Below are 230,686 nucleotides of genomic sequence, written 5' to 3' on the forward strand. Positions count from 1 at the left end.
GTGTTCAATTGATTGAATCAAACTATATTGATTAAGATTTGTTTTATTTTTCGTGGGATTTACCTAATTGTACTGTACGTAAGTGCACTCCTAGTGCTCTTGCTATCTTCCTTTGTTCCATCTTCTCTTCAAAGAGTTTATATATAAGTTCTATCTGCTCTTGTGTTAATCGTTTATATGGTCTGTATTTTCTTTCACTCTCTTTTACTGCCATGATAAAATCCTTCTTTATGAATTTTATCTTTTTAAGCAATTTCTGTTCTAATTAGTCAGTGCCTAAAAAGCATATGTGCTTTTTTTAAGCAAAACTTATGTATAATTTCGGGTTCCTTTCTCTTTGTAATGTCAGAATTGACACTATATTCAGATCCGAAAGGGAAACAAAAGCCTAGAATTAGGCAATACCAAGAGGAGATCATACTATATGAGACACTACGAAAACCTAGTAATCGTAAAACCTACTTTTACTGCAGAAGAAATCCAGGCCAGCGTCAAAGCAGTTGAAGAAGTTATTACTTCAAACGGTGGAGAAATTGCAGCGACAAACGCTATGGGAATGAGAAAATTAGCATACCCAATTGAAAAAAACGAACGTGGTTACTACTATGTAATCTACTACTCAGTAGCACCTGCTGCAATCGCTGAAATTGAAAGACGTTTCCGTATCAACGAAGACCTTTTAAGATTTATAACGATCAAATATGATTCAAACCGTGAAATAAAAGCATGGAATGAACTCGTAAAAAAAGCAAACAAAGCATCTGAAGCTCCAAAAGCAGAAGAAGCTCCTGCAACTGAGACTCCTGTAGCTGAAGCACAAGCAGAAGAAGCTCCAAAAGCAGAAGAAGCTCCAAAAGCAGAAGAAGCTCCAAAAGCAGAAGAAGCAACAGAAGCTCCGGCAACAGAAGCAGCAGCTGAGTAATAGCATTCGCTATAAAATGAAGGAAAACTTATGTTCAATAAAATAATTTTAGTTGGTAACTTGACACGCGATATCGAGCTTAGATACTCTCAAGGGGGAATGGGAATTGCAAAGACTGCAATTGCTACAAGCCGTAAATTCACCAGTAATGGAGAAAAGAAAGAGGAAGTCTGTTTTGTAGATATCACATTCTTTGGAAGAAGTGCCGAAGTTGCAAACCAATACCTCAGAAAAGGAAGTAAGATTCTTGTCGAGGGAAGATTAAACTTTGAACAGTGGGTTGACCAAAATGGACAAAAAAGATCGAAACATTCTGTTATTGTAGAAACTATGCAAATGCTTGATTCCAAAGGTGACAACCAAGGTGGCGGTTATAATGCACCGGCACAAAACAGTGGATATAACGCACCAGCTCAGGGAGAACCGCAAGGGTATCAACAGCCGCCTGCGCAACAACAGCAGCAAAGTTACCAGGCACCACAGCAGCAAAATAGTTACAATAACAATCAAGCAGCGTCCCAGAGTCGTGAAATGCCAAGTAGCAACTCTATTCCTGAAATTGATATAGATGAAGATGAAATTCCGTTTTAGAAAAAAATAGATACAAAGGGTATACCATGTCAGAAAAAAGAAAATACAAAAAAAGATATTGTAAATACTGTGAAGCAAAAGTTGACTTCATGGATTACAAAGAAGTAGCAAGTTTACGTTTTTCATTATCAGAAAGATACAAAATTATGCCACGTCGTTTAACAGGAAACTGTAAACGTCACCAAGATATGATTACTGTAGTAATCAAACGTGCTCGTGCAGCAGCTTTAGTTCCTTATACTGTAAGCCGTAAGCAAGTTGTAACTGCGCCATTTGAAAACCTGAAATAGGTTTTCTGGTGCTTTTGCACCACATCATCCCCTAAACTTTTCCGACAAACACCACTTAGGAATATTTATTGCTACAGTTTATCTAAAAAAGCAGTCCTATGAAACTAACTTTACTTATTTTACTACTATTTTATAATTTTTTGCTTCATGCAAAAACATCTGATGATTTTGCACTCATTATTCATAAACCTTTTCAGTCAGGCTTAGTTGATATCACCCAAAATTACGATGGAACCTTAAGTGTTCTTGGTTTTACATATGATTTCAAAAAGCAAGGTTTGCATGCCAACAAAACATATAATGATCCTTTTGCATACCTGCAGAGCCTTTCAAATAAATACGGTGCCAAAATAAACCTTATCAGAGTGAATGACAAAGCACAAATCATACAGTCAAAAATCATTCCTCTTACACAATTTGCAAAACCGGCCTCCTTTGTAAAAACACCCACAAATGGATATATTATAGGTGGATACACAATGGGTGGTTCACAACTCTTGGTATTACTCGATGCTGCTTTGCATCTACAGCGATCAGTCTCCTTTGGGACTAAAAATAATAATACAATACATAAACTTGTTGCCTTAAAAGACGGCGAAGTATTAGCAATAGGCACCTCTTTTACTTCCAGGTCAACACAAGACAATATGTTCCAAACCGGTTTGGGCAACGATGATGTATGTATAAGCAGGTTTGACAAAGATGCAAATCTGCTGTGGACGAAAAAATACGGCACACAGTATGATGATCAGGGAATAGATGCTGCAGAAGCCGATGACGGTTCAATAATAGTTCTCAGCACAACACATACAAAAATGAAAACAGCTGTGAACATCTCAAGATTAACCCAGAACGGCGATAACATATGGCTCAAAGAGATTCCGGGCAATGGCTTCAATGAACCTGTAAGTTTACTCAGACTGAAAGATCAAAATTTTGTCATATCTTTAGTCAAAACAGATGCCATGCACAAAAAGCAAATACGCCTTGTAAAGTTTGACATCTATAAAAACATCTTGATTGACAGTGAAATCAGTACAACATACTCAAGCCAAATCAACGATCTCAGGGAGTTCAGTGACGGCACATTGATTGGCGTTGGCTTTGTTCAAGACACTTCCAACACTGATGGTCTGGCAATGATAATAAGTAAAAATCTGAAACTTTTAAAACAGGAACATTACGGAGGACAAAATTATGATGTTTTTAACAAAGCTGTCATTTTAGCAAACTCCCAGATAGGTGTAGCCGGTATACATACAGACGAAAATTCCAATGAAAACAATATGTGGATTCTCAAGCTCAACAAGGATGCTACAATTGCTCAGATTGCAATAGACACACTGGATTTCTACACGCAGCTGCGTCAGTTGTTTCAAAAAGAAATAGAGACTAAAAAAGTTATCATAAAAAAAGATTTAACTATTGAATTTGCTGCTAAAAATCTTTATTTTAAGGCAGGAGAGTACAAACTTGACAAACAGCAAAAAAAGTTTTTTAGAGAATTTTTTACAAAACTGGTGAATTTTTTATACACACATAGAATGCAGGTAAAAACTTTAGAGATCAACGGACATACTTCCAGCGAGTGGGAAAACAGTACTTTTTCAGAGAGATTTTTAAACAATGAGGATCTCTCTATGAAACGCTCCTATGAAGCGTTCAGGTCCCTCTTCTTGGTGCAGGATCCCACAAAACAAAAATATTTAACGCATATTTTAAAGGGGAGTGGTCTTAACTACAGAAATAGGATTATAAGTGATCACAGAGAGAATAAAGAAAAATCAAGAAGAGTCAGTTTAAAAATCATTTTAAACAAGCACTCTCGTCATTAACCACAGGTCGGGACTTCACCGTCTGCTGCATATTTCCAAACAAAATCATAAAGATTTTTTACATCTTTTTCTTTCATTTTCTTGATTTTTTTCACGCCATGAGGACAAATTTTCATCCATTCTTCTTGAAGTTTTCCAGACTCTTTTAAAGAAGTCCAACCTTTACGGTCATGTTTTATCGCAAATACAGCTCCATTTTTCAGTCCGTCTTTCTTACAGATCTTCAGCTTTTTTAAATAAAATCTTTGCCCCTTGCTTGCATCAGCTGTTGCACTTGTTGTAAAAACTGACCCGGCCACTGCAGCAGCTAATAATAATGAAGTCATTTTTTTCATTTACTTTCCTTTACATGTTATAACATTGTGATATGTTACTAGCATCTTCATAAATTATAGATTAATCTATACTCTAAAACTGAGCCTGGTTTTATCCTGAATTAACTTTTTATAGAGCTTGAATTTTGCTTTTTCCAACTCTTCATCAGTATATGCGAACTCTTTTTTAATTCTCCCTTGAGCAATCCCTGCCGTGTCCATTGCAAAAAGTTTCAGCTCTTTTTTTGTCAATTTTGCCTTGAGTGCCGCATAAAGCTCTTTGTCATCTTCTATCAGGTCTACAGTATCAAGTTTACAAAACTCTGCAAGTTTTTCTCTAAAACTGTTGTCATCATGATACTGTCTCCACACTGTACTCTCTAGCATTGTATTTCCTTTAATATTTGTGTTAAATCTTTTGTTTCTATTATTATATTTGCTTCACGTTTTAAAATGTCTCTTGCGCAAAAAGCAATCCGAGTCCCTGCATGGGCAAACATTGAAAGGTCATTTGCACCGTCACCGCAAACCAATGTCTCTTCTTCGTTGATACCCAAAATATTTTGAAGTCTTACCAACATATCTCCCTTTGAGAAATTAAACATCATGTCGCCACCGACAAGTCCGGTAAGCTTTCCGTTCTTTACATGTAAAGCATTGGAAAAATCAGCATCATATCCTAAAATATCTTTTGCATATGAAGTAGCTGTTCTGAAACCGCCACTGAAACAGACAACCTTCATTCCTCTGTTTTTCAACTCTGCTATTGTCTCACGTGCTCCTGGCATATAAGGTAAATTGTGGGCTATTTTTTCAACAACTGTATAATCCAGCCCTTTTAAGAGCCCTACTCTTTGTTGCAAGGACTCAAAAAAATCAAGTCTTCCGCTCATGGCCTCTTCTGTGATACGCGCAACCTCTTCGCCTATCCCGAGTTCCTCCGCAAAAAAATCAATTGTTTCACCGTCCATTAATGTAGAATCAAAGTCAAATACTGCAAGTTTTAGCATAAATTTTCTCTCTTTTGTATATAATATCGCAATTATAGCGAATTAGGATTTTTTTTGTTTGACACACTGATACATAAATTAAAAAACGACAGATATATTACTCTCGAAACTACACCCGGACATTCGGCAACTTTTACACCGACCATAGACAAAATAGAAACACTCGGGCTTGCAGATTTAGTCGATGGATTTTCCACAACAGACAACCCTTTGGCAAAACTCAAGTACAATGCTCTTTTTGCCGCCAAACTGCTTCAGGAAAGATTTAAAAAACCGGTCATAGCGACCATGAGCATGAGAGACAGAAACAAAATTGCGCTGCAGTCTGATCTTTTAGGTGCAAATGAATTTGACATCAGAGCGATTTTAGCACTCACAGGGGACCCTGCCACCATCTCTGACCAACCCAATACAAAAGGTGTTTTTGAAGGTGACAGCTCTTTACTCCTGGACATCATTGCTGCTTTAAACTCCGGTATGGATTATGCAGCAAAACCTTTTAATGTTACACCAAAGCAGATACATCCCTTTGCAGTTGTCAACTCCTATGCAAAAAACCCAAAAACACTCCAAAAAAAGATGCAAAAGAAAATCAAACACGGAGCAGTAGGCATCATAACACAACCGGTATATGATGTTGAAAATGCAAAACAGCTTTTGGAACTCAAAGAAAAAGCAAACAAAGAGTGTTGCCGTGAAAATAAAAACGCAGAACTTATTTTGGGAGTTTTTCCTATCACGAAGCTGCGCACTGCACAGTTTTTGTCATCCCATGTACCGGGAATCAACGTCCCTCCCTGCTGGATAGACAAACTCCGAGAGGCCAATACAAAAGGTGCAGAGGAGGAGTATAAAGTGGGATTTGAGCTTAGTAAAAAACTCTTTGAAGAGCTCAAACAACTCCATCCGAAAATTCACCTGATGACAGCGAACCAGTTTCAAATAGCCAAAGATATATTAGTATAAGGATAAAAATGATTGATTTAAAACTATTACAAAAAGATTTTGACGGTATAAGCAAAAAACTGATGCGCAAAGGCGTTGATGCAAAGCTTTTGGAAAAAGTGAAAATAAAATTTGAAGAACTCAAAGAAGCAAAAGCCCACTTTGAAACCCTTCAGGCTGCGCAAAATGCTATGAGCAAAGAGTTCGGTGTCTACAAACGTGAAGGCAAAGATGTCTCAGAGCTGAAGAAAAAAGTTGACGAAAATAAAATCCGTATTGCTGATGCTTTGGAAGTGCAACGCCTTCGTCAAGAAGAACTCGAAGCGCTTGCAATGGCTATACCCAATATACCTGATGATGATGTGCCAGACGGTAAAGATGAAGATGACAATGTCGAAATAAAAAAAGTGCTCACACCAAGGGAGTTTTCATTTACCCCAAAAGAGCACTGGGAACTGGCAGAACAAAACGGCTGGATAGACTTTGAACGCGGTGTCAAACTGGCAACTTCACGCTTTTCTGTCAGCTTTGGCATGGGTGCAAGACTTGAACGAGCACTTATAAACTTTATGCTTGACTTTAACCGTGAACGCGGATTTGAAGAGGTCAGTGTTCCTGCACTTGTCAACAGAAAAGCCCTTGAAGGTACAGGGCAGCTTCCAAAATTTGAAGATGACCTCTATAAAGTAGAGGATCCTGAGCTTTTCCTTATTCCTACAGCCGAGGTTCCTCTTACAAATCTCTATCAGGATGAGATACTCACAACAGAGGAACTGCCCAAAACAATGACTGCCTATACTTCATGTTTTCGAAAAGAGGCCGGGGCTGCAGGACGGGACACAAGAGGCATGATACGCCAGCATCAGTTTCACAAAGTAGAACTTGTAAGCATTGCTACACCGGGTGAAAGCGATATAATTTTTGAAAATATGGTTACATGTGCATCTGATTTACTCACTGCTTTGGAATTACCACACAGACTGGTAACTCTGTGTACAGGAGATTTGGGTTTTTCCGCGGCTAAAACAATCGATCTTGAAGTATGGCTGCCCGGGCAAAACAAATACCGTGAAATCTCTTCTGTAAGCAATACAAGAGATTTTCAGGCAAGACGTGCCAAAATCCGTTTTAAAAACGGGAAAAAAAATGAACTCGTACATACCCTCAACGGTTCTTCTCTTGCCGTTGGCCGCACACTTGTAGCCATTATGGAAAACTTTCAAAATGAAGACGGAAGCATAGATATTCCTGAAGTTTTACATCCTTATCTTGGGATGTAAATACTTCTTTGTTTATATGTACAAATTAAAGTTTATTATCACTACTTGCTTGTTTACCCTTTATATTATAATAAAAAATCCTTAGTTTTAAAAGATTCTAAACTATCAAAACAATTTTTTATTTTTTAAATTAAAATTTACAACATTAATCACTATTTAACAATATATAAGTCATAATTTGTAAAATTAATATAAAGGCTTAATATGAAAAATAAATTCATTAAAATTTCACTTACATTGTTAACAATAATTACATTGTCAGCCTGTAGTGGACATAAAATAGAGACATTGGGTGTGGTACCAGACCTATACACTGTTGCAAGTGCCAGAAATATGCATAATCAAATAACAAATATTCCAATTGTTCCTACAATAGGACAAGCATCTCTTATTGGAGCCTCTGAATTTCAAAAACATAAAAATATAATTACAAAAAATATTATTGTTACATCTACTGTAAATGTCAACAACTTTAAACAATCTTCTAATTTTGGAAGACTATTCTCTGAGTCCATGATTGCTAATTTCAAAAGACTAGGATGGAATGTAATAGATTTCAGAGGACAATTTCCTACAATTGCTGAAAAAAAAGGTGAATTTTATCTTAGTAGAAAAGATGTTAGTAAACTTCCAATTAATTCAGTCATATTTGTAGCAACATATGGAGAATATAAAGGTGGGCTATTAATTAATATGCGTATATTAGATGAACATAACAATGTAATTACAGCATCAAGTGTCCAGTTAAATGATTCCAGTGCTTTAGCATTATCTAAAATAAGCAATTGTGAGAGAATCGCTTGTTCCGCAAATGCTAAACCCGATACAGATAATTTTACTATATCAATAAAAGAAGATAATTGTGTTAGTGGATCAAGATGTAAATGCAAAAATAAAAATAATTGTTCAGGAAACTAAAATGAAAATAATACTACTAACTTTCTCATTGATTTTTTTTATATCTGGATGTGTAGGTACTAACCCAGCCCTAACTTATAAAAAAACCGATATTAAAAAGCATGGATTGTATTCACAAGAAGTTGAAAGTATTTATATAAACTATATAGCTTTCTCAGATGAGTCAGTAAAAAATATTTTTAAAAAAGTAAAACAACTACCTGCAAAAATAATAGTAACTGATTTTGTTGATATGACATCTTTAAATAATTGCACAAAGCTAGGATATGTCTTTTCAAATAATATTAAAAATTCAATAATTAATAATTATGATATTGATGTTATTGAAGCAGAAGTTTCTAAATATTTTAAAATCTCAGACAATGGCATTAAAATTTTATCGAGAGATATAAAAAAGCTTCGTTCAACAAGTTTCAATATTAAATATGCAGTAGTAGGTACATATACATACAGCCACAATGAATTAATTGTATTTGTTAAACTAATTAACTTAAAGACAGGTGTTATTGAAGGTTCTTATGCTAAAACATTTCCAATGGGAGAAGGGACAAAAATGATGTTGTATAACAAATAACATGGTTATACTAATTCATAATCTATCTTTGAATGAAAATTTCTTCATTCAAAGATAGAATACTATATATAGTTTTAACTTTGTTAAAAACATAATATATACATATTATATTGACCAAATAATATAAAGTATACGTTTGTATATTTCTCTTCTATATTATATTTCTAAAAAGAATTCTACATATTCCTTGCATTTAAATTTTATTTAAGATATACTTCCAACAAGAAAAGATGATTCTAGTTACATCTTTAGATTGCTTTATATTGATAACTTCTTTGTTTCCAGTACATTCACCTAAAAGAAAAACTTTATATTAGATTTTTATCATCAAAGAAATTTGGTGTACTCAAACAAACAAGGATTTACAATGGCAACATTACAAAATGGAACAGTTAAATGGTTCAACAGTGACAAAGGTTTCGGATTTATCGAAGTAGAAGATGGCGGCAAAGATGTATTTGTACATTATCGTCAAATTAATGACAACGGACACTCTCGTGTTTCACTTGACGAAGGTCAAAAAGTAACTTTTGAAGTCGGTCAAGGTGACAAAGGTCCACAAGCAGAAAACGTTACAGGTCTGTAACATCTTCACAGCGGGCAGTTTATCAAAACTGTCTGCTCTTTTTAACATCCACTTTAGACTCAAATATCGCGGAATAGAGCAGTTCGGTAGCTCGTCGGGCTCATAACCCGAAGGTCGCAAGTTCAAATCTTGCTTCCGCAACCAAATCACAAAAATTACAACACTTATGTAGCCAGTTAATTTTACCAAGGATACGCACTAGTGAATATAGAAATTATAACAGCAAAAAATGAACATTTAAAAGAGAACTCCATCTTACATGCTATCGCATCCCTTGGATATACTGCTGAAGTTCATGAATGCCACACCATACAAGGCCTACACCAAACAGTACAAAGAAAACCTCACCTGGCTATCCTTACTCTTAACAATATTGTCACTGAAGACGGAGAAAAAATCTGGCTCTGTGACTTTTTCAAAAAACACAATATTAACTTTACCGGTTCAGATAAAAAAGCTCTGCTCTTTGATGCAGATACAGAACTGGCAAAATCCTATCTTAAAGAAAAAGGTATCAGTACATCAAGATATTTTATTGCCAATGCAGAAAAATATCTGCGTGATTATGACATACCTATTAATTATCCCCTGGTTGTAAAACCAGCCCGTTCCGTACAATGTCAGGAAGATAACAAATGTTTTACTGTCAACAGTTTCAGCGAATTTGAAAAAAGCGTTTCTTCTCTTTCTGATACATATAATGTTCCTGTTTTGATTGAAGAGTATCTCGATGGAGAAGACTATCTTGTATCCATCATAAAAACAAAAGAAGATGATATGCTGATCTCCTCTGTAAAGGTTTTGCGATCAAACAACGGCAATAAAAACATTCTGGAAAACATTGAAGACCAAACAATCAAAGAGAGTGTTGAAAATCTTGCAATAGATGCCTATATTGATCTTGGTGTCAGAGATTTTGGACAAATCAGTATAAGAACAAACCAAAGCGGTCAGTGTTTTTTTATGCAGACAAATCTCAATCCTGATATTACTGACAAAAACAGCTCCTTTATTGAAACTTTTGCTGCAGGACTTGACCTTGATTATGATGCAATTGTTAAGTATATTCTGCAGGAGTGCAGTAAAAGAGATTAAGGTTCCCTTCAATGCTGTTAAGTTGAGCAGTTTTTTGGAACCCGGACTTCAGTCCAGGCTGAGAGTAGCAAAACTATTGCAACAGCCGGCACTGAAGTACCGGTTCCGAGAAGGCATTAATTTTTTTAAATTAATGACGTTGAAGGTGCCCTTAATTAAGAACTGCAATTATATTAAAATTATTTATATATATTAAGTTTTTTTGCAATAAGATAGTAGCATATCCTTTAAGGAGGACGCTATGAAAAAAAGACTCTCAAAATATTTCAACATTTATGTCATCATTGCTTTAATTGGCGGATTTTCCTTTTTATATCTTGCATCTTTTGCCTTTGTTCTCAATGATGTAGCAACAGGCTCCAGTCTGCAGATGAAAAAAGCAAAAATAGAAAAACAAAGACAAATTTGTCTCAAAGACCCGACACAATGTTAAAAGCGTTATAGGCCTTTACATTACTCTTTTGTATTTGAATAACGCATCACAAATATAAAAAGACTCAGTACTGCAACCATGATACCTACCCCTGCTATCAGATAAAATGCATGTATCATTTGTTCATAATCACTCAAAGCGATTTTAAATACTACCATTAATGACTCTATAGACAATGCAATAATAATAGACGTTAAAAACCTTGCCAAAAGTTTGTTTTCTATATTGTACTCTCTGCTTATACTTTTATAAAACACTTCATGTTCCAAAATTGTTTTTGAAAGATCAAAAATAGCCAAAGCCAGTGTCAAGGCGATAATAGAACGAAACAGCCCTGACAAAATATCTGTGTCCTGTGCAGCAAAAATCAGCCAAACAGTATAAAAAGCATAAACAATCAACGAAAAAGAGAACAAAGAGAGTAAAAATCCGAAAATCCCATAAAAATACTGTGTAAATTTACTGAAATATTCATGCCCCTCTACCAAAGACAACTCTTTTAAGAGGGTATATAATTCAAAATCATATACAAAATATTCATCATTTACAAAATGCACTGCTGTAATATAAGGTGTTGCGCTTCTTGAATTTACATATACATTTGAAATGTAGATATTGTCATCTCTGAACTGTATGCGTTCAAGCAAATGTGATTTATTCAGTCCAAGATATGTTTTATCATCTTCTTGCGGAGTATAAAGTGGCGTAATCTGTTTTAAATTTTTACTTATTTTATAAGTAGCCTGCAGTGCCGGAAAAAGTGAAAAAAGTGATTCTTTTACTACTGTATCATATGCATCTGTGTCAACGCTTTCTATCATTGCAGTCAAAGAATTTTCTATAAATGAATATTGCTTTTTGTATATTGAAATAATTTCTTTCATAATCTACCTCGCTTCATGCATTACATATATGCATCAAATCAGGTAGTTACTGATATAATACTCTTTAAAATATAAGATATAATAATATTATTTTATTAGAAAAATATTTTTATATTAAAAAGAATGATATTGTTTGAGAGTTCAGAGCATTGGTACTTTTTTTGCTTATTCAATACAAAAGATGCAATATTTAACAGGGTAGTCAATGGCTGATGCACAAGAAGAGATAATAATCATAGAAGACAGCGATGCAGTATTGCATTCGCATGAGCAAAATGACGAATTTCTTGATGAAAATGATGAAGAATCCAAACAGAAAAAAATCATTCTTTTTGGAGGAATTGCTGTTATTGTTGTGTTGCTTATTGCTGTTACTGCACTCTTGCTGATAAAAAAATCCTCTACAAAAAAAGTTGACAATTTCAGTCTCCTGGAAAACAAACTTCAAGAAGCAAAAGCACCCGTTATAGAACAAAGTAAACTTGAAAATATGATTGCCAAAGCAAATTATCTCTATGCAACAGGCGCAAAAGAAAAAGCTTTGGCTCTTTATGAAAATATTGCCTACTATTCTCAAGCTATATCACAATACAATCTTGGTGTTGCCCAAATGAAAAACAAGCAGTATGCACTGGCGTTGAAAACATTTCAAAATGCGATACTCAATGATGAGAAAAGATGTGTAAGCGCTATAAATGCGGCAGTATGTTCATTACATGTAAAGGATCAATCTAGTTTTAAATACTACATCGACCTGGCTTATGCCTACTTGCCATATGAGATTAATTCGCCTTTGTACTCATATTACTATACTCTTATAAGCTATTATAACAAAAACTATCTCGGTGCTTTAAATGCCCTCAAAAATACAGATCATCCTGCATATCCTGTTATACAGAATCATTTAAGCGCAAAAATCAATGCTTTGTATAACAATAACTATGATGCGATTGATGCTTTGGAAAAAATTAATGAAGAGGTAGATGATTTCAGTCTGGCCCTGCTGTATGCGCGTATAGGAGACTTTAATCTTGCGATTGAGCATCTCAACACAGCTATCACAAAAAACAATCAGCCACTCAGGGCAAAATTGGCACGCAGTTATATAAATCTTAAAGCAGGACATACAAAAAAAGCGGCATCACAACTCAAAAAAATTACAGATGAATATCCGAAAAAAGTTTATAAGATTTATCCTATAAGTGTCAAACTCAAAGATGCTTTATTTGATCCCCAAAAAGCCCAGACCCTCTACAGGAAAAAAATTCAGGATTCAAAATTTCTTAATTTTCAGAAAATCTTTTATTTTTCACCCTATAAAATCTTTAATGCAAATCAGACAATCAGTTACATTAGAAAAGGAAATGCAAATATATATATTGACAATATTCAATCTGCACAGGAATATCTCAAAAAAAGCTATTCTGCATCAAATGTTGATATAGGAATAACAAAAGCCATTAAAAAGGCTCTTTCTTTAAAAATTCGAGAAGCAAACCAGGATTTGCAAAAACTTGTTAAAATACAGCCAAAACACTCTATTTTACATTATAATTTAGCCCTGACCTATGCACAAATGGGAGATATGCTCCAGGCGAACAAACACTTTTTACGTTCCTATCACTTAGATGCCAAAAACTATCTTTCCGGTGTTTATGCTGTTATGACCAGTAAACTGATAAATAAAGATTACACAAAACTGGAATCTATTTTAAAAGACTCCCTCTCCAGCGAAAACAGCAGTGAAGAGATTGATTTGTACAATACTCTTTTACATATCAACGACAATGACTATCTCTCAGCAATTGAATGGCTTGACAAAAACTACAAACAAAGACCTTTGTATCTTATGCTCAAGGTACTTATTGGAATGAAAACAAAAAATTTGGACAGAGCAAAATCTGCTGCATCCAAACTCACAGTCATCTTTCCTCATGATATCCTGCCGCATATGATCTATATAGATACGTATTTCGGTAACTATTCCATACCAAAATACGCAGAGGAGGTCTTGAAATACTTAAACACTCAGCAATTTACCTATACTGATTTATATTATGGCCCCTTCATTACGAGATACACATATATACAGGAACATTTAATTACCGGAAGGCTCTACTACCTGCAAGAGCAGCTAAAGTATGTTTTACAGACAAAAGATACTGATATACAGGACATAGAAAGTGCTTTGGCTTTGACACTCCTGTATAACAAAAAATTTGAAGAAGCCTATACCCATTACAACCATTTAATTGACGAGTTGAAAGTCCAGGATGCGTATACACTCTATTTGGGAGCGGTTGCCTCAACTGCGGCCAAACATCATGCCAATGCAATAGCATTGCTAGAGTTGTCAAAAATGAAAAATGAAAATTTTTATGAAGCCAGATATGCACTCGCCCTTTTGTATATGGAGATTAAGAACAATGAAGGAGCCGCCATTCAACTGCAAAAAATAGATAATGACAGCTTCGAATCAGAATATTTTGAATTTAATATTGACACAGACAAACTCCTGTTTATGAAAGAGCATCCCAATGGATAAGTGCCTGAGTATAATGACTTGTTGTCTAAGTAAAATAACCGATTAGAGAGTGCACTGCCTGGACTTCATTGTTTGGTTTAGTGTCCAGTCTGAAATTCTTTGGAAGATAGAGTTCGGTAACGCTGTTCGTTGCAAACCCGTATCTTGTCCCTTTGTATAAGGTTTCTTTGGTGGGGATTTCTACAGCAATCGGCGCAAAACTCTGCTTGAGTCTATGGAGAACTTTGATTTTATTGTTATGGGTATCAACAAATAAAAGTTCTGCACGTTCATTTAAACCATAAAAGAGCTTTGATTTTTTTGATGTTCTTGCACCTCTGACTGTTTTGACACTCTCAAGATGTCCGCTTAAGGGGATCCGTAATATGCCGACATTTCTGTAATCTGATTCTATAACTACTCTATAGGCATACTCACCGCTTTCAAGTGTATCTATAGATTTTACAATACCGTCAACAGGAGAGATTACGGCTTTGTCATCCAAAAAAGTATTCTCTCTTTCGGGGTTTCTAAAACTGTACATAAAAAACAGTGCAAGAACAAAAGCAGAAAAGGAAAAAAACTCTAAATCCAAAAGCCCAAATATCAGGGCGGCAAGCAAGGCATAAAGAATATATTTATACCCGTTTTTGCTTACAATAAAAAGATTATTTTTCATCACTTTTTCCGTCACTGTTTTCAGTGTCTGTCATAGTGGCATCTGCTTTTAGTTCTTCTTCAATGCTCTCGCTGTTTTCTACAACTTTAGACTCTATGCCATTTTCTTTTTCAAAATTTATAATAATTTCTCTGACTTCGTCCCCTGTAATATTCTCTTTTTTATAAAGCAGAGCAACCATTGCTTCAATCGCCCCACTGTACTCTTTTAAGCGGTTTACAACAGCTTTGTAGTGCTCATCCAATGACTTTTTGATGTATTCATCCATCTCCTCTGCCATTCTTTCACTGTACTCACGTGTCGCCTGCTGCGGACCGCCCAAAAATGACTGACGGGATTTTTCAAGCACCATGAGTCCTGCAATATCGCTCATTCCGTATGTCTGAACCATTGATTTTATAATGTCTGTGGCACGTTCCAAATCATTTCCGGCACCTGTGGAAATTTCACCGATAAATACTTCTTCTGCAGCACGCCCGCCAAGTAAGGTATCTACTTCTGCCCACAGTTCATGCATCTGCATCATATATTTGTTTTCTTCAGGCTTGTTCAGTGTATAACCAAGTGCTGCCAAACCACGAGGCACTATAGAAACTTTGGAAACTTTTTTTGCTCCATCTGTTGTCTCTGCCATTAAAGCATGTCCACTTTCATGGTAAGCAACAATTTTCTTCTCTTTCGGATTGATACGGCGGGATTTTTTAGCAAGTCCGGCCAGGGCACGCTCAACGGCTTCATACATATCCTTCTGTTTCACTGTTTTTTGGCTTTTTCTTCCCGCAAGCAGTGCTGCTTCATTGACTATGTTTGCCAAATCCGCACCGGCCAGTCCTGCTGTCAAACGTGCCAACTCTTCCAAATCCACATCTTTGTCTATTTTGACATTCTTTACATGTACTTTTAGAATCTTGACACGACCTTCAAAGTCTGGTTTGTCCACAAGCACTTGTCTGTCAAAACGCCCGGGACGCAACAGTGCCTGATCTAGAATTTCAGGTCTGTTTGTCGCTGCCAAAATTATGACAGGTGTATCTGTTCCAAAACCGTCCATCTCTGCCAAAAGCTGATTGAGTGTCTGCTCACGCTCATCATTACCACCCATAACCCCACCGGCTGCACGACTTTTACCGATAGCATCAATCTCATCTATAAATATAATACTCGGTGCATCTTTTTTTGCCTGTTCAAACAAATCACGAACACGGGCTGCACCCACACCGACAAACATCTCTATAAAGCTTGAACCGCTTACTGAGAAAAACGGTACTTCCGCTTCTCCGGCAACAGCTTTGGCAAGCAGCGTTTTACCGGTTCCTGGACTACCTACCAACAAAACACCTTTGGGAATTTTTGCACCGATTTCCACATAACGACCGGGATATTTCAAGAAGTCTACAATCTCCTGCACCTCTTCTTTTGCCTCTTCCACACCGGCCACATCATCAAACTTTGTGTCCGGTTTTTCCGAATTGATCAACTTTTTGGAATTTCCCATTCCAAGCAGTCCTCCGCCCATACTCTTTTGCATACGGCCGGCAAAAAACATCCAGATGGCAATGATAATCAAAAACGGGAACAGCCAGCCAAACATCTCGGTAAACCAGTTTGTTTCACTGAATCCTGTGTAGTCTATTTTTTCTTTGTCCAAAAGCTTTATGAGTTCATTATCCCCTTTGACAACTCTTGTTGTGTAGATTTTTGAACCGTCTGTTGATATCGCTCTTATGTATGTTTGGCCTATCTCAACTTTTTTTACTGCTTTGGATTTCACAAGCGCTTTGAGCTCTGAATAGTCAACCGGCTTAATTCTTGTTGTTGATGTTCCCATCACAGAACTGTTGCCGGCACCTTCGCCAACCATTACTTTAAACAACAAAATCACTACAACTGAAAATATTGCAAATGTGATCAGTGGATTTTGATTAAAAAAGTTATTATTATTGTTGTTCTTGTTTTCGTTATCTGCCATTTTTATTATTTCTCTCTTTTTAAAACTAATGTAACCCATTCGTCCTGGGCTATTCTTTGTGTTATTTTACAGTCTTTGTAAGCATTAAGCACTTTTTCTTCATACTTATCCAGTATACCAGATAAAATTAAGACTCCGTCTTCTGCCATTACTTTTTTTAAATCATTTGCGATAAATGTCAACACATCTGCAACTATGTTTGCTACAACTATAGTGTACTTTTCATCCAAATTTGAAGCAGAACCTTCCCAGATAGAGTGAAACTCCAAATTATTCAATTTTGCATTTTTTATAGAATTTTCAACAGATACAGGGTCCGTGTCACAAGCATCCACGACAGCTCCGAGCTTCATAGCTGCAATACCCAGTATACCACTGCCGCAACCAACATCTAAAACTCTGTCATCTTTTTTCACATATTGAGAAATTGCGCGCAAAGAAGAAGCAGTTGTCGGATGATGCCCTGTACCAAAAGCAAGTGCCGGATCTATTACGATATTTATCAGGTTTGGATGATTGTCACTCCATGTAGGATGGATGTAAAATTTATCTATAACAAGGGGTTCTATACTGTTTTTGTAAGATTCTACCCAGTCATTGTTTTGGAGTTTTTTTTGTGTACACTCTACTTCCACAGATTTGCCGAGTGCTTTTTGTAAAGCTTCCGCAAACTGCTCAAGCCCCCACATTATAGTGTCAAGTTCTTCTTCACTTCTTATAATGAACCCGTTGTCTGTCTCTTCAAACCCGATCGGCAAAGTATCTGCCAAAAAATCGGCAAAGAGTTCATGATGTGAAGAGACTTTCACTACTAATTCGTAGTAATGCTCCTGCATTACTCAGATACACCCATCACTGCAGCAAGTTTTTCTTTTAAAACCTGAGGCGTAAATGGTTTTACGATATAGTTGTTTACTCCGGCTTTAAGTGCTGTAATAACCTCTGCTTTTCCACCTTCAGTCGTAACCATAATGATAGGTGTGTCTTTAAAGCGCTCATCCGCACGAACTTTTTTGACAAGCTCAAGCCCGTTCATCTCAGGCATATTCCAGTCTGTGATTAGCATATCAATATCAGGATTTGCGTCCATTTGCGCCCAACCCTCAACACCGTCTGCACCTTCAAGTACATCTTTATAACCAAGTCGAGCCAATGTATTTTTTATAATACGGCGCATTGTAGAACTATCATCAACAACAAGTAATTTCAATTGAAATCCTTTACATAATATTTTGCATAATTTATATCTAATAATAGCAAAATTCTGTTTGTTTTGCTATTAATTTACCAATTTAAACATTTTGGCTAAATCTAACCTGCCCTCATAATAAGCTTTTCCAATGATAACACCATCTACTTCACCCGTGGCTATCAAAGCTTTTATGTCCTCTTCATCTTTTACACCGCCGCTTGCAATCGTACTTATTCCACTTGCTCTGGCAATATCAAGTGTAAAATCCACATTGACACCGCTGAGTGTACCGTCTTTGCCGACATCTGTGCATATTATCGCCTCTACACCGGCATTGGCAAACTCTTTTGCCAGGTCAGTTGCCAGCATCGTGCTCACTTCACCCCAGCCCTCAACTGCCACATAGCCGTCAATCGCATCAATACCCACAGCAATAGGATATTTCGCAGCCATATCTTTGACAAACTGAGGATCTTTTACCGCAATAGAACCTAAAATAATCCTGTCGATTCCGATATCCAACATCTTTTGAATCGTTCCTTCATCACGAATACCACCGCCAAGTTCAAGTTTCACATTGGAGTTTTCACGAATTTTAATGATTTGTTCAAGATTTTTAGGCTCTCCCGCAAATGCACCGTTTAAATCAACAAGATGCACCCACTCGGCACCCATTTCTTCAAATTTTTTCACTAATTCATAAGGCTCGTTTGAGTAGATTTTCGCACTCTCCATCAAACCTTTTGTCAAACGGACTGCTTTGCCGTCTTTTAAATCTATTGCAGGATATAATGTCATATTTCTCTCTTCCTTTTCTCTTACAGTTGTATAAAGTTTTCTAAAATTTTCAAACCGTTTTTATGGCTTTTTTCAGGATGCGGCTGTATTCCCATTATATTACCGTGGGCAACGGCAGAAGTAAATTTATAGCCATAATATGTTTCTCCGATAATGTCACTCTCATCTTTACATGTAACATGATATGTATGGACAAAATAAAGATAATGCTCATCATCCAGTCCTGCAAACAAAGGATGCTCTTTTGTAAACATCCTGTTCCATCCCATATGCGGAACTTTTAAAGGCTCATTGAATTTTTGTGTATCAAATTTTACAACACTGCCTTTTATAAGCCCGAGCCCTTCATGTTTGCCAAACTCTTCGGAATTTTCAAACAAAAGCTGCATTCCCAGACATATGCCAAGCATCGGTTTGCCACTCTTTGCAAACTCCTTTATAGACTCTACCATATTCCGTTCATGCAAATGCTGCATCGCATCACCAAAAGCACCGACACCGGGCAATATCAGCTTGTCATACTCTTTAAATTTATCAGGATTACTCTCAACTACTGTTTCTTGTCCAAGCTTGGCAAAGGCATTTTTCACACTTGCCAGATTTCCCATGTTATAATCAATTATTGCTATCATTAGTCATCTATCTTTAATTTTGTAAATTTAATATAAACTGCCAAAGAGACTATCAGTATACCTACACCCGCAATAATATACATGGAATAGATCAGCTTGTTTGGATCCGTAATTGCAAACTTGAACACAAGCATCAATGCTTCAATAGAGAGTGCGATAATGATAGAACCCAAAAAGCGAACCATTGTTTTGTGCGGTCCGGATATGTCATGTTCTTTGTAGCGTCCTAATATCTCCTCTTCAATGAGGGTTTTGGAGAGGTCAAAAATCGCCAACGAGAGTGTGAGTAAAATGGTTGCTTCAAAGACATCTTTAATCTGAAAATGCCCTATGGAAATTCCATACTCAAAAAAGCTCTCTATGCCTTTTACAAACAGTAAAAGTGAAATTGCCACCAAAGCAAATGCAAAAGCAGCATAGGTCCACTTGAAAAATTCTCCAAAAAAAGTGTCCATTTTATTGAGATGTGAAATTTTCAAGACCTCTTCAAGCGGCATATCAATACATGCAACATACTTAAGTGAACCGTTTTCATCATATATAGGTGCCGATGCTGTTACAGTCAAGTCACCTGTAATCAAAGACGGATAGGGGTCTGTAATCGTACATCTGCCTTCTCTGACTGCACGATAGTAGTATGCACGGTCCGCACGAATCTTTCCTATATCGTCATCTATCTGATCATCTTTTGTAAAAGTCGGACTTACCTGCACGCCCTTGTGGTCAAGGAGATAGACTCCCTCACAGTTTTCAAGATCTGCTTTTATTTTCAGCAGTCTCGGCATAATCATATCTTCACTTAAAGAAGGAAGTCTATTGGGAATATTCTTTGAAAAAAGGTAACAAAAATATGCTCTGGCTTTTGTTCTACCTTCGGCAAAGTGTTGAATATCTATAGGAACCATACAAGTCACTCCTTCTTAATTTTACTGACCTTAGGCAGTAATTTACCTGAATTATATCAAAGATTTACTATTATTGGTATAATGTCATTGATGAAAAAAGATATTAAAAGTATTGCTATTGTCAGACTCTCCGCACTCGGAGATATAATCAACAGCGCAGTTGTGTTGCAGTTTATTAAAAAAGAGTATCCTGATGCAAAAATAGAGTGGATAAGTGAAGAGATTTTTTCAGAGATTTTACGAGACAACAAACACCTGCATACAGTGCACACTGTCAATCTCAAAAAACTCAAAAAGACAAAAAGTTTTTCCTTGCTGAAAAAAACATTCTCTGCGCTCTCTATGCTGCCCGATTATGATGTTGTCATAGATATGCAAGGACTTTTAAAATCAGCAGCAGTTGCCAGAATCATAGGAAAAAATACCCATGGTTTTGATAAAAATTCAATACGCGAATCTTTGGCCGCACTTTTTTATAAAACAACCTCCTCTGTCCCGTATGAAGAAAATATTATAAAACGCAACTGTTTTGTTGTTGCTGACGCTCTTGGATTTGAGATTACGGATGCTATGATTTTAAACAAAGAACCCGTTTTTCCACAAAAAAAAGAGTTTTCACTACAAGGCGAGAAAAAAAACATTGCTTTTGTGATAGGCGCTTCCTGGTCTTCAAAAATTTATCCCAAAGAGTCTGTTGCAGACATTTGCAACAGACTCCAAGAACAGTGTTACATTATTTGGGGCAATGCATCTGAAAAAGAAGAGGCACAATGGATATGCCAACATTCAAAATATGCAACACTGGCCCCAAAACTCACACTGAACGAGCTTGTATCTTTTGTATCGAGTATGGATCTGCTGATAGGCAATGACACCGGTCCGACACATCTGGCATGGGCGCAAAATATTCCCTCTATTACCCTGCTCGGGCCTACAACAACAAGAATGATCTATGAAACACCGATAAATGTGGGAATAAAATCACCCTCAAACGTCAATATTTTAAAAATAGACAAGAACGATTTTTCTATAAAAGAAATTCCTGTAGAAAAAGTCACAAACAAAGCAAAGGAGCTTTTATATGGGCTATAAATTTCTCTTACTTCTTGAAAATATTTTAATGCTCTTGCCGCATGCTGCACGAAAAGCATTTTTTACTTTTTTAGCTTTTATCGGCTATAAAACAGCAAAAAAATACCGTTGCATCGTCAGACAAAACCTCAACTATGCCTTTGACAACAGTATGAGTGACGAAGAAATTGATACAATCACCCGATACAGTTTCAAAAATCTGCTCTACAATTTTATGCATCTAATGGAGATACGCCACCTCAGCAAAGAAAAAATTGCAGGCAAAATTACAGTAATAAATAAAAAAGAAGTTGAGAGAATTCACAAAGAAGGCCGTGCTGTTATTTATGTTACTCCGCATTACTGTGCCTGGGAACTTGGTGCGGCAGGGCTTGCTTTACATGTAGAGACCATTGCTCCTGTTTACAAAAAGCTTAAAAACAGAATCTATGAAAAATGGCTGCTCGATGCAAGAGCAAGGTTTGGCAATACAAATCTTGAAAAAACAAATGTTGTCAAACCCCTCATACGCCTTATAAAACAGGGAAAAGCCAGCGGAATTTTAATAGATACCAATATCAATGAAAAAGAAGGTGTTATGGTGGAGTTTTTAGGCAAACCTCTGCGTATGACGGCAACACCTGCTTATTTGGCACGCAAATTCAACGCTGCCATAGTGCCCGTACACATACGGACTGATGATGAAGAAAATTATACAATAATTATAGCTGATGAGATAAAAGTTGATAAAACAGAAAATGAAAAAGAAGATATACAAAAAGCAACACAGCTTCAAGCCGACTGGCTCACTTCCATCATACAAAAAGAGCCAAAATTCTGGTTTTGGCTCCATCGCCGATGGAAAAACGACAAACCGGAAATTTACAACTAAGCGGTTTCTTTGTTCTTTGTTTCACACTCTTGCGTTCTGGCTTCAAAAAGTTTTAAAATTGCAAGAAAAAAAGCTGTTATTGCAGGTCCTAGAATCATTCCCCAAAATCCGAAAGTAGTCAGCCCTGCAATAATTGCAAAGAAAATAACAAGTTCGTTAAGCTGTGCATCACTCTCTTTGAGCAGTCGATTGTTTATCTCTTTAATTATCAAAGGCTTCACAAAAGTATCCGCTATAATGGAAATCACAATAATTGAATAGAGTGCTATAAAAACAGCATTTGCATTATGCCCTACCGAAAATTCATAAATCATAAACGGAAGCCACATTAAAACGCCCCCTATAACAGGAAGTAAAGAAGCAAATCCGTACATAATGCCAAAAAGCAGACCGTTATAGCCCATAAAAGAAACAGCTATACCAAAGAGTGCGCCTTCAAACATTGCCGTAGCGATGATGGAGTAAAAAACAACACTCATAACAGCGGAGAGTTCCCGTGCAAGTAAGGTACTATCTTCAACAGACATCTGTACAACACGTTTGAGAAACTCTACAATTGTAGAACCGTTATACAGAGCAAAAAAGTAAAAAACAATGACCAAAAAAGCATTTTTCACAAAACCTGCACTGAATGTTCCTATCTTTGCTGCTACATGTAAAGCATTTGCAGTCAAACTGTTGATATCTATTCCTTTTAAAGAATCTGCAAGATAAGGTTTTAAAAAAAGCAGAAATTTCGGTGGATTGGTAATCAGTCCGTTTATATAGAGTTCTATATTTTGCAAACTGCTCGGCTCCAAATTATTCAGCTTGATTGTGAGTGTTGCCAAAAAGTAACCAAGCGGTGCAAAAAAGAGCATGGCAAGCAATAGACTTGATGCAAACGCCGCCAACAAACGAGAGGAAAACAACTCTTCAAAATAGTTATTGATCGTAGCCGTAGAAATTGCCAACAAAGCGGCAATAGTCATCACCAGTAAAAAAGGTTCATACAGAAGATACATCCAGTACAGAGAAGTAGCAAACAAAACAGCTATAAAATATTGTGATTTCATCTAAAAAAGTGTCCCGTCTTCATTCACACATGACATATTTAAAACATCATAGGTTGCCGGTGTTGCACGTCTGCCTTTGGCTGTTCGCTCCAAATAACCGTTTGCAAGCAGATACGGTTCCAAAACATCTTCTACCGTTCCCTCATCTTCACTTAATGCTGCGGCTATAGTGCTCAGTCCCATTGCACGCCCTTTGGCACTTGCTAAAAGTGTCAGTAGACGCAGATCCATTTCATCAAAACCGTGTGAATTGATGCCCAGCTCATCCAATGCATACTGAGTACGCTGATGGTTTATATTTTTTTCATCGGCTACCTCTGCAAAGTCTCTGACCCGACGCAACAGCCGCAAAGCGATACGGGGCGTTCCACGACTTCTTTTTGCAATCTCCAGAGCCGCTTCATGGATGATTTGACATTCGAGCTTATTCGATGCCTGAACAATGATCTTTGCCAGTTCTTCCTGATTGTAAAAATTCATGCGAAAACTCATACCGAACCTGTCCCTTAAAGGGTTTGAAAGCATTCCTGCCCGTGTTGTCGCCCCTATAAGGGTAAATCGCGGTAAATCAATCTTGACCGTCTGTGCCGCAGGACCACTGCCGATGATAATATCTATTCTGTAATCTTCCATAGAAGAGTATAAAATTTCTTCAACGGCAGGAGAGAGCCTGTGTATTTCATCGATAAAGAGAATGTCCCCCTCTTCCAGGTTTGTCAGGATTGCTGCCAAATCACCGCTTTTTTCTATCATCGGTGCGGCTGTTACTTTGATATTTGCATTCATTTCATTGGCGATAATCAAGGCCAAAGTTGTTTTGCCAAGTCCTGGAGGTCCATAAAACAAGACATGATCAAGTGCTTCATCTCTTTTTTTTGAAGCTTCTATAAAAACGGCTAGATTTTTTTTAATCTGTTCCTGCCCGATATATTCACTCCACGCATCCGGACGCAATGTAACTTCACTACTCTCTTCTTCAAGAGAAAAAGTTTCAATATCTACCACTCTTTCCATTAGTATATATGTTCCTCAGTTGGAAATTGACGATTCTGGACTTCATCTGCATACTCCTGCAAAGCTTTTTTAACAAGAGTAGCCCCGTCAAGATATTTTTTTACAAATTTTGGAGTAAACTCTTCAAAAAATCCCAACATATCAGAAAAGACCAAAACCTGTCCGTCTACTTCGGCACCTGCACCTATTCCTATAACCGGAATCGTCACACTCTGTGCAACCTCTTTTGCGACCTCTGCTTTTGTTCCTTCTATCACCATACAAAAGGCACCCGCTTCTTCAACAGCCTTGGCATCTTTGAGGAGTTGTTCTCTCTCATCAGCAGTTTTTCCTTTGACTTTGTATCCGCCTTCACTTCTTACCGACTGTGGCAAAAGTCCGATATGTCCACATACTGCAATGCCGTTATCTGTCAAATGTTTTATAATTCCAGCTTTGTCTTTTCCTCCTTCTATCTTGACACAGTCAGCCGGTGTTTTTTGAAAAACTTTTATAGCATTGCGTAAAGCATCTTCTTTGCATGTATAGGTTCCAAACGGCATGTCGCAAATGACAAAACTCTCCGGTGCCCCTTTACAGACGGCATTTGTATGATAAATCATTTGTTCCAATGTGGCACTGATCGTATCGCTGCGGCCTGCAAAGCTCATATTTAAACTGTCTCCTACCAAAATCATATCGGCACTTGGTTCGAGCAGTTTTGCAAAGAGTGCGTCATAGGCCGTTATCATCACCAAAGGCTTTTCGCCCTTTCTTTTTTTTATAGCTGTTATAGTTAATTTTTTACTCATTTTAAAACTCTTTATTATATTATATAGATGTATTTTAGCCAAAAATTGCTATAATCTGAACTATACAGGAGAATTATTTTATGGGTATAAGAAGTGATTTAGAAGAAAACTTTGATTTTGAAATTATTGATGAGTTTTTAGATCACTACGCTATGATGGTTGAGAGCATGGAAGTGATGATTCTGGACCTTTCAAAACCCAATATGTACGAAAGAAGTGTCAATGAACTTTTTCGTGTATTTCATAATATAAAATCAGCAAGTGGTTATTTAAAAATCATACCGATGAATAAACTGGCCGCTTTTGTTGAAGATGAGCTTGAATCTCTGCGTCAAAAAAAACCGCCTGTCAGTGATGAAACAACAGACTGGCTGTTAAATATCAGTGACATGTTTGCTGTTTGGAATGACGACTTGAGACAGAATAACAAACTCAGTAAAATAAAATACTCCTTATTAAAAATCCCTGACTTGGAAAAATAATTTGAAAAACTTAGTAGCATATATAACATCCGGATATCCGGAAAAATCTTTTACAGTTGACTTGAGTCTCTCCCTTGCACAAAGCGGTGTTGACACCTTGGAACTCGGCATTCCTTTCTCAGACCCTGTAGCCGATGGTCCTCTCATAGAAGAAGCAAACCACAAATCACTTGAGCTTGGATTTAAATTTAAGGATTTGCTTGAAATCTCCAAAGAGATTGCCCCTCAGGTAGATACACTCTGGATGGGTTATTTCAACAGTTTTTACCAACAGAACATGCAGCGTCTCATTCCTTTGGCAAAAGAACTTGGCATAAACGGACTGATTATTCCGGATGTCCCCCATGAAGAGGCGTTAGCATACAAAGATTTATTTCAAAGCAACAATATTGCAAACATCTCTTTTGTTGCCCCTACAGACAGCGAAGAGAGAATACAGACTGTTGTCAGCGATGCACAAAAATTCATCTATATGGTTGCTTATACAGGAATAACAGGCTCAGGAAAAGCCGAAGATCTGCAGCCTTTTTTAAACTCTATCAAAAAATACACCAAAACACCCGTATATGTAGGTTTCGGTGTCAATGAAAAAACAGCAAAAGAAAAAGTGCAAGGTGCTGACGGGGTCATTGTCGGCAGTGCTTTTGTGAAAATTTTACTCAATAATGATATAAACTATACGCAAAAAATCACACAATGCAGTGAACTTGCAAAAGTAATTAAAGATAAAATCAACACTTAGGGCTTTTTAGAGGTGTCCTTTATTTCAAAAAGCACCAAAAGTGTTTTTTGCAGCATATTCTCATTGTCATCACTGACCATCAGATATTTGTTTGCATACATATGTGTCAATCCCTCAAAGTTATCAAGTTTCCAACCGTTAGAGGAGTCAAGTTTGGCTAAAACTTCACTTTTACACACTCTGGACGCACTACATCTGTCTAAGTATACTTTCATCAAAGTACTCACCCGTCTGCGTGTAAAATAACTAAAATCACGCAGCAGTACCAAAACAGTATTCTCTGAAAAAAACTCCAAACTTACTATACTGCCGTCAGCGCTGAATTTAAATATTTGATTTTTCGTATAAAGTGTATGATATTTTGCATTTTTCAGCGGCAGTTCCGGTGCTGTCACAACACCATACTTGTCGTTACATGTAACGGATTCAAGTCCTTTGTTTTTACTGGCATAATTGTCTTTATTTTGTAAATCCTGATGTAATTTTACTTTTTTTATTTTAACGCCGTTTTTGCTATACAGACAAATTCGCTGTTTTCGCTCAAAGGAAATTAACAGATTATTCTTACAAAGTGTCAACCCTTCGGCATCTCTCTTTTTCTTTTTTAATTGCTTCCCTTTTTTGTTTTTTAAAAAATAAGCATCCAGATACTGCAAATCTGTAATCTTTCCATCAGTAATATTGATCAAAAATTTATATAGATACCCCTGATCGCTCACAAAATATAAAAAGCCGTCTTCATAAACAAGATCTGAAATTTCATGAAAAGGAATACCTTTTTTAGTCTCAAAATGTAAGATTTTTGCATCAAGTATTTTTATTTTTTGTTTCGTTACATGTAAAGTATTGTCTGGAGTAATTTTATATGCAGTGATTTGTGCATGAAGTTGTAAAAAAAACAATAAAACAAAGAAAAAGTATTTCAATAGTTTTGCCTTTTTTTTGGTCTCCCTACGAGGACTCGAACCTCGAGCTAGGCCTTAGGAGGGCCCTGCTTTATCCAGTTAAGCGATAAGGAGACAAAACAATACTTGCCTGTGAAGTACAAAATCCTTTTCACAGACAATATTGTATATTTTAAAATGTATAACTGACACCGGCAAAAATATTATTTCCACGCGGACCATCTATCAAAGAACCTTCATACTCTCCTATAAGTGCCCAATGGGATGAAAGACCATATTCCATTCCTGCAGCATAGGTAAATCCGTCATTGGTTCCGTTAATACCAAAATCACTGATTTTTTCTTTCTCAATTTCCCATCCTACTTTTCCAAAAAGAACAATTTCCTCGTTTACATGATATCCATAAAGTAAATCTAAACCATAGCTGTAATAATCAGCCCCTGCGCTTACATCAGCTTCACCGACAACAGATTTTGTAACTGTAGTATGTGTATACGAAAAATCAAATTCCGTAGCAAAACCATAACCAAGTCTGTAGCCCAAGTCAATGCCAAATCCCTCTCCTCTGTCACCTTTTAATAGTGCTTCAGGCTCTGTACCTTTTGCTTCTTCCGTATAATTGTCACCCAGGCTTATAAGACCTTTTGTCACAATGTAAAGGTTACCCTCTTCATGGTGTTTTGCTTCAATATGTGCACGTGAAGCATCCTCTTCATGAGTCCCTTCCGCAGCAAAGAGTGTTGTTGAAAGCAAAAGCATTCCACTCAGGCATAAAAAATTTTGTATTTTCATTGTTTCTCCTTAAAATAATAACGTATTGTAATCTTTTTTTATAGAAAGAAAGCTTACTGTTTACTATAATAAGGAAAAAAATGGCAGTTGATAGAAAACAATTTATAAAAAAAATAGAACCTGGCTTAAAAGCGAACACTGATTATAATAAATTTTATTTAAACTTCAAACTAACAGTTAATTATTATTATTTAACTGTTAATCATAAGCAGGCATAGAGAAACTTTTTTGAAGAAACAGTAAATTATGTCATAAAATTGAGAGTAAATTTCACTACTCCTCAACATAGGGAATGTTAGGCTACACTACCTCTTTAGCCGCAACAGCAAATGCACTAAAGTCATCAATATACTCTAAAAATGAATATAACTGTTCAATATCGATACGGACATATTCATGAATCAACATATTTCTAAGCCCTATTGCACCTATAAGAGATTTAGAGAGTGAATTGGAAATATACTCAAATTTTTCTAGCTTCTCGATACATTCAACATAACTTTTAGAACTACCAAGATTATATTTTGCGGCAATATGACACGAAATATCTATAACTATCTGAATTGATTCAAAAATACCATAGCGAAGTGCCCATTCATCAAACTTATTTCGTCTTACATCATCAAGCGAAATTTTGTTTTGAAGTTCTTTTAGTGTAGAAATATTCTCTTCTAATTGCACTAATCTCTCAAGCATAATTTCTCCTTGCGAAATTTCCATTTTCTATACGATTTTTTAAACCTTTGAGATTTGTTTCAATGAGCTCTTTATGATCCAGGTAAGAGAGTTGTGCTTTTGTTTTAAAGTCAATATAACTCGTCTCATCTTGAAGTGTAATGAGTTGATGATTTTCTAAAATTGAAAAAACAAAATTTGGATCTTTTTTCTCAAGATCTCTTAAAAGAGAGATGTCCACTCTTTTATTTAATTTATTCTCTAACATGGCACTAATATAGCCTAAATCTTTTAATGATATGGTATCTTTTGTAAAAATTCCAATATCTATATCACTCATCTCATGCATAGTTTGTGTAACAGCGGATCCAAATAGCAGCACAAAATCAAAATTGTACTTTTTAAAAAAAGTTTGCAGTACGTTTATCATTTGCTTATTATAACAAAACATTACTATTCTTAACTTATCTTCAGCTCAAATTTTATTGTTTGATAGAATTCAGAACAACCACCCAATCTTCTCATCAAGATATTTACGCAGACCTTCAAACATATCAAGTGTTGCGATTGATAGTGTTACAACTATGACGGTAGCTAAAAAAAGCAGTTGAGCATATTGATGAAAATAGATACCAAACCCTATTATGTGAAGTATCATTATTATAAGAGAGACCATTGTTGTACTATCCGCATATTTTGAATACTCTTCAAATTTACCACTCTGCATAACAATCTTCACAAATCCATATGCCAATATAGCCATTATTACAATATCTCCAAAAAACATAAATCCAGTAATGGAGTAATCTGCTGGGAGTAGCCCCATATGGTGTAACCACTCATTGAGATCAAAGAGCATCTTATCAAATCCTACCATACCTCTTCTCCTTTTGTTTGACACTTGCAGTACAATCCGCTGAAAGGTCACATCTGTTTCCGTTGTAATAAATAATATCTCTTAATCGTCTCTCTTTTTTGTTTCTGTTCTTTGAGATTTTAAAAATTAAAGTTAAAGTCGCTAGCATAAGATTTTTTTCTTCAGCATGTCTTATAAAAAGTTGTTTTAAATATTTATTTTGTGTTTTTAGTGGCTGTTGATCAGTTTTACTTAAGTATTTCCCAAAGTATGTCCCATTAAATTCTTAAATGATTTTAAATTTTCTTTTGAAACACGACTATTAGGGGGGGGGTCAACGCCATTAAGTTAAGCAATGAGAAGAACTAAAAAATAGCTTGAAGTTTTAAAAAAAACTATAAAAAACATTTTGTAAAATCTTTACAAACCACTTAATATAGGGATTTCAAAGCTATCTGAAAGTGTTATTTGAGTATAATATATTTATATATTAAGGGTTGGTTATGTTAAAAAAAACTATCGAAATTTCGGGAGTTTTTAAAGACAAAAAAAGAGAAGAATCTTTCCAGATGAAACATAAAATTGGAATAAATTCTTTTACAAGGGATAGAAAGCTAGGGTTTGCTAAAATTATGACTATGATGATTAAAAAGAGTAATAAATCTTTACAAAACAGCATTAATGATACACAACTTGCTTTAGGTGAAGATGTCACTATCTCTAATAGTGCATATACGCAAGCACGAGCGAAACTTAACTATACAGCATTTGAAGAGTTTGCACAGATGGCAGCTGAAATCTTTTACAAAGATGGAGATTATGAAACCTATAAAGGATATAGAATCTTAGCTGTAGATGGTTCTATTGTAACACTTCCAAATACAGAGGATGTAAAAAAAGAGTTTAATCCTATGAAGGTTAAATGTCAGATAAAAGATTATGCTAAAGATGTCTCTCAAGCACGAGTATCTTGCCTCTTTGATGTGCTTAATAATATTGCACTTGATTCTTGTATTGAGAATAAAAATAGTAGTCAAATAAATGAGCTTATAGCTTATGATGAGCGAACTCTAGCGATGAATCACTTTGAGTATTGTAAAGAGGATGATTTAGTGCTTATGGATAGAGGTTATCCATCATTTGAACTCTTTGCAGTTGCTTATAATAAAACAAAAATAGTTTGTCGTATTAGAACAAATAGCTTCTCAAAAGCTAAGTTTCTTTTTGCTCCACATAGTGAAAAAAAAGATGTGATACTTGAGATAAATGCTCCTAAAATCATAAGAGATGATCTAAAAAGTCTGAATTTACCTACAAAGTTAAAAATACGATTTGTACAGGTAATTTTAGATAACGGTACTGTAGAAGTGTTGGCAACAAATGTACTTGATAGAGAAGTACTTAAAACATCAGAGTTTAAAGAGTTATACTCTCTTAGATGGGGAATTGAGACATACTTTGATTTGATAAAAAATAGACTCTCTTTAGAAAACTTTACAGGTCAAAGTGCATTATCAGTAAAACAAGATTTCTTTGCAACTATCTTTTTGACAAACTATGAATCTGCCATGACATACGACATAAACCAAGACCTAAAAGAGAAAACCAAAGAGAATAAATATATCCAAAAAGTAAATAAAGCAGTCTCTTTTAATATCATCAAACATAAGGTATTTGACCTTTTTTATTTGGATGAACCAATAGAAGATATGCTTGAGCAGATGGAGAAACTTTTTCTGACAAATACAATAGTAATTCGACCAAATAGGAAATCAAAACCACGGCTGGATAAAGATATACAAAAGTCCACCATAGCCACCAATTCGATAAATTATCTTAAAATGAAGAAGAAAAATGTTGGAAACTAATCAGCAGGAAGTTCGTAAATTAGGTGGTTGTAGGCTTAACTTAATGGCGTTGAAGGGGGGGGTTAGTTATGGTGCGCCCGACATGATTCGAACATGTGACCGCTGGTACCGCAAACCAGTGCTCTATCCAGCTGAGCTACGAGCGCACACCATTCTCTGATTGAGAGGGTGAAATTATAGCACTTTTAACTTATATATTTATAAAACACAATCTAATCTTCGATTTTCACCAATATTTCTTCTACTTTTTGATTTTGTACATATAATTCATGATTTTTTCGGACATATGCCTGGAGTAAAACTTTAATATCGTTATTTCCTTCCATATTAAAATCTTTCGACATCTGTGTATGTAAAAAATTGGCAAATTTGTCTTCTACATCAACATCAAATCTGCGACCTCCTATATGTAGTCCAATCTTTTTACTCATTATATTATTAACCTAAAATACTTTCAATTTTATTCACAATTTCTTCTATTTCTATGTCTTTTTGAGCATTTTCTTCATGGAGTCTTTCAATTTCCTGATTTTTCAATGCACAGTCTGCCTTGAGTGTCACTATTTCATTTCGCATCATTTCATTTTCACTTTTAAGTGCATGATACTTTTCAAGAATTGTTGAAACTTTTTCACTGAGTTTATTCAAAGTTGTTTGATTATCCATTTGCATTTCCTAATATTAATTAATAAATTTCTGCTTTAGAATTCTAACATAATTAAAGTATACAGGATAAATATTATCTCTAATTTGCTATAATTTACAGATTATTAAAAGGTTGAAATATGAATAAATTTGAAAACTACTGCACAAAATTTGTACAAAGTATCGGAAGCAAAGAAGGAGCGGTCTCTCCGAGTATAGTTTCCTCAGCTTCTTTTTCTTACGGAAGTCCGGAAACAGCAGAAGGAATTTTCAATGGCAGTGTAAAAAAACCTCTCTATTCAAGAATGGGCAACCCTACAACAGCAAAACTTGAATCAATTATGGCAGAAATGGATGAGGGTATCGGTGCTGTCGCTACAAGCTCAGGCATGGGAGCAACGACTCTTGCCGTTATGTCGTTACTCTCTCAAGGCGATGAAATCATTAGCATAGGCGGACTGTTTGGCGGAACATATGCTCTGTTTGATGAAACGCTGAGCAGATTCGGGATTACAACACATTTTTTTGATGTTGAGGCATTCGACGCTATAGAAAAAGCCATAAATGACAATACAAAAATAATTTTTTTAGAAAGTGTCGGCAATCCGAACATGCGGCTTCCCGATATTAAAAGAATCGCCTCCATTGCAGACAAATACGATGTGGCACTTATTGTTGACAATACCATTACTCCCTTAAGTGTTTCGCCATTAGCACTTGGTGCGGACATTACCGTTTACTCCACTACAAAAATCATTTCGGGAAATTCCTCTGCACTCGGTGGCTGTGTAGTTTTTCGTGCCATCAGTGAAAATGCTGACAAATTTAAAACTCAGCGTTACCCATTTTTGCAAAAATTTATTAAAAATGCAGGGAAAACAGCCCTCATACCAAATGCAAAAAAACGAGCTTTACGAGACTTGGGAATGAGTGCAAATGCACATGCCAGCTATCAAACACTACTCGGACTCGAAACGCTGGCACTCCGACTTCCAAGAATAGTCAAAAGTGTTGAAACAGTGGCTCTGGAACTTGCCAAATATGGTATAGCGGTAAACCATCCGTGTATTCAGTCTCACCCTCACCATGCACGGTATAAAGAAGATTTTCAATACGGATGCGGAACACTTTTAACAATTGATATGCAAAGCAAAGAGCGTGCATACGACTTTTTGCGCAAAACAAAAATAGCAACAATTACTGCCAACATAGGCGATTCAAGAACACTCGCCCTGCACATGGCATCAACGATATATAGTGATTTTGACGAAAAAACTAGAGAATTTCTGGGAATTACCGATGGTCTTATTAGAATTTCTATCGGACTTGAAAACCCGGTAGAAATTATAAATGATTTTATTCAAGCAACAAAGTAGAAAAAATGGCAACAAAAACAGATTTAGAAATAGACGAACAGACAATACTGAAATATCCAAAAAAATATTTTGTATTTTTACTCAACGATGATTATACGCCTATGGATTTTGTAGTCGATATTCTCATGGAGATCTTTCATAAAACATATGAAGAAGCGCAGGATATTATGCTTGAAGTACATAAAAAGAACAGAGGTTTGTGTGGTGTTTACACATATGAAATCGCAGAGACAAAGCTTAAACAAGTACGTCGCAAAGCGAAAGACAACGGCTTTCCCCTAAAAGCCACGATGGAGGAAGAATAACATGATAAGCTCATCACTCAATGATATATTTCAAAAATCTGTAATATTTGCAAAACAGCTCCACCATGAATACCTGACAATCGAGCATATATTTTACCTTTTGTTAAGTTCGGATGAAGGCGCATCAATTATAGAAACATGTGGCGGAAATGTGCCAAAAATGAAAGAAGAACTTGGTGAATACATCAAAAAAAACATGGAAACACTTCCTGCCGACATAATACAGGACCCTTATGAAAGCGTAGCGCTTTCGCGTTTGATTGACAAGATGGTGCGTCATGTTCAGTCATCTGGTCAAACGAATGCGGATATAGGGGATCTTTTGGCAACTCTTTTTGAAGAGAAACATACATTTGCCTATGCTTTGCTCAATAAATACCAAATAACAAAACTGGATATTTTGGAAGTAATTTCACATCCTGACACAGACCAGGATGAAGAAGAAAAAGAGTCTAATTTACGAAAATACACAATAAACCTTATAGAAAAAGCCAAAGAGGGAAAAATTGACCCTGTGATAGGCAGAGACAACGAAATTCAAAGAGTCACACAGATACTCTGCAGAAGAAAGAAAAATAACCCTGTACTTGTGGGCGAACCGGGCGTTGGAAAGACAGCAATAGCAGAAGGACTGGCTTTACGCATTGCAGCGGATGATGTTCCTGACATAATCAAAGACTCTAAGCTTTATGCACTTGATTTAGGGGCATTGCTTGCAGGAACAAAGTACAGAGGAGACTTTGAAAAACGCCTTAAAGGTGTTATGGATGAACTCAAACGTGAACCTAAAGCAATTTTGTTTATAGATGAAATTCATACACTTATAGGAGCAGGAAGCACTAGCGGAACAATGGATGCAGCCAATCAGCTCAAGCCTGCTCTTGCTTCAGGCGAAATAAAATGTATGGGAGCTACAACTTTTGCAGAATACAGAAACGGATTTGAAAAAGACAAGGCGCTCAGCAGAAGGTTCTCCAAAATAGATGTTAACGAACCATCAAAAAAAACAAGCTATCTGATTCTCAAGGGACTTCAAAGCAAATATGAAAAGCACCATTCAGTACAATACACAAACAAGGCATTAAAAACAGCAGTAGATCTCTCTAAACGCTACATTACTGACAAATTTTTACCGGATATTGCCATAGATTTAATTGATGAAACAGCAGCATCATTTCATCTTCAAAAAAGAAAAAAAGAAAAGGTAACTGCAAATGATATTCAAAAAACTATAGCATCCATTGTGGGTATCAGTAATTCAAAAATTTCTCATAATGAAACGGCATCTTTGCAACATTTAGAAGATAAACTCAGACAAAGAGTTATTGGTCAGGAAAAAGCTGTAGAGATGGTGACAAAAGCCATTAAAATATCAAAAGCAGGACTAACACCTCCGAACAAACCTATAGCATCATTTCTATTCTCAGGACCGACAGGCGTAGGTAAAACTGAGCTGGCAATTGCATTAAGTGAAACCTTAGGGATAAATTTTGAAAAATTTGATATGAGCGAATATATGGAAAAACATGCTCTCAGCCGTTTGGTAGGAGCACCTCCTGGATATGTAGGGTATGAGCAGGGAGGACTGCTTACAGAGGCTATTAAAAGGCATCCTTATACTGTACTGCTGCTCGATGAAATAGAAAAAGCACATCCGGAACTCATAAATGTTTTACTGCAGATAATGGACAGTGCAACGCTCACTGACAATAATGGATATAAGGCAGATTTTCAAAATGTTATACTGATTATGACATCAAATATTGGAGCTCAGGCTAGAAATGTTATGGGATTCAATAAAGATGAATCTATCTCAAAAAATGAGGAGTTAAAATCATTCTTTACTCCTGAATTCAGAAACAGACTGGATGCCATTATAGAGTTTGACCAATTAAGTCTGAGCATTGTTGAAGGGATTGTCAAAAAATTCATTACAGAACTCAATAAAGAATTAAAAAAGAAAAAAATAACTGTCAGTGTTTCTGATAAAGTCGTAAAATTCATTGCAGAAAAAACATATTCACCTGAAATGGGAGCAAGACCGCTTAAAAGGTATATCAAAAACAATATCACTGATAAACTGAGTGATGAAATCTTATTTGGCAAACTTAAAAAAGGCGGAGAAGTAGAGGTCACTGTAAAAAATGATACCTTAGAAAATATATATAAAGAGGCTTAATGTATCTACCCCAGCTTGACAACTATTCACTCTCTTTTCCTGACCCTCATGATGCCAACAAAGAAGGTATCGTAGCCTGGGGAGGGGATTTAAACCCTTCGAGGCTGCTAAAAGCCTATCAAAATGGTATTTTCCCCTGGTATTCACAACAAGACCCGATACTGTGGTGGTCAACCAATCCACGCCTGATAATGGAACTCGATGATTTTAAATTAAGACATTCATTGAAAAAAAAATTGAAAAAGTTCGAATATAAATTTGACACTGATTTTGAAAAAGTCATACAAAAATGTGCCTCTGTCAAAAGAAAAGATCAAAATGGTACCTGGATTAATAAAGAACTTGCAGAATCATTCAGCGTTTTACATGGCATGGGTATAGCACACTCGGTTGAAAGCTATTTAGATGGAAAACTGGTAGGTGGTTTGTACGGGTTGACAATAGGAAAAGTATTTTGCGGAGAATCAATGTTTGCAGAGGTCAGTGATGCATCAAAAGCTGCATATGCGATTTTAGTAAAACATTTAAAGTTCTGGGGTTATGATTTTATAGACTGTCAGGTACCGACACAACATCTTAAATCGTTGGGAGCAAAAGAAGTTTCAAGAGATTATTATCTTGAACGTTTGTATAAAGTAAATATGGATATTATAAAAAATGAATGGATTGTAGAAGAAAATCTGATCAACTAGGCAGCGACCTACATTCCCACAAGTGAAACCTGCAGTATTATCAGCGATGAGAGGCTTAGCTTCTGGGTTCGGAATGGGGGCCAGGCGTTTCCCTCTCTCTATAGCCACCTAGACAAGATCAGATATAAAGACATCTAATTGATGTGTTTATATCTGATCTCATAAGGATCAGTTGAGTGAGTTTAATGATTGCTCATTAAGTTAGAATTGGTAAAATCAACAACAGTTAAACTAAATAACCTGACAAATCTTTCTCTTATTTAATGTGTTTATTAATCTGCTTCGTAAGAAGCTAGCTTTAGTCGCCTCAGCGGCGCAAGCGAGTAAAAGGAACAAGTTCCTTTTACGGACTAACAAATATATACACTAAATAAGGTAGTGAAGCAATTGTGTTCACTTAAGAACTTGGTAAAAAGACAAACGTACTATTAGTACTGGTCAGCTAAACACATTACTGTGCGTACACATCCAGCCTATCAAGCTTGTAGTCTTCAAGCGTACTTCAGGGAACGTTCATCTTGGAGTTGGCTTCCCGCTTAGATGCTTTCAGCGGTTATCTCATCCGTGCGTAGCTACCCAGCTATGCCCTTGGCAGGACAACTGGTGCACCAGTGGCACGTCCAACCCGGTCCTCTCGTACTAGGGTCAGCTCTCCTCAACGTTCCTACGCCCACGGAAGATAGGGACCGAACTGTCTCACGACGTTCTGAACCCAGCTCGCGTACCGCTTTAAATGGCGAACAGCCATACCCTTGGGACCTGCTCCAGCCCCAGGATGCGATGAGCCGACATCGAGGTGCCAAACCTCCCCGTCGATGTGAGCTCTTGGGGGAGATCAGCCTGTTATCCCCGGCGTACCTTTTATCCTTTGAGCGATGGCCCTTCCACACAGAACCACCGGATCACTATGACCGTCTTTCGACTCTGCTCGACTTGTATGTCTCACAGTCAGTCCGGCTTATGCCATTATACTCTACGAAGGATTTCCAACCCTTCTGAGCCGAACTTTGTAAGCCTCCGTTACTTTTTAGGAGGCGACCGCCCCAGTCAAACTACCCACCAGACATTGTCCTCGCACGGGATAACCGTACGGAGTTAGCTATCAGAATTTCAAGGGTGGTATCTCAAGGATGCCTCCCCTGGAACTGGCGTCCCAGGTTCAACGGCTCCCACCTATCCTGCACATGAATATCCCAATAGCAGTGTCAAGCTATAGTAAAGGTGCACGGGGTCTTTCCGTCTTTCCGCGGGTAGGAGGAATTTTCACCTCCACTACAATTTCACTGGATCCCTTGTTGAGACAGCTCCCATCTCGTTACGCCATTCATGCAGGTCGGTATTTAACCGACAAGGAATTTCGCTACCTTAGGACCGTTATAGTTACGGCCGCCGTTTACTCGGGCTTCAATTCATGCCTTCGCTAATGCTAAGCAATCCTTTTAACCTTCGAGCACCGGGCAGGCGTCACACCCTATACATCCACTTACGTGTTAGCAGAGTGCTGTGTTTTTGGTAAACAGTCGGGAGGGACTCTTTGCTGCGACCTATAAGTGCTTTGAGAAGCAAGTTCTCTAACACTACAGGCACACCTTATACCGAAGATACGGTGCTAGTTTGCAGAGTTCCTTAACAAGGGTTCATCCACGCGCCTTAGAATACTCATCTCACCCACCTGTGTCGGTTTACGGTACGGGCAACATTACATCTCGTTTAGAGGCTTTTCTCGGCACGACAGTATCAAGGGTTCTGGTCGCTCTCCGAAGAGATTGACCAGCCTGTCAGATCTCGGTCGCTTGACACACGGATTTGCCTATGTGTCGACCTACGTCCTTCGAGCCACAATTTCCATCAGTGACCCCCTTTAACTCTATGCGTCCCCCCATCACTCAAACGATGTAATGTCGGTATCGGAATATTAACCGATTTGCCATCGTCTACCCCTTTCGGACTCGACTTAGGTCCCGACTAACCCTACGATGACGAGCATCGCGTAGGAAACCTTGGGTTTACGGCGAAGAAGATTCTCACTTCTTTTCTCGCTACTCATGCCTGCATGCTCACTTCCATCCGCTCCAGTACTCCTTACCGGTATACCTTCAGCGCTGAATGGAACGCTCTCCTACCACTTACAGTAAACTGTAAATCTAAAGCTTCGGTGTTTATCTTAGCCCCGTTATATTTTCGGCGCAGAATCGCTAGACCAGTGAGCTGTTACGCTTTCTTTAAAGGATGGCTGCTTCTAAGCCAACCTCCTGGTTGTCACAGCAACTCCACATCCTTTTCCACTTAGATAAAACTTTGGGACCTTAGCTGTTAGTCTGGGTTGTTCCCCTCTCGACATAGGATTTTATCACCCTACGCCTGACTCCCGAGGTTACACGTATAGTATTCGGAGTTTGATAGGGTTTGGTACCGCGGTAAGCAGCCCTAGCCCTGTCAGTGCTCTACCCCTATACGCTAATGCTCGAGGCTATACCTAAATATATTTCGGAGAGAACCAGCTATCACTGAGTTTGATTGGCCTTTCACCCCTATCCACAAGTCATCCCAAGAATTTTCAACTTCTACGGGTTCGGTCCTCCACTGGCTCTTACACCAGCTTCAACCTGCTCATGGATAGATCACTCAGTTTCGGGTCTGCAGCATCTGACTATGTCGCCCTATTAAGACTCGCTTTCGCTACGGCTTCTCGTTCGATTAACCTTGCCAGATACCACAACTCGCAGGCTCATTATGCAAAAGGCAGTCCGTCACACTTATTTAATAGTGCTCCGAATGATTGTAAGCCATAGGTTTCAGGTTCTATTTCACTCCGCTCACCGCGGTCCTTTTCACCTTTCCCTCACGGTACTTGTTCGCTATCGGTCTAGTAGTAGTATTTAGGGTTGGAGGGTGGTCCCCCCATATTCAGTCAAGATAACACGTGTCCCGACCTACTCGTTCCATACCTTAGTTCCACACATATGTTTTCGCTTACGGGAGTATCACCCTCTATGCTCATCCTTTCCAGAATGTTCTGCTAACAAATGTGCTAAATGTATGCGCCCTGTTCCAATTTCGCTCGCCGCTACTCTCGGAATCTCGTTTGATTTCTCTTCCTCTAGGTACTGAGATGTTTCACTTCCCTAGGTTCGCCCCACCCGAAGGTGGTAACGTGATTCGCACCACGTTGGGTCGCCCCATTCAGAAATTCCCGGATCAAAGCTTCTTGGCAGCTCCCCGAGACTTTTCGCAGCCTAGTACGTCTTTCATCGCCTCTACTAGCCAAGGCATCCACCTATGGCCCTTAATATCTTTTTATTCTATGTTGCGTTCACTACCTTATTTAATGTACTATTGATAGTCCCATTAAGAAACAAGTTCCTTTTAGAATTATCATCACACTAAATAAGATGAATGATCTGTTATTGTAGTTATTTAGTTTATAATAAATCTCTTTATTATAGTTGTTGACTTTAACAATTGTAATTTAATGATCGTTTGGTTTTTAAACCAAATATAAATTCTTATGTGTTTAAGAACTTATATTTAATTTAGAAACTTGTTTGATTTTTGAAGAAGTTGTGCTGAAAAAGATTGCGTAGCGTACTTTCGTACGTGAGTAAGCTTTTTCAGTGCAAATTCTCAAAAATGGTGGAGAATAGCGGGATCGAACCGCTGACCTCCTGCGTGCAAGGCAGGCGCTCTCCCAGCTGAGCTAATTCCCCATTTATAATCGTAATTCAAATGAACACAGATCACTGAAAACTAAGCAAGTAAGACTTAGAAGATGACCAATAAACTATTTCTCTTGTGAGATTTTCTTGTGTTGAGCCAATCAAACGAATGATTGCTCTTTACTCTAGAAAGGAGGTGATCCAACCGCAGGTTCTCCTACGGTTACCTTGTTACGACTTCACCCCAGTCGCTAATTCCACCGTAAGCGGTAGCCCCCCGAAGGTTGGCTTCCCGATTTCGGGTGAAATCAACTCCCATGGTGTGACGGGCGGTGAGTACAAGACCCGGGAACGTATTCACCGTAGCATTGCTGATCTACGATTACTAGTGATTCCAGCTTCATGGAGTCGAGTTGCAGACTCCAATCCGAACTGAGAGACGCTTTAAGTGATTAGCTCCACCTCGCGGTATCGCAACACTCTGTACGCCCCATTGTAGCACGTGTGTAGCCCTAGCCATAAGGGCCATGATGACTTGACGTCGTCCTCACCTTCCTCCTCCTTACGAAGGCAGTCTCCTTAGAGTGCTCAGCTTAACCTGCTAGCAACTAAGGACGAGGGTTGCGCTCGTTGCGGGACTTAACCCAACATCTCACGACACGAGCTGACGACAGCCGTGCAGCACCTGTTTTCGAGCTCCCCGAAGGGCACCCCGCCATCTCTGGCAGGTTCTCTCAATGTCAAGGCTAGGTAAGGTTCTTCGCGTATCTTCGAATTAAACCACATGCTCCACCACTTGTGCGGGTCCCCGTCTATTCCTTTGAGTTTTAATCTTGCGACCGTACTCCCCAGGCGGTTCACTTAATCTGTTAAGTGCATCACCGCCCTGACTAGCAGAGCGACGACTAGTGAACATCGTTTAGGGCGTGGACTACCAGGGTATCTAATCCTGTTTGCTCCCCACGCTTTCACGCCTTAGCGTCAGTTATGTTCCAGGAGATCGCCTTCGCTTTCGGTATTCCTAGTGATATCTACGGATTTTACCCCTACACCACTAATTCCATCTCCCCCTCCCATACTCTAGGTCGGCAGTTTCAAATGCAGTTCTACAGTTAAGCTGTAGGATTTCACATCTGACTTGCCAACCCGCCTACGCGTCCTTTACGCCCAGTGATTCCGAATAACGCTTGCACCCTCCGTATTACCGCGGCTGCTGGCACGGAGTTAGCCGGTGCTTATTCATATGCTACCGTCATTTTCTTGACATATAAAAGGAGTTTACACACCGAAATGCGTCATCCTCCACGCGGCGTTGCTGCATCAGGGTTTCCCCCATTGTGCAATATTCCTCACTGCTGCCTCCCGTAGGAGTCTGGTCCGTGTCTCAGTACCAGTGTGGCGGATCATCCTCTCAAACCCGCTACCCGTCATCGTCTTGGTAGTCTCTTACACTACCAACTAACTGATGGGATATAGACCGATCCCTTGGCGGAATCCATTTCCCGACTACTCTTATGAGCAGAAGGAGTATCCGGTATTAATCATCGTTTCCAATGGCTATCCCGGTCCAAGGGGCACATTATCTATATATTACTCACCCGTGCGCCACTCGTCAGCATAGTAGCAAGCTACTATCTGTTACCGTTCGACTTGCATGTGTTAAGCACGCCGCCAGCGTTCATTCTGAGCCAGGATCAAACTCTCCATAATTGGTCGGTGTCGGAAGTAATTCCGTCACCTACGCTAACGCTTGGTTTCGCTCAGCGCGAGGCTCGAAGCACTGCTGCTTCTTGTCTTTTGCTTATTGAACTCTACTTTACTATTAACTTTTATGAAAAGATAAATAAATTTAATTACTGATCTTTTGCCCAAGATTATTAAATCATTGGCTTTGTTATTTTAAGTCTTAATAAAACTGCTTAAGGTCTTATTACTAGACTGTATAGTTATCTATTACTATTAAGGGAACCATTCAGGTAAACCTGTATGGATTTCAAAATAGAATAGACGGTTGTTGTTTATTAGTTATTTCTAAGTAATTTATCTCTTTAACTCTAAAGTTAAAAAGTCTCTTACTTGCTTAGTTTTCAATGATCTCAAACATATTCAGCGGCTTCAACTCGAAGTCTCTTTAGGCCTTTTAAATAAGGTCTCTCTGTTTGTGGATGGGAATTATAGGAGAGTCTTGCTTAGAAAGCGCTTAATGTTTGGTGGGTTTTTGAAAAAGTAGGTAAATCCCACGAAAAATAAAATAAATCTTAATCAATAGATTCAAAAGAACTGGAAGAAATATTGCTTAGACTCCTAAAACAAGGAGTTTACCATCAAATTAACACGCACAAAAGCCTTACTTGAATCGCTAAAAAGTATCCCAGACTATAGAGTAGATACAGGGAAGATAGAATATCCATTGCACGAAGTTCTTTTCATGACACTTTTTGCACTTATCAAAGGAAATACAACTTTTAAGGATATATTTTCATGGATGATATATAACAAAGACAATGCAATACTCAAAGAGATTTTTGATAAAGAAGAGATAACGATTCCTTCCAAATCAACATATCATCGTTTATTGATAAACACAGATAATAATGCTTTGGAAAAAGTATTTAGAGAGTTCTTTTTTCCATTCATTGCACAAGAAAATATTGCTATTGACGGGAAGTGGCTGAGAGGTAGCGACGTGAATGGTCAATACACACAGGAAAGACATAAAGCAATACTAAATATCTTGGATAAAGATATAAAAATAGTGTTTGCTCACAAGTTTTTAGATAAAAATAAGAGTAGCGAAATTACTGCACTCAAAGAGGTTTTAAACGATAATATTTTTAGCAATGAAGGACAGATATTTTCCTTTGATGCACTGCTTACTCAATCAGAGATTCTCAACACTATTGATGAGCAAGGTAACAGATATATAGCAAAACTCAAAGATAACCAGAAACACCTCAAAGAGAAAGCTATAAAGACCATAGAAGAGTTTAATCAGCCTACAGATAGAGTTGATGATGAAGATAGCTATTTAACTGAAAACAACAAAAGAGTCTCTCGAAAAGTAGAAGTTTTTCAAAATAAAAGTGCTGATTTAGTTATGTATCATGAGAACTTTCAAAATATTCAATCACTCATTAAAGTGACGAAAACATTAACAAATGCACAGACTGGTGAAGTTACAATTTCAACTCAATATTTAATGGCTAACTTTAAAACAACTGCAAAAGAGTTTCTTCAAAAGATACTGCAACATTGGAGAGTGGAAACATATCACTATCACTTAGATATGCTTACTGAAGAAGATGACCATATAGCATATAAAGAGCCTTTCTCTATAGCTATTCTTAGAAGTTTTACTGTTAATCTTTATCAGTTGTTTTTAAATGAGAACAAAGATAAAAAGGTACTCCTAACCGGTAAAACTACAATGGCAGATATTAAAAGAAATGCTCTTTATCGTGATGATTTTAGTGTTCAATTGATTGAATCAAACTATATTGATTAAGATTTGTTTTATTTTTCGTGGGATTTACCTATTGAAAAAGTTTTTGAAGTTTTTTATTTGTTACTTTTTTTAGAGGTTTGACCCAAACAAACCTCTAACTGTTTACTTCAATATATACAGGCTCAGAAAAATTTGGAACATCATCATATGAAAATACTGCATAATATTTATGGACATTCAAATCACCAAAATTATCATACGTATAATTATCACTGCCTCCATAAAGTTTTTGCCCATCATAAGGAGAGCATGGAACCTTGAATCTGTTTTTCACAACAATAACACCTCTGTAACCGTCGTCTTCAGGATTCTCCCACTGCAGTTTTATTATTCCGTTTTCCATACTTGCCCGTAAGTTTTCTACCTGTTTTGGCGGATTTTTCCTTTTACGGATATAATCCAGAGTCAAAATTGGTTTATCTATTTTTTTATTGTCTATCCAGTTTACATCAGTATTTTTGGACATCTCGGTTTCTGATGAAGCGGAAATTACAAAAAAGGCTTTCTTGTTTTCTTTTGCCAGCTCAAGCATTTCCTGAATTGCATATGTATCAAAAACAAATCTCTGTTTAGAGGATCTCTTGATATCTGTAATACTTACGTCATATCCGATTCTTTCAATAATGTTTCTGTTTTTTATCTTTTCATATGTTATTTCACCGCGAATAGGCTCTACCAGTTCTATGTGAAAACGTAAATTATTCTCTTTTGTATTCACCTGATATGCCTGTAAATCTATATACGCATCAGACACTACGGTATTTTCCATATCCGGTAAATTCAATAAATCAAATTCAATGCATGCATATTTCAGATTTCCACTTGCGTCATATCCGGATTTAAGCGCACTGTCTTTTATATTGTCATGATTGACTGTAAACTCATAAGAAGATTGAATATCCAGTTTTGCTTCATGTATGGTATACGAAATATCAAGCTTTGGTCTGTAGGTTAATCCTCCACTGAATTTTCCATACCCGATATCCCACTGCATCAGCTGAGAAGACCTGTCAAGCGGCAAAGAGGTCGGTCCTTGCATTCTAAAATAGGCTTCCCGTCTTTTTAAAGCTTTTTCAAGAACTTTTATTTCCTGTTGTGCAAACTGATATTCTCTCCATATACCCTGAGCCAATTGATGTGAAGAGGTTGGTCTATCTATATAAGAAAGCATTTTTGCATTTTTTATATCATCAAAACTGTCTATTTTCTCTATTGTACGCTCATCCATCTGTCCAACCCGCCACTGACCATAGCGTTCAACCTGTACAGCAACCCGGTTCATCGGATAAAATGAAATTTTTGCTGCTGTAATAATCGCATTTTCCGGAATTGTCATTAAGGAGAACCCACACACTCCGTAACACTCCCCTTTTTGTTCTGAAATTCCGACAAACAGGGAATTGTTCCCAAAATGTTCTCTGTTCTTTTGGGTCTTTTCTCCGACATATCCTATTTTACTTGCAATGGGATATAAAATTTTGGAAAACATATTTTCAGCCGGTTTTGTTCTTACCGCAACAAGCTGAGCATAGGGTGATTTAATTGATTTGTCTTTGCAAACCGCACGAATATAATAATAATAATTTGTCGAACTCTTTAAATTGGAATCTGTAAAACTTTTCATTTTTGTCATGGCAATTCGATTGGAGGCCTGCGCAAACCCTTTAAGTTTTGTTGAACGATAAATTTCAAAATAAATTGTTTCGTCTTCTATATAGTCCCAGCTGAGTTCTACCTCTTTTGCCCCAATACCTGTTGCTACAAAATTTTCAACACGTTGTAAGTTGTTTTCTTTTTTGTAATTGTTTACTTCGGAGAGAGCCATAATCAAAGCAGGAATATTTTCCTGGATATTTTCACTCATATGCTCAATGTAGTCACTGATATTTCTCGTTCCAACTTCTGCTACAAGAGAAAGAATTCCCTGAGAATAGTAAAACTCACGTCCGCTTCCTGAAATGAGATGCACAGGCGGTTTTCCCATATGAATGCCGTATTCGCGAGAAGACTCTTTTCTTATTTCTTCCGCCATATTTCCCGCCAACAAATTCAGGTCAATAGCATCCTCCGCATCTTCATGGATAAAATTGTGAGCAGGAAAAAATACATTGCCCTGAGAATGGTAGTCCAAAGCAATTGTAATATTTTTATGTTCGAGTATAAAATCTCTAATGGCTGCGGTTTCTGGTTCACTGAACGGTTCCGGACCGGAGTAGACATTCGAAGTATAATTTTTGTTTGGGGTAAAACCTACACTGAAATTTCTGTTTAAATCAACCCCGTAACTTCCGTCAGGATTTTTTCTACGGTTTTTTCTCCAAAAAGAAAAATGATTTCTTGAGTATTCAAAACCATCCGGATTTGCACAGGGAACCATATAAAGTGTTGTATTATCCAGGATTTTGTTAAGCTGTGGATCATAATCAATATGTTCCAAAATATATTTTGCAAAAGCAAGAGAAAGTTCTATCCCTATCCATTCTCTGGCATGAATTGTGCCTGTGTAAAAAAGTGCAGGCTTCTTTACATGTAAGTCTACATTTTTAGTGATTGAGACAGCAATGATATCTCTGCTTTCCCATGTTTGCCCTATTGTCTCTACTTTAACAAGATTTGGATGTCTCTTTTGAGCAGAATTAAAAAAATTTATACATTCATCATATGAACTATATTGTTGTCTCAAGCTGTTGCCTTCATTTTTTTGAAATGATACTCTTACTTCGTTTTTCTGTCAATTAAATCCACAATTAAATCAATTTTTTTGTCATTAAAGTTTAATCCCATTTTTTCCTGTTCAGGAGTAGCAAAGGCGGGAATGCCGTTTACTTCCAAAACAATATATTCTTCTTTTTCTCTGTCATAAATAATATCTACGCCACCAATGTCCACACCTGTTGCTTTGCATGCTTTTTTTGCAATACTGACAACTTCATCATTTGCTTCACGTACAAAAACACTGCCGCCACTTGTCACATTTGTCCGCCAGTCTGTTCCGCTGGCTTTTCTTCCATAACACGAGACAAATTTACCGTCAACTATGTCAACTCTAAAATCCGTATTGTCATAATCAATAAATTTTTCTACATAAAAATAACGTAAATCCATCTGATTTAAAAAAGGCATAAGCATATCCAGGCTTGCTTCATTCTCGATTTTGGTAAGTCCCACACCACCCCAGCCATCAGTTGGCTTGTAGACCATTTTGTCCCATTTTTTAATGATTTTTTTAAGTTCATGCCCGTCATCCCGATGGCACAGCTTATAATCAGCCGTTTTCACACCGCTGTTTCTTAGCACAAATGATGTCTGAAACTTATCTTCTGTCAAAGCAAAAGACGCATAAGAGTTAATCATCGGAATAATCCGGTTTAATGCCTGATACAGGTACATTTGATACTGTGTCTGTTCCCCCGCATTATAGGAAAAAAACAAATCCAGTGTATCGAGTTTTTCTCCATGATACTCTTTGCCGTGGTAGACTATATGCGCATTTTTTGCAATCGCATGGCGTAAATTGATATCATTTAAAACTTCTATATCTCTCTCTTTCAACTTTTTCGTTATTTTTTTTGCTATTTTTTCTCCACCACCGTTTTTATACAGCCACATGCCGATTTTTCTTTTTTTCATTGACATCCCCTAAAATTTTAAATTTTTTATAAAATACTCAAAAAGCTTTCTGCTCATCTTTATGCGACTGACAAAACTCTCCTTGCTCGCCCGCTCTTTTACTGTATGATCTCCGTCACCAAACGGTCCGAAACCATCAAGTGTCACAACACCACATGCGCTGACAATATTGGCATCACTGACACCGCCTCTTTCTTCTGCGGGTATCTGCTGTTGTGTAATTTTTTCTATTTTTTTAAGTAGAGTGATTGAAGCCTCTGTTGTCTGCATCACATCTCTTTGTATTCCGCCGCTTAATGTTGCTTTTACGCCATCAACAACAGAGGTTTGCACAATCTTTTCTATGGCTGTTAACACTCTCTCTTTCTCAGCAGAATATTTGTATCTCAATTCAAAAACCAATTGTGCCTGCGGAGAGACAGTATTTGCCCCTATTCCTCCCGCAATTTTTCCGACATTGACAGTTGTGCCTTTGTCCAGGTCTGTCAACTGCACAAGTTTTTGAAGCTTGTATGCAAGTTCTAAATTTGCATCACAGCCCTCACTGTAATGATTACCTGCATGGGCTGCTTTTCCTTGAATGTCTATAAAAAAAGTTCCTACACCTTTTCGTCCGGTAACAAGTTCCAGGTTGCTTCCCGCTGCTTCATACACAAAACAGTAGTCATATTCACGGGCAAGTTCCGCAGTCAGATATTTGGAATCATCACTCCCTGTCTCTTCATCACTGACCAAAAGAATATCAATATTTTGAATTTTCACGCCTTTACATGTAAGCTGGCGAAGCGCTTCAAGCAGTACAATATTGCCGCCTTTCATGTCACATACACCCGGCCCGTATACCCAGGTGTCATCTTCTGTAAAATATTCAAATTTTCCGGGAGGAAAAACCGTGTCAATATGTCCGAGCAAAAGTAATTTTGGAGAGTTCTTTACATGTAAAGACTTGTAGTAACGATGATCACCGACATTGTTGCGTTTGTAAATGACAGTTTCAAAACCCAATGCCCCAAACCATTCATCAAAAATTTCACCGACTAGGTTCACACCTTCTGTGTTTTTTGTATAGGAATTTATTTCTACGACATTTTTTAAGTCTGCTATGTAGTTCATTGTTATCCAAATAATGTCTATTTTTATTGATTATACTATGAATTTGTTATTTATGCTAAAAAGTTAGATTAATTTTTACGGAGTTTAAAAAATATGTGTAATGTGGGAATGTTATAAAATATGAAGAAGGCAAGAGCCCAGAAGAATTATTTTCTTCTAAGTTCTTTAATACGGGCTTTTTTACCGGCAAGTGCACGAAGATAAAAAAGTTTTGCACGACGAACACGACCGCGACGAATAACTTTAATCTCATTGATTGAGTCAGAATAAACTGGGAAAATTCTCTCAATACCAACACCGTTAGCACCGATTTTACGTACTGTAATTGTTTGCCCAGTTCCTTGACCACGCTTAGCTATACAAACACCCTCGTAGTTTTGTACACGAGTTTTGTCACCTTCTTTAATTGTTACTGCTAAATTTACAGTATCACCGGCACGAAAATCTGGAATGTTTTTCTCAGCAGTTTGTGCTTTTTCAAAGTTTTCAATATACTTATTTCTCATAAGACTTAGTCCTTAAATTTTATTTCATAAAATATTAAGGAAACCCACTGTTTATTTTAATACGAAGTCGGAAATAATTCCGCCATCTACGTTAACACTGGGTTTCCTTCAGCAGGAAGCTCATCGCATTAATGCGATTGGACTTTATGCTTTAATAGCTGTTCTGGTCTAAAGAATTTGGTCTTTGCTTCAGACAAGGCTAATTTTAGTGAGCGAATTTTACTATGATTTCCCTTTAAGTATTCTGATGGAACACTTAAACCTTCATAGTTTTGTGGTTTTGAAAATGACGGTGCTTCTAAAAGTTGGGTTTCAAAACTCTCAATCTCCAAAGATTGGGCATTTCCGAGAACACCTTCTTTATTTCTGCTTATGGCATCACAAAGTACCAGTGAGGCCAGTTCGCCTCCGGTCAAAATATAATCCCCGATAGAAAATACTTCATCCGCATATTTTTCAATAACTCTTTCATCTATTCCCTCATACCTTCCACTCACAAAAGCTATATGGGTTTTCTTTGCCAGACGCTTTGCATCATTTTGTACAAAAGGTTTGGCAACCGGAGTCAAAAAAACGATATGAACATTTTCATCTTTACTTTTCAAATCATCCAGTGCATCAAAAAGCGGCTGTGGATTCATTACCATCCCTGCACCGCCGCCTACTGCCGTATCATCAACTTTAGAGTGTTTGTTCTTTGAGTAATCCCGAGGATTCAAATAGTCTATCTTTATGATATCCTTCTCAATGGCCCGTTTCAAAATCGAATCTTTAAAATAGCCTTCAATCAGAGCAGAAAAAAGAGTGACAAAAGTAAAGCGCATTCAGGAAGCTTCCAGAATATCAACAGCACCACTGAGTGTGATACGTTTTTTCTCAATGTCAACTTCCACTTTAAACGGTTCAATAAAAGGAACCAAAAAGCTCTTGGCCAAACCGCTTTCGACTAAACTTTCATCCGTAACAATACTTAAATAATTGGTAGTATTGAATCTCTCTATCTCTTTTACTCTGCCAAGACATTTGTTATCTTCATAGACTTCACAATCTTCCAAATCAAACCAGAAATACTCACCCTCTTCCAAATGGCAGTTTTTTCTTGTCTCTTCGTAGGTGGTAAAAAGTTTCGCATTGGTGAACTTCTTTGCATCTTCGGGATTTGCAATGCTGTTAATACGCACCAATCCACGATTGAGATCAACATCACTTAAAGTAATGCGTTCACTTTTATTGATTAAAAAAGTGGCTCCCTTCACAAACTGTTCAGGAAAATCGCACTTAAGATGCAATTTCATATCTCCTTGAATGCCGACAGTTTTACCGATTGTTGCTATATGCAACAACTTTTCTTTACTAGACTGCTTCGACATTAATACGGTAACTCACACCATCTTTGGCTTTACATCCGGAAATCACAGTTTTAATAGCACCAATCATTTTGCCGCTTTTTCCTATTAATTTCCCTATATCTGCCTGGTTTGCATAGAGAACTATTTCTGTTATTTCATCGCCCTCTTGAACTTCAACTCTGATATCATCAGGGTGTGATGCTATCAGTCTTGCAAATTGTGCGACAAAATCAGCAATCATAATTAACGACCAGTGATCTTTTTCACACGATCACTCATCTGAGCACCGACGCCCAACCAGTAATCAACTCTTTCATTGTCAACTTTGAGCTCTTTTGTCATTGGATTATAATATCCGATAAGCTCAATCCAACCACCATCTCTACGTTTACGGCTGTCTGTTACCGCGATACGGTAAAATGGTCTTTTCTTTCTTCCCATACGAGTAAGTCTAATTACTGTCATTTTGTTTCCTGTTGTTTTTAATTTACCTGTTACCGGTTACATATATACATATTTAGAGTTTATTACTGTAATGATAAGTTATGGGGAAGGTATAAATGCAGAAGAGTCTTTTTTCTCTTAAATAATTTTGCTTCCCTCTTACCATCTCTATAGTTGGATGTACACATGTAACCGGTAAACAGGCTACAAATCTTTTTATCACAGAGGTATTGTTTAAAAAGATTTATTTGAAATGGAATTATATCCACTTTTTTCTTAAATTACAATGTTTACCTTGGAAGTCCACCCATTCCGCCTGGACCTCCCATTTGTCCCATCATTGACTGAAGCTGCTTCATACCGTTTTTTCCGGAAAACTTCTTTGCCATTTTTCCTGCATTTTTAAACTGCTTGATCATTCTGTTTATCTCAACGATATCAAGTCCGCACCCTTTTGCTATTCTTTGTTTACGAGAATTATTAAGCAGGTCTGGGTTTTCTCTCTCTTTTTTCGTCATCGAAGCAACCATGGCTTTGATGTTTTTGAGCTCTCCTGAGTTTTCAAAATCAAAATCTTTAATGGCTTTAGACATATTGCCCATGCCCGGAATCATACCCATGATAGAACTCATGCTTCCCATTTTTTTCATTTGCTCCATCTGCTCTAAAAAGTCATTGAAATTAAACTTTCCTTTTTGAATCTTTTTGGTCAGTTTTTTTGCTTGCTTTTCATCAATAACATTCGTTACTTTTTCAGCAAGTCCTTCAACATCACCAAACCCCATCAGGCGGTTGACAATACGCTCCGGCAAAAAGACTTCCAAATCTTCCATTTTTTCACCCAGACCGATAAAACGAAGCGGTACCTGCACCTGAGAAGAGAGTCCCAAAGCAACACCGCCCTTTGCATCTCCGTCATATTTGGAAAGAATTACGCCGTCAATCCCGATTTTTTCTTTAAAACTCGTTGCTGTGCGTACGGCATCCTGTCCTGTCAAAGAGTCGGCCACATAAAAGATTTCATCAGGATTTGCCGCTTTCTTTACATTTTCAAGCTCACCCATAAGTTCTTCATCGATAGCCAGACGACCGGCCGTATCTATAAGCACAACATCAAAAATCTTGGAATCGGCATAGTTGAGAGCAGCTTTTACTACTTCCACAGGATTTTTAGTCGACTCATCATCATAGAGTTCAACTTCAATCTGTGCGGTAATCTGGCGTAATTGTTCTACCGCGGCAAGACGTTGCAAATCGGCTGCGACAACAAGGACTTTTTTACCTTTGTTTTTAAGATAGTTTGCAAGCTTGCCTGTTGTTGTTGTTTTACCAGACCCCTGCAGTCCTGTCATCAAAATCACAGTCGGAGGGTTGGGAGCAAAGACAAACCCTCTGTTACCGCCTACATCTAAAAGTTCGTTGAGAGTTTCACGCAGGGCTTCAAGAAACTGGTCTTTGCCTATCCCTTTTTCTTTTGTACGCAGTTGTACTTTTTGAATCAGTTCTTTGACGACTTTATGGTTGACATCTGCTTTTAAAAGATTCTTTTTTAATTCATTGAGTGCTTTACTGAGTGCCTTGTCGTCATCGTGAAAACGAATCTTTTTTATTGCATTTGTAAACGAATCTGTTAAAGTACCAAACATTAAAACACCTCTTGTATAATAAATATAATTTTTTTCGAAATTGTAACTAAGTTTTTCTTAATTATTCAAATGTAACAAAGCTCTTAGGCTCTTTTGCTACAAACTCCATTCCAAGAAGTCTGACTTTGTGAGCATGAAGCATCACACGCTTGGCACGACGCCCACCATACTGCTCGTCACCGACTATAGGATGGTCGATATAACGTGCATGGACTCTGATCTGATGCGTACGCCCATTGTGTATGATACATTTTACTTTTGTCTTTTTTGCACTCACTATATCAGGAAAAAATTCCGTTCTCGCCGGTTTTCCTTTTGGAGAAACATTTGAGTAGGCTTTGTTGTTTTTTTTCTGTGTTGTAATTGCTTTGTCTACTTCAATCGGCTCGGTCATTATTCCCTCAACCCAGGCGATATACTCTTTGTAAACTTTGTCGTCACGAAACTCTTTGATAGCACGCTGACGAAATTCCTCATTTTTTACAAGCATCAAAACACCGCTTGTTTCGCGATCAAGCCTGTGCAACAGTACCGCCGGTTTAAACTGACGTTCTATCTCGTCTGAGTTTACATGTGCCGGCTTGTCGACTACCACAATGTCATCATTTTCAAAAATTGGCTTGACACGTTCTACTTTTTGTACTCTGAATATCGTTCGCTCATCAATTTCACCACGGGCAATCATCACTTTTTTGTTGCCAACATACACAAGTCCTCTGTCTATCATAGACTTTGCATTGGAATTGGAAATTCCCTCTTGCTGTGCCAATAATTTATACGCTTTTTCTGTTGCCATTTTACCAGCTCCTTTTATTTTTTAATATTTTTTGAACCACGGGTTCCAGGTTTATCTGCTCTTCTACCATTGAAGGCGGCAGTTCCTTTGTCATCTCAAGTGCATCAGCTATTTCATCCGGCTCAACATACTGCACGTGATGGACATATTTAAACAGCTCTTTTTGGTGGAAAAAATGCTTCCCTGTAATTATTTTACATCCGAAATAAGCCGGTTCGAGCGGATTGTGCCCACCGACATCATTTTTAAAGGCACCCCCCAATATGGCTATGTCACCGATGGCATAGATATTGTTGAGTTCACCCATCATATCGACTAAAATCAAATCAGCCGCAAAACTCTTTCCTTCTGAAAAACGGGAAACTGTGGCATTGTTTTGCCTGCCGTATCGTTTTATCAAGGCATATACCTCTGCAAAACGTTCCGGATGACGGGGAACAATTATAAGTTTTGCCTCTTTGTTTTTTTCATAGGCAAAAAATGCCTCTAAAATGCTTTGTTCCTCACCCGGATGGGTGCTTCCTGCTACAATGACTTCCGCATCGGGCTTTTCGTATTCTTTTGTTTTTTTGATTTCACCTGCCAGTTTTATATTGCCAATCACTTCAATGTGTTTTGCACCTAAAGCCAAAAATCTGTTTTTGTCACTTTCACTTTGAGCATAAACCATATCTACATTCTCTAAAAGTTTTTTATAAAACCAGGCAAACTTCATATATTTTTTGACACTTTTATCTGAAATTCTGGCATTGAGCAAAATAACTTCTGCACCGCGTGAACGCGCTATGCTAAAGAGAAGATACCAAAATTCTGCCTCAAGTACGATAAGCTTTTTCTGCGGTTTTACCCAAAACGGCAGATACATTTCATACGGAAGATAGCGTACCTCTGCATTATATTTTTTTGCTTCGTTATGTCCGGTTTGTGTAATCGTTGTAACAAGTATCTTTTTATTTTCCAATAGTTCCAGAAGCGGTTTAAGGGCTCTGGCTTCACCTAAAGAGCAGACATGGAACCAAATTGCATTTGTACTGCAAAACGGAGGGTTCTTAAAAAGAAAAAAACGTGCAGGAATTGATTCTTTGTATTTTTTTTTAAAAGAAAGTAATATCAAAAGAGGCAATGCTATGATAAACAGCATTACACTCAGCAGATAATAGAAAAGAAAAAACGGCTTCAAGCCTACTCTTCGTTGACTTTCACATAAAGGATGCGTCCGCAGTGGGGACATGTAGTGATATCTTCACCTTTGATGACATCAGCATAAACCTTGTCGCCTATTATCATATGGCATCCCATACATGCCTGTTCTTCAACAGGAACCACTGTCGTATTTTTTGCCCAACGACGGATTTTTTGATAAAAAGCAAGCCCTTTTTGATTGATATCTGACAAAAGAGTCTCTTTTCTTTTGAAAACCTCTTGTCTCTCTTTGTGTATTTTTTCAAGTTTTGTATCTACATCAGCTTTTACACTTTCCAGATTTGCATTTAACTCTTCCAAGGCACTTTTTGCAGCCTCAATCTGTTCTTTTTTTGCTTCAATGATTTTTTCAAGTCTTTGAATCTCTTCATTGGCAAATGTAACCTGCTCTTTTGCTATCTCTTCCTCAAGCTGCAGTGATTTCATCTCACGTTCTGTTTTTACTTCAGAGCTTTTTTTTACATTTTCTTCAAGTTTTTGTGAAAGTTCTGAGAGATGCAGTTCGTTTTTTGCTTTTTTAACTTCTTCTTCTTTGATTTCATTCGTTAAATTTTCAATATCTGACTCTATGCTCTTTGTTTTTGCAAGAGCCGCTTCATAATTTGCATTTGCTTCTTCAATCTGAGGTTCAAATGCGTCTATCTCTTTATCTATGATTGAGAGATCGATTAATTGTTTTAAGTGCTTGTTCATTGGGATCCTTTAGGGGTTTACTTCTACCATTACCTGTATTATTAGACCTAAATATATGTAAATGGGTTTTCTGATGATGCAATTATAACTTCTAAACCTAAAATTTTCAAATGCTTTTGCATAATTTGTGCAAAAAAGTACTCACTTTCATAATGTCCGATGTCAATTAAAGACAATTTTATACTTTTTGCTTCCATTGCATCATGATATTTTACATCACCTGTCAAAAAACAATCAGCATCCAGACTCTTCATCAAAGAACATCCCGACCCTGTTGTCAGAGCCACCTTTTTCACTCTTTGCGCACACTTCACTGTTCTTGCACATTTAAGGCCAAAAGCTTTGGAAACCTTTTGAGCAAAAACATCAAAATCTTCATCTACTTCCAAATATGCGACAAAACCGTCTTTTTTACAAATTTCGTATCCGAGTATCTCTTTTGCAACATACTCGTTTAAGTGTGTCTGATCAAAATTTGTATGCATCGCGATATTTGATATATTTTTTTTAATCATTTTTTGAATAAGGTTTGCAGGATATTTAGAAAACTCCAGCTGTTTTAGCCCGCCAAAAATAATCGGATGGTGCGTAATCAGAAGCGTATTTTCATCCAAAGCATCAATCAGTTTTTCATCCACATCGATACTCAAAGCAATTTTTGAAATATTATCTTTAAAATCACCTATCAAAAGACCGGAATTATCCCATGACTCTTGAATTTCAAAAGGAGAGAGTTCGTTTAGATATTTGTATATTTCCAATATTTTCACAGTGTTACTTCCTTCTCTATTTTTTTCAATTCCTCTTTTGCTTCTTTAAATTCAGGGTCAAGCTGTATCGCTTTTTCATACATTCCCTTAGCTTCATCAAAATGCTTCATATCTACAAGCAGGTTCCCGTAATTATAGTAGGTAATAGGGTTTGTGGCATCAATTTCAAGCGACTTGTTGAGATGATTTCTTGCACTTGCATATTCACCCGCTTTTCTATACAGTGAAGCCATCGCCTGATGGATGTAGGTATTGTTCGGGTCCAGCTCCAATGCTTCTTTGTAATACTCCATAGCTTCATCATCTCTGTTTTGCTGTGCCAGTGTATAACCCATTTTAAAGAGTGTTTCAGGGTTTTTTGGCTCTTTAATATTTGCCTCGCTGTAAATGGCAAGCGCTTTTTGCAAATCTCCCTTTTGCATCTCTTCGTCGGCTTTTTCCACCAAAGAGGAGGCATCAAATGGAGAAAACGCTTCGGCACTTCGCTCATCATCAGCACCTGTGTGCTGTTTGTCTTGAGGATCTTTAAGTGTTTGTATATGTTCGTAAATTTTGTATGCAAAAAAAGCAGATGCTCCAAGCATAAGTAACTGAAAAAGTGTCATAATTGTTTTCCTATTTATTTAAAATTAAATTATTGTTGAGTAATGCTATAAGTTGTAACGAATCAACTTGTACACCGTCAATTCTAGCTGAAAAATGCAAATGAGGACCTGTAACCCTGCCGCTTTTTCCCGATAAGCCCAAAAGTTCTCCTTTTTGGACAAGCTGACCTGTTTTGACATTGAATTTACTCATGTGAAAATAACAGGTATAAATGCCCTCACCGTGGTCAATAATCACAGTGCCTCCCGAATAAAATCTTTTTTTGACCAAAACGATTTTTCCGTCATTGGACGCTCTAATCGGTGTGCCTGTTTTCGCCCGAAAATCCGTCCCGCTGTGATACCCTTTCAAAGCGCCGTTATAAATTCTTGCCGTGCCAAAAGCACTTGTGATTTTACTCTCCACCGGCAAAATAAAATCTGAATGCAGATAGCTCTTGTCTGTTACCGTATGATAAATTTTCATAGCTTCCCTGTACTCTTTTGCGATTCTTTTTTTTATCTTGGGCAGCGTCGGATTTACTTTCGATGCACTTACACGGATGGTTTCTTTTTTGTATTTTGCATCTTTTATTCTAAGAGCAAGCTCTTTGTATTTTTTTATCCCGTTTTGCAGATAAATAATTTTCACGGTTTTTTGAGCAGGTTTGTCGTAATAGGAGACGGGAATCAAGGCATAATATTCACTCCTGTTCAAAGGATTCGGAAAAATTTTTATCTTTTTGTCTTCGAAACAGAGGACTCTGTATTGTATACCTTTTTCCTTTGCAAACTTCACCAATGCTGTCTTGCCGTTACCCACCTCATCATTGACTATCTTTACATGTAAAGCAAAAAGAGAGGAGACAAAGAGGCATAAAAAGAGCAAAAATTTCATCAATAATCCTTCATAGCCCTTTGAATGTCTCTTTTTTGGTCTTTCTCTTTTAAATCATTTCTTTTATCATGCAGCAGTTTTCCTTTTGCTATGGCAATTTGCAGCTTTGCTATGTTTCTTTTGTTAAAATAGAGCTGTAAAGGCACGATGGTATACCCGTCACGTGCTACAGCCTTTTGCATCTTTGCCAGCTCTTTTTTGTGTAAAAGCAGCTTTCTTGCTCCGCGCTCTTCATGCCCGTAATAATGGTGCGTCGTCTCGAGTCTGCCGATATGCGCATTAAACAAAAAAGCTTCTCCGTTGACAAAACGGATAAAACTGTCTTTGAGATTCACACGATGCGCACGTATGCCTTTGACTTCGCTCCCCGTAAGCACAAGTCCTGCTTCAAATTTCTCTTCTATAAAATAATCATGATACGCTTTTTTGTTTTTTGCTATTGTTTCACCCATTGTATTTCTCTTCTTTTAATTTAAAAAAACTGCTTCCGCTTCCGCTGAAATAGTAACCGTCCTGATAATATTGTGCCAACTCTTCATACTCCTGCAAGGCAGGAGCAAACAGATCATTTGCTTCATTGGCATGCATTGTATTGAAAATTTCCAAGGAGGACTTTTTTTTCAATGCCTCGGCCTGAAATCCGTCTATCGGTGCATAGAAGTCTCTTCTGTAGGCCTGATAGACTTTTGGTGTACTGATTTTTACCGCAGGGGTACAAATATCAAAAACAAGCGGCTCCTCATCAAAGGCTTCTACCACTTCACCTATACCACTGACATTGGCACTGTTGTATCCATAAATAAAAAACGGCACATCCGCCCCTACACGTAAACCTATCTGGGCCAGTTCATTCAGACTCAGACCCAAATGCAAAACTTCATTGCACATTTTCAAATAGGTCGCCGCATCACTGCTGCCTCCGCCAAGACCGGCATATGCAGGAATGTGTTTTTCAACGCTCACGGCATACGTTCTCATAAGCTCTTCAAGTGCCTGATTTTTTGTAGCCTCCTTCAATGCCTTATACGCTTTATAAATACTGTTTTGCGTTGTGGTACAATCAAAATCGCCAAGTATTTTAAACTCATTCGCTTTTGCCTGAACATTTTTTTTCGAAACAAACGAGAGGACATCATACAAGTCATCAACTCGCATGAATCGTGATACTATTTCATGGTACTCTTCTCTTTTGCCTGTAATTTTTAAAAAAACATTTACTTTGGCATACGCCCTGTACTTTTTCATCTGCTTTTTATTTTCCCAGTATTTTATTCAAAGAGACAATGTCATCTTCATTCACAGTTTCCATAGAAGCCGCCTGGTTACTTGCCTTGACCTCTTCTATAAGCTCATTTCTTATAATGGCAACCTCTTTTGGTGCATCAATGCCAAGTTTTACAACACCGTTTTCTACGGAAATAATCTTGACAACAATATTGTCACCGATTATTATAGATTCATCTGCTTTTCTTGCAAGTACTAACATTCTATCCTGCCTAATTCATATTTTACTTTGCCGTTTTGGACTGTAATTATGGAAATGCTTTCTCCGTTATCCAGCCAATAGCTGCCCTCATCCTGCAGTTGTAAATCTTTTAAAGCAAGAACTCTTCCATACCGCACATTCTCAGGCGCTCCCAGGTAATAGTTCTGTGCAATATTTAAAGACTCTTTGATATTCAGAGGCTTTTCATCCTCATAAACAAACTGTCCTTCATTCAGTCGTTCAAGCATACTTAAACTTCCATGGGCAATACCGAGTCTGTGCGCGATCATCTCTCCCAAAGAGCGTATATAAGTTCCCTCACTTACACTTGCTTCAAAGGTCACAAAGGGATGGCAGTAGTGAATCAGTTTCATTTCATAAACAGTTGAGTTGATGGTGTTGAGAACAACCTCTTTTCCCGCACGTGCCAAATCATACGCACGCTGTCCGTTTATCCGTTTTGCACTGAAAATAGGTGGTTTATACTCTAACTCTCCCTCTAAAGATGAAAGCACCGCTTCAATCTCCTTTACATGTAAAGGTTCAGGAAGTACAACTTCTTCTATCATCTCTGTATCAAGGGTATCGCTCTTTGCACCAAGCCACAAAGTCGCTTTGTATCTTTTAGGTGTTTTGTTCAAAAATCTAAAAAGTTTCGTATGTGAGCCAAAACCCACCAAAAGCACGCCTTTGGCAAAAGGATCCAGTGTTCCGGCAAAACCTGCTTTTTTGTTGTTATACTTCTTTTTCAGACTGTAAAGATATTTGTTTGAGCCTACCCCCGAAGGTTTGTATGCAACAAAAAGACGATTCATAATTTCTCTACAAATGATGCAAGAATATCGCGTTTTGTTCCTGCAAAATTAATCTTGAGTTTAAACTCTCTTCCCGACTTACTCACACCGATAATGCGCCCCGTTCCAAAAATTTTATGCCGTACCAGATCACCTTTTTTAAATGCTGTGTTTTTTTCACACTTTAAAGAACCTTTGCAAAGTCCGGCTTCATTGAAAAAACGGCTTTTTTCCAAATCACTTCTGCGTCCTTTGTAAAATCTGCTTCCGGCATGGCAAAGCGTCAAGGTCTCTTTCGCACGGGTAAACGCAACATATCCCAATCGTCTCTCTTCTTCCAAATCACTTCCGTCTCCTGTCAGTGGCAAAAAGCCCTCTTCCATTCCTATAACAAAAACATGTTCAAACTCCAAACCTTTGGAGGCATGTATACTCATCATATAGATACTCTCCCCCTCCACCTGGTCCTGTTCACTTTGCAGCGTCAGTTCATTTAAAAACTCATCCAAAGAACTCTGTGGTGATTTTTTTACAAAATCTCTAAAAAGACCGTAAAACTCATCTATATTGAGAATTCTTTCCTGTCCGTCTTGCATGTTTTTATAGATATCTTTCAAAGAAAAAGTTTCTTCCAGTGCATCTATAAACTCATAAGTAGACGCTTGTGCGATACCGGCAACCTCTTGAATGTTTTTAGCAAACTCTTTGAGCGTTGCAGCATTTTTCTTTCTGACCAAGCCTTCAAGTTCTTCCATGGGTGCCTGAGTGATATATTCATAAATAGAAGTTCCCTTTTTCTGAGCTGCGAGTTCAATTTTATCCAAACTTGCTTTACCCAGTCCGCGTTTTGGCTTGTTGACTATACGTTTCAAAGAGAAGTCATCATGATGATTTGTAATCACCCTGATATAAGAAATAAGGTCTTTTATCTCTGCCCGGTCATAAAATCGCAAACCACCCACAAGTTTATAGTTAATCCCGTAACGGTTCAAACCTTCCTCTACAGAACGTGACAAAACATTGACACGGTACAAAATAGCTATTTCTCTGGCACGTACCCCGCTCTCAAGCAGTTTTTCTATCTTTGCGGCAACTTTTCTTGCCTCTTCGTTTTCATCATTTGAATTGAGTGTTGTCACATCATCCCCGTTGCCACGCGTTGCTATGAGCTTTTTTCCCAAACGGGACCGGTTGTGCTCGATAAGCGCATTGGCAACTTTTAAAATCGGCGCACGTGAACGGTAGTTCTCTTCGAGTTTAAAGACATGTGTGCCTGAAAAATCCTGGTCAAACTCCATAATATTGCGAATATGCGCACCACGCCAGCCGTATATACTCTGATCGTCATCACCGACTACACACAGATTGTTATGTACTGTACAAAGTTTTTGCAAGAGCTTAAACTGCAGTTCGTTTGTATCCTGATACTCGTCAATCATAATGTACTGATATTTCTGAGAGGTAGCCTTTGCCAACTCAGGATTTTCATCCAAAAGTTTATAGGTAAGCGCGATGAGATCATCAAAATCAACAAGATTGTTTTCGAGTAAATATTTTTCATACTCTGCAAAAACTTCGGCAATCTGCTTGTAACTGAACAGTTCAGTCTGCTTGTAGGCATCATCAGGAGTCATTAAAGAGTTTTTGTATCTGGAAATTTCACTCGCTATCAGCGGTGTCGGCAGCTCGGAATTTATTTTTTTAATGATTCTCTTTTTATCATCTGTATCTATCACAACAAAATTATTGGCTCTCTTGAGAAGATGTATATTGAATTTTAAAAAAAGAAGTCCAAACTTGTGAAAGGTACAAAGAAGAGGAGGATAGGCGACATTTTCTATCATAGAGAGAGAACGCTCCTTCATCTCTTTTGCAGCTTTGTTTGTAAACGTCAGGGTAAGCGTATTTGAAGCGGGAATCCCCACAACCTCAATAAGATACGCCAGGCGTGAAATAATTGTTGTCGTCTTTCCGCTCCCCGCTCCTGCAAGAATCAGGACAGGTCCTTCTGTTTGCTTTACTGCTGCTGCTTGAGACTCATTTAAATGATTAAAAATTTTTTCCATATATGTTCACTACTAAGTTGTATTTCTACTTATTATAGCTAAAATGTCATAAATTATTACAAAACTATTGCAATAATTATAATTATGAGTTATAATTTTACTATTATTGATACTTATAGGAATTATTATGTTAAAAGATTTTGCGAAATTACACACGTTTTTGATGGTTATAAAAGAGAAAAGCTTCTCTAAAGCATCAGCAAAACTTGGGATTTCCCAACCCGCTGTCACACAGCAAATCAAGTTCATTGAAGATTATCTTGATACGAAAATAGTTGATAGAAAGAAAAACGGAATTATCCTCACAAAAGAGGGTGAAGATCTATACAGAATCGCTTTAAGACTTGAAAAAGCTATACACAGCAGTGAAAAAGAGTTGTTGAAAATCATCAACAAAGAGTTCACTTTTGTCATGGGTTCTTCTTTTGCAATCGGTAATTATGTGCTTCCGAATTATCTCAGTGAAATAAAAAAACGCATCAACAATGAAGTTTTTATGAATGTGGATCTCTCTTCAAACATTATCGATCAGCTTGAAGATAAAAAGATCGATGTAGCCCTCATCGAATCTCCTGTTTTCAGAGATGGTGTCATTTACAGAGAATGGGTAGAAGATGAATTAGTCGTTTTTTCAAACCAGCCGATGAAAAAACATCTCAGTGCAGATGATTTACTCGATTTTGACTGGATTTGTCGTAATGAAGACTCCCACACAAGAAGACTGACATCAGAAGTTTTTGAAGAGATGGGAGTGCAGTGTAATAATTTCAATGTTATCGGTGTTCTTGCCAGTCCGACTTCCATCAAGGAGTCTATTTTACATGCAGATAAAAACGCAGAACGACCGCTTGTCTCCATTATGTCCCGTCATGTCATCAAGTCAGAAATTGAAAACGGCACACTTTATGAAGCCAGACTGAAAAACCATAAAATTACAAGAAGTTTTTACATAGCCTATATGAAAGACAGAAAACATGACGCTTTTGTCGACAATGTAGTCAATTACCTACTCTCTCTTAACAGAGTGTAGGTAAGTTTTTATTTTATAAACTTGGAGTTTTCCGGATTTGAGAGAAAAGATGCCATAGAGTTTTTCACTCCGCTTTCGTCTATATCAGCCTCTTTTTTCTTTGTTTCTTCTTTATATGCAGATATATTAATCAAAACCGGAGTTTCATCGATAATAATCTGTAAAATACTCAGCAAGGGCACATGGACAACACTGCCAAAATTTTCACTACCGAAACCTGCCTCAAAAATTAAAATATCATCCTCTATTCTGGCAGTCTCAAATGTATATCCTGCCAAAAAGAAAAGTGTCAACGGACGAAATTCAGTGTTGATACTTTCCGGCAATGCCGGTGCAAAACTCACATCTTCGATTTTACATAAAATACCGAAATTCTGCTCTTTTTCAAACAGCAGAACAATCAACTCCTGAATATTTTTTTTCATTAATTGCGCGAAATCTCTGTCTTGTATTATGTTTTCTAACAAATTATATCCCTTATATTTTCATTTGGTATTATATCAAAATCTATCATAGCATTCATCAGTGCAAGCTGTTTAAAACGCTTTAGATCATCTACAGATATATCATCTTCTCTGATTTTCCCGCTCTCGAGCAACCTTGCTCTGGTCGTTCCCTCAAGCAAAGGGCTTTTTGGTGTTATCCATTCATCTTTATATTTAAAAGCGATATTGGCAATGGATGTATCTGTAATAAGAGAATTTTTTACAATAAGTATGTCATCACAAAAAGATTTTTTTTGCAACAGCCTCTCTATTTTGCTTCTGTCATAATATTTTTTGCAATACTCTATCTCATTATCATAAACAAGCTTCAGGGTTTGAATACTCTTTTTTTTATACTGATGGTATGTTACTTTGTATTTTTCGCCATCATAAACAACCCTGCACCGGAAAAATCCTGATGCGGGAGGATGCAAAATATCTTCCAATATAATACCGGAATGCCCAACTGTTTTCTCAAGCCGTTTTTGATGGTATGCAAGATGAAACAGTTTTGCATCAACTGCTTTTATTGTTTCTAAATATTGAATTTTATTCACTGAAAAGTTCTGTACTTAAGTACCTTTCTCCCGTGTCGCATAAAACGGTCACAATCGTTTTGCCTTTGAATTCCTCCCGTGAAGCCACCTGCATGGCAGCATATACATTTGCCCCGGAAGATATACCTACAAGCAATCCCTCTTTTTTTGCCAGCATTCTGGCTGTTGCTATGGCATCTTCATTACTCACTTTTATCACTTCACTGTAACAGGAGGTATCTAAAATTGCAGGAACAAAACCTGCGCCTATTCCCTGAATTTTATGTGGAGCCGGGCTCTCTCCTGAGAGAATTGCCGAAGCTTCAGGCTCCACTGCAAAAACAGCAATATCTGCAATATGTTCTTTTAGGACCTTCGAAGTTCCGGTAAGTGTTCCGCCTGTTCCTACAGCTGCCACAAAAGCATCCAGCTTCTCCTCTGTGTCACGGAGAATTTCCTGTGCCGTTGTGATTTCATGTATCTCCGGATTTGCCGGATTTTCAAACTGTTGTAAAATTATAGAATTCTGTGTATTTGCCTGAATTTCCACTGCTTTTTGAATGGCTCCGTTCATCCCTTTTGCAGCCGGAGTCAGCACCAGTTCAGCGCCTAAAGCCTTGAGCAGGTTTCTTCTCTCTACGCTCATAGACTCAGGCATCGTTAAAATAAGTTTCAAATTTTGAGCTGCACAGTTTGCTGCCAGTGCAATTCCTGTATTTCCGCTTGTAGGTTCAATAATCGTAGTATTTGCCCCAATACGTCCTGATTCTATACCCCGGCGGATCATATTGAACCCTATTCTGTCTTTGACCGAACTTGTCGGATTCATAAACTCACATTTTCCCAATATCACAGCACCTGTCAGCTTTGATGCCTCATTCAGCCTTATCAATGGCGTGTTGCCTACTAATTCGGTTATATTTTTTGCAATTTTCATTATTTTTCCTCTTGAAGTAATTTTACACTAAAAAGATTATTTACACAAACTTCTATCATTTTATAGACTTCCAAAAATCCGTCAAATCCGTCAAAAAAATAGGGATCGGGAACATCCTGACAGTTAAATGCAAAACATCCCAGTTTTTCTATATTTTTGGCACCCAGTTTCTTAACATGCACCCTGTTGTTTTCATCAAGTACAACTATCAACTCATATAAATCAATATCTTCTTTTGTAAACTGTCTCGCCCTCAAATGACTTATATCTATGCCGTGCATTTGTGCCACCTTGATTGAACCCTCACACGGGGGCTCGCCGATATGCCAGTCTCCTGTCCCTGCAGAGTCTATTTTTATATCTATTTTATGTTCTTGTGCTATTTTTTTGGCAATCCCCTCTGCCAACGGAGAACGGCAGATATTGCCAAGACAAACAAATATAACGGATTTCATATATTTCCTATTCTTTGAGTATAATAAGTATCTGTATTATACTAAAAAAATAGAGGCAATCATGGCAATCTACAGTAGCGACGGCAAAAAATTACTTAATGTTGAGTTTGATGTAACGCCACAGGTTGGTGATATAGTTGACAGTATGCGTGTTTTATCTGTCAATCAAAAAGAGAATGAAGAATATGCCGTATTCTTACTTGAACCAAATACAAGAGTCACCTGTTATGTTTTTGATGAAATCTTCATTATCGGCAAAGAAAGCGGATTTGAAAGTTTAAATGATGCCATTTTTGCCTGGAAAAATGACGAAATCTAAAGTCATCGCATATATTTTTGCAAAAACATATTTAACTGATTTGCAAAAAGTTCGGCATCTTTTGAACCAAAAGGCTTCGGGCCTTGCGTTATCTCTCCCATTTCTCTGATGCTCTCCATGAGATTCCGCATTGCAAGATACTGTTTGATGTTGTCTTTGCTGTAAAGTTCACCTCTGTGATCTATTGCATGGGCATTTTTATCTATAACTCTGTCTGCCAAAGGAATATCTGCAGTAATCACCAAATCCCCAGAATGCACTCTTTGTACAATTTTATTGTCAGCCTCATCTGCACCTGCATCCACAATAATGTACTCTATATTTTTTGATTTTCCGATATTGATTTTTTTATTTGCAAACACATAGGTTTTTATGCCGTATTTTTCTATTTGACGCAAAATTATCGGTTTTAAAAGGTTTGGAAAGGCATCACCGTCTATATAAATTTTGAGCAATATATTATCTTTTTTTAACATTACAACAAATCAAAACAAGTTCTACACAAGAACCTGTTTTAACACCTCTTCTACCCGTTTAACCGGTACAATCTCAAGTGCTTCTCTTACTTCTTTTGGAATATCTTCCAAATCTCTTTCATAATTTTTTGCAGGAATCAAAGCCTTGGTCATATCGGCTTTATATGCAGCGATAAGCTTCTCTTTTAATCCGCCGATAGGTAAAACATCTCCTGTCAAAGAAACCTCTCCTGTCATTGCAACATCTGAACGTACTTTATATGAACCAAGAATGGAAGAGATGACTGTTACCATGGCTATACCCGCACTTGGTCCGTCTTTGGGCGTTGCACCGTCCGGTACATGTACATGTAAGTCATACCGCTTGTAAACCTCACTCGGATCCACCTCTATAATCTCTTCTTTTTCTTTGAAAGTAAGCGGAATGTTGTCCTGTGAAATTCTCAGCTTTCGTTTGTCAATGAGTGTTTTTACAACACTCATTGCAATTCTTGCAGACTCTTTCATAACATCACCCAGACTGCCTGTAAGCTGTAGATTGCCTTTGCCTTTGATACGGATACTCTCTATTCGTAAAACATCTCCGCCTACAGCAGTCCATGCCAGTCCATTGACTACACCGACAACAGGTACTTTGTCTGTTTTTTCAATCTCAAAGACGCTTTTATCGAAAAACTGTTTTAAGTTTTTCAGTGTGACTGATACTTTTGTAATATCACTGTGTTTTAACAGTTCCATTGCTGCTTTTCTCGCCATTTCGGCTATACGGCGGCGCAGGTTTCTGACACCTGCTTCACGCGTATAACTGTGTATCAACTCTTTTAGTGCCGGCTTTGAAATGCTGAGTTCTGATTTTTTGAGTCCGTGTTTTTTAATCTCCTGCGGCAACAGATAACGGCGGGCTATCTCAAACTTTTCCTGTGGCGTATAAGAACTCAATGTGATAAATTCCATTCTGTCACGCAAAGGAGCAGGAATACGCCCGACATCATTTGCCGTTGCTATAAAAATTACATTGCTCAGATCCAAATCAAAATTGAGATAATAATCCCGAAACTCGCTGTTTTGTTCAGGATCCAAAATCTCTAAAAGAGCTGCAGTCGGATCTCCTCTTTGCGAGCGGGTAATTTTATCAATCTCATCAAGCACTATCACAGGATTCATTTTTTTCGCATCTATAAGCCCCTGTGCTATGCGTCCCGGCATAGCCCCGACATAAGTACGGCGGTGCCCGCGTAATTCATTTACATCTTCAAGACCACCCAGTGCTATTCGGATGAGCGGACGCTTGAGTGCAGTTGCTATAGAGTTTGCAAGAGAAGTCTTTCCGACACCCGGAGGACCCGAAAAACACAATATCGCTCCGGCACTTTTTTTCGCTGAAACACCACGCAGTTCAAGCAGTTCTTTTACTGCAAAGTACTCCACAATTCTCTCTTTTGGTTTTTCTAGCGAAAAGTGGTCTTTGTTGAGCTGTTCTTCCACACTCTCTATGCGAAGCGGTTTCTTTGCCAAAGCACCAAAAGGAAGATCCAAAGCCCAGTCAAGATATGTCTGCGTCATGGAAGCATCCGAAGAATCCGGGTGCATGCGGGCAAAGCGTTCTAGCTGCTTGCTTATCTCTTTGTATGCATCTTCTCCCATTTTCTTCTTTTTGGCTTCTAATTTTTTTCTGTACTCTTCTATCTCTTCTTCTCGGGATGTATCTGTTCCGAGTTCTTTTTGAATCTGTTTGAGCTGCTCTTTTAAAAAGTACTCTTTGTTGACTTTTTCTATATGTGTATGCACTTTTGAACGAATTTCACGCTGAAGCTTATTTGCTTCTATCTCATCAATCAACAGATCGATAAGATCCAAAAATCTTTTTTCTGTATCAGTTTCGACAAAAAGCTTATAGGCCTGCTCTTTTTTGAGTTTTACTGTTGAGCATATCAGATCAATGATACGATTGTGATCATGATTTTCTTCTATCGTTCGTAAAAGGTCAGGCGGGAAGTAGTTGCTTACAGCAGCCAAAGCTCTCACTTTTTCACGAACAACTTCAAGTATCGCATCAATTTTTAAAGAATCAACCTCTGTTGACTGCATTACATCTACATGGGCGATAAGCGGATCTTCTGCAACTTTATATAAAGACTTTGCACGGGCAAGCCCTTGAAAAAGTACTTTGACCCGTCCATCAGGCAGCGAAACTTTACGCATAATTGAGCCTACTACACCTGCATCATACAGCGCGTCATACTCTCTTTCACCTTCATGTCCAGGCTTAGTCGGGCAGACTATCACCAAAGAATTGTTTTCAATAGCCTTTGTTGCCGCCTTAATATTTTTTTCATCACTTAAAAAGAGTGGTGAAATCATAAAAGGATATAAAAAAAGTTCATCTTCTGCTATCACCGGGATATCAGCAGGAAATTCTCCGTAGTTGCTTAATTTCATAAATATAGTTTCCTTATATTATTTTGTTTTATTATTATCTGATTTAATTGTATTTCTAGAGACAACACTCTGTGTATCGGGGATCATAAAAGCATACCAACTGGATGTGCCGTCTCCCTCAAATACTTCTCTGTACCATGGTATTTTTGCACGTTCAACCTCATCCCATTTTATCCATGGTTCTACTCTTAAGGTGCGATAATATGCTGCCGATTCCGGTTTGTCAAGTCTGGTATACAAATCGACAATCTCCTTATTTAAAGAGGCATCAGCAAGATATAAATTTGTCAGCATTGTATCTACCAAAGAGTAGTACGTAGAGTGCGGATAATTTTGCTTGAATGTTTTAGCATTTTTTATGGCCTCAAGTATAAGTCCTTGATCACGTCTTGGATTTGGAAGGGCCAAATATTTTGCTTTGATTTTTAAAAATTCCGCGAATTCTCTCTCATTCGCATTTGCATATCTTCTGACATATTCATTTAAAAAGTGTTCAGTAAGCAGATACTCTTCATTGTGCATATGCGCAATTGCAAGAATCATGGTTGCCTCAGGCAAAAGAGGCGACCCGATATGCTCCCCCTGCAAAGAGGAATAGTAGTCATCCGCTTTGTCAATATTTCCGGATGAAATAGACTCCACAATTTTGCCATACCAGTAAACAGCCGGCTTGTTATATTCGTCCACCTCTTTTGAACACGAAGTAAATAAAATGATAAAAGAGAGAGCAAATACAAAAGAGAATTTTGATTTCATATGAAAATATCCTAATTAATTTAAATTGAATGTTATTTTATCCAAAAGTTATATAATAGGGATTAAACAGGAAATATTTTGTTATAATTAAGATTACACAAGAGACCATTGAAAGGTTATATGGATGTTGATTGAACAAATAAAAAATATTTTGCAAAAATATGAAGTAATTGAAAATGCTCTTCTTTTTGGATCGTATGCAAACAACCAACAGCATAAAATGAGTGATATCGACATTGCTGTGCAGACTACAAAAGAGTTGGATCTTTTTGAGATGGGAGAAATTATTTCCGATCTTGAAACACAACTTAACAATAAAATAGATTTTATCATCCTAAATGAACTTTATAAAAACTCTCCACTTTTAGCGTACAATATATATTTAAACCATATACCTGTATTTATACATAATCATAAAAAATATAATATTTTTAAAGAAAATTCTATGCACTATTATTTTGATTTCAAACATATTATCGATGAACAAAACGAGACATTCAAGCAAAGGATATTAGATGGAAATATTGCCAAAACTCAAACAGCTTGAAGAAAATATAAAAATATTAGAAGAGCTAAAACAAGAAATGCAAGCAGAAGATATCGCTGCCAATAAACGCTATGAATGGGAACTGCGATATGGTTTTTTTGAATCTATACAAATAATGATAGATGTTAGCTGTAAAGTGACAAATCATTTTAACTTGGGAAAGCCCCAAAACTATAGAGAGTGTATAGAACTTCTTGCCAGGTTCAAATATCTCAACAAAGTTAATACCCCAAGATACATTGCAATGATAGGACTTGGGAATCTTCTTATCCATGAATATACAACAATTGACACAAAGAAACTCTATAATTTTTTAAATTCTATAAATGATTTCAAAAATTTTATATCTGAGATAAGAGAAAATATATCTGAATAAGTGGTGGCCTGTCTCGGAATCGAACCAAGGACACAGTGATTTTCAGTCACTTGCTCTACCGACTGAGCTAACAGGCCATTTGTTTAAAAGAAGTGAAATATTAGCAAACCCTTACTAAATTTGAGCTTATACAGGCAAGAGGCACTGACTAAATAACCTCAGTTCAATAAAAACCAAGTGTTAAAAGCAGAACGATAATTGCTTTAATTTGAATAAATATAAAATCTCATAAGTATTTAGGTATAGATTATGCTTTGTTTAATTGTTTAACAATCAAAGAAGGAGAAAGTATGCAAAAAGAGAACAATGATATAGAAATTAAAATCCATGCATCTAGCATTGCTAAAACAATTTTATATTATTTTATATCTATAGAAATCATTTTTTTGGTTTTAGATGTGATTATTAATTATAATAAATTTATTAATTATGGGCCAATAAGAAGGCTTTTTAATATAGCAAGAGAAGATAGTCTTTCATCATGGTTTATGACTGCTCAGACATTACTGACAGCACTTACTTTATGGCTTATTCTATTTTTATATACTCACCATCAAAAAATAAATAAATTTGTAAAAACTGGATGGATAATACTTGGATCATTTTTTACATACCTAGCCGCAGATGATGGAGCATTAATACATGAGAGGCTAGGTTCTACATTTAAATTAATTGCCACAGACCAGAACAATGAAAATAGTTTTATTCATACAATGTTTAGTTTTTTTCCTAGCTACTCATGGCAAATAATCTTGCTCCCTATTTTTATCTTTATTGGAGTTTTTATGCTTGTATTTTTATGGAAAATTTTTGGTAGGAGCAAAATGATGCTTACTATTGTTTTGGCATTTTCTTTTCTTACAACAGCAGTGTTATTGGACTTTATCGAAGGTTTAGATAAAAAATCTACTTTTAATCTCTACTACTTTATAATAAATCATTATAATCTTGAAAATTATACAGTACAACACTTTGCAAAGGCAATAGAAGAATTATTTGAAATGTTTGGAATGACACTGTTCTTATACACATTTTTAAGCTATCTCAGTACAGTTTCAAAAAGATCTATAAAAATAATGTAGGTGATGCACATAATATATTAAATATCACCTACAAAATATCATGAGAACTCAGAACAGAAGAATTAATCTTTCTTACAACGACCACCACCTTTTGAAGGATTATATTTCATATTACATTTCATAAGTGGTGTACATATACATTCTTTTTGACAAGCTCGTATTTTTTCTGGCATTTTTGTTTTATCCCCATGATGAGCACCATGTTTCATAACACATTTGACAAGACAAGGTTTCATTCCCATCCAATATTTATATTCTTTTTTCATTTTTTCTGCTTCAGAACTATGATTATCGCTATCATACATATGTCGATACCTCATACAGTGACCAAAAGTTATATCTTGAGTACCACACCCTAAATCTTTTTCTGTTAGAATTACTCCTAAATCAGGATCATCTTCACTGCTTGAATCACTGCTTTTTGAATCTTCACTGCTTGAATCACTGCTTTTTGAATCTTCACTGCTTGAATCACTGCTTTTTGAATCTTCACTGCTTGAATCACTGCTTTTTGAATCTTCACTGCTTGAATCACTGTAATCGGAATCATCTCCACTGTTTGAATTAGTAATTGTTGGTTTTGCACTACTCTCATCTCTCGATGCTTTATCATCTAATGCACTCGAGACTACAACTAAAAATGCGCACAGCACCAAAATACTTAAGCCTAACTTTTTCATATTAATCCTTTTTATTTTCTAAATATATAATTTACAGTAATATAGATAAATTTAATCTTAATTAATTAATTTTACAATTAAGCTGCCTATAAGCAAATATAAGAGTATAATGTTATATTTGTCTCTGTTAATCACTACATGAGCCCAAATATTGTGTACCCTTTTTCTCAAGGATTTAGAATGAACCTATTATATAAAACAACATTATTGTTCTCTCTTATCAACTATACAATTTATGCGGCTGAAGTACAATTTCAAAACACTACTCCATATGCTACAGAAGTATATGGAGATATCAAACTCATAGGTAATACTATCTTAAGAGTAGATACAAATAACAATAAAGAAACAGATGAAGGTTACTTTTTATCTGACGATCAAACAAGTTACGGGCTAGGAATTTCAAATGGTCAAGTTCAGTATGTATGGGCAAATGGTTGGACTAATGTTAGTAATTATGATGCAAATAACTTCTCTTACATGAAATATATTGATGTTGATAATGACAACTCTACAAAAAATTCCTCAAGTTCAACATTAACAATTCCTGCCAACAGTGAGGTTATATATGCCAGGCTCTACTGGTCTGGTATGATTCATAATTTTGCAGATGGTTCATCTATAGATACTCAGTTATCTGCATCTAAAAGTGTTAAATTAAAAATAGCGGATGGGAACTATATTAGTATAACGACAACTACAGATGGATATGACTCAACTGAAGGATGGACAGAAATTGCGGAAAGTACTAATGCTACAATTAATGGTGAAAATCTAAACTACTCTAGATATTCAGCATATAAAGATATAACTCAACAATTTACAAATTTAGACTTTAATGGTAGTTCCATAACTGTAACAGTAGCTGATGTAGCATCTACAGAAGGATGGATGAGAAACTATGGCAACTATGGTGCTTGGAGCATAGCAGTTGTCTATAGAAATACTAATGAAACATATAAGCATATTTCACTCTATAGTGGATATGAAGAGGTTTATAGTAATACTATAGATATTAATATTAGCGGATTCTTAACACCCAAATCATCAAATGTCGTCTCAACAATATCTGTTTTTGCAGTTGAAGGAGAAAAAACTACAGAGTTTGGACAAGACTATCTAAAAGTTGCAGATACCAGTGGTAATTTAATAGATGTAACAAACAATACAGCATATCCAAATAGTAAAACAAATATATTTGATTCTACAATAACAAATAATGAAATAAGAAACCCAGATATACCAAATACAATGGGTATTGATATAGACACTTTTAGTATTGGTGCTGATGGAGATACTGCACATCCTCAAATCATTCAAAATAATCAAACATCTACAAAAATAGAACTATCTTCAGGAGGAGATGCTTATACTGTTGACGCAATAGCACTATCAACAGAGTTATATGTACCTACGTTTTGTTACGATTATGCTTATAAACAAGATAACAGATACTTTACAGAAGATAATGATGGAACAAAAGACCCTTCAATAATTGGAAATGTATCTACAAACTCTCCTATAGAAGTTACCATTTTTTTAAGAAACCTTGTTGATTCAGATATAAATGTAACAGATATGCAAATAAATGTTTTAGATATAAATACAACGCAGGCACCATATATAGATTCAACTACAAAACTTGCACAAATTGGAGACTTAATACCAAAAACAGTCGATGCAAACAGTAGTGGAGATAGTTATATACAAGGTGTATCAATTGGCACAATGCAAGCAAATGATTATTTCTACTTTTACTATCAATTAGATCCAAAAACCTCTAACATCAATATGCCTATAAATTTTACTGCACAATATAATATAACATCTGCAGGCACCACTATTCCATATCTTTTAAAACTTGCTAAAGAAATACCAATGTGTAGTGGTTCAGCATTTGAGTATACACCAACCAGTGGAATTTTTAACATAGTACATAAAAACTACTATAATGACAATACTCAATATTATAATTTGCCAACTCAAGTTATAAAAAGAGAAGGAAGGTTTGAAGTTATTGCATTAGATCCAAACAATTATGATACTCTTAAACCACAATCAACGATAGTAGCAGTAGAAGCTATAGACGCCGGTGCTTTTCATAATACTGACGCATCTTGTTTTGAACAGTATAATTTCATTACAGACAGAGAATGGGTTGTTTTTGAGAACAATGTAAGCATAGTAGATTTTACACCACCAACTGGCTTTTTCAAAGAGGTTAGAGAAAACAGTGCATTTAGAGTATCTTTAAATTTGACAAATGAAGGTAGTGATTCTCTTGTAAACATTAGTATGATTGGAGCAGATCAATATACCATAAACAATTACAATGAACTACTCGCAAACCTCTCATCATGTTCGCAATCTGTTGAAGTCAATGGTAATTCCACAAATGATATAAACACAGCTTGTGGTACGGATGGTGCAATAATTTCAAAAACCCAGTTAAAATCCTGTATGGAATGTATATATGGATACAATACAAAATATATATGTTCAAGAGACAACTTTTCACTCCGTCCAGAAGCTTTTTCAATCAAGTTCAATGACCAAAACCAAACAACGTCTGCTTCATTAACAAGAATTGCCGATAATATATCAGGTGTATCTTCGCCATCAGAATCAGTACTAAATCTCAGTTCTGGTTATAACTACAACTTAGAGATTAATGCAACAAGCTATGCAGATAATGAACCTTCAGTCGGGTATACAAAAACATTTAATATATCCTCTAGTGACACATTCGAATATAAATGGGAACCTAGAAACGTACCAGATACAAGTGGCTGTAATGATACTGCAAACAAAAAGCCAGTTTCAAATTTAAGGTTTTTAAATGGTGTAATCGATCAAAATACATCTGTAAATCAAGTTGGAGAATACAGATTATATGTAAAAGACACCACTTGGACATCAGTGGACAATAATCCAATATATATGAATCACCATATAGGTAGTCACTTCTTAAATGCAAATATACCGGACTGTATCAAAGATTCAGATATAGTACAGAATCCATCTACTACAACTAATGCACTACCACTCAATGGTTGTACAATTACAAGTAATCATACAAATAGCAATCTAAATATAAAATATAGAGACTATAATATAACATTCCATCCATATAAGTTTGATCTCAATGCAATTGCAGGAGGAACAGCTGTCACCCCTACTATCGGATTGCTGTTTACTCCTGTACCAAGCACCACACCGTATATCTATATGGCAGACATTAACAATACACTGGATGAGAATATGTCTTACCACTTAAACGGGAGCATTACAGCATTAGGCGAAAACAATGTTGCCCTTACAAACTTTGTAGACAAATGTTATGCAGTACCTTTGGATATAAACATTTCTACAAGCAACAGAGATTTAAATGATTCAAACGGTGATCATGTCGATTACAAAGTACGCTTTCATGATATCAATTCAAGTGGCGAAATCAATACAACACTCGATATTACTCTTACAGAGTCAAATGCAACACAACAAAGTGATGATATACTCATCCAAACAACAAAAGAATATTTTTTCAAAAATTTAAACGGCACAATGCAGACACACTTAAATATGAACTATGTGAGAAAAAAAGAGACTGCTGTCAACCCGACAACACTTACTTTTATAAAGTATCAGGTCAACTGTACAAATGCGGCCGCGGATTGCACTTTTAATGCTGACTTGGTAAATAACAAAACGACAAAAGGTGTAAAAGATTTAAATTCGACTATTCCTATTAGACACTACTATGGACGAACACACGCACCTAGACAAACTATTGTAGACACTGATGGAAATATTTCGCTCTTTTATGAAATATATTGTTATGGCAATGATTGCAACAAAACACTTCTACCAAATGGTACGAATTCTAACAGTACAGACGATCCACGATGGTTTATCAATACTCAACATACAGCTCCTCAAGATGGTACGCCTGGTACAATTACACAAAAAAATAGTGCAGGAGCAGTTACTGTTGGTACACTAACCAACAACACAGGTATAACCTTAGTGCCTTTAACATATGATGGCACAAAAGGTTATCCGTATAAAACTACAATGGAAAACAATGCTTCAAGCTGGCTCATCTATAATAAATACAATGCCAATGCAACTAAAAATGAGTTTCAGGTAGAATTTGTCAGTTCTAACACAGACTGGGCTGGAGTGCATGAGACAAATACTACCACATTAAACAATGCATCTGACACTACGAGCAGGAGACTTATGTGGTAAGAAGATATGCTTTTACTATGATTGAGTTGATTTTTGCTATTGTAGTTATATCTATTACAGTTATATCACTCCCAATGATGAATCAAGCAATATCTAAGGGTATAGACACCAATCTTGTTCAAGAAGCAATTTTTGCCAGTTCTGGCAAACTTAATGAAATTCTGACATACCAATGGGATGAAAATTCTACCCCAAATAATAGTATCTATTCGCAAGTAATTTGGACAAGTGTTAATGACTGTAACCAAACTACAAAACGACGGTCTGGGCATATATTTGAGCAAAAACACAGAAGATGTCTCGACAATAATTTTTCTGTAGTGCAACCAACTGCAGTTTTAGGATTTGAAGCAACTGACAACGGTATTTATAATGATATGGATGATTTTAATAATGTTTCAGTTCATTTATTTATAGACAATAGCGGTGTGGTAACTTCAGCCGAGGGATACAAAAACAACTACACAATGGAGATAAATGTTTCTTATGCAGATTTCAACGAAACGACTGCTGCTAGTAAAAATATGAAAAGAGTTGATATAACAATTAAAAACTCAGATGGTAACATTACAACAAAACTTCATACCTATAGTGCCAATATTGGCGAAGTAGATTATGCTAAAAGGAGCTTTTAATGCGATTTAAACATGCTGCTTTTACTATGCTTGAGTTAGTATTTGTCATTGTCATCATGGGAATTATAGGAAAATTTGGTGTAGAATTTTTAGCTCAAGCCTACAACAGTTTTATATTTTCAAAAATAAACCATGAACTCCAGTCAAACAGTGAAGCGGCAGTTGAGTTTATAGCCAAACGCTTAGAAGGGAGAATTAAAGACTCTGTAATTGCCAGAACAGAAATAAATGGAACGGTTGTAGCCGTAGCAGATGCAACTGGTGATAGTTTTACAGTACTCGAGTGGATTGCAAGCGATGAAGACGGATTCCGAGGTAATTCTCTTCCAAACTGGAGTGGTATTATAGATTTGGGTTCAAATACAAGTAATGGTAATGCTCTTTATTCTCCCGAAACAAATACATCTGCTGAAAACAGACTTATTACAGTACTCTCTAATAATGATAGTAACATTAATGACGGTGCTCTTTATTTTATAGGATCAGATAGTGATATTCAAAGTGGTTACGGATGGAATGGGCAAATTACTGATCAAAATCGCACAATGCATCCAATTAACAATGACGCCAATATAAGTCAATTTATTCCTGCTGCTGGTACTGGAAATTTTCATGAGGTTTATGAATATTATAAACTTTCATGGACGGCAAATGCAATTGTATTACAAAACAATAACTTATATTTTTACTACAATTACCAACCATGGAAAGGTGAGATAGCCACAGATGGGAAAAGAAGTTTGCTTATGCAAAATGTCAGCACCTTCCGTTTTACCGCCATAGGTTCTATTATAAAGATTCAGGTATGTGCAAAAAGTACTGTACTCAGTCAAGATGGAGGAGATTACTCTTTATGCAAAGAAAAAACAGTATTTTAAGGAGCACTCGCTCAGGTATTGCTATGATTATGGCAATTGCCGTTATTGTCATCATTGCGACTATTATGGCATTGGCAATAAGTCTTACTTCCCAAACAACAAAACGTACTACAGATACTTACCTGTATGAACAGTCCGTGCTTCTTGCGCACAGTGCAGCGGAGTATGCACTTTTGAGAATCTCGCAAAGCCCTCCCTGTTCTAATTTAGACACAACATTCACTCAAGACACACTTTATAATATTAATATCAAACTACAATATGTGTATTATGATGATCCCGATACACCTTTAGTCAATGAGGCACAAGCTGTTTGCGATGCTATACCTGCTGCAAATAGAGGCACACTCTATACAATAGTCACCACACCCGAACAAAACGGATCTGTTCTTATGGATATAACCGTAGATGTAAATGATACAACAGTTGCTACTGAACCTGTCAGATATTTCAAAAGAACTCTGCAAAAATTATAGATTCGTACTTTTTATTAAACTTTTTAATGGTATAATTTTTTTTCCAATAGACTAAAAAAGGATTTAATCATGAATATCAGCATGACAGGAAGAAATGTAGAACTTACTGATGCTTTAAAAGAGCATATTTCAGCTTCTATCGAAACACTAAAAAAATTTAATTTAGATATTATTTCGGTAAATGTTGTTGTCTCTACACAGACAAAAAAGGGCAAAGAACATGCTATTGTTGAGTTTGTCATCAATCTTGCACATAAAAACACTATAGTAATCAAGCAAAATGATGAGGATGCCTATGCTGCAATTGATTTAGCAACAAACAGAGCACAAAAATCACTCCGCCGTCTCCACGACAAAGTAACTGACCACCAAAAAGTCGGTTTAAATGAAGTTAAAGCTGAAGAAGTCGATGTAAAAGCTGCTGCAGAGGCAATGGAAGATGAAATCATTCCGGTAGAGCTTGAACTCTACAAGCCTCGTGAAGTCGAAGATGTTTTGGAAGATCTTAAAAACAGTGATAAAACATTTGAAATCTTTTTAGACAATGAAAACAAAACACGTGTTCTTTTTAAAATGGGGAACAAAAAATTCGGACTCTATTAAACCCGGAACCCGTACTTTAAGTGCGGGCTTTGTGCCTTTAAAGACTAAGGCTTAGAAACAGCTTTTAAATCTTTTTTTACCATTTTAACTATTTTTTCATCTTGTGCAAAATCTACCCAATTAAACTGGCTTCCACTTTGAGAAATCCCCTTGAGCAAATCACCGCTTTTTCGAAACTTCAAATCCAAATTTGCTATGTCAAATCCGCTTTTTGTATGTATAAATTCCTCTAAACGCTCAGACTTTTTTTTGTTGGTATATAAAAAGCAGTAGCCTTTTAAACCGGTACGGCTCACCCGTCCACGAAGCTGATGCAGTGTTGAGAGTCCCAAACGCTCTGCTCCCACTATAACAACAGTGCTCAAACGAGGCAGCGATATACCGACTTCCACAACAGTGGTCGCTATCAATATGTTGCCTTTTTCTCGAAAATCAAGCAGTACCTGTTCTTTGTCTTTGTCCTTCCCATGCGTCACATAAACATTGTCAAAATTTCTTTCCCAGTAGCCCCGTGCTTCATCTATACTCTGGTAATCAAACGCTTCACTCTGCTGTACCAGAGGATACACTAACAACACTTGATTGTTTTTTGCTATTTCAGCCTTTACATGTAACAGTAAGGATTGAAAGTCACTTTTATGAATCACTTTGGAATCTATATCTTTAGTAAAAGGTGTGGTAGTAATGAGGCTCACATCTATATGTGCACTCTCTATCATCGCCTGTGTTCTTGGAATCGGAGTGGCTGAAAACTGAATAAAATGCGGTTTTAATTCCTGCTCGGTTACGAGTTTTTCCAGCATATTGCGCTGTAATGTACCAAATCGATGCTGTTCATCCACCATGATAAGTGAAGCTTGTGGCAATTCTCTGTATAAAAGTGCATGAGTACCTATAATAAAATCATATTGACTTAAATCTCTTTTTTTTGTTTTATTTGTGACAAGCGTAATTTTTAATTGGGGCAGATGTTTTTGGGCTTCTTCAAAGAGCTGATTTGCCAAAATGGTTGTCGGAGCCATAAGCACTGAACGATTTGGCATATTCATATAGGCAGCAGCCAAAATAACCATTGTTTTTCCACTCCCTACATCTCCCACAACCATACGTTTTGCCGCTACATCTTTTTTCAAATCCAGATAAATATCGTCTATAGCTTTTAACTGTTCATCAGTCAATATAAAAGGGAGCGTTTTACACCATGACTTATACTCTTTTGAGTGTGAAGAGAGCGCCTGAAAATAACGTCTTTTTCCGGCTAGCATCTGCATATAGGAAAAAAGTTCCGTGTATTTTAACGCCTGAAATGTTTTTTCACTGTACTCTTTATTTTGTAAAAATTCATCTGTTGGAAAATGAAGTGCTAACAGCTCCTCGGCAATATCTTCACGCAACTTTACATGTAACAGGTTTTCTTTTGTAAGACAACTCTGTACAAGCCGTTGCATAACATCGCTTCTGAGTGCCGTTTTATATTTTGGGGTAATCGTCCCTACTTTAGCGACTTTTTTCGGCATACTCATACTACAGTGTCCCTGCTTGCAGTCTATCACACCATAATAATAATCCCGTTCCCCTGCTTTAAACTGATGTAGCATGTAAGACTTGGGACGAAAAAGCACTCCCTGAACAGTATGTCCGAGATTGTGCGCAAAAAAAGTAATTTGAATAGAATTTGGAGCTTTATAAACAGACTCAACCGTCGCATCTATGAGCTGTGCTTTTTGCGGAAGTAATTTTTCATGAAGTCTGTAATCTTCATAGGTATGAGGCACCCGTAAGGCAAGTTCCAAAACAGAATTAATCCCAAGCTTACGAAACTTCGCCTCTTCATCCTTTGATAAATTCATAATTTTCCCATATAATTTATTTTAAAAATTATATATTAATAAATTATAAACTATCAATATTATTACAAAATGTCATATTAAAAAAAACTAATCCATTTGAAATTTATAAATTATACTGCCATATCCCGAAACCAAAGTGTTAAATTTATATGTAATATTATTTTGCGTATTTTCTGCTTCAATATCCATAACCCGCAAACCTAATTCCAAATCTATTGATTTTGCAACATGGAAATTTAATCCTAAATCTCCACCATAATAATTATCTGATATCGTTCTTGAAAAATTATTTCTTGTAAAACCGATATTGATTATTCCTGCATTCAGACCAATAAAACAATTCACAGTCGGAGATACATTTATAAGATACTGCAACTCAACACCTAAAGTCGTCATATAATCAAAATTTTTGGAATTATAATAACGAGCACCCGCAAATATTCTATAATTTTTATTTTGTGCACCTACTTTAACTCCGGCACTACCGAGTGTATATGTGTCATTGTTGTATGGAATATTCTGCTCATAACTCAGACTGCTGTATCCGCCTTCTATACCAACGAGAGATTGTGTATCATTTGCCATAACTGCACATGAAACCAAAGACAGTGCCAGTATTATTTTTTTTACTTTTTTTCTCATTTTTTTCCTTTGTTGTTAAAATTCATTAAGAAGTATAAGGTTTGTTAAACTCACTGTTCCTGCCGAACCTGTAGGTGAAGTAAAGTTAATATCTACGTATCCTGTTCCCCTATTGTTACCACATGAAGTTATACTATTATCCATTGAACTTCCTGTAACTGTCCAGTTTGCATCATCTGCTGTTACCTGTATATTATATCCAAATCTAGCATTTCTATACCATTCAATTGTATCAGCAATTGAAACTTTTAATCGGACTAGTCCACTAAATCCTTTTGCAAAATTATAACTTTCTCCAACCAATCCCGCACCTCTAAGCGTAATCTTACGGGCTTCTCCTATTTTTACAGTCGTATTGTTATCATATTGTTTTCCAACAAGATTAGCCCACAGAACAACATCTTTTCCAACAAGATAATAGTCATACTCTACATTTATACGCATACTTCCTGTACTGTCAATGACATAGTTCCCTGCATCTTCCGGATAAACATTTGCAACCCACTCGGTACCAAATTCGCAAGTGTCCTGTCTGTAGTTATGCCCTACTGCAAAGCCCAAGTTTGAAGTATCATTTCCTTCATAGGTATCTTGCAGATCTAAGGTATTACTGTTATTTGTGTTAATATCCCACTTTCCTGAAACGTTATATGTATATCCGTCTCCGAAAGTCACCAAATAATCATTTGTCTGATCCACATTGTCAAATACATTTGCAGTAGTTGTAAAATTATTACTGGAACTGTTAATAGTTCCGTTCACTTCCGTAGGTTCATAGTAGAGATAGTTTCCTGCATTAGAAGCTGCGCGCGGAGAACTTTTCACATACCCGACTATAGCACCCATTGAAACTGCAGGATTTGTATTGACAAGGTTATTATATCTGTCTGTAACGGTAATAACCCAGTGTTCAATCATCTTGGCATCGTTTTGTTTTGACTGTGAATCGGTTCCTGCGTATGAAAAACTGATAGCACTCGGAGGTCCGGACAACACAACTATATTAAAAACTTTCGTTAATGTTTGCTGATTATTATTTGAGTCTGTAAAAACTGCTGTAACCTTTAACGGAAGAATACCGGAAACAGTATTTGTCTGAAGGTTTACAGTAACATTATTATTATTTTGTATTGTTAAACTGTTGCCAGAATTTCCTTTAGTGTCCTCTAGTTGTCCCAATATCGGATTTAACATTTCTATTGTAACCGATGTCACATTACTGTCAGAAATAGGAGTGTTTGTATCATCGGTTATAAAAAATGACATCAGTTTACTGCTGTTTATTCCAATTGTAGCATTTTCATCCGAGAGAGTACTTTGCAGCAAATAGCTGTTAAGTACTGTTTGGTTTACGTCAGGAACAATTTTCACTGTAAATGTTTTTGGTTCCAAAGGATTAGCCTCATGATAAAATTTAAAAACTATATCTGAAGTATTTTCGTCTAATCTGCTTGGGGCTGTATATACAAAACTGGCTATTCCATTAGACACAGCAACAGTTGGACTGGCAAATTCACCTATATCACGACCACTTCTTACATCATCCGGATAAAATATTTTTACATTTCCATCTGGATATGGCGTATTGTCTTCAGATATGACTTTCACATCTATATTTACAATTTGGCTGTTAGTGGTTACTGTTACACTATTATTAGTTAAAATTACAGTAGGAACTGCTGGTTTATAATTCACTGTCAAATTTGTTGTAACATTTGTATCTTCTTTATATACAAAAGTAAAATCCAAAGGGTTTATAGCTTTTAACGGGTCTGGTCCGACAAATGTAAAAATCGCTTCACCATTTGTTATAGCTACTTCATTCTCACGGAATGTACCGCCACTTACATTTTGACTAACAATTTCACTTGGGTAACGTACAAAGACAGAACCTGATTGCAACGATTGATTATTTTCATCGAAGGCTAGAACTTTTACCTGTGCAGTTTGAGCATTCGCAGTTATATCAATGTTGCTATTTTCTAAGCGGATTTTAACCGATGGTACACCTAGAGCACTATTTACTACTATAGTACTTGAATCACTGTTGGTACCCTGACATCCACTTATGCTAAACATAAGAACTATTGAAGCAATAAAAATCTTTATTAGAGCCATATTTTATACCTTTATTTAATTATATTAATTAATCATAACATTATATTATATTTAATTCAATAGAACTTTTTTTTAAATTCATATATCTTCTCCAGTGTAACTTAATGACACATTTCTATCACAAAAATTAAATTTTTTTAATAATTCACTCTTTTGTTGCGTTCTTCTTCCTGTTCTTTATAGAGTTCTGCACACCCTTTTGAAAGTTCACGAATTTTTAAAATATAATTTTGTCTCTCAGTCTGTGAAATTGCTTTTCTGGCGTCTAAAACATTAAATGTATTTGATGCCATCATACATAAGTCATAGGCAGGCAAAGGCAATCCGGCTTCAAGCGTTCGTAAACACTCTTCACTTTTGGCGTTAAAATCGGCAAAAAGCATTGCTGTATCGGCTACTTCAAAGTTGTATTTTGAAAACTCTATCTCACTCTCTTTATGCACATCTTTATAAAGTGTTTTACTGCCGTCAGGCGCAATGTTCCATACAATATCAAAAACAGTATCCACACCTTGCAAATACATCGCAAGACGCTCCGTTCCATAGGTAATTTCAACGGCCACAGGGTCACACTCTATCCCGCCGACCTGTTGAAAGTAAGTAAACTGTGTCACTTCCATACCGTTAAGCCATACTTCCCAGCCAAGCCCCCATGCACCGAGTGTCGGGGACTCCCAGTTGTCTTCTATAAAACGAATGTCATGTTTTGCGACATAAAGTCCCAAATATTCCAAAGATTGCAGGTAAAGTTCTTGGATATTGTCCGGTGAGGGTTTGATGAGTGCCTGAAACTGGTAGTAGGAACCAAGACGATTTGGATTTTCTCCGTATCTGCCATCTGTCGGACGGCGAGAGGGAGCGACATACGCCGTTGCCCAAGGGGTAGAGTCAAGTGAACGTAAAAATGTAGCCGGGTGAAAAGTTCCCGCTCCTGCAGGAATGTCATAAGGCTGTACAATATTACACCCCTGCTTCATCCAAAATTCTTGTAGTTTGAGTAACATTTCGCTAAAAGTAACCATTTTTTGCCTTCAATTTGTTTTTGATATTATAACTAAAGAGACTTTTTTAGTATTTAAAAATTATTCCAAATTTAATGTATTCGTTATATGCTTTACTTTCCGGTTCCAAATACCCTGTACCGCTGCTGTCATAAACAATTTCAGATTCTCTGATTTTTTGATACTGGTATGTATAAGCAGTATAAATAGACAGGCTTTTGTTAAATGTGTATTTTATCGGTATACTCAACTGCATAATATTTGCCGAACCGAGTACAAACTCTTGATTAAAATCACTAGCTTTCATTCTTGGTCTTATGCCATACTGATACTCAAATCTCGGAGTTATATTCAGATTTTTATAATTATAGGACAATGCAATACTGGGGCGCAAAGAGTACCATTTATAATCTTCCACCTGCTGCACCGAGAGTTCTCTTCGCCAAAATCTATATCCAACTCCTAAAGATATCATCAATTTGTAATTAACAGTTTGGTGAAATGTATGTATAAAATCCAAATCTATATCATAAATTTTATTGGATGTAGTGCTCACTAAGTTACCATAACCAAGATTTGATCCGATATACGATCCTAAGTATTTTGTATCTCCATCCAATGCCATAATACTTAGTACAATATTGTTAAAATCTAATATATCATTTTCTTTCATTATATAATTGTATGTAAGCTCAACACCTGTTAAATCACTGAGTCGGGAAGATTCACTGTCTAAAAGTTTTCCGTCTTTGTACTCATTATAATCCATACTCATACCAACTGCACTTATGGAATACTCTATTTTTGCAAAGAGCATTACGCTGATAACAGATATTCCTACGAAAACTTTTTTTAACATTTTGATCCCTTATGCAAGTTTACAAATTATATCACCGATTTCTTTGCCCAATGAGTTGGCAACAACATTGCATTTTACCTTGAGTAAAAAACAGATGTTTTTTCTGTGACTCGGACTGAGACATTCATAATTTCCCATGCCTTTGCTGATTATCAAATCTGCCTCATCAAAAAGCTTTTGCGCCTCTTTTGTTGCACGGTTATATACAAATCCCGGCGTATTAACACCACTGTCAACCAAATTGCAAAGTTTGTCAAAACCCGCTTCTTTTGCCTCTTTACATGTAACGTCATTGATTATAGGATTACCCCGTACCATATAGGTACATGTGAGTTTCGGATAGAGTTCCTGTAAAGTCTCTATAAACAAAGAGTCAAAAATATGTTCTCCGACATTATCACCAAGAACAACAATGTTTTGTGCAGTTTGCAATACTTTTGCAAATGCTTCAAAATCATTATGAGAAAATTCTGTATGAAAAATTTTCTCAAGTTCTTCCTGTAAATCAAATTCTACCTGAGCAGCCAAATCTATCACATTGCCTGCTACGGCAATTTTTGTGGCTGTCAAAAGTTTGTCATTACATGTAAAGAGTTTTTCTTTTAAAAACGGAATAAAGGAAAGGGCTTTTTTTGTTGAGAGTTCTTTGACCTCTGCATATAAATCTTCTTTCTCTGCAATCTCTGACATTTTTTCATACACATCTGCAGCAATTTCCGGAGGCGTTTTTGAAAAAGAAAAATCTTTACTCATGCTTTCCACAGTTGTTCTGAGTCTGTTTTTTAAAGTTTCATCTGCACCAATTGCATCAGCGACTTTCACACTTTGGTTAATGATACATCCGACACATTCATTATCTATGGTCATGCTTTTCCAGTATGTTCATCAATAGCCTTGTTCCACATAAGTTTATATTTGCGGCGCATAAATTCAACTTCCTGCTGTGAAAGTTTGAGCTGTTCTTGCAGAGTATGAATGGTTTTTCTGTCTTCATCATACAGTTCCTGCAAAGAAGCCAATGCTTCGCGTAAAAACTCATTTTCCACCCGTACAGCTTCGAGTGTTTCATCTTTTGCATCCAAAACTTTTTCATGCAGATTAATGATAGTTCCGATGGTTTTTTCAACGAACTCAGGCTGGACAAGCATTTCATGGGTGTTTTTTTTCGCAAGTTCCTTAAGTTTGGCAGGCACAACGGCTTCTGTCGCACCTTTTGACGGATCAATGTAACGAATGCCGTCTTCAATTTTTACACTTAATTTACCCCTCTCAATCAAATCTTCAATAGAAGTTATATCCAATCCCGTCAGTTGACTATATTCCTCATCGCTCATCCACTTCATTGCCAAACCTCTCTTTTGCTGTAGCTATTTTATAATAGTCTCTATCTCTAAAGAATCCATCTCTACTTTTTTTGCTTTTGCAATACGATCTTCTTTTAGTTTTATACTGAGTTCTTCATTGTCTAGTGCGAGTATCTGCATAGCAAGATACGCAGAGTTTATCGCTCCTGCTTTGCCTATAGCAACAGTAGCAACAGGCATTCCGGCAGGCATTTGAACAGTTGAGAGCAGTGCATCTATGCCTGCGAGTGCAGATGCTGACATCGGTACACCTATAATGGGTTTGATTGTTTTTGAGCTCAAAACTCCTGCAAGATGCGCGGCCATTCCTGCTGCGGCTATAAAAACCTGAGCCCCTTTTTTCTCAGCCTCTTCTATGTACTCTTTTGTACGCTCAGGGGAACGATGCGCTGATGAGATAACCATCTCATAGCTCACGCCAAATGCTTCAAATGTGTCAGAACACGACCGCATTACCTCATAATCACTTTTTGAGCCTATTACTATAGATACAAATTTCATATTCGTTTACCCTTCTTGTTAATTTTTAAATTTACTTTTTTGGAGCTGTATTCATATCAGCACTCGCCGGTATTCTAAAGAATGTATAGGGTGGAAATTTTGTCGGCAACTCTATCGGGTTGACATTGCCACTGTGAATCTCTTCCCAGATTTTTCCGTTTTGTGCTTTGAGCTGTTTGAGTTTCACAAAAATTTTTCCGTCTCTTTCATATGTCGAGCCTATATCGTTATCAACCTTTTGCACTTCACTGCCCAAAGGAAAAACAACTTCCATCTCATCCCCTGGAAATGTTTTATATTTACATAAAAAATGTGTGCCATCGGCAGTGACAACACCACTGACCTGATGCGTGCCAAGCTGCATCGTAAAGTCCAGACTCTGTGTGTCATGTTTTTCAAACGGCCGTGATACAAGATAGGCATCTGTGTATCCGCGATTTTGCAAAGAGTGCAGTTCATACTGATAGCGTGCAGTGTCCATCTTTCCGGCATAGTAGTCATCTATTGCCATTCTGTATGCTTTTGCTGTAGTGGCCGCATAATAGGCAGTTTTTGTACGCCCTTCAATTTTAATGGAATCCACAGCACCACTGTCTAAAATCTCTTTTATATGCGAAGCCAGATTCAAATCTTTTGAGTTCATAATATAGGTACCGATACCCGCCTCTTCTTCAAGCTTAAAAAGTGTACCTGTTTCAGGATTTGCTGCATAAATTTCATAAGGAAACCTACAATCGTTAGCACAACTGCCACGGTTGGGAACACGCCCGCTTTGCAGTGTCGAAATCAGGCAGCGTCCGCTGTAGGCAAAGCACATAGAACCATGCACAAAAACTTCAAGTTCCAAATCAGGTAAAGCCGCTTTAATCTCTTTTAAATCACGCAAAGAAATTTCTCGTGCAGTAATAATGCGTGTCGCACCCATTTCATGGTAAATCTGTGCATCAAGTACATTCATGACATTTGCCTGTGTTGAGAGATGCAGAGGCATATCCGGTACCAAATCATGGCACAGTTTCAACACGCCCGGTGTTGCCACGATGAAAGCATCAGGCCCAAGCTCACCCATTTTTACAATATGTTTTTTCAGTAAGTTAAGCTGGGAATTAAACGGAAATCCGTTTATCGTTGCATAGACTTTTTTTCCGCGTTCATGAGCATATTTTATACCCTCTTCAAAATCTTCAAAGCTAAACTCTTTTCCTGAGCGAATACGCAGTGAGAAATGACTGACTCCGCCATAAACAGCATCTGCGCCAAAATCAAGTGCAATTTTTAGTTTTTCCAGAGTTCCCGCAGGAGACAGCAATTCTACTTTTTTCTTATTCATTGTTTTCCAAACTGTTCTAAAAGCGCTTCTATATCATCTGTAGAAGCCAGCTCATTGTGCGTATCCCCGGCTATGTGCGTTGCGGAAGAGACACGTTTCTCATCATCAATTTTCCCCTCAAAAAGTGTATTCATATACTTTGACAATGCACGCATTACATTTATAACCCTTTCGATTTTCTGTCTGTGAATATCCTGATACTGCATGATATCCATAACACTCATGATGGAATCTCCACTCTCCTGTAAAACCTCAACAACACCATTGATTTCATTTAAAGCTGTTTCATTTTTTTCCAACTGTGTTTGAAAAGTTTCTACATCAGGAAATTTTTCAGATAATTTTGTAAACAATTCTATATTTGAATGAAGAATTTCACTCACTCTATTGAGACTTTCCTCTTTCTCCATCAAATTACTGCTGATATTCTCGATAATATCAAAAATCTCACTCGCTTTTTCTTCACTCTCTTTGGTAACATCGTCAAGCTGATGCACCATTTTGTTTTCATTTGTCGCAGGAAGAGGAAGTTCGGCTGCTTCAATGCCTGCTGTTATCGGGTCTTTGGAAGGTTCATCTTCCCTGTCCTGCGAATTTTCATCCTCTTGGGTATGCTCATCCTCTTCAGACATATCATCCATATCCACACCACCGCTCATTAAGGCATCCAGTTCTTCTTGCGTCATAAACAGTCTCCATAATTGAATAATTTATTAATTCACACTATAATAGCATAAATTATATAATACGAGAACAAATATGAAAGTAGACCTCCATAACCATACACCACTGTGTAACCATGCCCAGGGCACAATAGACGAATATATCAATGCTGCTATCAATAACAATACAAAAATATTTGGTTTTTCCGACCATGCGCCTATGGACTTTGATCCAAAATACAGAATGTCTTTTTCAGAGATGCAAACATATGAAAAAGAGATTTTGGATGCAAAGAAAAAATATGCTGACACCATCACTGTTTTACTTGGCTATGAAGTTGACTACCTTGAGGGGCATATGGACGAAAGAGTACTCAATGCCGATGTTGACTATCTGATTGGGTCTGTGCATTTTATAGACGAGTGGGGTTTTGACAATCCGGAGTTTATAGCAGAATACAAAAATGAAGATATCAATGTAATATGGCAGAAATACTTCAATGCCATCGAGGCTATGGCCAACAGCAGACTATTTGACATTGTCGGACATCTGGACCTTATAAAAGTATTTAAATTTATGCCGACGCAAGACATCAAAGAGATAGCAAAAAATGCTTTGCATGCCATAAAAGATGCCGACATGGTCTTGGAAATCAATGCGGCCGGCTACAGAAAACCCATCAAAGAAGCATATCCTTCAAGAGAACTTTTAGAAGAAGCCTTCAAACTGGGTATTCCTGTTACCTTCAGCTCTGACGCCCATAAACCGGAGCAGGTAGCTATGTTTGACAAAGAAGTCACACAGCTTGCCAAAGATATCGGCTACTTGGAGTGTGCTTACTTTATAAACAGAGAGCGAAAGTTTTTAACTTTTTAACTCTTCGTATTTACCACCCACATAGAAAAAAGATCCAGATAGTTCCAAAAAGACTCTATATACTTGGGAGAAACACCTTCTTCTGCAAGCGCACTCAAAAGCGGAATGTAAAGTTCCAGCCAGACTTTTCTCGCATTTTCATCTATGCGGAAGGGCGCATGACGCCCAACCATTTGATGTTCTCCCCTGCTTTGTGTAAAATAATCAGGACCGCCTGAAATTTCTATCAAAAAATCTGCTGCATGTTTTTGTGCCTCTGCAAAATCATCATCATCAAATACAGGAAATAAAAAAGCAATATCACTGCTCTTGATGGATTCATAATGCTCAAACACCAGTTTTCTAAACCTTTCTTCTCCCACTTCATCAAAAAAACCCGGATGAGGCTTTGCCACAGGAGGCCGTACATCAATTTTTCCCGCTGTAATTTCTAACTTCAAAACTTTTTCCTTTACATGTAATCAATTACGGCTAATTATACAAATTATTGCTATAACTAAATTTAAAGTTTGGATTAATGATAGCACTTGTATAATACTTTTATAACAAACAAAATAAAAAGGATTTACTAATGGGTAAATATATAGAACTAACTGGTGCAAATTTTGAAGCAACTCTTGCGGAGGGTGTATCTCTGGTAGACTTTTGGGCGCCATGGTGTGGGCCGTGTCGTATGATTGCTCCTGTTATTGAAGAATTGGCAGAAGATTATGACGGAAAAGCTAAAATCTGTAAAGTCAATACTGATGAAGAGCAGGATATCGCTGTAAAATTCGGTATTCGCTCAATCCCTACTATTATGTTTTTCAAAAACGGTGAAATGGTAGACCAAATCGTAGGCGCACAGTCCAAACAGGCTCTTGCAGAAAAGCTTGACGCTCTTTTAGCGTAATCACAGGGACTTCAAAAGTGGCCGGAAAGGGAGGCAAAAGCCTCTTTTCTCTTTCCACACTTCTGGCATCTTTCTTTGGTGCTGCAATGATAGCAGGCGCTTTTGCCTACTTCAACTACAAATTTTCAGAGTATAAGTTTATTAATTTTAAAGAGTTCGTTTATTATGAAAAAAATGATGTTTTCACGCCTGTAAGTGAAGAGTATATAGTCATTTTCTATTCTTCAAGAGAAAAAAACACAATGAACAGACTTGCAAATTTGGATTTAAATTTGCCTATACTTGCCATTGACTACTACAACAGGGTCCGAACAAACACAAAAACAACTACTTTTTTAAGAAGCGGAACCAATACATCTTTAAAATTCATACAGCGCTTCAATATCTACAACTCACCATCTATTTTTTTCATAAAGAGAATAAAAGATTCCCTTTATAAGCAAAATAGTATGATACGGAAGCTTGACAATTTAGACCAATTAGAGGAGATAAAATCATGACTTTAGACTGTGCAATTATAGGCGGAGGACCGGCTGGTCTTACTGCAGGATTATACACTACACGCGGCGGACTTGAAAATGTAACAATGTTTGAAAAAGGTATGCCGGGCGGGCAGATAACACAGAGTTCCGAAATAGAAAACTATCCGGGTGTAACAGGTGAGATAACCGGAATGGATTTGATGATGCCATGGCCACAGCAGTGTCAAAAGTTCGGACTCAAACATGATATGGCAGAAGTAAACCGTATAACAAAAGATGGCAACCTCTTTCATGTACTCAAATCAGACGGAACAAGCATTCAGGCACACAGTGTAATTGTCTGTACCGGTTCCTCTCCGCGCCGTGCAGGTTTTAAGGGAGAAGAGGAGTTTTTTGGCAAAGGGGTCAGTACCTGTGCAACCTGTGACGGATTTTTTTATAAAGGAAAAGAAGTGGCAGTGATAGGCGGAGGGGACACTGCTCTAGAAGAAGCCTTATACCTTGCAAAAATATGTACAAAAGTTTATCTTGTTCACAGACGTGACAGCTTTCGTGCAGCACCAAATACGGTAAAAAGAGTCAAAGAAAATGAAAAAATAGAGCTTGTACTCAACTCTGTGCCTGATGAAGTTTATGGCGATGCAAGCGGAGTAAACGGATTGAAAGTCAAAGACAAAGATGGAAATATAAAAGATATACAGGTTCCTGGTGTTTTTGTATTTGTAGGGAACGATGTCAACAATCAGACACTCATTCAAGAAGACGGCACTTATCTGTGTGATGTGAATGAACAGGGACAGGTTATTGTAACCTTAAGCATGAAGACTTCTGTTCCTGGACTGTTCGCTGCAGGTGACATACGGATAGAAGCACCAAAACAGGTTGTTTCAGCAGCCGGAGACGGCGCTGTTGCTGCGCTTTCTGCCATCTCATATGTCGATGAATTACTAAACTAGGAGTGCCGATATGACTATAAAAGACTTTATGACAAGTAAACACAGAGAGTGTGACCATCTTTTGACACAGGCAGAAGATTTTCTTGAAAGCGGAGAATTTGACGAAGCTCTTTGCAAATATGCAGCCTTTAAAAATGAAACTCTCCTGCATTTTACAATGGAAGAGGAGTATCTTTTTCCTATGCTTGAAGAAAAATCAGGGATGGGAAGTATGGGACCGACAAATGTTATGCGAATGGAGCATGCACAGGCAAAATCACTCTTTGAAAAAATGGATGAAGCCTATAGTACAAAAGACAAAGAAAGAGCTTTTTCTCTTGGAGAATCCATGAATATTCTCCTGCAACAGCACAACCTCAAAGAAGAGCAGATGCTCTATACCATGATGAACAGTGCTCTGGCAGAAGATGCCCAAGAAATCGTTCAAAAACTACAAAACTATGGAAACTAACAAAGAGATTATTCTCGATGTCAGTGAGCTTGAGGCTCCTTACCCTCTGGTAGAAGCCATCAATGCTCTAAATATTTTACAGGATGATGAAGTGCTGATATTTAGACATCGAATGAACCCTCAAATGCTTTTTCAAAATATCTTAGCTTTGGGTTTAAAGTATGAAATCACAAAAGAGGATGCAAATGAATTTGAAATGAGGATCTATAAATAATGTTTCAGGGTCTGAGTCTGGAACAGGCACCCCCTTATGCTGTTCCCATAAAATTTTATCTCAGTGGCGCCTTTTATCTTATACTTCTTTCAGCAGCCATTATAGTCTACGGATTTTCTGTAAGTTCACGATTTGATTATGAAGTCATCGCCTTAACCCATCTGCTGACTCTGGGTTTTATCACGCATGTCATGTTCGGCTCACTCTTTCAAATGTTGCCTGTCATGCTTGGCACACCCTATACCAATGTAGTAAAAAACGCAACAATCATTCACATAGCCTTAAATGCCGGGGTGCTGAGTTTTGTTGTCGGATTTCTTACCAACACAGCTCTCTTGTTGTATTTTGCAGCAATACTCCTGACAGGAACATTTTTCTATTTTGCAATACTCTCTTTTAAAACAATTTTACTCTCTCAGGAAAAAAACACCCTGGTACAGAATTTTGCAGCTTCTTTTATAGCTCTTTTTGCAGCAGCTCTGTTTGGAGCTTTGGCACTGCTTGGACATTTTGGATTTGTTGATACACTGCGTTATGGAAATACGCATATTGCTTTTATGCTTTTTGGCTGGGTCTTTTTGCTTATAGTCTCCGTATCATATAAAATTATTCCTATGTTTTTTGTTGCGAAAGAATTTCCGATATTTGTACAAAAAAGACTCTATCCTGTGCAACTTGTACTTCTTTTTTTATTTGCCTATGCACAGCTTCAAGAAAAAACCCTGCTTCTCACTCTGACACAGTTCCTGCTTTGCGCATCAGTCATCCTCTTTGCTCTTTTGAGTATACTGATTTTACGAAAAAGAAAACGGGCAAGAAAAGATGCCAGCATCCAGCTTTGGTATTTTGCCATGGGCAATGCCATTCTTGCGTCTCTTCTTTTTACAGGTGCAGATATTTTACATGTAAACCTCTCTTTTGCTATTGGTTTTTTTGCTCTTTTTGGCGCTGTATATGCCTTAATCAATGCGATGCTTTATAAAATCATCCCTTTTTTGACCTGGTTTCATTTAAGTTCAAATATGGTTTTTGATGCAGAAATGGGTGATGTCATTCCAAAGAAAAAGATGAACATGCAGATAAATCTGTACTATCTCGCATATTTCTTTTTTTTATGCACAGTTTTGTCACCTGCTTTTATCATACCCTCGGCAACACTCTTTTTGTTTTCATCTCTTTTGCTCCTGCTCAATATACTCAAAGCGCAAAAATATTACCGTGAGTATATGAAAAAGAAAGTAGTATTTGAGTAATATTTTGCTATTATAAGAAAAAAAATGAGGATATATTATGATAAAAGTAGGCGTATTCGGTGCGAGCGGTAGAGTTGGCAGACTTTTAATAGAAGATTTAAAAACAACAGATGCAATGAGTTTAAGTACGGTTTTTGTAAGAAACTCACTTGATTTTTCAATAGACCCCTCAGTTTTGGTTACCTCCGATATGCAGGCATTTCTGCATGCAGCAGATATAATTATAGATTTCTCACTCCCGGATGCCTGTGAAATACTTTTGGAGGAGGCGATGAAAACTCCCAAACCGTTAGTCATCGGAACAACAGGACTCAATACACATCAACTCAATCTTTTAAAAGAAGCAAGTGAGCGTATGCCAGTGCTGTATGCCACAAATATGTCGCTGGGTGTAGCACTTCTGAACAAACTTGTTTATCAGGCTTCAGCAGCCCTGGAGGGATTTGATATAGAAATTGTAGAGATGCATCACAGACATAAAAAAGATGCACCAAGCGGTACTGCATTGACACTCAGTCAGTCAGCAGCAGCCGCAAGAGGACTGGATCTGGACAAAGTCCGAGTCAGTGGCAGAGACGGGAACATCGGAGAAAGAAGCAAAGATGAAATAGCTGTTATGGCTCTGCGTGGCGGGGACATCGTAGGACGCCATACTGTCGGCTTTTACAATGACGGAGAATTTATAGAACTCAACCATACCGCCACCTCAAGAAATACTTTTTCTAAAGGGGCGCTTCGTGCCGGAAAATGGCTTGCTGACAAAGAAGCCGGCCTCTACAGTATCAGTGACTGTCTGGAGCTTTAATTTAAACCCGGGTTAAAGTTCCAGGGCACTTTTTGCCAGTTTGGCCCAGGAAGATTTTGGGTCAGCGGCTATTGCTTCCTTATATGCTTTTTTCGCTGCATCATCTCTCCATAGTTTATCAAGTACACTGCCCAAAAGATATTTTTGCCGCGCACGCAATGTAGGGCTTAATGCCAGTTTATCCAATGATTTTATAACTTCCAAAGCCCTGTTGTACTCTTTTTTATCCATATATGCCTGATACAGTGCAAATTCTACATAAGGACTCTGCGCATAGGAGTTTGATTTGTTTTGTATCTGCATTACTTTTTTTGCATATTTTATTATCAGATTGTCATCATGTCGTTCGTTTCCGAGTGTTACCATTGCAACATAACGCTCTGTATCTTTATAATCAAGTCCAAAAAGTTCTTCGATTTTTGCCATTGCATCAATCATCTTCTCTTTTTGCTCTAATCGTTCATATGTATCAAACAGATATCTGTAAACCTCTTTGTATTTTGAATTTTTGTCATCTTCTATCAAAGTGATTAAATCTTTGGCTGCATCCAGTACATCACTGTAATTTCCCGTAGCAAAATCAACTTTGATGTAGCGGTAAAGCCATTTTTTCCGCTCATCCAAATCTTTGGATTTTAAATTTTTCCCTGCTATACTTTTTGAAAGCTGGAAATCTCCGCCTTTCATCGCACATTCATAAATACCGTCATCCCATTTATCCGAAAGCGTAATATTGTATTCATTCGATATGATTAAAACCTGTTTGCAGTTTTTCTTACGAAGAGACTGTTTCATCTCTCCGATAGCAGCATCCTGTATAATTTTTTGGATATCTTTATACTCTGTCTTATCCAAAGCTTCCAGGGATTTTTTTAAAGAGAGCACCTCTTTGTATTTTCCCTCTTCTAAAAGTAATTTTGCTTTTTCATACAGTGCGCGTTTGCCTATAGTGTCATTTTGATACTCTTGAATAAGCTTGTCAAATTCTGCCAGTTTTGCAGTAGCATTTAAATCAGAAACTTCAAAAAAGAGTGCGTCTTTGGCAACCTGAACAGCATCCACATAGTCTCCATCAGGAAACTTTTTCAAATACTCATTTAGAGCGGCCAAAGCCTTTTTCTTCTCTTTTGTTTGGGCAAGCCATAAAGCTTTGTTCTTGAGCAACTCTTCATATTCATCATATGTGGCATCAATCTCCTGCAGCAAAGTATCTGCTATAGCTGCTGCAACTTTATAGTATCCCTGATTTGCAAACTCCTCCATCATCTTTTGTGATGCTTTAAAATCTTCCATAAAAAAGCCAGGATCTGCCTGAATAATTTTCATTGCATACTTCGAAGCCTCTTTTGGCTTGAAAGAAAGATACAAAGAGGCTAAATGGTATGCGGCATTTGCTGCAACCTCTAAATCTTTCGTCTCATACAATGCTTTTTTATAATACTTTAACGCCTGTTTTGTGCCACCTGACTCTTCAAGCATCTCTCCCTTGTATATATATCCGAGTTGTGTAAATTTACTTTGTGGATGTTCTGTAAACAATCGGTCATAAAAGTAGTCGGCATTCGAATTTTCGCCGAGTTTGGCATATGCTTTTGCTACCAGGGAAAGGACCTCTGCAACATTCTCATCAGAAGAGTATTCTCTTAAAAACTCTTTTGCCACACTTACTACATTATCCCAGTCTTTTATTTTTGCATACACTTTAATTTTATAATAGAGCAGTTCTGCTTTAAAAAGCGTATTTGGATAATCATTCAATATATCATCTATACTTTCAAGACACAATTCATACTCTTTGTGTTTGTAATACTTTTTTACTTTCAAGTACTCTTTCACATCTTCTACATTTTTGATATAGACCGGGTTTCCCTGCAGATCGAGACTTCCTACATAGGGCAGTTTGTCTTTGTCAAGGTAAAAAGGAAAATCTAATGCAAGGGGAGAGGCTTCCTCCTGCTTAAACAAAGGAAATGTTTTTTTGTACCCTAGTACACTCCAATGGTCTGAATAGGTCACATTTGCATCAAAAACTTCATTGTCTTTGGTAAGATCAAATATTTCCGGAATCAATTTTATTTTGTAAAATGGCTTGATTGTAACAATAAATTTCTCATCTTTAAAAACTGTATTTACTTTAAAAAAATCATTTTGAATATGCTTGAGTTTTCGCACTGGTCTTTTTAAAAAAATACATTGAACTTCCAAAACCGTGTCAAGATCATTTTTAATCTCTTTACATGTAAAGCGTTCAGTGTTTCGAATATCAAGTGTGGAGTATTTTATGAAATTGTCTTTTGCACTCTCTATGGAAATTTCAAGTGCAAAAGAATTTGTAAGAACAAAGGCCAGGAGTATCCATTTTAACAAACTCTCTCCCCCTTGTTTAAGATTTTAGACTATTAATATCCACTGTTATATACAAAAGCTGTAATAAACTCTAAAAGCGGATTTATAGCAACAAAAGCAAATATAGTTCCTACTGCTGCTATACCGATAATAGTTTTGAGGGCCAGTGTCGCATTGGCAACATATATATGACCATTTGCTCCGACAACAGGCTCTTTCATAAACATATATACTATAAGTTTTAAATAATAATACCCTGCTATTGCTGAGTTAAGCGCCATAATAAGCGCAAGGATTGTGTAACCGCTTGTTACCGCAGAACTGATCAGATAGATTTTACCCCAAAAAAGAGCGAATGGCGGAATTCCTGCCAAACTCAACATAAACAGTCCCATAATCATTGCAGGAACCGGTGCGGTTTTAATCATACCTGCAAACTTGTCATAGGAATGGTCTGACATTTGATGTTCCGGCAGACTTTTTTGACGTGATATCCATAACATTGTAAATGACCCAAGGTTGGTAAATGTAAACAGAACCCAGTATAAAAAGAGTGCACTGTTTGCCTGTGTCGTCCCTATTAATATAGCCGCCATTACAAAGCCCGCATGAGAGATAGAACTGTATGCCAGCATACGTTTTACATCCGTTTGCACCAGTGCCCACATATTTGCCACGGTCATCGTAATAATGACAAAGGCATATAAAACAATGTCAAGCCAAATGATACCACTGTGCACCAAAAATTCAAAAAATCGCATAGCCACTACAAAAGCAGCTATCTTTGGTACAATTGACATGTATCCTGCCATCGGGGCAGAAGAACCTTCATACACATCAGGTGCCCATGTATGAAACGGAATAAGTGATAATTTAAAGGCAAAAGCCGCCAGCATAAATGAGACGCCTACAAGGACATATCCGATGTCAGCATATCCGTTTGCAGCAAGAACCAACGCAATTTTATTAATCTCTACAGAACCGGTCAGGGCATAAAAGACCATGGCACCGAAACTGAAGAAACCTGCGGCCAAAGCACCCATTGTAAAGTATTTCACAGCTGCTTCAAAAGATTTGTCACGGTTATGCATAGCTATGAGCGTATACAATGCCAAAGACGCTGTTTCCAAACCGACAAATATCAAGATCAGATTATCAGTAGCAACCATAAACTGGAAACCTGCAATCATAAATAAAAAGAGTGCAAAAAACTCAGGATAGGAAAACTCATGAAAGCGTTTGTTTGTCAAAGCCAGTGGAATAAAAAGCATTGATGCTATAACGATAATAAACTGAGCCAACAAGGCCAGACCGTCTATCAGCATTACATCAAACATACCCAGCACTGTGCCGTTTTGGGTAAAAATCTCTGAGGCATCAAGCAAAGAGAAAAAGTCCATTGCCAAAAAGAGCAGGCTCAGTACGACGTAGAGTGATTTGTGAAGCCCACCCTTGATAACATCAATCACTAAGATTAACAATGCACCTACTACCGGTATCAGCATAGGCGCCAGAGTCATTACATTTAACGACTCCATTGAAATATTTATCGGCGCTAACATTAGTGAACCTCCTCTATAATAGTTTTTTCTATAATTACAACTTTAGGTTTCACTAAATCTGGAATTCTTTCTTTACCTAATTCTGTTGTAGCTTTATTGTGCATTAACTGTACAATTGATTTCACGCTGTTGTTAATCGGTTCCAACACAGGCTTAGGATATATACCCAGCCATATAGTAATGATTCCAAGTGGCAAAAGGGCAACCCATTCTCTTTTATTGACATCTTTAAGATTTTTGTTCTCTTCTTTTGTTACCTCACCAAAAAACATTTTTTTGTATGCTGCCAACATATAGATGGCACCGACAATAATTGCTGTTCCGGCTAAAAGTGTCAAGATGTGAGACTGTTGGTAAAATCCGAGAAGTGATAAAAATTCACCTACAAAATTGATTGTCAAAGGCATTCCGACAGAAGCCATTAACATAAGACCAAATATAGTAGCGTATCTTGGCATCACCTGTGCCAAGCCGCCAAACTCACTCATCATCTTCGTATGGCGTCTGTCATAAATAACACCTACGAGCAGGAACAGAGCCCCTGAAACAACACCATGCGCTATCATTAAAAAGATTGAACCGGAGATACCTTCAACATTTAATGCAAATGTTCCCAGGATAATGACACCCATATGTGAGATTGAGGAGTAAGCGACAACCTGCTTCACATCTTTTTGTGCATAAGCAACCATTGCAGTATACACAATCATGATAATTGCGATGATTGCAATCGGAACCATAAAAAATGCCGAAGCATCCGGAAACATCGGTAAGGAGAATCGAATGAACGCATATGTTCCCATTTTTAACAAAATTGCTGCAAGTATTACAGAACCGATAGTCGGTGCCTGTCCGTGTGCATACGGTAACCATGTATGAAATGGAAACATTGGTACTTTAATAGCAAACCCAATAAAAAATGCTGCAAATAACCAAAGCTGGAATGACTCTGGTAAAATCAGTCTGTACCAGTCTAAAATAGCGAAACTCCAAACACCTGTTGCCTGATAATAAAAATATGCCATAAAAAGCATACCGACAAGCATCACAAGCGAACCTGTGAAAGTATAGAGGAAAAATTTTACTGAAGCATATATTCGCAACGGTCCACCCCATGCCCCGATAATATAGAGCATAGGCACAAGTGAAAGTTCCCAAAAAATGTAAAAGACTATTGCATCAAGTGCCACAAAAACACCGACCATCGTCATTTGTAAAAACAACAATGTAATAATCATATATTTTACATTAGGCGTATCTGTTAAACTGGCTATTCCTATCATAGTAAAAAAGGCTGCAAGAATAACAATAAACAAAGATATACCATCCACTCCAAGTATATAATTGATTCCAAAAGAAGGAACAAGTGGCAGACTTTCCATAAACTGCATTCCGGATACATTGCCGTCAAACACATACCACAGCCATAATGCCAGTGCAAACTCAATCGCAGAAACTGCAACACCGTATGCACGCATACTCTCTTTTTGTATCATAAAACCAAATACAGCTGCGAGTGCCGGAAAGAAAATTAATAACGATAAAATATGATCTAACATATACTAAACTCCTAGAGCTGATAAGAATATAACAATCTCATCAGAATATCTTGCTGCAAGCCCAAACACCACAGCGAGTGAGAGCAGTCCAACTAAACCTGCTACCATCCATTTAAGCATAGTAGATAAGTTACCACTTTGCATTTTCCTAGTTTTCTTACCGGTACCGTACACAATACCTGCAATCCCGTCAACAGTAGCATCCACAATTTTCATATCTACTTTTGTCCAGAAAAGCTCAGAAGCTTCTCTGTATGGTTTTACAATGTACTCTTCGTAAAAATACGGAATATAGTACTGATTAAACAGCAGTTTATAGATAAATGAATTTTCTATCGGACTTGTACCATCCGGAACACTGCTCCATGAAGCATATTTTTTATATGCATACAAAATAGCAAGTGCTACAAAAAGCTGTGTACCGACCAGCATAATCCAGAGTGTTGTATGGGAGTGAATATGATACTCATGCGCACGTAAAATTTCTTCTATCATGCCAAAGAACGGTTCTTGAAAAATTCCGGCTATCATCGCAAGAATAAGCAGCGGACTCATTGCAATGAGCATAAATCTATACGCTTCATGAGGATGAATACCAAATATCTTGTAACGCTCCTCACCGTGAAAGATCAGTGCCACAAGTCTGAATGAATAAAATGCTGTCAGACCTGCTGTAAAGAGCAGTACTCCGTAAATTACAAAGTGATGCTCTGCAAATGCCGCTTCAAGAATCGTATCTTTGGAAAAGAATCCTGCAAACGGAAAGATTCCCGCCAAAGCCAATGAGGCAATTGTCATCATAATCCATGTCCACTTCATTACTTTTTTCAGTCCACCCATCTTAAACGGATCAAGTTCATCATGCATCGCATGCATAACATTTCCCGCACCAAGGAACAAGAGTGCTTTAAAAAACGCATGTGCCATCAGGTGAAACAGTGCAACCCAGTAAGCGCCAAGGCCTGCTGCGGCAAACATATACCCTAACTGTGAAAGCGTAGAGTAGGCAATGATTCTTTTCATATCACGGTTGACAAGGGCCATAGAAGCTGCAAACAGGGCAACAAAAGCACCAAGTGAAGCAATAAACAATCCGACATGAGGAATAAGACTATAAAGCTCATTCGAACGCACTACCAGATAAACACCCGCTGTAACCATCGTTGCCGCATGAATAAGAGCCGATACAGGTGTAGGCCCCTCCATCGCATCTGCAAGCCATGTATGCAGAGGAAACTGTGCTGATTTACCCATTGCACCGATAAATAAAAATATACCTATCCATGTCAATGTGGCAGTGTCCAGCAGTGGCATAACGGCAAATGCTTCATCATACTGCAGTGTACCGGTATTCCAGTAGACCAAAAAGATACCGATAAGCATACCAAGGTCGGCGATACGGTTCATTATAAACGCTTCATTCGCTGCCCATGTGGCAATTTGTTTATGATACCAAAAACCGATAAGACCCCATGAACACAGACCAACACCTTCCCAGCCTATAAAGAGTCCTACGAAGTTGTCACTCATAACAAGAACCATCATCGAGAACACAAAGGCTGACAGCCATGCAAAGAATCTATTAAAACCTTTGTCGTGATCCATGTAACCGATAGAGTAAATATGTACGATAGTTGAAACCAGTGTAACAACCATCATCATGGTTACCGAAATCTGATCAACAACAAAACCAAAAGGAATGTAGAGGTCTCCAGTTGCCATCCATGTCATCATCTCTACATGTACAGGCTCTCCGCCTTTGAGTATATAAATCAACAATACTGTACTTGCTGCAAATGATGTCAATATCATAAGACTCGCAACAATACCCGTAAACAGTTTCTTTGGTGTCGCTGTAAACAACGCTGAGAACAAAGAACTAACAAGGGGAGCAAAGAGTGCTATATATAAATATTTTTCCATTCTTTATCCTTTCATCGTTGTTAATGCATCTAGGTCAATTGAACTATGGCGTTTATACCATACTATCAGAAGTCCAAGACCGACTGCAACTTCTGAAGCTGCAATAGCGATTACAAAAAATGCAAACATCTGACCAGTCAAATCACCATAATAGTGTGAAATTGCCGCAAAAGCAACATTAACTGCATTTAAGAGTATTTCCGTTGCAAAAAACAGTAAAAGAAGGTTTTTTCTACGCATAACACCTACTAAACCAATAGCAAATAAAATAGTAGATAAAACAAGATAATGATTTAAACCTATTTCCATCATGAAAGTACCTTTGTGTTATTTTGTTCTTCAATTTCAGCATCATTCATCAGTGTAATTGAAAGATCCATTTTCTTGCCTGCAAGGACAATACCTGCCACCATTGCAACAAGCAGCATAATTGCAGCCACTTCAAACGGTACTAGATATTTTGTAAATAAAATCAGTCCTACTTCTTGAGTATTGCCTACTCCTTCAATTGCCGGATAAAGAGCAACAATATTTTCAGATACCATCGGCGCTGCAAAAATAACAACTACCAGAACTGCTGCCAGTGTTGAGAGTCCGACGATAATGTATTTGTTTCCCTGTTTCTCTTTAACTTCTCTTGTCGTGTCAAAAAACATCATACCAAAAGCATATAAAGCCATTACTGCACCAGTGTAAACAATTATTTGCACTGCACCTAAAAAATCAGCACCCAGAATAAAGAAAAATGCTGATATGAAAATCATTCCCGCTGCCAATGCACTTAATGCATATAACGCCTGTGATGTTGTCACTGTGATGAAAAACATCGTAATCGTTAAAAATGCAAACAAGTAAAATGCTACCGCTTCAAACATAATCCAAACTCCTTAATATGCTAGAGGTGTTTTTTTAACACGCTCATCTTCATGTGGTGTAATCGCACCAAAACCTTCAAACTCCATTTGAGTTCCGGCTTTCATTTTGTCAAGTGGCGTTAACATATACGCATAGTCAACAAAATGCTCACGCTGTTCTGATGCCTGTTCATACTCTCCACCATGAGTAATAGCAAGTTCAGGACAAACTTCCGCACAGTAACCGCAAAAAATACAACGCCCTAAATTGATTGTATACTCGGTTACTTCTTTTCGTGAGTTCTCATCTATCTTGGTATCCATACGAATACAGTCAGATATACAGATTTTTTCACAAAGTCCACACCCGATACAACGTTCAGCATCACTTTCCCAAAGTCTTTTCATCTCATGCACGGCACGATAACGAGGACCTATAGGCAGTTTCTCCTGCGGATACTGTACCGTATGAATATCAAACTTGATCATTTCACGAAGCACTACCCACAAACCGACAAACAGTTCGGCTCTGAAAGTTCTTTTTACCACACGTTTAAACTTACCCCAACCATCAGTAGGATAATCTTCAATATCAACTAAAAAGTAACCGTTGTCAGCTACATTTCTATCATTAAATTGTTCCATTTTCATTCATTATCCCCTTAAAACATCATCACAAAGCCGGTGATTACAACATTAATCACGGCCAATGGCATTAGTACTTTCCAACATAACCACATCAACTGATCCGGTCTTACATCCGGCCAGGCAGCTCTTGTCCACAAAAAGAAGAAAAAGAAAAATGCCACTTTTGCTATAAGCCCCAATGCACCAAGCATACTTCCGTCACCATAACCACCCAAAAAGATAAGAGGAATTACAAAGGAGATAAAGAACATATTTGCATACTCACCGATAAAGAACAGTCCCCATCTCATACCGGAATACTCTGTTCCAAATCCGTCAATAATCTCATGGTCATTTGCTATCAGGTGAAACGGTGTACGTCCTGTTTCAGCAAATGCCGCTATCCAAAAAAGTACAAAGGCTACAGGCTGAGACCAAATAATCCAGTCACTGATACCCCCTGCCTGGTAATTGTTAAAATCAATCAAAGACAAAGAACCAACCATCATAATCGGAGCTAAAATAGCCAATCCGCTTACAACCTCATAGGAAATAAATACCGCTGCAGTACGTGCTGCTGAAAGCAAAGAAAATTTGTTTGCCGAAGCCATACCGCCAAGCAACGGACCGTAAAGTCCGACAGCCATTACACCAAGAATATACAAAATACCGATATTTAAATCGGCAACAATAGGATGTACCGTATAACCAAAGAGAGTAAACTGCGGGAAAAAAGGAATTGCCGCTGCTGCCATAAATGCAGTTGCCGCGGTAATTACAGGTGCAATTTTAAAAATTGGTCCTACTACATTCGTAGGAATAATATCTTCTTTTGTAAAAAGCTTTATACCGTCTGCTGCCACTTGCAGTAAACCGTATGGTCCAACATACATTGGTCCTAAACGACGTTGCATAAATGCAAGTATCTTACGCTCAAAATATGTACCGATACCTGCCAACGCAGAAAATATAAGTAGAATTACAACGACTTTTATGATCGTTTCAATTAAATATGCTGTATCCATATATTACCCCTTTTGGATTGAAGCTGTACTAAAACGGTAGCCGTCAAAGAGTGCTTCTGAGTTTAATTTTTTATCAAATGTAGGTAAAACCACTATATCACCTGCAATTTTATTGTCACAAACAACTTTTGCAGTCAGTTCACCTTTTTTAGTTTTCACTGTGACTGTATCACCCTCATTGTAATCAGTTTTGGATAAATACTCTTCACTCATGTAAATACCGCTTACTTCGTCAAGATTTGTTGTTTTGTAGGTAAATTCCGTAAACTGTCTTACAGGATTTGCTAAATAGATTATACACCCTTCTAACTTATCTTCACTGAATTTTTCCACACTTTCATCTTCACTTGCCTCTACTGCTACATTTTCTAACACATAGCCACGCACTTCCGTACCGTCATTTTCATAATGATTTGGCAGGTTATCGAACTCTTGGGCTTTAAATCCTGTTGCAACAGGAAGTTCTACAGTGTAGTCTATAATATTTTCTGCTTCAAAACCAAGCGCTTTTGCAATATCGTTTAATTCATATCCCTCATATCCGATAGCCGCATTAGTAGGATTGACACGCTTGTTTACAGATGTCAATGTTCCTTCCTGCTGATTGATTGCAGGCATATCAAGATCACCGTCACCAAGCCCGGAGAGTACAAAATCACCATCAGTGTTATACGCAACCGTATAGGAACCTTTTTCGTCATCAAGATCACAAATCAGCGCTACACCCAATGAGTTTGTAAGTGTTGGAATCATGGTCACTTCAAAAGCTGAGTATTTTTCAAGCAAAGCTACCAGTCGAGCCAGGTTTTTTGCATTTGGATGCATATATAAATCTGGACCGACCATAAGAGCAAAAGTCTCTTTTTTCTTCAGGTTTTTTTCAAGTGCCTGCATAAATGTGTCATCAAGACCAAGAATTTCTAAAAGTCTGTTCTCATCAACTTCCACTTCTTTTGCAACTTTGGTAGAAACCATCTTGGTTTTTTCTACTTCAATCTCTTCTTCTTCTCCAGTCTCTTCATTGACTTTTGTCTCTTTGACAAGTTCCACAACTTTTTCTTTCACAACTTCTTCAACTGTAACGGTTTTTTGTGAATGAAAAGAAGCAAGGTATTCAACAATATCAGAAGGCAGTTTCGATTTGTCTGCAAAAAGATCAAGCAAAAGGTATAAAGCTGCTTCTTCTTGGAGAGGAGCATGTGCAACTGTCATGATAGACTTCCCTATGCCCTCAATAATCGGATCTTTTACAGGATGAAAATAAATTCCTGCGCCTTTTTTTACTGTCAGCGAATTATTTAATGCATAACGTGCATTTGGATTGTCAGTTTTGAGTGCCGAACCGACAGAGACTATAAAGTTTGTACTATGTACTTTTTCCAAGTCACCTTTATAGAGTTTATGGCCACTGATTTGTGCATAATTGTTTAAAAAATCCTGAAATGCTTTTGCTTCCGGATTGACAAGTCTGTATCCGAATTTTTCTTTCATTTTTTGAAGCAGGTAGGCTTCTTCATTGGTAATTGTAGATGTAAAAGCTATTGTATCTGCCTTTTTAAAGGCCTCGAGTGCATTTGCAAATGCAGTCTCGTCTTTTATAACACCGGCATTTTGATAATCAAACCCGTAACGGCCTGCACCACAAAGTGAAACATAATTCCATTCGTTCATCACACGGTATATTTTATCTTCCGGATTATCTATGCTTGTATGCTTCAGATCATAGGTTATCTGACATCCGGCAGAACAGTGGCCACAGGTTGCAGGAACCTGTTTTAACTCCCATGCATTTGCTTTATACATAAACTGTGTATCAACAAGCGCTCCGACCGGGCAGACTGCTGCACATTCGCCACAGGAAGTACAGTCAAGTACATCCGTTCCGTTTGTCAAACCAATGACAGACTTGTTAAGTTTGTTCCACATTGCATATGCGTCTTTTGGCATGCTCTCTTTATACTCTGGATTCAGAGGGTCTGAACCTCGTGGAATTGTTTTAAGAGAATTGTCCCCTATCATATCCTTACAGGCAGTTACACAACGTTCACACACGATACAAAGACCCGGATCATAGTGTAAATGTCCCCAGTCATGAGAACTTCTGTCTACATCCTTAATGGAATAATGTTGTGAATCAACACCCATCTCAAGTGTATAGTTTTGCAGTTCACACTCACCTGACTGATCACATACACCACATTGAAGCGGATGGTTCACATCGTATACTTCCATGATGATTCTGCGCTCTTTTTCTATAGACTCAGTCGATGTTACTACCTGCATTCCCTCTTTTGCTTTTGCATTACAGGCATATACCTGTTTTCCATTTGCTTCAACAAGACATATACGACAGGCTAGAGTCGGGCTACATCTTGTCAAATAACATATTGCAGGAATAAATATGTCATTTGCACGGGCAGCATTCAATAAATACTCACCCTCTTTTGTCTGAACATCTTTTCCGTCAATGTTTATGGTAATTTCGCTCATTATATTACTCTCGCTATTTTGGATTTTTCAAATCTATATCTGCTAAAATCCTGACCTAAATCGAAGGTAGGATTGAGTGCTATAGTTCCTTTTAGTTCTTCATCTTGTTTAAAAACTCTTTGTATTGTTCTTGATGCAAAGCTTATTTCAACTACATCACCATCTGCAATCTTTGCAGCTGCCGCAAACTGAGCCGAGCCTCTTAATGTTGTATCTTTTTCCAACTGATGTGTTTTATTTGTAAACGCATTAAATTGCAAAACAGGGTTACAATTGTAAATTACACTTCCGTTAAACTCAGGCAACTCTTCAACAGGTGCAATTTCTGAATCTGTTTCACATACAACTTCATCTAAGATATAGCCCCTTTTGTCTTCACCGTAAGGTGTTAAAAAGTTTTCCAGATCATCAAAAGCAATTGCTTTAAAACCTTTTGAAGGATCGAGTTCTTTTGTATAGTCAATAGTATTTTCTTTTTTCAGACCAAGAGCATTTGCTATATCATTCAAAGTATATCCTTCAAAAGGAAGTGCCACATTCAACGGAAGCACCTGATTGTCAACATTGACAACTGTTCCTTCCACTTGATTAAGTGCCGGCATCGCTAAATCTGAATCTTTTAAAGATGACATTATAAAGTCACCTTCTGCATTATAGGCAACAATATTGCCTATATTTTCATCAGTGTCAAGTTTACATGTAAGGGCAACCCCTGCAGTGTTTACTTCTGTTGGAATAATCAGTAATGAAAATTCAGTATATTTTTCAATCAAAGCTGCCAGTTTTGCAATATTTTTTGCACGCTTGTGCGCAAATACATCACTGCCGATGATAAGTACATGTTTTTGTGCTCTTTTGAATGATTTTGTCATAAGCTTCAGTTCATCATCGCCTACATTACTTTCAGCTTCAAGATATCCTAAGTCCAACTCATCCAAAAATGCTTTTGTATTTTCATCTATATCTCTGTTTTTCAGAAGTTCATGTACCAAAAGTGCCATAACACCCTCTTCTGTACCCACTTCATATTTCATAAACTGTGTAGCCGTATTTTTCATAAGTGCATCTTCAAGCGGATGCGCATATACTATTTTTGCACCGTTATGCTGGGATGCTGTTCGCACGGCATAGCGTACCATCGGATTATCCGTCGCCAAACGTGTGCCGATAATAATGATCGCGTCAGCCTGTTTGACGGCATCCATCGAAGCACTGTGATGCAGTTTACCGCTTACTGAAGAATAAGCTTTCATAAATTCAGCATACAGTCTTGCATCCTCATTAAAAAGTTTTATCCCAAGTTTCTCTTTTAAAAGCTGTAAAATATGCGCCTCTTCATTTGTAATAATGGAAGAAAAGCGTATTGCGTTTGCATTTTGAATAGCTTCAACTGCCTTTTTAAATGCTTCTTCGTCTTTAGAGGCACGATTTTCAAAATCAAATCCGAAACGCCCTGCTCCACATAATGAATTGAATTCATAATTGTTTTTCACTCTGTAAATAGAATCTTCACCATTAATACCGACATGGCGTGTTTCATATTCCAAAGCACATCCTGCGGAACAGTGAGCACATGTTGAGGGAACACGGGAGAGTTCCCAGGCATTTGCAGAGTATTGAAAATCACTGCTTACCAAAGCACCGACCGGACAGACTGCAATACATTCACCACAGAATGTACAGTCTAATGTTTGGGCATTTTTTGGGATAATGACAGAAGAATAACCACCGAATTTTACTTCAATAGCATCATCCCCTATAACTTCATTACATACATGTACACATTTTTCGCACATAATACATAATGCAGGATCATAATTAATCAGTCCCCAGTGCTCCACTTTTCTGAGTTGGTCTTTTGCAGAAAACTCCTGTTGTGCTACGCCAAACTCCAAAGTCATATTTTGCAGATCACATTCACCTGATTTATCACAAACACCACACTCCAATGGATGATTTACATCATAGAGTTTCATGATATTTGTCCGTTCAAGCTCAAGCTCGGCAGAATTTGTTCTGACTTCAATACCCTCTGTCGGAGGTGTGTTGCAAGAGAGAACAAGCCCGTCTACACCTTCTACCTCGACAGAACAGATACGGCATGAGGCACAGGGTGTTGTTTTAGAAATATAGCACATAGTAGGAATGTAGATGTCATTTTTTCTCGCAGCCTGAAGAATTGTCTCCCCTTTTACTGCTGTAACATCTTTGCCGTCAATTTTAAAATTTATAATTTTACTCATTTACGACTCCCCTTATGCCTGTACCATTGCTATATAATAACAACGCATACATCTGTCAGCTTCACTTAAAGCCTGCTCCTGTGTAAAGCCAAGGTTTACTTCCGCATTATTATGCTTTCGCACTTCAACATCCAAAACAGAAGAGTGCTCACGAGGAAGACCCGGCAGCCAGCCGGTAACTTTCTCTTTTTTATCATAAACTTTCAGTTTTACAAGATGATCTTCCATAATCTCATCATCAGTCAAGCTTATTTCACCGGTCTGCACATAACGAGCCATGACTGATGCTGCCCGCTTTGCCTGACCTACGGCATTGACAATCGTCATAGGACCATACTCACAGTCACCTGCGGCAAAAATACCTTTGCGTGATGTCATATAGTCTTTTCCGTTTGTCTTGATTGTAGCCCATGAAGTCATCTCTATTTCCCACTCTTCAGGCAGCAGATCCAAATCAGCCGACTGAGATACCGCAGGAATAAGATAGTCTGCTTCAATGGTATAAGACTCTCCTTCAATTTTTACAAGCTGCGCGCGTCCACCGTTTGGATCCGGAACAAGTTCAAACTTGTCAATCAGCAACTCTCTTAAAATATCATTTTCATCTGTCGTAATTTTATTTACAGCGGAGTGAAAAAGAAACTCAACACCCTCTTCAACCGCTTCATGGTACTCTTCATAAGTTGTATTGCGTATAATTGTCTTCTCATCACGACGGTAAATCATATAGACTTTTTTTGCGTTTGCCCGAATTGCACAACGCACAACATCCATTGAAGTAAATCCGCCACCGACACAGACAACAGTTTTACCTGTCAAGTCTACATAATCGGTTGTCAGCAGATTCTCTTCCTGAACCTCTTTTGGAATGGTAATACCGTATTTTTCATACAGATTGACACGGTCAAGAAAGTCAATTGCTCCCCAGTATCCCTTAATCTCAGGTCTCTCATTTTCACAACGCACCTTTTTGGAGATTCGGGTACCGACAGCTACCATTGTTGCATCATATTCTTTTTCAAATCTTCGCATATCATCAGCAGTAATTCTGGAGTTTGTGATAAAATTCACACCCATATCACGGACACATTCAATATCTTGATTATATTTGTCAACAGGCATACGGTATTCGGGAACACCGACAGCCACTTCACCGCCCAAGACAGGAAGGTCTTCATAAACATCAACTTCTATTCCCTCTGCAGCAAGATAATAGGCAGTTGTGAGTCCTGCAGGACCTGCACCGATAACAGCAACTTTTTTATCAATCGGCGGTTTTTTCTCCATAGGATGAAAAAAGCTGTATTCATGATCGGTTTCCCAGTCTGCACCCAAACGTTTAAGCGCCATAATTGAAATAGGCTCATCAAGATTGGTTCTTCGACAGGCATCTTCACACGGATGCGGACAAACACGCCCACATGTGTGTGCAAGCGGCATGGTCTGGCGTGTCGCTTCCAGGGAGTCGTCAAAACGCAAGTCTCTTACACCCTCAATATATCCGGGTATATCAACATGCGCAGGACAGGCATCCGTACACGGTGCCGTTATTTTTGCTATATAACCGATTTTTTCATCATAATGTTTTGACTTTTTCTTTTCGTTAATACACTCCAGGAATGTATCTTCAAAATGATTCATCAAATCAAGTATAGGATTTGGAACTGTTTTTCCAATCTCACACTTAGAAGTTATCTGCATACTTTTACCGATCTCTTTTAAGTGGTCTAAATCAGCCAATTCACCTTCACCACGAGCAATTTTATCAAGCTGGTCATATAAAATACGGCCACCCCATCTTCCAGGAGCACATCTTCCGCATGCTTCCGAATAGACTTGATACTGTGCAGCATATTCCATCGCAAGACGGATAACATCTACATCCTCATGAAACAACGAAACACCATCCCAGCCGATAAAAGCTTTTGAATCACGGTGATCATCATATTGTGCCGGTAAATTATAAGCTGATTCCTCCCACTCTTCTTGGGGTTTGCCAATATTATTAACAAGCTCACCATTCCAAGTAGAAAAATATACTTTGCTCACATTCAATCCCTATTTTTTCACTACGATAGTCCAGTCGACTTCGTTAAATTTTAATGAGTTATACAGTTCATACCCACACTCTTTTACCAAATCAGCACTTCTTTGAATTGGAGAAAAATCTCCTATTTCAAAAAGAAAAATCAAAGTCTCGGTAGGCTTGTGTTTCTCTTGCAAAATCTCTTTCATACGAGGTTCAAAATTATCTTTTAAGTGTCTTAAATCATATCTTTTCATTATCTGTCAACCTCACCAAATACAATATTTGTTGTCCCAATTATAGAAACAACATCTGGAATGTAATGACCCGGTAACAAGTCGGTTAAAATTCCGGTGTGCCAAAATGACGGCGCACGGAGTTTTAGTCTGTACGGATAAGGACCACCTTGGGAATTGATGTAGAATCCAAGCTCCCCTTTCGGTGACTCCGTCGGTACGTAGACTTCTCCAACCGGTGGTCTCATCCCCTGTGTTACAAGCACAAAGTGCTGCATCAAAGAGTAGTTTTGTGTCATGATGTCAATTTTCGGTGCGGAAATATACTTCGGAGCATGTGCCATCAAGTCAGTCTGTCCGTCTTTTTCACATTTTTCATACATTTCTATACATTGGTACAGAATCTTTGCACTTTGTCTCATCTCTTCCATATAGATACGGTAACGGGCAAAGTTATCACCTTTGTCTGAAAAAGGAACATCAAACTCCACTTCATCATAGAGTTCATACGGCTCTTCTTTACGAATGTCCCATGCAACACCGGAAGCTCTGAGCATTGGACCTGTACAGCCCCATGAAAGTGCCATCTCTGTAGAAATCACTCCCACCTCTTCCATTCTCATCAGCCAAATACGGTTAGAGTCCAAAAGGTCTTCATAGTCTTTAATATTCTGCGGCAGTTTGTTTAAAAATACTCTCAACTGGTGCAAAAATCCATCCTGCAGATCAAGAGGGACTCCACCTATACGAATTGCCGCATGTGTCAAACGTGCACCACAATAGCCTTCGATAATATCCATCAGGTATTCTCTTTCACGGAAAGCAAAAAGAAAAACCGTCATAGCTCCGATGTCAAGTGCCGTCGTTGCCAACCAAAAAAGGTGAGACATTAAACGGTTGATTTCCAAAAGAAGCATACGAATGACTTTTGCACGGCGAGGCACTTCAAGCCCGATGAGTTTTTCAACAGCCAGAGCAAAGCCGTAGTTGTTTGAAGATGATGCAATATAGTCCATACGGTCTGTTGTCGGCATAAACTCGTTATAAATCATGTTTTCAGCCATCTTCTCCATACCACGGTGCAAATACCCGATATCAGGATGTGCTTTTACAATCTGTTCCTGTTGCAGATGCAGCATTAAACGCAACTGCCCGTGAGCAGACGGATGCTGTGGACCGAAGTTTAATATCAGTTCATTGTCATCTCTGTCAAATGTTATATTTTCAAAAAACGGTGTTAATCTGTTTTTTACCTGTGCCATATTTTATACCACCTTATCTTTGCGGATCATCAATAACTACTGATGACTCTTTATCAAGTTTTTTGATGAGGAAAACGCCGCCTTCTTCCTGATACGAATGCGTCACTGCCGGTTCGTCACCGGTAATTTTTGTACCCTTTGGAACTTCATGCCCAAGACGCGCAAAACGCTCAGAATCATATCTGTCCACTCTTGCAGTATCACGAAGTTCAGGTCCTATGATGTCACGCGCTTCTTTTCCATAGATTTTATCTACTTCATACCATGCTGCAAATTCATCCCCTTCAAGAGGATAGGTTTTCAGCAACGGATGTCCTTCCCAGTCATACGGCATTAAAATTCTTTTCATAAACGGATGGTTGTTCGCTTCGATGCCAAACATATCAAACATTTCACGTTCACTCCAGTCAGCACTTCTGAAAAGCTTTTCAACACTGTCAACAGCCTCTCCGTTTTTAATGAAATATTTCACACGGATACGCTTACGCTTTGTCATGGAAAGCATCTGATAAAAAATCTCAAATGTATCATCTTTTGCCAGCCAGTCAATGGCAGACATTTCTGAAAGCTGCGTATATGCCAACTCATCGCGCATCAATTCAAGCACACCGTAAATATCATGCGCATTGATGTATATAACCATTTGTTCCACTTGAATATAGGCCTCTTTGACTTCAAAATTTGCTTTAATAGCCTCTAAGTCTGCAGCAAAAACCTCATCTTCTTCTACCGCTGTTTTTGGTACCTGTGGTGCCACATAAAATCTGTCTGTATAGTAGGCTTTTGCCTGTACATTGTCTTTAGGTTTATACGCTCTCATAATTACATTAACCTTTTAGCTTTTTGTGCATTTCCTGCTTTGTTCGCACGAATTTTCTTTTGTAACAACATCACGCCGTACTGCAGTGTTTCAGGACGCGGCGCACAACCCGGAAGATACAGATCAACCGGAATAATTCTGTCACATCCCTGTACTGTCGCATAGGTATTGAACATTCCGCCTGTATTTGCACATGAACCCATAGAAATAACCCATCTCGGCTCTGTCATCTGGTCATACAGACGTTTGATGAACTCTGCATGCTTTTTGGTAAGTGTACCGGCAACTATCATAACATCCGCCTGACGGGGACTTGCACGGAAAATTGTTCCGTAACGGTCAAAGTCAAATCGTGAAGCACCTGATGCCATCATTTCAATACCGCAACATGCAAGACCGTATGTTAATGCCCAAAGAGAATTGGAACGTCCCCAGTTTACAATTTTATCCACACTTGTCAGTGCTATCGGTAAACCACCGTCCTGTGTATAATTTACTTTATGTTGTGCCATTCCAGCGCTCCTTTTTTCCATGCATATACAAAACCTATTGCCAATAACAATATAAACATTATCATTTCAGCAAAACCGAACCAACCAAGCACTTTAAAATCTACTGCCCAAGGAAACATAAATACTATTTCCACATCAAAAAGCAGAAAAAGCAATGCAAACAGATAAAACTGCGGTGATACCCTGTTTGGCTGCTTAGTAATTTCAGGTCCACATTCATACACTGAAAGTTTGATTTTTTCACTGTCTTTACGTGCCAATGCACGACTCGCCAATCGGGCGACGACAGTCGTTGTAATAAACGCACCAAATGTTATAACAAAAAGTACAAATACCCCAAAATACGGATTTGAAGTCACTATATGCTCCATATAACCTACCTTTTATTTTAAAAGTCATATTTATTAAAAATATAACTGGTTTTTATATTTGTTTTCTAACGATGAAAAACAGTTTTTGTTGCAAACCTATTTTCATTTGTTACTAGAAAAAACAGTTACTGCACTATAGCAAAATGAATATTAAAAAAAAGTTTTGTGGAAGATAACTCATACCAAATGTCACTTATCGCAACACTGATACGAGTAAAGATTTTGTTAGTTTAAAAGAAGCTTTAAAATTATTTGTTTAAAAATCCCATAGATTTCTCACTGTCGAAATTCGCATCTTTTTCACGCTTGATTTCATCAATAAAGTCATCAAGCGTAAAGAGCGGGTTCTCGCGTACAGCGACTTTATAGGCTGTGTTTTTGATTATGAGACTGATTTGTCCTCCTGTGAGAGAATATTCCGCAAGCGCTGCTACATTGAAGTTTTCCTCATAAGGTGCTTCTTTTGGCAACATTTTTTTCCAAAGTTGTACCCGTTGTTCTTTGTCCGGTTTTTTAAACTCGATTTTATAGTTAAATCTTCTGGAAAATGCTTTATCGATATTTTCAAGCAGGTTTGTCGTTGCTATGAGCATTCCTCTGAAGTTCTCAATCTGTTCCAAAAAGATATTTTGCATCTGATTATGCATTTGATCTGAACCTGTGATATTGCCGCTGCTTCTTGCACCCAGAAACTGGTCTGCTTCATTGAGTAACAGTATCGGTTCTGTCTTTGTTTTTTCGCTGAGTTCATAAAAAGTATCAAAGATTTTACGGACATTTTTTTCACTCTCTCCAACATACATGGAGAGTATTTTTGAACAGTCAAATGCCAGTACCTGACGCTTTAATGATTTTGCCAGGGAGTATGCTGTCATGGTTTTTCCCGTTCCTGCCGGTCCGTAAAAAATTATTCTGGCATCTATACCGCTTTTTTTGTCTTTGATACCCCATTTTACAAGGCGACTCACAACCTCTTTGTCCACCTGTTTCATCAGGTTTTCAAGCGTCTCTTTTGTTTTTACATTCAGTACCACATCATCCAAAGATGTGTCCGGCTCTACCAGTTCAAAAATATCCTGTTCTTCTACTAAAGCATTCAGTTTTAAGCGTGTTACTTTTTTTGTTTTCTGCGGATGAATAATTCTTTGCAAAACATCGTCTACTATATAAAAAGAACGACTGATTCCGCCAAAAGGGTTCAGCATCTCTTCATAATCAATAATTCCGTTTTTGAGAAGATTTGATCCCTCTTCGAGTAAAGAACGATTTTTAATACGCTCATACTCATCAAGCGAAATCAAATCTATCAGCGTATTCATTTCCCGCAGTGAGGAGTCAGTCGATCCGTATTCTTCGCGAAGCAGTGCAATAAAAATCACCTGCTCATAGTTGCTCATTTTCTTCTGTTTAAAAAATTTGTCCAAAACAAGATTCTCAGAACTCTGTTTGACCCGTTCTTCTATACGCTTTTCAAGCAGTGTGAGTTTGTTTTGCAGTCTATCTATCCCCAGAGAGTGCTCATGCACATTTTGACGTATCACACTCATCTTCTGATAGAGTTCGATTCGAAAAAACTGATCCTGCAGATACTCAAGATGGTCAGAATAGGGCTTCACTTCAGGCAAATCCAAATCCAGGGTTCCGTCTTGTAAAAGTTTTAAAAAAGCAGGAGTAAGCCCTACGGCAGTGTTTAAAAGTTCAAGGGGGGTTACATCTGCTATTTTTACAGGGGTAAAGCTTTGCTGATGCAGCCAACCAAGTTCAAGAAGACTTTTGAGTTCTCTCAAATGCTCCAGGTGTGCATAATTTTCACTCTCGTATAAATCCTGCAGTAAATCAAGCACCAAAACATCATCCTGCCCTTTCATATATCTGTGTGCGATATACTGCAGTATCTTCGCTTCATTGATACTGCATTTCAGATGGATGAATATCTCCGATTTTTCAATCTCTTTTTCGTTTAAAAAGTTAACTAATGTTTTCAATTATTTCCTTAAAATTTATACCCTAAACCGGCTGACACAAGGAGCGCTCTAGAGTTACTGAATGTACCGTCTAGTCCATTTATATTCGTAGGTGTAGTCACCGTTCTGTCTTTTTTTATGGAGTATAATGCCGATAATCCTACATCTATTTTATCATCTATTTGATAACGTCCGCCAAATGAGAAAGAGTATGCATTGCTTCCCGGTGACTCAAAATTGAGTGTAGACTCCGGCGTTGGGGTATTGTCATAAATCGCACCTGCCCGTAAAGTCACCCTGTCCAATTCTTGCGTAATCCCCAAACGAAATGTATTTGTATCTTTCCAGTTTTTAGGTTTCGGGTTATCAAAAGCAGCAATCAAAACCGGGTTTGTCAGGGATCCGTCATACTCAAAATCAAGAGATTTATAGGCGGACCAATATGTCTTTTCATAAACAAGTTCTACTGTTGTTTTTGTCTTTTCAAATGTATAGGCTCCGGCAAGCATCAATGTTGCAGGCAAAGGAATACTCACACTTGCCTCACCGCTATATGAACCTGCGGGAATGGCACCTCCCAATGCAGCAGTTGATGAAAGCACAGCACTTCCTTCTACCGTCAAATTTACATTCGAGCGGTATGTGGCAGCCAACTCCAGTGCTTTTGTCGGGTGGTATGCCAGGGCAAGATTGTACCCGAAATCCAAAGAGCTTCCTTCAAGATCACGGCTGATATAGGATGTTGCCAAAGGAGATGCATTGACAATTGCGCTTTCACTGCTTTTTACAACCCCGTTTGTATGCACCGCTCTAAAACCAAATGCAAAGGCCAGGGTATCTGTGATTTTATATGCAACACTCGGGCTCACTTCTACAATCTTTAATGTAAACTCCTGAGAAACAAGTTTGGCAGAACCCTCTTCCCACTGTCTGCTCAGTCCGGCAGGCACAGTGATGCTTAAACCGACACGCACACCGTTTTCACCGAGCTTTGGAGAGACATAATGAAGCGAAGGAAGAATAAAAGTCTGTTTTTCAGAATTTAACTCTTCGGCTCCTGTCAAAGTTTTGGCATAGGTCCCTTTGAAGTTTGTAGAACTCAGTCCCACATACATCAAATCTGCCTCAATATGCTGGGCATCCTCCATAAAAATCATATTTGCCGGATTGTCATATGCTGCATCCGCATTTTTTGTATGCGCAACATTTGCTCCGCCAAGAGCTACAGAGTTTGTAGAAGTTTCAGGGATTTTATATCCGCCCGCCATAAGGATTGAAGCTGTCACGAGTGACAGGAACGCTGTTTTTTTCATATTTTTCTCTTTTTTTGTATTTTTATACCGACAATACTATCTTATTTTTCCTCAAAAATCTATAAAGTATATTATTGAATCCGGAATCGGTACTTCAGTGCCGACTACTCACAAAACGAATACAAAAGCTTTATCTCCTCAGCCCATATCGTCTCATCTATTGTCTCAAGTATCAACGGAATATCATTCATACGTTCATCATTCATTATAAAACGAAACGCATCCAGTCCTATTTCTCCTTTTCCCAGAGAGTGGTGTCTGTCCACTCTGCTTCCCAAAGGCGGTTTTGAATCATTCAAATGCATACCACTCAAATACTCAAAGCCGACAATCTCGCCAAACGCATCCCAGGTTTTATCATAGGCCTCTCGCGTACGAATGTCATACCCTGCCGTAAACATATGACAGGTGTCTATGCAGACACCGATTCTTGATTTGTCTTCTACCTTATCTATGATATATGCCAGATGTTCAAATTTGTAACCAAGATTACTCCCCTGCCCTGCTGTATTTTCTATAACTGCTTTGACATTTTTCGTTTTATCGAGTGCAAGATTAATCGACTCGGCAATAACGTCAAGACATTTGTTTTCTATGGTCTGCAGCAAATCCGCATCCTCTTTTTGTTTCTTTGTCAGTTTTGTCAGATGACTGCCGGGATGAAAGTTAAGTTTGTCAAGACCCAAAGCATCACACCGTTGCAGTTCATCTATAAAAGCTGCTCTTGATTTTTCAAGTTTTTCAACTTCTGGATGCCCCAGATTTATCAGATAACTGTCATGCGGCAATATATGTTTTGGTAAAATTCCACTCTCTTGCAAAGCAGTTTTAAATTTTTGTATCGTCTCTTCATCTAAAGATTTTGCAACCCACTGTCTCTGATTTTTTGTAAAAAGAGCAAATGCTTTTGCTCCAATCTCCTGCGCATTTTTTGGAGCATTATAAACACCTCCGCTTGCGCTTACATGTGCACCTACATATTTTTGACCTGTCATCTGTTGAGTTCCTTAATTTTAATAAGTATATGATTTTTTTTGTCTTTAAAATAAATTTCCTGAGAGTTTACCCTGTATTTTATATCTACATCTGAAGTTTTTATATTTTGTATAAATCCGTTATCTTTTTTTAAGCTGTTTTTACCATTGTATATTGCCCTGCCCAAAAGAATATTTTGCAGTAAAGAAGAGGGATATGCCCAGGAGAGATACTCTGCATTAAAACTGTTTTTACTCATACATCCCTCGTCCACACAAATCAAATGATTAATATGAATACGTTTGTACACATGTCCTGCTACAAAAAGTTCTAATTCGATGGCATCTTCAGTATGTCGCAGATACCCAATATCTGAAAACTTCAGTTTCGGTGATTTGATTGTTACTATTTTTGCACTAGTATGCTGATAGTTTTTTATGCTGCAGGCAGAAAACAGGACAAGAAGAAGTATTAAAAAATATTTCATCTATTTTTGAAGAAATTTTCCGCATTTTTTTGCTGCTGTTCCACCAAACTCTTTAATCTCACGTGCTGTGCCGTTTTTTGCAATGACCTGTCTTTTACACTCGTCTTTTGCAATGCATTCCTTGTTTTCACAGCCTATATCTTCCGGTACCTGTGCCATATCTGCTTTCCTTATTAAGGGCACCTCCACTGCCATTAAGTTAAGCATTTTTTTTGGAACGCGGACTTCAGTCCGGGCTGAGAGTGGCAAGAGTATTGCAACAGCCGGCACTGAAGTACCGGTTCCGAGAAAGCATTAATTTTATGACCATAATAGCAGTGAAGAGCACTTCTAAAAATAATTTGACGAAATTATAATATATTTTTGGCAATTTGCAATACTTCTAAAAAATTTCTTTTTTCTCTGCTACTGTTAAATTATGAAAATCCATATTGACATCGACTGCTTTTTTGTCAGTGCAACTCGTATAGTTGAGCCTTCTTTGGCACACAAACCTGTTGCCATCGGCGGAAGAAGCGATACAAAAATATTTACCAAAGACGCAAAGAACCAGAGAATCAATTTTGAAAATTCCGGTTCCTTTGTACCGACTTTTTATAAAGCCTATGAAAACGGGGATGACCTAAAAAGTTTTCAGGACGAAGACGGACGTATCCGCGGTATTCTCACAACTTCGAGTTATGAAGCCCGTGCCTATGGCATCAAAACCGCCATGAGTATTCGTGAGGCATTGCAACTCTGCCCGCAACTCATTATCAAAGCACCCAATATGTCTTTGTATCAGGAGCTTTCTCACAGACTCCATGACTTTCTTGCACGCAAAATTCCGCTGGTTGAGCAGGCGTCTATTGACGAATTTTACGGAGATGTAAGCGGATGGGTCAAAGATGAGGAGATTCCCGAATTTATAGACGGTCTGAGACATGAGATAAAAAAAGAGTTGCATCTGCCGGTCTCCATCGGTGCCGCATCCACACGCTACATCGCGAAACTCGCAACAAGCTATGCCAAGCCTTTTGGATGCAAAACGATTACAAAATACGAATTTGATAGATTTGTCAATCCCATCAAGGTAGAAGATTTCGCAGGCATAGGCAAAAGTATGAAAAACAAACTGCACAGTGCACAAATCAAAACACTCGGAGAACTGCGAAAAAGACGGGGCACTCTGGAGTCATGGGGACCCTATGCAAAAGAGCTCTATAAACGTGTCAACGGAGAAAGTGATGCGCAGATTAAAACAACCCATCAAAGAAAATCCATCGGAATATCCAGAACTTTTGATCCGCTTTACGACAGAGCAGAACTGCTGAGACGGGTACACATTCTTGCCAGACATCTCAGCTTTGCCATTATAAAGCTTCAGGTAATTCCCACTGTTTTTCATTTGGGTATTGCCTATGAAATGCATCAAAAATCTCACAAAAACATCTCTCTGGCAGAAATATTTACCGAAAAAAAGTTTGATGCCCTGTGTGTTTCTCTTTTTCATGCGGCTGACATTCACAAGCGCCTTTGTGTCATTCGTTTGAGTATCAACTGTTCAAGCTTTACGAGAGATTCAAAAAAAGAGCTCTCTCTTTTAGGCTTTGAAGAAGAAAGAAAAATGCATACACTTACATGTAAAACACAAAAACTGCGTGAAAAGTACGGTATGGATGCACTCAGATTTGCAAGTGAACTCTAAAATCAAAATCATAACCTGAACTTATATATTAAAAAACAAAAACTACTTCGAAAAGTAACAATTATCATTATTTTTTCTTATTTTGTACTAAATTTCATTGTTTTTCACATACTTCAAATTAATTTAAGCTTCTCTTCCATACAATAGCTCAAATATCACAAAAATATCAAAAAAGAGTGTAGGGAATGTGATGATTATATTTGTTTATTTTATAATTATTGCTTCTGTTCTCTCTTATATTGACAGTAAAAAAAGAGTTATTCCGGACAGAATTATACTTCCGGCATTTGCAGTATTGGTTATTTTAAAATGGTGGGATGCAGACTTGTCTGTATATGATTTATATGCGGTCTTGATTGTACTTGTCATATTTATCATCCCTGTTATTTTAAATATGGCTTTTGGCGGCGGTGATTTGCGATTTGGTGCCTTTTGTGCCCTTTTTGTAGGTTTGCCCCAGGTCGGGTATTTTATCATATTTTCAGGGCTGATACATCTCGTGATTTTAGCTGCTCTGAAAAAGAAAAGCTATGGTTTTGCTCCGGCTATGAGCATTGCCGCAATACTGAGTTATACAATAGGAAAATTATGAGAAGAGGTTCTGCAGCACTAGTACCATTGTTCCTGGCAATTATGCTGCTGTTTTGGTTTATCTGGTTTATGGGCGGGGAGAGTGACAACCTGCACAAAGTCAACCAGTTGGAAAATCTGCAGCATACGCAGGAGCGTCTCATCATTGCAGCCTGTCAAAAGAAGCAGGAGCTTTATGACGCAAACAGAAGTCTCACTGATGCGCAGTTAAATGAAAAAGTGAGTCAATACATTCATAATATTATGGTGTTAAACAACATAGATGAAAACTAAACAAGGGGAAAAAATGAAAAAAATCATACTTTTAAGTCTGTTTGTACTGACGCTGGTACTCTCGGCAAAGACAACAACAAATGTAACGTTGCAGACACCGTATGAAGCAGAGGACATACAAAATGACTATGGTGACAAAATTATGTACCAGAATGTCAAAATCAATACGCAAAATTTTAAAATCAACAATTTTTGGGGAAAATTTTCAGATGCCGCACAGGACCAGTCCAATTTTACAAACATTGCAACTGCCGCCAATGTCAAACTGACTATAGAAAATGTCTTTACATGTAAAGACGGCGGATTGCCGGAAGAAGGCTGTTCAGGACAAAAACCGTTTTTGATTAATGATGGAACTTTAGCTAATCCTGAACTAAAAAAAGATGCCATGGGACAAGTTTTGCCTGCAGGGGAATACAGAATTCCTTTTGATTCCGCACAAAATTATGATGCTAACCATGATGATGCTTTTTATGCTTTGGATGTATTTCGAGACGGCAAATATTATCAAGATGACGGCACAGATGATTATAACAATGAAAAACCAAAAACTTTTTTTGGTTATATGATACAACTGATAAAGACCTATTTTTCTCCACAGAATGACACGACTGTTGTTTCTGCTTTGACACAAAATACCGTTGAAGCAAGAAACAGATATATGGCAAATATTGTTTTTGGTCTGCAGCAAGAGTACCGTATAAAAAAAGAATCTGCCATAGATACAAACAGCATCAATCAGGCTTCTGCTACGAAACAGCCTTCACTGCTTGATTATAATGCCCTGATGATAAATGACACGACAGGATGCGACGGCATCTTTTTCACTTTTAATCCAGACAGCCTTACATGTAAGTTTCAAAATTTCTTTGGTATGAGCCAGTGGATGCCTTTTTTTGGAAACGGCGCCAGTTTACTGGGTGAAAACTCTAACAAATCAAGCATACAGTCAGACTCTGTTTTAGAAGACACAGAAACAACCCTTCTGACACTTGCAAGCAAACTTGACAATACCAATTATGTACAGCCTAAAATTGATCAAAACACAGGAAGATTCCCTGTTCTTAGCGAGGTTTTTAAACCGATGATATTCATGGCAAAGTCCATGTTTCGCTTTTTCTTTGGAGAAAATTCAAAAACACTCACAGAAACTGTCAGTGTCAACTTTGATTTTACAAATCATATGCCTTTAACTTTTATGCAGGTACAAAACGGCATAGTAAAAGGCTTTGAATATTTTAAACTTTTAGGTATTGAAAGTGTCTATGGTACAGAGGTGCAATCCTGTAAAGTAAAGCAAACAAAAAACTTTTTCTTTTTTCCGATTGGATGGGATAGTAAAACTTTTACAGAAGGTGTTGTGACAAATACAGAATTTGACATGAATTCAGGCCTCTTTGGTTGGGCTACTGATTCAACTCAATATGATTTGTTAAATGTAACAACAGAAAGTAATTGGTATTGGTTTCCTAAAACTACACATGATATTGTTAATCTTTCAACAGAAGATTGGTTAAACTGGTGTAAAAGAAATCAAGGCAGACAAAAGAAAGGTCTGTTTGGACGGTTCTTTGATAGCGTTGGGAATATTGTCAGCTTTGTCCTGTATGGAAAACAATCAACAAAAGAATATGACGCACAGGTTGACAAAGTATTACGAGATGATGATTGGAGCGTTGTCGAATACAAAGAAAAAGTACACAAAGGTCTTATTCTCCACCTTAAAAAGATAGATATTGAAGATATTAACGCAACAACTCCTGGAACAACAACAGAGTTTGAAATCATTAAAGTCTCACGAGAACGTCAGAACAGGAATGATCAGAGTAACAGTCAAAACGGAGGAATGCATTAATGATAATCGCCTATGTATCAAAAATAGACAAAGAGTGCTACAACGATTTAAAAGACGAGTTTACAGATGTCAAAAACTTTAACTCCATCAATGACTTTATCAGCTTTTATGCAGCAAGCAAAAACCGTGATGTGGTACTGCTCTATCGTGTAGAAAACCTCGAAGATATAGAAAAAATCTCTGATATCCACTTTAACAATAATATCTATATGATAGTTGTCGGTAAAAATGATACAAAATTTTCTCTGCTTGCAGGAAAAATCGGTGTTGATGTCTACCTCAGCGAAGAAGAAGCCGACTCAGGGCTCATCACAAATCTCATCATAAAGTCGCAAAGCATTATAAAAGCGCGACGCGGCAACAGTAATATTTCTGTTTTTACCGGCATAAACGGTGGGGTCGGGACAACAACCATTGCCATGAACCTTGCAAAAACACTGGCACAGGACCATCCGGAAAAAAATGTTCTTTTTTTGGATTTTGCCTATACAAAAGCGGTCTCAAACCTCTTTTTTAATTACCCGCAGCCCAAAAAAACCATTGTAGACATCTCAAATGTGCAGAATCTTGATATGCAGGAACTCTTTGAAAACGGTCTGGAAAAATTAAATGACAACCTTTACTTTGTACCGGGTATGCAAAAACATACTGACAGAGAAGAGTTGGAGAAGCCTGAAAATATACAGATGTTTTTAAATTTCATCATGTTTATCAAAGAAAAATTTGATTTTATCATTATAGATGTAGGTGTTTTTGAAGATGTGGATTTAGAGGTGGATATACAGGAAATCGCCGACAATATTTTTGTCATTACAGAATTTTCCATTCCCTCAATGTCTATTTTGAAAACCTATATCGACATTATAGACAAAAGCGGCTGGTATTCCAAAACACATATCATTGCCAACCGTTCAGACTCTTACGGAAGTGTTACACATGAAGAAGCGAGGAAAATACTCTCAAAAGGCTTAAAGCATAACTTTGAAATAGGCTTTGCTCTGCCAAATGATGCTTTGCATCTGCGAGAGTGCTGGAATGAGGCACAACTTGTATGCGATGAATATCCCGATGCTCCTTTTATGCTCAAACTCAAAGAGTTTGGAGAACATTTTTTTATTCATGACGGTGCCCTGTATGAAAATGCACACAAAAACAGAGAATCTTTCTGGAGCAGAGTAAAACAATGGCTTTAAAAGAAAAAATCAAAGAACGCTACAGCAATACAAAAGAAAAAACAGAAGTAAAAAGCAACACCTCCTCTGTCCATATTGAGGAAAACCTCTGTACTGAATTTTGTTTTCCTCTTATCTACAGAAATGAGGAGTATTTTCAACTTGCCTGCTCTATTTATGATGCTTTTGTAGAAAAACTCAATATTAACGGGCAACTCACAGAAAAAATGATACGTGAGGTGGTTACCAAACACATATCTGATTTTACACTGCCAAAGCCTGCACTTAAAACAGAGATAGCCGACTTCATCATAGACAATCTGCTCTATTACGGTCCCATCTCAACAGTGATGCGTCTTGCCGGACAGGGGCTCAATGATATTTTGGTCAATACCAAAGACTACATTGATGTCATTTACAACGGACAGACCATAGCAACGCCTTTCAAATTCAGAAGCGAAGAAGACCTCCGCCGTTTTATCAACAGAATGCTGATGGTCTCCAACAGAAAAATAGACGAATCACATCCTATTGCCTCGGCAAAACTGCCGGACGGTTCCCGTATAGAGATACAGATTCCTCCTGTTTCTGCAAACCTTGACAGTGACGGGAATCCCGGCTCCTATGTAACTGTGAGAAAATTTCGCGAAATTCCTCTGCTTTTTGAAACACTTATAGACTCAAATATGATAAATTTAAAAATGGCCTATTTCCTCATAAAAGCAGTCAAAGGAAAACTCAATATTGTCGTCTCCGGCGGTACTTCAAGCGGAAAAACAACTTTTTTAAATGCTATAACCAGATTTATTGACGAAGGCGATCAACTCCTTACCATAGAAGATACAAAAGAGATGAAACCGCAAATGCCCTGCCATGCCATCCGTTCTTTTGAGGCGCGTCCGCCAAACGAAGAGGGTGCCGGTGCCATAACCATAGAGAGCCTGTTACGTACGGCTTTGCGTTCAAGTCCAAGGCGTATCATCGTCGGGGAGTGTAGAGGTCCCGAGATTGTCACCATGCTCAATGCTATGAATACGGGACATCCCGGTTCCATGACAACCATTCATGCAGATGACACCAAAGAGGCAATTGTGCGTATTGAAAACATGTTTTTAGAAGCCCGTCCGACGGCAAATATGACCTTTGTGCGTTCGCAGATTATCTCTGCGGTTGACTTAATCATACAAATTGTCCGTTTTCCCGACGGAACAAGACGGATTGTAAAAATATCTGAGCCGGAAAAACGCATAGAAGAAAACGGTGTCGTTTCCATGCTGGATCTGTTTGAATTTCAGCGTAATGAAAACAGTGACAATCCGATGGATTCAAGCGGAAACTTCAAAGCGGTTTCAGGCTCTTCACGAGCTATTTCCAAAATGATGCAAAACGGTGTGACTATGGAATCACGTATATTTGACAACGACTATGTGGTAAGCAAAGAGATGCTCACAGATGAGATTAATGCCTTTCATCCCAAAAGAATGTGCGGATGGAAACAGAATTATATGTCAGAGATTATTCAAGCTTCGTATATCTCAGGAAAAAGCATATTAGAAAGATGGCCGAACTTAAAATAATGACTCCTTTACACATAGACATACTACTTATTTTTGTTATCACTTTCAGTGCCACTGCTCTGGGTTATATTCTTTTTGTAGAATACCGACGTACAAAACACATCAACTACATTAAACATGTCATATCCCTTGTAGATGCTGATGAAGAAGATATTTTGCAAGAGAAGGATCAAGAGAGCAGGAATACATTCAAAAACAAAATAACCGCACTGATGCTGCAAACAGGATTCAGCTTTTCTCCCTATATATTTGTGCTGATATTTATTGTATTTTGTCTCTTTGCAGGTTCTCTTTTTGCACTTTTTTTACGTCATTGGAGTGGTTATGTGATAGGAATTCCTTTTGGTGCTTTTATATTTTACATGATTGTACAGACAATTATAAGCAGCAGGAAAAAAAGATTTAATAAAGCCCTGGCTGTGGCTATTTCTGTGCTTGTAAAAATGATGAAAAACGGCATAGGATTTGAGCAGGCGCTCAGCAAGTCTGTTGCTGTATCCGGCTCAAAACTTTTTCGTGATATTTTTGCAAAATTCTTTCAGGAAAAAAACACTATCGGAGAGATGGAGGCCTTTACGAATTTATACCAGTTTGTACATTCCAAAGAGCTTCGTATCTTTGCACTTGCTATCAAAATAGGAAGAGAAAGCGGCGGACAGTTTTCAAATACTCTGGAAAAAGTTGAAAAAACAATTACATACAGAGAAAAGATGCAGGAGAAAGTAGATGTTGTTACAAGAGAAGGCAGTGTGGGTTCCTATGTTGTTGTTCTCATTACCATCTTTTTGTATTTTTCACTCAACGGAAATTTTGACGGAAAACTGCACCACTACTTTATGGAGTCCGAATATGGAAGATTTCAGCTTTTAGGCATTGCTCTTTGGGTATTTACCGGAATTATGATTAACAAAATGCTGACAAAGGTAAATAAATGATGGAAATATTTGCCACTGCCCTTTTAGTAATTTCGATTGTTGTTCTTTTTTGGTATCTCACTTTGTATGTGTATGAACGCTATAAACACAACACATTTTTATCCGCTGTTTTTGCCACAGAAGATGACATCATTCTGAATGATAATTTCAGTGCAAAAAAAGCACAATTCAAGCTCAAACTGCAAAGAGCAGGACTCAAGAAAAAGCAGTTTAACGAAATTGTCTTTGCCAGTGTTTTAGCAGGTGCCTCTTTGATTTCTTTACTATTCTTTATAGATTTCAGTTTTTTAAACAAGTTTTTCTTGGTTGCAGGAGGGCTGAGTATCGCATTTTTTATGCCTTACCTCTACCTTGAAGAACAAATCAAAGCAAGAATCAAAAGAATAGAAAATGATTTGCCTGTTTTTATAGATCTGCTCATCATCATTCTTGAAGGCGGCGGCGGTCTTAACAATGCCATAGACAAAGTCACCACAGAAGGAGAAAGTGTTTTGGGTCCGGACCTTTTGGCTGAATCAAAAAAGTTTAAAAACGAGTTTATAACCTACTCTAGTGATATAGCGTTTACAAATCTCGTCAACCGTACGGGCAGTGATGCCATAGCAACCATTGTCGGTTTTATGCGCCTCTCTGAGGAGACAGGAATCGGTGTGAAATCAATATTTGAAAATCAGGCACAGGAGCTTAAATCCATGGAGATGCTCAACATAGAGAAAAAAGCGGCAACAATGAATATAGGCATTACATTTGTAATGTTTTTGTTCATCTTACCGGCAGTTATCGCAATGATAGCATTTCCAATGGCAGCAGATGCCTTAATGCCGGGATTTTAAAAGGGAGTAATATGAAAAATAGAAAAACAAGAATAATCATGGGAATCATGGTCGGATTGGTGCTTTTTAGCTCATCAGTAGCACTGCTTTTATACCTGAAACAGGAAAAAATGAAAGAAGACAAAGGAACAAAAGTTGAAGTTTATGTTGCGGCAAAAAAGATACACAAAGGGGATGTCCTCAATGCAGACTCTCTCAAAAAAGCCACTCTTTCCAAAAACTATATCACTTTTAATCCTTTGACAGACGTGGAGATTATAGGCCGGTATGCCAATGTCGATATTTACAAAGGTGAGCCTGTTCGTCCTGAAAAGATTGTTGCGATACCACCAAAAACCAAGCAGAAAGCAGAAGCAACAAAGCAAAAGAAAAAAGAAAAACAGGCACAGCCTCAAAAGACAGAAGCACCACAGCAGGTCACCAAAGACACACTCTCAGTTGCACTCTCTCTTTTTAGAAATCAGGACACATCTCTGCGTTCGGGAGATTTTGTAGATATAGCCTGTGCCATTCCTTCTACAAACAAAAAAACTCCGGATCTCTTTTACACAAAATATGTCGCTTTACATGTAAAGATAGACAGCTTTGTCACCAACGGAAACAGACAGACAAAACTTCTGAGCTACAATGAAAAGCAAATGGCTGTCAAAGCAGACAGTGTTATATTGCAAATGGTACCAAAAGAGATTAAAAACTTTTTGGCATATTACTACAAAACACAGGCACTCAACAGCAAGCGAGTCTATAACCTTCACAACTACGGAGGGCAGTTATGGATGATAAAAACACCCAAGGAGATCAACACCAAACTGCAAAAACAAAAAGAGTTGCTCCTCGTAGACAGAAAAGTGTTTAAAAAACAGAGAAAAAAACATGTACAAAGAGTGAAAATATCTTATGAAAACTAAACATAATTTTCGCAATGCCTTCGGTATGGGTCAAATTATGGCGATGCTGCTTGTTGTTCTGCCGACTTTAGCCTTTATCATAACACTGATGATAGACTACTGGAGTGTGATGCAAGAGGATTACAAACTCAAACTCATAGCCAATCAGACCTCTACTGTGCTTGACAGTGAAAAGGATCTCAGAAGCAATACTCTCAATGCAACACTCAATACAGAAGTAGGAAGCAGACTGTGTCCAAAAGGAACAACCATAAGCTTTTCCGCTCCGGCAGATGCAACGCTGAGAGGACAGGTCATTGTCACAATAAAATATACCCATAACGGTCCCTATTTTAAAAACAAAACCTTAAGCACACAAATGCAAACCTATTCGTACCATGATCAAAACATATCAATCACCGGCACCTGCCAATAAAAAGGGGAAAAAATGAAAAAAATACTACTACTGTTGGGAATTTGTCTGCATCTTTTTGCAAATGATATCCTTGTCTTTAACAATGAGTACCAGGTCCTACCCTTGCAAAAAAAGATCAAAAAACTCATAGTCGGTAATAGAGAAAATATTAACGTTTCTCTTTTGGAGAGTACGGCAAAAGGAAGTTTGCTTAAAATATTTGGCAAAAAAACGGGTAATACCTCTATTCTTATCATCTACAGGGACAACTCTATAGAAAATTATCATGTCTATGTGAATGAGAATCTCGGCTATATTCAAAAAATGATCAATATCATTGAGCCGAATCTCTCTCTGAGCATGGTCGGCAATGACTCTACCGTCATCACCGGTGTATTTAAAGATCCGCATGACAAAAAAAGAATTTATGAGATTTTGAAAAAAGGCGGTGTAGATACAGACAAACTGATGGATTTGACAAAAACACGCAGAGTCAACAAAATGATTCGTACAAAACTCTACCTCATTTCCGTAGACAACCAAAGAGCAAAAGATTTGGGTGGTGTTACCGGACTGGGATTTTTCAACAAATATGTCAATGCAACAGCCAATACGGGTGCTGCAAATTCTGCAACATTCAGTGGTTTTTTACTTGACAACCTGGGAAATTTTACAACAGCAACCGGCAAGTCCGTTCTTGCTACACTTAATTTTTTACAAAGTAAAGGAGTTGCCAATATACTCGATGACACGGTGCTCATCACAACAGAAGACAAAAATGCGACCTTTCGCGTAGGCGGGGAGCTTTATATCCCGACAGGTATTATACAAAACACTGGAACAGCACCTACCATTCAGGTGACAGAAAAAGAGTACGGTCTTAAACTTACACTCACAAGCAAGTTTATGCAAACGGAGGGCTATATGCACATCAATGTAGATATTCAAGACAGTGCCATAGATACCAACCCTGCCAATAATGTTGCTCTAGGAGCCGGTATCTCCATTCCCTCTTTTATCAGTAAAAACATTCAGACAAATGTGGTTGTAAAATCTGAGCAGGTTATAGCACTCGGAGGTCGTCTGCACAGTGAAAATTCCAAAAGTGAAGAAAAAATTCCTTTGTTTGGAGATATTCCTTTACTGGGCGAACTTTTCAAGCATAAAGTTGAAAATTTAAATACAACAGATCTGATCTTTTTACTTGTCCCTGAGATTGTGGATGTCAATGAAGAGATAGACGACACCGACTTTTACAAAAATTTTAAAGCGCAAAGCAGTGTTTTTCATGCAAAGGTGACTGATACTCCGAAAAAAACTCCCTATACAGAGCAAAAGACTATAGAAGCGGCACCATCTGAAGTATCACATATTTCATTTCCCGCTCCGATTATAATAGATGAAGAAGAAAGTCTGCAAACTCCGCCGGAAGAGAATCCCACACAACAGACACAACAGACAGAGCAAAAGACAGCACAAAAGACACAAATAGCGGCACAAAAGACACATGAACTTACAATGACAATGCCAAAGAAGAAAGAAACAGAAGTAAAAAAAGAGACAAAACCTTCTCTTCAAACCTATGTAGTCAATACGAAAAAGATATTTCTCAGAAAAAAACCTGTTAACGGAAAGCGTGTCGATGTCTGGAAAGAAGGGCATAAATTTACATCAGACATCTCCAAAACAGTCAACGGTGCAAGCTGGTTAAAAGTAAAACAGGACTGTTACAGTACATGTAAAGATGTAAATGCAAGTGTATGGATTTCACAAAAATACACAAAAACACTATAAGGTAAGTTAATAATTGGTTTAAGTAAATATTATTTGCTTTTCTTATATAAAAGTGATATACTTATCACAGATTTATCACAAAGAAGGAGAGAATATGATCAAAAATCTATTCAAACGTATTAAGTCACAAAAAGGTATGAGCGGTGTTTTAGTTGCTCTTTTATTAGTAATCGTTGGTGTCGGTTTGGTTGCAGGGCTTAATACTTATATGTCAAGTGCAAAAAGCAATATACTAGATGTTGTTGACCAAAATTTAACTAGCGCTGGTGTCGCTACCCCAACTCGTTAATTAGATTTTAATCACATAATTTCGAAATTTGAGTTTTAGTTTTCTTTCAACACCAGAAAGCCCGCCCTGCAGGAAAAAATTTAGTTTTTTTCTAAATTACGCTTTAGCGTTAGAAAGTACGGGTTCCGAAAAAAGTATTTCACTGCTAATAATATGTTACAATTAACATATGACAAATACAAAACTTCTTGAGCAGTTTCGCTCTTTTTACTTCAAAAACTACCCCGATGATATGGAGACGCAGATCTCCTACTTCGCTGTATTTGGCGGACTTGACTGGGATATTGATACGACAAAGCCTATTGAAGAGCTGCTCCGGATTCTTGTATTGGACAATTTTGAAGCCATAGACAGACAGATGAGTGCACTTACACTGAACAACACCCTGCACAGAAAACTTCTCAAAGCGCTTGCAACAGGTGACAGACGCATTTTTTCTGCTTTTAACAAAGCCGGACTCAATAATGCAAACGGTGGAGCAGCTCTCAATTTTTTACAGGAAAAGGGCTTGATTCAGCTGGAGTATTCACGGGAAGAACATCCAAGAGACAAGTATCCAAACACCAAACTTAAACGCGAAGAAGCACGCCACCGTATTTCTCACAAAGTCCTTTTTACCCACCCTTTTGTCAGGTTTTGGTTTTACTTTGTCATACCCCATATCAAAGAAATTGAGGCACAGCAATATGATGCCTTTTTCAAAGATTTTACCCTGCGTCACAACAGTTATACCAGCCTGGTATACGAAGAACTTTCAGAGGTACTGCTGAACTATCATCTCCGTGATGCACATATACGCAGCAGCGGCAGTTACTGGGATGCAAAAATAGAGATAGACATACTCACAATCACTCAAAACGATCGTATTTATGTCGGAGAATGCAAATGGACAAACCATATCATCAACAAAAAAGAGCTGCATAAAATACGGGACAAATGCCAGAAACTTGGCATTGAACCGACCCAAATCGTTTTGTTCTCAAAACGGGGATTTTCCAAAGAGCTCACCCAGCTCAGCGGTGCAGGCCTGGCACTTTACAGCAGCGAGGATTTTCAGGCACTGCTTAAAAAACGCTCTCTAAAGTAAGAAGATATAATTAACTGACAACACGCAGTGCCTGATATGCTTCTTGCAGTAACTGAAATTTTTGTGTGTAATGTTCTACAAGATAGGGGCTTTCATGGAAGATTTTGTCCGGATGATAGACTTTTGTCAGTTTTTTATAACTTTTTTTCAAAGCATCCTGAGAAGCCCCTATAGGACATTCCAGGATTGTATAAAAATGTTTTTTCTCTTCATCAAAAGAGGCTTTGCATAAATCTCCGAAAGAAAAATTTGCAAAATCCGAGTAGAGTTTGGACATAAAATGGTTGTCATAGGTATACTGAATCTGATAATGCAAAATATGGCGCTTGTTTAAAGCACGTTCCAGTCTTGCTTTTGACTTAAAATCACTGACATCCACCACCAAAGAGATGTCTGTTCCCCGCTCCACATATACTTCAAGCTGTGAGCGCATATAGTTGAGTACCCATGAATTTGGACTGTCTAATGAAATAAGCACCGTATCTTTATCATACGCATAGAGGTGTACTTTTATAGTTTCAGGCTCTTCCATCTTGTTGAGCTCTATTTTAATCGGCTGGTTACCAAACTTTAACATGGAACGCAAGAAGAATTCATGATTGAAATCATGTGTTTTTGCATGAAATTCACTTAACTCTCTTATGAAATTTTCTCTGACCTGTGTTAGTGATTTATTTTGAAATACAAGGACAGCTTTAGGTAAAAAGAGCATACCACGGGCATGATGATTTAAAAATTCTCTCATCCAACTTGTATTTAAGGTATCAAACCCTGTAGTGATAAGAATAAGATTATTGCGCAAAACAATTTCCATATATCCTACCTTTTTTGAAAATATATAATTTATAGCAAAAACAGTTCCACTTTGAAAATAAATTATATCTGTTAATTAAGACAGCTTTGAGAATATTTATAGATATTTTGAGTATAATTGCATCATAATTTAATTACAACTTATCAAGGAAAAAATTTGCGCGAAAATATGAATGAAAAGTGTGCTGTTGTTGGGATTTTTGGTCATAAAGAGGCTTCAAAGTTAGCCTACTTTTCTCTTCATTCTCTCCAACACCGCGGACAGGAAGCAGCAGGTATCAGCTCATCTGATGGAGAAAAACTTCATACTATCAAAGACCGCGGACTTGTTATGAGCGTTTTTAATGAAGACAAACTTGCTACTTTAAGCGGGTCAAGCGCTATAGGCCACACCCGCTACTCTACAGCAGGAAATGATTCCATTCTTGATGCACAGCCTGTATTTGCAAGATATGATTTGGGTGAGATGGCAATTGTGCACAACGGTAACCTTACAAATGCTGATGAAGTGCGTGCCAGACTGATCAAACGCGGTGCAATTTTTCAGACATTTATGGATACTGAGAATCTTATTCATCTGATCGCCAAAAGTGAACAGGATAAACTGCTTGACAGAATTATAGACGCTGTTAAAAAAATAGAAGGTGCTTTTTCTCTGGTCTTTTTAAGCAGAACCAAAATGTTCGCTATGCGGGACCGTTTCGGTTTTCGACCTTTAAGTCTTGGGCGTTTGGCAAACGGCGGCTATATAGTGGCAAGCGAAACCTGTGCCTTTGACCTTGTGGGAGCTACCTTTGTCCGAGATGTGGAACCAGGAGAACTTCTGATTTTTGAAGAAGGCAAAGCGCCGCAAAGTGTAAAAATCTTTGAGCCGACACCAAAGCACTGTATCTTTGAATATGTCTATTTTGCCCGCCCTGACTCTTCTGTCTTCGGGCAGTCTGTATATGAATGCAGAAAAGAGATGGGAAAAGAGCTGGCAAAAATCCGCCCTGTTGAAGCGGACCTGGTCATTCCTGTACCTGATGGTGGCGTACCTGCTGCCATTGGATATGCACAGGAGAGTGGTATTCCCTATGAAATGGGAATTATGCGCAATCACTACATAGGGCGTACCTTTATAGAGCCGACACAGGAGATGCGTGATTTAAAAGTGAAAATGAAACTCTCTCCTATGACAGACATTATCAAAGGCAAAAGAGTTGTCGTTATAGATGACTCTATCGTCCGAGGCACAACTTCACGAAGAATCATCAGAATGCTTAAAGAAGCAGGGGCAAAAGAGGTCCATATGCGCGTCTCTTCTCCTCCGACTACCGATCCGTGTTTCTACGGTGTTGATACACCAAGCAAAGAGAATTTAATCGCTGCAAATATGGGTGTGCAGGAAATTTGTGATTTTATAGAAGCCGACTCTTTGGCATATCTGGATGAAGCATCACTCTTAAGAAGTGTAAATGCGACACAGGATATCTACTGTACAGCCTGTTTTACTGGAAAATATATCGTTTAATGGAACAAATTTATACATACGGTAATTACTTAAAAAACAAATTTGGCGTAAAAGTACACAAGGTTGGCATCAATATCTCCGGTTTCACCTGTCCCAATATTGATGGAACCGTGGCCAAAGGAGGCTGTACATTTTGCGAAAATGACTCTTTTTCAGCCAGCACGGATGCCGTTGTGGAATTGAAAGGATTTCACTTAAATCTTGAATCAAAAGAGAATCCTTTTTTGCAAAAACAGCTCAAACAGCTTGAACTGCAGTTTGATGCCATATCAAAACGCCAGACAAGAGAGTACGGTGCAAAAAAATTTCTTGTATACTTTCAATCATTTACAAATACCTATGCCCCTTTTGAAACCCTCAAAGCACTCTATGAAAAAGCGCTCTCTTTTGACAATGTGGTAGGCTTAAGCATCGGCACACGTTCTGACAGCATCACGCAAGAGACACTCGCCTATCTCTCAGACCTTGCCAAAGACAAAGAGATCTGGATTGAATTTGGCATTCAGTCTGTATATGATGAAACACTGGAAAAAATCAACCGAGGGCATGACAGCGAAAATGTAAAAGAGTGGATTATCAAATCAAAAGAGGCAGGTCTGAATGTTTGCGGACACCTTATCTTTGGTCTTCCGGGAGAAACGCAGGAGATGATGCTTGAAACCTCCAAAGCCGCTTATTCGTGGGGAATTGATTCTGTAAAATATCACCCTCTGTATGTTGTAAAACGCACTGCCTTGGCAAATGAGTTTAACCGTGGAGAGTTTACCCCAATCAGTGAGCAGGAATATCTTGATGTGCTTGTAAAATCTCTTCTGATGAAACCAAAAAATGTCAATGTCCAAAGAGTGACAGCAGGGATAGATGACGATTCTCTTTTGGCTCCAAAATGGTGCCGCAACAAGAACCAACAGATAAAAAACATTAACGCGGCACTTAAAAAAGTCGGATTAAAATACTGAGGCTTAATGCCCGTACACTTTTGCAAATTCTGCCGTACTTCTAAAATAGGGCGGATACCTGAAATAGACTCTAAAGGCTTTGGCCTGACCGGGTTTGAGATTTCTGGCAACAACAAATTTTTTCGTAACGGTTTGCGGTTTGTGTGATCCCATTCCGAAACCTCCGGAAAAAAAGTCCATAAAACCGCTGGGTTTATAAAAATTCCCGCCTTTTACATTTCCTGTTGCATGCCCTTTGTTTACAAGTTTTATTTCAAAAGTCACTTTTCCTATAGGAAATTTTCCGATATTTCTAACAATACCGTAATAGACTATCTCTTCCGTACTCAAGAGCCTTTTGTTGTGCAGTTTTTCCAATTGTACCTTTTTTGTATACTTATCAACAATCATAACAGAAAAAACAGCCATAAAAGCAGTCACCAAAATAATAGAAAATATCATAGAATAGACTAGTTTTTTATTTTTTTGTTTCACTGCACTCACTATACCGCCAATACTCAGTAAAAAGATTACAAAGAAAACTATATAGTGCCAGTAATTAAAGAGTGTCATTTACAATTTCCCTCCAGGGATACATTATAGTCTTTTTTATATACAAACGGTTCTATGATAATTTTAAACTCTCTAGTCTGCCCTTGTGGTATATCAGGTTCTAGAATCGACATTTTTTGAAATGGTTTTAATCGTAAAAGATAGTTTTTGTACCTGTTCTTTGTGACCCTGTAGACTTTTGCAGTGATTTTACACTCGGAAAAATCAAATTTGGATTCATTTGTGATACTTCCTTTGACCACCAAAGCCTCTACAAAGTGAAGTCTTTTTTGCGAAAGTAACCGAACTGAATTTTTAAAAAGATATTTGTGCATCTCGATATAACCAAGCGTAGGTCCAAGGAGAAGTATTGCAAATCCGAAAAGAACAAAAAAGAGCGCAAGAATTATCTTTTTTCGAAGGAGCAGTGCAAGAATAATAAAAAGAAGAAAAAGAAGAAATGAGACACCAAATAGGATATAATCATACATAATCAATCCATGAATAAATGCCAACAGCTTCTCTTTCATACCTTACCTACTCTTTTCTTGCGTTTTTTTCAGCGATGCCACTCATGTCAAATCTACGGGCAAGTTCCTGTTTTATTCTGTCTGGCGATATATTTTTAGAAGCAAGTGCCACAAGCATATGGTAGGTTAAATCTGCCGCTTCATACACCATCTCCTTCTCATCATTGTCTTTATGTGCAAAACAGTACTCTCCGGCTTCTTCAACAACTTTTTTCAAAATTGTGTTTTCACCCTTGCTTAAAAGTTTTGCCGTCCATGAGGTTGCAGGATCGGCATTTTTTCTCTCTTGTATCGTATGATACAGTGTATCAATAACACCGTATGCTGCTTCGGTATTCACTTCTACTTCAGAAGTAATCTCACCGCTTTGCAGCTCTGTAAAAAAACATGATTTTCTACCAGTATGACAGGCTACCCCGTTTTGATTGACTTTTATCAAGAGGGTGTCATTGTCACAGTCAATAAAAAAAGAGACAATTTTCTGTATATGTCCACTGCTCTCACCTTTTTTCCATATACGCTGTTTGCTTCTTGAAAAATAGTGTGCCTGCTTTGTTTTAAGTGAAAGCTCCAGAGCCTCTTTGTTCATGTAGGCCATCATCAGCACTTCATTGGTCGTGTTGTCTTGAACAATGACTGGCAGAAGCTCCTGCTTCTGCCAGTCTACTCTATTGATTATTTCCTGCATCTTTATTTCGCCGTGGTTCTTTTTCTTGTATCTTTGGTGTCTATCCAGATATTTGGAGTCGAACCGCCCGGTGTCAAGAATATTTTTGCATCTTTGTTGACTCTGAGTGCATCATTAAACTTGTTTTGTACTTTCATCTGTTCAAGCTGCAAAAGCTTGTTGGTTAATGATTTTGCTATTAAAATATTTGCTTTGGCATTGGCATCTGCTTCAATTGTTACAGCGTCTGCTTTACCCTGTGCTTCAATTCTTGCCTTTTCTGCAATACCGCGAGCTTCTGCAGCACGTTTGAGTGCTTCTTGTTTTGCACGCTGTACTTCCTGTTCTGCCTGTTGTACCTGTTGTTTGGCAAGTTGTACTCTTTCAATCTGCTCTTTTACTTTTGCCGGAAGTAAAATATCACGAAGCTGAATAGACTGTAGAATAACAGGCGAATTTTTCAAACTCTTAATACTTTCTCGTATACCCAGTTCAATAGCCGTTGCAATCGTGTTACGCATTACAGGAATCGATTCGGCATCATATTTTCCGACTACATTACGAACAACATCACGCACAACCGGATTGATTATTTTGTCTTCCCAGCTGAATCCCCAGTTTGAAATTGTCTGTGCGGCAAACTGTGCATTGAGTCGGTACTGAACAGTCAATTCAATAGAGACCGGCAGACCCCGTTTATCAAGCACTGTAATGGCAGGCTTTGAAATAATCCCCGAAGCATTTGAGTTTGTCTCCATACGCGAAGCATAGTTTATAATACGCACTTTCGTATCTACCGTATATACTTTTTGAATCACAGGGATAATAAAATGCAGTCCCGGAAGCAAAGCTTGATCTTGATACTTCCCGTTTGTACTTAAAATACCGCGTTCACCCTCTTGAATGATAATAAACGGCTTTGCCAAAATCAGCATAACAGCAACAGCAATCAAAAAATATGTCAGTGCTGCTTTTCCCCCGCCAAAATTAAAATTCAAATTTGGCATCTGAGGTCCTTTTGGACCACTGCCACCACCTGAGTTAGAGTTTTTAAATCCTCCGCCTTCACTTTTCTTCTTGTTAAAATAGTCATTCATATCTGATGCCATTGTATTCCTTTTTTTTGTTATGTAAACTTTTTTGCCACTCTCAGCCCACCCTAAAGGATCACTGCCATTAAGTTAAGCATTTATTTGGAACCGGTACTTTAGTGCCGGCTGAGAGTGGCAATACTATTGCAACAGCCGGCACTAAAGTACCGGTTCCGAAAAAGCATTAATTTTCTTCACTTAATGACAGTGATCCTAAAGAATGGGTTCCGAAAGTCTTTTTAGTTTATCTCATCCACATAGGTAAGATAATGCTCATATTTTTTGTTTCGACCAAATACGATGTCAAAATATCCGCTCTGAATAATTGCCGTAATCTCCCCGCGGGAACCTCTGCCTATCTCTCTCGCATCAACCAAAGCAACCGGTGTGATTTCTGCAGCCGTTCCTGTCAAAAATGCCTCATCCGCCACATATACCTCTTCTCTTGTAATACGGCGTCGAGTCACTTTGTAGCCCAGGTCTTCAGCCATTTCAATGACAGTTTTTTGTGTGATGGAAGCTAAGGCATTATCGCTTGGCGGTGTAATAATTTCGCCGTCTTTTATCATAAAAAACGAGGCCCCGCTTGCTTCTGCAACATACCCTTCATCATCCAAAAGCAAGGCTTCATCATATCCGCAGTCAATCGCTTCATATTTTGCCATTTGGGAGTTCAAATAGTTGGCCGTTGCCTTGGCTTTTCCCATATTGGATGTATTTGCCGGGCGTGTCATAGAGACAATTTTCAAACGAATGCCTTTACGCATCCCCTCTTCCCCAAGGTAAGCACCCCATTCCCAGGCGGCAACAGCAGTTTCAACCGGTGCGTCTTTATGGTAAAGCCCCATAATACCATAGCCCAAAAACGAAAAAGGACGAAGATAGACATTGTCCCCGGTAAATTCATTTCTTCGGATGAGTTCAATCTGTGCAATGTTCAACTCTTCAACAGTATAAGGAATATTAATCAGTGTCATTTTTGCCGACTCTTTGAGTCTTTTGGTATGATCATTCAAACGAAATATTGCATACCCTCTGTCAGTTTTATAAGCTTTTGTTCCTTCAATTACACCGTTTCCATAGTGAATTGTATGTGTGAGTACATGTACTTTGGCATCATCCCATGCAACAAATTTTCCATTCATCCAAATATATTTGGCTGCGTCCATTAAAATCTCCAAATTGTTAATTGGTGATATTTTATCTAAATTGCTATTTACCTAATAGGATTTGAGCACATTGTTTATCTGTACATACGCTTGCAACGGTGTTGTTTCAAAATAGGCAATACCGTTTTTCTCTGCAAATTCTTTTGTCATTTTTTGGATTTTCAGCAGATTGAACCTGGGTGCTTTTGGGAAAAGATGATGCTCTATCTGGGTATTTAATCCTCCATAAAACCAGTGTACAAATTTCCCGCCTTTTAAAGAGCGTGAGGTACGCATCTGCAACTCCATCCATGAAAGTTTTTCACCTACTTCTTTGTCAAAAACCTCACATCCGAGATGATTGGTGATAAAACCGAATGCCAGCCATGCAGAGAGTGTCAGGTTCAGAGTCAGATAAACCGTAAGCGCCTCACTCAAAGGTAAAAAATAAAAAACAGCTCCCCAAACCAAAGGCCAGTGCAAAAGCATTAAGCCAAGCTCAGCCCATTTTTTGCGTTTGAGCGCAAAATTATATGACTGCACGATAAAAGCCGGATACATAAAAAACATAGCACCCCAAAAAACAAGATATTTACTCCTGCGAAGCCATGTTTTATTGCCTTTTTTGTTTGTAAATGCCCCATCAAATGCCAGTATGTCAACATCTTTTTGGACAATATTGCACCAGGTATGATGATTGACATTGTGTTTGAAATCCCACCAGGAAGATGAGTTCGAAAGGATGAATGCCGAAAACGGATAGCTCAGTTTAAAAGAGAGACGCTTGTTTTTGAAATACTGTGTATGTAAAATATCGTGCGAAACAAAAAACAGCACGCGTAAAAACCAAGGCCATAAACAGACCAAGACCTATAGCGGCAATAGAAGAACTTTCAATAAGATGATTGTAATAAAAAAGTATCACATAGACAAGTCCCATACTCAAGAGGATTGCTACCATCTCTATACTTCCTCTTAGCGGAACACGCTTTAGCAAACCTAAAGAGCGTACTTGGGACTTTAGTTCATCAAAATCATAAGAAGTCTGTGTCTGTGGCATTTGTATACTCACTTTATAAAAAATTTGTTGATTATAGCATAAAATAAATTTGTGATTGAAAGGAGAAATGTAGCACTAAGATTACATGTAAAGCATCACCGCTTTACATGTAAAAAGGAGAAATGAAATTTGAAATTTGTTTTTAGAAGAACCACTGAGAGGTAACTTTTATTCTACGCTCTTTTTCGTTCCCTATGTTTGCACCATATTCATCTTCTTGGAATGTCAATCCGGCTTTAATCGAGTTCCCCATAAGGTACCAGTTTACACCGACTAATTTAGATGTTAAGTCGTAACCGTCCAAATCTTTAAATTTATCCCAAGATTCATATCTTACAAATGGAGCGATAAAACCATAATCTACAAAGCAGTATTCACCAGTTACATACCAACCGTTTGATTTTCCTCTTGTTGTGCTTGCCCAGTCTTTTGCGACACCATCAAAGTCAAAGTATTCTGCTTGAACAAAAGCACCTTTATAGTGTGCTGACATTTCAAGATTTAAGAGTTTGTGATCTACAGAAGTAGCTACATTATTTGTTGTTGTGTACTGAATATCAGGACTTACCCAGTAACTTGCACCAATTTCAAAGTGTTTTCCCTGCCCAAAATAACTCTCAGTTCTTTTTTTCTCTTCCCAGCCATCAAATGGAGAAAGAACAATCTTTCCACCATAAAAGAAGCTTTTTTGTAAAAAGTCAGAACCATTGAAACTATTTCCTGAAGCATCTTTCAGTTTTCCAGAGTAAACACCATCACCTACAGCTATTTCATAGTGAATTTTTTTCTTCCAGTTACCATAAACCTGCGCATTTGTACCACGACGGTTATGTGTAATATACTGTGCCGCTTCATCCGCTACATGAGGACGGTCAAAGTGAAGCACACGCGCTGATTTTACAGTTTCTGTACGGGAAACATCAATTTTTGCACGAAAAAGCTTAAAATTTACAAGTGACGAATCAAAAGGTTTTTTGATTTTTACATAGGCATCACCGACATTGAATGACTGCTCTCCTTTGTCTTCAAAATTTGCTTTATCATTTCGTACATCCATTGTAAAAGAAGCATACTTGTTAAAACCCGCTGCTACTTCAAAACGAACACGTCTCAAATAGGCATCATAATAACTTGTTGTCGCACCTGTTGCCAAATCCTCAACACTTCTATTTTCAAATGTACCCTGAATACGCACACCTGCTTTTAGCCACATATCAGGATTGTCCTGTGCAACAAATTTCATATTAATATGCGTCTGCTTGCCCAATAAAAAGTTTGGAGATTTCTTGTCTACTATAGTAATATTTTGTTTTGTATTGCCAAGACTTTTTGTATCCAACAGTGTTCTGTTCGGTGCAGGTTGCGTAAACACTTGTCCGTTAGCATCTTGATATAATTTGATTTCATTAGCATTGGCAGTAACTGAGCTTAGAGTGAAAGCAGCTAAAGCTGATAAAACGATTTTATTCATTTTGAAATTCCTTTTTGTTTTGTTGGCGGAAGTATAAAATATCTAGGTTACATAAAGGTTACAAAACGGCAACAGGCAACAACCCTATACTATATTTATATCTGCTACAAAACAATTCAAGTGACAATACCTTTGAACTTTGTCACAAAGTTTTTGCCGTTTTGTAACCTTAGTGTAATAAAAAAAGTCTATACTTTCATAAGTGCCTGACAAGAATAAATGACATATTTAACAACATACAAAGGATTTAGTTTCAAGGCGAACTTTTGTTGGCGATGCTAGCATCGTTAACGGAAGTTCAACGCGGAAAATGAGTCCTTTGTATGTTGCCCTTCGGGTGAAGAGAGAAAAAACAATCTAACTTCGTTGAAAACCCTTGAAGCTACCAGTAGCTCTTGCGGATTTTCGCCTTGTATCTTGCATTTTCTCTCTTCATTAAATTATGTCATTTATTCTTGTCAGGCACTTAACTAAAATTAAAAAGGTGTAACAGATGACAAAAGTAATCAAGTTAGCTCTTGTAGCTTCAGTTCTTGCAGGCGGACTCAGTGCAAATGATGTACTCAAAGGAAGTGGTGCTTCTTTTCCGTATTCGGTATATCAAAAATGGACAAAAGCCTACTATAAAGCTACTGGTATCAAAGTTGACTATATTTCAAAAGGTTCTTCAAAAGGGATCAAAGATGCAAAAGCTAGACAGGTTGATTTTGCAGGGACTGACAAACCTCTTTCTCCAAAAGTTTTGAAACAAAACAATCTTTATCAGTTTCCGGGTGTTGTCGGTGCAATTACAATGGGTTACAACATTCCGGGTGTTTCCAACTTAAAACTCAGCAGAAGTGCAATCGTTGCAATCTCTGAAGGGAAAATAAAATACTGGGACAACAAGTTAATCACTGCTGCAAACGCAGGATTGAAACTGCCACATGAAAAAGTGACATTCGTTCACCGCGCAGACGGCTCAGGAACAACATTCAACTATACATACTTTTTAAGTAAAGTATCCAAAGAGTGGCGACATACTTACGGTGCAAAAAAATCTTTGAACTGGCCGGGAAACCAACATATCGGTGGAAACAAAAACACAGGTGTGGCAAGTCTTATCAAACAGACTCCCTACTCTGTCGGATACATCGACTATGCTGATGCACAGAAAAACGGCATTGTGATGGCTTCGGTTGAAAACAGAGCAGGACACTACATCAAACCTGAATTAAAAGCATTTCAAATTGCCGCTGCAAAAGCAAATCTGGATCCTAAAAAAGATTTTTACTCTATTATTGCCGATCCAAAAGGTGCCTACTCTTATCCTATCGTAGCTGCTACATTTATTCTGGTGCCTGCTGAAAAGCAAGAAACAAACAAAAAAGTAACAGCATTTTTTGACTGGTCATATAAAAACGGTCAAGAAATTGCAAAAAGTTTGGGTTTTGTTCCGTTACCGGACGCACTTACAGACAAAATCAGAAAATACTGGGAAGAGAAAGGGATTAGATAATCTCTTTCTTCAAAAAAAAACAAATTTCAAATTTCATTCTCTCCTTCATGTAATCTCTTTGTAATGAAATTACAATATAATATCAAAATAAATTTACTCTAGGGTTTTCTTGTATGGAAAAAATATTTCAAAAGCTCTCTTTATCAAGTGCTTCTCTTGTGCTCGTTATACTTATTGGCATATTTATCACTCTTTTTAGCGCTGCAAAGCCTGCCATTGAAGAGTTTGGGCTCCATTTTCTTGTTGATCCGACATGGAACAAAGAGGTTCCTGTGGAGGGTACTGCCGACACAATAAACACTGCCCTGAACAATGCAGATGAAGATATCATCGAGGATGAAGATGATATGATTCTTGATGAAGATGAAGAGTCTCAGACAAAAACACTTTATGGCGGACTTGTTCCGATAGTCGGAACAATTCTTTCCACACTTATTGCCCTCTCTTTTGCACTGCCTATTGCTATGGGTATTGCTGTTTTTCTGGCTGAAATCGCTTCAAAAAACATCTCCAAGTTTGTCGGTATGGCCATTGAACTTTTGGCGGCAATTCCGAGTATCATTTTTGGCATGTGGGGACTCTACTATTTTGCCCCCATTATCTCCGATGCATTTGGCGGTTATCAGGTCTCTTTACTGACTGCCGGACTTGTTCTTGGCATTATGATTCTTCCCTTTATGGCAGCCATCACCCGTGACAGTATGAATACAACCCCTGATGTACTCAAAGAGTCTGCCTATGCACTTGGTGCTACAAAATTTGAAGTGGTCAAAGATATTATATTTCCCTACTCAAAGGTTGGTATTATAGGCTCTATCATCTTGGCACTCGGACGCGCCTTGGGGGAGACTATGGCTGTCGCATTTTTGATAGGAGCAGTCTATTCACTGCCTGAAAAGATTACCGATCCTACTATCTCCATTCCTGTTGCTATGGCTGTAAACTTTGGCGAAGCCAGCGGACTGGGAGAAAGTGCACTCTTTTATCTGGGTCTGATTCTCTTTGTCATGAGTTTTATCATCATTTCAGTTGCCAAATTTTACTTTTTGAAAAAGGTTAAGTTATGAGACTTCTGTTAAACAAAATATTTTTGGCACTTTCGGTAACTTCTGCCCTTATAGGCATTGGTTTTTTAGGGTGGATACTTGCAGTCCTTTTTATCAAAGGGCTCTCTTCGCTTCATTTAAGCCTCTTTCTCAATGACCTTGTTGACGGGGGTCTTAGAAACCTTTTGGTGGGACAGCTTGTTCTTGCCTCTTTGGCAGGTGCCATAGGAATACCGCTGGGAATGCTTGCAGGTATTTATATACGCGAATACGGAAGAGGAAAATACCCGGAACTGATTCGGGATTTGAGCGACATCATGATGTCCGCACCTTCTATCGTAATTGGTGCCTTTGTCTATGCCATAGCCGTTGCCCCTTATGGAGGAGCCAACGGATTTGCCGGTATTTTAGCACTTACCATTATGATGGTTCCTATCATCATCAACACAACAGACTCTATGCTCTCTCTTGTTCCCAAGGAGTTACGCGAAGCAGGTATTGCCCTTGGTGCATCAAAATACCGTGTTATCCTGGACATCGTTATAAAAGCCGCAAAAGTGGGAATCATGACAGGTATTCTTTTGGCATTTGCAAGAATTGCCGGTGAAACGGCACCGCTGCTCTTTACAAGTGAAACAAGTAACTATTTCAGTCTTGATCTCACACAGAGTTTTCCCTCTTTGACTGTCAGTATTTATAATCTTGCCAATGAACCGGAAGAGTCAAGTCGTGATCTTGCCTGGGCTGCTTCATTTATACTGACAATGATGGTTTTGGTTATCAACCTGCTGGGTCGATTTATCACAAGAAACAAACACAAATAACGAAGGAAACAAAAATTATGCCTGTAATGAATATTAAAAAATTCTCTTTTACCTATCCTGGGGTCGATGAGCCCTCTTTAAAAAATATAAATCTATCCATAGAGAAAAATAAAATTACTGCTCTTATCGGTCCGAGTGGCTGTGGAAAATCAACACTTTTACGCTCTATGAACCGTATACATGACCTGTATCCCGGTAACAAATATGACGGAAAAATTGAGTTGCTTAATGAAGCAACAGGAAAATATCAAAACATTCTTGAAATTAAAAAAGAGAATGAATTTATAGAACTCCGCCAAAAAGTCGGTATGATTTTTCAAAAACCGACACCTTTTCCTATGAGTATTTTTGACAATGTTGCCTACGGGTTGAAAATTGCAGGCATCAAAAACAAAAGTGAACTTGCAGACCGTGTAGAGGCAGCACTCAAGGGCAGTGCCTTATGGAAAGAGGTCCATAACAGACTGAACAAGTCTGCCATGGGACTCTCAGGCGGACAGCAACAGAGACTCTGCATTGCCCGTGCAGTAGCAGTCAAACCTGAAGTCATTCTTTTTGATGAACCGACTTCAGCACTTGACCCTATCTCAACGAGTGCTATTGAAGAGCTGCTGGTGGAGCTGAAAAAAGATGTCAGCATCGCAATTGTTACACACAATATGCAGCAGGCTTCGCGTATCAGTGACTATACTGCATTTATGTATCTTGGAGATTTGATAGAATTTGATAAAACAGAAAATATCTTTTTAAATCCTAAAGAGAAAAAAACAGAAGACTATATCACAGGTAGATTCGGATAAATTATAAAAAATTAAGGAGCTAAATATGTTACCAACATTTAGAACAAGCCTAGACGAAATAAGACAAAAACTTACACATATCGGAGAAAATCTGGTAACAGCCAACAGACTTATTCTCAAAGCGTTACAAAACTGCGATGAAACAACCTTTAATGAAGCAAGAAACAGTATCAAAAATATTACGGCAAAAGCGGATGAAATCGACAATGCAATCATTAAAGTCCTTGCACTCTATACGCCAGAAGCAAGAGATCTGCGACAGGTTGTTGCCTACTTTAAAATAAGCAATGAACTCTCACGCGCATGTTCCAATACAAGAAGTTTCATACGGGGCTTTACAGATGTATGCAAAGACCTTGATGTCAAAGAGATTAACGAATATGCAAGCCTTATGCAGACCTCAACGGTAAAAGCCATTACAACAACAGTAAAGATGATCAACGTTGATGATATGGATGAACTTCAGGAGATGTATGAAGAGGTACTTATAGAAGAAAACAAAGTTGATGATCTGTATGAAATGATAGAACGAAAGCTTGTAGAGCAGGCGGAAGGATCAAGTACCTTTGAAAAATATCACAGGATGCTCAGAGCACTTCGAAAAAGTGAAAAAATCGCCAGCCGTGCAATCAGTGTTGCAAACCTGCTTGTTTATATCAAAATCGGTGGAAACATCCACAATTAAATGAAAAAAATTTCCCAAATAGTATTAGAGAAGTTTTTAGCACTCTTTTTGGCACTCTTTTTAATAGTGAGTGCTATAGTCTACTATTGGGTATATGAATTTTATCTTCACTCTTCAAAAGAGGCACTTATGCAGGCTACCGAGCTTGTCTCTTTTACCATCAACAAAGATACAGACCTTGATACGCTTGCAAAGAAAGTAAAAAAACAGCTCCATTTGCGCCTAACGATTATAGATGAAGAGGGCAACATTTTGGCAGAGTCCGACAAAGACAAACATACTATGGACAACCATAAATACAGAGACGAAATCATACAGGCAAACAGGGAAAAGCACGGCTATATCATACGCCACTCACATACCCTTGACAAAGATCTGCAGTATGTAGCAAAAAAATACACCATCGACGGCAAGGTCATCTTTGTACGGGTTGCCCGGGAAATCAAAGGTGTCCGCAGTGAAATCATCAACCTTGGCATTAAAATAGCCTTTGTTCTACTGCTCTTTTTTCTTATAGTGCTCTATATGTCTTATAAAATAAATATACAGATTCAGCATGAAACAAAAAGAATCGTAGACTTTTTAAAATCTTTGACAAAAAAGAAAAAGAGCACCTACATAAAATCTGATTTTTCCCAGGAATTTTTTCACATAACAAATCTGTTGACAAAAGTCTCACAGATACTTGTCAAAAAAGAGAAACAAAAAACAAAATATACGCAAAAACTCCAAAAACTCAATGAACAAAAAGATGACATTATTTCTGCAATATCCCATGAGTTTAAAAACCCTATCGCGGTTGTAAACGGCTACTCGCAGACACTTCTTGATGATGAAAACATCAACCCGAGCATACGAAAGAAATTTCTTACAAAAATATATACAAACGGTACAAAACTCAGTGAACTTATAGATACACTCAGACTCTCGATGAAACTCGATGGCGGGCACCAGGCTTTAAATACACGCAAAGTAAATTTATATAATCTGGTACAAGAAGCAGCACAAAACCTCCGACTCCATTATAAAAACAAAAAAATTATTATCAACGGAGACAAAGCCCTGACAATAGACATTGACCCGACACTTTTTGGCATTGTCATTACAAACCTGATAGAAAATGCTTTTAAATACTCCGAAGATGAAGTCATAGTCAATATCAGTCAAAATTCACTCGAAGTTATTGATACAGGCATAGGTATTTCTGAAAAAGATTTGCAAAACATTACAAACAAATTTTACAGAGTCCATTCGAACCGATGGAACAACTCTTTGGGTCTGGGACTCTTTCTTGTAAACAACATCATTCAGCTGCACAACTTTAAGCTTGTCATCAAAAGCAAACTGAATGAAGGCTCCAGTTTTACTATTGTCTTTTAACCCTCCTTTATAAAGTCGATGATAAACTCAGCCCCCTCTTTTGTATTGCTTACATGTAAACGCCCGCCCATGTTTTGTTCAATTATTATCTTTGACATATACAGACCCACTCCTGTGCCCATACCCTGCTCTTTTGTTGTAAAGTAGGGCTCAAACACTCTTTTTATAATTTCCTCCGGTATTCCGCCTCCGTTGTCTGTGATAATTATCTTTTTGTCTTTCAGTCTAATGCCTATTTTTCCATACTCTTTACGGTTGTGGACAATGGCATCTTTTGCATTGGATATAATATTGAGAATAACCTGCTGAAACTCACCTTCAACCCCATGAAGCATAAAATCCTCTCCTTGCAGTGAGATTTCAATATTGTGACTCTTTAACTGTGCATTTACCAAAGAAAGAGTGTTCTCGATGCTCTGTTTTACCCAAAAATCCTGTTTGACTTTATCGACTCTGAAAAAGTTTCTAAAATCATCTATCGTTTGACTCATAAAGTTTATTGTCTGTGTCTGTTTGTCAATAAATTCATCTATAAACTCTTTGTCAATCAAGCCCTCCTCATAATCATCATCAAGATTTTGAATATTGATATTGAGTGAATTGAGCGGTTGTCTCCACTGATGTGCTATGGCGCCGACCATCTCTCCCATCGCGGCCAATTTTGCCTGTTCCTGAAGCATTTTGTCTTTTTGCAGTATTTCGCTTGTACGTTTTTCTATCTCTTCTTTGAGGTGTTCATTAAGCTGTTGCAGTTGTGTCTCGAGTTTCTTTCTTTTGCTGACATCTATCAAATAGCCCAAAAAGTGGCTTATTTTCCCTTTTTCATCACGAATGAAGAGTGTTGTCTGTTCTACCCATTTTTTTGTTTTCTCTTTTGTTGTGATTTGATACGGCTGATGTTTTAAAATATCTAAATTCTTTTCAAATGCTTCTGTAAGTTCATGGAGGGCGTTTTGCAAATCCTCTGCATCTATCAAATCAGGATATTCAATTTCACCCTTTAAAAATGCCTCTTTTGTATACCCTGTTAAAGAAACAACATTGTTGGAGACATATTCGACACTCCAGTGAATATCATTGTGCCATCGAAAAAGAGCAATATCTCCCTTGTCAAAAAGTTCCAGGAGCTTTTCTTGTTCCTGCGCTGTTTCTTTGAGTGCTTTTTTTCGAATAAACTGTAGATAAAAAAGATACACAAGCAAAAACAAGCCTATGAATAAAATCAGACTGATAAGCTTAAAGTTATACAAAATAGACTGGATATTTGCATTGTCTTCATATAAAACGAGATAGGCTACCGTCTGTTTTGATTTTACATTTTTTACAGGCAAAAAAGAGACAACTTTGACACTTTTTCCTGTTTTTTGATACAAAGAAAAAGCTTTGCATTTTTGCATATTTTCTTCTATCTCCTGCTGATGCTTTTGAATAATATTTTCTTTTAAATATTGCAGATACTGTGGTCGAACACCTTTTGTATAAACAAACATATAGTCATCTGACTCTATACTTGTTTTATAGTGCGCTAAAAATTCTTTGTCTTTGTACCATTTCACATCAAATACTTTTTTATTGACCAAAAAATGTGTGTAGAGTCTGTTTACTTTGGCAAGTCTGTTTTGAAAAGATTCTGAGGAAAAAGATATTTCATAGGCACAGATATATTTTTCTCCGTCAAACAAAGGAAAAACATTACGAAAACCATGTGCAATGCGCCCCTGCTCAAACCCTGCAATCGGTTTATGTGTTTTGTTGACATACTCAAAAGTATAACGAATACCTGTTAAATCATCCCCGTACCTGTCCGGTTTGTGCATGCGTAAAAAAGAGACATTGTCCGGGAGTACAAACTGCATTTGTAAAACACCGCGTTTTCGAATTTCGCGGTATTGCTTTTTCAAATGTTGATACAATTCTTTTCGCAGGAACTCTCTTTTTGCCTCCCTTACATGTAAAGCCTTCTCCAATATACGCAAAACTGTTTCATCATTGGACACAAAGGCATTTAACGAGGCTGCATCTGCCTTGTCTGTCTCATTTACTATTTCATAATTTATTTTTAAATGCTTAAGAACCGAAGAGAGCTCTCTTTGAATTAAGTGGTTTTTATGATAGTTGTTCAGGTACTGGCTTACCACAAACAAAAGTAAAAACAAAAGCAAAAATATTATTTTCTGTTTCATTTTTTACTCACCACCTGGTTTCTTCCTTTCTCTTTTGCACTGTATAAAGCTTCGTCCGCTCTTTGGAGCATTGATTTGAGAGTATCCCCTTTTTTATAAGCAGTGACACCAAAGCTCAGTGTAATTTTTCCATACTCCTGCGTATGAAGTTCTTCAATTTTTTTCCTGCATTTTTCAAGAAGCAGTTGTGCGTCATTAAGGGCTGTTTGCGGCAAAAGCATAACAAACTCTTCTCCGCCCCATCTTGCTATAGTATCCGCACTTCGGGTACACGAAATCAGTGTATTGGCAACAAGTTTCAAAATCTCATCTCCAACCAGATGTCCGTATCTGTCATTAAAAAGTTTGAAATGGTCTATATCTGCTATAGCCAAAGAGAGGGGGTAGCCATATCTTTTTACCTGAGAAAGTTCATACGCAAAAATTTCTTCAAACCTGTTTCTGTTATAGAGTCCTGTAAGCATATCATGGTTGGCTCTTTTTGTAATGGCTTCTCGTTGTTTTTCTATTTCCGTTACATCTGTAAAGTTCATCAAAAACTGTGTTTCATTAATCTTGGAAATATTGACCAAAAATGATTTTTTCTCATATTTAGAGTTTACAATCGTCGTAATTCTCTGGGTCTCATTCAAAGAGTGTATAAAATCATACAGACTCCCGTCTTTTTCCAAAAAAGCCTGTATGTTTTTCCTGTTGATACTGTCCTCTTCATTTGAAAAAATGTTAATGATAGAATGAAATTTTTCATTAAACTCTTCGACACTCTCTACTCCAAAGTATTTCAAAAAAGATTTTGAGGCAAAGCTGACATGCTCAATATTTGCAACAACAGATATACTGCTTTCAGAATCTATAATATACTGCAGAATTTCTCTTTGCTCTTCATACTCTTTTTCAATAATGATATTTTTGGCAAGTTTTTTTATCAAAGCAGTTAAGGATTTTTTTTGCACAGGTTTAAGCAGATACCCCTCCACCTGCAACTCTATCGCTTCAAGCAGATAGGCACTTTCACTGTGTGCTGTTGTAAATATGACCTTTACATCCGGTTCAATCTCTTTTATCGCCCGAATCATATCAAGACCATTCATTTCAGGCATTTTAATATCACTTACAACAATATCAGGCTGATATTTTTTAAAACATTCGAGTCCGACAATACCGTTGTTGGCTGTATATAATTCTTTGCTTATCCGTTTGAGTGCACGGGCATAGCCTTCACGCACATCATCTTCATCTTCTACATACAAAATCGTTATCTGTTTTGCATACTCAGGCATAAGCATCCCTTTTTAATTTTTATATACAGTTAAGTATACAGAATTATCTTGAATTATATATAAGGAAAAATGTAATCTCTGTGTAACCTCTCTTTACTATAATTTTTCAACGCAATACAAAAAAGAGCCTATATGATTGATGTTGAAAAAATGATTATAAAAAAATACCCCAAACTTAAAAACTCCAGAGTAATCAAAGGTGCAATTTCAAAATTTGCAGATTCTGTAGTCCATGAGAAACAAATCAATGAATTTATCAAAAAAAACAGGCATTTGGGCAGTTTTGAGTTTATAGACGAAGCATTGCAGTACCTCAACTTTGATTTTTCCGTCTCAGACAAGGATCTTCAAAACATTCCTTCCTCCGGACGCGTTGTCATTATTGCCAATCATCCGCTTGGGTCTTTAGACGCACTCGCACTTATCAAGCTTGTCAGTAATGTCAGAAAAGATATAAAAGTTGTTGCAAATGATTTTTTAGAAGTCATCACTCCCATAAAAAATATTTTAATCAATGTCAACAACTTTAAGGCACGGCAAAAAAAAGAAACCGTTGCACAGGTATATGCGGCACTTGATGCAGAAGAGGCTGTCATCATTTTTCCTTCCGGCGAAGTAAGCCGGGCTACTCCGACAGGCATAAAAGACAAGATTTGGCACAAAGGTTTTTTAAAATTTGCCAAAAAAGGCAATGCCCCCATACTCCCTGTATTTATTGGAGGGAAGAATTCCAAAACCTTTTACTCCGTATCAGCGCTGAACAAAAAACTTGCAGCCCTGCTTCTTGCACACGAAATGTTTAAACAAAAACACAAAGCTATTGAAATGATTGTAGGCGAACTCATTCCTTATGAAAACATAATGCCAAAAGGGATACAAAAGGACAAACTTGTCAAACTCTATAAAAAACATCTTTATGCCCTCAAAAAAAATGAGAGCTATTTTGAAACCCAAAAAGCAATCGCCCATCCCGAAGACAGACGGGATCTCAAAAAAGAGTTAAAATCATCACAACTGCTCGGAGAGACAAAAGACGGAAAAAAAATTTATCTCTACAGCAGCAGTGACAACAACTCTATTATCATCAATGAAATAGGACGGCTCAGAGAACTCTCCTTTCGTAAAGTCGGTGAGGGCATCAACAAAAAAAGAGATATAGACAAATATGACAGATGCTATAAGCACATTATACTCTGGGACGAGGAAGATCTTGAAATAGTCGGAGCATACCGTATAGCGGAATGTGCGGATATCATAAAGAAATTTGGCGTTGATGCCCTTTATACAACAACACTTTTTGATTACAACGAAGCATTTTTGCCTTACCTCCCCGATGCCATAGAACTCGGCAGAAGTTTTGTCCAACCAAAATACTGGGGTTCTCGGGCACTTGATTATTTGTGGTACGGCATAGGCGCATATCTCAAAAACAATCCGCATATCCGTTACATGTACGGTCCGGTTTCACTGAGTGAAAATTATGCCAAAACAGCCAAAGATATGATTTTGTACTTTTATGATGAAAATTTTCAAGACAGACAAAATCTTGTCAGCGCAAAAAATCCCTACAACTTTAAAACAGATGAAACACTCATAGCAAATCTCAAAAAAGAGTTCAGTGCACCGGAGTACAAAGAGAATTTCAAAACACTCAAAAAAGCTCTTGGCAGTATCAATGCCAATGTTCCGACGCTTTACAAACAGTATGCCGATCTGTGTGAAAAAGGCGGTATACAATTTTGCGCCTACAATATAGACAGTGATTTTTCCAACTGTATAGACAGCTTTATAGTCGTCGACATTTCAAAAATAAAAGCATCCCAAAGAAAGAGATATCTAAAATAATGAACAATGAACTCACACAACAGTGGAAAAATAATCTTAAAATTCTTGATGTGGCTTTTCAGCCTATCATCAATATCCATACAGGGACACTCTACGGTGTCGAAGCCCTGCTGAGAAATTTTCAGGATGTCGGATTCAAGTCTATATTTTCACTCTTTGATGCTGTTTATAAAGAAAAACTTTTGTACTCTTTTGATTTGGCACTCAGAGAAAAAGCTTTAAAAAAATATACACAGATACAAAACTATAAAAACATAAAACTCTTTTACAATCTGGATAACCGGGTTTTGGAAATGGAAAATTTTTCAACCGGAAATACAACAAAAATTCTGCAAGAGCTCAATATAAAGAAAGAAAATATCTGTTTTGAAATTTCGGAAAGACAGGAAATTTCCAGTAAGTTTGACCTTGAAAAAATACTCCAGCATTATAAAAAGGAAGACTTTTCAATTGCAATAGATGACTTTGGTGTCGGTTATTCCGGGTACAAACTCTTTTATGATTCCGCACCCGATATCATCAAAATTGACAGATTTTTTCTGCAGGGGCTTGCGACCAATATGAAGAAAAAACTCATGGTTCGCAACATCACACATCTTGCCATTCAGATGGGCATTAAGGTGATTGCCGAGGGTATTGAGACAAAAGAGGAGTACCTTACATGTAAAGATATCGGCTGCCACTTGGCACAGGGCTATCTTATTCAGAAACCTACAAAAAATACACAAAAAATTTATCAGCAATACGCAAACATTATCGACATTATAAAGTTAGACAGACGGATAAGTGACAAAAATATTTTACTGAAAAACAATATAGACAAAATTCAGCCTTTAAAGATTAAAACAAAAATGAATCTGGTCATAGAGTATTTTAAAAAGAATAAGAGTGTTCCCATTGTTCCTATTGTGAATTCCCAAAACGAACCCGTGGGAATATTGCTTGAATCTGACATCAAAGAGTTTCTTTACTCTCCCTACGGCATGTCTTTACTCTTAAACGAACAAAACAACTCCAAGCTAAAAAACCTGCTTCACCCCTGCGGGCATGCAGATATCAACAGCAGCACCACTACCCTTATAGAACTTTTTGCGAACAATCCTGAATCTTCAGGCATTATTATTACAAAAAACTCAGGCTATTATGGATTTTTATCCGCAAAAGCAATTATCAATATGATGCATCAGGAAAATATGATTCAGGCAAGAGACCAGAATCCGCTCACAAAACTTCCCGGAAACACAATGATTGAAAAATACATCTACAAAGTGTCCCAATCCTCAGCATCTCATCTTCTGTGTTATTTTGACCTTGACAATTTCAAAGCCTTTAATGATGTGTACGGTTTTCGAAACGGTGACAGGATTATTCAGCTTTTTGCAGATATTTTAAGAAAAGAACTGCCAAAAGATGTTTTCAAAGCCCACATAGGAGGTGATGACTTTTTTGTTGCCTGGGAGAATAAAGATTTTACCCATAGCTCTTTTGACACAAAAATGATAGAAAATATTTTGGAAAAATTTGCTTCCTCTGCAAAAGAATTTTACAGCAAAAAAGATAAAGAGAACGGCTATATTGTTTCAAAAAACAGAAAAGAGCAAACATGCAGGTTTTCTCTGCTTACAGCAAGTGCCTCACTGCTTATCACGCCGGAGAAAAAATCATTCATAAGCGAAGAGCATATAAATACAATTCTCTCCTGTCAAAAAAAAGTTGCAAAAAATGAGCCAAAACATCTTGCCGTCAGTTCTTTGCTTTAAAAAACTTTCATTTTTATCACAATATGAAACAAATCTGAGAAATTGATTATATTTTCATCATTCTCAAAGTTATAAATTTGTTTTAATAAGATATACTACATACAGATAAAATTCAGGAGATAATTAATGGGAAAATTCGTTAATAACATAGAAGAGTTCTTTACATTTTGTAATGAAAATGATGTACAATTTGTAGATTTGAGATTTAGTGATATTAAAGGTTCATGGCACCACCTTACATACCGTTACAGTGCAGTTAATGCAGAAAATTTAGAAAACGGTTTCCCGTTTGACGGTTCTTCGGTTGAAAACTGGCAACCGATCAACAAATCAGATATGCTTTTAAAAGCAGATGTTCCGACTGCATTTCTTGATCCTTTTACTGCTGATCCTACTGTGATTCTTATCTGTGATGTATATGACATTTACAAAAATGAACTGTATGAAAGATGTCCTCGTTCAATCGCTAAAAAAGCACTCAAATATGCCGAAGAGATCGGAATAGCTGATGCTGCATACTTTGGTCCGGAAAATGAGTTTTTCATCTTTGATGATGTCAAATTTGTTGACAACATCAATGAAATGGGATTCAAAGTAGACACAGAAGAGGGTGAATGGAATTCAAACACCGGATATGACGAAATGTACAATACAGGTCACAGACCGGGAACAAAAGGTGGTTACTTCCCAGTAGCACCGACAGACTCTATGGTAGATATGCGTGCTGAAATGATGCAGGTGTTAGAGCAGGTTGGTCTTGAAGTTGTTCTTGGACACCACGAAGTTGCCCAGGGTCAAGGTGAAATCGGCATCGTTTTCGGTGACATCATCACTGCCGGTGACAATGTTCAAAAATACAAATATGTTGTAAAAATGATAGCACACCTCAACGGTAAAACTGCTACATTTATGCCAAAACCGTTGTATGGTGACAACGGAAACGGAATGCATGTTCACCAGTCACTCTGGAAAAACGGTAAAAACCTTTTCTATCAAGAAGGAAACTACGGAAATTTAAGTGAAATGGCAATTCATTATGCAGGTGGTATCTTCAAACATGCTGCTGCAGTTGCTGCATTTACAAACCCGTCAACAAACTCATACAAACGCCTTATTCCTGGATTTGAAGCACCAAGCATTTTAACTTACTCTTCTCAAAACCGTTCAGCAGCCTGCCGTATTCCTTATGGTGCAGGTGAAAAAGCAACTCGTATTGAAATGAGATTCCCTGACTCTTCATCTTGTCCTTACCTTGCTTTTGCCGTAATGATGATGGCAGGACTAGACGGTATCAAACACGCTACAATTCCTGTTGGTCCAATGGATGAAGATCTCTTTGAACTTACTCTTGATGAAATTCGTGAAAAAAATATTCCACAAATGCCACACACACTTCGTGAAGCATTAGAAGGTCTTATAGCGGACAACGAGTTCTTAAAGCCGGTATTTACATCTGAATTTATAGAAGCATACCAGCACTATAAATTTGAGCGTGATGTATGGCCGGATGAAGGTCGCCCGACTGCATACGAGTTCAAAACTACCTACCAGTGCTAAGAACTTTAGCTTAGGCTATATGTTCTAAGCTTTTTCGGAACCCGTACTTCAGTGCCGACTGTTGCTACTTTTATGACACTCTCAGCCCACCCTAAAGGATGGGTTCCGAAAAGCAACACCCCTCTGCTCGGAATCGGTACTTCAGTGCCGACTGTTGCTACTTTCATGACACTCTCAGCCCACCCTAATAGGTAAATCCCACGAAAAATAAAACAAATCTTAATCAATATAGTTTGATTCAATCAATTGAACACTAAAATCATCACGATAAAGAGCATTTCTTTTAATATCTGCCATTGTAGTTTTACCGGTTAGGAGTACCTTTTTATCTTTGTTCTCATTTAAAAACAACTGATAAAGATTAACAGTAAAACTTCTAAGAATAGCTATAGAGAAAGGCTCTTTATATGCTATATGGTCATCTTCTTCAGTAAGCATATCTAAGTGATAGTGATATGTTTCCACTCTCCAATGTTGCAGTATCTTTTGAAGAAACTCTTTTGCAGTTGTTTTAAAGTTAGCCATTAAATATTGAGTTGAAATTGTAACTTCACCAGTCTGTGCATTTGTTAATGTTTTCGTCACTTTAATGAGTGATTGAATATTTTGAAAGTTCTCATGATACATAACTAAATCAGCACTTTTATTTTGAAAAACTTCTACTTTTCGAGAGACTCTTTTGTTGTTTTCAGTTAAATAGCTATCTTCATCATCAACTCTATCTGTAGGCTGATTAAACTCTTCTATGGTCTTTATAGCTTTCTCTTTGAGGTGTTTCTGGTTATCTTTGAGTTTTGCTATATATCTGTTACCTTGCTCATCAATAGTGTTGAGAATCTCTGATTGAGTAAGCAGTGCATCAAAGGAAAATATCTGTCCTTCATTGCTAAAAATATTATCGTTTAAAACCTCTTTGAGTGCAGTAATTTCGCTACTCTTATTTTTATCTAAAAACTTGTGAGCAAACACTATTTTTATATCTTTATCCAAGATATTTAGTATTGCTTTATGTCTTTCCTGTGTGTATTGACCATTCACGTCGCTACCTCTCAGCCACTTCCCGTCAATAGCAATATTTTCTTGTGCAATGAATGGAAAAAAGAACTCTCTAAATACTTTTTCCAAAGCATTATTATCTGTGTTTATCAATAAACGATGATATGTTGATTTGGAAGGAATCGTTATCTCTTCTTTATCAAAAATCTCTTTGAGTATTGCATTGTCTTTGTTATATATCATCCATGAAAATATATCCTTAAAAGTTGTATTTCCTTTGATAAGTGCAAAAAGTGTCATGAAAAGAACTTCGTGCAATGGATATTCTATCTTCCCTGTATCTACTCTATAGTCTGGGATACTTTTTAGCGATTCAAGTAAGGCTTTTGTGCGTGTTAATTTGATGGTAAACTCCTTGTTTTAGGAGTCTAAGCAATATTTCTTCCAGTTCTTTTGAATCTATTGATTAAGATTTATTTTATTTTTCGTGGGATTTACCTACCCACCCTAAAGGATGGGTTCCAAATAAAAGCCCATTAAATCAAAAATTCGATATAATTGCAAACATAATAGTCCTGTATAAGAGTGCAGCTATTAAATAATTCAAGAAAAAGGATTCTTTATGAAGAATATTCCTAAAGGCAAATATAAACCGTATCCAAAAATAGATTTGCCAGACAGAACATGGCCGGACAATACTATAACAAAAGCGCCTATCTGGTGCAGTGTTGATTTACGTGACGGTAATCAGGCACTGATCAACCCGATGGACATGAAGAAAAAACTTGAATTATTTGCACTCTTACTCAAACTCGGTTTCAAAGAAATAGAAGTCGGTTTTCCATCCGCTTCAAAAATAGAATTTGATTTTTTACGCAAACTGGTTGATGACAACTTGATTCCTGATGATGTTACTATTCAGGTACTTGTACAGGCAAGAGAACATTTGATTGCCAAAACTTTTGAAGCCCTGGAAGGTGTGAAAAAAGCGACCGTTCATTTGTATAATTCCACTTCTGTTGCACAAAGAAAAATAGTTTTTTCAAAAACACAGGATGAGATAATAGACCTTGCACTCCAAGGTGTTGATTTGGTCAAAAAATATGAGGCAAACCACAACGGAGAGATATTTTTAGAGTATTCTCCTGAGAGCTTTACTGGAACAGAGCTGGATTTTGCGGCACGAATTTCCAATGCCGTAACGGCTCGCTGGGGCATCAATGAAAACAGAAAGGTCATTATCAACCTTCCTGCAACAGTGGAGATGGCTACGCCTAACATTTATGCAGACCAGATAGAATGGATGAGCAGACACCTGGACAATCGTGAAAATGTCATCATCTCAACCCATACGCATAATGACAGAGGCACTTCCATCGCAGCAACAGAGTTGGCGCTTTTAGCAGGTGCCGACAGAGTTGAGGGAACACTTTTGAGCAATGGTGAACGAACAGGCAATGTAGACATCATTACCCTTGCCTTAAACATGACCTCACAGGGCATTGACACAGGGCTTGATTTTTCGGATATCAACGAAGTGGTGCGAGTTGTCGAGACATGTACAGAACTGCCGACACACCCGAGACATCCCTATGTCGGAGAACTTGTCTATACGGCATTTTCCGGTTCCCATCAGGATGCCATTAACAAAGGGCTTGCCTACCAGCAGACAAAAGAGGACCCTTTTTGGGAAGTGCCTTATCTGCCGATAGACCCTGCCGATGTTGGACGGACGTATGAAAGTATCATCCGCATCAACTCACAATCAGGAAAAGGCGGAGTTGCTTATATACTTGAACACAATTACGGCTACCATCTGCCAAAAGCGATGCACCCGGAAATTGGCCGTGCAGTACAGGCATTAAGTGATGAAAAAGGCAGAGAGTTGGAACCCGAAGAGATACTCGAAGTTTTTAAAAACACCTATTTTAATATCAAAGAGCATATCTCTTTTGTAGATTTTACACTCTCTTCAGATAACGGGAAGGCTACATGCAGCTTGACATACAAATATAATGGAGAGGTCATTACATCTGAGGGCGAAGGCAACGGACCGATTGATGCCTGTAAAAATGCACTGATGCAAAAGTACAAAAATGATTTTACTGTTAAGTCATACTCGGAACACTCCTGTGGTGACAAAAGCAGTGCACAGGCAGTAGCATACATAGAGATTCAAACAAAAGAGGTACTCTCACGTTTTGGTGTCGGAATAGACAACGACATCACGATAGCCTCAATTAAAGCCATGTTCTGTGCTTTAAACAGAACTTTTGACTAAGACTTTTTAAAAGAGTAATTCAGATTCTGTTTCATCACTGTAGTCACTTCGTGGCGGTTTTGAAATATTACTGAAATACTCTTTTTTTCCGTTAATTTTCACTTCTATAATTCCCTCAGGCATATCAAATTTCCGTTTTATCTGCGGGTAGAGTTTCAAAAGATTTCTGAAATAATAGGCAAAAGCAGGACCCGAAACCCGTCCTCCAGTCTCTTTGTGATACATCGGAGTATTGTCATCATTTCCGAACCAGACAACCGTCTCAACAGTAGGGGAATAGCCGGCAAACCAGGCATCTATATTATTATTTGTTGTTCCTGTCTTTCCGGCAATTTCTATGCCTCTCACCCTTGCTCTTCGTCCTGTTCCTCTTGTGACAACATCACGCAGTATCGTCGTCATTATAAAAGCCTGAGTCGGAGCTGTTACATAATAAGAAACATCCTCTTTTTTATACACTGTACTGCCCCCCTGGTCAATACTTGTAATCAAGTGAGGTTTCACCTGAATCCCGTAGTTTGAAAATGACGTATAATACTGTGCAAGTTCAAGCGGTGACATCGACATGGTTCCAAGAGCGATAGAGAGATCGTTTGGCAGGTTTTTAATATGAAATTTTTTCAGTTCCCGTAAGAGTTGCGAAAGTCCTATATCATTGACAAGATTGATAGTCGCCAGATTGCGTGAATGAATAAGTGCTTCTCTGAGAGTAATGAGACCTTTATAGTTTTTTTCATAATTTTTAGGCTGCCATTTCATCTCCTCGCCATTTTTTTCATAGGCATATGTCTGGGCAATATCAACAAGTTTTGTAGCACCCGAATAGCCCAGGTCAATAGCTACCTGATAGATAAAAGGTTTAAAAGCAGAACCGGGCTGGCGCCTGCCCTGAGTAGCACGATTATAAGAGCTTTTTTTATAATCTACACTCCCAAGCAGTGCCAAAATATCCCCTGTTTTGGAATCAAGAGAGACCAAAGCACCGTTAAGCTGTGACACATTGACATCCTGGACTTTAAAGCTTTCGTCTTCTTTTTTCTGTGCCTCTTTTTCTTTGTATTTTTGAATTCTCCCTAAAGCTTTGTCATATGCATACTGCAGTGATTTTCTTCCAATATCCTGCAGTTTCAAATCAATCGTTGTATATATTTCATATCCGCCTGTTTTTAAGTCGTCAATTCCCATATTTCTGAATCTTCTTGCAACTTCATCCACAACAAAAGGGGCTCTGTTTTGTGTCAGTGTATCATTGTATACCACCGGATTTTCACCCAAAGCCTTTTGGTATGTTGCGTCGTCTATCCAGCCAAGTGTATGCATTCTTGTAATGACGCGATTGGCTCGGCCCATGGAAATATCATAGTTTTTTGTAGGTGCATAGGTACTTGGTGCTTTTGGCAGACCGACAAGTATTGCTATCTCTTTGAGTGTCAAGTCAGAGAGCTTCTTGTGAAAATACCCGTCTGCAGCTGTTTTGATGCCATAATATCCATGCCCGAAATAGATCTCATTTAAATAACGCTCCAGAATCTGCTCTTTTGTCAGTGCATTTTCAAGTTTAAAAGAGTATATCAGCTCTTTTATCTTTCTTGAAAGTTTCTTCTCTCGTGTCAAAAGCTTGTTTTTTACCAATTGTTGCGTAATCGTACTCGCACCCTCAACCATTTTTCCCGCTTTGATGTCTTTTATAACTGCCCGAAATATTGCATCAAAATTTACACCGGAATGTTCAAAAAAAGTTGTATCTTCGATGGCAACAAGTGCTTCAATCACCCTTGGAGGAATCTCATTAAAAGAGGCATAATATCTATGCTGCTTATCAAAAATATTTGCTATTTTCTCTCCGTTTTTGTCATATATTCTACTTGTCTGTTTTGGTTTGTAGTCTACTAAAGAGGATATGTCATAATCATAGCTTACCAGGTAATAGCCAAGAATTATAAAGGGTGAAAAAAACCCTAAAATCAGTACTGTGACGAATGTTCTTTTGAGTAGTTTTTTCATGTTCTGAATTTCCTGTTGGCAAAACTGGCCTCTATTAATATTTTTGTATACTCTTCTTTCGGATTGTCTGTTATATCACGCATCTTTCCGCTTTCAACTATTCTTCCGTTTTTTATAATAGCAACATCTTCACACAGTGCCTTGGCAGAAGCTATGTCATGTGTCACAAAAAGCATTTGAAACTGCTCTTTGTGTTGCAACTTTTTTAAAAGCTGAAGTATTACCTCTTTTGTCTGGGGATCAAGTGCAGTTGTCGGTTCATCAAGTAAAAGTAACTTCGGTTTTGATTCTAACGCAATTGCAATGACAACACGCTGAAGTTGTCCGCCTGAGAGTTCAGGTGCGAAGCGTTCAAGCAAATCGTAATGCAGACCGACTTCATCAAAAAGTTCCCTGACCCTTTTTGGCTCACTGAAAAACTGTTTTTTGATTTTTGTCAGCGGAGAGAGTGCCGTAAAAGGATTCTGCGGCACAAAAGAGAGTGTTTTTCCTGCTATGAGTTCAAAATCAAAATTGTCTTCAAGCTCTACTGTCATCTCTTTGGGCAGCATTCCAAGAAGCGCCTTGATTGTCAAACTTTTTCCACTGCCGCTTTGCCCTATTAGTGCCAATGAAGAGGAAATATCAAAGGAAATGTCCACCAGGGCTTTGTTTTTGTAGATAATTTTGAGTTTGGACATTTTCATGACTGCACTCCTGCCAGCTCTTTGCAAACCAGTCTGAGTGTCTCACTCTTTTCACCGAGTCTTGCAATCAGGCGAATTATTGCAGAGGCAACCGTAGGCTGGCGTATCGCCCCTACACTGTAACCGGATTTCAAGAGCCTGTTTTTAATATCTATGACCTTTTTATTGTCTCCTATACGCACAGGCACAATCAAACCCTTTACATGTAAGCCCAACTCTTGTGAGACTATTGTCTGATGCAGCGCTATCTCTTTTTTCAGTGTTTCACTGTTTTTCAAAATATACTGCAACCCCTTATGCGCCAGGAGTGTATCATACAAAGAGAGCGCCGTTGCATATACGATCGGTTTTGCACGGTTTAAAAGGTATTGTGATATATGCTCAGATGAGAGTATAAAGGCGCCAAAACTTCCATAGGCTTTACCAAGTGTTCCCATTTTAATGTAGTTCTCTTTTATCTTTATGTCATAATAATCAAACACACCCATGAGATTTTTTCCGATAACCCCACTGCTGTGGGCTTCATCAACGATTAAAAGAGCCTCTTCTTCATCACATATATCAAAAACCTCTTTTGCGCACAAATCGCCGTCCATCGAGTAAATACCCTCAACGGCAACAATTTTTCGTCTGGCATTGGAGTTTTGCAGTAAACTTTGCAACTCCTGCATATCATTATGTTTGAAAAAAACCACATTTATGTTGTGAAGCTGTGAAGCAAGTACACCCGAGGCATGATAAAGTTCATCCATAAACAGTGTATCGCCACGGCGGACAAGCGATTCAATCAAGGCAATATTTGCATTAAATCCGCTTCCAAGCACAATTCCTGCCGCAAAGCCGTTTGCTTCACATAAAGCCTCTTCAAAATCTTTGTGTATCTGATGATAGCCGTTTATCAGCATAGATGCCTTGGCATTGTTGAGCGGATACCCTGCTAATTCTTTACATGTAAGCGCATGGAGTTCTTTGTTGTGCGAAAGTCCCAAATAGTCATTTGAAGCAAAATCGTGCAGGGTATTGTCAACAATTTCACGTGTCCGATAACGCCCTGCTCTTTGAAGAGCTTTGAGCTCTTTTTCATAAAAATTCATCCAGCTTCAACCTTATTTCGACCTTTCTCTTTTGCCCTATAGAGCGCTTCATCGACTCTTTTAAAGATATAATCTTCACTTTCACCATGAACATACTCCGTCACACCAAAACTCATTGTAATTGGGAGAATTTCTTTACTCTGTTGCACACTTTTTCTTAATTTTTCAGCAATCTTCACAGCTTGTTCTCTTGTTGTATGTGGAAGAATAATAATAAACTCTTCACCACCTATACGACAAAGGATATCACTCTCTCGTAAATTTTCCTGCAACAGTTTAGAGTAAGCCTTTAATACTTCATCTCCTACATCATGCCCATGTGTGTCATTTACCTTTTTAAAAAAATCTATATCTGTCATAACTATACTCAAAGCAAGCCCATAACGCTTAGCTGCATACATCTCTTCTTTTATTTTTTCATAATAATATCTTCTGTTGTAAAGACCTGTAAGCGGGTCGGTAATCACAGATTTTTGTAATTCATTCTTATAAATTTCTTCTTGTGTAATGTCAGAAAGAACAACACTATAATAGTCCTTTTTCGCATCTATTAATGCAGCAGTTATAGAAAAATAATATGTCTCGTTATCAATATTCATTTTCACTTTATTTGTGGTTTCAGTGTTTTTCAAAATCACTTCAAGCCAATAATGGCTAAGATCACCTTCTACTAAATAGCCCTCTTCTTTAACAAAAAATTTACACACACAACTATTTTGTTCTTGAAATGCTTCAAGTGTTTTATAATTTTTAAAATATTTAAAAAAAGTTTTATTAACCTCTAAAATCTTTTTTTTATCATTAATAATAATAATATTTTTTGAAGTATCAATAATATTTTTATAATAAATTTTTTGCTTTCTCATGAAAATATATAAAGTTATATTAATAAAAGCCCCTAGTAACGAGAAAAAGAGTAAACCTAAGATCATCCACCTGAAAGTAAACTGTTCTAACTCTATGTTTTGCAGTCTGCTTACTTTTTGAAAAACAAAATCATATCCAAGCACTTTTTTGTTACTATTTTTTATGCTGTAAGGGACTATAAAATAATCATTTACTATAGTATATGGCTTTCTGGCAATATTTTCAATCCCAACTTTTTTCAGTAAATCACGAAGATTTTTCGGTGCATTCAGGTTTGCAACATAATACTCACCTATAAAGAGTTTTGTAAATGGATGTTTAATATGTTTTGACTCTTCTTTTGTTACAACTACGACAGACTCATAGCCGTATTCTTTAAAATTTTTAGCGATAGAATTAAAATGCGAAATTACTTCAAAAATACCAAGCATTTTTTTTCCAGACATAATTGGAATCATTGCTTTTATACTCAAGTCATATTCTCCTACACTTAAGTCATTGAGAATTTGCTTTGTTTTTTTTATTGTTACAATCTCTTCTCGGAGCTTAGCAAGATTTTCTCCATGTTTGTTTGTCCAACTTCTATAAAGAGGTTTTCCATTCCTATCCATAACCTGTATCCAAATATTTTTATATAAGGTATTTTCTCTAAATTGTTTAATAATAGTATCAAAATAGTGTGCAGGAATTGTTTTTTTAATTATACGATATTGAAAATCTTTTTGACTCACTAGGGCAAGGGCTATAGCAAGTGTTGCTTTTTCTTTTAATACAATTGCATTAGCAACTTTTCTTTGTATTTGTTGTGCAACTTTTTTATACTCATTTTGTCTGATTTTTTCTTCCTGTACTTGCACATATCCATAATACACAGCAAAAGAGACAGCTGCCACAAATAATAAAATAAGTGTAGAAATAAAAAACTTATGCTTTTGAAAAAAATTCATCCAAGAATTACCTTGTTTCTCCCTGTTTCTTTTGCTTTGTAAAGAGCCAAATCGACTCTTTTATACAGAGAAATTTCATCATCGCCTTTTTCATACTCTGCAACACCAAAGCTCATGGTAATGGGCAGGACAGCTTTGTATTGCTCAACACTTTCTCTTATCTTTTGTGCCAGAGCATACGCTTTGTCTTTTGTGGTATTTGGCAAGATCACTATAAACTCTTCTCCGCCGATTCTACAGAAGATATCTGTATCGCGCAGCATCGATGCAATATACTTTGTATATTCTACCAGTACTTTATCGCCTATATCATGCCCGTAGTTGTCATTGACTTTTTTAAAAAAATCTATGTCAAAAATAATCAGTGAAAACGGATGGTGATAGCGTTGTGTCAACAGAATTTGTTCATCAAGTTTTTTATGAAAAAAACGTCGGTTGCCGATCTTTGTCAGTGAATCTTTTACAGCCAGAATCTCCAACTCTTTTTTATAATTTTCCTGTTCGGTTATATCAGAGAGTATAATCCCGTACAGATTGTCTTTTTTGTCAAGAACCAAAGCAGAAATGGCAAAATAGTACTCTTTGTCATAAATCTTGACTTTTGTTTTGTGATATACCTCAGAATTTTTAATTATATATTCTATCCAACCAAGACCATTGTTTACAGCGCCGATATACCCCTCTTCTTCTTCAAAAAATTCACATATACAATGATGTTTTTGTAAGAACTCTTCTATATTTTTATAGCCTTTGAAATATTTAAAAAAAGTTCTGTTTGCAGAAACAAGCTTTTTTTCATTGCTGACAATGACAATATTTGTAGAGTTGTCAATAATGCTTTTATAGTAGTGTTTTTGCTTGGCATAGCGATAAAACAAAATACTGATACTCATAAACAAAAGTGTGACAAGAGTAACATTCCAGATCAAACTTAATTTTATTGTTACAAAGAGTACAAAGAGATATGCCAGCAGTATATTAATGAAAAAACTGTATCTTTGATAAAAATACATCAGTTTTTCTCCATAAAAGTCTCTAACACTTCGACACAAAGTCCCATTGCCGTACTCTCATAGCCTCTGACTTCTTTGATGTAGGGCTTGCAAAATCCTTCTACCATACAGGCACCAGCCTTGCCACGCCACTCTCCGCTCTCCAGATATGCTTCAAGATCCTCGGCACCAAATTCTGAAAAAATATAGTCTGTTTTGGAAATATCTATGATTTTTTGCTTTTTTGAATGGTATATCATACATGTAATGATACTCGTAATATTTCCACTTTGCGTCATTAAAATATTACGGGCATCATCTTTGCAGCGTGCTTTTCTTAAAATATGTCCCTGGCTTGTGACAACAGTATCGGCTACCAAAAGCGGATACTCTTCACAGCCAAATGCTTTGAGGTTTGCTTCATATTTGCCTAGAGTCGCCTGATAAACAAAGTTTTTCGGGCTGTTTGCGACAATGCTCTCTTCATCAAAATCAACACTCTCTTGAATAAAATCAATGCCGGCTTTTTCTAAAAGCATGGCGCGTGTCTGAGATGATGAACAGAGTCTAATACGCATTTCGCAAAGTCACTCCCAGATAAATTGCAATAATCCCAAGCGTGATATTGATGGGAACCATATATTTTCCAATAAGCTCTAACGCTTTTTTTGCACCTGCCGTATCACCTTTGGCCAAAAGTTTCTGTGCTTTGTTGCGTCTGAAAATCATAGCCGTAAGATTAGCCGCCATAATCATCCAAATCACCTCTTTTACATGTACCAGATTATATATATGCATCGCATACTCATCTATCACATTACCGCCCGCATCAACGGCAGCTACACGAAAACCAAGCCCAACAGCCATGATGACCGCTGTAATGATAAGTATAACAACAAAAGGTAAAACAATCATAAAGAGTCTGTTGAGTGCCTGCGAAATTCGCTCGAGTCTGTGCAGTGGTGATTCAATCTGTATAAACGAAGGATGCGCTGCGAATTTCATGGCAATCATCCCTCCGACCCATACAACAGCGGAGATTACATGTAAGAAGAGTATCTGTATTCTATAATCTGCAAAAAGTTCTATCATAAAATCTTTCATCAATCCAGTACCTCTGTAATAAATTTCACTGCTGCTTCTTTTGCCTCAGGCAGTTTTGAAGCATCTTTTCCTCCGGCTTGGGCAAAATCAGGACGACCGCCTCCGCCTCCGCCAAGAAGCGGTGCTATTTTTTTGATCCAATCACCCGCTTTTGCCTCGCAGCCTTTGACACCTGCGGCTATGAGAACCTTGTCACCTTTGACTTGAAAAAGCATTGCACAGAGTTTCTCATTTTGGTTTTTGAGCTCATCTATCTTTTCTTTAATATCACCATTTGGCAGTTCATCTACAACTACCGACACACCGTTTATCTCATCTGCTTTTATTTCAACTTTTGCAGCTTCGTGTGCCTCTTTAAGTTCATCTTTCAAAGTAGCTATATTTGATTTGAGCCTGCTGATTCCTGCAAGCAGATCAAGATTTTTGACTTCACTCTGCGCCTCTTTTACAAGCGCTCTTTGTTCACAAAAGTATTTATACGCCGCATTGCCACACACTGCTTCAATACGTCGCACACCGGCACTCACACCGCTCTCTTTTGTAATGATAAACGAGCCGATATTTGCTGTATTGTCTACATGTATTCCGCCACAAAACTCTACAGAAGCATCTGCAAATTTGACAACGCGTACCTCATCACCGTATTTTTCGCCAAACTGGCTCTTCGCGCCTGATTTTTTTGCCTCTTCTATAGGCAGTACCTCGGTTTGCGCAGGAATTGCACGCATGATTTCAACATTAACACGCTCTTCTATTACATGTAACTCCTCTTCACTAAGCGCTTTTGGATGAGAAAAATCAAATCGCAGACGATTTGCCTCAACCAAAGAACCCGCCTGTGAAACATGTTCACCAAGCACATCAAAAAGTACAGCATGCAAGAGGTGTGTTGCCGAGTGATGCTTTGTTATCTCATTTCTGGAAATATCCACTTTTGCATCTACATGCTGTCCGACTTTGAGAGAGGCATGCAACTCAATCTTCGACAGATTCAAACCAAAGAATTTTTTCGTATCAACTACTTTTGCAAGGTCTTCAAGCTCTCCGATATCACCACACTGTCCACCACTTTCAGCATAAAAAGGCGTAACATCCAAAAATACCCAGCCTTTTTCTCCCTCATGTAACTCTTCAACGCGCACATATTTCTCATCAAGCAGTGCCAGCACTTTACTTGCATGATGCATAGTTTCATATCCGACAAATTTGTTTTCACCAAACTCCTCAAGCAGTGCTTTAAAGTCACCGCTCACAGCATCGTCTCCACTTCCTTTCCAGGCAGCTTTTGCACGTTTTTTCTGCTCACTCATCAGGCGCTCAAATGTTGCCGTATCAAGCGAGAGATTTTTTTCTTTGAGCATATCTTCTGTCAAATCAAGCGGAAAACCGTAGGTATCATAGAGTTTAAAAGCCACTTCACCCGAAAACACTTCTTTTGTATTTTGCAGCTCCATATTAAAAAGTGCTATGCCTGATTCTATTGTTTTGAAAAATCGTGCCTCTTCAAGTTCTATCTGTTCTTTGACAACCTCTGCTTTAGTCTGAAGATACTCATACTCTCCACCCATAATATCAACCAAAGTATCTACAAGCTTGTGCATAAACGGCTCACGAAATCCGAGAAGATATCCGTGGCGCACAGCGCGTCGCAGGATTCTTCGAAGCACATATCCGCGTCCCTCATTAGAAAAATTTACACCCTGAGAGAGTAAAAAGACTGCGGTTCTAATGTGATCAGCTATAACACGGTACGATGCACCCGTAGCGTACACATACTCTTTGCCTATCAAATCTTCGACTTTTCGGATAATCGGCATAAACAAAGAAGATCCATAATTGGAAATGGCACCCTCTTTAATGGCTACAACACGCTCTAAGCCCATGCCTGTATCTATAGACGGATGTGCAAGAGGAATTCTCTCTCCCCCTTTTTCTTTGACTTCATACTGCATAAAAACAAGATTCCAAATTTCCAAAAATCTGTCGCCTTCACCGCCCATATAATCTTCAGGGCCGTTAAAGTGTTCTGCTCCCTGATCATAAAAGATTTCAGAACACGGTCCACACGGTCCTGTGTCACCCATAGACCAGAAATTGTCTTTGTCTCCCAAACGCATAATACGTTCCGGGGCTATATGCTTTTTCCAGATTTCTTCAGCTTCATCATCGCTTTCATGCACTGTTACCCAGAGTTTGTCTTTATCCAGATGCAATATCTCCGTGATAAACTCCCAGGCATAGGCAATTGCCTCTTCCTTGAAATAGTCTCCGAAACTGAAATTTCCCAGCATCTCAAAAAATGTATGATGACGAGCCGTATGCCCGACATTTTCAAGGTCATTGTGTTTTCCACCCGCACGGATACAAGTCTGGCAGGATGTGGCACGAGGATTTTCAGGACGAGGAACCTCTCCCGTAAAAATCGACTTAAAAGGCACCATGCCTGCGTTGTTAAAAAGCAGAGTCGCATCTTCAGGTACCAAAGGCGCTGAGGGAACTCTTGTATGTTGTTTTGATTCAAAAAATTTTAAATACTCTTCTCTAATATCCATGGTTGTTTCTCTTTTATAAAATTACGCGATTATATCCAAAAGGAGCTAAATTTTTTGAATTTATTCCCTTTTTTCTACAAATTAAATAGGTAAATCCCACGAAAAATAAAATAAATCTTAATCAATAGATTCAAAAGAACTGGAAGAAATATTGCTTAGACTCCTAAAACAAGGAGTTTACCATCAAATTAACACGCACAAAAGCCTTACTTGAATCGCTAAAAAGTATCCCAGACTATAGAGTAGATACAGGGAAGATAGAATATCCATTGCACGAAGTTCTTTTCATGACACTTTTTGCACTTATCAAAGGAAATACAACTTTTAAGGATATATTTTCATGGATGATATATAACAAAGACAATGCAATACTCAAAGAGATTTTTGATAAAGAAGAGATAACGATTCCTTCCAAATCAACATATCATCGTTTATTGATAAACACAGATAATAATGCTTTGGAAAAAGTATTTAGAGAGTTCTTTTTTCCATTCATTGCACAAGAAAATATTGCTATTGACGGGAAGTGGCTGAGAGGTAGCGACGTGAATGGTCAATACACACAGGAAAGACATAAAGCAATACTAAATATCTTGGATAAAGATATAAAAATAGTGTTTGCTCACAAGTTTTTAGATAAAAATAAGAGTAGCGAAATTACTGCACTCAAAGAGGTTTTAAACGATAATATTTTTAGCAATGAAGGACAGATATTTTCCTTTGATGCACTGCTTACTCAATCAGAGATTCTCAACACTATTGATGAGCAAGGTAACAGATATATAGCAAAACTCAAAGATAACCAGAAACACCTCAAAGAGAAAGCTATAAAGACCATAGAAGAGTTTAATCAGCCTACAGATAGAGTTGATGATGAAGATAGCTATTTAACTGAAAACAACAAAAGAGTCTCTCGAAAAGTAGAAGTTTTTCAAAATAAAAGTGCTGATTTAGTTATGTATCATGAGAACTTTCAAAATATTCAATCACTCATTAAAGTGACGAAAACATTAACAAATGCACAGACTGGTGAAGTTACAATTTCAACTCAATATTTAATGGCTAACTTTAAAACAACTGCAAAAGAGTTTCTTCAAAAGATACTGCAACATTGGAGAGTGGAAACATATCACTATCACTTAGATATGCTTACTGAAGAAGATGACCATATAGCATATAAAGAGCCTTTCTCTATAGCTATTCTTAGAAGTTTTACTGTTAATCTTTATCAGTTGTTTTTAAATGAGAACAAAGATAAAAAGGTACTCCTAACCGGTAAAACTACAATGGCAGATATTAAAAGAAATGCTCTTTATCGTGATGATTTTAGTGTTCAATTGATTGAATCAAACTATATTGATTAAGATTTGTTTTATTTTTCGTGGGATTTACCTAACAAATTAAACAAATTTTTTAAAATTAATATGCCTGTTAGCTATAATAAATTATAATATTTTTCAATTTAATTTACGGAGAGAAAATGAAAAAAACAGTAGTAACAGGCTTGGTAACAATGCTAATAGGAGCAAACCTTTTTGCTGAGAAAGTAAGTACATATGAATATGCCGCATTCCAAAATGCTAATGATGTCAAAACGGCACTTACAAAAAACGGTTTACAGGTTGTTGGCGAATATGATGCTATGCAGGACCCAAATTATCATGTCATAGCTTATACATGTCCTACATTGACAAAAGATGCTTCTAAAAAAGACAGGGCATTTGCCGGCGTGCAAAAAGTGCTCGTAAACACTAAAGACAAAGAACTCGTTCTTACAAATCCACAATATTTTTTACATGCATTTATGCAGGATGATTTTCAAAAAGCACATGCAAAAAAAGTAAATACCAAGCTTGCAAATGCTTTTGGCACACTCAAAAATTCACAAGATGCTCTTGATGATGACGACATTGCAGGGTATCACTTTATGATGGCTATGCCGTATTATGAAGATATGATAGAAGTTGCAAAAGGAGAAAATCTTAAAGAGAAACTGGAAAAAAATGCAGCAAAAAACATTGTCTTTACATTAGAAGCCGGAGATGCAACGCTCTATGGCATAGCAATGCCGACTGAAAAAGGTGAAAAATATTATGTTTCTGAAATAAAAGGAGAAAAACACAGTGCATTTTTACCTTATATGGTAATGGTTGAAGGTGACACAGCAAAAATTTTACATCCGAAATACTATCTGGCAATTTCTTATCCGAATCTCAGCATGGGTGAGTTTATGTCAATTTCAGGAACTCCTGGAAATATTGAAGAGTACTTTACCTCTCTTTTTCAGTAAACCCTTCTTGCAGGACATAAGATACTTCATTTTTTATGAGGTCTCTTTTGCCTGAAGATTTGATATGCCCCTTGCTAAATCAACTCTTCAAAAACTGTATTTTTTAATTTCTTTTTGACAACACTCTCTATCAGACGCATCATCAAACCCTCATGCTCACTTTTCATTGTTTTGACAGCCCTTGCCAACACACGAATATCATACTGACCAGGATAAATTTCCGGTACATTTTTATTGAGATTCAACAGTGTATACACAGCCGTAATTGCAGAACGGACCGAATATTCTACAGTAAACACACAATCATCCTTTATCTCACAAAACTGCCCCAAAAAAGCCAGATTCACACTCCCCTTTGGGACAACTTCCGGTCTGTCTCCTGGAAGCCTTGGCATAAATTGACTCGTTATATACGGCATCATCACAGAAATTACGATACATTCATCAACATATGCCTGCATATTTTCTTCACCTATTCCCAAATGATACAGAAGTTCTTTTAGTAACTCTTCTCCGGAACATTCACTCATCTTCTTGTTGATAAAATCGCCTTTGTTATCCGGATAGAGTGCATATGCCCAGGCAACGGTATATTCAAATGGCTGGTTTTTATACTGCGGTTGTCTGTTTACCGTAACACTCATAAGCCAGTTCGAATCTTTGATGGTAATAATCCCGCCCGTTGCCGTTTTGTGCGGCAAAAATTTTCTCTCGGCAAAATGCTCCAAAAGTGTGCGCATTTTTGGACCCTTCGCAGTTATCGTAAAAGATTCCCATTTTGTTTTGTCTATATCACTGCAAAAAACTTCCGGTTTCCCAAAAGCCGTATCTTTTTGTGCCAGTTTTTTCCATAATTTCCAACAGGCACCCTCATCCCGGTTTAAAACAGGAGCATGGTGCATATCTCCAAAAGAAGAGTTTTCCACCATTGAACCGTTAGTAAAAAATATCAAATCATTTTCGCATGTCTCTATAACTTCCTCTTTGGAATTTTTCAGCAGATGAATGGCTCTTACCGTCTTTTTATCCTCTTGTATTTCTACTTCCAAATCATTGACTGTAGTGTTAAAAACAAAATTGACCCCTTTGTCTTCTAAAAGTTTTTTCAACGGAAGTGTCAAAGAGTCATACTGGTTATATTTGGTAAATACCAAACCCCGCATCGTACTCATTCCCGGCAAAAGATGCATAAAACGATGCATATAGCGCTTCATTTCAACAACACTGTGCCACGGTTCAAAAGCAAACATACTTCTCCAGTACAACCACATATCTGTCTCAAAATAGGATGCTTCAAAATACTCTTCAACACTCATAACTCCCAAATCTTCTTCTTTGCTCAAAAGCAGTTTTGTCAGCTCTTTAATGTGCTTTTCTTCCAGACCCAAATCTGTTGATCGCTGTTTTTCTCCTCTGTTGTATATCACTCTTACTTTTGAAAAATTTGGATCTTTGTCATTGAGTTCTTTAAATTCATCAAGAACACTTCTTCCCTCTTCTTCAAGTGAAGGAACACCGGCATACAAATCCCACAAACATTCATAATGCTCTTCCATCTCCCGTCCTCCGCGTGCAACGAAACCATTTTGAGGATCACCTGCACCATCAAGTGCGCCACCGACCAGACTACTCTCTTCAAATATCGTTATCTGGTGACCTTGCATATAGCCGTCACGCATTAAATACTCGGCAGCAGCCAAAGAAGCAATACCCGAACCAATTAAAAAAGCTCGTTTGTTTTCAATGTCTGCAGGTTTACGCGGATGGACTCTTTGATAATTATTCATGACTGGGTATCCTTTATGTAAATAAAATTTCACTATAATCATTATATTACAAATTATCAGGAATATACATTGAAACTTACTTTTTTAGGAACAAGTGCCGGGAAACCGACAAAAGAGAGAAATGTTACAGCACTTGCACTCGAATTTGACCAGGACAGTAAATGGTATCTTTTTGACTGCGGGGAAGCTACCCAGCATCAGATACTCAGAACTTCTCTCAGTGTCGGCAAACTCTGCACAATCTTTATCACCCATCTTCACGGCGACCACTACTACGGACTGCCGGGACTGCTCTCTTCAAAAACACTCGACAAAGCCTTCTCCCCTCTTACAGTTTACGGACCAAAAGGGATAAAACGCTTTTTGGAATGTGTTACAGATACCTCACAAGAGCATCTGGGTTATCAACTCGAAATCATTGAAATAGAAGCAGACACTACACTGCACTTTGACAAATTTTCACTCAAAGTTCTCCCGCTTGTACATTCTGTAGAGAGTTTTGCCTATTGTATACACGAACATGACATAACAAATAAACTTGATGAGCAAAAACTACGACTAGAAGGGCTTGAACCCTCAGCGCTCTATGGAGAACTCAAACGCGGAAACAACATTGTCCACAAAGGAAAAGAGTTTCTCTCAAGTAAATATATGCTTGCGCCAATACCCGGAAGAACCCTCATAATAGCCGGAGACAACAGTGAGCCTGATATTTTGGGAACACATCTTGACAACCTTGACCTGCTGGTACATGAGAGCACCTACACACAGGAAGTGTATGATGCCCTGCCGACAAAGTTTCTGCACACTACGGCAAAAAAACTGGGAAAAGCGGCACAAAAACATCATGTCAAAAACCTTATAGCAACCCATATCAGTGCAAGATACACACAGGGCAGCACTTACAATGCACAGACGGTATGTGACGAGATACAAAGCTTTTACAAAGGAGAATGTTTTGTTGCCAGTGATTTTGATGTTTTTTATCTCAGCAGAGATAAAAAACTTGAAAAGTCATAATTTTCGCATCATCTGTTAACTGAAAAAAAGTTCTCTGTTGGCATCGAAGTTTTCAACCAGAGTGTTGAAGCAACTGCCGAGTTCGCGGATTGTTTCCATATTTGGCTCTATATAAATTTTATTTGATTTTTTTTCCATCGTAATAATGCCTGCTTCACGAAGCTCTTTGAGATGTTTGGAGATTGTAGGCAGAGAAAAGTCAAAATGCTCTGCAATTGTGCTTACACAGGTCGCATGCGGGCTGACTTTGACATTCGGATCTTTTTTGTCAAGCGAACATGTATAGCCACCGGTAAAAACATTTTTAAAAATTAAAAAACGCGTTTCATTCCCCAGTGCCTTGAATATCTTGATTTTTTGTTGCATATCTAGCATGAGTGTCCTTGACATTTTAATTATAAAATTATACCATACTCTCATCTATTTAGTTAAATGCCTAATTAAGCATTTAGCTATTAGCTTATTTCAAAACAAAGGAAGAGCAATGAAAAAATTGTTCCTAATCATTACATTGTTGAGTACAAATCTGCTTATGGCAGATATTGCAAACAAAATGGTGCTTATCAAAGAAGCCAGGAAAGTTGTAGGAGAAATGCCGGCAAAACAACTTAAAACTTTACTTGATGAAGGTGAAGATGTTATTGTTCTGGATGTCAGAGAGAGCGAGCAAAGAGCAGAGGGGGATATTCCCTATGATGAATTCAACAAGGAAAACTTTATAGCTATTACCCGTGGCAATCTGGAATGGAAAGTGGCTCAAAAGATCAAAGACCCTGATGCCCTCATAGTAACATTTTGCCGTAGTGGAGGAAGAGGTGCTTTGGCAGCAGAAGTGCTTAGAAAAATGGGTTACAAACATGCAACAACACTCAAAGGCGGACTCAAAGGCTGGGTAAAAGCCGGATACCCTGTAAAAACAGGTTTGGGTGAACTTGTATTAACCAAGCAATAGTATAATTTTATATAAATTTTACTTATCTTAAGTAATATGTTTAAAAGGAAGATATAATGAAAAAAATACTATTGATTGTAAGTTTGCTGTTTAGTCTGGTTCAGGCTGAAGATGAAAGTGCAAAAGTGGTGTATGATTTGACAACAAAAAACCTGGCAAAATTTGAAAGAAATATACTCAAGGGAATTGTTTTTAACAAAACACTCTATGCAAACCAACTCAAAGAACTTGATGTTGCTGTCGTTATTCACGGAGGCGCCTATAGATTTTTTGTACAGGATTTAGACAGCACAATCTTTAAAAATGATGACAAACTGCAAAAAATGTATAAAGAACTTAAAAAACGTATTGCTTCTATGGCAGACACCTATGATGTAGAGTTTTTGATGTGTGGGGCAGCAATGCAGCGAAACAAGCTTACAAAAAAAGACATTGTACCTTTTGTAACAATCATTCCTAATTCAACCATAGGCCTCATCAATAAACAAAATGAGGGATATGCCTATATTCCGGTAGGAGACTAGGCACTGTAACCAAAACGGAATAAAAAAAGACTACAATTTCCAAACCCACTAAAAATGGAGAAAAACAGATGCATGAGAGAGAGTTTACGATAGATGCAAACAATCCCGAGTTGGAGTTTTTTTGTGATTTGGATGATGCCTATGCAAAAAGTATTTGTGAAAATGAACTTGAAATTCCAGAGAATTGTATTAAAAAAATAGAGTGTTTTGAGGATGCTTTTAAAATATATCTGCAACCGTCGCGTCACTACTACAGAGATGACTGGTATGTCAATCTGACCCGTTTGGATTATGTTTCATAAATGAACACTCGTCTTCTATTTTAATATCCTTATAGTGTGCCTGCATAAGCTCGGCGGCAATGCCGTTGCCAAGAGCTATAGGATCTTTTTTTTCATCCAGAATCGGCGTTGTGCCATAGCCGCAGCTTGGTGATTTAGATTTAAGAATAATGCGGTCAACTTGCGGGTGAGCTGCTATAAAAGTATTGATTTCATCTTCTAACAGTTTTGTCACATCCTTGTTTGTTTCATCAGTAACAATTCTGTTTTCACCTTCTCTCAGCATAACATTAATGCGTTCTCTGGGTGTTCCAAAAAGCGGTGCTTCAGGACAAAATGGAATTATTTCATACCCTTTTAACCCTTCTGCAACCGCACTTATCTTTTTTGTTTTCCCATCATAACGGCATTGCTCACCCAAAATACATGCCGAAACAACTACCTTTTTTTTAACAAATGACAATGGACTTTAACTCCGTCATCTCTTCTATGGCAAAACGCGGACCTTCACGCCCTACACCACTAAGTTTCACTCCACCATAAGGCTGTATATCAAAACGAAGTGTCGGCATATCATTTATGACAATTCCACCAGCATCAAGCTCATCTATCGCACGGTTTGTAAGATTTAAATCATTTGTAAATATTGAAAACTGCAAGCCATAAGGCGAACCATTCATTCTCTCAACCGCATCGTCAAAATCAGCCACCTTCACCAGTGAAACTATCGGTGCAAAAACCTCTTCACAGATAATTGCCATATCATCTCTGACATTTGCCATCACACAGGGGTAAAAAGTTCTCCCCTCCAAACGCGGAACCAACAATGGAATGGCTCCCTCTTTTATAGCCGCATCCACCCACGCCATCGCGCGTTGGCATGATTCATCATCTATAAGCGGGCCCATAAATGTTTCTTCATCATAAGGACTGCCTACTTTTAATTTCTTTGTTGCTTTTGCCATCAACTCTGCAAACTCATCATAAATATCTTCTTGCACATAAATTCTTTGCAAAGATATACACACCTGACCGGAATTGACAAAAGCACCCATGGCACATTTTGTGGCTGCATAGGCCAGGTCAGCCGATTTTTCTATGAATGTCGCTGCATTGCCTCCGAGTTCAAGCCCTATTTTTTTAATCCCGGCATTTTTTGTAATAATGTTACCAACAGGAACACTCCCCGTAAAACTGATCACACGCGGAATATCACTTGTAATCAAAGCATTCCCCACTTCAGCATCACCATATACTACACTCAAAGCATCAGGTACGGCATAATCACTCTCAATAAAAAGCTTTGCAAATTTATATGCAGTCAACGGTGCTTCGGGTGTCGGTTTAAGCACTACAGCATTTCCCGCTACAAGTGCTGGTCCGAGCTTGTGCGCCACGAGGTTTAAAGGAAAGTTAAAAGGTGTAATAGCCACTACAACACCTGCTGGTTCGCGTCGAAAAAAGCTAAGTGTTTTTTTTCCGCTTGGCATTGCATCAGTGTTAATTGTCTCCCCATGCATAGTCCGCATTGTTTCCGCTGAGAGGGTTATAGTCTCAATACAGCGTTCAACCTCTATGCGTGAAAAAGTTATAGGTTTGCCCACTTCGTCTGTAATGGTTTTTGCCAAATCTTCTTTATTTTCTTGAAGCTTTTTTGCAACATCAAGGAGCCATGCACAACGCTGTGCCAATGTACTCTTTTTAGCAAATACCGCAGCCTCCTTTGCAATTTTTAAGGCTTTTTTTGCATCTTCTTCACTGCATACAGGTGCAGTTGAGACTACTTCTCCGTTATAAGGGGACTTTCTTTGGCTCACTTCAGCTTTACCAACTTCTGTAGAACCGAAAAATATTTTTGCTTCTTTCATCACTTTTTCCTAAGATATCATTTTATAGTAAGAAAATTATATCATTTTAATTGTAATCTAAATATAATTACAGAATGAAAACCTTTATAACAACTCTGTTTTTAGCCTCTTCTTTGTTCGGATTTGTAACAGACAAATGGCTGCATGATTATGATAAAGCCCTCAGTCTGGCACAAAAAGAGCAGAAAAATATCTACCTCTTTGTTGGAGCGGACAAATGCCACTTTTGCAAAAGATTTAAAGAGACAACACTTTCTCAAAAAAAAGTCATCAACAAACTGCGTCAGAACTATATTCTCTTATATCTTTCCCGTGACCGGCACTTTATTCCAAAAAAATTCCAGAGATTCGGCGTTCCAAGGCACTATTTTCTTGATTCAGAGGGAAAAATTTTATTTGAAAGTTTCGGAGTGCTTGAGCCCGCAGGCTTTTTTACTCTTCTTGATGAAGCTGATTTAAATTCAGACGACTAAGAGCAGGCAACATCACAATACCGGTCTCTTATTTTTTTAAAATCCTCAATATTATTTAAAAATATATCAACAAGCAGAGGGTCGAAGTGTCTTCCTTTTTCTTCTTCAAACATTGCAACAATATCTTCATCCTTCCAGGCTTTTTTATAGACTCTTTCGCTCCCAAGTGCATCAAAAACATCTGCCACAGCAGTAATTCTTGCATATAGGCTTATATCTTCTCCCGCCAAACCTCTTGGATATCCTGAACCATCATATTTTTCATGATGCTCATAAGCGACAGTGGCTGCAATTTGTAAAAGTTCTTTATCACTGTGTCTGAGCATTTCGTACCCCAAAGTCGTATGTGTTTTCATAATTTCACTCTCTTGAGCGGTATGTCTTCCTGGTTTATTGAGTATGGCATCAGATATACCTACTTTTCCGATATCATGCATTGGACTTGCTTCTTTTAACATTTGTGCATGAAATTTATCCATACCACTGTACTCCGCCAACAAGCGGGAATATTCCGCCACCCGCCTAACATGGTTTCCTGTCTCTTTGGAACGGCTCTCACCGATTGTTCCCATTGTAAATATGATTTCTTTTTGCGTTTCACGAATCTCTTTGTTTAAAGCTACTATATCTTTAATTCTTCTGTGTACCTCTTCTTGAAGATACTCATTCATATTTTCCATATTTTTCTGTAACTCTTGCAAAGCTTTTTTATCTGTAATATTTTCTCTCAGTGCATGGTAACCGACCACTTCATCCCTCTCATCCGTATAGGGTGCAATATGTGCATTAACCCAGTAGGCACTCCCGTCTTTGGCTCTGTTTTTAATCTCGCCATACCACTCTTTTCCCGATTTCAAAGTACTCCACATATCTGCAAACAGCTCTTTAGGCATATCAGAATGTCTTAAAATATTATGGTTTTTTCCTAAAAGTTCTTCTTTGGAATATTTACTTATTTTGCAAAATGCTTCACTGGCATAAACAATCTTTCCATGCAAATCAGTTGCAGAAAAAATCACCTCTTTGTCAAATGTCTGAAGCAAATATTCTTTGTCCATTATGGTATTTAAAAAATTATTTTTCACAATAACATCCCTCTGTACTCACGCTCACTCTGCATAGTTTAGCATATATTAAATTAAATTGTAATATTTTCCAATATTTCTATATTTTTCGGAGTCACAATCAGTGCATCAAACATATAATCAGGATCCAAAGCATTTTTTTTCATATATACATGGGCGGTTTTTATAAGGCGGGAGAGTTTTGTCGGTGTTATATTTTGGATGGCGAGTTCATAATCTTCGCCGCTTTTTACTTCTACAAAATGCAAAACATCATCTTTCGTGGCAATAATATCAATCTCGCCAAAGCGGGAATAAAAGTTCCGTTCTATTATTTGATAGCCGTTTTGGGTTAGGACAGAAACAGCTTTATCTTCTGCTATGTTTCCTTTTGCTCTGCTCATGGGTTTATGTCCTTTCTTGGCAATTTTCAAAGCAACTCTCAGCCCAGACTGAAGTCTCAATGCCATTAAGTTAAGAAAATTAATGCTTTCTCGGAACCGGTACTTCAGTGCCGGCTGAGAGTGGCAAGACTATTGCAACAGCCGGCACTGAAGTACCGGTTCCAAATAAATGCTTAACTTAATGGCATTGAGGTTTTAACCTGGGCTAGTGTTCGTTTAGCAATTTATTACTTCAACTTGAACAGACTTAAATGCAGCCGTTAAAATAAGTTCATCACTCTTGTCTCCAAAGAGATTGTTTATTTTAGACTCAGCATGGTGAAAGGTTGCAAAAAGCGTTTTTGGCTGAACTTTGTCTGTAATTTTTACTCTAAGCGGATTCGTTTGTCCCCATTCACTTTTGAGTATGACCTTTTCACTGACAAAATCATCGGCATCGCCTTCATACACTAACAATATATCTTCTTCATATCTGTCATTGAGCTTTGGACTTCGTTTTGTCTGGGCGGCATTATTATAGTGTGCGAGTGTTCTTCCTGTTGTAAGATGGTAGCCTTTAAGAGATTTATTTTGTATCTCTTTCACCATACCTCGAAGTTTATACTGATGATATACAAAGTATCCATATCCGTCCTCTGTTCTAAAATCCAACTGGTGTAAAATTGGTGTATCTTCCGTATGCACAGGCCATTGCAAACCTCGTTTACGGTGTTTTTCAAGCCTATGATAGTCTGCTCCGCTAAAACGTCTGTAGGCAACTTCCCGTACCTCATCCCAGACATCTTTTGAGCTTGCATAGTTTGCATCTCCACCCATTTTATTGTCAAGCATTTGCAATACTTCCCAATCATCAGGCAAATCGGATTTTACAAGCGGTTGCGAAAGATGCAGTCTTCGCATTGCATTGACATAAACACCGGTTTTTTCATACGCTGATTTCACACCCACGACAATATCTGCCCGATTTGCGACATCCGTCATAAAAAGTTCTTGTACAAAAAGCAGTTCAAGGTGTTCAAAAGCTTTGTCTACTTTGTTTAAATTTGGATGAATGTGTGTTAAGTCTTCGCCGATATTAAGTACTGCTTTGAGTCTGTCTTCTAACATCTCATCGACAAGTTGCGGCGTCATAAGCCCCACCTCTTTTGGCTCTTGATAATCTGGGTCATAATAGGGCAACATACCCATATCACAAGTTCCCTGAACATTATTTTGCCCACGCAACGGCATCAGTCCTGCACCCACTTTACCGATATTGCCTGTCATAAGCGCCAAGTGTGTGATGGCCATCACTGCATAACTACCATCCAAATGCTCTGTGATACCTAATCCCCAAAATATCATAGATTTTTTCAGTGCATATTCACGTGCTACTTTGCGTACCATTTTCGCCAGATATTCATACCCTTCAAGCTCATTAAAATAATCAGGATTCGCATACGGATCACTCAATATTTTTTCTTTAAATGCTAAAAATCCTTTGGTTCTGTCTGCTATAAAACTCTCATCATATAACTCTTCATCTATTATGACATAGGCTAGCATATTTAAAATCAGCAGATTGGCTTCATGTGGCATAATCGCTTTATATTTTGCAAATCTATGCAATTTTATTTCCCGCACATCAAATACTGCCAAATTATCATGTTCACGGGCTACATCAAGAATACGATTTGCGATAATAGGATGTGCCTCTGTCGTATTTGAACCAATCACTATCATAAACTCGGTATTGTAAATATCATTATAAGGATTTGTTGCCGCACCCTCACCTATGGTTACACGCATTCCTTTGAGAGAAGGAGAGTGACATACACGCGCACAGTTATCGACATGCGGAGAATTGAGCGTATGACGGGTAAATTTTTGAAAAAGGTAAGAACTCTCACAAGATGTTCTCGCCCCACCGATGGAAGCCACAGATTTGCGACCGTACTGTGCTTGAATCTCTTTCAGTTTGAGTGCACAGGCAGTCGTTGCCGCCTCTAAATCACATTCATACCACGTTTCATCAAGATCCACCAAAGACTTAGCAATAACATCTTTAATAGTCGGGTTCTTCTCTAAAAAGCTTTTACGAATTCGAGGTGTACGCAGTCTGTCCTCGGCATCTACAAAATCAAATCCGTATTTGCCTTTTATACAAAGCTTTCCCTGAGAAACCACTCCGTCAGGGTGTGCATATATTTTTTTTATTTTATTCTCTTTTACATCCACATCTGCTGCTATATCACAGCCTACACCGCAGTATGTACATACACTGTCTATTGTTTCTATATTTCCCATTTTTTCCGCGCTCCCTAACACCATCATTCATTTGATAAGATTTTTTAAAAAGTATATCGTGAATCTCAGAGCAAAGCGAGGATTTGCTTTCTAAGATATGTTTTTTAAAAAATCTGCAGTTCAATGAAGGTAGTTTACAATTCTTTGCCTTAAGGCTGATGGAAGTAAATTCATAAGCTGAATGATTAAATAAAATCTAAAAGGAAAAGCATAAAACTTCTTTCTTTTGTCTATTGCTTTTTTCATCCGTCTTACTCCCTCTTTCGTTTCCAACAAAAGCGGCATAGTAAAATCATTTTTATCTGTCAGTTCACTCTTTATAAATCCCGGTAAAAGTATACTTACATGTAAACCGTCTTGCGTATACTTGTATCGAATTCCCTCTGCATAGGCATTGAGTGCACGCTTTGATGAGGCATATACTTTGGCACTCGGGAGTGTAAAAAGCGAAGAGAGTGAGGAGATAAATACAATGTGCCCACTTTTTTTCGCCTGCAGTTTCGGTAACAAAACTTCCAAAATTGCATGATTTGCAAGAACATTCACCTTGTAAAGATTTTCAAATGCTGCTATTGTTGGTATGTTTTGTGCATGACCAAGAGAGATACCGGCATTTAAAATTACCAAATCGACAACACCGATTTCTTCTATTTTTTCTTGCAGTAAAGAAAAATCAGTCACATCCACAGCAAAAATGTTAACAGCTTTACATGTAGAGAGAAGTTCCTTTTGCAGTTTTTGCAAACGCTCTTCTCTGCGAGCTAGCAAAAAAAGCTCTACATCTGAAGCAGCATATTGACGGGCGAACTCTGCTCCAAGACCGGAACTCGCACCCGTAATGAGAATTTTCACTGCTTTATACAATCCTGATCATAGCAGGCTTTGCATTGACAAAATCAAGCTGTTCTATTTCATTCATCATATTTTGAATGTCTTTTTCCAAAGCTGTATGTGTCGATATAAGAAGATTTGCACTTGCGTTTTCTGTCGGACGCTGCAGCATTGTCTCAATCGAAATATCATTTTGTTCAAAAATTTTTGTCAATCCGGCAAGCACGCCTGCTCTGTCTGAAACATTGATTCTCAGGTAGTATTTGGATCTGATTTTTTCAGTTGGCTTGAGCGTGAGCTGACTCCCTTCCATCGGTCTGTTAAATCCGAGCATAGGAGTCGATTTTCCACTTCTAGCAATATCTATAATGTTTGCCACAACTGCTGAAGCTGTCGCATCACCACCTGCACCTGGTCCATAATACAATGTTTCACCTACTTTGTCACCTACAACAGAGATACCGTTCATCACACCGTCTATCTTTGCTATCATCTCCTCTTGTTTGATTAAACAGGCATGCACACGCAACTCAACTTCATTTTTGTCTTTTTTTGCAATACCCAAAAGCTTGATGGCATAGCCGAACTCTTTTGCAAAAGATATATCATCCTGTGTAACATTTTGTATACCTTCTATGAGAATATCTTCAGGTTTCGCGTCAATGCCATAGGCAATCGAAGCCAATATAAGCAGTTTATGCGCTGCATCATATCCGCCCACGTCAAAAGTAGGGTCCGCCTCGGCATATCCGAGTTCCTGAGACTCTTTGAGTATGTCATCATAGGCCACACCCTCATTTGTCATTTTCGTCATCATGTAGTTACATGTACCGTTCATAATACCCACTATTGACTCTATATGATTGGCTGAAAGACCGTCACGAAGTGCTGTAATGATAGGAATACCGCCGGCGACACTCGCTTCAAACTCAAAAGCTTTGTCTTTGGCAATCTCTTGGAGTTCGTACCGATGATATGCCAAAAGTGCTTTGTTTGCAGTCACAACAGATTTTCCGGCTTTGAGTGCACGCTTGACAACTTCAAAAGGCTCTTCCACTCCGCCCATCAACTCTACAACAATGTCTATCTCTTCATCATTAATAATATCATCCACATTGTCTGTGAGTGTTATATCCAAACCTCTCTCTTTTTGAAGATTTTTAACCACACCACTTTTGACAACAATATCAACACCCGCACGGGCAGAAATCACATCAGCATTCTCTTTTAAAATCTGCGCTACACTTGTTCCTACAGTTCCTACGCCTATTATTCCGACTTTTATCATTATTTTTTACTCTCTTTGTTACAATCATCAAACTTTTTTAAAAACTCTTTTATGTTTCTGGCAGCCTGACGGATTCTGTTGTCATTTTCAATGAGTGCTATGCGAACATACCCCTCACCGTATTCTCCAAAACCTATACCCGGAGCCACAGCAACACCTGCTTCAACCAACAGTCGTTTTGAAAATTCCAAAGAACCCAGATGTGCCACACATTCAGGAATTTTTGCCCATACAAACATAGTCGCTTCATTCTTTTTAATATGCCATCCAGCACGACCAAAGGCTTCGATAAGCACTTCCTGACGGTGATTGTACTTCTGTGTAATTTCACTCACGCAGGTCTGGTCTCCATTTAACGCAACAGTTGCCGCCACCTGAATAGGTGTAAACATTCCATAATCCAGCCAAGATTTTATCTTCTGCAGAGCACCAATTAGTTTTTTGTTTCCGACAAAAAAGCCTACACGCCAGCCTGCCATATTGTATGACTTGGAAAGTGTAAAAGACTCGACTGCCACATCTTTTGCGCCTTCTACACTCATGATAGAAGGTGTTTTGTAACCGTCAAAAGTAATATCACCGTAGGCAATATCGGAAATTATATAAAATCTCTTCTCTTTTGCCATCGCAACAAGACGTTCATAAAACTCAGGTGTAACCGTTGCCGTTGTCGGGTTGTGCGGAAAATTCACCAAAACATATTTTGGTTTTGGAGAGCTCTCTTTAAAGACCTTTTCCAAACTCTCAAAAAAGTGATCTTCATTTACCCGGTAATGTTCATCAAACTCTATACCGAATTTGATGACATTGCCTCCGGCCAAAATAAAAGAGTATTCGTGAATCGGGTAGGTAGGATCAGGCACAACCGCCACATCTCCTATGTTTGTAATGGCATAGGTAAGGTGCGCATACCCCTCTTTTGAACCCATAGTTGCAACACATTCTGTTTCAGGATCAAGCTTACAGTCATAACGGCGTTCATACCAGTCGGCAATTGCTTTGAGGAGTTTTGGAATTCCTTTTGAAGAGGAGTATCCGTGTGTTTTTGTTTTTTGGGCTGATTCGACAAGTTTGTTTCTTATATGCTCCGGCGTAGGACCATCCGGATTTCCCATAGAAAAATCTATAACATCTTTACCCGCACGGCGTTGGGCCATTTTTATATCATTAACTTCCGCAAATACATACTTTGGAAGTCTCTCAACTCTATTAAAATTAAACTCATCAAACATTGTTTACCCTATAACATGAAATATTTAGTGCTATTTTAGCGAAAAATTATTAGAATAAAGTTACAGTCTGCGAATTAAGTACCTATCCCACCCCAATCCTAAAAAAACAGGAATTTAAAAGAAGAACAATAATTGCTTAAACTCTAAAAAACTAAAGTGATTACATATGGCAACAAAAACAAGAGAAAAATTAGCGAAAAAGCGTTCTATAAGAGGGTATGCAGATCAAGCCCAATCAAATCAACTTTTAAAATTGTTTTCAGAGGTGACAGACTATCGGAAACCTCAAGGTAAAAGACACCGACTAGAACATATTTTATATCTTTCAGTATTGGCTGGATTGATGGGAGCAACTGACTATAAGCAAATATCTATTTGGATAGAGAAGCATATTCAAAAAGAACAAGTTAAAAGATTATTAGGTGTAGAGTTTATATTAACACCAAAGAAAAGTTTGGTTTCTGATGTGTTAGCGAAAGTTGATAGCCAAGAAGTTGAAGTTGTTTTTAGGAAATGGATAAGAACCTATGTCGATACAAGAGGAAAGCACCTGAGCGTAGATGGCAAGGTTATGAATGGCAGCAAATACAAAGATAAGAGATCAATAGAAGTAGTTGGTGCTGTTTTATCTGAGATAGGGGTAATAATTGCTCATCAACAAATAGCAGAGAAGTCGAATGAAATACCTGCCCTTCAGGCTATGATAGGGGAATTGGGAGATGAATTTATCTTTACTTTTGATGCAATGAATACCCAAAAAAACTCTTGATGCTATCGAAAATAGTGGTTCAAAATATATTGCCAAGGTAAAAGATAATCAAAAAACCTTACTTGATAAAATAGATGAAATTTCAAGAGATATAAAACCGACAAATATTTACAAGGCTAAACCTGTCCAACAATCTAATGAATGGATTAATAGGAAGGTGTTTGTATATCAACCAACTACTTTTTATCATAATGGCATAACTCATATTCGCTCAATAATAAAAGTTATAAAAAAAGTAGAGTCAACAAATCATAAAACTGGCGAGATTACTAATAGCACTAGAATTCAATTCTGTATTGCAAATTTTCATGAAAGTGCAGAATTCTTTCACAATAAAATTTTACACCATTGGAAAGTGGAAACCATGCATCAATACAAAGATAATTCACTTTTAGAAGATGCTCATAATTGTCATTTAAATCCATTTTTAATGACTATTCTTAGAAGTATGATTTTGAATATTTTACACCTTAATGGTGCAAAATCTATACAAGAACAACTCATCAACAATAGATGGGATTTGGATGACTCTATCGCTCAAATATTAAAATTGAGTTTTTAGAGGATTGTGGTGTACCTATCCAGAAATAAAACCAATTAACAGCGATAAGAAAACACTTCTAGTGCTAGGCACATTTTTGCAGGACTAGCCGTAGCTAATTTAAGAAAATGTAACGACGCAATGGGAGTGTTTCCTTGTCGCCCGTAGGGAGTTTTAAAATGATACCTATTACTGCGTTAAAAACCCTTGAAGCTACCAGTAGCTCCTGCGAGTTTTTGCCTTGTACTAGACATCATTTTAAAGCTCTGTTATTTGGTTTTATTTTTGGATAGGTACTTATCTTGTACCGCGCGGATACAACACAAGCTCATCTTTCACATTTTTGAGTGTATGCATATCCGATATTTTGATATATTTCGCATTTTTAGGCATTCTCAGTGCCAGTTTTTTATAGATTTTATTTTTTTTAAAAAGTTTTAAAAGGTGTAAAGAAGCATCATAATAAGCAATATACGGATACCATCTGTTTCTTCTTGAACTTTTTATCGTCAAACTTCTGATTTTTGAAATATCTAGCCAGTGGGCATACAAAGAGCGTTTTAATTTCAGCTCTTCGCCTGTATGCAACTGCCCCACATTGAGATATCCGTTGCTTATGTCAATGGTGTATGTCCACTCTTTGGCAGAATTTTTTTCTACGTCTATTATATTACAACCGCTTTTTTGCAGTTCGTTTTGCAGTATCAAAGGATCGGTTGCATACTCTGATGTAAGATTGATACTCCAGGAAAATTCTGAACTGTCAAAATTTGATGCTGTTGTCACATATCTGAAATAGCCTAGATTTTGTAAAGTGTCTTCCATGATTTTTACAAAAAAGAGAGGATAGCCGCTTGTTTTAAAATTGAGCCGAAAATCCTGTGGTGAACGAAAAAAAAGATTTAACAGACCATTGTCTTTGAGTGTCTGTATGACTTTTACCGCATTGACTCTGTCTTTGACATAAAAAGAGGATTTCGGTTCAAAAATCACATTGATAAAATCTTTGTTTGTCTCATAGGATTTCTCACCTAAAAAGCTTTTGATTTTCACATCCAATGGGTCTTGTGTTATATCAGCACAATTTGCAAAACTGAAAAAGAGTGCTATAAGAGCAAAGACTTTTACCATGCACTGCCTCTGTTGAGCCTTTTAAATTCCTCAAAAGTCAACTCCTTCACTGCACCGTCTTTATACAGGAGTCTTAATGTTTTTTTCGAATTAAATTTCTTTTTCTCTGCATCCGTGACAACATCTATGTAGCCATGCCCAAAAATCAAAAGCCACTCTTTGTCCGGATCAAGATCAAACTCTCCCGTAAATGTCTTTTGATACTTCCTGTTCGTTGCCACATCAATATAACCCATCCAGACTTTTGATCTTGCAATAATTTTAAAACTTTTCTCTACGGCTTTTTCCTTTTTTATTGCAACTTCCTGTGTCGTGTTTGCATCTTTGAGTGTCTTGTTTTCATCTTTTTTCTGACTGACATTTGTATCAACAGCTACAATCTGAATATTGTTTTCTTTTGGAGGAGGAGTCTCTGTCTCTTTATCTGTCTGTTCCACTGTATAATACAAAGCAGCAAGCAGGGCAACCATCGCAAGTAAAATATAAAAAAGTGTGAAGTTTTTCTCTTTTTTCGGTGCTATAAAAATCCCGTCTTCAGTGGTTGTCTCAACAGGATTTTTTTCATTATAATAGGCAGTTCCGGCATTTTTAAGTTCACTTAAATCAATGTTGTACTCTCTTTGGAGTATCGAAATAAAACCAATAAACTGAATTTTGTTCAAACCGTCAAAGCTTGCATGTAAAATTGCCTGTATATGTCCTACCGGTATGTGTGTATCTTCATAAATTTTCTGTGCGCCGATATCTTTTAATTTTTGCAACCCGTCATTGTTCATATCTCATCCTGTCCATTAAAATAGCTCCGGCAACACTTACATTCAGTGAATCAAAATCATGTGCCATTTTTATACTGACTATATTATCTAATTTTGCGCTTACTCTTGCAGTAAGACCTTCTCCTTCATTGCCCAGGACCAAAAGCCTTTTTTTCGCAATTTTTGCTTCTCTGATATCAATGCCGCCCATATCAGCACCATAGCTGGCAAAACCGGACATCTTAAAATCATTCAATAAATTATGAATGTTGTTTTCAACAGCCAAAGGCATATCAAAAAGTGCGCCGGTACTTGTACGAAGCAACGGTTCAATATTAAGATGTTTGATTCCACTGACAATAATCGCATCCACACCCAAAGCATAGGCACTTCGTACAATAGCGCCGATATTGCCGACATCTGTGAGCCCTGCCAAAACGACTACAAACTCTTTGTCTAAAAATGTCTGGTAATTATGGAGTTCGTAATCTTGTACTTCAGCCAAAAACCCCTGATGGTTGGCATTTTTACTCATTTTAACGGCTGCTTCATTTGGAATGCGTTTTATTTCAAAACCCATTTTCATAAGACGGGAGTACTCTTTTTTCTCAAGTTCTTTTGCAAGATACAGAGTCTTTATTTTTTGCGGATAGTTGTTGATAAGATAATATATTGGTTGTTTGGCATAAATTAACATGAGAGTATTTTATCCAAAAAAGTGTTTATTTAAAATTTTTTCAAAAATTTACATTAATCTTTGATAAATCTCTTTTGTATTTTCGCCTGTAATTTTACTGATGAGTTTTGCCTGCACTTTTTTAGGCAAGTCCAGTGCCAGTATATCGTTTTCACTGACGGCAGAACTGTTTTGTTCATTAGCTGCCTGAATCACCACAACCCATTCGCCACGAAAATTTCCATCAAGTTTTGCAACTATTTCAGCTGCAGTACCACGCAGATATCTTTGATATTTTTTACTCAGCTCTTTGCACAGAAATATTTCTCTTTCAGGCGCTTCTTTTGCAATTTCTAAAAGCAGTTTTTCCAAACGATGGGGAGACTCATATAAAACTGTAGTATAGCCACTGTGCAAAGCACGCTGCAAACCTTCACTGCGACTGCTGCCTTTATGATCCAAAAATCCTAAAAACAGCATTTTTGTTTCACAAAATCCACTCGCAACAAATGCAGTAAGTACGGCATTGGCACCGGGAAGCACATCATAGGAAATATTATGTTCCAGACAGTAGGCAACAAGCACCTGTCCCGGGTCGCTTACACCGGGCATACCGGCATCACTGACATAGACAATATTTTGCTCAAAAAAAGCGGGGGAAAGTTTTTCAACAAAACTTTGTTCATTATGAGAATGCAGGGCAATAAACTTTTGATCGTCTTTAAACTCAGTATTATAACGTTCTTTAAGAATACGGATGAGTTTTTTGGTAACGCGGGTGTCTTCGCATAAAAGTGTGTCGGCGCTTCTCAGAGCATCAATCGCTCTGAGTGAAATATCGCCGATGTTTCCAATCGGAGTTGGAACAAGAGTCAGCAAGTTAAAAAATTATTTTTTATTGTAACGCGCGTTAAATTTCTCGATACGACCAGCTGTATCAACCATACGCTCTTCACCTGTAAAGAATGGATGACATTCATTACAAATATCAATTCTCATTTCCGGCTTTTGGCTTTTTGTTACAAAACTATTTCCACATGCACATGTTACAGTACAGTCAACTAACTGAGGGTGAATACCTTTTTTCATCTTTTTACCTTTTGATACTCGTCGAAGTACGAATATCTATATATTTTTTAAATCCGTATGGGGGCAGATTTTCTGAACGGAATTATACCAAACTTTTTCTTAAATTTATACTTTCTAAAGCAATATTTTACTTGCAACAGCCATAACAGCACTCTCAGAACGAAGAATCATAGGTGTACCCAGCCTAAAAACTTCCTGATTTTTCAAAAACTCTTTTTCTTTGGCTGAAAACCCGCCCTCACAGCCTATCAGTACCGTTGTAAAATCACTCTCACACTCCAGTTTTTTATCTGTAAAATCAAAAACTTTTGTCTCCGGATTTTCTTTGATAAATACTTCAAGCCCTTTACATGTAGCAAACTCCATAAACTCTGTTCGCCCACACTGCTGATTTGAAGCCTGTAAAATTCGTTCAAACCGCTTAAAATCAGGTTTAAAGTTTTTCTGACTGCGCTCACAGTAGATGAAAGTAATCTTCTTCACCCCTGTTTCGTTCAGACTTGCCAGTACTTTTTCAACAGACTTGTTATCAATGACACACCAGCCGATATGCAGCTCTTTTTCTGCTTTGACTCTCAGAATTTCTGAAGAAATACGCGCAAACTCTGCCGTTCTTGGTTCTATCTTCTGCAGCCTGTAAAGATGAAGCGTATCTATATCTTCTTTATTGCGAAAGCCCAGTTCGTCACCGACTTTGTGACGGCGTACTTTTATGAGGTATTTAAAGTCTTCGCTCTTTACATGTAAAGTCTCCTGCCCTGCCTCTGCATTGAAAAGATATACCATTTTACAAAAACCACATCCACAGTGACATCAAAAGCACCAAAACAAACTCTGCCTGCAAAATTGTTCTTGCAAACGGTTTGTATGCATTAAAAGCATGCTCTTTTTTCGTACTCAGATATTTTAGGGCTTTTAACCTTTTTGTTTCCAAAACAATCAACACAACACCTAAAAGAATCATAGCAATATTTTCTATGCTAAAATGCAAATGCTTTGCCGCCATCATCACAATACCGGTAAACAAAAGCGAACCAAGTATTGTCATTGTCAAAGGTGTCAGATACAAAGTATTAACCCTTTTGTACTTAGAAAGCTCTTGAAAACTTATCAGAAAAAAAAGATTTATAAAAATCATCACTAAAATTGCAACAGCAGACCAACTATGTAGGCTTAAACCCATATTATACATTTCATTCATAACGAAATTATATTATAATATGTCCATTAAACAAAGAGTCTGCACAAAGGATATACTATTATGACTGTAAGCATTGAAAAAGCACTCGAACTGATTTATACAAATACAAAAAGAAAATCGCTCAAAATACTGCCGATTGAAGAAGCTTTGGGCTATATACTTGCCGAAGATATTACAGCGACACACAATCTGCCGCCTTATGACAATTCCGCAATGGACGGATATGCGGTAAAGATAGAAGACTCTGACAAATGTGTCAGAGTATCGTGCACAATTTTTGCAGGTGATAATTTTCAGGGGGAACTCAAACACGGAGAAGCCATCAAAATCATGACAGGAGCAAGAATTCCGCTTGGAACCCAGTGTATCGTACCGATTGAAGATACACAAGAGTGCCAAAACGGTGTCAAACTTCCCGACAATCTTGTCATCTCAAAGCATATCCGTCTCAGTGGTGAAGATATAAAAAAAGAGACTCTGCTCCTCTCCTGCGGCGATATTATTGATGCCCACCAAATCACCCTGCTTGCCTCTCAGGGAATCAGCCATGTTAAAGTATACAAAAAACCTCGTGTCGCGCTGTTTGCCTCAGGCAATGAATTAAAAATGCACTTTGAGCAGATTACCGAGTATCAACTCTACAATACAAATACACCAACTCTCCTCTCCCGCGTCAAAGAACTTGGCTGTGAAGTGGAGTTTATCGGTACTGCCGCAGATACTTTGGAAGATATTCATACGCATATCCAAAGTGCGCTTGACTGTGATTTTATCATTACAAGCGGCGGGGTAAGTGTAGGCGATGCTGATTTTACAAAAGAAGCTTTTGGAATTTTTGGCTATGAAATTCTTTTTGACAAAATAGCTATAAAACCTGGAAAACCGACCACTTTTGGAAAAATCGGAAACAAAGTCATCTTGAATCTGCCTGGAAATCCGCTCGCAGCCGCTTTGAATTTTGAGCTTTTCGGAAGAAGCATTATTTATGCAATGAGCGGACAGAAAAACAAATACATCAATCCCATTACTGCCAAAATGAAAAATGATGTCACACTGCGTTCAGGAAGAAGAACTGTTATTCCCGGCTATTTTAACGGTGAATATTTTACAGTTTGTGAACAGTATGCTCCGGGGATGATTTCTCCTTTGGCAGAGGCAAACAGTTTCATCATCACTGATGAAAACTGCACAGAGGTTCCAAAAGAGACTCCTGTTAAAACAATCAGCACCAAGTTCAGTTTCTGCAGTGCAAACTTTATTCCTCTAAGCTAAAGCATCCCCATAGCAAGCTTTGCTTCATCACTCATCTTGCTTTGATCCCATGGCGGATCATACACCACCTCAACATCAAGTTCTTCTACAGAACCGTCTTCAATAATATTGGCAATGTTTTTCACCATATCTATAATAATCTGACTCATGGAACAGGTTGGTGCGGTAAGCGTCATGACAACTTTGCATTTGTTGAGCTTGCTTATCGGATCTTTTTCACACTTGACATCATAAATAAGACCAAGATTATAAATATCTACCGGAAGTTCAGGATCATATATCTTTTTTAACTCTTCAATAACCCGTGCTTCACTCTCCTTGGGCGTCACATCTCTTATATCACTCATGCATTCTCCTCTTTACATCTTTTGGCATACATGTAAACTTTGTTTAAAAAAGCCTCCAGACTCTGCTGACGGACAGGAGAAAGATGTTCGATTATTCCTAATTTCTCAAGCTCTTTGGGATCAAAGGCAAGAATATCATCCACCTCCTGTCCGCTGAAAATATCTAAAAGCAGACTCAGCATTCCCTTTGCCATTTCACTGCTGCCCTCACCTCTTATAATAAGCTTACCCTCTTTACACTCACCGACAAGCCAGGCAGGAGATGCACAGCCTTCTATAAATGTTGCTTCATTTTTTTCTTCTTGGGGCAGTGTGGTATGTTTTTTCCCCAAATCAAAAATATATTCAAACTTTTCGTTTGGTGTTTCAAACATCTCCAGATCTTCTTTGTAGTAATTTACTTTGTCCCTGACACTCATAACTCTTCTCCAAACACAGTCTCACAGCAGTGATGGCAGGTGGCTATACACTCCAACTGTCCATGACCGTAATAGACCTTTTCAAAAGAGAGGTGCACATTTTCTCTTGTTTTTTCATCTTCTATCGCATCAATAATTTCGTTTGCAAAGGCCAAAATCAACATTTTTCTGGCTTCTTCAAGAGAAATACCCCGTGAGCGAAGATAAAAAAGCTGCTGGGCATCAAGCTCACCTATCGTTGAACCATGACTCGCTTCCACATCATCAATATAAATTTCCAACTGCGGTTTACTCGCCATATAGGCTCCGTCATTGAGTAATACGGCCTGAGAGTTTTGGTAGGCTTTTGTACCGCTTCCCTCTGCCTTGATTTTAATCAAAGCATCAAAAATTCCCCGTCCGCTTTCTCCTAAAATAGTTTTTACTTTTTGGGAACTTCTTGCATTTTTTGCCGCATGTACAATCTGAGAAACTGTGCCTCTTTTACTCTCACCTTTTGTATACAAAAGATGGTGTGCTTTGAAATCACTTGACTCCATCAGTTTTGCCTGAATCAGCTGGAGTCCGTCGGCATTTCCAAAATCAAAACTGAAAAAATTTGCACTGCTTTGTTCTGAGAGCTCTATAAAATGCGAATAGAGTGGTGTATAAATACCCTCTACCAATGTTTCATCTTTTATAAAAGTAAAGCATGTATCTCTTTGAAGATGAATATCACAGCCGTACAGCACCAAACTCTCTTTTGCATCACAGCCTATAAAAGATTCACTGAGTGTCACTTTTATATTGGGTGCCGTTTGTACCGATACTCTGTAGGCTATAAGTGCATTTTCCTGCGTATATCTGTGTAAAACCTTTATACTGCTGTCATTTTCAAAATTGATTTCTATTATCTTTGGAGAGAGCAGATGCCCCAGATAATAGAGTGGGTCAAAATGTTTCTCAGCAATAGTATGTCTCTTTGTATAGCCAATTTTCAGGCCCTTTGGAGCACGCACTACAACACCGTCAACAATCTCCACAAAATCGGCTTCTTCAATTTCGGACTCTTTTTTTGCAACTACTCTGTACTCGGTACCCAGAAGTTTTTCAACAGGAAAATAGCGATACTGCTCCGTTTTTTTCGTCGGCAGTCCAAGCAGTTGCAGACGCGATGCCGCAGCTTCTGTCTCTTTTGTAACCACAGAGGAAAGATTTGCTAAAGTATTTGCCAAAACTGTCTGTTTCATTTTAAAACTCCTCAAGAGCTGTGTATCCCTTCTCTTCCAACTCTGCCACAAGTTCAGGACCTGCAGTTTTTACAATTTTGCCGTCTTTAAGAACATGGACATAATCCGGTTTGACATACTCAAGGATTCTGCTGTAGTGGGTGATAATCAAAAATGTTCTGTTTTCATCTTTGATTTTGTTGATTCCTTCACTTACCGCCCGCAGAGCATCAATGTCAAGTCCCGAATCAATCTCATCCAAAATAATAAAATCAGGTTCAAGCATCAGCATCTGCAGCGTTTCGTTTCGCTTTTTCTCTCCGCCCGAAAAGCCCTCGTTGAGTGAGCGGGTAATAAGTTCGGGTTTCATTCCAAGTTCTTGTGCCAGACGCTTTGCTTCGCGTAAAAATTCTGCAGCGTTGAGCTCTTCTTTACCTTCAAACTTTCTTTTTGCATTCACAGCAGTTCGCAAAAAGTATGCATTGCTCACACCCGGAATCTCTACAGGATTTTGAAAACTTAAAAATATACCTTTAAGCGCACGCATTTCCGGTGCTTCTTCAACAATGCTCTCTCCTTTGTAGAAAATATCTCCCTCCGTCACAGTAATGTCATAATGTCCGACAATGGCTTTGGAGAGTGTTGACTTTCCTGCACCGTTTGGTCCCATAATCACATGAACTTTCCCTTTTTCAAGACAAAGATTCAAGCCTTTTAAAATATTTTTCTCACCTATATTTGCATGTAAATTTTTTATTTCCATCATTGTATTCATCCTACACTTCCCTCCAATGTTAATTCTAAGAGCGCTTTTGCTTCTACCGCATACTCCATCGGCAGTTGGTTAAACACCTCTTTACAAAATCCGTGTACTATCATGCTCACAGCATCCTCTTCGCTGATACCCCGTTGACGCAGATAAAAAAGCTGCTCGTCGCTGATTTTTGTTGTTGTTGCCTCATGTTCGACTTTGGCATGGGCACTTTTGTTCTCAAGATAAGGAAAAGTATGCGCTCCGCACTCACTTCCGATAAGCAGGGAATCACATTCGCTGCGATTATGCGCACCTTCTGCTTTTGCCGCCATTTTTACAAGCCCGCGATAACTGTTCTGTCCTCGCATCGCCGAAATGCCTTTTGAGATAATGGTTGAACTTGTATTTTTTCCCAAATGAATCATCTTTGTCCCTGTATCTGCCTGCTGTGCAAGCGTTGTCACAGCCACTGAATAAAACTCGCCCACACTGTTGTCTCCTTGCAAAATACAGCTTGGATATTTCCAGGTGATGACGGAACCCGTCTCCACCTGCGTCCAGGAAATTTTGGAGTTGTCTCCCTTGCAAAGACCGCGTTTGGTAACAAAGTTGTAAATGCCGCCTTTGCCCTCCTTATCACCCGGATACCAGTTTTGAATGGTAGAGTATTTTATCTCTGCATCTTTCATTGCAATAAGTTCCACAACAGCGGCATGCAATTGCGAATCATCCCGCATCGGAGCCGAACAGCCTTCATTGTAGCTCACATAACTTCCCTCGTCTGCTACAATCAGTGTTCTCTCAAACTGTCCTGTGTTAAGCGCATTGATACGAAAATAGGTACTGAGCTCCATAGGGCAGCGAACCCCTTTTGGAATGTAGACAAAAGTACCGTCTGTAAAAACAGCGGCATTTAATGCTGCATAATAGTTGTCACTCATCGGGACGACACTGAACATATACTTTTTTACAAGTTCAGGATAATCCTGCAGCGCTTCAGAAATAGAACAAAAGATAATCCCGTGCTTTTTGAGCTCCTCTGAAAATGTGGTTTTTACAGAAACCGAATCCACAACAGCATCTACGGCAATTCCCTGCAACTGCTTTTGTTCATCCAAAGGAATGCCGAGTTTTTTATAGGCTTCAAGAATTTTAGGATCAACTTCATCAAGGGAGTTTGCTCCCTTTTTTGGAGCCGAAAAATAAGAGATTGATTGGTAGTCTATAGGTTCGTAGGTTACATGTGCCCAGTGGGGCTCTTGCATTTTCTGCCATTTTTCAAGGGCATTTAAACGCCACTGCGTCATCCACTCCGGTTCATTTTTCTTTTTGGAAATGAAACGAATGGTTGTTTCATTTAAGCCAGGAGGCAGTGTGTCCTGTTCTATATCTATCTCAAACCCGAGTTTATACTCGCCCGAGACAGCTTTGTTAATCTCTTCTTGTGCCATATCTCTTCTCCTTTTGTATCAAAAGAAACAGTGTTTTTTACTTTTATGCAATTTAAGTATAGCACTCTATTATTAAAAAATATTAAGAAGACTCAGACACTTGCAGGATTTAAAAAAGTTTCTCCTCTTTTTATCTTTTCAAAAAGGTCTTTGTCTTTAAAATCCTCTAAAACCTGTGGTGAAAAAACAATCTCTTCAAGCTTGATTTCACCCATATTTTTAGAGTGGGCATCTTGCACAAAACACTGTGCATAGCCTGTGGCGGTTTCATGCACTATAACGCTCTCAAGACGCACCTCTTTTTCTCCGTTTTGTGTTGATATGAGCGACAAAAGTTTCTCTATCATCACAAAAATAACACGTGAAAACTGCTCTGCCGAAGGTGATACCGGCAGTTCTACCCAGCGTGCAGAGTGTTTTTTCATATCACGGACAAACTCCGGATCATCATCACGCCACAGAGCAATTGCATGGTCAAAACTCTCCACAAGATCTTTCATGTTTTGCTTCATCAGTCCAAAATCATAAACCATCTGTCCATTATCCAAAAAATTGGATGCAAAAAGCAGTTCTACTTTGTAGGAGTGTCCGTGGATAGAACTTCTACATTTGACAGTCGAGCATCCCCGTACTATATGTGCATTTTCAAATTTAAAAAGTTTTCGTATTATCATTCTCTTTCCTATCTTACATAAATATTTTATGGCTCTGTTTTTGAAGCTCAGACCAAAGGGAGGATTTGTCTTCTAAAATTGAGGCATAAAATATATTATTTATACCCCTTTATTGGCATCCCAGATTCTTATGTGCAGTCTGTCACTGAAATTATACCCCTTTGCCTTGCAGAACTCTATGAGCGGCTGGGTGTTTTCTTCCAACTCTTTTTTGCTGCCTGCTACGGGCATACAGTAAACCTTAGTCTGAGGGGAATGCATGGTAACGCTTTGTATCTCTTCTTCTAAGGCTATATTTATAGACTCTTTGTCAATGGAAAATTTAAAAAAAGCATCTTTGGCATTCGCGGCAATATTATAAATCACATCACCGCGCAGACGCTTGTTCAGAGACTCTCCAGAATTAAAAAGCTTCACTGATAGAGCAAACACACACTCTTTATAGACCGGATATTTTTCAAAATCAACCGTTAAAGAACCGTTTGTTTCAAAAGTTATCTGATGTCCCTTTGCCACCAGAGCTTCCAAAAAAGCAACAAAAAGTACATCATTGGCATAAATCAAAGGCTCGCCGCCTGTCAAAACAATATCTACAGCTTCCGGTAAATCATACAAAGAGAGTACATTCAGCAACTCTTCTACTTTGTGAACAGGTACCCAATTTTGTAAAAAATGTTCTTTATTGACCGCATAAACTGTGTCACAGCCGACAACAACTGTGCCATCATTTGCCATTTCTTTACAGCCAAACCCTTCACAGCGCATATTGCATCCGCCGAAACGGAAAAAAAGAGAAGGCGTGCCTACATATTTGCCTTCGCCCTGAATAGAATAGAAATGTTCAACGAGGTAGATCATCCACCCGTCTCATAAAAAGCTCTGTTGGAAACTTCATCATCCTCTCCGCCCCAGCGATTTTTTTCCGGTTTCGTGCGTACTACTTCTTTTAAAACAGCCGCAGCCCCTTTTATATCGCCTTTTTTGATTGACTCAGCAATGCTCATTGCCTCATCAAAATACAAACACGGTATCAAATTTCCCTCAGCAGTCAGCCTTATACGGTTGCACTGCTTACAAAAGTCATCACCGTAAGGCTCTATAATTCCGAACCGGTAACCGTCTTTCATTCTGTAATAATGTGAAGGAGACGAACCGTCAAAACCTTCGTCTTCAAACTCATATTTTTGTCTGAGAATTTCCAGAAGTTCTGATGATTTAAGCCCTGAAATGTCCGCTTTGGCAAATTTATTTTCCATGTACTCTATAAAACGCACACTCATATCACGCTCTTTGCAGTACTCCAGCACATCCACAATTTCATCTGCATTCATGTTTTTCATAGGCACCATGTTTACTTTGACTTTGAGCCCTACTTTGAGTGCTTCATCCACGCCTTCAAGTACATTTTTCAAAACATCTTTGCCCGCTATAGCCTGTGCCACTTCCGGTTTAAGGGTATCTATACTGACATTAATACGCTTAAGCCCGGCATCTTTAAGACGCTGTGCCGTGCCTTTGAGCAAAAAAGCATTGGTTGTCATTGCCAAATCAATAGCAGGTTCATAGTCATAAATCATTTTGATAAATTTGTCCAAATCTTCTCGCAAAAGCGGTTCGCCACCTGTGATACGAATCTTTTTCACACCCTCGTCAATAGCCACTTTCATAAATTCGAATAACTCTTCAAAGCTCAATAAATTTTCTTTTGGAACCCATGAAAACGGTTTTTCTGGCATACAGTACTGACATCTAAAATTACATCGTTCGGTCACAGAAACTCTTAAATAATCTACCACTCTGTCATAGCTATCAATAAGCATTATATTTCCTAATTTTAATTATTGTCATTATATCTACTGGAGTTTATGCACTTCTTAATCAACTTCAATTTCTACAGTTGCGCATATTATATCATGCAATGCTTTTTTATCTTTTCTATAAAATGGCGTTACTAATCCTAAAAGAATTGTTGCAGAAAACAAAAAAGCTATAAAACGGCACAAAGCCCGTAAAAACCCTATATTTTCATAGGTTTTATCGTCAACTACTTTAATTTTGTAGGCTTTTTTTCCCGGAGTCTGTCCAAATTTTGCCAGAAGAACGGCGTAAATCAATCCATATGTTGCTACCCCGAAAAATGGTGCCCATTGCGAAGACTGAAATGCTTCTTTACTTCCCATCACAATATAAGCAATAATGTATAAAATAGGCGCATATATCATAAACAAGTCGGTAATGAGTGCTTTTATTTTATCTGGATAACGCGCATAGCGTATGTGAGGTCTCTTTTGTTGTTGTTTTTGGTGTTTTGTGTTTTTTTTAATATCTCTAAATCTCATAAAAAGATTATATCAAAGTTCTACTTTAGTGTAGGTAAGTGAGGTAAGGACCTCAGCGGAGCAAAGGAATTACTTCCTTTGCGGGACTTACCAGAACTTTCAAAGTTCTCTTCAGTGACCTCAGCGGTCCAAGCGGAGCAAAGGAACTCACTTCCTTTGCGGGACTAATTAATGTAAGTCTCTCCACACTTCTTTTTTCCAAAGAATAGCAAATATTGCAAAGATTATGATATAAATCATGACATATTTACCGATTTCTTCTCTTTTGTGACGTTTTGAGTCTCCGACATTTTCAAGATGCTCAATCACTTTATCAGCAGCTTCTGCAGTCACACCTACACGAGGCATAGCAGTTCCTTTGAGGTACGCTTGCGGATCTTCAACAAAAGTTTTGATGTAGTGCTCTCCACGAGAACGAATATACATACTTAAATCCGGTGGCAAAGTACCAAGGTATTTTGTCAAAGCATCCTGATAATCAAGCACTTTAGTCTCAAATGCCAACTCATCCTGCTTGTGTTTGAAGGTCGGTTTTTCACCGATTTGTGTCCATGGTGCATGAAGTTTTCCATCTAAATTATACGGATAATGAATTGCGTGACATCTGCCACAAGCAACTTCAAATGCCATATTAGGTGTTAGCTCTTCTTTTTTCACTGCAATAGATTGCAAATAAGCAACCATATCTGCAACTTCTTGATCCATATCTCCGCCTGCGCCATAAAACTGTGACATTGGATATGAAGCACCGCTTTTTTCATTGTATTTATGCTCAAGCATCAAAGCATGTGCAGGGTTTTTAATGAGTGCTGCCAAGAACTTCGCATCAAATACAACTCCTGCATTTGACAAATCCGGTGGATTTACACCATAGCTTTGTGCCGCTGTAACAGGATCCATCGGTGCAGGCAAACCTGCAACTTCGATACTGTGACAACCAGTACAAGCACCCGCACCCATAACTAAATCTTTCCCACGAGTTGCATCACCTTTTTTTGTTAATGCTGGTAAATCTTTATATGCAAATCCTTCACTTTCTATATGCTTGTGCATTTGCGAATGGGCAAACGGTTCAACCAAATAGTACGTTACAAGAGTAAAAACAGTTACTACCGCTAATATAAATAATTCTTTCACTTTTTACTCCTTAAACTTTTTTTTCAAATTTTGTGATAAATGGAAGTATAATCCATAAACCGATAAACGTTAATGCCGCATATAAACCGATAGTGCTAAATACACCTTCTGGCGGAACCTTACCCATTGCCGTCAGTATGATCATGTCAATCAACATTGCCCAAAACCAGTATTTAAACAAACCACGACGTGACGCAGGTACTGCATTTGGACTTTTGTCTAAAAATGGCAATAAGAAGAAAATAACCTGTGCAAATGCAAATGCAATCAACCCAACATCAGTAGAAAATGGACGTAAAATCTCATAAGACCATAAGAAATACCACTCAGGGTAAATATGCGCTGGAGTCTTCAGACCATCTGCCGGGTCAAAGTTTACAGGATCCATTGCAAAATCATAGTGATAAAATACAAGATAGAAGAAAAGAATAAGGAAAATACCTACAACCATCATATCTTTTGCCAAAAAGTCATTCATAAAACGAATTACTTTTGAGTTTGCTTTATCTCCAGCCAAATATTTTTTCGCTTCAGCATCAAAGTCAATCTCTTCACCATCTTGATTATTTACATGTGGAATACGAAGCGCACCGAAGTGTAATCCGATAAGACCGATAATTGCCAAAGGAATCAACAATACATGTAACATAAAGAAACGGTTCAAAAATGCCTGAGCAGGAACATAATCTCCACGAATCCACTCAACTAAACCATCAGCATGTAAACTACCGCCGGCAAAAAGGTTTGTAATAACCATACCTGCCCAGTAAGACATTTGACCCCATGGAAGCATATACCCTGAAAATGCTTCTGCTGAAAATGCAACAAATAAAAGCATACCCGAGATCCAAATCATTTCACGGCCGTTCTTATATGAACCATAATATATACCCGTAAACATATGTATATAAATAATTAAAAAAACTACCGATGCCGCTACACCATGCACATGCCTCCACAGCCAGCCGTAACCGACTTCTTGCATTATCGTGTAGTTTACACTGTCAAATGCCAAATCAATGTTTGGCTGATAATACATCAACAAGAATATACCTGATACTAATAACAATCCAAATGTAATTGCAAGTATCATACCCATTGCCCATAAAAAATTGATATTCTTAGGAATCCAATATTCTGTTGCTAAAACACGATTAAGCGTGTCAATAGCAAGTCGTTGATTGAGCCAATCATGCAAATTTTTTGCTTTTGTAAAATGTGCCATTTATCTTCCTTTGCTTATGCTTTTAATGTTATGCCATTTTCAAGCATCTTTTTATATTCAGGTCCTTCTTCACCTAAAACCAGTTTGTTTCCATCAACTTTAAATGGAGGAATATCAAGCCCACGTGGTGGCGGAGCTTTTGTCACATCACCTGTGAAATCATACATACCACCATGACATGCACATAAAAAGCTTTGCTCATCTGGATTATATCCAGGAATACAACCAAGGTGCGTACAAAGACCAAGGCAAACCAAAAAGTAGTCATTGCCTATTTTAATAAGTCTTTCCATATCTTTAGGATTTTCTTCTGCTTTTTTAACCATCTCTGCAGTTTGCTTCAAAACAAAAATAGGCTTCCCTCTCCATTTTTCTGTTACCAACTCATTCTCTTTATACTGCGACATATCAAGAGTAGTAAACCCAGCTGCTTTTACACTCGGTAAAGGATCCCAGGATCTCTTCATTGCATATAATGAAGCAACAGCACCCACACCGGCAACAGCACCGAATGCTTTGCCCATAAAACCTCTACGGCTATTATTTTTCATGTTTTCTCTCTTCTTTATTCAATTTTCAATCTTATTATATACCAAATAAGTTTTAATTATTTATAAATTTAAGCTTTCCTTTAGAAAGTTTACCATTTTGTTACTATTTTTTTCAATTGTTCCGTAGTTTCTCGTAAAAACAGTCTCTAATATCACATTTAAGTGACTTTTATCATAATTATGAACGACAGGAATATTTAAGCTTTCAAACAGAGGAATAAAATCCCGTGTGTAATCTTCTCTTTGTATATAAACAGGTTTCCCGCCAGCAGCTAAAGAATCAAGGACTGCCTGTGGCGAAGCTGTTACTAAAACTTCACTCTGCATTATCATTGCATCATACTCTTCAAATTCGAAGTAATGAACGAATCTTGTTTTTAACATTTCTTCATAATCTAGAAAATAATAAAATCCCAGTTGCAAATACGGGTGTAAATCTTCTATAAAGTCCAAATGTTTTTGTAAATCTTTTTCATAATCATCATCCCCGAAAAAATAAGAAAGTGGCACTGTTTTTTCTTTACATGTAAAGTATTTGTCAGCTACAACCACGGCTTTGCAGATACCTTCACCTTCCAAATAGGGAGAGAGCAAAAACTCATTTTCCGCTTTTACCTCATCAGGCTTATCACTGATTCTCACAAATCTTGAAAAATAGTTTCGCATATCTTCAAGCATAATGGAATTAGCTTCCTCAGAATCAAAAATTAATTTGTCGCCGTTATGGGCAATTTGGGGAATATTTCGCACAACATCAATCCCCACGCTCTTGTCTATGCCAAAATCTCGTGCCGCCTGTGCAATTCTGTAGTCACTTGTCAGCAGTGTAATATCTTCATCCTCTAAAGCATTGAGTATCGCCACCGCTCTGCGAAATCTGTCCAGACCTATTCTGTGCCCCGTATGCACATAATAAAAAGTTCTCATTGTTTTTTTGCAGCCATTCTGATATATATATGCAGTATCTCTATCGCTGCCGGTGTAATTCCGCTGATGTTCATTGCAGCCTGGAGTGTCGGCGGAGAAAAAGCCGCCAGTTTTTCCTGTACCTCTTTGGAGAGTCCGCTCACACCCGTAAAATCAAAGCCTTCGGGTATTTTGACTTTGAGATACTTTTTCATACGCTCTATCTCTTGGCTCTGTTTGTCAACGTAGCGGGCATATTTGCCTTCTACCAAAATTTCTTCTTTTATGTAGTCATCATACTTGTCAAGTTCAGGCACAACTGTGACCATCTTCTGCACATCAAATGTTTTACGGGCAATAAGCTGCTGTGCGGTTGAGACATCTTTTAGAGGCTGTTCATCCATAGATGCAAGCAGTGCGTTAAACTCTTTGTTTGGCGTAAATTTTGTATTTTCCAAAAGCTGTGCACCTTCTTGTATCTGCTGTGCTTTTGTTTTGATTTTTTCATACTGTTCATCAGAAATGAGTCCAAGTTCATGTCCATATTTTCCCAGTCTAACATCTGCAGACTCTTCACGAAGCAAAAGACGATACTCTGCACGGGAGGTAAACATTCTGTAAGGCTCATTCGTTCCTTTGGTTACCAAATCATCTATAAGCACACCGATGTATGCCTCATCACGACGAAGAATAAGCGGTTCTTTATTTTGCAGGGCCAAAGAAGCATTGATACCCGCCATAATCCCCTGTGCCGCTGCCTCTTCATAGCCTGTTGTCCCGTTTATCTGACCGGCTAAATAGAGTCCTTTGATTTTTTTGGTCTCAAGCGAATGTTTCAGCTCACGCGGATCCACAAAATCATACTCTATGGCATAGCCGTAACGGACGATTTTTGCATTTTCCATTCCCTTGACCGAGTGGATCATATCCCGCTGCACCTCCGGCGGTAAAGAGGTACTCAGACCGTTGACATAAATCTCCGTGTTGTCCATAGTTTGTGGTTCCAAAAAGAGATGATGTCTCTCTTTGTCTGGAAACTTGTCTATTTTATCTTCTATAGATGGGCAGTATCTCGGACTTTTTCCGGCAATCTGACCGGTAAACAGAGGAGCCCTGTAAAAATTGCTCTCAATAATTTGGTGCGTGGTCTCATTTGTATAGGCAATGTAGCACGGCAGTTGTTTTTTTGTCGCACGGAATTTTTCTCTGTCTGTTCTAAAACTAAAAGGATTCGGCAACGCATCCCCACCCTGCTCTTCCATTACGGAAAAATCAATGCTTGAAGAGTCAATACGCGCGCAGGTTCCTGTTTTTAAACGTGCCATACTGAGCCCTGCATCATTTTTAAGCGAAGCAGAAAGTCCGACGCTTCGTGGTTCACCAAAACGTCCGCCCTCTTGCTGTACCTCGCCTACATGTATGATACCGTTGAGAAATGTCCCTGAAGTGATGATGACTTTTTTGGCTCTGTACTCATTTAAAAGTGCGGTGCGGACACCTTTTACCTCATCTTCTTCTATGATTAATGATTCAACCGTATCCTGTGCCAAATCAAGATTGGGTGTACCCAGTACAACATTTCTGGCGATTATACGGTACTTGTCCATATCTATCTGTGCACGGCTGCCGCGAACAGCCGGTCCTTTTGTCTGATTGAGTATGCGAAACTGAATGCCCGCTTCATCGGTAATCAGTCCCATTTCACCGCCGAGTGCATCAAGCTCCCGCACCAAATGCCCTTTTGCGAGTCCGCCCACAGCAGGATTACAGGAAGTCGCTCCGACATTTTCCGCAAGCATGGAAATCATCAGTGTTTTGTGCCCCATTCGAGCTGCCGCCAAAGAAGCCTCTATACCCGCATGTCCACCGCCTACTACTATTACATCATAATTCATTTATACATCCTATTAGCATAACTTGTTTATATAAGTAGTTTAATTTGCGGATTTTTAAAATCATTCAAGAATGAATTCTGATTTTCAAGCCTCGGAAAAATCACAGGATGTGGTTTTGAGAATGAGCTAATTAAATTACTTATATAAACTTACTTTATTAAAGCGAATTTTATCATTTTTCAGTATCATTTGCATAATATAAAGTAAATTTATGAGAATTCTGAAAGAAGTCTATATAAGGTTTTTAAGATGAGTACAGATTTATTTCGAGATTATGTACCCGAAATACTGGTTTATGACCCCGAAATTGACGGCAGTTATGAGCATAAAATACGTAATGAACATCTCAGCAGCAAAGAAAAATTATTAGAAAAAGTAAGAAAAGCAAAAGCAGCCGCCAAAGGCAATGCAACAACTTTTAGACAACCAATTCGTACGGAGAATGAAAAACAATGATACAAAAAGCAAACGAAGCCTATAATTCCGGTGATTTTGAAACTGCATACAAACTTTATACACAGCTGGCAGAAGAAGGCAATGCCGATGCGCAAACCTCTTTGGGATATATGCACCAAATGGCACAGGGGTGTGAAAAAGATGAGGCAAAAACACTGGAGCTCTACACAAAGGCAGCCGAAGCGAAACAGCCGTATGCGCTTTTTAACCTTGCTATTTTATATGAAAACGGTGTTGGCGGTGTCAAGCATGACATGTTCAAGGCATATGAGCTGCATATGGAAGCGGCAACAAGAGGTGTTCCACCTGCCATGTATGAAGTTGCTCTCATGCTAGAACGCGGACTTGGCTGTATGCAAAACTACTCCGAAGCGGCATTCTGGTATGAAGAAGCGGCAAAACGCGGGCATCTGCAGGCATTTAACAATCTTGGCGCACTCTACAAAGAGGGACATGGCGTGATACAGAATGATGCAAAAGCTTTTATCTGCTTTAAACGTGCAGCTGATGGCGGACTCACAGAAGGACTGTATAACTTGGGTCTGCTTTATGATCAGGGAATAGGCTGTGAAGAGGATCATGACAAAGCGCTTGATTTGTGCCGAAAAGCCGCCTATCAAGGGCATGAAAAAGCCAAAGCTATCATCAAGGGTCTTCAAGAAGACGGCAAAATTGTTTTTTAAGGAGCTGATTTGTTTACAGGTTTAATCAGAGAAGTTGCAACAGTGAAAAGTTTTGTAGGTTCCTCTCTCAGTATCAGAGCAACATACAAAGCCAATATCGGTGATTCAATTGCCGTAAACGGTGCCTGTTTAACCGTAGTAAAAGTAAATCCAGACGGCTTTGCCGTAGAACTCTCTCCTGAGAGCCAGAAACTTTTGGCCATTGAAAACTATAGAAACGAGGTGCATATAGAACCTGCTATGAAAATGGGTGACCGTTTTGAAGGGCATATCGTTCAGGGGCATATTGATACCGTCGGCACCATTAAAGACATCAAAAACAACGGTAACTCCTATGATGTTTTTATAACGGTAGAGAAGAAATTCATTCCCTATATTGTGCCAAAAGGCTCCATCACCATAGACGGCGTAAGTTTGACTGTCAATGATGTCAATGAAAACAGTTTTCGTCTGACTATCATTCCGCATACCATGAAAGAGACGCTTTTTAAGAACTACCGCAAAGGCAGTCGTGTCAATGTCGAGACAGATATGTTTGCCCGGTACGTTGCACATATTATCAATCATCAAAAATCAACTTCACTCTCATGGGATGAAGTAGATCGAATAAGTGCAAATTATTAATTTTTCAAAACCCGTACTTTTAACGCTAAGCTGAGAGTCAACGCAACAACAGTCGGCAGTGCAAAAAAAAGTTGACAACAAATGGAGTACAAATCAAAAATCAGGTTTTAAAAGACAATTTCGGACACAATAGTTTCAGAGAGTTGCAAGAAGAAGGTGTGGATGCCATCTTAAACGGACAGGATTTACTGATGATACTGCCAACCGGCGGCGGGAAATCTCTTGTTTATCAACTTCCAACCATGATGATGGAGGGCATTACCATTGTTATATCTCCGCTTATTGCACTGATGCAAGATCAGGTACGCGCCCTGCAGGCACAAAATATTTCCGCTCAAATGATAAGCTCGGCACAGAGTCATGAAGAGGTGCAAGATATTATATCACAGGCATACAGCGGGGCTTTGAAATTTTTATACCTCTCTCCAGAGCGCCTGAACAACGGACATACCATTGAACTGCTTCGGGGTTTACATGTAAACTTTTTCGTTATAGATGAAGCACACTGCATCTCCCAATGGGGGCATGAGTTTCGAGATGACTACCGTGCTTTGGGAAATTTAAAACATAATTTTCCAAACACGACCATCGCCGCTTTTACGGCAACTTCAACCGACAATGTCACACAGGATATTTTAAGAGAATTGCGTCTTGAAAATCCGCTTCTACTCAAAGGAAAGGTATTTCGTAAAAATATTTTTATCTCCGCACAAAGACGCATCAGCAACGGGCATGCTCAGCTTAAAAATTTTCTCTCACGCCATCAAGACGAGAGTGGTATCATTTATGTCAGTTCGCGTAAAAAAGCCGAAGAGCTAAGTGCTTTTTTAAATGTAAACGGCTACAAATCACTTGCCTATCATGCCGGACTGCCTCAACATGTAAGAGAGCAGAATTTTAAAATCTTTGTCAATGACAAAATCAACATCATGGTTGCCACCATCGCCTTTGGCATGGGTATAGACAAAAGTGACATTCGTTTTGTCGTGCATATGAGCCTGCCAAAATCACAGGAGAATTATTATCAGGAGATTGGTCGTGCGGGGCGTGACGGAGAAGACAGTGAAGTGCTACTGCTTTTTAATGCAGGTGATATGGCACAGCATAAACGCTTTTTAGCAGAGATTACAAACGAAGAGTACAAAGCCCATCTTGATAAAAAAATAGACAAAATATACAAATATGCCACCAGTGAAATCTGCTTTCACAAACAACTCGCCGAATACTTTAACGATACCCTTGATGCGTGTAAAGAGCGTTGCGACAACTGCCTGACATCCGATGACAAACGACAAGACATCACAAAAGAGGCACAAATGGTTCTGAGTACGATTTATAAAACAAATCAGAGCTTCGGGAAAAACTATATCATAGATATTTTGCGTGGTTCAAGTGAACAAAAGCTCCTTGCTAACGGTGCTAACAAGCTTTCGGTCTATGGCATTGGGTTGGATTTGAGCAAGAAAGAGTGGTTTGTCATCATCGAGCGTCTTTTAGAGTTAAAAATTGTCACACTCGGAGATTTCAATGTTTTAAAACTGACTCAGGATGCTATCGCCGTTTTAAAATCACAAACACTCGTTGACATCAAATCTTCTAGATTGCAAATCAATACCAAAGAGAAAAAAATAAAACAAGAAAAAGAGTTTGACTATGATGAAGAGTTATTTGAAAAACTTCGAGCAAAAAGAGCTGAACTCGCAAGTGAAATGGGAGTACCTGCCTACATCATTTTTGGCGATAAAACACTCAAACACCTTGCCAATGATATGCCAACCAATAAAGAAGAGATGCTTGAAGTAAATGGCGTGGGTGAAAAGAAATTCGCACAGTTTGGAAAAGAGTTTTTAGATGTTATTAACGACTAAAAAGTTCGCTGTCTTGTAACGGTCTTACATCTGGGTTACATGTAATCTTGTGTTGCATATCCACTGGTTCAAAGTCACTTAGCTCCCTCAAAGATGCCACTGTTGCAGTTCTGTAATCTTCTCCTTTGTTTAAATAAACATAAAATCCGTTTACATGTAAAGCCAAACGCGTTTTGAGTGCTGTTGAGTATGTTGTCAAAATCGCATCTTTTTTCATACTCTTTTTTATATCGCTGAAATACTCCTGTGTCCAGAGCATCGGATTTGCGTCAGGAGAGAAAGCATCCTGATAGACAATGTCAAATTTGTTTTTAAACTTTTTTACATACTCCCGTGCATCCCCTAAAAATAGCTCTATGCAAAGAGTCTCATCCTCATATCTGCCCTGTGTACTGAGTGCTGTTATTACCTCGTGCAGTACTTTAAATTCGTCCGGGTACTCAAAAGAGGGCAAAGATTGTATCAGTTTTGCATCCAACTCTGGAGAATAGATATGCAGTTTTGTATGCGGTGCATATTTTTTGTAATGCAACACTGTTGCCAGAGTATTAAAACCCAATCCATAGCAAATATCCAAAACAGCCAGCTCTTTTTTCTCCTTTACATGTAAAGAAGCAGGGAGTATATGCTTTTTCAAGGACTCATGCAAAGCCCCGTCTCTTGTTGAATGATAATGTTGGGCGTACTCTTTTGAGTAGGCTGTATAGCTTCCGTCTTTTGTAAGCTCTAAAGTATGCACATCTGTGTCAAATCTATTTGTATCTTTTTTCATGGTGCTATTTTACCATTGTGTTACTCAAAATATTGCACAGAGAAACAAATTGTTAATATTTTTAATAATAAATAATCGTTTAAGTTTACTTCTGCAATAATAAAGGATAATTATTTTCCATTAGGAAAATAGTTCTTTAAAGGAATTTATTATGCAATCATACAAACATACCATTGTAGATGGTGATGAAATCGCAAAATGGTGGCCAAATCAGCTTAATCTTAAAATACTTACACAAAACAACCCGCGTCTGACGCCTACAGCATCAGAATTTTCTTACAAAAAAGCTTTTGAAACACTCCCTTATGCAGAGCTCAAAAAAGACCTTGTTTCGCTTATGACAACTTCCGTTTCCTGGTGGCCTGCAGATTATGGGCATTATGGACCATTTTTTATTCGCATGGCATGGCACAGTGCCGGCACCTATCGCATTATGGACGGACGCGGCGGTGCAGCAACCGGTAATCAACGCTTTGCTCCACTCAACAGTTGGCCAGATAATGTCAATCTGGATAAAGCCCGCCGATTATTATGGCCTCTGAAAAAGAGATATGGAGAGAAAATTTCCTGGGCCGATTTAATGATACTTGCCGGAACCGTGGCGATGGAATCTATGGGTTTACAGACTTACGGTTTTGGTGGCGGCCGTGAAGATATCTGGCAGACAGAAGAGGACATTTACTGGGGAGAGGAAGAGGAGTGGCTTGCTGATACAAGACATGCAGCAGATAAAAAACTCCAAAATCCTTTGGCTGCAGTACAAATGGGACTTATTTATGTAAATCCAGAAGGACCTAACGGCGAACCGAATGTCTTGGCTGCCGCTGAGGATATACGGGTGAGTTTTCGTCGCATGGGCATGAATGATGCAGAAACAATTGCACTTATAGCAGGCGGTCATACTTTTGGGAAAAGTCATGGAGCCGCTGATCCTCAAAAGTATGTAGGTCCCGAACCTGAAGCAGCCCCATTGGAACAACAGGGTTTTGGTTGGAAAAACAGCTACAAAAGCGGCAAAGGCGCCGATACAATATCGAGCGGACTAGAAGGTGCCTGGACGCCTACGCCTACAAAATGGAACAACAGCTTTTTAGAAATCTTATTCAAATACGAATGGAATCTTCAAAAAAGTCCTGCAGGTGCCTGGCAGTGGGTTCCTGTCAATCCGGATGAAAAAGATTTGACTCCTAATGCACACATTGCGGGGAAAAAAGAAAAAACCATTATGTTTACAACCGATTTGGCACTGCGAATGGATCCTGAATTTGAAAAAGTCTCCCGTTCTTTTTTAAAAGACCCGAAACTGTTTGCCCAGAGTTTTGCAAAAGCATGGTTTAAACTGACACACCGTGATATGGGTCCAAAATCTCGTTATCTTGGTCCGGAAGTCCCAAAAGAAGATTTTTTATGGCAAGACCCACTTCCTGTGCCTGCTGATGACAAAGTGATAAATGCAGAAGAGACCGAAGCTTTAAAAGAGGAGATTTTACAAAGTTCTTTGCAAATTCCAGAACTTCTTTATACAGCCTGGTCCTCAGCTGCAAGCTACAGAGATTCAGACAAAAGAGGTGGAGCAAACGGTGCAAGAATAGCCCTGGAACCGCAAAAAAACTGGCAGGTTAACGAGCCTGAACAGTTGCAAAAAGTCTTGTCTGTTTTGCAAAAAATTCGAAAGAATTTCAATGCACATCATACAAATCAGATTTCCCTTGCAGATATCATTGTCCTTGGCGGTGTGGCAGCACTTGAGAAGGCACTCAAAAATGGTGGCTACACCAAAAAAGTTCCTTTCCTTGCCGGAAGGGTCGATGCCACACAGGAGCAGACAGATGTTCACAGCTTTGCATACCTTGAACCAAAAGAGGGAGATGCCTTTAGAAATTATCTTCCAAAAGAGTGTAAAGTGCCTGCTGAGCGTCTTTTACTTGACAAAGCACAGCAACTGACACTGAGTGTACCCGAGATGACGGTACTCATCGGCGGGCTGAGAGTGCTTGGGGTCAATTATAAGCAAAGTGACCATGGAGTACTCAGCGATAAAAAAGAGCGTCTCAGTAATGATTTTTTTGTAAATTTGGCAGATATGAATCTATCATGGTCACCGGCAGATGAGGCCCACAGTTTGTTTGAAGGTTTCTCTCACGGGAAAATAAAATACAGAGCAACACGTGCAGATTTAATTTTCGGTGCCAATTCCCAACTGCGTGCACAAACAGAATTCTATGCACAGGATGACAAACAGGAACAGTTTGCAGATGACTTCATTACAGCATGGGATAAGGTGATGAATTTAGACAGGTTTGATATTTTATAAAATTATCTGATGGTTTCTTGATGAAGCACTTCTCTTGCCTCATCAAAAGGAATCATCTCCTGTTCCAGTCTGAAATTTTTCCCATAATAATCTGACGCTAAGCGTTTGTATACTACGCTCTCTTCTTGGGTCAGATGCTTTAGTTCTGTCTCTTTGGCTCCTTTATAGCTTACACTGCGCTCTTTGTACTGCTCTAATGTCTTAGTATCCATCATCAATGACTTTGTTTGTGGAAAATATGAACGCATTTTAGAAAGAATGGCAAAGCCGTCCATGTCAATATCACCCCAGTAATATATCTCCTTTGTCTCAAGCCAGCGTGTATTTTTTAAAATACCAATGTTATATCCGCTCCCAAAAACTGCAATACTGCTTTGAAGCTGAGGCAAAGAGAGAAAGGTTGTTTTGTTTTCAATCACAAACACTCTTTGACACTCTGTTTCCAAAGCTTCAAACTGCTCAAGAGTCAGTGTAATATCATCACATCCACACATACGCAGCCGTTCATCCAGAATTCTAAAACGTACCTGTGGCAGTATATATTTGAGCCCGTAGCGTTTTTCAAAGGCAAAATCTTTTATGCTTGCAAGTGGCTCTCTTTCTAAAATGCAAGAGAGCAAAATATCGAGAATTTTAAGATGTTTTTGTATATATTTCGTGTCAATACCTTTAAGACTTATCTCTCTTATATAGATATTTGGAGATGGATTATGGATAAAAAAACCAAGTATCAAAACAAATTTCTCCCACTCTTTTGCATACTCCACAACAAGCCTTGGTTTTACAAAAAAAAGTTCTTTGAGTTTTGGGTAGTACTTGAACAAATACTCATACCACTGCACAAAAAGAGCGTACTCCTCTTTTGCATTTGTCAGCAAAAGAAACTGCTCTTTATCATTAATAACTACAAAAACAGGCAGTTTTTGCACGCCCATCTTCTTAAAATGAAACGCCCTGTATTCCAGAGAATACCCTGAGCGTTCAAGTTTTTCTTTTTGCTTTAAAATCAGAGAAAATGCTTGAAGCAATTCCTGCTCTTTTGGCTTTTTAAGGGGGATTTTCACAGGGCTAAAAGGCTTGTTTTGGATATAGAGGCGAAAAATATCTCCGCTGTCATACAAGCGTTGTAAGCGTTTTTGTATAGTGGCAACATTATAAAAATCCATCTGTCAGCCCTTTTTATTTTTCACATACTCTTCAATCTGCATGGAGATAAGCGAAGAGTCCATTCCGCTTGGGTTTGCGACAAAATGAACACTTTTTACAAATGGTTCTATGACATTTATCTTCTGTTTGGGTGTGATAACCAAGAGCTGAAGTTTGAGTTTTTCAAAAAGACGCAGTGCATAACGGGTACTCTCATCACTTCCTCTTCCAAAGGCTTCATCTATCATCACAAAACGAAAAGAACGACTTTGAATTTTTTCATATTCCAAACCAAACTGATATGCCAAAGAAGACGCCAGCACAGTGTAGGCAAGTTTCTCTTTTTGTCCACCCGATTTTCCGCCACTGTCTTCATAATACTCTTTCGTACTGCCATCACTCATATACTTTTCTATGGCACTAAATGTAAACCAGTTGCGTACATCTGTAACTATTTTACGCCAGCGTTTATCAACATCCACATACCCCTCGCGTCCGTTAAATCGTGCTATAAGCTCTTTTATCTGCAAAAATTTCTGTTCATCGTAAATGTTATTTTCATCGACTGCACCCGTAGTGAGTTGTTTGAGTGTCTGTTTAAAATCTTTTATCTCTATATTTGCAGCACTGTTGGCAACAAGTTCTATAAAGGTACCCTCGCTGTATTCTATGTCTGTGAGCGATTTATTGATTGTATCTATTTTTGTCTTTATCTCACCCGCGTATTCATCCAAAAGGCTTTGAAGCATCACAATGTTTTGGATTGTTTTTTCTTTAAAGAGTGCTTTGAATTTTTTCTCCCATTTTGGGAGATTGTCTTTTTGCAGTTCTAAAAGTTTTGCATTAAACTCCTCACAACTCTCTACAGAAGCATACAACTCTTTGGCTATTACAGGAAAACGGTTGATGAAGCTGTTTTGATGCGCAATGATATTTTGAGAAAGGCGCTGTTTTGTTTTGACATTTTTATCAATCTCGTTTTGTATATACTCACGGAGTGTTTTTTGTGCTGTTATTATTGTATTGAGATTAAGCGGTGCAGTGACTAACTCACTTTTGAGATTTTGCAGGGCAGCTTCTATCTCACTTGGAAGCTCTTCATTTTCTATAATCAGTTTTGCCCTGCCGAGTTCCAGTTCCCGTGTATCTTGTTTTTGTTTTAACTCGCCTATTTTTTGGGTAACGCCGTCAAGTTCCAGTCTCTTTTGCCTGAGCTCTTTTTCTACCTCCAAAAGTCGCTGTTGCAGCGTTTGAATAATATCACTGCTGCTTTGTAAAACTTCCATCTCCTCTTGAAGTGCTTCTATCTCTTTGGCATAGCGGTACCAGTCAATTGAAGCAAAATCTTTGTATCGTAAAATATCACGCAAAATATCGCGTTTTGTTTGCAGGGCCTGCTCTTTTTGCTCTGTTTGTTGAATTCTTTGTGTTAGATGCTTTGCTTTTTCCTGCGTGCGCATCTGCTGCTCTTTGAGCTCATGCAATTTTGCAAGATTGTTCCAGCCTAAAACCCAACGCGATTTATCATGAATGTCATACCTGTCATCTTTTTCATGGCGCATAAAATTTGTTTTAAACTGTCCGTGAATAGTAAGAGCTTTTTTCATCCGCCTGAAATCAGCTATACTCTCCACACAGGTAATGTTAAATCGCTCTTGCAAAATTTTATTGACCACGCCGACAAAAGGAGAATCTGCTTTTACCTCAATCTTCTGCAGGATGGAGTTTGGGACTGTTTGGACAAAATCAGTGCTGTTTTTTGTGGTATCTACTTTGAGATAAACAAGCTTTACGCCCAGTTTTGTCGTCTCTACATAACTGCTCACCGCCTCATAAAGGCCACTCTCAACCAGCAAAGAGAGTGCACTGTTATGCAGTATCCGCTCAATGGCACCGTTCCATTCTTTGTCCTTTACCGTTACCAATTCACCTAAAAAAGGAAGCTCTTCGCGTCCGACTCCAAGACCCTCTGCCATAACATCACGCATGGCGGAGATATGGTGAGGAATATTGGAAGGATTGTTTTGAAGATATTCTATCTCCACAGCAAACTCTTGAAGTTTTTGCTCATAATGAGCAAGACTTACTCTATCCATTGTGAGCTGGTTTTGGTAGCTTGTCCGCTCATCTTCTATCCCCTCAAGTTGTTCATTGAGCATTTGTCTTGTTTTTAAAAAGCTATGCTCATTTGAAACAGCCTTTAAAGAGAGTTCTTTTAGGAGTGCATTATAGTTTTGGTTGTCTGTTTTTGTCTCTTGTAAAAAGCGGTTTTTTTGTTCTATCTCCTGCTTCAGTGCATTGAGCCTGTCGGCTCCGTTTTTTTGCAAATCTAACTTTATATCTACTATATCATTGCCAAGTTTTTCTATCTTCTCATCAAGGGATTTTTTTTGTGACATTCTCTTTGTCAGATCAAGGGCATATTCCTGAAGCTTTTGCTCTAAAAGTTCTTTCTCAAACAGACTGAAAAAACGCCCCAACTTCTCACGCATCGTCACAAAAATCCTGTGTTCTTTCTCTATCTTGGTATATTTTTTATACTCTTTTTCTATCGGCAGCAGCATACTAATCTGCTCTTTTGCCTCCAGTACCAAATCATGTGCATGGTTGAGCTCTGCAAAATTATTGCACAGTGCATCAACTTCTGCATCTATTTTTGTATCTTCAAGCATATGTGTTCGGATAAATTCCGTCAGATTTCCGATGGATTTGAGCGAAACAGTTTGATAAAAAAGGTTTAACGCCTGCTCATTTTTAATGCCCATCTCCCGACGAAAAGAGTGTGAATAGTCTTTAAAAGTGTCAAATACTTCGGTATGATTTGCTTTTCTTAAAGACTTTTTTAACGTTCTGATGTCGCTAAAGCCAAAAAAGTCCTCTTTGATGCCAAGATTTGATTTTGAGACAACAAAAAATTTCTGTACCTGCTTGTTGGCAATATAAAAAAACTGTGCAAGTGTGAGCGATTCATCGTAGCCGATGTTTTCAAACCGTCCCAAAATCACACTGTAACTCTTCTCATCACGCAGGCTTACCGCTTTGGAATGGCCAAAATTTTCATCCTGTGTAGTTTTGTATTCGCCGACAATGTAGGAGTAGAGACTTCTCTCTTTCGTTGTTGCCCCGGCTGCTTTATTGAAGATGATTTTATTGTGCGGTACCAAAAGAGTTGTCAAGGCATCGACTATGGTTGATTTCCCGCTGCCGATATCGCCCGTCAAAAGTGCATTGCTTTTGTCAAGTGGAAGCTTTACGATCTTTTTATCATAGGTGCCCCAGTTGTAAAACTCAAAATGTTGCAGGCGAAATCCTGCACTTCTGTCATCCTCTGCAAAATCAAATCTTAACTCCATACTTTTGCCTCTTTATACTCTTGCAATTTTTTGTCCAAATCATCCAGCCAGCTTGCATTGACAAAGGCTTTTATGGACGGTTTGATCTCATACGCCTCTTCAACTGTTTTGAGTTTCTTCAAAAAGCCTAAATCTTCCACTTTTTTGATGGTACTTTCTATCTCTTTTTGCATTTTGAGTTCATTAAAAGTAGTTCCCAAAAAGAGCTCAAGCGCCCCTTTGATATCCTCTTTGCCTATCACCGCTCTTTCATGTTCTGACTGTACTTCAAATTCGGCAATTTTACGTCGCAGCACCACACACAACAAAGATACTTTATAACTTAACTCTCTGCTTTTTATCAACTTCGGCAGTGCCTCTTCGCCCTCTTCAAAAACCCTGTTTTTCAAGTAGGCATACCCGTCATTTTCCTCTATCACAAGCTCTAAGCCAATCGTTTCGAAGTACTCCGATACAGCTGAGTAACTGTTATAAAGCAGTTCATAAAAAGCTTTTTCATTATCACTTTTATAAAATATTCCCTGCAAAAGCAAAATAATAGCCGTTTTGGCATCTCTGTTCATCTCAAGACTCTCCCCGTGTGATAATAATATTTGGTACAAGCACCCATTTTGAGTGTTGTTCTTCATCATCAATTTTGATTTTACTCTTTTGGTCCATCTCTATGATAGTGTTTTGGGATTTTTGCACTAAAGAGAGATAGCCAATAAGCTCGCTCATTCCTTTTGTAAGAGGAAATTTTTCTATCACTTTTTGCAGTGTCACCTGTGGATAGAGTTGCAAAAGTGTGTTGATATTATTTTGCAAAAGCGCTTCATTTACATAAAACAGATTGTAAAAGCTCTCCAAATCAACGACATTCTCCTCCTCATCTTTTATCTCCTGAAGAAATTTTGTTGCATCTTTTGGCGTGTAAAGAGACTTTTCAAAAACAGTGTCAACTTTTACACCACTGCCCATCATAAAGGAAAAATCTTTTCTTGACGGGGTATCCTCTTTTATCTCTAAGGCTGTTTTTTCTATATTTTTGCATAGCTCAAGAATTTTTTTATTTTCTATCCAGACCCTGTCATCTATAAATCTGCGAAGCTGTTCTATCAGCTTAGAAGAGACCTTGGTGATTTTACCTGCATGCAACAAAAGATCATATTTGAGATTTTTGACGCTTTCATGTTTGTCAAACTCTTTTATCACATCAATTGCATAGAGTTTTTCAAGCATCTCAGAAAGCTTTTCATTTTTTTGTGCATCAGTTAAAACCTGCCAAAAAGCAAAAAAACTCTTCCCCTGATCACTCTGTCGTATCTGCTCTTCACTCTCAAAAATGGAGTCCAAAACTCCCTCTTTTGCACCGCTTGCATTGGCGATACTCACCATCGTTTTATGGTTTAATTCTCGAAAATTATACTCAATCTGTGCAAAATCATATTTGAGTTTACGACTCTGTTCCTCTATAAGCATAAAATGCTCTTTTATACGACTGTTGTCAAAACGCAAGTCTTCTTTGGCTCTAATCTTGGCAATACGTTCATCAATCGCTTTTTTCTCCTCTTCAAGTGCTGCAATTCGCTCGGTATCGCTCAAATGCGTCTCAAATTCCAACTCCTCAAGCAATTCAAAAATAATATTGAATTTCGTCCGACTCCCTACAAACTCCCGCTGCTCTAAACTTTCTAAAAATTCAAACACTTTTTGGGTATGGGGTGTAAGCTCATACATCGCCTCATCTTCACTCCCCTGATACTTCTTCAAGTAGCCGTTTTTGTCACTGACAAAATCATCAAGGTATGCTTTGGCATCTTTTGGATACACATCAGGATCGCTTTGATGAATATCATACAGATAATCTTCCAAATATGCAAGAATGGTAGTGTGATTCAGTGTAACATGGCGTTTTTGGATAAAAACAAAGTGAAAAAAGCCAACCATCATGGCAAAATTGTCACTGTTGAGCAGCTTAATGGTTTGGTTGTAAGTTTTAAGATTTTTGAGGTATTGGTATGTCATTCTATTTTTAGGGATGTCACAATTTCACTACAACCCGTTCCCCCACATGTGCATTTTTTTTGCCATGACCAGATCATATTTTGGCAGTATCTCTATAGCATTGGGGGCACGAAATTCAAACCTTTCCAATAGCTCTTTTGTTTTTGCTGTATTCGTCGTCCCTTTCTTTTGCATGATAATTATATTTGCCGTATTTGCAAGGGTTGTATAAGCAATTCTTAGTAGTAAGTCAGGATTGCTGTGTTGCGATAGAACATCTTTAAAAATCACCATGTCATTATCACGCGGCAATGCACGAAAAGGTTTTGTAAAACTATTTATAATTTGTATCTTGGTTTGCTCCAGTGCTTCAGGTATTTTCACTGCATCTTGTGTGTAGAGTGCAAGATGAAATTCACCCTCTACTTCTGCAATTATCTTTTGTAAAGCAAGTGTTGTCGCATCAATTTTGTCGGTAATTTGCAGGTAATGATTCCCCGGCAAAGGGTTGAAAAGTTCCAAAAACTGTTTTAATTCCATACAAAATCTTTCTTTAGTATGCCAAGTCGTGCAGCTCACGAAACAAATAGGCTTCTACTATATCATCAATCGTTTTTTGCGTATGTGCCACGAGCACCATCATAGACATATTCATAAAGTCCATAACCGGCTCGCCGTCACTGTTGACAACAACGGCTTCAGACCAGTTCTCAAAACCGTCGTATGTGTCGCAATGCAGTACCTCTACAAGTTCCCCCTCTTCTATACGAAGCTGCGCCCAGGTTTTTGCTTCTAAAACAGGTGTAATCTCGGCTTCTTGCACATCTGTAGTATTCATCGGTACTAAAACTAACATTAGCCGTTTATCTCTTTAAGTTTCTTTTTACTCAGTTGCAGTTTTTTGTTATCCATCACACCTATTTTATGCGAAAGAATGTCACTGGCAATTTTTTTGGCATTTTTAAGAGAGTGCATTTTATATGTTCCGCACTGATAAATATTGAGTTCAGGAATATCCTTTTTACTCTTTACATGTAAGACATCTTCCATGGCTTTTTCCCATGCTTTTGCCACTCTTTTTTCATCAGGCGTACCAATAACAGACATGTAAAAACCTGTACGGCACCCCATTGGTGAAAGGTCTATAATCTCAACATTTTTTGAATTTAAATGATTTCTCATAAAACCCGCAAAAAGGTGTTCCAAAGTATGCATCCCGCGTCCGTCCATTTTATCTTCGTTTGGTTTGTAAAAACGCAGATCAAAAACGGTGATTTTGTCTCCGCACGGTGTTTTCATCACTTTTGCTTTACGCACTGCAGGTGCAGGCATAATCGTGTGGTCAACTGTAAAACTGTCTAATAGTGGCATGGTAAATATCCTTAAGTTTATTGTTAAATATATTTTAGCGAAAAAAATTGATGATAAATTGAAGTATGAAAGTAGGTGTCTATTTTAGCCCAGAATGAAGTCTTCATACTATTAAGTTCAGCATTTTTTTGGAACCGGCACTGAAGTACCGGTTCCGAGAACGCATTAATTTTCTTAACTTAATGGCAGTAAGGTTTTAACCTAGGCCTTAGTCTTTAAAGACACACAGCCCGCACTGAAGTACGGGTTCCGAGAAAGTTTATAAATGATTCAAAAAAGCCAGATGTTCGCTAAACGCGAGCTTCTTCTCTTCTGTTTAGATACTCCCAGTTTGCATCTACACGCTCTTGCCACTCTTTTATAAGGTGTTTGTATTCATCTTTGAACAGGTGCTTAAAGCGTCCCTGTGCAGCCAAATACTCTTCTACCGGAATAACATTTTTTGGTCTGTATGTTATGTTTAACTCATGCCCGTCAATGATTTCATACAGTGGAAATACCAGTGAATCAGTCGCAAGATCCGTTAACAGCATCGTGTCTTTTGGATCAAATTTCCACTCAGTAGTACAAGGAGAAACCGCATTGATAAATACAGGCCCTTCAACCGCCATACCGTGCTGAATTTTTTTCACCATATCTTTCCATTTGTTTGGAGCCACCTGCGCCGCATACGGAATACCATGGCTTGCCATAATACTTACCATATCTTTTTTGTTTTTCTTTTCACCGTAGCTTACACGACCTGCCGGTGCAGTTGTTGTGCTTGAACCGATTGGTGTTGAAGAGGAGCGCTGTCCGCCTGTATTTGCATAGACTTCATTATCCAAAACAACATGCATCATATTGTGCCCACGCTCCATACAGCCTGAAATCCACTGAAAACCAATATCGTAAGAAGCACCGTCACCGGCAAAAGATATAAATTTAGGATTACGCTCTGGCTGCTTGAGACGGCCTTTTCTTTTAAGGGCTTTATGCATAGCTTCAGCCCCTGCAACAGCAGTTGAGCCATTTTCAAAACCGATATGAATCCATGAAGCATCCCATGAAGTATAAGGATACACTGCTGTACAAACTTCTAAACATCCGGTAGATGCTGAAAGAACCAGGTCATCATTTGTTGCATTCAAAACTTCACGAACAATGATAGAGTGTGCACAACCAGGGCAAAGAAGGTTTGCCCCTTCAAAACGGTCTGCTGATGTAGAAAACTCTTTTAAGTTTTTAATTTTTTTCATTTCACTCATCGTTTTTTCCTATAAAAATTGTAATTTCGGTCCACGAACACCGATAAATTGTTGTAATGGAGTAAGCACCTTGCCAGCATCAGCATTTGCCTGCAGTTCAGTATACAGGTCTGTGAGATGTCTTTTTGTCAAATCTCTCCCGCCTAGACCATAAATGTAACCCGAAAGCAAGGCTTTTGTATCTGTGTTAAAGAGTGCACCCGCAATTTCATTAAAAAGCATACCCGGCGCTCCGTTTGGAGACGAACGGTCAAGTGCTGCTATCGCTTTTACATCTTTAAGCGCTTCTTGAATTTCAAAAAACGGGAACGGTCGAACAACGCGAAGTCCGACAACACCGGCTTTGATACCCTTTTCTCTCATCTCTGTTGCCACTTCACGAGCAGTTTCCACTGAAGTACCCATGCAAACCACGGCAACATCCGCATCATCCATATCATATTTTTCAACGATATTATATTTTCTGCCTGAGAGTTTCTCGAACGCATCAAAGGCTGCTTGAATCTTTGGCATTACTTTTGTCATAAGGTCATGGTGTTGACGCGCTTTATGCTCAAAATGCCAGTCTTCTTCTGTTTGTACCCCGTGTGTTACCGGATGTTCAAAATCAAGCATATCGTTCATAGGTTTGAAATCACCTACAAAACTATAGGCTGTATCATCATCTAAAGTATGAACCCCTTGTGCAGTATGTGAAGTCATAAAACCGTCCTGATGTACCATACATGGAAGTCTTACATCATGATCTTCCGCCACTTTAAAAGCGATAAAGTTCAAGTCATACGCATCCTGAGGACAGTATGCATCAAGCTGTATCCAACCGCAGTCGCGTCCAAGATACATATCCGAATGATCACCATTTACGTTCAACGGTGCAGCCAATGCACGGTTTACAACATTTAAAACAATCGGCAAACGCATACCAGAAGCCTGGTAAAGTGTTTCAACCATTAAAGCAAAACCCTGTGAAGATGTTGCAGTAGCAACACGTCCGCCAGCCGCTGCAGCACCGATACATCCAGACATTGCGGCATGTTCAGACTCAACCATTACAAATTCACCCTCGACATAGTTATCTGCCAAAAATTTTGCATATCCCTCAACTATAGGAGTTGACGGCGTAATCGGGTATGCGGAAACAACATCAATCTGACACTGTCTCATTGCCTGTGCAGCTGCAAAGTTTCCATCCCATACTTCAATATCTCTTAATTCCATTTTATCAAATGCCATCTATTTCTCCTCTTCTTCTTTTGCCGGCCAATTAGCAATCTCTGTCTCTTCGTCTGCTTGTTCCGGGAACATTAAAAGTGATTTCGGATTTGTCGGACAAACCTCAACACAGATTGCACACCCTTTACAGTGATCCATATCTATTCCTATCATTTTTTTATCTCTTGAAATAATTGAAATATCCGGGCAGTAGACCCAGCAAAATTGGCAATCAATACAAAAATCCTTATTAAAAACCGGTTTTTCAATTCTCCAGTCAGCAACACTTGCAGAAAAAGAGCTGTTTTGTGAGTATGGGCGGTCTTCTTGGAGTGTACCCGCAATATCTTCTACTGCACCATCAAACGTACGAAGCATCGCTCCGATTTCAAATTCGTCCCAACCTGTATTTGCCATCTATAGCTCCTTACTTTACTTCGTCATATGCGCGCTGTATGGCGATCATATTTGCATCAACAATTTTCTTAGGCAGTTTATCTAATATTCTCATCATATTCTCTTTAAAGAATTCAATATCATACATACCCGATATCTTCATAAAAGCACCAAGCATCGGTGTATTAGGAATAGGACGTCCAATCGTTTCTTGTGCAATTTTAATACAGTCAACCGTGTAAACATTTTTGCCTTCAAGTTTTGGCACAGAGGCGACAAGTTCTTCTGTACTCATATGTGTTGTGATGATGTATTTTGTATCATCTTTCCCGTTTACCGTCACATCTGTTGTGTATACCAAGGCAGGATCTATAACAAAAACATAATCAGGTTCCATATATTTTTCATGATTCATAATTACTTTGTCATCCACACGATTATATGCTGTCATCGCAGCTCCACGTTTTGCAGAACCGTAAAACGCAAATGCCTGTACATGTTTACCAGTTGTAGAAATAACGTCTGCCAAACCCTTGGCACCTGTAACAGCACCTTGGCCGGCACGACTATGCCATCTAATCTCTAGCATAAATTCTCCTTCAATTTTCAAGAAACTTATCTTTAACAATTTTTTTTAATTCTTAAGCTCAATTTTAGAACAGAGCCACTTAAAGTTAGCTTGATAATATGATTAAGATTAACTTATACTGTAAAATATGCGGTTTTTCTACTTTTCAGGTAACAGATTGCATCCAAAGAATCATTAAATATAATTTCAGAAAACTTTTTTAAACTTTTTTCCTCTTCATATCCGCTTAAAACACCAATGGAATTGACACCGGCATTTTTTGCCGACAAGAGATCCATCTGTGTATCTCCGATCATCCATATCTCTTTGTTTTTTGTATCAAAACTCTGCAGAGCTTTTAAAATCGGTTCCGCATGCGGTTTGGGATTTTGCACATGTTCTCTGCCGACAAGGACCTCAAATTTATCCATTAATCCGAAGTGTTCCATTAAAATCCGGGAGTATTTTCCTGTTTTTGTTGTCACTATTCCCAAAGATGCAAATGCGGCTGCCGCTTCTACGGCCTCTTTGGCATTTGGCAGGAGTTTTGTTTTTTGTGTAGAGATTTCTCTGTAATGCTCTTTATAGGTAGTGACAAAGTCCAAAACAAGTGCTTCATCCACCCCGAGTTCTCTGTACATTACATCCAAAGGATGTCCGATAAGTGCCTTTATCTGTGCATCATCGGGTACAGAGAAGCCGTGCACTGCAAAGGAGTTGTGAAAACTCTCCAAAATTGCCTCTGTAGAGTCTATAAGTGTACCGTCCAAGTCAAATAATATTATCACGTCAGTTTTTCTCCCATTGTATGTAGTTGTGCCATATACCGCTTTGTGCCGGTTCTATATGCTTTATCTTTTTGTTCACAGCCGTAATGGCATTTGGAATATACAAAAAAAGATAAGGATTGTCATCTGCAATGATTTTAAACATCTTTCTCCACAGCCGTCCCAGTTTTTTTCTCTCAATCGTCGCCTGTGATTTTTCTATCATTGCGTCTATTTCACTGTTGTGATAACCTACAAGGTTAAAACCGCCCGGTTTGTCACTTTTTGAGTGCCAGAACATATAGGGGTCGGGTGTAGGCGAGAGTCCCCAGCCCAAAAGAACCGTGTCAAATTTATGCGGAAAAACCACCATATTTAAAAAAGCCTGCCATTCCATGACTCTCAGCTTGACAATTACACCGGCTTTTTGGAGCTGATACTGCAGTATTTCTGCCGCATACGGACGAATGGAGCTGGCATTTGAAGTGGCTATCTCAAAAGTAAAGGGATGGTCTGCATCATACCCTGCCTCTTTTAAAAGTCTTTTTGCCTCCCCAATATTTTGCGTCGGCGCTTTAACATCAGGATTAAAGGCAATGGTTCCTGGCAAAAAAGGACCCGTGCAGACCTTTGCATGTTTTAAAAAAAGAATGTCGATGAGTTCCTGTCTGTCAATCGCCAAAGAGAGTGCACGTCTGACTTTGGGATTTTGAAACTTCTTTTTTCGCAGATTAAACCCGAGATATGTATAGGAGAGAGTGATTTTTTCATATATATTAAAGTTTTCAAAAAATTTCTGTGTAAGCTGTCTTTCATAAACGAAAGGCTCTACACTTCCGATATCGAGTTGTCCTGATTTAAGCATCAAAAATCTTGTCATTGCATCACCGATAACATGAAAAGAAACAGTATCTATCTTTGGTCTGCCCTCAAAATACGCATCAAAAGCAGAAAGCTCTATGTTTTTTGAGTATTCAAGACGTGTCAGTCTATAGGGACCTGTACCTGTCGGATGTGTATTAAAAGAGGCGTTCATCAGGTTTTTTTCGTTTTTTAGAATATGTTCGGGGAGTATCCCCATCATCCATGTCTCAAGTGCTTTAAAGTAGGGTTTTGTATATCGTACTTCTACCTTGTAGTCATTGATAATCCTGACACTTTTGACAAAACGAAAATCTGAACTGTAAGGCGAAACTATTTTATCTGAGAAGAGTGTCTTATAGGTAAAGAGCACATCCTTGGCAGTGAATTTTTTGCCGTCATGCCACAAAACATTTTTTTTGAGTTCAAAAACAAGTGTCTGTCTGTCTTTAAAATAAAACTTCTCTGCCAAATCCCCTATAATCTCTTTGGAATCTTTGTCATATTTGACAAGCCCGTTAAATATAAAAGAGCTTATTTCCGAGGAAGAGGAATCTGTCGCCAATACAGGATTGAGCCTTGAAGGATTTGAAGATGTGGCCAGATGCAGGGTGGCTCCGTTAAGAGTACCTAAGAAAAAACCCAAGGAAATAAAAAGAAAAAAAAACGTCTTTGCCATTACTGTACAACTTTACCATTTACCGTAAGTTTACTGTCTTTAAACACTATGTCAAAATAGACACTCTGCGCATCCTCTTTTGCATAGGATACAATCACCGCTGCCGCAGGAGTATCTTCTATCATTTTGAGATAAAGAGCCTTTGCCATTCTTATCTTCATATTCATCTCTTCATTTTCCAAAAGCAACAGAGGCGACATCTTGAGTTTTTTGGAAAAATCTTTGTCCTGTGCTATTTTCAAATCACTTTGAATTTTCATACTGCCAAGTTCTTCAATGCTGTTGAGTGTTATATTTTCAAAAGAGAGGTCCGACACCTTTACATGTAAACCGTGTGCAAGCATTGCAAGCAAGACCTGCTGCCTTATCTGCTTTGACTGTGCGAGTAACTGCGAAAACTTTTCATAGCTTTGTTTGTCCAAATCCTCAATAGAGATATCGCTGTTCAATGCTTTAAGAGAAAAGTCTAATTTATTTGTGTGAAATACCAAAGTATCTATGAAGCTTTTGGAATGCAATACCACTTTGTCATCTTTTTCAGAAGCAGAGGAAGCCATATCCGCATTATCAAGAGATATATTGATATCATCCTGAGAATTTTTCATCAAAAACCTGATTTGAAATACTTTAGTATCTGTTGTATAGTGGGAAAAAGATGTAAATTCACTCCTGTTTTGCAAATTATTTATCTCAAAAGAGAGTGCATTTGCAGCATCTTCCAAAGCAAGTTTCATTGTCTGTATATGAAAAGTCAGCTTTTGTGCTGCAAAAATGTTTCCCTCTCCGCTGAACCTGGCACCTTCTAACTGCATACGCATATTTGCATTCTTCTTCACACTGTAATTTGCATCTATATCTTTGACAAAGCCGTTAAAATCATTACTGAGCACATTGTACTCTACATGATACAAAAGCCCTTTTGCATCAAGAAAGTCACTGAAATATCTGTAGGCCTGTGGATTGTTTTTTTTCATCTCCTGCATAAGCGTATTTACAAGCTGCAAAGGATACACCTCTACAGTCACAGCCTTTGAAAAGGGGATATTGCTGTAGGCGACATCTGCGCCTATTGTCGCACCTTGAAAAATTTTCTCTACAGCCGGCGGCACTGCTGATTTTGTGTAAGAACGTAAATAGTTTTGCAGTGCCTGTGTATCTTGCAAAACAAATTCAAAATGCTGTTTTGTGTTAAGATAACCGGTCTCTTTTGTGCTCTTTTTAAGTACCAGACCCTGTGACTGCAAAACCTGAATATTTTCATCTATAAGTTTTTGCATGAAACTGTTGCCGAAAAACGGAAAAAGAAAAATTATGAGTAGAGTAATGAGTGTTAGAATGAGTGTTGTTTTTTTCATAGAAATACCTGCTTTTTTATGGAACAGACATTATATACTAATAGAGTTAATTTATTCCAGTCAGGCACTTACTTTGCAAAGAGGAGATAAAAAAGAATTTTACCAATGCAAAAAGCATTGATAAAAGAAACGAATTAACGTTTAGAGAACTGGCGAGAACGACGAGCTTTACGCTTACCTGGTTTCTTACGCTCTACAACGCGTGAATCACGAGTCATCATACCTTCAGGTTTGAGTACTGTTTTGAGTTCAGGATTATATGCTACCAAAGCACGAGAAATTCCGTGACGAAGTGCATCTGCTTGACCACCGAAACCACCACCAAGAGTAGTTGCCACGATATCTACATTCGAGTCTTGTTTTGTAAGAACGAGTGGTTGCTTTACACGAAGTTTTTTCGCTTCAAGTCCACCTAACCACGCATCTAATGAAAGACCATTGATAGTAATTTTTCCTGTTCCAGGAGTTAACCATACTTTTGCTATAGACGCTTTACGACGACCTGTTGCATAAATTTTTGTTGCCATAATAATCCTTACTTAGCTATTTGTGCAGTGTGAGGATGCTCAGCACCTGCATAAATTTTTAATTTTTTCAGCATTTTAGCACCAAGCTTAGTTTTAGGAAGCATACCGCGAGTTGCTAATTTATATAGTTTCTCAGGGTTCTTTTCTAAAAGCTCAGTCATTTTAACACTCTTAGTGCTACCGAAGTACCCAGAGTGAGAAAAATATTCTTTATTTGCTATTTTTCCAAGACCGTTAAATTTTGCCTTAGAAGCATTGATGATAACTACATAGTCACCACAGTCTATATTAGGAGTAAAACATGGTTTGTTTTTTCCACGAAGTATAGTAGCTACTTCAGTGATCATACGACCAAATGTTTTACCCTCAGCATCAATCAAAACCCATTTTTGATCGATTTGTTCAGGAGTTGCAATTTTTGTAAATTTCATTCTCGAACCCTTCAAGTAATTTTATTTGATGGAAGTATAACTACATAAACTTATAAACAACTGAATTTAAGTCATTTATAAGCTTTGTCTAGGTAAATCCCACGAAAAATAAAACAAATCTTAATCAATATAGTTTGATTCAATCAATTGAACACTAAAATCATCACGATAAAGAGCATTTCTTTTAATATCTGCCATTGTA

The 230,686-nt window shown here is 37.9% G+C and carries 234 protein-coding genes, 5 tRNA genes and 3 rRNA genes (2 of these 242 cut by a window edge); 83 read left to right on the top strand and 159 right to left on the bottom strand.

From position 1 onward, the window contains the following. Window positions 1-35, top strand: the 3' portion of a protein-coding gene (locus FJR45_RS09855) for an ISAs1 family transposase (RefSeq protein WP_226966519.1). The gene continues 1,147 nt to the left of window position 1, outside the view; only the last 35 of its 1,182 coding nucleotides appear in the window; the start codon falls outside the window, past its left edge; the stop codon is at window positions 33-35. 8 nt (window positions 36-43) lie between these two features. Here the strand turns inward: FJR45_RS09855 and FJR45_RS09860 are convergent, their stop codons facing one another. Beyond that, window positions 44-214, bottom strand: coding sequence for a helix-turn-helix domain-containing protein (locus FJR45_RS09860; RefSeq protein WP_193150375.1), 171 nt, complete (start codon window positions 212-214; stop codon window positions 44-46). 210 nt (window positions 215-424) lie between these two features. On the opposite strand from FJR45_RS09860, the gene rpsF reads away from it, so the two are divergent. The 4 genes from rpsF (at window position 425) to FJR45_RS09880 (ending at window position 3,638) form a co-directional block, all read left to right on the top strand. Further along, on the top strand, window positions 425-922 hold the full coding sequence (gene rpsF / locus FJR45_RS09865; protein ID WP_193150376.1) for a 30S ribosomal protein S6: 498 nt from the start codon (window positions 425-427) through the stop codon (window positions 920-922). Between the two features lie 30 nt (window positions 923-952). After that, entirely contained in the window at window positions 953-1,513 is a 561-nt protein-coding gene (locus tag FJR45_RS09870; RefSeq protein ID WP_193150377.1) for a single-stranded DNA-binding protein, read from the top strand. Window positions 1,514-1,539: 26 nt separating this feature from the next. Further along, window positions 1,540-1,803, top strand: coding sequence for a 30S ribosomal protein S18 (gene rpsR, locus FJR45_RS09875; protein WP_151899741.1), 264 nt, complete (start codon window positions 1,540-1,542; stop codon window positions 1,801-1,803). A 98-nt stretch (window positions 1,804-1,901) separates the two neighbouring features. After that, window positions 1,902-3,638: a hypothetical protein gene (locus FJR45_RS09880; RefSeq protein ID WP_193150378.1), complete on the top strand. Its 1,737-nt coding sequence runs from the start codon at window positions 1,902-1,904 to the stop codon at window positions 3,636-3,638. On the opposite strand, the gene FJR45_RS09885 is transcribed toward FJR45_RS09880, so the two are convergent. From FJR45_RS09885 to serB, 3 genes are all read right to left on the bottom strand, one after another. Further along, window positions 3,635-3,973 (bottom strand): cytochrome C, encoded by a 339-nt coding sequence (locus tag FJR45_RS09885; RefSeq protein ID WP_193150379.1) that lies wholly within the window; start codon window positions 3,971-3,973, stop codon window positions 3,635-3,637. The genes FJR45_RS09880 and FJR45_RS09885 overlap by 4 nt on opposite strands. Window positions 3,974-4,039: 66 nt before the next feature. Then, window positions 4,040-4,339 carry a hypothetical protein gene (locus FJR45_RS09890; RefSeq protein WP_193150380.1) on the bottom strand — a complete coding sequence of 100 codons (300 nt, stop codon included), beginning with the start codon at window positions 4,337-4,339 and terminating at the stop codon, window positions 4,040-4,042. Further along, entirely contained in the window at window positions 4,333-4,989 is a 657-nt protein-coding gene (gene serB / locus FJR45_RS09895) for a phosphoserine phosphatase SerB (RefSeq protein WP_226966523.1), read from the bottom strand. The genes FJR45_RS09890 and serB overlap by 7 nt, the downstream gene beginning before the upstream one ends. 27 nt (window positions 4,990-5,016) lie before the next feature. Here serB and FJR45_RS09900 point away from each other — a divergent pair, with 27 nt between their 5' ends. The 8 genes from FJR45_RS09900 (at window position 5,017) to FJR45_RS09935 (ending at window position 10,793) form a co-directional block, all read left to right on the top strand. Beyond that, the gene (locus FJR45_RS09900; protein ID WP_193150382.1) at window positions 5,017-5,928 is read left to right on the top strand and encodes a methylenetetrahydrofolate reductase; all 912 of its coding nucleotides are present in this window, start codon (window positions 5,017-5,019) and stop codon (window positions 5,926-5,928) included. Window positions 5,929-5,936: 8 nt separating this feature from the next. Continuing rightward, complete coding sequence (gene serS, locus FJR45_RS09905) at window positions 5,937-7,187, top strand: serine--tRNA ligase (protein ID WP_193150383.1); 1,251 nt, start codon at window positions 5,937-5,939, stop codon at window positions 7,185-7,187. Window positions 7,188-7,391: 204 nt separating this feature from the next. Beyond that, window positions 7,392-8,105 carry a FlgO family outer membrane protein gene (locus tag FJR45_RS09910; RefSeq protein WP_193150384.1) on the top strand — a complete coding sequence of 238 codons (714 nt, stop codon included), beginning with the start codon at window positions 7,392-7,394 and terminating at the stop codon, window positions 8,103-8,105. A gap of 1 nt (window position 8,106) precedes the next feature. Continuing rightward, window positions 8,107-8,679: a FlgO family outer membrane protein gene (locus FJR45_RS09915; RefSeq protein WP_193150385.1), complete on the top strand. Its 573-nt coding sequence runs from the start codon at window positions 8,107-8,109 to the stop codon at window positions 8,677-8,679. A 367-nt stretch (window positions 8,680-9,046) separates the two neighbouring features. Then, on the top strand, window positions 9,047-9,265 hold the full coding sequence (locus FJR45_RS09920) for a cold-shock protein (protein ID WP_151901482.1): 219 nt from the start codon (window positions 9,047-9,049) through the stop codon (window positions 9,263-9,265). 67 nt (window positions 9,266-9,332) lie between these two features. Further along, window positions 9,333-9,409: transfer RNA gene (locus tag FJR45_RS09925), tRNA-Met, on the top strand. 57 nt (window positions 9,410-9,466) lie between these two features. Further along, window positions 9,467-10,360, top strand: coding sequence for a D-alanine--D-alanine ligase family protein (locus tag FJR45_RS09930; RefSeq protein WP_193150386.1), 894 nt, complete (start codon window positions 9,467-9,469; stop codon window positions 10,358-10,360). Between the two features lie 241 nt (window positions 10,361-10,601). Further along, window positions 10,602-10,793 (top strand): hypothetical protein, encoded by a 192-nt coding sequence (locus tag FJR45_RS09935; RefSeq protein ID WP_193150387.1) that lies wholly within the window; start codon window positions 10,602-10,604, stop codon window positions 10,791-10,793. Between the two features lie 20 nt (window positions 10,794-10,813). Here the strand turns inward: FJR45_RS09935 and FJR45_RS09940 are convergent, their stop codons facing one another. Further along, window positions 10,814-11,677 carry a hypothetical protein gene (locus FJR45_RS09940; protein WP_193150388.1) on the bottom strand — a complete coding sequence of 288 codons (864 nt, stop codon included), beginning with the start codon at window positions 11,675-11,677 and terminating at the stop codon, window positions 10,814-10,816. 205 nt (window positions 11,678-11,882) lie between these two features. Between FJR45_RS09940 and FJR45_RS09945 the strand changes: the two genes are divergently transcribed. Next, window positions 11,883-14,222 carry a tetratricopeptide repeat protein gene (locus tag FJR45_RS09945; RefSeq protein ID WP_193150389.1) on the top strand — a complete coding sequence of 780 codons (2,340 nt, stop codon included), beginning with the start codon at window positions 11,883-11,885 and terminating at the stop codon, window positions 14,220-14,222. Window positions 14,223-14,247: 25 nt separating this feature from the next. On the opposite strand, the gene FJR45_RS09950 is transcribed toward FJR45_RS09945, so the two are convergent. From FJR45_RS09950 to FJR45_RS09980, 7 genes are all read right to left on the bottom strand, one after another. Further along, window positions 14,248-14,880, bottom strand: coding sequence for a phosphatidylserine decarboxylase (locus tag FJR45_RS09950; RefSeq protein WP_193150390.1), 633 nt, complete (start codon window positions 14,878-14,880; stop codon window positions 14,248-14,250). After that, the gene (gene ftsH, locus FJR45_RS09955; protein ID WP_193150391.1) at window positions 14,870-16,849 is read right to left on the bottom strand and encodes an ATP-dependent zinc metalloprotease FtsH; all 1,980 of its coding nucleotides are present in this window, start codon (window positions 16,847-16,849) and stop codon (window positions 14,870-14,872) included. Before ftsH ends, FJR45_RS09950 begins: the two co-directional genes overlap by 11 nt. Window positions 16,850-16,854: 5 nt before the next feature. Next, on the bottom strand, window positions 16,855-17,658 hold the full coding sequence (locus FJR45_RS09960) for a 50S ribosomal protein L11 methyltransferase (RefSeq protein ID WP_430739308.1): 804 nt from the start codon (window positions 17,656-17,658) through the stop codon (window positions 16,855-16,857). A gap of 26 nt (window positions 17,659-17,684) precedes the next feature. Beyond that, window positions 17,685-18,059, bottom strand: a complete 375-nt coding sequence (locus FJR45_RS09965) for a chemotaxis response regulator CheY (protein ID WP_151899728.1) — start codon at window positions 18,057-18,059, stop codon at window positions 17,685-17,687. A gap of 69 nt (window positions 18,060-18,128) precedes the next feature. Continuing rightward, window positions 18,129-18,839, bottom strand: coding sequence for a 1-(5-phosphoribosyl)-5-[(5-phosphoribosylamino)methylideneamino]imidazole-4-carboxamide isomerase (hisA, locus tag FJR45_RS09970; protein WP_193150393.1), 711 nt, complete (start codon window positions 18,837-18,839; stop codon window positions 18,129-18,131). 20 nt (window positions 18,840-18,859) lie between these two features. Further along, complete coding sequence (hisH, locus tag FJR45_RS09975; RefSeq protein ID WP_193150394.1) at window positions 18,860-19,471, bottom strand: imidazole glycerol phosphate synthase subunit HisH; 612 nt, start codon at window positions 19,469-19,471, stop codon at window positions 18,860-18,862. Beyond that, window positions 19,471-20,376 carry a PDC sensor domain-containing protein gene (locus tag FJR45_RS09980; protein ID WP_193150395.1) on the bottom strand — a complete coding sequence of 302 codons (906 nt, stop codon included), beginning with the start codon at window positions 20,374-20,376 and terminating at the stop codon, window positions 19,471-19,473. Before FJR45_RS09980 ends, hisH begins: the two co-directional genes overlap by 1 nt. A gap of 90 nt (window positions 20,377-20,466) precedes the next feature. Here FJR45_RS09980 and waaC point away from each other — a divergent pair, with 90 nt between their 5' ends. Together waaC and FJR45_RS09990 are read left to right on the top strand one after the other, a co-directional pair. Beyond that, on the top strand, window positions 20,467-21,468 hold the full coding sequence (gene waaC / locus FJR45_RS09985; RefSeq protein WP_193150396.1) for a lipopolysaccharide heptosyltransferase I: 1,002 nt from the start codon (window positions 20,467-20,469) through the stop codon (window positions 21,466-21,468). After that, a complete protein-coding gene (locus FJR45_RS09990; protein ID WP_193150397.1) occupies window positions 21,458-22,339 on the top strand; it encodes a lipid A biosynthesis lauroyl acyltransferase in 882 nt (293 codons plus the stop codon). The genes waaC and FJR45_RS09990 overlap by 11 nt, the downstream gene beginning before the upstream one ends. Here the strand turns inward: FJR45_RS09990 and FJR45_RS09995 are convergent. The 3 genes from FJR45_RS09995 to panB are packed head-to-tail and all read right to left on the bottom strand — an operon-like array spanning window position 22,336 to window position 25,199. Next, window positions 22,336-23,394, bottom strand: coding sequence for an AI-2E family transporter (locus FJR45_RS09995; protein WP_193150398.1), 1,059 nt, complete (start codon window positions 23,392-23,394; stop codon window positions 22,336-22,338). The two genes, FJR45_RS09990 and FJR45_RS09995, sit on opposite strands and share 4 nt — an antisense overlap. Further along, window positions 23,395-24,408 carry a Holliday junction branch migration DNA helicase RuvB gene (gene ruvB, locus FJR45_RS10000; protein WP_193150399.1) on the bottom strand — a complete coding sequence of 338 codons (1,014 nt, stop codon included), beginning with the start codon at window positions 24,406-24,408 and terminating at the stop codon, window positions 23,395-23,397. Then, window positions 24,408-25,199 (bottom strand): 3-methyl-2-oxobutanoate hydroxymethyltransferase, encoded by a 792-nt coding sequence (gene panB / locus FJR45_RS10005; protein ID WP_193150400.1) that lies wholly within the window; start codon window positions 25,197-25,199, stop codon window positions 24,408-24,410. The genes ruvB and panB overlap by 1 nt, the downstream gene beginning before the upstream one ends. Before the next feature lie 80 nt (window positions 25,200-25,279). On the opposite strand from panB, the gene FJR45_RS10010 reads away from it, so the two are divergent. Beyond that, window positions 25,280-25,681 (top strand): Hpt domain-containing protein, encoded by a 402-nt coding sequence (locus FJR45_RS10010; protein ID WP_193150401.1) that lies wholly within the window; start codon window positions 25,280-25,282, stop codon window positions 25,679-25,681. Between the two features lies 1 nt (window position 25,682). Further along, window positions 25,683-26,423 carry a tryptophan synthase subunit alpha gene (gene trpA / locus FJR45_RS10015; protein ID WP_193150402.1) on the top strand — a complete coding sequence of 247 codons (741 nt, stop codon included), beginning with the start codon at window positions 25,683-25,685 and terminating at the stop codon, window positions 26,421-26,423. Here trpA and FJR45_RS10020 read toward each other — a convergent pair. The 3 genes from FJR45_RS10020 to FJR45_RS10030 form a co-directional block, all read right to left on the bottom strand. Next, a complete protein-coding gene (locus FJR45_RS10020) occupies window positions 26,420-27,349 on the bottom strand; it encodes an esterase-like activity of phytase family protein (protein ID WP_193150403.1) in 930 nt (309 codons plus the stop codon). The two genes, trpA and FJR45_RS10020, sit on opposite strands and share 4 nt — an antisense overlap. Window positions 27,350-27,366: 17 nt before the next feature. Beyond that, window positions 27,367-27,442, bottom strand: a tRNA-Arg gene (locus tag FJR45_RS10025). Window positions 27,443-27,500: 58 nt separating this feature from the next. Then, window positions 27,501-28,121 carry a porin family protein gene (locus FJR45_RS10030; protein ID WP_193150404.1) on the bottom strand — a complete coding sequence of 207 codons (621 nt, stop codon included), beginning with the start codon at window positions 28,119-28,121 and terminating at the stop codon, window positions 27,501-27,503. A gap of 80 nt (window positions 28,122-28,201) precedes the next feature. Between FJR45_RS10030 and FJR45_RS10035 the strand changes: the two genes are divergently transcribed. Next, window positions 28,202-28,339 (top strand): hypothetical protein, encoded by a 138-nt coding sequence (locus FJR45_RS10035; RefSeq protein ID WP_193150405.1) that lies wholly within the window; start codon window positions 28,202-28,204, stop codon window positions 28,337-28,339. Window positions 28,340-28,421: 82 nt separating this feature from the next. On the opposite strand, the gene hepT (FJR45_RS10040) is transcribed toward FJR45_RS10035, so the two are convergent. The 3 genes from hepT (FJR45_RS10040) to FJR45_RS10050 form a co-directional block, all read right to left on the bottom strand. Further along, window positions 28,422-28,817: a type VII toxin-antitoxin system HepT family RNase toxin gene (hepT, locus tag FJR45_RS10040; RefSeq protein WP_193150406.1), complete on the bottom strand. Its 396-nt coding sequence runs from the start codon at window positions 28,815-28,817 to the stop codon at window positions 28,422-28,424. After that, window positions 28,810-29,226: a type VII toxin-antitoxin system MntA family adenylyltransferase antitoxin gene (gene mntA / locus FJR45_RS10045; protein ID WP_193150407.1), complete on the bottom strand. Its 417-nt coding sequence runs from the start codon at window positions 29,224-29,226 to the stop codon at window positions 28,810-28,812. The genes hepT (FJR45_RS10040) and mntA (FJR45_RS10045) overlap by 8 nt, the downstream gene beginning before the upstream one ends. A gap of 69 nt (window positions 29,227-29,295) precedes the next feature. Beyond that, a complete protein-coding gene (locus FJR45_RS10050) occupies window positions 29,296-29,673 on the bottom strand; it encodes a hypothetical protein (RefSeq protein ID WP_193150408.1) in 378 nt (125 codons plus the stop codon). Window positions 29,674-30,155: 482 nt separating this feature from the next. On the opposite strand from FJR45_RS10050, the gene FJR45_RS10055 reads away from it, so the two are divergent. After that, window positions 30,156-31,520: an IS4 family transposase gene (locus tag FJR45_RS10055; protein WP_193150409.1), complete on the top strand. Its 1,365-nt coding sequence runs from the start codon at window positions 30,156-30,158 to the stop codon at window positions 31,518-31,520. 69 nt (window positions 31,521-31,589) lie between these two features. Here FJR45_RS10055 and FJR45_RS10060 read toward each other — a convergent pair. From FJR45_RS10060 to FJR45_RS10070, 3 genes are all read right to left on the bottom strand, one after another. Next, window positions 31,590-31,666, bottom strand: a tRNA-Arg gene (locus FJR45_RS10060). Window positions 31,667-31,732: 66 nt separating this feature from the next. Next, window positions 31,733-31,951 carry a hypothetical protein gene (locus tag FJR45_RS10065; RefSeq protein ID WP_193150410.1) on the bottom strand — a complete coding sequence of 73 codons (219 nt, stop codon included), beginning with the start codon at window positions 31,949-31,951 and terminating at the stop codon, window positions 31,733-31,735. Window positions 31,952-31,958: 7 nt separating this feature from the next. Beyond that, on the bottom strand, window positions 31,959-32,186 hold the full coding sequence (locus FJR45_RS10070) for a hypothetical protein (RefSeq protein ID WP_193150411.1): 228 nt from the start codon (window positions 32,184-32,186) through the stop codon (window positions 31,959-31,961). A 119-nt stretch (window positions 32,187-32,305) separates the two neighbouring features. Between FJR45_RS10070 and FJR45_RS10075 the strand changes: the two genes are divergently transcribed. The 4 genes from FJR45_RS10075 to aat are packed head-to-tail and all read left to right on the top strand — an operon-like array spanning window position 32,306 to window position 36,717. Next, a complete protein-coding gene (locus FJR45_RS10075) occupies window positions 32,306-33,541 on the top strand; it encodes an aminotransferase class I/II-fold pyridoxal phosphate-dependent enzyme (RefSeq protein ID WP_193150412.1) in 1,236 nt (411 codons plus the stop codon). 5 nt (window positions 33,542-33,546) lie between these two features. Further along, on the top strand, window positions 33,547-33,846 hold the full coding sequence (locus tag FJR45_RS10080; protein ID WP_151899622.1) for an ATP-dependent Clp protease adaptor ClpS: 300 nt from the start codon (window positions 33,547-33,549) through the stop codon (window positions 33,844-33,846). Window position 33,847: 1 nt separating this feature from the next. Next, complete coding sequence (gene clpA / locus FJR45_RS10085; protein ID WP_193150413.1) at window positions 33,848-36,025, top strand: ATP-dependent Clp protease ATP-binding subunit ClpA; 2,178 nt, start codon at window positions 33,848-33,850, stop codon at window positions 36,023-36,025. Next, complete coding sequence (aat, locus tag FJR45_RS10090; protein ID WP_193150414.1) at window positions 36,025-36,717, top strand: leucyl/phenylalanyl-tRNA--protein transferase; 693 nt, start codon at window positions 36,025-36,027, stop codon at window positions 36,715-36,717. The genes clpA and aat overlap by 1 nt, the downstream gene beginning before the upstream one ends. Here the strand turns inward: aat and rrf are convergent. The 4 genes from rrf to FJR45_RS10110 all read right to left on the bottom strand — a co-directional run bounded on the left by rrf (window position 36,713) and on the right by FJR45_RS10110 (window position 42,083). Then, window positions 36,713-36,829: ribosomal RNA gene (gene rrf, locus FJR45_RS10095) — 5S ribosomal RNA — on the bottom strand. The genes aat and rrf overlap by 5 nt on opposite strands. 295 nt (window positions 36,830-37,124) lie before the next feature. Further along, a 23S ribosomal RNA gene (locus FJR45_RS10100) occupies window positions 37,125-40,017 on the bottom strand. 331 nt (window positions 40,018-40,348) lie between these two features. Beyond that, window positions 40,349-40,424: transfer RNA gene (locus FJR45_RS10105), tRNA-Ala, on the bottom strand. A gap of 138 nt (window positions 40,425-40,562) precedes the next feature. Continuing rightward, window positions 40,563-42,083 (bottom strand): 16S ribosomal RNA (locus FJR45_RS10110). The 16S, 23S and 5S rRNA genes sit together here with 1 tRNA gene alongside, the layout of an rRNA operon. A 613-nt stretch (window positions 42,084-42,696) precedes the next feature. Between FJR45_RS10110 and FJR45_RS10115 the strand changes: the two genes are divergently transcribed. Continuing rightward, window positions 42,697-43,878: an ISAs1 family transposase gene (locus tag FJR45_RS10115; RefSeq protein ID WP_226966519.1), complete on the top strand. Its 1,182-nt coding sequence runs from the start codon at window positions 42,697-42,699 to the stop codon at window positions 43,876-43,878. A gap of 94 nt (window positions 43,879-43,972) precedes the next feature. Here the strand turns inward: FJR45_RS10115 and FJR45_RS10120 are convergent, their stop codons facing one another. The 20 genes from FJR45_RS10120 to FJR45_RS10215 form a co-directional block, all read right to left on the bottom strand. Continuing rightward, a complete protein-coding gene (locus tag FJR45_RS10120; RefSeq protein WP_193150415.1) occupies window positions 43,973-46,561 on the bottom strand; it encodes a M14 family zinc carboxypeptidase in 2,589 nt (862 codons plus the stop codon). A 32-nt stretch (window positions 46,562-46,593) separates the two neighbouring features. After that, the gene (locus FJR45_RS10125) at window positions 46,594-47,508 is read right to left on the bottom strand and encodes an ATP-grasp domain-containing protein (RefSeq protein WP_193150416.1); all 915 of its coding nucleotides are present in this window, start codon (window positions 47,506-47,508) and stop codon (window positions 46,594-46,596) included. A gap of 9 nt (window positions 47,509-47,517) precedes the next feature. Continuing rightward, window positions 47,518-48,621 carry a M20 family metallopeptidase gene (locus FJR45_RS10130; RefSeq protein WP_193150417.1) on the bottom strand — a complete coding sequence of 368 codons (1,104 nt, stop codon included), beginning with the start codon at window positions 48,619-48,621 and terminating at the stop codon, window positions 47,518-47,520. Between the two features lie 146 nt (window positions 48,622-48,767). Continuing rightward, on the bottom strand, window positions 48,768-49,127 hold the full coding sequence (gene rplS / locus FJR45_RS10135; protein WP_151899616.1) for a 50S ribosomal protein L19: 360 nt from the start codon (window positions 49,125-49,127) through the stop codon (window positions 48,768-48,770). A 128-nt stretch (window positions 49,128-49,255) separates the two neighbouring features. Beyond that, complete coding sequence (gene trmD / locus FJR45_RS10140; RefSeq protein ID WP_193150418.1) at window positions 49,256-49,951, bottom strand: tRNA (guanosine(37)-N1)-methyltransferase TrmD; 696 nt, start codon at window positions 49,949-49,951, stop codon at window positions 49,256-49,258. Then, a complete protein-coding gene (gene rimM, locus FJR45_RS10145; protein ID WP_226966423.1) occupies window positions 49,952-50,467 on the bottom strand; it encodes a ribosome maturation factor RimM in 516 nt (171 codons plus the stop codon). Between the two features lie 13 nt (window positions 50,468-50,480). After that, complete coding sequence (locus FJR45_RS10150; protein WP_151899613.1) at window positions 50,481-50,717, bottom strand: KH domain-containing protein; 237 nt, start codon at window positions 50,715-50,717, stop codon at window positions 50,481-50,483. A gap of 2 nt (window positions 50,718-50,719) precedes the next feature. Beyond that, window positions 50,720-50,941 (bottom strand): 30S ribosomal protein S16, encoded by a 222-nt coding sequence (gene rpsP, locus FJR45_RS10155; protein ID WP_151899612.1) that lies wholly within the window; start codon window positions 50,939-50,941, stop codon window positions 50,720-50,722. A 269-nt stretch (window positions 50,942-51,210) separates the two neighbouring features. Beyond that, entirely contained in the window at window positions 51,211-52,566 is a 1,356-nt protein-coding gene (ffh, locus tag FJR45_RS10160) for a signal recognition particle protein (RefSeq protein ID WP_193150420.1), read from the bottom strand. A 61-nt stretch (window positions 52,567-52,627) separates the two neighbouring features. Next, window positions 52,628-53,362: a pseudouridine synthase family protein gene (locus FJR45_RS10165; protein WP_193150421.1), complete on the bottom strand. Its 735-nt coding sequence runs from the start codon at window positions 53,360-53,362 to the stop codon at window positions 52,628-52,630. Between the two features lies 1 nt (window position 53,363). Next, window positions 53,364-54,542 carry a lipid IV(A) 3-deoxy-D-manno-octulosonic acid transferase gene (waaA, locus tag FJR45_RS10170; protein WP_193150422.1) on the bottom strand — a complete coding sequence of 393 codons (1,179 nt, stop codon included), beginning with the start codon at window positions 54,540-54,542 and terminating at the stop codon, window positions 53,364-53,366. A 2-nt stretch (window positions 54,543-54,544) separates the two neighbouring features. After that, window positions 54,545-55,258, bottom strand: coding sequence for a zinc ribbon domain-containing protein (locus FJR45_RS10175; protein ID WP_193150423.1), 714 nt, complete (start codon window positions 55,256-55,258; stop codon window positions 54,545-54,547). 47 nt (window positions 55,259-55,305) lie between these two features. Beyond that, a complete protein-coding gene (locus FJR45_RS10180) occupies window positions 55,306-56,028 on the bottom strand; it encodes a Nif3-like dinuclear metal center hexameric protein (protein WP_193150424.1) in 723 nt (240 codons plus the stop codon). Further along, window positions 56,025-56,633 (bottom strand): tetratricopeptide repeat protein, encoded by a 609-nt coding sequence (locus FJR45_RS10185; RefSeq protein WP_193150425.1) that lies wholly within the window; start codon window positions 56,631-56,633, stop codon window positions 56,025-56,027. The genes FJR45_RS10180 and FJR45_RS10185 overlap by 4 nt, the downstream gene beginning before the upstream one ends. Before the next feature lie 10 nt (window positions 56,634-56,643). Next, window positions 56,644-57,510 carry a peptidoglycan metallopeptidase Pgp3 gene (gene pgp3 / locus FJR45_RS10190; RefSeq protein ID WP_193150426.1) on the bottom strand — a complete coding sequence of 289 codons (867 nt, stop codon included), beginning with the start codon at window positions 57,508-57,510 and terminating at the stop codon, window positions 56,644-56,646. Next, entirely contained in the window at window positions 57,510-57,962 is a 453-nt protein-coding gene (smpB, locus tag FJR45_RS10195) for an SsrA-binding protein SmpB (protein ID WP_193150427.1), read from the bottom strand. The genes pgp3 and smpB overlap by 1 nt, the downstream gene beginning before the upstream one ends. Beyond that, window positions 57,955-58,755 carry a 4-(cytidine 5'-diphospho)-2-C-methyl-D-erythritol kinase gene (locus tag FJR45_RS10200; RefSeq protein ID WP_193150428.1) on the bottom strand — a complete coding sequence of 267 codons (801 nt, stop codon included), beginning with the start codon at window positions 58,753-58,755 and terminating at the stop codon, window positions 57,955-57,957. The genes smpB and FJR45_RS10200 overlap by 8 nt, the downstream gene beginning before the upstream one ends. A gap of 7 nt (window positions 58,756-58,762) precedes the next feature. After that, window positions 58,763-58,996 (bottom strand): carbon storage regulator CsrA, encoded by a 234-nt coding sequence (gene csrA, locus FJR45_RS10205; protein WP_193150429.1) that lies wholly within the window; start codon window positions 58,994-58,996, stop codon window positions 58,763-58,765. Further along, the gene (gene truB / locus FJR45_RS10210) at window positions 58,990-59,811 is read right to left on the bottom strand and encodes a tRNA pseudouridine(55) synthase TruB (RefSeq protein ID WP_193150430.1); all 822 of its coding nucleotides are present in this window, start codon (window positions 59,809-59,811) and stop codon (window positions 58,990-58,992) included. The genes csrA and truB overlap by 7 nt, the downstream gene beginning before the upstream one ends. Continuing rightward, window positions 59,808-61,856 (bottom strand): ATP-dependent helicase, encoded by a 2,049-nt coding sequence (locus FJR45_RS10215; RefSeq protein WP_193150431.1) that lies wholly within the window; start codon window positions 61,854-61,856, stop codon window positions 59,808-59,810. Before FJR45_RS10215 ends, truB begins: the two co-directional genes overlap by 4 nt. A 127-nt stretch (window positions 61,857-61,983) precedes the next feature. On the opposite strand from FJR45_RS10215, the gene FJR45_RS10220 reads away from it, so the two are divergent. Next, complete coding sequence (locus FJR45_RS10220) at window positions 61,984-62,886, top strand: LysR substrate-binding domain-containing protein (protein WP_193150432.1); 903 nt, start codon at window positions 61,984-61,986, stop codon at window positions 62,884-62,886. Window positions 62,887-62,894: 8 nt separating this feature from the next. Here the strand turns inward: FJR45_RS10220 and FJR45_RS10225 are convergent, their stop codons facing one another. The 4 genes from FJR45_RS10225 to FJR45_RS10240 are packed head-to-tail and all read right to left on the bottom strand — an operon-like array spanning window position 62,895 to window position 65,299. Then, window positions 62,895-63,353, bottom strand: a complete 459-nt coding sequence (locus FJR45_RS10225; protein ID WP_193150433.1) for a hypothetical protein — start codon at window positions 63,351-63,353, stop codon at window positions 62,895-62,897. Continuing rightward, entirely contained in the window at window positions 63,347-63,928 is a 582-nt protein-coding gene (locus tag FJR45_RS10230; RefSeq protein WP_193150434.1) for an aminotransferase class IV family protein, read from the bottom strand. The genes FJR45_RS10225 and FJR45_RS10230 overlap by 7 nt, the downstream gene beginning before the upstream one ends. Next, on the bottom strand, window positions 63,921-64,844 hold the full coding sequence (gene cysK, locus FJR45_RS10235) for a cysteine synthase A (RefSeq protein WP_193150435.1): 924 nt from the start codon (window positions 64,842-64,844) through the stop codon (window positions 63,921-63,923). The genes FJR45_RS10230 and cysK overlap by 8 nt, the downstream gene beginning before the upstream one ends. Next, window positions 64,844-65,299, bottom strand: coding sequence for a low molecular weight protein-tyrosine-phosphatase (locus tag FJR45_RS10240; protein WP_193150436.1), 456 nt, complete (start codon window positions 65,297-65,299; stop codon window positions 64,844-64,846). Before FJR45_RS10240 ends, cysK begins: the two co-directional genes overlap by 1 nt. 61 nt (window positions 65,300-65,360) lie before the next feature. Here FJR45_RS10240 and FJR45_RS10245 point away from each other — a divergent pair, with 61 nt between their 5' ends. Further along, entirely contained in the window at window positions 65,361-65,618 is a 258-nt protein-coding gene (locus tag FJR45_RS10245; protein ID WP_193150437.1) for a hypothetical protein, read from the top strand. Window positions 65,619-65,620: 2 nt separating this feature from the next. Here FJR45_RS10245 and FJR45_RS10250 read toward each other — a convergent pair whose 3' ends face one another. Genes FJR45_RS10250 through FJR45_RS10260 form a run of 3 tightly spaced genes read right to left on the bottom strand, consistent with a single transcriptional unit; the run spans window position 65,621 to window position 69,289 of the window. Further along, window positions 65,621-66,073, bottom strand: coding sequence for a YaiI/YqxD family protein (locus tag FJR45_RS10250; protein WP_226966424.1), 453 nt, complete (start codon window positions 66,071-66,073; stop codon window positions 65,621-65,623). A gap of 42 nt (window positions 66,074-66,115) precedes the next feature. Then, on the bottom strand, window positions 66,116-68,533 hold the full coding sequence (lon, locus tag FJR45_RS10255) for an endopeptidase La (protein WP_193150439.1): 2,418 nt from the start codon (window positions 68,531-68,533) through the stop codon (window positions 66,116-66,118). An 18-nt stretch (window positions 68,534-68,551) separates the two neighbouring features. Continuing rightward, window positions 68,552-69,289, bottom strand: a complete 738-nt coding sequence (locus FJR45_RS10260; protein ID WP_193150440.1) for an outer membrane protein assembly factor BamD — start codon at window positions 69,287-69,289, stop codon at window positions 68,552-68,554. Between the two features lie 124 nt (window positions 69,290-69,413). Here FJR45_RS10260 and mntA (FJR45_RS10265) point away from each other — a divergent pair, with 124 nt between their 5' ends. Continuing rightward, window positions 69,414-69,836, top strand: coding sequence for a type VII toxin-antitoxin system MntA family adenylyltransferase antitoxin (gene mntA, locus FJR45_RS10265; protein WP_193150441.1), 423 nt, complete (start codon window positions 69,414-69,416; stop codon window positions 69,834-69,836). Beyond that, a complete protein-coding gene (gene hepT / locus FJR45_RS10270) occupies window positions 69,805-70,212 on the top strand; it encodes a type VII toxin-antitoxin system HepT family RNase toxin (RefSeq protein ID WP_193150442.1) in 408 nt (135 codons plus the stop codon). Before mntA (FJR45_RS10265) ends, hepT (FJR45_RS10270) begins: the two co-directional genes overlap by 32 nt. A gap of 1 nt (window position 70,213) precedes the next feature. Here hepT (FJR45_RS10270) and FJR45_RS10275 read toward each other — a convergent pair. After that, a tRNA-Phe gene (locus FJR45_RS10275) sits at window positions 70,214-70,289 on the bottom strand. Between the two features lie 213 nt (window positions 70,290-70,502). Between FJR45_RS10275 and FJR45_RS10280 the strand changes: the two genes are divergently transcribed. After that, window positions 70,503-71,294 carry a DUF8692 domain-containing protein gene (locus FJR45_RS10280; protein ID WP_193150443.1) on the top strand — a complete coding sequence of 264 codons (792 nt, stop codon included), beginning with the start codon at window positions 70,503-70,505 and terminating at the stop codon, window positions 71,292-71,294. A 62-nt stretch (window positions 71,295-71,356) separates the two neighbouring features. Here the strand turns inward: FJR45_RS10280 and FJR45_RS10285 are convergent, their stop codons facing one another. Next, complete coding sequence (locus tag FJR45_RS10285; RefSeq protein WP_193150444.1) at window positions 71,357-71,974, bottom strand: hypothetical protein; 618 nt, start codon at window positions 71,972-71,974, stop codon at window positions 71,357-71,359. 180 nt (window positions 71,975-72,154) lie between these two features. Between FJR45_RS10285 and FJR45_RS10290 the strand changes: the two genes are divergently transcribed. The 5 genes from FJR45_RS10290 to hpf all read left to right on the top strand — a co-directional run bounded on the left by FJR45_RS10290 (window position 72,155) and on the right by hpf (window position 78,817). Then, window positions 72,155-76,225: a hypothetical protein gene (locus FJR45_RS10290; RefSeq protein WP_193150445.1), complete on the top strand. Its 4,071-nt coding sequence runs from the start codon at window positions 72,155-72,157 to the stop codon at window positions 76,223-76,225. Then, window positions 76,219-76,860 carry a type IV pilus modification PilV family protein gene (locus FJR45_RS10295; RefSeq protein ID WP_193150446.1) on the top strand — a complete coding sequence of 214 codons (642 nt, stop codon included), beginning with the start codon at window positions 76,219-76,221 and terminating at the stop codon, window positions 76,858-76,860. The genes FJR45_RS10290 and FJR45_RS10295 overlap by 7 nt, the downstream gene beginning before the upstream one ends. Further along, entirely contained in the window at window positions 76,860-77,738 is an 879-nt protein-coding gene (locus tag FJR45_RS10300) for a type II secretion system protein (protein ID WP_193150447.1), read from the top strand. Before FJR45_RS10295 ends, FJR45_RS10300 begins: the two co-directional genes overlap by 1 nt. Further along, window positions 77,714-78,214 carry a hypothetical protein gene (locus tag FJR45_RS10305; protein WP_193150448.1) on the top strand — a complete coding sequence of 167 codons (501 nt, stop codon included), beginning with the start codon at window positions 77,714-77,716 and terminating at the stop codon, window positions 78,212-78,214. Before FJR45_RS10300 ends, FJR45_RS10305 begins: the two co-directional genes overlap by 25 nt. A 69-nt stretch (window positions 78,215-78,283) precedes the next feature. Beyond that, window positions 78,284-78,817 (top strand): ribosome hibernation-promoting factor, HPF/YfiA family, encoded by a 534-nt coding sequence (gene hpf, locus FJR45_RS10310; RefSeq protein WP_151899583.1) that lies wholly within the window; start codon window positions 78,284-78,286, stop codon window positions 78,815-78,817. Window positions 78,818-78,861: 44 nt separating this feature from the next. Here hpf and recG read toward each other — a convergent pair whose 3' ends face one another. The 10 genes from recG to FJR45_RS10360 form a co-directional block, all read right to left on the bottom strand. Then, window positions 78,862-80,667, bottom strand: coding sequence for an ATP-dependent DNA helicase RecG (recG, locus tag FJR45_RS10315; RefSeq protein ID WP_193150449.1), 1,806 nt, complete (start codon window positions 80,665-80,667; stop codon window positions 78,862-78,864). 87 nt (window positions 80,668-80,754) lie between these two features. Then, window positions 80,755-81,309: an outer membrane beta-barrel protein gene (locus FJR45_RS10320; protein ID WP_193150450.1), complete on the bottom strand. Its 555-nt coding sequence runs from the start codon at window positions 81,307-81,309 to the stop codon at window positions 80,755-80,757. 15 nt (window positions 81,310-81,324) lie between these two features. After that, entirely contained in the window at window positions 81,325-83,211 is a 1,887-nt protein-coding gene (locus tag FJR45_RS10325; RefSeq protein ID WP_193150451.1) for an autotransporter outer membrane beta-barrel domain-containing protein, read from the bottom strand. 353 nt (window positions 83,212-83,564) lie between these two features. Next, window positions 83,565-84,449, bottom strand: coding sequence for a glycine--tRNA ligase subunit alpha (gene glyQ / locus FJR45_RS10330; protein WP_193150452.1), 885 nt, complete (start codon window positions 84,447-84,449; stop codon window positions 83,565-83,567). A 46-nt stretch (window positions 84,450-84,495) separates the two neighbouring features. Next, on the bottom strand, window positions 84,496-85,287 hold the full coding sequence (locus FJR45_RS10335; protein ID WP_193150453.1) for a hypothetical protein: 792 nt from the start codon (window positions 85,285-85,287) through the stop codon (window positions 84,496-84,498). A gap of 9 nt (window positions 85,288-85,296) precedes the next feature. After that, a complete protein-coding gene (locus FJR45_RS10340) occupies window positions 85,297-86,154 on the bottom strand; it encodes a damage-control phosphatase ARMT1 family protein (RefSeq protein WP_193150454.1) in 858 nt (285 codons plus the stop codon). After that, on the bottom strand, window positions 86,151-86,630 hold the full coding sequence (locus tag FJR45_RS10345) for a DUF3972 domain-containing protein (RefSeq protein ID WP_151899579.1): 480 nt from the start codon (window positions 86,628-86,630) through the stop codon (window positions 86,151-86,153). Before FJR45_RS10345 ends, FJR45_RS10340 begins: the two co-directional genes overlap by 4 nt. Before the next feature lie 24 nt (window positions 86,631-86,654). Beyond that, complete coding sequence (gene purE / locus FJR45_RS10350) at window positions 86,655-87,152, bottom strand: 5-(carboxyamino)imidazole ribonucleotide mutase (protein WP_193150455.1); 498 nt, start codon at window positions 87,150-87,152, stop codon at window positions 86,655-86,657. A 31-nt stretch (window positions 87,153-87,183) separates the two neighbouring features. Beyond that, the gene (locus FJR45_RS10355) at window positions 87,184-88,482 is read right to left on the bottom strand and encodes a peptidase U32 family protein (RefSeq protein WP_193150456.1); all 1,299 of its coding nucleotides are present in this window, start codon (window positions 88,480-88,482) and stop codon (window positions 87,184-87,186) included. Continuing rightward, window positions 88,479-89,168 carry a chemotaxis protein gene (locus FJR45_RS10360; protein WP_193150457.1) on the bottom strand — a complete coding sequence of 230 codons (690 nt, stop codon included), beginning with the start codon at window positions 89,166-89,168 and terminating at the stop codon, window positions 88,479-88,481. Before FJR45_RS10360 ends, FJR45_RS10355 begins: the two co-directional genes overlap by 4 nt. 73 nt (window positions 89,169-89,241) lie before the next feature. Here FJR45_RS10360 and FJR45_RS10365 point away from each other — a divergent pair, with 73 nt between their 5' ends. Continuing rightward, complete coding sequence (locus FJR45_RS10365) at window positions 89,242-90,021, top strand: histidinol-phosphatase (RefSeq protein WP_193150458.1); 780 nt, start codon at window positions 89,242-89,244, stop codon at window positions 90,019-90,021. Here FJR45_RS10365 and FJR45_RS10370 read toward each other — a convergent pair. Then, window positions 90,018-90,461 (bottom strand): globin domain-containing protein, encoded by a 444-nt coding sequence (locus FJR45_RS10370; protein ID WP_193150459.1) that lies wholly within the window; start codon window positions 90,459-90,461, stop codon window positions 90,018-90,020. The genes FJR45_RS10365 and FJR45_RS10370 overlap by 4 nt on opposite strands. A gap of 131 nt (window positions 90,462-90,592) precedes the next feature. On the opposite strand from FJR45_RS10370, the gene trxA reads away from it, so the two are divergent. The 7 genes from trxA to dapB are packed head-to-tail and all read left to right on the top strand — an operon-like array spanning window position 90,593 to window position 95,074. Beyond that, on the top strand, window positions 90,593-90,913 hold the full coding sequence (gene trxA, locus FJR45_RS10375) for a thioredoxin (protein WP_151899573.1): 321 nt from the start codon (window positions 90,593-90,595) through the stop codon (window positions 90,911-90,913). A gap of 17 nt (window positions 90,914-90,930) precedes the next feature. Then, a complete protein-coding gene (locus tag FJR45_RS10380; protein WP_193150460.1) occupies window positions 90,931-91,413 on the top strand; it encodes a hypothetical protein in 483 nt (160 codons plus the stop codon). Next, window positions 91,410-92,351, top strand: a complete 942-nt coding sequence (trxB, locus tag FJR45_RS10385; protein ID WP_193150461.1) for a thioredoxin-disulfide reductase — start codon at window positions 91,410-91,412, stop codon at window positions 92,349-92,351. Before FJR45_RS10380 ends, trxB begins: the two co-directional genes overlap by 4 nt. A gap of 10 nt (window positions 92,352-92,361) precedes the next feature. Continuing rightward, window positions 92,362-92,802: a hemerythrin domain-containing protein gene (locus FJR45_RS10390; RefSeq protein WP_193150462.1), complete on the top strand. Its 441-nt coding sequence runs from the start codon at window positions 92,362-92,364 to the stop codon at window positions 92,800-92,802. Further along, window positions 92,792-93,016 (top strand): DUF2249 domain-containing protein, encoded by a 225-nt coding sequence (locus tag FJR45_RS10395; RefSeq protein ID WP_193150463.1) that lies wholly within the window; start codon window positions 92,792-92,794, stop codon window positions 93,014-93,016. Before FJR45_RS10390 ends, FJR45_RS10395 begins: the two co-directional genes overlap by 11 nt. Further along, window positions 93,016-94,269, top strand: a complete 1,254-nt coding sequence (locus FJR45_RS10400) for a hypothetical protein (protein ID WP_193150464.1) — start codon at window positions 93,016-93,018, stop codon at window positions 94,267-94,269. The genes FJR45_RS10395 and FJR45_RS10400 overlap by 1 nt, the downstream gene beginning before the upstream one ends. Window positions 94,270-94,306: 37 nt before the next feature. Next, window positions 94,307-95,074 carry a 4-hydroxy-tetrahydrodipicolinate reductase gene (gene dapB, locus FJR45_RS10405; RefSeq protein WP_193150465.1) on the top strand — a complete coding sequence of 256 codons (768 nt, stop codon included), beginning with the start codon at window positions 94,307-94,309 and terminating at the stop codon, window positions 95,072-95,074. Between the two features lie 12 nt (window positions 95,075-95,086). Here dapB and FJR45_RS10410 read toward each other — a convergent pair whose 3' ends face one another. The 21 genes from FJR45_RS10410 to FJR45_RS10510 form a co-directional block, all read right to left on the bottom strand. After that, the gene (locus FJR45_RS10410; protein WP_193150466.1) at window positions 95,087-97,441 is read right to left on the bottom strand and encodes a tetratricopeptide repeat protein; all 2,355 of its coding nucleotides are present in this window, start codon (window positions 97,439-97,441) and stop codon (window positions 95,087-95,089) included. Window positions 97,442-97,473: 32 nt separating this feature from the next. Next, window positions 97,474-98,982, bottom strand: coding sequence for an NADH-quinone oxidoreductase subunit NuoN (gene nuoN, locus FJR45_RS10415; RefSeq protein WP_193150467.1), 1,509 nt, complete (start codon window positions 98,980-98,982; stop codon window positions 97,474-97,476). Continuing rightward, a complete protein-coding gene (locus tag FJR45_RS10420; RefSeq protein ID WP_193150468.1) occupies window positions 98,982-100,541 on the bottom strand; it encodes an NADH-quinone oxidoreductase subunit M in 1,560 nt (519 codons plus the stop codon). The genes nuoN and FJR45_RS10420 overlap by 1 nt, the downstream gene beginning before the upstream one ends. A gap of 3 nt (window positions 100,542-100,544) precedes the next feature. Beyond that, a complete protein-coding gene (gene nuoL / locus FJR45_RS10425; protein WP_193150469.1) occupies window positions 100,545-102,464 on the bottom strand; it encodes an NADH-quinone oxidoreductase subunit L in 1,920 nt (639 codons plus the stop codon). A gap of 3 nt (window positions 102,465-102,467) precedes the next feature. Then, complete coding sequence (gene nuoK / locus FJR45_RS10430; RefSeq protein WP_193150470.1) at window positions 102,468-102,776, bottom strand: NADH-quinone oxidoreductase subunit NuoK; 309 nt, start codon at window positions 102,774-102,776, stop codon at window positions 102,468-102,470. Next, window positions 102,773-103,339, bottom strand: coding sequence for an NADH-quinone oxidoreductase subunit J (locus tag FJR45_RS10435; RefSeq protein ID WP_151899561.1), 567 nt, complete (start codon window positions 103,337-103,339; stop codon window positions 102,773-102,775). Before FJR45_RS10435 ends, nuoK begins: the two co-directional genes overlap by 4 nt. Before the next feature lie 12 nt (window positions 103,340-103,351). After that, the gene (nuoI, locus tag FJR45_RS10440; protein WP_151899560.1) at window positions 103,352-103,969 is read right to left on the bottom strand and encodes an NADH-quinone oxidoreductase subunit NuoI; all 618 of its coding nucleotides are present in this window, start codon (window positions 103,967-103,969) and stop codon (window positions 103,352-103,354) included. An 11-nt stretch (window positions 103,970-103,980) separates the two neighbouring features. Then, on the bottom strand, window positions 103,981-104,970 hold the full coding sequence (gene nuoH / locus FJR45_RS10445; RefSeq protein ID WP_193150471.1) for an NADH-quinone oxidoreductase subunit NuoH: 990 nt from the start codon (window positions 104,968-104,970) through the stop codon (window positions 103,981-103,983). A gap of 3 nt (window positions 104,971-104,973) precedes the next feature. Further along, on the bottom strand, window positions 104,974-107,460 hold the full coding sequence (locus FJR45_RS10450) for an NADH-quinone oxidoreductase subunit G (RefSeq protein ID WP_193150472.1): 2,487 nt from the start codon (window positions 107,458-107,460) through the stop codon (window positions 104,974-104,976). Continuing rightward, window positions 107,460-109,703 (bottom strand): NADH-quinone oxidoreductase subunit G, encoded by a 2,244-nt coding sequence (locus FJR45_RS10455; RefSeq protein ID WP_193150473.1) that lies wholly within the window; start codon window positions 109,701-109,703, stop codon window positions 107,460-107,462. Before FJR45_RS10455 ends, FJR45_RS10450 begins: the two co-directional genes overlap by 1 nt. 12 nt (window positions 109,704-109,715) lie before the next feature. Further along, complete coding sequence (locus FJR45_RS10460; RefSeq protein ID WP_193150474.1) at window positions 109,716-111,752, bottom strand: FAD-dependent oxidoreductase; 2,037 nt, start codon at window positions 111,750-111,752, stop codon at window positions 109,716-109,718. A 9-nt stretch (window positions 111,753-111,761) separates the two neighbouring features. Continuing rightward, on the bottom strand, window positions 111,762-111,986 hold the full coding sequence (locus FJR45_RS10465) for an NADH-ubiquinone oxidoreductase subunit E family protein (RefSeq protein WP_193150475.1): 225 nt from the start codon (window positions 111,984-111,986) through the stop codon (window positions 111,762-111,764). Beyond that, on the bottom strand, window positions 111,986-113,227 hold the full coding sequence (gene nuoD / locus FJR45_RS10470; RefSeq protein WP_151899554.1) for an NADH dehydrogenase (quinone) subunit D: 1,242 nt from the start codon (window positions 113,225-113,227) through the stop codon (window positions 111,986-111,988). The genes FJR45_RS10465 and nuoD overlap by 1 nt, the downstream gene beginning before the upstream one ends. Window positions 113,228-113,240: 13 nt before the next feature. Next, entirely contained in the window at window positions 113,241-114,047 is an 807-nt protein-coding gene (locus FJR45_RS10475) for an NADH-quinone oxidoreductase subunit C (protein WP_193150476.1), read from the bottom strand. A 2-nt stretch (window positions 114,048-114,049) separates the two neighbouring features. Beyond that, a complete protein-coding gene (locus tag FJR45_RS10480; protein ID WP_151899552.1) occupies window positions 114,050-114,559 on the bottom strand; it encodes a NuoB/complex I 20 kDa subunit family protein in 510 nt (169 codons plus the stop codon). Beyond that, window positions 114,541-114,930 carry an NAD(P)H-quinone oxidoreductase subunit 3 gene (locus FJR45_RS10485; protein WP_151899551.1) on the bottom strand — a complete coding sequence of 130 codons (390 nt, stop codon included), beginning with the start codon at window positions 114,928-114,930 and terminating at the stop codon, window positions 114,541-114,543. Before FJR45_RS10485 ends, FJR45_RS10480 begins: the two co-directional genes overlap by 19 nt. A 248-nt stretch (window positions 114,931-115,178) precedes the next feature. Further along, on the bottom strand, window positions 115,179-116,915 hold the full coding sequence (locus FJR45_RS10490; protein ID WP_193150477.1) for an ATP-binding protein: 1,737 nt from the start codon (window positions 116,913-116,915) through the stop codon (window positions 115,179-115,181). 8 nt (window positions 116,916-116,923) lie between these two features. Then, window positions 116,924-118,207: an OmpP1/FadL family transporter gene (locus FJR45_RS10495; RefSeq protein WP_193150478.1), complete on the bottom strand. Its 1,284-nt coding sequence runs from the start codon at window positions 118,205-118,207 to the stop codon at window positions 116,924-116,926. 104 nt (window positions 118,208-118,311) lie between these two features. Continuing rightward, the gene (gene nfo, locus FJR45_RS10500; protein WP_193150479.1) at window positions 118,312-119,202 is read right to left on the bottom strand and encodes a deoxyribonuclease IV; all 891 of its coding nucleotides are present in this window, start codon (window positions 119,200-119,202) and stop codon (window positions 118,312-118,314) included. Next, complete coding sequence (locus tag FJR45_RS10505; RefSeq protein WP_193150480.1) at window positions 119,199-119,669, bottom strand: hypothetical protein; 471 nt, start codon at window positions 119,667-119,669, stop codon at window positions 119,199-119,201. The genes nfo and FJR45_RS10505 overlap by 4 nt, the downstream gene beginning before the upstream one ends. After that, window positions 119,670-119,828, bottom strand: coding sequence for a hypothetical protein (locus FJR45_RS10510; protein ID WP_193150481.1), 159 nt, complete (start codon window positions 119,826-119,828; stop codon window positions 119,670-119,672). It lies immediately after the preceding gene. Window positions 119,829-120,087: 259 nt separating this feature from the next. On the opposite strand from FJR45_RS10510, the gene FJR45_RS10515 reads away from it, so the two are divergent. From FJR45_RS10515 to FJR45_RS10575, 13 genes are all read left to right on the top strand, one after another. Then, a complete protein-coding gene (locus FJR45_RS10515) occupies window positions 120,088-121,356 on the top strand; it encodes a Y-family DNA polymerase (protein WP_193150482.1) in 1,269 nt (422 codons plus the stop codon). A 190-nt stretch (window positions 121,357-121,546) separates the two neighbouring features. After that, window positions 121,547-121,948 carry an A24 family peptidase gene (locus FJR45_RS10520; protein ID WP_193150483.1) on the top strand — a complete coding sequence of 134 codons (402 nt, stop codon included), beginning with the start codon at window positions 121,547-121,549 and terminating at the stop codon, window positions 121,946-121,948. Further along, complete coding sequence (locus FJR45_RS10525; RefSeq protein WP_151899544.1) at window positions 121,945-122,220, top strand: hypothetical protein; 276 nt, start codon at window positions 121,945-121,947, stop codon at window positions 122,218-122,220. The genes FJR45_RS10520 and FJR45_RS10525 overlap by 4 nt, the downstream gene beginning before the upstream one ends. Window positions 122,221-122,233: 13 nt before the next feature. Further along, window positions 122,234-124,075, top strand: coding sequence for a hypothetical protein (locus FJR45_RS10530; RefSeq protein ID WP_193150484.1), 1,842 nt, complete (start codon window positions 122,234-122,236; stop codon window positions 124,073-124,075). Continuing rightward, window positions 124,075-125,268, top strand: a complete 1,194-nt coding sequence (locus FJR45_RS10535; protein ID WP_193150485.1) for a CpaE/TadZ family protein — start codon at window positions 124,075-124,077, stop codon at window positions 125,266-125,268. Before FJR45_RS10530 ends, FJR45_RS10535 begins: the two co-directional genes overlap by 1 nt. Next, complete coding sequence (locus tag FJR45_RS10540) at window positions 125,259-126,824, top strand: TadA family conjugal transfer-associated ATPase (RefSeq protein WP_193150486.1); 1,566 nt, start codon at window positions 125,259-125,261, stop codon at window positions 126,822-126,824. The genes FJR45_RS10535 and FJR45_RS10540 overlap by 10 nt, the downstream gene beginning before the upstream one ends. Next, window positions 126,824-127,759: a type II secretion system F family protein gene (locus FJR45_RS10545; RefSeq protein ID WP_193150487.1), complete on the top strand. Its 936-nt coding sequence runs from the start codon at window positions 126,824-126,826 to the stop codon at window positions 127,757-127,759. The genes FJR45_RS10540 and FJR45_RS10545 overlap by 1 nt, the downstream gene beginning before the upstream one ends. After that, complete coding sequence (locus tag FJR45_RS10550) at window positions 127,756-128,592, top strand: type II secretion system F family protein (RefSeq protein ID WP_193150488.1); 837 nt, start codon at window positions 127,756-127,758, stop codon at window positions 128,590-128,592. Before FJR45_RS10545 ends, FJR45_RS10550 begins: the two co-directional genes overlap by 4 nt. A gap of 11 nt (window positions 128,593-128,603) precedes the next feature. Next, window positions 128,604-129,500, top strand: coding sequence for an SAF domain-containing protein (locus FJR45_RS10555; protein WP_193150489.1), 897 nt, complete (start codon window positions 128,604-128,606; stop codon window positions 129,498-129,500). Next, window positions 129,490-129,915, top strand: a complete 426-nt coding sequence (locus tag FJR45_RS10560) for a hypothetical protein (protein WP_193150490.1) — start codon at window positions 129,490-129,492, stop codon at window positions 129,913-129,915. The genes FJR45_RS10555 and FJR45_RS10560 overlap by 11 nt, the downstream gene beginning before the upstream one ends. A gap of 12 nt (window positions 129,916-129,927) precedes the next feature. Beyond that, window positions 129,928-131,688, top strand: coding sequence for a type II and III secretion system protein family protein (locus FJR45_RS10565; RefSeq protein WP_193150491.1), 1,761 nt, complete (start codon window positions 129,928-129,930; stop codon window positions 131,686-131,688). A 94-nt stretch (window positions 131,689-131,782) separates the two neighbouring features. Next, complete coding sequence (locus tag FJR45_RS10570; protein WP_193150492.1) at window positions 131,783-131,977, top strand: hypothetical protein; 195 nt, start codon at window positions 131,783-131,785, stop codon at window positions 131,975-131,977. A gap of 169 nt (window positions 131,978-132,146) precedes the next feature. Next, complete coding sequence (locus FJR45_RS10575) at window positions 132,147-133,064, top strand: DUF234 domain-containing protein (RefSeq protein ID WP_193150493.1); 918 nt, start codon at window positions 132,147-132,149, stop codon at window positions 133,062-133,064. 10 nt (window positions 133,065-133,074) lie between these two features. On the opposite strand, the gene FJR45_RS10580 is transcribed toward FJR45_RS10575, so the two are convergent. Beyond that, window positions 133,075-133,878, bottom strand: a complete 804-nt coding sequence (locus FJR45_RS10580) for a J domain-containing protein (RefSeq protein ID WP_193150494.1) — start codon at window positions 133,876-133,878, stop codon at window positions 133,075-133,077. Between the two features lie 156 nt (window positions 133,879-134,034). Between FJR45_RS10580 and purF the strand changes: the two genes are divergently transcribed. Then, complete coding sequence (purF, locus tag FJR45_RS10585; RefSeq protein WP_193150495.1) at window positions 134,035-135,390, top strand: amidophosphoribosyltransferase; 1,356 nt, start codon at window positions 134,035-134,037, stop codon at window positions 135,388-135,390. Then, entirely contained in the window at window positions 135,390-136,349 is a 960-nt protein-coding gene (gene mnmL, locus FJR45_RS10590; protein ID WP_193150496.1) for a tRNA modification radical SAM protein MnmL/YtqA, read from the top strand. The genes purF and mnmL overlap by 1 nt, the downstream gene beginning before the upstream one ends. Window positions 136,350-136,352: 3 nt before the next feature. On the opposite strand, the gene FJR45_RS10595 is transcribed toward mnmL, so the two are convergent. The 8 genes from FJR45_RS10595 to FJR45_RS10630 form a co-directional block, all read right to left on the bottom strand. Next, window positions 136,353-136,901 carry a DUF2393 family protein gene (locus FJR45_RS10595; RefSeq protein WP_193150497.1) on the bottom strand — a complete coding sequence of 183 codons (549 nt, stop codon included), beginning with the start codon at window positions 136,899-136,901 and terminating at the stop codon, window positions 136,353-136,355. Continuing rightward, window positions 136,898-137,410 (bottom strand): DUF2393 domain-containing protein, encoded by a 513-nt coding sequence (locus FJR45_RS10600; RefSeq protein ID WP_193150498.1) that lies wholly within the window; start codon window positions 137,408-137,410, stop codon window positions 136,898-136,900. Before FJR45_RS10600 ends, FJR45_RS10595 begins: the two co-directional genes overlap by 4 nt. 7 nt (window positions 137,411-137,417) lie before the next feature. Then, window positions 137,418-138,098 carry a bifunctional phosphoribosyl-AMP cyclohydrolase/phosphoribosyl-ATP diphosphatase HisIE gene (gene hisIE, locus FJR45_RS10605; protein ID WP_193150499.1) on the bottom strand — a complete coding sequence of 227 codons (681 nt, stop codon included), beginning with the start codon at window positions 138,096-138,098 and terminating at the stop codon, window positions 137,418-137,420. 2 nt (window positions 138,099-138,100) lie between these two features. Then, window positions 138,101-139,186 carry a prohibitin family protein gene (locus FJR45_RS10610; RefSeq protein WP_193150500.1) on the bottom strand — a complete coding sequence of 362 codons (1,086 nt, stop codon included), beginning with the start codon at window positions 139,184-139,186 and terminating at the stop codon, window positions 138,101-138,103. A 221-nt stretch (window positions 139,187-139,407) separates the two neighbouring features. Beyond that, entirely contained in the window at window positions 139,408-140,337 is a 930-nt protein-coding gene (locus FJR45_RS10615; RefSeq protein WP_193150501.1) for a branched-chain amino acid transaminase, read from the bottom strand. A gap of 51 nt (window positions 140,338-140,388) precedes the next feature. Further along, entirely contained in the window at window positions 140,389-141,153 is a 765-nt protein-coding gene (locus FJR45_RS10620; RefSeq protein WP_193150502.1) for an acyl-CoA desaturase, read from the bottom strand. Beyond that, a complete protein-coding gene (locus FJR45_RS10625; RefSeq protein ID WP_193150503.1) occupies window positions 141,086-141,376 on the bottom strand; it encodes a hypothetical protein in 291 nt (96 codons plus the stop codon). The genes FJR45_RS10620 and FJR45_RS10625 overlap by 68 nt, the downstream gene beginning before the upstream one ends. Before the next feature lie 142 nt (window positions 141,377-141,518). Beyond that, window positions 141,519-142,847 (bottom strand): putative porin, encoded by a 1,329-nt coding sequence (locus FJR45_RS10630; RefSeq protein ID WP_193150504.1) that lies wholly within the window; start codon window positions 142,845-142,847, stop codon window positions 141,519-141,521. Window positions 142,848-143,340: 493 nt separating this feature from the next. Here FJR45_RS10630 and pstS point away from each other — a divergent pair, with 493 nt between their 5' ends. The 6 genes from pstS (at window position 143,341) to FJR45_RS10660 (ending at window position 149,080) form a co-directional block, all read left to right on the top strand. Beyond that, a complete protein-coding gene (gene pstS, locus FJR45_RS10635) occupies window positions 143,341-144,345 on the top strand; it encodes a phosphate ABC transporter substrate-binding protein PstS (RefSeq protein ID WP_193150505.1) in 1,005 nt (334 codons plus the stop codon). A 113-nt stretch (window positions 144,346-144,458) separates the two neighbouring features. Further along, window positions 144,459-145,412: a phosphate ABC transporter permease subunit PstC gene (pstC, locus tag FJR45_RS10640; protein WP_193150506.1), complete on the top strand. Its 954-nt coding sequence runs from the start codon at window positions 144,459-144,461 to the stop codon at window positions 145,410-145,412. Continuing rightward, window positions 145,409-146,215 (top strand): phosphate ABC transporter permease PstA, encoded by an 807-nt coding sequence (pstA, locus tag FJR45_RS10645; protein WP_151899521.1) that lies wholly within the window; start codon window positions 145,409-145,411, stop codon window positions 146,213-146,215. Before pstC ends, pstA begins: the two co-directional genes overlap by 4 nt. A gap of 17 nt (window positions 146,216-146,232) precedes the next feature. Continuing rightward, window positions 146,233-147,015, top strand: a complete 783-nt coding sequence (gene pstB / locus FJR45_RS10650) for a phosphate ABC transporter ATP-binding protein PstB (protein WP_193150507.1) — start codon at window positions 146,233-146,235, stop codon at window positions 147,013-147,015. Window positions 147,016-147,040: 25 nt separating this feature from the next. Continuing rightward, window positions 147,041-147,700, top strand: a complete 660-nt coding sequence (locus FJR45_RS10655) for a phosphate signaling complex PhoU family protein (RefSeq protein ID WP_193150508.1) — start codon at window positions 147,041-147,043, stop codon at window positions 147,698-147,700. Next, window positions 147,701-149,080, top strand: a complete 1,380-nt coding sequence (locus tag FJR45_RS10660; protein WP_193150509.1) for a sensor histidine kinase — start codon at window positions 147,701-147,703, stop codon at window positions 149,078-149,080. On the opposite strand, the gene FJR45_RS10665 is transcribed toward FJR45_RS10660, so the two are convergent. Both FJR45_RS10665 and FJR45_RS10670 read right to left on the bottom strand, forming a co-directional pair. Continuing rightward, window positions 149,077-151,263: a sensor histidine kinase gene (locus FJR45_RS10665; protein WP_193150510.1), complete on the bottom strand. Its 2,187-nt coding sequence runs from the start codon at window positions 151,261-151,263 to the stop codon at window positions 149,077-149,079. The genes FJR45_RS10660 and FJR45_RS10665 overlap by 4 nt on opposite strands. Continuing rightward, window positions 151,260-152,543 carry a GGDEF domain-containing response regulator gene (locus tag FJR45_RS10670; protein WP_193150511.1) on the bottom strand — a complete coding sequence of 428 codons (1,284 nt, stop codon included), beginning with the start codon at window positions 152,541-152,543 and terminating at the stop codon, window positions 151,260-151,262. The genes FJR45_RS10665 and FJR45_RS10670 overlap by 4 nt, the downstream gene beginning before the upstream one ends. Before the next feature lie 132 nt (window positions 152,544-152,675). Here FJR45_RS10670 and olsF point away from each other — a divergent pair, with 132 nt between their 5' ends. The 3 genes from olsF to glnA all read left to right on the top strand — a co-directional run bounded on the left by olsF (window position 152,676) and on the right by glnA (window position 157,705). Continuing rightward, entirely contained in the window at window positions 152,676-154,388 is a 1,713-nt protein-coding gene (gene olsF / locus FJR45_RS10675) for a bifunctional ornithine lipid synthase OlsF (protein ID WP_193150512.1), read from the top strand. Then, window positions 154,388-156,148, top strand: coding sequence for a GGDEF domain-containing protein (locus FJR45_RS10680; protein WP_193150513.1), 1,761 nt, complete (start codon window positions 154,388-154,390; stop codon window positions 156,146-156,148). The genes olsF and FJR45_RS10680 overlap by 1 nt, the downstream gene beginning before the upstream one ends. A gap of 126 nt (window positions 156,149-156,274) precedes the next feature. Beyond that, on the top strand, window positions 156,275-157,705 hold the full coding sequence (glnA, locus tag FJR45_RS10685) for a type I glutamate--ammonia ligase (protein WP_193150514.1): 1,431 nt from the start codon (window positions 156,275-156,277) through the stop codon (window positions 157,703-157,705). 5 nt (window positions 157,706-157,710) lie between these two features. Here the strand turns inward: glnA and FJR45_RS10690 are convergent, their stop codons facing one another. Together FJR45_RS10690 and FJR45_RS10695 are read right to left on the bottom strand one after the other, a co-directional pair. Further along, a complete protein-coding gene (locus FJR45_RS10690; RefSeq protein ID WP_193150515.1) occupies window positions 157,711-157,872 on the bottom strand; it encodes a hypothetical protein in 162 nt (53 codons plus the stop codon). A gap of 52 nt (window positions 157,873-157,924) precedes the next feature. Beyond that, window positions 157,925-159,106 (bottom strand): ISAs1 family transposase, encoded by a 1,182-nt coding sequence (locus FJR45_RS10695; protein WP_226966519.1) that lies wholly within the window; start codon window positions 159,104-159,106, stop codon window positions 157,925-157,927. Window positions 159,107-159,323: 217 nt separating this feature from the next. Here FJR45_RS10695 and leuA point away from each other — a divergent pair, with 217 nt between their 5' ends. Next, window positions 159,324-160,982, top strand: coding sequence for a 2-isopropylmalate synthase (gene leuA, locus FJR45_RS10700; RefSeq protein WP_193150516.1), 1,659 nt, complete (start codon window positions 159,324-159,326; stop codon window positions 160,980-160,982). A gap of 6 nt (window positions 160,983-160,988) precedes the next feature. On the opposite strand, the gene FJR45_RS10705 is transcribed toward leuA, so the two are convergent. The 8 genes from FJR45_RS10705 to alaS are packed head-to-tail and all read right to left on the bottom strand — an operon-like array spanning window position 160,989 to window position 171,228. Then, window positions 160,989-162,986, bottom strand: a complete 1,998-nt coding sequence (locus FJR45_RS10705) for a penicillin-binding protein 1A (protein WP_193150517.1) — start codon at window positions 162,984-162,986, stop codon at window positions 160,989-160,991. Next, window positions 162,983-163,672 (bottom strand): ATP-binding cassette domain-containing protein, encoded by a 690-nt coding sequence (locus FJR45_RS10710; RefSeq protein WP_193150518.1) that lies wholly within the window; start codon window positions 163,670-163,672, stop codon window positions 162,983-162,985. Before FJR45_RS10710 ends, FJR45_RS10705 begins: the two co-directional genes overlap by 4 nt. Continuing rightward, window positions 163,669-164,766 carry an aminotransferase class I/II-fold pyridoxal phosphate-dependent enzyme gene (locus tag FJR45_RS10715; protein WP_193150519.1) on the bottom strand — a complete coding sequence of 366 codons (1,098 nt, stop codon included), beginning with the start codon at window positions 164,764-164,766 and terminating at the stop codon, window positions 163,669-163,671. The genes FJR45_RS10710 and FJR45_RS10715 overlap by 4 nt, the downstream gene beginning before the upstream one ends. Beyond that, window positions 164,763-166,580 carry a sensor domain-containing diguanylate cyclase gene (locus FJR45_RS10720; protein ID WP_193150520.1) on the bottom strand — a complete coding sequence of 606 codons (1,818 nt, stop codon included), beginning with the start codon at window positions 166,578-166,580 and terminating at the stop codon, window positions 164,763-164,765. The genes FJR45_RS10715 and FJR45_RS10720 overlap by 4 nt, the downstream gene beginning before the upstream one ends. Then, the gene (locus tag FJR45_RS10725; protein ID WP_193150521.1) at window positions 166,577-167,593 is read right to left on the bottom strand and encodes a GGDEF domain-containing protein; all 1,017 of its coding nucleotides are present in this window, start codon (window positions 167,591-167,593) and stop codon (window positions 166,577-166,579) included. Before FJR45_RS10725 ends, FJR45_RS10720 begins: the two co-directional genes overlap by 4 nt. Next, a complete protein-coding gene (maf, locus tag FJR45_RS10730) occupies window positions 167,593-168,150 on the bottom strand; it encodes a septum formation inhibitor Maf (protein ID WP_193150522.1) in 558 nt (185 codons plus the stop codon). Before maf ends, FJR45_RS10725 begins: the two co-directional genes overlap by 1 nt. Continuing rightward, window positions 168,140-168,676 carry a hypothetical protein gene (locus FJR45_RS10735; protein ID WP_193150523.1) on the bottom strand — a complete coding sequence of 179 codons (537 nt, stop codon included), beginning with the start codon at window positions 168,674-168,676 and terminating at the stop codon, window positions 168,140-168,142. Before FJR45_RS10735 ends, maf begins: the two co-directional genes overlap by 11 nt. Further along, window positions 168,676-171,228, bottom strand: a complete 2,553-nt coding sequence (alaS, locus tag FJR45_RS10740; protein WP_193150524.1) for an alanine--tRNA ligase — start codon at window positions 171,226-171,228, stop codon at window positions 168,676-168,678. Before alaS ends, FJR45_RS10735 begins: the two co-directional genes overlap by 1 nt. Window positions 171,229-171,410: 182 nt before the next feature. Here alaS and FJR45_RS10745 point away from each other — a divergent pair, with 182 nt between their 5' ends. Both FJR45_RS10745 and FJR45_RS10750 read left to right on the top strand, forming a co-directional pair. Beyond that, on the top strand, window positions 171,411-172,592 hold the full coding sequence (locus FJR45_RS10745; RefSeq protein ID WP_226966519.1) for an ISAs1 family transposase: 1,182 nt from the start codon (window positions 171,411-171,413) through the stop codon (window positions 172,590-172,592). Window positions 172,593-172,708: 116 nt separating this feature from the next. Further along, window positions 172,709-173,518: a hypothetical protein gene (locus FJR45_RS10750; protein ID WP_193150525.1), complete on the top strand. Its 810-nt coding sequence runs from the start codon at window positions 172,709-172,711 to the stop codon at window positions 173,516-173,518. A 74-nt stretch (window positions 173,519-173,592) separates the two neighbouring features. On the opposite strand, the gene FJR45_RS10755 is transcribed toward FJR45_RS10750, so the two are convergent. Further along, window positions 173,593-175,305: an oleate hydratase gene (locus FJR45_RS10755; RefSeq protein WP_193150526.1), complete on the bottom strand. Its 1,713-nt coding sequence runs from the start codon at window positions 175,303-175,305 to the stop codon at window positions 173,593-173,595. 69 nt (window positions 175,306-175,374) lie between these two features. Between FJR45_RS10755 and FJR45_RS10760 the strand changes: the two genes are divergently transcribed. Further along, window positions 175,375-176,325 (top strand): ribonuclease Z, encoded by a 951-nt coding sequence (locus FJR45_RS10760; RefSeq protein WP_193150527.1) that lies wholly within the window; start codon window positions 175,375-175,377, stop codon window positions 176,323-176,325. Between the two features lie 15 nt (window positions 176,326-176,340). Here the strand turns inward: FJR45_RS10760 and FJR45_RS10765 are convergent, their stop codons facing one another. After that, the gene (locus FJR45_RS10765) at window positions 176,341-176,700 is read right to left on the bottom strand and encodes an ArsR/SmtB family transcription factor (protein ID WP_193150528.1); all 360 of its coding nucleotides are present in this window, start codon (window positions 176,698-176,700) and stop codon (window positions 176,341-176,343) included. 109 nt (window positions 176,701-176,809) lie between these two features. On the opposite strand from FJR45_RS10765, the gene FJR45_RS10770 reads away from it, so the two are divergent. From FJR45_RS10770 to FJR45_RS10780, 3 genes are all read left to right on the top strand, one after another. Beyond that, window positions 176,810-177,277, top strand: a complete 468-nt coding sequence (locus FJR45_RS10770) for a rhodanese-like domain-containing protein (protein ID WP_193150529.1) — start codon at window positions 176,810-176,812, stop codon at window positions 177,275-177,277. A 56-nt stretch (window positions 177,278-177,333) separates the two neighbouring features. Next, window positions 177,334-177,801, top strand: coding sequence for a DsrE family protein (locus FJR45_RS10775; RefSeq protein ID WP_193150530.1), 468 nt, complete (start codon window positions 177,334-177,336; stop codon window positions 177,799-177,801). 68 nt (window positions 177,802-177,869) lie between these two features. After that, window positions 177,870-178,103 carry a hypothetical protein gene (locus tag FJR45_RS10780; RefSeq protein ID WP_193150531.1) on the top strand — a complete coding sequence of 78 codons (234 nt, stop codon included), beginning with the start codon at window positions 177,870-177,872 and terminating at the stop codon, window positions 178,101-178,103. Here FJR45_RS10780 and FJR45_RS10785 read toward each other — a convergent pair. Together FJR45_RS10785 and FJR45_RS10790 are read right to left on the bottom strand one after the other, a co-directional pair. After that, window positions 178,072-178,545, bottom strand: coding sequence for a 2-thiouracil desulfurase family protein (locus FJR45_RS10785; RefSeq protein WP_193150532.1), 474 nt, complete (start codon window positions 178,543-178,545; stop codon window positions 178,072-178,074). The genes FJR45_RS10780 and FJR45_RS10785 overlap by 32 nt on opposite strands. Continuing rightward, window positions 178,532-179,950 (bottom strand): aldehyde dehydrogenase family protein, encoded by a 1,419-nt coding sequence (locus tag FJR45_RS10790; protein ID WP_193150533.1) that lies wholly within the window; start codon window positions 179,948-179,950, stop codon window positions 178,532-178,534. The genes FJR45_RS10785 and FJR45_RS10790 overlap by 14 nt, the downstream gene beginning before the upstream one ends. 74 nt (window positions 179,951-180,024) lie before the next feature. Between FJR45_RS10790 and FJR45_RS10795 the strand changes: the two genes are divergently transcribed. Further along, window positions 180,025-180,423, top strand: coding sequence for a thioredoxin family protein (locus FJR45_RS10795; RefSeq protein ID WP_193150534.1), 399 nt, complete (start codon window positions 180,025-180,027; stop codon window positions 180,421-180,423). Here the strand turns inward: FJR45_RS10795 and FJR45_RS10800 are convergent. The 6 genes from FJR45_RS10800 to FJR45_RS10825 all read right to left on the bottom strand — a co-directional run bounded on the left by FJR45_RS10800 (window position 180,420) and on the right by FJR45_RS10825 (window position 187,528). Next, entirely contained in the window at window positions 180,420-181,508 is a 1,089-nt protein-coding gene (locus FJR45_RS10800) for an HD domain-containing phosphohydrolase (protein WP_193150535.1), read from the bottom strand. The two genes, FJR45_RS10795 and FJR45_RS10800, sit on opposite strands and share 4 nt — an antisense overlap. Window positions 181,509-181,561: 53 nt before the next feature. Further along, entirely contained in the window at window positions 181,562-181,891 is a 330-nt protein-coding gene (locus tag FJR45_RS10805) for a YraN family protein (RefSeq protein WP_193150536.1), read from the bottom strand. Between the two features lie 216 nt (window positions 181,892-182,107). Further along, the gene (locus FJR45_RS10810) at window positions 182,108-184,177 is read right to left on the bottom strand and encodes a molybdopterin oxidoreductase family protein (protein ID WP_193150537.1); all 2,070 of its coding nucleotides are present in this window, start codon (window positions 184,175-184,177) and stop codon (window positions 182,108-182,110) included. Window positions 184,178-184,297: 120 nt separating this feature from the next. Then, a complete protein-coding gene (locus FJR45_RS10815) occupies window positions 184,298-185,029 on the bottom strand; it encodes an SDR family NAD(P)-dependent oxidoreductase (protein WP_193150538.1) in 732 nt (243 codons plus the stop codon). 4 nt (window positions 185,030-185,033) lie between these two features. Then, the gene (locus FJR45_RS10820) at window positions 185,034-186,296 is read right to left on the bottom strand and encodes a homoserine dehydrogenase (RefSeq protein ID WP_193150539.1); all 1,263 of its coding nucleotides are present in this window, start codon (window positions 186,294-186,296) and stop codon (window positions 185,034-185,036) included. Continuing rightward, window positions 186,296-187,528 (bottom strand): LL-diaminopimelate aminotransferase, encoded by a 1,233-nt coding sequence (locus FJR45_RS10825; protein ID WP_193150540.1) that lies wholly within the window; start codon window positions 187,526-187,528, stop codon window positions 186,296-186,298. The genes FJR45_RS10820 and FJR45_RS10825 overlap by 1 nt, the downstream gene beginning before the upstream one ends. Before the next feature lie 166 nt (window positions 187,529-187,694). Between FJR45_RS10825 and FJR45_RS10830 the strand changes: the two genes are divergently transcribed. Beyond that, complete coding sequence (locus FJR45_RS10830) at window positions 187,695-188,297, top strand: ISAs1 family transposase (RefSeq protein ID WP_193149934.1); 603 nt, start codon at window positions 187,695-187,697, stop codon at window positions 188,295-188,297. A gap of 28 nt (window positions 188,298-188,325) precedes the next feature. Next, complete coding sequence (locus FJR45_RS10835; protein ID WP_347402235.1) at window positions 188,326-188,859, top strand: hypothetical protein; 534 nt, start codon at window positions 188,326-188,328, stop codon at window positions 188,857-188,859. Window positions 188,860-189,135: 276 nt separating this feature from the next. On the opposite strand, the gene FJR45_RS10840 is transcribed toward FJR45_RS10835, so the two are convergent. From FJR45_RS10840 to FJR45_RS10870, 7 genes are all read right to left on the bottom strand, one after another. Next, the gene (locus FJR45_RS10840) at window positions 189,136-189,969 is read right to left on the bottom strand and encodes a hypothetical protein (protein WP_193150541.1); all 834 of its coding nucleotides are present in this window, start codon (window positions 189,967-189,969) and stop codon (window positions 189,136-189,138) included. Then, on the bottom strand, window positions 189,963-190,745 hold the full coding sequence (locus FJR45_RS10845) for a hypothetical protein (protein ID WP_193150542.1): 783 nt from the start codon (window positions 190,743-190,745) through the stop codon (window positions 189,963-189,965). Before FJR45_RS10845 ends, FJR45_RS10840 begins: the two co-directional genes overlap by 7 nt. Continuing rightward, window positions 190,735-191,421: a 23S rRNA (guanosine(2251)-2'-O)-methyltransferase RlmB gene (rlmB, locus tag FJR45_RS10850; protein WP_193150543.1), complete on the bottom strand. Its 687-nt coding sequence runs from the start codon at window positions 191,419-191,421 to the stop codon at window positions 190,735-190,737. The genes FJR45_RS10845 and rlmB overlap by 11 nt, the downstream gene beginning before the upstream one ends. 48 nt (window positions 191,422-191,469) lie before the next feature. Continuing rightward, the gene (rsmI, locus tag FJR45_RS10855) at window positions 191,470-192,279 is read right to left on the bottom strand and encodes a 16S rRNA (cytidine(1402)-2'-O)-methyltransferase (RefSeq protein WP_193150544.1); all 810 of its coding nucleotides are present in this window, start codon (window positions 192,277-192,279) and stop codon (window positions 191,470-191,472) included. Between the two features lie 9 nt (window positions 192,280-192,288). Further along, complete coding sequence (gene rpmE, locus FJR45_RS10860) at window positions 192,289-192,489, bottom strand: 50S ribosomal protein L31 (RefSeq protein ID WP_151899487.1); 201 nt, start codon at window positions 192,487-192,489, stop codon at window positions 192,289-192,291. Between the two features lie 114 nt (window positions 192,490-192,603). Next, complete coding sequence (locus tag FJR45_RS10865; RefSeq protein WP_193150545.1) at window positions 192,604-193,275, bottom strand: 16S rRNA (uracil(1498)-N(3))-methyltransferase; 672 nt, start codon at window positions 193,273-193,275, stop codon at window positions 192,604-192,606. Window position 193,276: 1 nt separating this feature from the next. Continuing rightward, on the bottom strand, window positions 193,277-193,690 hold the full coding sequence (locus tag FJR45_RS10870) for a hypothetical protein (RefSeq protein ID WP_193150546.1): 414 nt from the start codon (window positions 193,688-193,690) through the stop codon (window positions 193,277-193,279). Between the two features lie 60 nt (window positions 193,691-193,750). On the opposite strand from FJR45_RS10870, the gene FJR45_RS10875 reads away from it, so the two are divergent. After that, a complete protein-coding gene (locus FJR45_RS10875) occupies window positions 193,751-194,962 on the top strand; it encodes a molybdopterin molybdotransferase MoeA (RefSeq protein ID WP_193150547.1) in 1,212 nt (403 codons plus the stop codon). Here FJR45_RS10875 and FJR45_RS10880 read toward each other — a convergent pair. From FJR45_RS10880 to mnmG, 14 genes are all read right to left on the bottom strand, one after another. After that, complete coding sequence (locus FJR45_RS10880; protein WP_193150548.1) at window positions 194,959-195,309, bottom strand: metal-sulfur cluster assembly factor; 351 nt, start codon at window positions 195,307-195,309, stop codon at window positions 194,959-194,961. The two genes, FJR45_RS10875 and FJR45_RS10880, sit on opposite strands and share 4 nt — an antisense overlap. Beyond that, window positions 195,306-195,728, bottom strand: coding sequence for a SufE family protein (locus FJR45_RS10885; protein WP_193150549.1), 423 nt, complete (start codon window positions 195,726-195,728; stop codon window positions 195,306-195,308). Before FJR45_RS10885 ends, FJR45_RS10880 begins: the two co-directional genes overlap by 4 nt. After that, window positions 195,725-196,957 (bottom strand): SufD family Fe-S cluster assembly protein, encoded by a 1,233-nt coding sequence (locus FJR45_RS10890; protein WP_193150550.1) that lies wholly within the window; start codon window positions 196,955-196,957, stop codon window positions 195,725-195,727. Before FJR45_RS10890 ends, FJR45_RS10885 begins: the two co-directional genes overlap by 4 nt. A gap of 1 nt (window position 196,958) precedes the next feature. Beyond that, window positions 196,959-197,702, bottom strand: coding sequence for a Fe-S cluster assembly ATPase SufC (sufC, locus tag FJR45_RS10895; RefSeq protein WP_193150551.1), 744 nt, complete (start codon window positions 197,700-197,702; stop codon window positions 196,959-196,961). 5 nt (window positions 197,703-197,707) lie between these two features. Further along, window positions 197,708-199,141 (bottom strand): Fe-S cluster assembly protein SufB, encoded by a 1,434-nt coding sequence (gene sufB / locus FJR45_RS10900; RefSeq protein WP_193150552.1) that lies wholly within the window; start codon window positions 199,139-199,141, stop codon window positions 197,708-197,710. A gap of 92 nt (window positions 199,142-199,233) precedes the next feature. Continuing rightward, window positions 199,234-199,815, bottom strand: coding sequence for a 6-pyruvoyl trahydropterin synthase family protein (locus FJR45_RS10905; protein ID WP_193150553.1), 582 nt, complete (start codon window positions 199,813-199,815; stop codon window positions 199,234-199,236). Window positions 199,816-199,914: 99 nt separating this feature from the next. After that, the gene (locus FJR45_RS10910; protein WP_193150554.1) at window positions 199,915-200,673 is read right to left on the bottom strand and encodes a 7-carboxy-7-deazaguanine synthase QueE; all 759 of its coding nucleotides are present in this window, start codon (window positions 200,671-200,673) and stop codon (window positions 199,915-199,917) included. After that, on the bottom strand, window positions 200,670-201,635 hold the full coding sequence (moaA, locus tag FJR45_RS10915) for a GTP 3',8-cyclase MoaA (protein ID WP_193150555.1): 966 nt from the start codon (window positions 201,633-201,635) through the stop codon (window positions 200,670-200,672). The genes FJR45_RS10910 and moaA overlap by 4 nt, the downstream gene beginning before the upstream one ends. Before the next feature lie 54 nt (window positions 201,636-201,689). Beyond that, window positions 201,690-202,154 (bottom strand): RDD family protein, encoded by a 465-nt coding sequence (locus FJR45_RS10920; protein WP_193150556.1) that lies wholly within the window; start codon window positions 202,152-202,154, stop codon window positions 201,690-201,692. 168 nt (window positions 202,155-202,322) lie between these two features. Further along, on the bottom strand, window positions 202,323-203,291 hold the full coding sequence (locus FJR45_RS10925; RefSeq protein ID WP_193150557.1) for a c-type cytochrome: 969 nt from the start codon (window positions 203,289-203,291) through the stop codon (window positions 202,323-202,325). A 10-nt stretch (window positions 203,292-203,301) separates the two neighbouring features. Continuing rightward, window positions 203,302-204,516 (bottom strand): cytochrome b, encoded by a 1,215-nt coding sequence (locus FJR45_RS10930; RefSeq protein WP_193150558.1) that lies wholly within the window; start codon window positions 204,514-204,516, stop codon window positions 203,302-203,304. Window positions 204,517-204,530: 14 nt separating this feature from the next. Continuing rightward, window positions 204,531-205,067, bottom strand: a complete 537-nt coding sequence (petA, locus tag FJR45_RS10935) for a ubiquinol-cytochrome c reductase iron-sulfur subunit (RefSeq protein ID WP_193150559.1) — start codon at window positions 205,065-205,067, stop codon at window positions 204,531-204,533. Window positions 205,068-205,127: 60 nt separating this feature from the next. Further along, window positions 205,128-205,994 (bottom strand): hypothetical protein, encoded by an 867-nt coding sequence (locus FJR45_RS10940; RefSeq protein WP_193150560.1) that lies wholly within the window; start codon window positions 205,992-205,994, stop codon window positions 205,128-205,130. Next, the gene (gene mnmG, locus FJR45_RS10945; protein WP_193150561.1) at window positions 205,991-207,868 is read right to left on the bottom strand and encodes a tRNA uridine-5-carboxymethylaminomethyl(34) synthesis enzyme MnmG; all 1,878 of its coding nucleotides are present in this window, start codon (window positions 207,866-207,868) and stop codon (window positions 205,991-205,993) included. The genes FJR45_RS10940 and mnmG overlap by 4 nt, the downstream gene beginning before the upstream one ends. Window positions 207,869-208,117: 249 nt before the next feature. Between mnmG and FJR45_RS10950 the strand changes: the two genes are divergently transcribed. The 4 genes from FJR45_RS10950 (at window position 208,118) to recQ (ending at window position 211,499) form a co-directional block, all read left to right on the top strand. Then, complete coding sequence (locus FJR45_RS10950) at window positions 208,118-208,324, top strand: hypothetical protein (protein ID WP_193150562.1); 207 nt, start codon at window positions 208,118-208,120, stop codon at window positions 208,322-208,324. Beyond that, window positions 208,321-209,007, top strand: coding sequence for a tetratricopeptide repeat protein (locus tag FJR45_RS10955; RefSeq protein WP_193150563.1), 687 nt, complete (start codon window positions 208,321-208,323; stop codon window positions 209,005-209,007). The genes FJR45_RS10950 and FJR45_RS10955 overlap by 4 nt, the downstream gene beginning before the upstream one ends. Window positions 209,008-209,016: 9 nt before the next feature. Beyond that, a complete protein-coding gene (ribE, locus tag FJR45_RS10960) occupies window positions 209,017-209,631 on the top strand; it encodes a riboflavin synthase (RefSeq protein WP_193150564.1) in 615 nt (204 codons plus the stop codon). A 71-nt stretch (window positions 209,632-209,702) separates the two neighbouring features. Further along, entirely contained in the window at window positions 209,703-211,499 is a 1,797-nt protein-coding gene (recQ, locus tag FJR45_RS10965) for a DNA helicase RecQ (RefSeq protein ID WP_226966426.1), read from the top strand. On the opposite strand, the gene FJR45_RS10970 is transcribed toward recQ, so the two are convergent. Further along, on the bottom strand, window positions 211,489-212,271 hold the full coding sequence (locus FJR45_RS10970) for a tRNA (5-methylaminomethyl-2-thiouridine)(34)-methyltransferase MnmD (protein WP_193150565.1): 783 nt from the start codon (window positions 212,269-212,271) through the stop codon (window positions 211,489-211,491). The genes recQ and FJR45_RS10970 overlap by 11 nt on opposite strands. A 151-nt stretch (window positions 212,272-212,422) precedes the next feature. Between FJR45_RS10970 and katG the strand changes: the two genes are divergently transcribed. Then, entirely contained in the window at window positions 212,423-214,585 is a 2,163-nt protein-coding gene (gene katG, locus FJR45_RS10975; protein WP_193150566.1) for a catalase/peroxidase HPI, read from the top strand. Between the two features lie 2 nt (window positions 214,586-214,587). Here the strand turns inward: katG and FJR45_RS10980 are convergent, their stop codons facing one another. From FJR45_RS10980 to FJR45_RS11060, 17 genes are all read right to left on the bottom strand, one after another. Next, a complete protein-coding gene (locus FJR45_RS10980; RefSeq protein ID WP_193150567.1) occupies window positions 214,588-215,751 on the bottom strand; it encodes a Wadjet anti-phage system protein JetD domain-containing protein in 1,164 nt (387 codons plus the stop codon). Window positions 215,752-215,754: 3 nt separating this feature from the next. Continuing rightward, complete coding sequence (locus FJR45_RS10985; RefSeq protein ID WP_193150568.1) at window positions 215,755-219,084, bottom strand: ATP-binding protein; 3,330 nt, start codon at window positions 219,082-219,084, stop codon at window positions 215,755-215,757. After that, the gene (locus tag FJR45_RS10990; RefSeq protein WP_193150569.1) at window positions 219,075-219,647 is read right to left on the bottom strand and encodes a DUF4194 domain-containing protein; all 573 of its coding nucleotides are present in this window, start codon (window positions 219,645-219,647) and stop codon (window positions 219,075-219,077) included. The genes FJR45_RS10985 and FJR45_RS10990 overlap by 10 nt, the downstream gene beginning before the upstream one ends. 1 nt (window position 219,648) lies before the next feature. Next, window positions 219,649-221,091: a DUF3375 domain-containing protein gene (locus FJR45_RS10995; protein WP_193150570.1), complete on the bottom strand. Its 1,443-nt coding sequence runs from the start codon at window positions 221,089-221,091 to the stop codon at window positions 219,649-219,651. Between the two features lie 27 nt (window positions 221,092-221,118). Next, entirely contained in the window at window positions 221,119-221,610 is a 492-nt protein-coding gene (locus tag FJR45_RS11000) for a hypothetical protein (RefSeq protein WP_193150571.1), read from the bottom strand. Between the two features lie 13 nt (window positions 221,611-221,623). Beyond that, a complete protein-coding gene (locus FJR45_RS11005; RefSeq protein ID WP_193150572.1) occupies window positions 221,624-221,926 on the bottom strand; it encodes a hypothetical protein in 303 nt (100 codons plus the stop codon). Next, a complete protein-coding gene (gene luxS, locus FJR45_RS11010; protein WP_193150573.1) occupies window positions 221,926-222,441 on the bottom strand; it encodes an S-ribosylhomocysteine lyase in 516 nt (171 codons plus the stop codon). Before luxS ends, FJR45_RS11005 begins: the two co-directional genes overlap by 1 nt. A 290-nt stretch (window positions 222,442-222,731) precedes the next feature. Further along, a complete protein-coding gene (locus tag FJR45_RS11015; protein ID WP_193150574.1) occupies window positions 222,732-223,688 on the bottom strand; it encodes a thiamine pyrophosphate-dependent enzyme in 957 nt (318 codons plus the stop codon). Window positions 223,689-223,697: 9 nt separating this feature from the next. Next, the gene (locus tag FJR45_RS11020) at window positions 223,698-224,921 is read right to left on the bottom strand and encodes a 2-oxoacid:ferredoxin oxidoreductase subunit alpha (RefSeq protein ID WP_193150575.1); all 1,224 of its coding nucleotides are present in this window, start codon (window positions 224,919-224,921) and stop codon (window positions 223,698-223,700) included. Beyond that, window positions 224,922-225,317 carry a 4Fe-4S dicluster-binding protein gene (locus FJR45_RS11025; RefSeq protein ID WP_193150576.1) on the bottom strand — a complete coding sequence of 132 codons (396 nt, stop codon included), beginning with the start codon at window positions 225,315-225,317 and terminating at the stop codon, window positions 224,922-224,924. 10 nt (window positions 225,318-225,327) lie between these two features. Next, window positions 225,328-225,885, bottom strand: a complete 558-nt coding sequence (locus FJR45_RS11030) for a pyruvate flavodoxin oxidoreductase subunit gamma (protein WP_193150577.1) — start codon at window positions 225,883-225,885, stop codon at window positions 225,328-225,330. Between the two features lie 113 nt (window positions 225,886-225,998). Then, entirely contained in the window at window positions 225,999-226,652 is a 654-nt protein-coding gene (locus FJR45_RS11035; RefSeq protein ID WP_193150578.1) for an HAD family hydrolase, read from the bottom strand. 1 nt (window position 226,653) lies between these two features. Then, window positions 226,654-228,171 (bottom strand): peptide-binding protein, encoded by a 1,518-nt coding sequence (locus FJR45_RS11040; RefSeq protein ID WP_193150579.1) that lies wholly within the window; start codon window positions 228,169-228,171, stop codon window positions 226,654-226,656. Further along, complete coding sequence (locus FJR45_RS11045; protein ID WP_193150580.1) at window positions 228,171-229,526, bottom strand: YdgA family protein; 1,356 nt, start codon at window positions 229,524-229,526, stop codon at window positions 228,171-228,173. Before FJR45_RS11045 ends, FJR45_RS11040 begins: the two co-directional genes overlap by 1 nt. Before the next feature lie 134 nt (window positions 229,527-229,660). Next, window positions 229,661-230,053 carry a 30S ribosomal protein S9 gene (gene rpsI / locus FJR45_RS11050; protein ID WP_193150581.1) on the bottom strand — a complete coding sequence of 131 codons (393 nt, stop codon included), beginning with the start codon at window positions 230,051-230,053 and terminating at the stop codon, window positions 229,661-229,663. Window positions 230,054-230,061: 8 nt separating this feature from the next. Then, complete coding sequence (rplM, locus tag FJR45_RS11055) at window positions 230,062-230,484, bottom strand: 50S ribosomal protein L13 (protein ID WP_151899450.1); 423 nt, start codon at window positions 230,482-230,484, stop codon at window positions 230,062-230,064. Window positions 230,485-230,604: 120 nt separating this feature from the next. Continuing rightward, window positions 230,605-230,686 carry the 3' end of an ISAs1 family transposase gene (locus FJR45_RS11060; RefSeq protein WP_226966524.1) on the bottom strand. The gene runs 1,100 nt beyond the window's last position, so only the last 82 of its 1,182 coding nucleotides appear in the window; the start codon falls outside the window, past its right edge — the gene reads right to left on this strand; its stop codon occupies window positions 230,605-230,607.

Source organism: Sulfurimonas sediminis (genome assembly GCF_014905115.1).
In the GTDB taxonomy this organism is placed as follows: domain Bacteria; phylum Campylobacterota; class Campylobacteria; order Campylobacterales; family Sulfurimonadaceae; genus Sulfurimonas; species Sulfurimonas sediminis.

What these genes read in the sequence shown, in the direction of transcription:
- pstB (WP_193150507.1), top strand. Translation starts at nt 146,233, where the DNA reads ATGCCTGTAATGAATATTAAAAAATTCTCTTTTACCTATCCTGGGGTC.
- FJR45_RS10995 (WP_193150570.1), bottom strand. Translation starts at nt 221,091, where the DNA reads ATGACATACCAATACCTCAAAAATCTTAAAACTTACAACCAAACCATT.
- FJR45_RS10355 (WP_193150456.1), bottom strand. Translation starts at nt 88,482, where the DNA reads ATGAATAAGAAAAAAGTAGAATTGCTGTCTCCTGCGGGAACTCTGGAA.
- FJR45_RS10720 (WP_193150520.1), bottom strand. Translation starts at nt 166,580, where the DNA reads ATGAATTTTTTTCAAAAGCATAAGTTTTTTATTTCTACACTTATTTTA.
- FJR45_RS10710 (WP_193150518.1), bottom strand. Translation starts at nt 163,672, where the DNA reads ATGAAAATGTCCAAACTCAAAATTATCTACAAAAACAAAGCCCTGGTG.
- FJR45_RS10065 (WP_193150410.1), bottom strand. Translation starts at nt 31,951, where the DNA reads ATGAGTAAAAAGATTGGACTACATATAGGAGGTCGCAGATTTGATGTT.
- FJR45_RS10455 (WP_193150473.1), bottom strand. Translation starts at nt 109,703, where the DNA reads ATGAGTAAAATTATAAATTTTAAAATTGACGGCAAAGATGTTACAGCA.
- FJR45_RS09995 (WP_193150398.1), bottom strand. Translation starts at nt 23,394, where the DNA reads ATGAAATCACAATATTTTATAGCTGTTTTGTTTGCTACTTCTCTGTAC.
- FJR45_RS10575 (WP_193150493.1), top strand. Translation starts at nt 132,147, where the DNA reads ATGACAAATACAAAACTTCTTGAGCAGTTTCGCTCTTTTTACTTCAAA.
- FJR45_RS11015 (WP_193150574.1), bottom strand. Translation starts at nt 223,688, where the DNA reads ATGAGTGAAATGAAAAAAATTAAAAACTTAAAAGAGTTTTCTACATCA.
- FJR45_RS10400 (WP_193150464.1), top strand. Translation starts at nt 93,016, where the DNA reads ATGTTTCAGGGTCTGAGTCTGGAACAGGCACCCCCTTATGCTGTTCCC.
- nfo (WP_193150479.1), bottom strand. Translation starts at nt 119,202, where the DNA reads ATGACAGGTCAAAAATATGTAGGTGCACATGTAAGCGCAAGCGGAGGT.
- FJR45_RS10880 (WP_193150548.1), bottom strand. Translation starts at nt 195,309, where the DNA reads ATGAGTGATATAAGAGATGTGACGCCCAAGGAGAGTGAAGCACGGGTT.
- nuoL (WP_193150469.1), bottom strand. Translation starts at nt 102,464, where the DNA reads ATGGAAAAATATTTATATATAGCACTCTTTGCTCCCCTTGTTAGTTCT.
- nuoH (WP_193150471.1), bottom strand. Translation starts at nt 104,970, where the DNA reads ATGGATACAGCATATTTAATTGAAACGATCATAAAAGTCGTTGTAATT.
- FJR45_RS10805 (WP_193150536.1), bottom strand. Translation starts at nt 181,891, where the DNA reads ATGAGCAGAGCAAAAGGAAACATAGCAGAAGATAAAGCTGTTTCTGTC.
- FJR45_RS10525 (WP_151899544.1), top strand. Translation starts at nt 121,945, where the DNA reads ATGAGAAGAGGTTCTGCAGCACTAGTACCATTGTTCCTGGCAATTATG.
- FJR45_RS10505 (WP_193150480.1), bottom strand. Translation starts at nt 119,669, where the DNA reads ATGAAATATTTTTTAATACTTCTTCTTGTCCTGTTTTCTGCCTGCAGC.
- FJR45_RS11045 (WP_193150580.1), bottom strand. Translation starts at nt 229,526, where the DNA reads ATGAAAAAAACAACACTCATTCTAACACTCATTACTCTACTCATAATT.
- FJR45_RS10970 (WP_193150565.1), bottom strand. Translation starts at nt 212,271, where the DNA reads ATGAAAAAAGATACAAATAGATTTGACACAGATGTGCATACTTTAGAG.
- FJR45_RS10705 (WP_193150517.1), bottom strand. Translation starts at nt 162,986, where the DNA reads ATGAAAAAACTACTCAAAAGAACATTCGTCACAGTACTGATTTTAGGG.
- FJR45_RS10240 (WP_193150436.1), bottom strand. Translation starts at nt 65,299, where the DNA reads ATGAAATCCGTTATATTTGTTTGTCTTGGCAATATCTGCCGTTCTCCG.
- FJR45_RS10555 (WP_193150489.1), top strand. Translation starts at nt 128,604, where the DNA reads ATGAAAAATAGAAAAACAAGAATAATCATGGGAATCATGGTCGGATTG.
- FJR45_RS10775 (WP_193150530.1), top strand. Translation starts at nt 177,334, where the DNA reads ATGAAAAAAATACTATTGATTGTAAGTTTGCTGTTTAGTCTGGTTCAG.
- csrA (WP_193150429.1), bottom strand. Translation starts at nt 58,996, where the DNA reads ATGTTAGTACTTGCAAGAAAAGCAGATGAATCTATAATAATCGGTGAC.
- clpA (WP_193150413.1), top strand. Translation starts at nt 33,848, where the DNA reads ATGATAAGCTCATCACTCAATGATATATTTCAAAAATCTGTAATATTT.
- FJR45_RS10055 (WP_193150409.1), top strand. Translation starts at nt 30,156, where the DNA reads ATGTTAAAAAAAACTATCGAAATTTCGGGAGTTTTTAAAGACAAAAAA.
- FJR45_RS10485 (WP_151899551.1), bottom strand. Translation starts at nt 114,930, where the DNA reads ATGGAGCATATAGTGACTTCAAATCCGTATTTTGGGGTATTTGTACTT.
- FJR45_RS10795 (WP_193150534.1), top strand. Translation starts at nt 180,025, where the DNA reads ATGAAAACCTTTATAACAACTCTGTTTTTAGCCTCTTCTTTGTTCGGA.
- FJR45_RS10845 (WP_193150542.1), bottom strand. Translation starts at nt 190,745, where the DNA reads ATGAACAATGACGGGTTGCAAAAATTAAAAGATATCGGCGCACAGAAA.
- FJR45_RS10725 (WP_193150521.1), bottom strand. Translation starts at nt 167,593, where the DNA reads ATGTATTTTTATCAAAGATACAGTTTTTTCATTAATATACTGCTGGCA.
- FJR45_RS10870 (WP_193150546.1), bottom strand. Translation starts at nt 193,690, where the DNA reads ATGAATGAAATGTATAATATGGGTTTAAGCCTACATAGTTGGTCTGCT.
- FJR45_RS10735 (WP_193150523.1), bottom strand. Translation starts at nt 168,676, where the DNA reads ATGAAAGATTTTATGATAGAACTTTTTGCAGATTATAGAATACAGATA.
- FJR45_RS11030 (WP_193150577.1), bottom strand. Translation starts at nt 225,885, where the DNA reads ATGCTAGAGATTAGATGGCATAGTCGTGCCGGCCAAGGTGCTGTTACA.
- FJR45_RS10825 (WP_193150540.1), bottom strand. Translation starts at nt 187,528, where the DNA reads ATGTTTGATGAGTTTAATTTTAATAGAGTTGAGAGACTTCCAAAGTAT.
- FJR45_RS10200 (WP_193150428.1), bottom strand. Translation starts at nt 58,755, where the DNA reads ATGAAAAAGTACAGGGCGTATGCCAAAGTAAATGTTTTTTTAAAAATT.
- FJR45_RS10865 (WP_193150545.1), bottom strand. Translation starts at nt 193,275, where the DNA reads ATGGTATATCTTTTCAATGCAGAGGCAGGGCAGGAGACTTTACATGTA.
- FJR45_RS09870 (WP_193150377.1), top strand. Translation starts at nt 953, where the DNA reads ATGTTCAATAAAATAATTTTAGTTGGTAACTTGACACGCGATATCGAG.
- FJR45_RS09910 (WP_193150384.1), top strand. Translation starts at nt 7,392, where the DNA reads ATGAAAAATAAATTCATTAAAATTTCACTTACATTGTTAACAATAATT.
- FJR45_RS10940 (WP_193150560.1), bottom strand. Translation starts at nt 205,994, where the DNA reads ATGAGAACTTTTTATTATGTGCATACGGGGCACAGAATAGGTCTGGAC.
- ftsH (WP_193150391.1), bottom strand. Translation starts at nt 16,849, where the DNA reads ATGGCAGATAACGAAAACAAGAACAACAATAATAATAACTTTTTTAAT.
- petA (WP_193150559.1), bottom strand. Translation starts at nt 205,067, where the DNA reads ATGAAAAATAATAGCCGTAGAGGTTTTATGGGCAAAGCATTCGGTGCT.
- FJR45_RS10770 (WP_193150529.1), top strand. Translation starts at nt 176,810, where the DNA reads ATGAAAAAATTGTTCCTAATCATTACATTGTTGAGTACAAATCTGCTT.
- FJR45_RS10510 (WP_193150481.1), bottom strand. Translation starts at nt 119,828, where the DNA reads ATGGCACAGGTACCGGAAGATATAGGCTGTGAAAACAAGGAATGCATT.
- nuoN (WP_193150467.1), bottom strand. Translation starts at nt 98,982, where the DNA reads ATGTTAGCGCCGATAAATATTTCAATGGAGTCGTTAAATGTAATGACT.
- FJR45_RS10830 (WP_193149934.1), top strand. Translation starts at nt 187,695, where the DNA reads ATGGCAACAAAAACAAGAGAAAAATTAGCGAAAAAGCGTTCTATAAGA.
- FJR45_RS10990 (WP_193150569.1), bottom strand. Translation starts at nt 219,647, where the DNA reads ATGAACAGAGATGCCAAAACGGCTATTATTTTGCTTTTGCAGGGAATA.
- dapB (WP_193150465.1), top strand. Translation starts at nt 94,307, where the DNA reads ATGATAAAAGTAGGCGTATTCGGTGCGAGCGGTAGAGTTGGCAGACTT.
- ruvB (WP_193150399.1), bottom strand. Translation starts at nt 24,408, where the DNA reads ATGGAAAGAGTGGTAGATATTGAAACTTTTTCTCTTGAAGAAGAGAGT.
- sufB (WP_193150552.1), bottom strand. Translation starts at nt 199,141, where the DNA reads ATGGCACAAGAAGAGATTAACAAAGCTGTCTCGGGCGAGTATAAACTC.
- FJR45_RS10875 (WP_193150547.1), top strand. Translation starts at nt 193,751, where the DNA reads ATGACTGTAAGCATTGAAAAAGCACTCGAACTGATTTATACAAATACA.
- glyQ (WP_193150452.1), bottom strand. Translation starts at nt 84,449, where the DNA reads ATGGTTACTTTTAGCGAAATGTTACTCAAACTACAAGAATTTTGGATG.
- FJR45_RS10390 (WP_193150462.1), top strand. Translation starts at nt 92,362, where the DNA reads ATGACTATAAAAGACTTTATGACAAGTAAACACAGAGAGTGTGACCAT.
- FJR45_RS10950 (WP_193150562.1), top strand. Translation starts at nt 208,118, where the DNA reads ATGAGTACAGATTTATTTCGAGATTATGTACCCGAAATACTGGTTTAT.
- pstS (WP_193150505.1), top strand. Translation starts at nt 143,341, where the DNA reads ATGACAAAAGTAATCAAGTTAGCTCTTGTAGCTTCAGTTCTTGCAGGC.
- lon (WP_193150439.1), bottom strand. Translation starts at nt 68,533, where the DNA reads ATGAAATTAAGCAACTACGGAGAATTTCCTGCTGATATCCCGGTGATA.
- truB (WP_193150430.1), bottom strand. Translation starts at nt 59,811, where the DNA reads ATGAATCGTCTTTTTGTTGCATACAAACCTTCGGGGGTAGGCTCAAAC.
- FJR45_RS10280 (WP_193150443.1), top strand. Translation starts at nt 70,503, where the DNA reads ATGCAAAAAGAGAACAATGATATAGAAATTAAAATCCATGCATCTAGC.
- FJR45_RS10150 (WP_151899613.1), bottom strand. Translation starts at nt 50,717, where the DNA reads ATGATTGCTGATTTTGTCGCACAATTTGCAAGACTGATAGCATCACAC.
- FJR45_RS10600 (WP_193150498.1), bottom strand. Translation starts at nt 137,410, where the DNA reads ATGAAAGAGAAGCTGTTGGCATTTATTCATGGATTGATTATGTATGAT.
- ffh (WP_193150420.1), bottom strand. Translation starts at nt 52,566, where the DNA reads ATGTTTGGTACTTTAACAGATTCGTTTACAAATGCAATAAAAAAGATT.
- FJR45_RS10475 (WP_193150476.1), bottom strand. Translation starts at nt 114,047, where the DNA reads ATGAGAGCGTATAAACCTAAAGACAATGTACAGGCAAAAGCCTACTAT.
- FJR45_RS10890 (WP_193150550.1), bottom strand. Translation starts at nt 196,957, where the DNA reads ATGAAACAGACAGTTTTGGCAAATACTTTAGCAAATCTTTCCTCTGTG.
- hepT (WP_193150442.1), top strand. Translation starts at nt 69,805, where the DNA reads ATGGAAATATTGCCAAAACTCAAACAGCTTGAAGAAAATATAAAAATA.
- FJR45_RS10580 (WP_193150494.1), bottom strand. Translation starts at nt 133,878, where the DNA reads ATGGAAATTGTTTTGCGCAATAATCTTATTCTTATCACTACAGGGTTT.
- FJR45_RS10595 (WP_193150497.1), bottom strand. Translation starts at nt 136,901, where the DNA reads ATGACACTCTTTAATTACTGGCACTATATAGTTTTCTTTGTAATCTTT.
- FJR45_RS09920 (WP_151901482.1), top strand. Translation starts at nt 9,047, where the DNA reads ATGGCAACATTACAAAATGGAACAGTTAAATGGTTCAACAGTGACAAA.
- FJR45_RS10660 (WP_193150509.1), top strand. Translation starts at nt 147,701, where the DNA reads ATGAAAAAAATTTCCCAAATAGTATTAGAGAAGTTTTTAGCACTCTTT.
- trmD (WP_193150418.1), bottom strand. Translation starts at nt 49,951, where the DNA reads ATGCGCTTTACTTTTGTCACTCTTTTTTCTGCTCTGATTGAAGGCTAT.
- FJR45_RS09950 (WP_193150390.1), bottom strand. Translation starts at nt 14,880, where the DNA reads ATGAAAAATAATCTTTTTATTGTAAGCAAAAACGGGTATAAATATATT.
- nuoK (WP_193150470.1), bottom strand. Translation starts at nt 102,776, where the DNA reads ATGATGGAAATAGGTTTAAATCATTATCTTGTTTTATCTACTATTTTA.
- trxA (WP_151899573.1), top strand. Translation starts at nt 90,593, where the DNA reads ATGGGTAAATATATAGAACTAACTGGTGCAAATTTTGAAGCAACTCTT.
- mnmG (WP_193150561.1), bottom strand. Translation starts at nt 207,868, where the DNA reads ATGAATTATGATGTAATAGTAGTAGGCGGTGGACATGCGGGTATAGAG.
- FJR45_RS10340 (WP_193150454.1), bottom strand. Translation starts at nt 86,154, where the DNA reads ATGACCATAGATAATGAATGTGTCGGATGTATCATTAACCAAAGTGTG.
- FJR45_RS10520 (WP_193150483.1), top strand. Translation starts at nt 121,547, where the DNA reads ATGATTATATTTGTTTATTTTATAATTATTGCTTCTGTTCTCTCTTAT.
- FJR45_RS10185 (WP_193150425.1), bottom strand. Translation starts at nt 56,633, where the DNA reads ATGACACTTTTTCAGTTACTTATGCTTGGAGCATCTGCTTTTTTTGCA.
- FJR45_RS09885 (WP_193150379.1), bottom strand. Translation starts at nt 3,973, where the DNA reads ATGAAAAAAATGACTTCATTATTATTAGCTGCTGCAGTGGCCGGGTCA.
- FJR45_RS10130 (WP_193150417.1), bottom strand. Translation starts at nt 48,621, where the DNA reads ATGAACTACATAGCAGACTTAAAAAATGTCGTAGAAATAAATTCCTAT.
- cysK (WP_193150435.1), bottom strand. Translation starts at nt 64,844, where the DNA reads ATGAAAATTGCAAAAAATATAACCGAATTAGTAGGCAACACGCCATTG.
- FJR45_RS11005 (WP_193150572.1), bottom strand. Translation starts at nt 221,926, where the DNA reads ATGTTAGTTTTAGTACCGATGAATACTACAGATGTGCAAGAAGCCGAG.
- recG (WP_193150449.1), bottom strand. Translation starts at nt 80,667, where the DNA reads ATGAATTTATCAAAGGATGAAGAGGCGAAGTTTCGTAAGCTTGGGATT.
- rplM (WP_151899450.1), bottom strand. Translation starts at nt 230,484, where the DNA reads ATGAAATTTACAAAAATTGCAACTCCTGAACAAATCGATCAAAAATGG.
- FJR45_RS10980 (WP_193150567.1), bottom strand. Translation starts at nt 215,751, where the DNA reads ATGGATTTTTATAATGTTGCCACTATACAAAAACGCTTACAACGCTTG.
- rpsP (WP_151899612.1), bottom strand. Translation starts at nt 50,941, where the DNA reads ATGACAGTAATTAGACTTACTCGTATGGGAAGAAAGAAAAGACCATTT.
- FJR45_RS10820 (WP_193150539.1), bottom strand. Translation starts at nt 186,296, where the DNA reads ATGATAAAAGTCGGAATAATAGGCGTAGGAACTGTAGGAACAAGTGTA.
- rpsR (WP_151899741.1), top strand. Translation starts at nt 1,540, where the DNA reads ATGTCAGAAAAAAGAAAATACAAAAAAAGATATTGTAAATACTGTGAA.
- FJR45_RS10665 (WP_193150510.1), bottom strand. Translation starts at nt 151,263, where the DNA reads ATGAAACAGAAAATAATATTTTTGCTTTTGTTTTTACTTTTGTTTGTG.
- hisA (WP_193150393.1), bottom strand. Translation starts at nt 18,839, where the DNA reads ATGACATTATATCCTGCAATAGATTTAAAAGACGGCAAAGCAGTCCGT.
- FJR45_RS10910 (WP_193150554.1), bottom strand. Translation starts at nt 200,673, where the DNA reads ATGATCTACCTCGTTGAACATTTCTATTCTATTCAGGGCGAAGGCAAA.
- FJR45_RS10765 (WP_193150528.1), bottom strand. Translation starts at nt 176,700, where the DNA reads ATGCTAGATATGCAACAAAAAATCAAGATATTCAAGGCACTGGGGAAT.
- FJR45_RS09990 (WP_193150397.1), top strand. Translation starts at nt 21,458, where the DNA reads ATGGGCTATAAATTTCTCTTACTTCTTGAAAATATTTTAATGCTCTTG.
- panB (WP_193150400.1), bottom strand. Translation starts at nt 25,199, where the DNA reads ATGAGTAAAAAATTAACTATAACAGCTATAAAAAAAAGAAAGGGCGAA.
- FJR45_RS10515 (WP_193150482.1), top strand. Translation starts at nt 120,088, where the DNA reads ATGAAAATCCATATTGACATCGACTGCTTTTTTGTCAGTGCAACTCGT.
- olsF (WP_193150512.1), top strand. Translation starts at nt 152,676, where the DNA reads ATGATTGATGTTGAAAAAATGATTATAAAAAAATACCCCAAACTTAAA.
- luxS (WP_193150573.1), bottom strand. Translation starts at nt 222,441, where the DNA reads ATGCCACTATTAGACAGTTTTACAGTTGACCACACGATTATGCCTGCA.
- FJR45_RS11040 (WP_193150579.1), bottom strand. Translation starts at nt 228,171, where the DNA reads ATGGCAAAGACGTTTTTTTTTCTTTTTATTTCCTTGGGTTTTTTCTTA.
- FJR45_RS10540 (WP_193150486.1), top strand. Translation starts at nt 125,259, where the DNA reads ATGGCTTTAAAAGAAAAAATCAAAGAACGCTACAGCAATACAAAAGAA.
- FJR45_RS10905 (WP_193150553.1), bottom strand. Translation starts at nt 199,815, where the DNA reads ATGATAATACGAAAACTTTTTAAATTTGAAAATGCACATATAGTACGG.
- FJR45_RS10610 (WP_193150500.1), bottom strand. Translation starts at nt 139,186, where the DNA reads ATGGCATCAGATATGAATGACTATTTTAACAAGAAGAAAAGTGAAGGC.
- mntA (WP_193150407.1), bottom strand. Translation starts at nt 29,226, where the DNA reads ATGATAAACGTACTGCAAACTTTTTTTAAAAAGTACAATTTTGATTTT.
- FJR45_RS11025 (WP_193150576.1), bottom strand. Translation starts at nt 225,317, where the DNA reads ATGGCAAATACAGGTTGGGACGAATTTGAAATCGGAGCGATGCTTCGT.
- FJR45_RS10050 (WP_193150408.1), bottom strand. Translation starts at nt 29,673, where the DNA reads ATGGTAGGATTTGATAAGATGCTCTTTGATCTCAATGAGTGGTTACAC.
- aat (WP_193150414.1), top strand. Translation starts at nt 36,025, where the DNA reads ATGTATCTACCCCAGCTTGACAACTATTCACTCTCTTTTCCTGACCCT.
- FJR45_RS10655 (WP_193150508.1), top strand. Translation starts at nt 147,041, where the DNA reads ATGTTACCAACATTTAGAACAAGCCTAGACGAAATAAGACAAAAACTT.
- FJR45_RS10750 (WP_193150525.1), top strand. Translation starts at nt 172,709, where the DNA reads ATGAAAAAAACAGTAGTAACAGGCTTGGTAACAATGCTAATAGGAGCA.
- FJR45_RS10530 (WP_193150484.1), top strand. Translation starts at nt 122,234, where the DNA reads ATGAAAAAAATCATACTTTTAAGTCTGTTTGTACTGACGCTGGTACTC.
- FJR45_RS10360 (WP_193150457.1), bottom strand. Translation starts at nt 89,168, where the DNA reads ATGACGCAAGAAGAACTGGATGCCTTAATGAGCGGTGGTGTGGATATG.
- FJR45_RS10035 (WP_193150405.1), top strand. Translation starts at nt 28,202, where the DNA reads ATGGCAGTTGATAGAAAACAATTTATAAAAAAAATAGAACCTGGCTTA.
- FJR45_RS10285 (WP_193150444.1), bottom strand. Translation starts at nt 71,974, where the DNA reads ATGAAAAAGTTAGGCTTAAGTATTTTGGTGCTGTGCGCATTTTTAGTT.
- FJR45_RS10810 (WP_193150537.1), bottom strand. Translation starts at nt 184,177, where the DNA reads ATGGGAAATATAGAAACAATAGACAGTGTATGTACATACTGCGGTGTA.
- alaS (WP_193150524.1), bottom strand. Translation starts at nt 171,228, where the DNA reads ATGGATATTAGAGAAGAGTATTTAAAATTTTTTGAATCAAAACAACAT.
- FJR45_RS10955 (WP_193150563.1), top strand. Translation starts at nt 208,321, where the DNA reads ATGATACAAAAAGCAAACGAAGCCTATAATTCCGGTGATTTTGAAACT.
- FJR45_RS09980 (WP_193150395.1), bottom strand. Translation starts at nt 20,376, where the DNA reads ATGGTTCCTATAGATATTCAACACTTTGCCGAAGGTAGAACAAAAGCC.
- FJR45_RS10920 (WP_193150556.1), bottom strand. Translation starts at nt 202,154, where the DNA reads ATGAGATTTAGAGATATTAAAAAAAACACAAAACACCAAAAACAACAA.
- FJR45_RS10010 (WP_193150401.1), top strand. Translation starts at nt 25,280, where the DNA reads ATGGGTATAAGAAGTGATTTAGAAGAAAACTTTGATTTTGAAATTATT.
- FJR45_RS10080 (WP_151899622.1), top strand. Translation starts at nt 33,547, where the DNA reads ATGGCAACAAAAACAGATTTAGAAATAGACGAACAGACAATACTGAAA.
- FJR45_RS10535 (WP_193150485.1), top strand. Translation starts at nt 124,075, where the DNA reads ATGATAATCGCCTATGTATCAAAAATAGACAAAGAGTGCTACAACGAT.
- nuoD (WP_151899554.1), bottom strand. Translation starts at nt 113,227, where the DNA reads ATGGCACAGGTAAAAAACAGATTAACACCGTTTTTTGAAAATATAACA.
- nuoI (WP_151899560.1), bottom strand. Translation starts at nt 103,969, where the DNA reads ATGAAAATGGAACAATTTAATGATAGAAATGTAGCTGACAACGGTTAC.
- FJR45_RS09915 (WP_193150385.1), top strand. Translation starts at nt 8,107, where the DNA reads ATGAAAATAATACTACTAACTTTCTCATTGATTTTTTTTATATCTGGA.
- rlmB (WP_193150543.1), bottom strand. Translation starts at nt 191,421, where the DNA reads ATGTTAATTTATGCCAAACAACCAATATATTATCTTATCAACAACTAT.
- FJR45_RS10345 (WP_151899579.1), bottom strand. Translation starts at nt 86,630, where the DNA reads ATGAAGTGGATGAGCGATGAGGAATATAGTCAACTGACGGGATTGGAT.
- FJR45_RS10550 (WP_193150488.1), top strand. Translation starts at nt 127,756, where the DNA reads ATGATGGAAATATTTGCCACTGCCCTTTTAGTAATTTCGATTGTTGTT.
- FJR45_RS10435 (WP_151899561.1), bottom strand. Translation starts at nt 103,339, where the DNA reads ATGTTTGAAGCGGTAGCATTTTACTTGTTTGCATTTTTAACGATTACG.
- FJR45_RS09945 (WP_193150389.1), top strand. Translation starts at nt 11,883, where the DNA reads ATGGCTGATGCACAAGAAGAGATAATAATCATAGAAGACAGCGATGCA.
- FJR45_RS10465 (WP_193150475.1), bottom strand. Translation starts at nt 111,986, where the DNA reads ATGAAAAGATATGATTTAAGACACTTAAAAGATAATTTTGAACCTCGT.
- FJR45_RS10175 (WP_193150423.1), bottom strand. Translation starts at nt 55,258, where the DNA reads ATGAACAAGCACTTAAAACAATTAATCGATCTCTCAATCATAGATAAA.
- pgp3 (WP_193150426.1), bottom strand. Translation starts at nt 57,510, where the DNA reads ATGAAATTTTTGCTCTTTTTATGCCTCTTTGTCTCCTCTCTTTTTGCT.
- smpB (WP_193150427.1), bottom strand. Translation starts at nt 57,962, where the DNA reads ATGGGTGAAACAATAGCAAAAAACAAAAAAGCGTATCATGATTATTTT.
- pstA (WP_151899521.1), top strand. Translation starts at nt 145,409, where the DNA reads ATGAGACTTCTGTTAAACAAAATATTTTTGGCACTTTCGGTAACTTCT.
- FJR45_RS10885 (WP_193150549.1), bottom strand. Translation starts at nt 195,728, where the DNA reads ATGAGTGTCAGGGACAAAGTAAATTACTACAAAGAAGATCTGGAGATG.
- FJR45_RS10075 (WP_193150412.1), top strand. Translation starts at nt 32,306, where the DNA reads ATGAATAAATTTGAAAACTACTGCACAAAATTTGTACAAAGTATCGGA.
- FJR45_RS10790 (WP_193150533.1), bottom strand. Translation starts at nt 179,950, where the DNA reads ATGAAAGAAGCAAAAATATTTTTCGGTTCTACAGAAGTTGGTAAAGCT.
- FJR45_RS10395 (WP_193150463.1), top strand. Translation starts at nt 92,792, where the DNA reads ATGGAAACTAACAAAGAGATTATTCTCGATGTCAGTGAGCTTGAGGCT.
- FJR45_RS10070 (WP_193150411.1), bottom strand. Translation starts at nt 32,186, where the DNA reads ATGGATAATCAAACAACTTTGAATAAACTCAGTGAAAAAGTTTCAACA.
- FJR45_RS10565 (WP_193150491.1), top strand. Translation starts at nt 129,928, where the DNA reads ATGAAAAAAATACTACTACTGTTGGGAATTTGTCTGCATCTTTTTGCA.
- mntA (WP_193150441.1), top strand. Translation starts at nt 69,414, where the DNA reads ATGTTGATTGAACAAATAAAAAATATTTTGCAAAAATATGAAGTAATT.
- FJR45_RS09890 (WP_193150380.1), bottom strand. Translation starts at nt 4,339, where the DNA reads ATGCTAGAGAGTACAGTGTGGAGACAGTATCATGATGACAACAGTTTT.
- maf (WP_193150522.1), bottom strand. Translation starts at nt 168,150, where the DNA reads ATGCGTATTAGACTCTGTTCATCATCTCAGACACGCGCCATGCTTTTA.
- FJR45_RS10680 (WP_193150513.1), top strand. Translation starts at nt 154,388, where the DNA reads ATGAACAATGAACTCACACAACAGTGGAAAAATAATCTTAAAATTCTT.
- FJR45_RS10290 (WP_193150445.1), top strand. Translation starts at nt 72,155, where the DNA reads ATGAACCTATTATATAAAACAACATTATTGTTCTCTCTTATCAACTAT.
- FJR45_RS10245 (WP_193150437.1), top strand. Translation starts at nt 65,361, where the DNA reads ATGGCAATCTACAGTAGCGACGGCAAAAAATTACTTAATGTTGAGTTT.
- FJR45_RS10450 (WP_193150472.1), bottom strand. Translation starts at nt 107,460, where the DNA reads ATGAGCGAAATTACCATAAACATTGACGGAAAAGATGTTCAGACAAAA.
- FJR45_RS10780 (WP_193150531.1), top strand. Translation starts at nt 177,870, where the DNA reads ATGCATGAGAGAGAGTTTACGATAGATGCAAACAATCCCGAGTTGGAG.
- FJR45_RS10930 (WP_193150558.1), bottom strand. Translation starts at nt 204,516, where the DNA reads ATGGCACATTTTACAAAAGCAAAAAATTTGCATGATTGGCTCAATCAA.
- FJR45_RS10220 (WP_193150432.1), top strand. Translation starts at nt 61,984, where the DNA reads ATGTTAAAAGATTTTGCGAAATTACACACGTTTTTGATGGTTATAAAA.
- FJR45_RS10570 (WP_193150492.1), top strand. Translation starts at nt 131,783, where the DNA reads ATGATCAAAAATCTATTCAAACGTATTAAGTCACAAAAAGGTATGAGC.
- rpsF (WP_193150376.1), top strand. Translation starts at nt 425, where the DNA reads ATGAGACACTACGAAAACCTAGTAATCGTAAAACCTACTTTTACTGCA.
- purE (WP_193150455.1), bottom strand. Translation starts at nt 87,152, where the DNA reads ATGAAATTTGTATCTATAGTAATAGGCTCAAAAAGTGATTATGAGGTA.
- FJR45_RS10560 (WP_193150490.1), top strand. Translation starts at nt 129,490, where the DNA reads ATGAAAACTAAACATAATTTTCGCAATGCCTTCGGTATGGGTCAAATT.
- FJR45_RS10625 (WP_193150503.1), bottom strand. Translation starts at nt 141,376, where the DNA reads ATGCCACAGACACAGACTTCTTATGATTTTGATGAACTAAAGTCCCAA.
- hisH (WP_193150394.1), bottom strand. Translation starts at nt 19,471, where the DNA reads ATGATAGCAATAATTGATTATAACATGGGAAATCTGGCAAGTGTGAAA.
- FJR45_RS10690 (WP_193150515.1), bottom strand. Translation starts at nt 157,872, where the DNA reads ATGAAAGTAGCAACAGTCGGCACTGAAGTACCGATTCCGAGCAGAGGG.
- FJR45_RS10165 (WP_193150421.1), bottom strand. Translation starts at nt 53,362, where the DNA reads ATGGCAACAGAAAAAGCGTATAAATTATTGGCACAGCAAGAGGGAATT.
- FJR45_RS10420 (WP_193150468.1), bottom strand. Translation starts at nt 100,541, where the DNA reads ATGTTAGATCATATTTTATCGTTATTAATTTTCTTTCCGGCACTCGCA.
- FJR45_RS10495 (WP_193150478.1), bottom strand. Translation starts at nt 118,207, where the DNA reads ATGAAAAAAACAGCGTTCCTGTCACTCGTGACAGCTTCAATCCTTATG.
- waaC (WP_193150396.1), top strand. Translation starts at nt 20,467, where the DNA reads ATGAAAAAAGATATTAAAAGTATTGCTATTGTCAGACTCTCCGCACTC.
- glnA (WP_193150514.1), top strand. Translation starts at nt 156,275, where the DNA reads ATGGGAAAATTCGTTAATAACATAGAAGAGTTCTTTACATTTTGTAAT.
- FJR45_RS10840 (WP_193150541.1), bottom strand. Translation starts at nt 189,969, where the DNA reads ATGGTAAAAGTCTTTGCTCTTATAGCACTCTTTTTCAGTTTTGCAAAT.
- FJR45_RS10305 (WP_193150448.1), top strand. Translation starts at nt 77,714, where the DNA reads ATGCAAAGAAAAAACAGTATTTTAAGGAGCACTCGCTCAGGTATTGCT.
- FJR45_RS10300 (WP_193150447.1), top strand. Translation starts at nt 76,860, where the DNA reads ATGCGATTTAAACATGCTGCTTTTACTATGCTTGAGTTAGTATTTGTC.
- FJR45_RS10030 (WP_193150404.1), bottom strand. Translation starts at nt 28,121, where the DNA reads ATGAAAATACAAAATTTTTTATGCCTGAGTGGAATGCTTTTGCTTTCA.
- FJR45_RS10365 (WP_193150458.1), top strand. Translation starts at nt 89,242, where the DNA reads ATGAAAGTAGACCTCCATAACCATACACCACTGTGTAACCATGCCCAG.
- FJR45_RS10335 (WP_193150453.1), bottom strand. Translation starts at nt 85,287, where the DNA reads ATGTTAAAAAAAGTTTTCGTAGGAATATCTGTTATCAGCGTAATGCTC.
- FJR45_RS10480 (WP_151899552.1), bottom strand. Translation starts at nt 114,559, where the DNA reads ATGGCACAACATAAAGTAAATTATACACAGGACGGTGGTTTACCGATA.
- trxB (WP_193150461.1), top strand. Translation starts at nt 91,410, where the DNA reads ATGACTTTAGACTGTGCAATTATAGGCGGAGGACCGGCTGGTCTTACT.
- hisIE (WP_193150499.1), bottom strand. Translation starts at nt 138,098, where the DNA reads ATGCAGGAAATAATCAATAGAGTAGACTGGCAGAAGCAGGAGCTTCTG.
- FJR45_RS11020 (WP_193150575.1), bottom strand. Translation starts at nt 224,921, where the DNA reads ATGGCATTTGATAAAATGGAATTAAGAGATATTGAAGTATGGGATGGA.
- moaA (WP_193150555.1), bottom strand. Translation starts at nt 201,635, where the DNA reads ATGCTTATTGATAGCTATGACAGAGTGGTAGATTATTTAAGAGTTTCT.
- FJR45_RS10260 (WP_193150440.1), bottom strand. Translation starts at nt 69,289, where the DNA reads ATGAAATCAAAATTCTCTTTTGTATTTGCTCTCTCTTTTATCATTTTA.
- pstC (WP_193150506.1), top strand. Translation starts at nt 144,459, where the DNA reads ATGGAAAAAATATTTCAAAAGCTCTCTTTATCAAGTGCTTCTCTTGTG.
- FJR45_RS10755 (WP_193150526.1), bottom strand. Translation starts at nt 175,305, where the DNA reads ATGAATAATTATCAAAGAGTCCATCCGCGTAAACCTGCAGACATTGAA.
- FJR45_RS09860 (WP_193150375.1), bottom strand. Translation starts at nt 214, where the DNA reads ATGGCAGTAAAAGAGAGTGAAAGAAAATACAGACCATATAAACGATTA.
- FJR45_RS09880 (WP_193150378.1), top strand. Translation starts at nt 1,902, where the DNA reads ATGAAACTAACTTTACTTATTTTACTACTATTTTATAATTTTTTGCTT.
- rpmE (WP_151899487.1), bottom strand. Translation starts at nt 192,489, where the DNA reads ATGAAAAAAGGTATTCACCCTCAGTTAGTTGACTGTACTGTAACATGT.
- FJR45_RS10715 (WP_193150519.1), bottom strand. Translation starts at nt 164,766, where the DNA reads ATGAATTTTTATGAAAAAGAGCTCAAAGCTCTTCAAAGAGCAGGGCGT.
- FJR45_RS09935 (WP_193150387.1), top strand. Translation starts at nt 10,602, where the DNA reads ATGAAAAAAAGACTCTCAAAATATTTCAACATTTATGTCATCATTGCT.
- hepT (WP_193150406.1), bottom strand. Translation starts at nt 28,817, where the DNA reads ATGCTTGAGAGATTAGTGCAATTAGAAGAGAATATTTCTACACTAAAA.
- FJR45_RS10545 (WP_193150487.1), top strand. Translation starts at nt 126,824, where the DNA reads ATGACTCCTTTACACATAGACATACTACTTATTTTTGTTATCACTTTC.
- FJR45_RS09940 (WP_193150388.1), bottom strand. Translation starts at nt 11,677, where the DNA reads ATGAAAGAAATTATTTCAATATACAAAAAGCAATATTCATTTATAGAA.
- hpf (WP_151899583.1), top strand. Translation starts at nt 78,284, where the DNA reads ATGAATATCAGCATGACAGGAAGAAATGTAGAACTTACTGATGCTTTA.
- FJR45_RS10320 (WP_193150450.1), bottom strand. Translation starts at nt 81,309, where the DNA reads ATGAGAAAAAAAGTAAAAAAAATAATACTGGCACTGTCTTTGGTTTCA.
- leuA (WP_193150516.1), top strand. Translation starts at nt 159,324, where the DNA reads ATGAAGAATATTCCTAAAGGCAAATATAAACCGTATCCAAAAATAGAT.
- FJR45_RS10630 (WP_193150504.1), bottom strand. Translation starts at nt 142,847, where the DNA reads ATGAATAAAATCGTTTTATCAGCTTTAGCTGCTTTCACTCTAAGCTCA.
- FJR45_RS10615 (WP_193150501.1), bottom strand. Translation starts at nt 140,337, where the DNA reads ATGGACGCAGCCAAATATATTTGGATGAATGGAAAATTTGTTGCATGG.
- rpsI (WP_193150581.1), bottom strand. Translation starts at nt 230,053, where the DNA reads ATGGCAACAAAAATTTATGCAACAGGTCGTCGTAAAGCGTCTATAGCA.
- sufC (WP_193150551.1), bottom strand. Translation starts at nt 197,702, where the DNA reads ATGATGGAAATAAAAAATTTACATGCAAATATAGGTGAGAAAAATATT.
- FJR45_RS10125 (WP_193150416.1), bottom strand. Translation starts at nt 47,508, where the DNA reads ATGAAAAAAAGAAAAATCGGCATGTGGCTGTATAAAAACGGTGGTGGA.
- FJR45_RS10985 (WP_193150568.1), bottom strand. Translation starts at nt 219,084, where the DNA reads ATGGAGTTAAGATTTGATTTTGCAGAGGATGACAGAAGTGCAGGATTT.
- serS (WP_193150383.1), top strand. Translation starts at nt 5,937, where the DNA reads ATGATTGATTTAAAACTATTACAAAAAGATTTTGACGGTATAAGCAAA.
- rplS (WP_151899616.1), bottom strand. Translation starts at nt 49,127, where the DNA reads ATGAGAAATAAGTATATTGAAAACTTTGAAAAAGCACAAACTGCTGAG.
- katG (WP_193150566.1), top strand. Translation starts at nt 212,423, where the DNA reads ATGCAATCATACAAACATACCATTGTAGATGGTGATGAAATCGCAAAA.
- FJR45_RS10670 (WP_193150511.1), bottom strand. Translation starts at nt 152,543, where the DNA reads ATGCCTGAGTATGCAAAACAGATAACGATTTTGTATGTAGAAGATGAA.
- FJR45_RS10215 (WP_193150431.1), bottom strand. Translation starts at nt 61,856, where the DNA reads ATGGAAAAAATTTTTAATCATTTAAATGAGTCTCAAGCAGCAGCAGTA.
- mnmL (WP_193150496.1), top strand. Translation starts at nt 135,390, where the DNA reads ATGGAACAAATTTATACATACGGTAATTACTTAAAAAACAAATTTGGC.
- FJR45_RS11000 (WP_193150571.1), bottom strand. Translation starts at nt 221,610, where the DNA reads ATGGAATTAAAACAGTTTTTGGAACTTTTCAACCCTTTGCCGGGGAAT.